This window comes from Sphingopyxis sp. (assembly GCF_040216815.1).
Classification (GTDB): domain Bacteria; phylum Pseudomonadota; class Alphaproteobacteria; order Sphingomonadales; family Sphingomonadaceae; genus Sphingopyxis.
In genome coordinates, this window is the sequence record NZ_JAVJOJ010000004.1 from 564,413 (window position 1) to 754,024 (window position 189,612).

184 protein-coding genes, 5 tRNA genes, 1 pseudogene and 1 riboswitch (1 of these 191 running past the window's edge) are annotated in these 189,612 nt (G+C 63.4%); of the genes and pseudogenes, 95 read left to right on the top strand and 95 right to left on the bottom strand.

What is annotated here, in order from left to right; all coding sequences use genetic code 11:
* Together glyA and rpiB are read right to left on the bottom strand one after the other, a co-directional pair.
* Positions 1 to 714, bottom strand: the 5' portion of a protein-coding gene (gene glyA / locus RIA72_RS06520) for a serine hydroxymethyltransferase (RefSeq protein WP_350031501.1). It extends 594 nt beyond the left edge of the window; 714 of the gene's 1,308 nt are visible here — the first part of the coding sequence; its start codon is at positions 712 to 714; the stop codon falls past the left edge of the window.
* Positions 711 to 1,163 (bottom strand): ribose 5-phosphate isomerase B, encoded by a 453-nt coding sequence (rpiB, locus tag RIA72_RS06525; protein WP_350031502.1) that lies wholly within the window; start codon positions 1,161 to 1,163, stop codon positions 711 to 713. The genes glyA and rpiB overlap by 4 nt, the downstream gene beginning before the upstream one ends.
* A gap of 111 nt (positions 1,164 to 1,274) precedes the next feature.
* Between rpiB and RIA72_RS06530 the strand changes: the two genes are divergently transcribed.
* Positions 1,275 to 1,439, top strand: coding sequence for a hypothetical protein (locus tag RIA72_RS06530; RefSeq protein WP_350031503.1), 165 nt, complete (start codon positions 1,275 to 1,277; stop codon positions 1,437 to 1,439).
* Positions 1,440 to 1,540: 101 nt separating this feature from the next.
* On the opposite strand, the gene RIA72_RS06535 is transcribed toward RIA72_RS06530, so the two are convergent.
* Positions 1,541 to 2,197 carry an alpha/beta hydrolase gene (locus RIA72_RS06535; protein ID WP_350031504.1) on the bottom strand — a complete coding sequence of 219 codons (657 nt, stop codon included), beginning with the start codon at positions 2,195 to 2,197 and terminating at the stop codon, positions 1,541 to 1,543.
* A gap of 250 nt (positions 2,198 to 2,447) precedes the next feature.
* On the opposite strand from RIA72_RS06535, the gene RIA72_RS06540 reads away from it, so the two are divergent.
* Together RIA72_RS06540 and RIA72_RS06545 are read left to right on the top strand one after the other, a co-directional pair.
* On the top strand, positions 2,448 to 3,539 hold the full coding sequence (locus RIA72_RS06540) for a cysteine desulfurase family protein (RefSeq protein WP_350031694.1): 1,092 nt from the start codon (positions 2,448 to 2,450) through the stop codon (positions 3,537 to 3,539).
* Positions 3,536 to 3,874, top strand: coding sequence for a 2Fe-2S iron-sulfur cluster-binding protein (locus tag RIA72_RS06545; protein ID WP_350031505.1), 339 nt, complete (start codon positions 3,536 to 3,538; stop codon positions 3,872 to 3,874). Before RIA72_RS06540 ends, RIA72_RS06545 begins: the two co-directional genes overlap by 4 nt.
* A 27-nt stretch (positions 3,875 to 3,901) precedes the next feature.
* Here RIA72_RS06545 and RIA72_RS06550 read toward each other — a convergent pair whose 3' ends face one another.
* The 4 genes from RIA72_RS06550 to RIA72_RS06565 all read right to left on the bottom strand — a co-directional run bounded on the left by RIA72_RS06550 (position 3,902) and on the right by RIA72_RS06565 (position 7,806).
* Entirely contained in the window at positions 3,902 to 5,260 is a 1,359-nt protein-coding gene (locus RIA72_RS06550; protein ID WP_350031506.1) for a L,D-transpeptidase family protein, read from the bottom strand.
* Positions 5,261 to 5,424: 164 nt separating this feature from the next.
* Positions 5,425 to 6,786, bottom strand: a complete 1,362-nt coding sequence (accC, locus tag RIA72_RS06555; RefSeq protein ID WP_350031507.1) for an acetyl-CoA carboxylase biotin carboxylase subunit — start codon at positions 6,784 to 6,786, stop codon at positions 5,425 to 5,427.
* A gap of 20 nt (positions 6,787 to 6,806) precedes the next feature.
* Complete coding sequence (gene accB / locus RIA72_RS06560) at positions 6,807 to 7,295, bottom strand: acetyl-CoA carboxylase biotin carboxyl carrier protein (RefSeq protein WP_350031508.1); 489 nt, start codon at positions 7,293 to 7,295, stop codon at positions 6,807 to 6,809.
* A gap of 70 nt (positions 7,296 to 7,365) precedes the next feature.
* Positions 7,366 to 7,806, bottom strand: a complete 441-nt coding sequence (locus RIA72_RS06565) for a type II 3-dehydroquinate dehydratase (protein WP_350031509.1) — start codon at positions 7,804 to 7,806, stop codon at positions 7,366 to 7,368.
* Positions 7,807 to 7,886: 80 nt separating this feature from the next.
* Between RIA72_RS06565 and thiS the strand changes: the two genes are divergently transcribed.
* Together thiS and RIA72_RS06575 are read left to right on the top strand one after the other, a co-directional pair.
* Positions 7,887 to 8,090, top strand: coding sequence for a sulfur carrier protein ThiS (gene thiS, locus RIA72_RS06570; protein ID WP_350031510.1), 204 nt, complete (start codon positions 7,887 to 7,889; stop codon positions 8,088 to 8,090).
* Positions 8,087 to 8,857, top strand: coding sequence for a bifunctional sulfur carrier protein/thiazole synthase protein (locus tag RIA72_RS06575; protein ID WP_350031511.1), 771 nt, complete (start codon positions 8,087 to 8,089; stop codon positions 8,855 to 8,857). The genes thiS and RIA72_RS06575 overlap by 4 nt, the downstream gene beginning before the upstream one ends.
* A 13-nt stretch (positions 8,858 to 8,870) precedes the next feature.
* On the opposite strand, the gene RIA72_RS06580 is transcribed toward RIA72_RS06575, so the two are convergent.
* Positions 8,871 to 10,517, bottom strand: a complete 1,647-nt coding sequence (locus tag RIA72_RS06580; protein ID WP_350031512.1) for a hypothetical protein — start codon at positions 10,515 to 10,517, stop codon at positions 8,871 to 8,873.
* Between the two features lie 237 nt (positions 10,518 to 10,754).
* On the opposite strand from RIA72_RS06580, the gene RIA72_RS06585 reads away from it, so the two are divergent.
* Complete coding sequence (locus RIA72_RS06585) at positions 10,755 to 10,937, top strand: CsbD family protein (protein ID WP_350031513.1); 183 nt, start codon at positions 10,755 to 10,757, stop codon at positions 10,935 to 10,937.
* Between the two features lie 79 nt (positions 10,938 to 11,016).
* Here RIA72_RS06585 and RIA72_RS06590 read toward each other — a convergent pair whose 3' ends face one another.
* The 4 genes from RIA72_RS06590 to RIA72_RS06605 all read right to left on the bottom strand — a co-directional run bounded on the left by RIA72_RS06590 (position 11,017) and on the right by RIA72_RS06605 (position 13,397).
* A complete protein-coding gene (locus tag RIA72_RS06590) occupies positions 11,017 to 11,766 on the bottom strand; it encodes a hypothetical protein (RefSeq protein WP_350031514.1) in 750 nt (249 codons plus the stop codon).
* 85 nt (positions 11,767 to 11,851) lie between these two features.
* Positions 11,852 to 12,292 (bottom strand): DUF1330 domain-containing protein, encoded by a 441-nt coding sequence (locus tag RIA72_RS06595; protein WP_350031515.1) that lies wholly within the window; start codon positions 12,290 to 12,292, stop codon positions 11,852 to 11,854.
* Positions 12,289 to 12,840: a GNAT family N-acetyltransferase gene (locus tag RIA72_RS06600; protein ID WP_350031516.1), complete on the bottom strand. Its 552-nt coding sequence runs from the start codon at positions 12,838 to 12,840 to the stop codon at positions 12,289 to 12,291. Before RIA72_RS06600 ends, RIA72_RS06595 begins: the two co-directional genes overlap by 4 nt.
* A gap of 158 nt (positions 12,841 to 12,998) precedes the next feature.
* Positions 12,999 to 13,397: a glycine zipper 2TM domain-containing protein gene (locus tag RIA72_RS06605; RefSeq protein ID WP_350031517.1), complete on the bottom strand. Its 399-nt coding sequence runs from the start codon at positions 13,395 to 13,397 to the stop codon at positions 12,999 to 13,001.
* 268 nt (positions 13,398 to 13,665) lie between these two features.
* Here RIA72_RS06605 and rarD point away from each other — a divergent pair, with 268 nt between their 5' ends.
* Positions 13,666 to 14,580, top strand: coding sequence for an EamA family transporter RarD (rarD, locus tag RIA72_RS06610; protein WP_350031518.1), 915 nt, complete (start codon positions 13,666 to 13,668; stop codon positions 14,578 to 14,580).
* Between the two features lie 138 nt (positions 14,581 to 14,718).
* Here rarD and pyrC read toward each other — a convergent pair whose 3' ends face one another.
* Entirely contained in the window at positions 14,719 to 15,741 is a 1,023-nt protein-coding gene (pyrC, locus tag RIA72_RS06615; protein WP_350031519.1) for a dihydroorotase, read from the bottom strand.
* 56 nt (positions 15,742 to 15,797) lie between these two features.
* Here pyrC and ygfZ point away from each other — a divergent pair, with 56 nt between their 5' ends.
* From ygfZ to RIA72_RS06630, 3 genes are read left to right on the top strand one after another with little or no spacing between them, the layout of a single operon-like run.
* On the top strand, positions 15,798 to 16,523 hold the full coding sequence (gene ygfZ / locus RIA72_RS06620; protein ID WP_350031520.1) for a CAF17-like 4Fe-4S cluster assembly/insertion protein YgfZ: 726 nt from the start codon (positions 15,798 to 15,800) through the stop codon (positions 16,521 to 16,523).
* The gene (locus RIA72_RS06625) at positions 16,520 to 17,170 is read left to right on the top strand and encodes a hypothetical protein (protein ID WP_350031521.1); all 651 of its coding nucleotides are present in this window, start codon (positions 16,520 to 16,522) and stop codon (positions 17,168 to 17,170) included. The genes ygfZ and RIA72_RS06625 overlap by 4 nt, the downstream gene beginning before the upstream one ends.
* A 35-nt stretch (positions 17,171 to 17,205) precedes the next feature.
* A complete protein-coding gene (locus RIA72_RS06630) occupies positions 17,206 to 17,757 on the top strand; it encodes a retropepsin-like aspartic protease family protein (protein ID WP_350031522.1) in 552 nt (183 codons plus the stop codon).
* 13 nt (positions 17,758 to 17,770) lie between these two features.
* Here the strand turns inward: RIA72_RS06630 and RIA72_RS06635 are convergent, their stop codons facing one another.
* Positions 17,771 to 18,076, bottom strand: a complete 306-nt coding sequence (locus tag RIA72_RS06635; RefSeq protein ID WP_350031523.1) for a YdeI/OmpD-associated family protein — start codon at positions 18,074 to 18,076, stop codon at positions 17,771 to 17,773.
* A gap of 171 nt (positions 18,077 to 18,247) precedes the next feature.
* Here RIA72_RS06635 and RIA72_RS06640 point away from each other — a divergent pair, with 171 nt between their 5' ends.
* Both RIA72_RS06640 and RIA72_RS06645 read left to right on the top strand, forming a co-directional pair.
* Positions 18,248 to 18,568, top strand: coding sequence for a DMT family transporter (locus RIA72_RS06640; RefSeq protein WP_350031524.1), 321 nt, complete (start codon positions 18,248 to 18,250; stop codon positions 18,566 to 18,568).
* A gap of 65 nt (positions 18,569 to 18,633) precedes the next feature.
* Positions 18,634 to 19,299, top strand: coding sequence for an MBL fold metallo-hydrolase (locus tag RIA72_RS06645; RefSeq protein ID WP_350031525.1), 666 nt, complete (start codon positions 18,634 to 18,636; stop codon positions 19,297 to 19,299).
* 92 nt (positions 19,300 to 19,391) lie between these two features.
* Here RIA72_RS06645 and RIA72_RS06650 read toward each other — a convergent pair whose 3' ends face one another.
* Positions 19,392 to 19,829, bottom strand: a complete 438-nt coding sequence (locus tag RIA72_RS06650) for an MAPEG family protein (protein WP_350031526.1) — start codon at positions 19,827 to 19,829, stop codon at positions 19,392 to 19,394.
* A gap of 350 nt (positions 19,830 to 20,179) precedes the next feature.
* Between RIA72_RS06650 and rpmF the strand changes: the two genes are divergently transcribed.
* From rpmF to RIA72_RS06675, 5 genes are all read left to right on the top strand, one after another.
* Positions 20,180 to 20,359, top strand: a complete 180-nt coding sequence (rpmF, locus tag RIA72_RS06655) for a 50S ribosomal protein L32 (RefSeq protein WP_011541714.1) — start codon at positions 20,180 to 20,182, stop codon at positions 20,357 to 20,359.
* A 22-nt stretch (positions 20,360 to 20,381) separates the two neighbouring features.
* On the top strand, positions 20,382 to 21,416 hold the full coding sequence (gene plsX, locus RIA72_RS06660) for a phosphate acyltransferase PlsX (protein WP_350031527.1): 1,035 nt from the start codon (positions 20,382 to 20,384) through the stop codon (positions 21,414 to 21,416).
* Positions 21,413 to 22,378, top strand: a complete 966-nt coding sequence (locus tag RIA72_RS06665; RefSeq protein ID WP_350031528.1) for a beta-ketoacyl-ACP synthase III — start codon at positions 21,413 to 21,415, stop codon at positions 22,376 to 22,378. The genes plsX and RIA72_RS06665 overlap by 4 nt, the downstream gene beginning before the upstream one ends.
* A gap of 174 nt (positions 22,379 to 22,552) precedes the next feature.
* A complete protein-coding gene (locus tag RIA72_RS06670) occupies positions 22,553 to 22,846 on the top strand; it encodes an integration host factor subunit alpha (RefSeq protein WP_350031529.1) in 294 nt (97 codons plus the stop codon).
* Between the two features lie 16 nt (positions 22,847 to 22,862).
* Positions 22,863 to 23,255: a MerR family transcriptional regulator gene (locus RIA72_RS06675; RefSeq protein ID WP_350031530.1), complete on the top strand. Its 393-nt coding sequence runs from the start codon at positions 22,863 to 22,865 to the stop codon at positions 23,253 to 23,255.
* A 514-nt stretch (positions 23,256 to 23,769) separates the two neighbouring features.
* Here the strand turns inward: RIA72_RS06675 and RIA72_RS06680 are convergent.
* From RIA72_RS06680 to RIA72_RS06690, 3 genes are read right to left on the bottom strand one after another with little or no spacing between them, the layout of a single operon-like run.
* Positions 23,770 to 24,321, bottom strand: a complete 552-nt coding sequence (locus RIA72_RS06680; RefSeq protein ID WP_350031531.1) for a SixA phosphatase family protein — start codon at positions 24,319 to 24,321, stop codon at positions 23,770 to 23,772.
* A gap of 58 nt (positions 24,322 to 24,379) precedes the next feature.
* On the bottom strand, positions 24,380 to 27,130 hold the full coding sequence (locus RIA72_RS06685; RefSeq protein ID WP_350031532.1) for an ATP-dependent DNA helicase: 2,751 nt from the start codon (positions 27,128 to 27,130) through the stop codon (positions 24,380 to 24,382).
* A gap of 56 nt (positions 27,131 to 27,186) precedes the next feature.
* The gene (locus RIA72_RS06690; RefSeq protein ID WP_350031533.1) at positions 27,187 to 28,458 is read right to left on the bottom strand and encodes a metal-dependent hydrolase family protein; all 1,272 of its coding nucleotides are present in this window, start codon (positions 28,456 to 28,458) and stop codon (positions 27,187 to 27,189) included.
* 167 nt (positions 28,459 to 28,625) lie between these two features.
* Here RIA72_RS06690 and RIA72_RS06695 point away from each other — a divergent pair, with 167 nt between their 5' ends.
* Positions 28,626 to 29,150: an FKBP-type peptidyl-prolyl cis-trans isomerase gene (locus tag RIA72_RS06695; protein WP_350031534.1), complete on the top strand. Its 525-nt coding sequence runs from the start codon at positions 28,626 to 28,628 to the stop codon at positions 29,148 to 29,150.
* 100 nt (positions 29,151 to 29,250) lie between these two features.
* Here the strand turns inward: RIA72_RS06695 and RIA72_RS06700 are convergent, their stop codons facing one another.
* From RIA72_RS06700 to pyrE, 5 genes are all read right to left on the bottom strand, one after another.
* On the bottom strand, positions 29,251 to 30,366 hold the full coding sequence (locus RIA72_RS06700; RefSeq protein ID WP_350031535.1) for an AI-2E family transporter: 1,116 nt from the start codon (positions 30,364 to 30,366) through the stop codon (positions 29,251 to 29,253).
* 20 nt (positions 30,367 to 30,386) lie between these two features.
* On the bottom strand, positions 30,387 to 31,223 hold the full coding sequence (lepB, locus tag RIA72_RS06705) for a signal peptidase I (RefSeq protein ID WP_350031536.1): 837 nt from the start codon (positions 31,221 to 31,223) through the stop codon (positions 30,387 to 30,389).
* Positions 31,224 to 31,230: 7 nt separating this feature from the next.
* Complete coding sequence (gene acpS / locus RIA72_RS06710; protein WP_350031537.1) at positions 31,231 to 31,632, bottom strand: holo-ACP synthase; 402 nt, start codon at positions 31,630 to 31,632, stop codon at positions 31,231 to 31,233.
* A 121-nt stretch (positions 31,633 to 31,753) separates the two neighbouring features.
* Complete coding sequence (locus RIA72_RS06715; RefSeq protein ID WP_350031538.1) at positions 31,754 to 32,500, bottom strand: pyridoxine 5'-phosphate synthase; 747 nt, start codon at positions 32,498 to 32,500, stop codon at positions 31,754 to 31,756.
* Complete coding sequence (gene pyrE / locus RIA72_RS06720) at positions 32,497 to 33,084, bottom strand: orotate phosphoribosyltransferase (RefSeq protein ID WP_350031539.1); 588 nt, start codon at positions 33,082 to 33,084, stop codon at positions 32,497 to 32,499. Before pyrE ends, RIA72_RS06715 begins: the two co-directional genes overlap by 4 nt.
* A gap of 232 nt (positions 33,085 to 33,316) precedes the next feature.
* Between pyrE and coxB the strand changes: the two genes are divergently transcribed.
* The 12 genes from coxB (at position 33,317) to RIA72_RS06780 (ending at position 44,153) form a co-directional block, all read left to right on the top strand.
* Positions 33,317 to 34,402: a cytochrome c oxidase subunit II gene (gene coxB, locus RIA72_RS06725; RefSeq protein ID WP_350031540.1), complete on the top strand. Its 1,086-nt coding sequence runs from the start codon at positions 33,317 to 33,319 to the stop codon at positions 34,400 to 34,402.
* Between the two features lie 15 nt (positions 34,403 to 34,417).
* Complete coding sequence (ctaD, locus tag RIA72_RS06730) at positions 34,418 to 36,085, top strand: cytochrome c oxidase subunit I (RefSeq protein WP_350031541.1); 1,668 nt, start codon at positions 34,418 to 34,420, stop codon at positions 36,083 to 36,085.
* Positions 36,086 to 36,270: 185 nt separating this feature from the next.
* Positions 36,271 to 37,182, top strand: a complete 912-nt coding sequence (locus RIA72_RS06735; protein ID WP_350031542.1) for a heme o synthase — start codon at positions 36,271 to 36,273, stop codon at positions 37,180 to 37,182.
* Positions 37,179 to 37,328, top strand: coding sequence for a cytochrome c oxidase system small membrane protein (locus RIA72_RS06740; RefSeq protein ID WP_350031543.1), 150 nt, complete (start codon positions 37,179 to 37,181; stop codon positions 37,326 to 37,328). Before RIA72_RS06735 ends, RIA72_RS06740 begins: the two co-directional genes overlap by 4 nt.
* Positions 37,325 to 37,885 carry a cytochrome c oxidase assembly protein gene (locus RIA72_RS06745; RefSeq protein ID WP_350031544.1) on the top strand — a complete coding sequence of 187 codons (561 nt, stop codon included), beginning with the start codon at positions 37,325 to 37,327 and terminating at the stop codon, positions 37,883 to 37,885. Before RIA72_RS06740 ends, RIA72_RS06745 begins: the two co-directional genes overlap by 4 nt.
* An 80-nt stretch (positions 37,886 to 37,965) precedes the next feature.
* Complete coding sequence (locus RIA72_RS06750) at positions 37,966 to 38,841, top strand: cytochrome c oxidase subunit 3 (protein WP_350031545.1); 876 nt, start codon at positions 37,966 to 37,968, stop codon at positions 38,839 to 38,841.
* Positions 38,801 to 39,241: a DUF983 domain-containing protein gene (locus RIA72_RS06755; RefSeq protein WP_502957940.1), complete on the top strand. Its 441-nt coding sequence runs from the start codon at positions 38,801 to 38,803 to the stop codon at positions 39,239 to 39,241. Before RIA72_RS06750 ends, RIA72_RS06755 begins: the two co-directional genes overlap by 41 nt.
* On the top strand, positions 39,234 to 39,878 hold the full coding sequence (locus tag RIA72_RS06760) for an SURF1 family protein (RefSeq protein ID WP_350031547.1): 645 nt from the start codon (positions 39,234 to 39,236) through the stop codon (positions 39,876 to 39,878). The genes RIA72_RS06755 and RIA72_RS06760 overlap by 8 nt, the downstream gene beginning before the upstream one ends.
* 27 nt (positions 39,879 to 39,905) lie before the next feature.
* Positions 39,906 to 41,303, top strand: coding sequence for a threonine synthase (thrC, locus tag RIA72_RS06765; protein WP_350031548.1), 1,398 nt, complete (start codon positions 39,906 to 39,908; stop codon positions 41,301 to 41,303).
* A 4-nt stretch (positions 41,304 to 41,307) separates the two neighbouring features.
* Positions 41,308 to 42,186 (top strand): class I SAM-dependent methyltransferase, encoded by an 879-nt coding sequence (locus RIA72_RS06770; protein ID WP_350031695.1) that lies wholly within the window; start codon positions 41,308 to 41,310, stop codon positions 42,184 to 42,186.
* A 143-nt stretch (positions 42,187 to 42,329) separates the two neighbouring features.
* Positions 42,330 to 42,698, top strand: coding sequence for a PRC-barrel domain-containing protein (locus RIA72_RS06775; RefSeq protein ID WP_350031549.1), 369 nt, complete (start codon positions 42,330 to 42,332; stop codon positions 42,696 to 42,698).
* Positions 42,699 to 42,857: 159 nt separating this feature from the next.
* Positions 42,858 to 44,153 (top strand): sugar MFS transporter, encoded by a 1,296-nt coding sequence (locus tag RIA72_RS06780; protein WP_350031550.1) that lies wholly within the window; start codon positions 42,858 to 42,860, stop codon positions 44,151 to 44,153.
* A gap of 72 nt (positions 44,154 to 44,225) precedes the next feature.
* On the opposite strand, the gene RIA72_RS06785 is transcribed toward RIA72_RS06780, so the two are convergent.
* Entirely contained in the window at positions 44,226 to 45,362 is a 1,137-nt protein-coding gene (locus RIA72_RS06785; RefSeq protein WP_350031551.1) for a sensor domain-containing diguanylate cyclase, read from the bottom strand.
* A gap of 394 nt (positions 45,363 to 45,756) precedes the next feature.
* Between RIA72_RS06785 and RIA72_RS06790 the strand changes: the two genes are divergently transcribed.
* On the top strand, positions 45,757 to 46,380 hold the full coding sequence (locus tag RIA72_RS06790; RefSeq protein WP_350031552.1) for a PilZ domain-containing protein: 624 nt from the start codon (positions 45,757 to 45,759) through the stop codon (positions 46,378 to 46,380).
* 6 nt (positions 46,381 to 46,386) lie between these two features.
* Here RIA72_RS06790 and aguB read toward each other — a convergent pair whose 3' ends face one another.
* The 3 genes from aguB to RIA72_RS06805 form a co-directional block, all read right to left on the bottom strand.
* Positions 46,387 to 47,238 (bottom strand): N-carbamoylputrescine amidase, encoded by an 852-nt coding sequence (gene aguB / locus RIA72_RS06795; protein ID WP_350031553.1) that lies wholly within the window; start codon positions 47,236 to 47,238, stop codon positions 46,387 to 46,389.
* 142 nt (positions 47,239 to 47,380) lie between these two features.
* On the bottom strand, positions 47,381 to 48,364 hold the full coding sequence (locus tag RIA72_RS06800; protein WP_350031554.1) for an agmatine deiminase family protein: 984 nt from the start codon (positions 48,362 to 48,364) through the stop codon (positions 47,381 to 47,383).
* A gap of 104 nt (positions 48,365 to 48,468) precedes the next feature.
* On the bottom strand, positions 48,469 to 50,160 hold the full coding sequence (locus RIA72_RS06805) for a M28 family metallopeptidase (protein ID WP_350031555.1): 1,692 nt from the start codon (positions 50,158 to 50,160) through the stop codon (positions 48,469 to 48,471).
* A gap of 520 nt (positions 50,161 to 50,680) precedes the next feature.
* Between RIA72_RS06805 and RIA72_RS06810 the strand changes: the two genes are divergently transcribed.
* Positions 50,681 to 51,820 (top strand): HsdM family class I SAM-dependent methyltransferase, encoded by a 1,140-nt coding sequence (locus RIA72_RS06810; protein WP_350031556.1) that lies wholly within the window; start codon positions 50,681 to 50,683, stop codon positions 51,818 to 51,820.
* Between the two features lie 95 nt (positions 51,821 to 51,915).
* A complete protein-coding gene (locus RIA72_RS06815) occupies positions 51,916 to 52,437 on the top strand; it encodes a hypothetical protein (RefSeq protein WP_350031557.1) in 522 nt (173 codons plus the stop codon).
* On the opposite strand, the gene RIA72_RS06820 is transcribed toward RIA72_RS06815, so the two are convergent.
* The 7 genes from RIA72_RS06820 to RIA72_RS06850 all read right to left on the bottom strand — a co-directional run bounded on the left by RIA72_RS06820 (position 52,348) and on the right by RIA72_RS06850 (position 59,088).
* Complete coding sequence (locus tag RIA72_RS06820; protein WP_350031558.1) at positions 52,348 to 53,046, bottom strand: hypothetical protein; 699 nt, start codon at positions 53,044 to 53,046, stop codon at positions 52,348 to 52,350. The two genes, RIA72_RS06815 and RIA72_RS06820, sit on opposite strands and share 90 nt — an antisense overlap.
* A gap of 339 nt (positions 53,047 to 53,385) precedes the next feature.
* Positions 53,386 to 53,461, bottom strand: a tRNA-Lys gene (locus tag RIA72_RS06825).
* 113 nt (positions 53,462 to 53,574) lie between these two features.
* The gene (rodA, locus tag RIA72_RS06830; protein WP_350031559.1) at positions 53,575 to 54,681 is read right to left on the bottom strand and encodes a rod shape-determining protein RodA; all 1,107 of its coding nucleotides are present in this window, start codon (positions 54,679 to 54,681) and stop codon (positions 53,575 to 53,577) included.
* Positions 54,678 to 56,588, bottom strand: coding sequence for a penicillin-binding protein 2 (mrdA, locus tag RIA72_RS06835; RefSeq protein ID WP_350031560.1), 1,911 nt, complete (start codon positions 56,586 to 56,588; stop codon positions 54,678 to 54,680). The genes rodA and mrdA overlap by 4 nt, the downstream gene beginning before the upstream one ends.
* A 10-nt stretch (positions 56,589 to 56,598) precedes the next feature.
* Entirely contained in the window at positions 56,599 to 57,120 is a 522-nt protein-coding gene (locus RIA72_RS06840) for a rod shape-determining protein MreD (protein WP_350031561.1), read from the bottom strand.
* A complete protein-coding gene (mreC, locus tag RIA72_RS06845; protein ID WP_350031562.1) occupies positions 57,117 to 58,022 on the bottom strand; it encodes a rod shape-determining protein MreC in 906 nt (301 codons plus the stop codon). Before mreC ends, RIA72_RS06840 begins: the two co-directional genes overlap by 4 nt.
* A gap of 19 nt (positions 58,023 to 58,041) precedes the next feature.
* The gene (locus tag RIA72_RS06850; RefSeq protein ID WP_350031563.1) at positions 58,042 to 59,088 is read right to left on the bottom strand and encodes a rod shape-determining protein; all 1,047 of its coding nucleotides are present in this window, start codon (positions 59,086 to 59,088) and stop codon (positions 58,042 to 58,044) included.
* A gap of 197 nt (positions 59,089 to 59,285) precedes the next feature.
* Here RIA72_RS06850 and mutL point away from each other — a divergent pair, with 197 nt between their 5' ends.
* A complete protein-coding gene (gene mutL / locus RIA72_RS06855) occupies positions 59,286 to 61,106 on the top strand; it encodes a DNA mismatch repair endonuclease MutL (RefSeq protein ID WP_350031564.1) in 1,821 nt (606 codons plus the stop codon).
* A gap of 12 nt (positions 61,107 to 61,118) precedes the next feature.
* Positions 61,119 to 62,150, top strand: coding sequence for an MBL fold metallo-hydrolase (locus RIA72_RS06860; RefSeq protein WP_350031565.1), 1,032 nt, complete (start codon positions 61,119 to 61,121; stop codon positions 62,148 to 62,150).
* Here RIA72_RS06860 and RIA72_RS06865 read toward each other — a convergent pair.
* Together RIA72_RS06865 and RIA72_RS06870 are read right to left on the bottom strand one after the other, a co-directional pair.
* On the bottom strand, positions 62,147 to 63,712 hold the full coding sequence (locus RIA72_RS06865; RefSeq protein ID WP_350031566.1) for an alkaline phosphatase D family protein: 1,566 nt from the start codon (positions 63,710 to 63,712) through the stop codon (positions 62,147 to 62,149). The two genes, RIA72_RS06860 and RIA72_RS06865, sit on opposite strands and share 4 nt — an antisense overlap.
* A gap of 70 nt (positions 63,713 to 63,782) precedes the next feature.
* The gene (locus RIA72_RS06870; RefSeq protein WP_502957941.1) at positions 63,783 to 64,529 is read right to left on the bottom strand and encodes a MauE/DoxX family redox-associated membrane protein; all 747 of its coding nucleotides are present in this window, start codon (positions 64,527 to 64,529) and stop codon (positions 63,783 to 63,785) included.
* Between the two features lie 32 nt (positions 64,530 to 64,561).
* On the opposite strand from RIA72_RS06870, the gene RIA72_RS06875 reads away from it, so the two are divergent.
* Positions 64,562 to 64,963, top strand: coding sequence for a MerR family transcriptional regulator (locus RIA72_RS06875; RefSeq protein ID WP_350031568.1), 402 nt, complete (start codon positions 64,562 to 64,564; stop codon positions 64,961 to 64,963).
* Positions 64,964 to 65,304: 341 nt separating this feature from the next.
* Here RIA72_RS06875 and ychF read toward each other — a convergent pair whose 3' ends face one another.
* Positions 65,305 to 66,402, bottom strand: coding sequence for a redox-regulated ATPase YchF (gene ychF, locus RIA72_RS06880; protein ID WP_350031569.1), 1,098 nt, complete (start codon positions 66,400 to 66,402; stop codon positions 65,305 to 65,307).
* A gap of 131 nt (positions 66,403 to 66,533) precedes the next feature.
* On the opposite strand from ychF, the gene RIA72_RS06885 reads away from it, so the two are divergent.
* Entirely contained in the window at positions 66,534 to 67,187 is a 654-nt protein-coding gene (locus RIA72_RS06885) for a CAP domain-containing protein (RefSeq protein WP_350031570.1), read from the top strand.
* A gap of 48 nt (positions 67,188 to 67,235) precedes the next feature.
* On the opposite strand, the gene RIA72_RS06890 is transcribed toward RIA72_RS06885, so the two are convergent.
* The 8 genes from RIA72_RS06890 to RIA72_RS06925 all read right to left on the bottom strand — a co-directional run bounded on the left by RIA72_RS06890 (position 67,236) and on the right by RIA72_RS06925 (position 74,585).
* The gene (locus RIA72_RS06890) at positions 67,236 to 69,110 is read right to left on the bottom strand and encodes a PhoX family protein (protein ID WP_350031571.1); all 1,875 of its coding nucleotides are present in this window, start codon (positions 69,108 to 69,110) and stop codon (positions 67,236 to 67,238) included.
* Positions 69,111 to 69,253: 143 nt separating this feature from the next.
* Positions 69,254 to 70,249 carry an SDR family oxidoreductase gene (locus tag RIA72_RS06895; RefSeq protein WP_350031572.1) on the bottom strand — a complete coding sequence of 332 codons (996 nt, stop codon included), beginning with the start codon at positions 70,247 to 70,249 and terminating at the stop codon, positions 69,254 to 69,256.
* A 151-nt stretch (positions 70,250 to 70,400) separates the two neighbouring features.
* Positions 70,401 to 70,970, bottom strand: coding sequence for an aminoacyl-tRNA hydrolase (gene pth, locus RIA72_RS06900; RefSeq protein ID WP_350031573.1), 570 nt, complete (start codon positions 70,968 to 70,970; stop codon positions 70,401 to 70,403).
* Positions 70,971 to 71,119: 149 nt separating this feature from the next.
* Positions 71,120 to 71,761 carry a 50S ribosomal protein L25/general stress protein Ctc gene (locus RIA72_RS06905; protein WP_350031574.1) on the bottom strand — a complete coding sequence of 214 codons (642 nt, stop codon included), beginning with the start codon at positions 71,759 to 71,761 and terminating at the stop codon, positions 71,120 to 71,122.
* 279 nt (positions 71,762 to 72,040) lie between these two features.
* On the bottom strand, positions 72,041 to 72,823 hold the full coding sequence (locus RIA72_RS06910) for a TraB/GumN family protein (protein ID WP_350031575.1): 783 nt from the start codon (positions 72,821 to 72,823) through the stop codon (positions 72,041 to 72,043).
* Between the two features lie 113 nt (positions 72,824 to 72,936).
* Positions 72,937 to 73,884: a TraB/GumN family protein gene (locus tag RIA72_RS06915; RefSeq protein ID WP_350031576.1), complete on the bottom strand. Its 948-nt coding sequence runs from the start codon at positions 73,882 to 73,884 to the stop codon at positions 72,937 to 72,939.
* Between the two features lie 61 nt (positions 73,885 to 73,945).
* Positions 73,946 to 74,380, bottom strand: coding sequence for a hypothetical protein (locus tag RIA72_RS06920; RefSeq protein WP_350031577.1), 435 nt, complete (start codon positions 74,378 to 74,380; stop codon positions 73,946 to 73,948).
* Complete coding sequence (locus tag RIA72_RS06925) at positions 74,373 to 74,585, bottom strand: helix-turn-helix transcriptional regulator (protein WP_350031696.1); 213 nt, start codon at positions 74,583 to 74,585, stop codon at positions 74,373 to 74,375. Before RIA72_RS06925 ends, RIA72_RS06920 begins: the two co-directional genes overlap by 8 nt.
* A 247-nt stretch (positions 74,586 to 74,832) precedes the next feature.
* On the opposite strand from RIA72_RS06925, the gene RIA72_RS06930 reads away from it, so the two are divergent.
* The 5 genes from RIA72_RS06930 to RIA72_RS06950 all read left to right on the top strand — a co-directional run bounded on the left by RIA72_RS06930 (position 74,833) and on the right by RIA72_RS06950 (position 82,340).
* On the top strand, positions 74,833 to 75,714 hold the full coding sequence (locus RIA72_RS06930; RefSeq protein ID WP_350031697.1) for a glycine--tRNA ligase subunit alpha: 882 nt from the start codon (positions 74,833 to 74,835) through the stop codon (positions 75,712 to 75,714).
* Positions 75,711 to 77,888 carry a glycine--tRNA ligase subunit beta gene (glyS, locus tag RIA72_RS06935; protein WP_350031578.1) on the top strand — a complete coding sequence of 726 codons (2,178 nt, stop codon included), beginning with the start codon at positions 75,711 to 75,713 and terminating at the stop codon, positions 77,886 to 77,888. Before RIA72_RS06930 ends, glyS begins: the two co-directional genes overlap by 4 nt.
* A 103-nt stretch (positions 77,889 to 77,991) precedes the next feature.
* Positions 77,992 to 80,649, top strand: a complete 2,658-nt coding sequence (ppdK, locus tag RIA72_RS06940) for a pyruvate, phosphate dikinase (RefSeq protein WP_350031579.1) — start codon at positions 77,992 to 77,994, stop codon at positions 80,647 to 80,649.
* A gap of 54 nt (positions 80,650 to 80,703) precedes the next feature.
* A tRNA-Arg gene (locus tag RIA72_RS06945) sits at positions 80,704 to 80,780 on the top strand.
* A 345-nt stretch (positions 80,781 to 81,125) separates the two neighbouring features.
* Positions 81,126 to 82,340 (top strand): RWP-RK domain-containing protein, encoded by a 1,215-nt coding sequence (locus tag RIA72_RS06950; protein WP_350031580.1) that lies wholly within the window; start codon positions 81,126 to 81,128, stop codon positions 82,338 to 82,340.
* 63 nt (positions 82,341 to 82,403) lie between these two features.
* Here RIA72_RS06950 and RIA72_RS06955 read toward each other — a convergent pair whose 3' ends face one another.
* The 3 genes from RIA72_RS06955 to RIA72_RS06965 form a co-directional block, all read right to left on the bottom strand.
* A complete protein-coding gene (locus RIA72_RS06955) occupies positions 82,404 to 83,078 on the bottom strand; it encodes a hypothetical protein (protein ID WP_350031581.1) in 675 nt (224 codons plus the stop codon).
* Between the two features lie 71 nt (positions 83,079 to 83,149).
* On the bottom strand, positions 83,150 to 84,799 hold the full coding sequence (locus RIA72_RS06960) for an Hsp70 family protein (RefSeq protein ID WP_350031582.1): 1,650 nt from the start codon (positions 84,797 to 84,799) through the stop codon (positions 83,150 to 83,152).
* A 12-nt stretch (positions 84,800 to 84,811) separates the two neighbouring features.
* Complete coding sequence (locus tag RIA72_RS06965; protein ID WP_350031583.1) at positions 84,812 to 86,206, bottom strand: hypothetical protein; 1,395 nt, start codon at positions 86,204 to 86,206, stop codon at positions 84,812 to 84,814.
* Between the two features lie 425 nt (positions 86,207 to 86,631).
* Here RIA72_RS06965 and RIA72_RS06970 point away from each other — a divergent pair, with 425 nt between their 5' ends.
* From RIA72_RS06970 to RIA72_RS06980, 3 genes are read left to right on the top strand one after another with little or no spacing between them, the layout of a single operon-like run.
* The gene (locus tag RIA72_RS06970; RefSeq protein ID WP_350031584.1) at positions 86,632 to 87,960 is read left to right on the top strand and encodes a site-specific DNA-methyltransferase; all 1,329 of its coding nucleotides are present in this window, start codon (positions 86,632 to 86,634) and stop codon (positions 87,958 to 87,960) included.
* Positions 87,957 to 88,436, top strand: a complete 480-nt coding sequence (locus tag RIA72_RS06975) for a DUF5681 domain-containing protein (protein WP_350031585.1) — start codon at positions 87,957 to 87,959, stop codon at positions 88,434 to 88,436. The genes RIA72_RS06970 and RIA72_RS06975 overlap by 4 nt, the downstream gene beginning before the upstream one ends.
* Complete coding sequence (locus tag RIA72_RS06980) at positions 88,433 to 88,828, top strand: DUF5681 domain-containing protein (RefSeq protein WP_350031587.1); 396 nt, start codon at positions 88,433 to 88,435, stop codon at positions 88,826 to 88,828. Before RIA72_RS06975 ends, RIA72_RS06980 begins: the two co-directional genes overlap by 4 nt.
* A gap of 6 nt (positions 88,829 to 88,834) precedes the next feature.
* Here the strand turns inward: RIA72_RS06980 and RIA72_RS06985 are convergent, their stop codons facing one another.
* Entirely contained in the window at positions 88,835 to 89,041 is a 207-nt protein-coding gene (locus RIA72_RS06985) for a helix-turn-helix domain-containing protein (protein ID WP_350031588.1), read from the bottom strand.
* A gap of 122 nt (positions 89,042 to 89,163) precedes the next feature.
* Here RIA72_RS06985 and RIA72_RS06990 point away from each other — a divergent pair, with 122 nt between their 5' ends.
* Positions 89,164 to 89,397: a DUF5818 domain-containing protein gene (locus RIA72_RS06990; RefSeq protein WP_350031589.1), complete on the top strand. Its 234-nt coding sequence runs from the start codon at positions 89,164 to 89,166 to the stop codon at positions 89,395 to 89,397.
* On the opposite strand, the gene RIA72_RS06995 is transcribed toward RIA72_RS06990, so the two are convergent.
* The 7 genes from RIA72_RS06995 to RIA72_RS07025 all read right to left on the bottom strand — a co-directional run bounded on the left by RIA72_RS06995 (position 89,376) and on the right by RIA72_RS07025 (position 95,808).
* Positions 89,376 to 90,251, bottom strand: a complete 876-nt coding sequence (locus RIA72_RS06995; RefSeq protein WP_350031590.1) for a DUF2971 domain-containing protein — start codon at positions 90,249 to 90,251, stop codon at positions 89,376 to 89,378. The genes RIA72_RS06990 and RIA72_RS06995 overlap by 22 nt on opposite strands.
* Positions 90,252 to 90,291: 40 nt before the next feature.
* On the bottom strand, positions 90,292 to 90,570 hold the full coding sequence (locus RIA72_RS07000; protein ID WP_350031591.1) for a hypothetical protein: 279 nt from the start codon (positions 90,568 to 90,570) through the stop codon (positions 90,292 to 90,294).
* 25 nt (positions 90,571 to 90,595) lie between these two features.
* A complete protein-coding gene (locus RIA72_RS07005) occupies positions 90,596 to 91,306 on the bottom strand; it encodes a hypothetical protein (protein ID WP_350031592.1) in 711 nt (236 codons plus the stop codon).
* A complete protein-coding gene (locus RIA72_RS07010; RefSeq protein WP_120219633.1) occupies positions 91,303 to 92,067 on the bottom strand; it encodes a hypothetical protein in 765 nt (254 codons plus the stop codon). The genes RIA72_RS07005 and RIA72_RS07010 overlap by 4 nt, the downstream gene beginning before the upstream one ends.
* Positions 92,051 to 93,901: a hypothetical protein gene (locus tag RIA72_RS07015; protein ID WP_350031593.1), complete on the bottom strand. Its 1,851-nt coding sequence runs from the start codon at positions 93,899 to 93,901 to the stop codon at positions 92,051 to 92,053. Before RIA72_RS07015 ends, RIA72_RS07010 begins: the two co-directional genes overlap by 17 nt.
* A 40-nt stretch (positions 93,902 to 93,941) precedes the next feature.
* Positions 93,942 to 94,163 carry a hypothetical protein gene (locus tag RIA72_RS07020; protein ID WP_120219631.1) on the bottom strand — a complete coding sequence of 74 codons (222 nt, stop codon included), beginning with the start codon at positions 94,161 to 94,163 and terminating at the stop codon, positions 93,942 to 93,944.
* Between the two features lie 127 nt (positions 94,164 to 94,290).
* Positions 94,291 to 95,808 carry a DNA cytosine methyltransferase gene (locus tag RIA72_RS07025; protein ID WP_350031594.1) on the bottom strand — a complete coding sequence of 506 codons (1,518 nt, stop codon included), beginning with the start codon at positions 95,806 to 95,808 and terminating at the stop codon, positions 94,291 to 94,293.
* A gap of 69 nt (positions 95,809 to 95,877) precedes the next feature.
* Between RIA72_RS07025 and RIA72_RS07030 the strand changes: the two genes are divergently transcribed.
* A complete protein-coding gene (locus RIA72_RS07030; RefSeq protein WP_350031595.1) occupies positions 95,878 to 96,321 on the top strand; it encodes a very short patch repair endonuclease in 444 nt (147 codons plus the stop codon).
* 189 nt (positions 96,322 to 96,510) lie between these two features.
* Here the strand turns inward: RIA72_RS07030 and RIA72_RS07035 are convergent, their stop codons facing one another.
* Both RIA72_RS07035 and RIA72_RS07040 read right to left on the bottom strand, forming a co-directional pair.
* A complete protein-coding gene (locus RIA72_RS07035) occupies positions 96,511 to 97,437 on the bottom strand; it encodes a DUF4238 domain-containing protein (RefSeq protein ID WP_350031596.1) in 927 nt (308 codons plus the stop codon).
* On the bottom strand, positions 97,434 to 98,420 hold the full coding sequence (locus RIA72_RS07040; RefSeq protein WP_350031597.1) for a hypothetical protein: 987 nt from the start codon (positions 98,418 to 98,420) through the stop codon (positions 97,434 to 97,436). The genes RIA72_RS07035 and RIA72_RS07040 overlap by 4 nt, the downstream gene beginning before the upstream one ends.
* A 431-nt stretch (positions 98,421 to 98,851) precedes the next feature.
* On the opposite strand from RIA72_RS07040, the gene RIA72_RS07045 reads away from it, so the two are divergent.
* The 6 genes from RIA72_RS07045 to RIA72_RS07070 all read left to right on the top strand — a co-directional run bounded on the left by RIA72_RS07045 (position 98,852) and on the right by RIA72_RS07070 (position 109,733).
* Positions 98,852 to 102,886, top strand: coding sequence for a TniB family NTP-binding protein (locus tag RIA72_RS07045; RefSeq protein ID WP_350031598.1), 4,035 nt, complete (start codon positions 98,852 to 98,854; stop codon positions 102,884 to 102,886).
* A 131-nt stretch (positions 102,887 to 103,017) separates the two neighbouring features.
* Positions 103,018 to 104,292, top strand: coding sequence for a phosphoribosyltransferase-like protein (locus tag RIA72_RS07050; protein ID WP_350031599.1), 1,275 nt, complete (start codon positions 103,018 to 103,020; stop codon positions 104,290 to 104,292).
* A gap of 176 nt (positions 104,293 to 104,468) precedes the next feature.
* Complete coding sequence (locus RIA72_RS07055) at positions 104,469 to 105,629, top strand: reverse transcriptase family protein (RefSeq protein WP_350031600.1); 1,161 nt, start codon at positions 104,469 to 104,471, stop codon at positions 105,627 to 105,629.
* Positions 105,630 to 105,721: 92 nt separating this feature from the next.
* The gene (locus RIA72_RS07060) at positions 105,722 to 107,488 is read left to right on the top strand and encodes an ATP-dependent nuclease (RefSeq protein ID WP_350031601.1); all 1,767 of its coding nucleotides are present in this window, start codon (positions 105,722 to 105,724) and stop codon (positions 107,486 to 107,488) included.
* Complete coding sequence (locus RIA72_RS07065) at positions 107,488 to 109,005, top strand: ATP-binding domain-containing protein (RefSeq protein ID WP_350031602.1); 1,518 nt, start codon at positions 107,488 to 107,490, stop codon at positions 109,003 to 109,005. Before RIA72_RS07060 ends, RIA72_RS07065 begins: the two co-directional genes overlap by 1 nt.
* Before the next feature lie 14 nt (positions 109,006 to 109,019).
* Entirely contained in the window at positions 109,020 to 109,733 is a 714-nt protein-coding gene (locus RIA72_RS07070) for a hypothetical protein (protein ID WP_350031603.1), read from the top strand.
* Positions 109,734 to 109,834: 101 nt separating this feature from the next.
* Here the strand turns inward: RIA72_RS07070 and RIA72_RS07075 are convergent, their stop codons facing one another.
* Positions 109,835 to 110,113 carry a hypothetical protein gene (locus RIA72_RS07075; protein ID WP_350031604.1) on the bottom strand — a complete coding sequence of 93 codons (279 nt, stop codon included), beginning with the start codon at positions 110,111 to 110,113 and terminating at the stop codon, positions 109,835 to 109,837.
* 166 nt (positions 110,114 to 110,279) lie between these two features.
* Here RIA72_RS07075 and RIA72_RS07080 point away from each other — a divergent pair, with 166 nt between their 5' ends.
* From RIA72_RS07080 to RIA72_RS07090, 3 genes are read left to right on the top strand one after another with little or no spacing between them, the layout of a single operon-like run.
* Complete coding sequence (locus RIA72_RS07080; protein ID WP_350031605.1) at positions 110,280 to 110,777, top strand: DUF3489 domain-containing protein; 498 nt, start codon at positions 110,280 to 110,282, stop codon at positions 110,775 to 110,777.
* Entirely contained in the window at positions 110,777 to 111,205 is a 429-nt protein-coding gene (locus RIA72_RS07085) for a DUF2924 domain-containing protein (RefSeq protein ID WP_350031606.1), read from the top strand. Before RIA72_RS07080 ends, RIA72_RS07085 begins: the two co-directional genes overlap by 1 nt.
* Positions 111,202 to 112,890, top strand: a complete 1,689-nt coding sequence (locus RIA72_RS07090; protein ID WP_350031607.1) for a recombinase family protein — start codon at positions 111,202 to 111,204, stop codon at positions 112,888 to 112,890. Before RIA72_RS07085 ends, RIA72_RS07090 begins: the two co-directional genes overlap by 4 nt.
* A gap of 202 nt (positions 112,891 to 113,092) precedes the next feature.
* On the opposite strand, the gene RIA72_RS07095 is transcribed toward RIA72_RS07090, so the two are convergent.
* A tRNA-Ser gene (locus tag RIA72_RS07095) sits at positions 113,093 to 113,183 on the bottom strand.
* Between the two features lie 129 nt (positions 113,184 to 113,312).
* On the opposite strand from RIA72_RS07095, the gene RIA72_RS07100 reads away from it, so the two are divergent.
* Both RIA72_RS07100 and RIA72_RS07105 read left to right on the top strand, forming a co-directional pair.
* The gene (locus RIA72_RS07100; RefSeq protein ID WP_350031608.1) at positions 113,313 to 114,293 is read left to right on the top strand and encodes a peptidylprolyl isomerase; all 981 of its coding nucleotides are present in this window, start codon (positions 113,313 to 113,315) and stop codon (positions 114,291 to 114,293) included.
* 8 nt (positions 114,294 to 114,301) lie between these two features.
* The gene (locus RIA72_RS07105; protein WP_350031609.1) at positions 114,302 to 114,616 is read left to right on the top strand and encodes a DUF1905 domain-containing protein; all 315 of its coding nucleotides are present in this window, start codon (positions 114,302 to 114,304) and stop codon (positions 114,614 to 114,616) included.
* Here RIA72_RS07105 and RIA72_RS07110 read toward each other — a convergent pair.
* Complete coding sequence (locus tag RIA72_RS07110) at positions 114,606 to 114,734, bottom strand: hypothetical protein (protein WP_350031610.1); 129 nt, start codon at positions 114,732 to 114,734, stop codon at positions 114,606 to 114,608. The genes RIA72_RS07105 and RIA72_RS07110 overlap by 11 nt on opposite strands.
* Positions 114,735 to 114,852: 118 nt before the next feature.
* Here RIA72_RS07110 and RIA72_RS07115 point away from each other — a divergent pair.
* A tRNA-Thr gene (locus RIA72_RS07115) sits at positions 114,853 to 114,927 on the top strand.
* Positions 114,928 to 114,956: 29 nt separating this feature from the next.
* On the opposite strand, the gene RIA72_RS07120 is transcribed toward RIA72_RS07115, so the two are convergent.
* Positions 114,957 to 115,835, bottom strand: a complete 879-nt coding sequence (locus tag RIA72_RS07120; protein WP_350031611.1) for a LysR substrate-binding domain-containing protein — start codon at positions 115,833 to 115,835, stop codon at positions 114,957 to 114,959.
* Between the two features lie 143 nt (positions 115,836 to 115,978).
* Between RIA72_RS07120 and RIA72_RS07125 the strand changes: the two genes are divergently transcribed.
* Positions 115,979 to 118,300 carry a CDC48 family AAA ATPase gene (locus tag RIA72_RS07125; RefSeq protein WP_350031612.1) on the top strand — a complete coding sequence of 774 codons (2,322 nt, stop codon included), beginning with the start codon at positions 115,979 to 115,981 and terminating at the stop codon, positions 118,298 to 118,300.
* Positions 118,301 to 118,357: 57 nt separating this feature from the next.
* On the opposite strand, the gene RIA72_RS07130 is transcribed toward RIA72_RS07125, so the two are convergent.
* A complete protein-coding gene (locus RIA72_RS07130; RefSeq protein WP_350031613.1) occupies positions 118,358 to 119,668 on the bottom strand; it encodes an MFS transporter in 1,311 nt (436 codons plus the stop codon).
* Positions 119,669 to 119,814: 146 nt separating this feature from the next.
* Between RIA72_RS07130 and RIA72_RS07135 the strand changes: the two genes are divergently transcribed.
* Positions 119,815 to 120,453, top strand: a complete 639-nt coding sequence (locus RIA72_RS07135; protein WP_350031614.1) for a class I SAM-dependent methyltransferase — start codon at positions 119,815 to 119,817, stop codon at positions 120,451 to 120,453.
* Here RIA72_RS07135 and RIA72_RS07140 read toward each other — a convergent pair.
* Positions 120,450 to 121,640, bottom strand: coding sequence for a phospholipase D-like domain-containing protein (locus tag RIA72_RS07140; protein WP_350031615.1), 1,191 nt, complete (start codon positions 121,638 to 121,640; stop codon positions 120,450 to 120,452). The two genes, RIA72_RS07135 and RIA72_RS07140, sit on opposite strands and share 4 nt — an antisense overlap.
* A gap of 135 nt (positions 121,641 to 121,775) precedes the next feature.
* Here RIA72_RS07140 and rpoZ point away from each other — a divergent pair, with 135 nt between their 5' ends.
* Entirely contained in the window at positions 121,776 to 122,120 is a 345-nt protein-coding gene (gene rpoZ, locus RIA72_RS07145; RefSeq protein WP_350031616.1) for a DNA-directed RNA polymerase subunit omega, read from the top strand.
* Positions 122,121 to 122,174: 54 nt separating this feature from the next.
* Here the strand turns inward: rpoZ and RIA72_RS07150 are convergent, their stop codons facing one another.
* From RIA72_RS07150 to wecB, 14 genes are all read right to left on the bottom strand, one after another.
* Positions 122,175 to 122,780, bottom strand: a complete 606-nt coding sequence (locus RIA72_RS07150) for a DUF3800 domain-containing protein (protein WP_350031617.1) — start codon at positions 122,778 to 122,780, stop codon at positions 122,175 to 122,177.
* Between the two features lie 16 nt (positions 122,781 to 122,796).
* A complete protein-coding gene (locus RIA72_RS07155) occupies positions 122,797 to 123,279 on the bottom strand; it encodes a hypothetical protein (protein ID WP_350031618.1) in 483 nt (160 codons plus the stop codon).
* A gap of 37 nt (positions 123,280 to 123,316) precedes the next feature.
* Positions 123,317 to 123,625: a hypothetical protein gene (locus RIA72_RS07160; protein ID WP_350031619.1), complete on the bottom strand. Its 309-nt coding sequence runs from the start codon at positions 123,623 to 123,625 to the stop codon at positions 123,317 to 123,319.
* A 139-nt stretch (positions 123,626 to 123,764) separates the two neighbouring features.
* Positions 123,765 to 125,708 carry an ATP-dependent zinc metalloprotease FtsH gene (gene ftsH / locus RIA72_RS07165; RefSeq protein ID WP_350031620.1) on the bottom strand — a complete coding sequence of 648 codons (1,944 nt, stop codon included), beginning with the start codon at positions 125,706 to 125,708 and terminating at the stop codon, positions 123,765 to 123,767.
* Positions 125,709 to 125,789: 81 nt separating this feature from the next.
* Positions 125,790 to 126,794, bottom strand: a complete 1,005-nt coding sequence (gene tilS, locus RIA72_RS07170) for a tRNA lysidine(34) synthetase TilS (RefSeq protein ID WP_350031621.1) — start codon at positions 126,792 to 126,794, stop codon at positions 125,790 to 125,792.
* Complete coding sequence (locus RIA72_RS07175) at positions 126,748 to 127,668, bottom strand: hypothetical protein (protein WP_350031622.1); 921 nt, start codon at positions 127,666 to 127,668, stop codon at positions 126,748 to 126,750. The genes tilS and RIA72_RS07175 overlap by 47 nt, the downstream gene beginning before the upstream one ends.
* A gap of 121 nt (positions 127,669 to 127,789) precedes the next feature.
* Positions 127,790 to 128,641, bottom strand: a complete 852-nt coding sequence (locus tag RIA72_RS07180; RefSeq protein ID WP_350031623.1) for a helix-turn-helix domain-containing protein — start codon at positions 128,639 to 128,641, stop codon at positions 127,790 to 127,792.
* A gap of 273 nt (positions 128,642 to 128,914) precedes the next feature.
* Positions 128,915 to 130,216, bottom strand: a complete 1,302-nt coding sequence (hslU, locus tag RIA72_RS07185) for an ATP-dependent protease ATPase subunit HslU (protein WP_350031624.1) — start codon at positions 130,214 to 130,216, stop codon at positions 128,915 to 128,917.
* A gap of 64 nt (positions 130,217 to 130,280) precedes the next feature.
* The gene (locus RIA72_RS07190) at positions 130,281 to 131,369 is read right to left on the bottom strand and encodes an FAD-dependent oxidoreductase (RefSeq protein ID WP_350031625.1); all 1,089 of its coding nucleotides are present in this window, start codon (positions 131,367 to 131,369) and stop codon (positions 130,281 to 130,283) included.
* Positions 131,370 to 131,386: 17 nt separating this feature from the next.
* Complete coding sequence (gene hslV, locus RIA72_RS07195) at positions 131,387 to 131,953, bottom strand: ATP-dependent protease subunit HslV (protein ID WP_350031626.1); 567 nt, start codon at positions 131,951 to 131,953, stop codon at positions 131,387 to 131,389.
* A 55-nt stretch (positions 131,954 to 132,008) separates the two neighbouring features.
* Entirely contained in the window at positions 132,009 to 133,082 is a 1,074-nt protein-coding gene (locus RIA72_RS07200; protein ID WP_350031627.1) for a mannose-1-phosphate guanylyltransferase/mannose-6-phosphate isomerase, read from the bottom strand.
* 39 nt (positions 133,083 to 133,121) lie between these two features.
* Entirely contained in the window at positions 133,122 to 133,928 is an 807-nt protein-coding gene (locus tag RIA72_RS07205; RefSeq protein ID WP_350031628.1) for a class I mannose-6-phosphate isomerase, read from the bottom strand.
* 44 nt (positions 133,929 to 133,972) lie between these two features.
* On the bottom strand, positions 133,973 to 135,268 hold the full coding sequence (gene wecC, locus RIA72_RS07210; RefSeq protein ID WP_350031629.1) for a UDP-N-acetyl-D-mannosamine dehydrogenase: 1,296 nt from the start codon (positions 135,266 to 135,268) through the stop codon (positions 133,973 to 133,975).
* Complete coding sequence (gene wecB, locus RIA72_RS07215) at positions 135,258 to 136,328, bottom strand: non-hydrolyzing UDP-N-acetylglucosamine 2-epimerase (RefSeq protein ID WP_350031630.1); 1,071 nt, start codon at positions 136,326 to 136,328, stop codon at positions 135,258 to 135,260. Before wecB ends, wecC begins: the two co-directional genes overlap by 11 nt.
* 245 nt (positions 136,329 to 136,573) lie before the next feature.
* Between wecB and RIA72_RS07220 the strand changes: the two genes are divergently transcribed.
* The 8 genes from RIA72_RS07220 (at position 136,574) to RIA72_RS07255 (ending at position 146,736) form a co-directional block, all read left to right on the top strand.
* Entirely contained in the window at positions 136,574 to 137,344 is a 771-nt protein-coding gene (locus RIA72_RS07220; protein WP_350031631.1) for a metallophosphoesterase family protein, read from the top strand.
* Positions 137,345 to 137,377: 33 nt separating this feature from the next.
* On the top strand, positions 137,378 to 138,766 hold the full coding sequence (locus tag RIA72_RS07225) for an O-antigen ligase family protein (protein ID WP_350031632.1): 1,389 nt from the start codon (positions 137,378 to 137,380) through the stop codon (positions 138,764 to 138,766).
* A 92-nt stretch (positions 138,767 to 138,858) separates the two neighbouring features.
* A complete protein-coding gene (locus tag RIA72_RS07230; RefSeq protein WP_350031633.1) occupies positions 138,859 to 139,557 on the top strand; it encodes a polysaccharide biosynthesis/export family protein in 699 nt (232 codons plus the stop codon).
* A gap of 42 nt (positions 139,558 to 139,599) precedes the next feature.
* Positions 139,600 to 141,792 carry a GumC family protein gene (locus RIA72_RS07235; RefSeq protein WP_350031634.1) on the top strand — a complete coding sequence of 731 codons (2,193 nt, stop codon included), beginning with the start codon at positions 139,600 to 139,602 and terminating at the stop codon, positions 141,790 to 141,792.
* Positions 141,782 to 143,017, top strand: a complete 1,236-nt coding sequence (locus RIA72_RS07240; protein ID WP_350031635.1) for a hypothetical protein — start codon at positions 141,782 to 141,784, stop codon at positions 143,015 to 143,017. The genes RIA72_RS07235 and RIA72_RS07240 overlap by 11 nt, the downstream gene beginning before the upstream one ends.
* A 98-nt stretch (positions 143,018 to 143,115) precedes the next feature.
* The gene (locus tag RIA72_RS07245) at positions 143,116 to 144,501 is read left to right on the top strand and encodes a sugar transferase (protein WP_350031636.1); all 1,386 of its coding nucleotides are present in this window, start codon (positions 143,116 to 143,118) and stop codon (positions 144,499 to 144,501) included.
* Between the two features lie 12 nt (positions 144,502 to 144,513).
* On the top strand, positions 144,514 to 145,755 hold the full coding sequence (locus RIA72_RS07250) for a hypothetical protein (protein ID WP_350031637.1): 1,242 nt from the start codon (positions 144,514 to 144,516) through the stop codon (positions 145,753 to 145,755).
* A gap of 9 nt (positions 145,756 to 145,764) precedes the next feature.
* Positions 145,765 to 146,736 (top strand): GDP-mannose 4,6-dehydratase, encoded by a 972-nt coding sequence (locus RIA72_RS07255; RefSeq protein WP_350031638.1) that lies wholly within the window; start codon positions 145,765 to 145,767, stop codon positions 146,734 to 146,736.
* On the opposite strand, the gene RIA72_RS07260 is transcribed toward RIA72_RS07255, so the two are convergent.
* The 7 genes from RIA72_RS07260 to RIA72_RS07290 form a co-directional block, all read right to left on the bottom strand.
* The gene (locus RIA72_RS07260) at positions 146,733 to 148,049 is read right to left on the bottom strand and encodes a hypothetical protein (protein ID WP_350031639.1); all 1,317 of its coding nucleotides are present in this window, start codon (positions 148,047 to 148,049) and stop codon (positions 146,733 to 146,735) included. The genes RIA72_RS07255 and RIA72_RS07260 overlap by 4 nt on opposite strands.
* Positions 148,050 to 148,116: 67 nt before the next feature.
* Positions 148,117 to 149,193: a GDP-mannose 4,6-dehydratase gene (gene gmd, locus RIA72_RS07265; RefSeq protein ID WP_350031640.1), complete on the bottom strand. Its 1,077-nt coding sequence runs from the start codon at positions 149,191 to 149,193 to the stop codon at positions 148,117 to 148,119.
* A gap of 22 nt (positions 149,194 to 149,215) precedes the next feature.
* Positions 149,216 to 150,154 (bottom strand): GDP-L-fucose synthase family protein, encoded by a 939-nt coding sequence (locus RIA72_RS07270; protein ID WP_350031641.1) that lies wholly within the window; start codon positions 150,152 to 150,154, stop codon positions 149,216 to 149,218.
* Positions 150,132 to 150,989, bottom strand: coding sequence for a glycosyltransferase (locus RIA72_RS07275; RefSeq protein WP_350031642.1), 858 nt, complete (start codon positions 150,987 to 150,989; stop codon positions 150,132 to 150,134). The genes RIA72_RS07270 and RIA72_RS07275 overlap by 23 nt, the downstream gene beginning before the upstream one ends.
* Entirely contained in the window at positions 150,990 to 151,991 is a 1,002-nt protein-coding gene (locus RIA72_RS07280) for an NAD-dependent epimerase/dehydratase family protein (protein ID WP_350031643.1), read from the bottom strand.
* On the bottom strand, positions 151,988 to 152,821 hold the full coding sequence (locus tag RIA72_RS07285) for an FkbM family methyltransferase (RefSeq protein WP_350031644.1): 834 nt from the start codon (positions 152,819 to 152,821) through the stop codon (positions 151,988 to 151,990). Before RIA72_RS07285 ends, RIA72_RS07280 begins: the two co-directional genes overlap by 4 nt.
* Complete coding sequence (locus RIA72_RS07290; protein ID WP_350031645.1) at positions 152,818 to 154,014, bottom strand: hypothetical protein; 1,197 nt, start codon at positions 154,012 to 154,014, stop codon at positions 152,818 to 152,820. The genes RIA72_RS07285 and RIA72_RS07290 overlap by 4 nt, the downstream gene beginning before the upstream one ends.
* A gap of 337 nt (positions 154,015 to 154,351) precedes the next feature.
* On the opposite strand from RIA72_RS07290, the gene RIA72_RS07295 reads away from it, so the two are divergent.
* The 6 genes from RIA72_RS07295 (at position 154,352) to RIA72_RS07320 (ending at position 164,743) form a co-directional block, all read left to right on the top strand.
* The gene (locus tag RIA72_RS07295) at positions 154,352 to 155,815 is read left to right on the top strand and encodes a protein adenylyltransferase SelO (protein WP_350031646.1); all 1,464 of its coding nucleotides are present in this window, start codon (positions 154,352 to 154,354) and stop codon (positions 155,813 to 155,815) included.
* A 96-nt stretch (positions 155,816 to 155,911) separates the two neighbouring features.
* Positions 155,912 to 157,081 (top strand): nucleotide sugar dehydrogenase, encoded by a 1,170-nt coding sequence (locus RIA72_RS07300; protein ID WP_350031647.1) that lies wholly within the window; start codon positions 155,912 to 155,914, stop codon positions 157,079 to 157,081.
* Between the two features lie 185 nt (positions 157,082 to 157,266).
* Complete coding sequence (locus RIA72_RS07305) at positions 157,267 to 159,555, top strand: autotransporter assembly complex protein TamA (protein ID WP_350031648.1); 2,289 nt, start codon at positions 157,267 to 157,269, stop codon at positions 159,553 to 159,555.
* Positions 159,555 to 163,781, top strand: a complete 4,227-nt coding sequence (locus RIA72_RS07310; protein ID WP_350031649.1) for a translocation/assembly module TamB domain-containing protein — start codon at positions 159,555 to 159,557, stop codon at positions 163,779 to 163,781. The genes RIA72_RS07305 and RIA72_RS07310 overlap by 1 nt, the downstream gene beginning before the upstream one ends.
* Positions 163,781 to 163,999, top strand: coding sequence for a hypothetical protein (locus RIA72_RS07315; protein ID WP_350031650.1), 219 nt, complete (start codon positions 163,781 to 163,783; stop codon positions 163,997 to 163,999). The genes RIA72_RS07310 and RIA72_RS07315 overlap by 1 nt, the downstream gene beginning before the upstream one ends.
* Positions 163,977 to 164,079: riboswitch (yybP-ykoY riboswitch) on the top strand. Its footprint overlaps the gene before it by 23 nt.
* Before the next feature lie 91 nt (positions 164,080 to 164,170).
* Positions 164,171 to 164,743: a TMEM165/GDT1 family protein gene (locus tag RIA72_RS07320; protein ID WP_350031651.1), complete on the top strand. Its 573-nt coding sequence runs from the start codon at positions 164,171 to 164,173 to the stop codon at positions 164,741 to 164,743.
* 106 nt (positions 164,744 to 164,849) lie between these two features.
* Here the strand turns inward: RIA72_RS07320 and galE are convergent, their stop codons facing one another.
* Positions 164,850 to 165,866: a UDP-glucose 4-epimerase GalE gene (gene galE / locus RIA72_RS07325; protein WP_350031652.1), complete on the bottom strand. Its 1,017-nt coding sequence runs from the start codon at positions 165,864 to 165,866 to the stop codon at positions 164,850 to 164,852.
* Positions 165,867 to 166,034: 168 nt separating this feature from the next.
* Here galE and RIA72_RS07330 point away from each other — a divergent pair, with 168 nt between their 5' ends.
* Genes RIA72_RS07330 through RIA72_RS07355 form a run of 6 tightly spaced genes read left to right on the top strand, consistent with a single transcriptional unit; the run spans position 166,035 to position 169,515 of the window.
* Positions 166,035 to 166,331: a BufA1 family periplasmic bufferin-type metallophore gene (locus RIA72_RS07330; protein WP_350031653.1), complete on the top strand. Its 297-nt coding sequence runs from the start codon at positions 166,035 to 166,037 to the stop codon at positions 166,329 to 166,331.
* A gap of 4 nt (positions 166,332 to 166,335) precedes the next feature.
* Positions 166,336 to 167,196 (top strand): MNIO family bufferin maturase, encoded by an 861-nt coding sequence (gene bufB, locus RIA72_RS07335; RefSeq protein WP_350031654.1) that lies wholly within the window; start codon positions 166,336 to 166,338, stop codon positions 167,194 to 167,196.
* The gene (locus RIA72_RS07340; protein ID WP_350031655.1) at positions 167,189 to 167,893 is read left to right on the top strand and encodes an HvfC/BufC family peptide modification chaperone; all 705 of its coding nucleotides are present in this window, start codon (positions 167,189 to 167,191) and stop codon (positions 167,891 to 167,893) included. Before bufB ends, RIA72_RS07340 begins: the two co-directional genes overlap by 8 nt.
* Positions 167,890 to 168,348 carry a DoxX family protein gene (locus tag RIA72_RS07345; RefSeq protein ID WP_350031656.1) on the top strand — a complete coding sequence of 153 codons (459 nt, stop codon included), beginning with the start codon at positions 167,890 to 167,892 and terminating at the stop codon, positions 168,346 to 168,348. The genes RIA72_RS07340 and RIA72_RS07345 overlap by 4 nt, the downstream gene beginning before the upstream one ends.
* The gene (locus RIA72_RS07350) at positions 168,345 to 168,866 is read left to right on the top strand and encodes a sigma-70 family RNA polymerase sigma factor (RefSeq protein ID WP_350031657.1); all 522 of its coding nucleotides are present in this window, start codon (positions 168,345 to 168,347) and stop codon (positions 168,864 to 168,866) included. Before RIA72_RS07345 ends, RIA72_RS07350 begins: the two co-directional genes overlap by 4 nt.
* Position 168,867: 1 nt before the next feature.
* Positions 168,868 to 169,515 (top strand): NrsF family protein, encoded by a 648-nt coding sequence (locus tag RIA72_RS07355; protein WP_350031658.1) that lies wholly within the window; start codon positions 168,868 to 168,870, stop codon positions 169,513 to 169,515.
* A gap of 3 nt (positions 169,516 to 169,518) precedes the next feature.
* On the opposite strand, the gene RIA72_RS07360 is transcribed toward RIA72_RS07355, so the two are convergent.
* From RIA72_RS07360 to folK, 3 genes are all read right to left on the bottom strand, one after another.
* Positions 169,519 to 170,526, bottom strand: a complete 1,008-nt coding sequence (locus RIA72_RS07360; RefSeq protein ID WP_350031659.1) for an NAD-dependent epimerase/dehydratase family protein — start codon at positions 170,524 to 170,526, stop codon at positions 169,519 to 169,521.
* An 85-nt stretch (positions 170,527 to 170,611) separates the two neighbouring features.
* Positions 170,612 to 170,687 (bottom strand) — tRNA-Lys (locus RIA72_RS07365).
* 43 nt (positions 170,688 to 170,730) lie between these two features.
* A complete protein-coding gene (gene folK, locus RIA72_RS07370; protein WP_350031660.1) occupies positions 170,731 to 171,252 on the bottom strand; it encodes a 2-amino-4-hydroxy-6-hydroxymethyldihydropteridine diphosphokinase in 522 nt (173 codons plus the stop codon).
* Positions 171,253 to 171,275: 23 nt separating this feature from the next.
* Between folK and RIA72_RS07375 the strand changes: the two genes are divergently transcribed.
* Positions 171,276 to 171,965 (top strand): uracil-DNA glycosylase, encoded by a 690-nt coding sequence (locus RIA72_RS07375; RefSeq protein WP_350031661.1) that lies wholly within the window; start codon positions 171,276 to 171,278, stop codon positions 171,963 to 171,965.
* Here RIA72_RS07375 and RIA72_RS07380 read toward each other — a convergent pair.
* Positions 171,926 to 172,402, bottom strand: coding sequence for an RNA pyrophosphohydrolase (locus RIA72_RS07380; protein WP_350031662.1), 477 nt, complete (start codon positions 172,400 to 172,402; stop codon positions 171,926 to 171,928). The two genes, RIA72_RS07375 and RIA72_RS07380, sit on opposite strands and share 40 nt — an antisense overlap.
* Positions 172,399 to 173,346 carry an alpha/beta hydrolase gene (locus RIA72_RS07385; protein WP_350031663.1) on the bottom strand — a complete coding sequence of 316 codons (948 nt, stop codon included), beginning with the start codon at positions 173,344 to 173,346 and terminating at the stop codon, positions 172,399 to 172,401. The genes RIA72_RS07380 and RIA72_RS07385 overlap by 4 nt, the downstream gene beginning before the upstream one ends.
* A gap of 182 nt (positions 173,347 to 173,528) precedes the next feature.
* Here RIA72_RS07385 and RIA72_RS07390 point away from each other — a divergent pair, with 182 nt between their 5' ends.
* From RIA72_RS07390 to RIA72_RS07410, 5 genes are all read left to right on the top strand, one after another.
* The gene (locus tag RIA72_RS07390) at positions 173,529 to 175,391 is read left to right on the top strand and encodes a 2-oxoacid:acceptor oxidoreductase subunit alpha (RefSeq protein WP_350031664.1); all 1,863 of its coding nucleotides are present in this window, start codon (positions 173,529 to 173,531) and stop codon (positions 175,389 to 175,391) included.
* Position 175,392: 1 nt separating this feature from the next.
* A complete protein-coding gene (locus tag RIA72_RS07395; RefSeq protein WP_350031665.1) occupies positions 175,393 to 176,430 on the top strand; it encodes a 2-oxoacid:ferredoxin oxidoreductase subunit beta in 1,038 nt (345 codons plus the stop codon).
* Between the two features lie 13 nt (positions 176,431 to 176,443).
* Positions 176,444 to 177,403, top strand: coding sequence for a metal-dependent hydrolase (locus RIA72_RS07400; protein WP_350031666.1), 960 nt, complete (start codon positions 176,444 to 176,446; stop codon positions 177,401 to 177,403).
* A 75-nt stretch (positions 177,404 to 177,478) separates the two neighbouring features.
* Entirely contained in the window at positions 177,479 to 178,759 is a 1,281-nt protein-coding gene (locus RIA72_RS07405) for a class I SAM-dependent methyltransferase (protein WP_502957942.1), read from the top strand.
* Positions 178,760 to 178,778: 19 nt separating this feature from the next.
* The gene (locus tag RIA72_RS07410; RefSeq protein ID WP_350031667.1) at positions 178,779 to 179,948 is read left to right on the top strand and encodes a serine hydrolase domain-containing protein; all 1,170 of its coding nucleotides are present in this window, start codon (positions 178,779 to 178,781) and stop codon (positions 179,946 to 179,948) included.
* A gap of 83 nt (positions 179,949 to 180,031) precedes the next feature.
* On the opposite strand, the gene RIA72_RS07415 is transcribed toward RIA72_RS07410, so the two are convergent.
* From RIA72_RS07415 to purF, 3 genes are read right to left on the bottom strand one after another with little or no spacing between them, the layout of a single operon-like run.
* Complete coding sequence (locus tag RIA72_RS07415; protein ID WP_350031668.1) at positions 180,032 to 180,418, bottom strand: hypothetical protein; 387 nt, start codon at positions 180,416 to 180,418, stop codon at positions 180,032 to 180,034.
* Positions 180,419 to 180,477: 59 nt separating this feature from the next.
* Positions 180,478 to 181,212 carry an SDR family NAD(P)-dependent oxidoreductase gene (locus RIA72_RS07420; protein WP_350031669.1) on the bottom strand — a complete coding sequence of 245 codons (735 nt, stop codon included), beginning with the start codon at positions 181,210 to 181,212 and terminating at the stop codon, positions 180,478 to 180,480.
* A gap of 4 nt (positions 181,213 to 181,216) precedes the next feature.
* The gene (purF, locus tag RIA72_RS07425; RefSeq protein WP_350031670.1) at positions 181,217 to 182,674 is read right to left on the bottom strand and encodes an amidophosphoribosyltransferase; all 1,458 of its coding nucleotides are present in this window, start codon (positions 182,672 to 182,674) and stop codon (positions 181,217 to 181,219) included.
* A 140-nt stretch (positions 182,675 to 182,814) separates the two neighbouring features.
* Between purF and hisI the strand changes: the two genes are divergently transcribed.
* The 5 genes from hisI to RIA72_RS07450 all read left to right on the top strand — a co-directional run bounded on the left by hisI (position 182,815) and on the right by RIA72_RS07450 (position 187,623).
* Positions 182,815 to 183,195 (top strand): phosphoribosyl-AMP cyclohydrolase, encoded by a 381-nt coding sequence (gene hisI, locus RIA72_RS07430; protein ID WP_350031671.1) that lies wholly within the window; start codon positions 182,815 to 182,817, stop codon positions 183,193 to 183,195.
* Positions 183,182 to 183,715 carry a hypothetical protein gene (locus RIA72_RS07435; protein ID WP_350031672.1) on the top strand — a complete coding sequence of 178 codons (534 nt, stop codon included), beginning with the start codon at positions 183,182 to 183,184 and terminating at the stop codon, positions 183,713 to 183,715. The genes hisI and RIA72_RS07435 overlap by 14 nt, the downstream gene beginning before the upstream one ends.
* A 64-nt stretch (positions 183,716 to 183,779) precedes the next feature.
* Positions 183,780 to 184,202, top strand: a complete 423-nt coding sequence (locus RIA72_RS07440) for a MerR family transcriptional regulator (protein WP_350031673.1) — start codon at positions 183,780 to 183,782, stop codon at positions 184,200 to 184,202.
* Between the two features lie 75 nt (positions 184,203 to 184,277).
* Positions 184,278 to 186,080: an acyl-CoA dehydrogenase C-terminal domain-containing protein gene (locus RIA72_RS07445; protein WP_350031674.1), complete on the top strand. Its 1,803-nt coding sequence runs from the start codon at positions 184,278 to 184,280 to the stop codon at positions 186,078 to 186,080.
* A 4-nt stretch (positions 186,081 to 186,084) separates the two neighbouring features.
* Positions 186,085 to 187,623: a phospholipase D-like domain-containing protein gene (locus RIA72_RS07450; protein WP_350031675.1), complete on the top strand. Its 1,539-nt coding sequence runs from the start codon at positions 186,085 to 186,087 to the stop codon at positions 187,621 to 187,623.
* Positions 187,624 to 187,669: 46 nt separating this feature from the next.
* Here the strand turns inward: RIA72_RS07450 and RIA72_RS07455 are convergent, their stop codons facing one another.
* Positions 187,670 to 189,100 (bottom strand): sigma-54-dependent transcriptional regulator, encoded by a 1,431-nt coding sequence (locus tag RIA72_RS07455; protein WP_350031676.1) that lies wholly within the window; start codon positions 189,098 to 189,100, stop codon positions 187,670 to 187,672.
* A gap of 238 nt (positions 189,101 to 189,338) precedes the next feature.
* On the opposite strand from RIA72_RS07455, the gene RIA72_RS07460 reads away from it, so the two are divergent.
* Positions 189,339 to 189,461, top strand: coding sequence for an aa3-type cytochrome c oxidase subunit IV (locus tag RIA72_RS07460; RefSeq protein ID WP_350031677.1), 123 nt, complete (start codon positions 189,339 to 189,341; stop codon positions 189,459 to 189,461).
* Between the two features lie 10 nt (positions 189,462 to 189,471).
* Positions 189,472 to 189,612, top strand: a pseudogene (locus tag RIA72_RS07465) (NAD(P)(+) transhydrogenase (Re/Si-specific) subunit alpha); the annotation flags it as partial.

The window sequence follows — 189,612 nt, forward strand, 5'->3', positions numbered from 1 at the left end:
CGTCGTGACGACATGCGCATGTTCCATCGGTGAGGGGTGTGCGCCGCCTGCGACGAGGCCCGCGAAATGCGCCATGTCGACCATCAGCAGCGCTCCGACATCGTCGGCGATGGCGCGGAAGCGCGCAAAGTCGAGCGTGCGCGGATAGGCCGAGCCGCCCGCGATGATGAGCGCGGGGCGGTGCTCCTTCGCCAGCGCCTCGACCTGATCGAAATCGACGAGATGATCGTCGGGGCGCACGCCATATTGGACGGCATTATACCATTTGCCCGACATGGCGGGCGCCGCGCCGTGGGTCAGGTGCCCGCCGGCATCCAGGCTCATGCCCATGATCGTCGCGCCGGGCTTGGTGAGCGCCAGCATCACCGCGCCATTCGCCTGCGCGCCCGAATGCGGCTGGACGTTGACGAACCCGGCGTCGAACAGCTGCTTGGCACGGTCGATGGCGAGCGTTTCAACCTCGTCCGACGGGGCGCAGCCCTGATAATAGCGGCGGCCGGGATACCCCTCGGCATATTTGTTGGTAAAGACCGACCCCTGCGCCTCGAGCACCGCTTTCGAGACGATATTCTCCGAAGCGATCAGTTCGATCTGATATTGCTCGCGTTCGAGTTCATGTTTCATCGCTGCCGCAACGGCGGGATCGACGGTGCCGACGCCGTCGGTGAAATAACCGGCCGATTTAACGGGCTTGTCGAGCATGTCTGTGGTCATCGGCTGGTCTCCAGTTGGGGCGGATTGGATAGTTTGTCGACGCGGCGCGCGTGGCGGTCGCCCGCGAAGTCGGTGGTGAGAAAGGCGTCGAGGCATGCTTTTGCCATGTCGATGCCGGTCAGGCGCGCGCCCATCGCGATAACATTTGCATCATTATGCTCGCGCGACAGCTTCGCCGACAGTGGTTCGGACACGAGTGCGCAACGCGCGGCAGGGTTGCGATTGACCGAAATTGAAATGCCGATGCCCGATCCGCACAGGGCAACGCCGCGATCCGCGCGCCCTTCGGCGATCGCGGCGCCAAGGCGATAGCCGAAATCGGGATAGTCGACGCTGTCGGGGCCGTTGGTTCCCAGATCCTGAACCTCGTGCCCCCGTTCGCGCAGCCAGTCGGCAAGCAGGGCCTTGAGTTCATAAGCGGCGTGGTCGGCGGCGATGGCGATGCGCATGATGCGGCTCCCGCGGGGATAAGGGAATCGATGAGCGCGCTTTAGGCGAAGGCTCCGGACTTTGCCATAAGCGAGGTGGCAAATTTGTGACGCCGCCGATAAAACCGCCGCATGTCCGATACGATCATGTCGATCCTGATGCTCACGGGTGTCGTGCTCACCGGCGGCGCCGTCTATGTGTTCCGCAAGGGCGACCGCCGCCGCGCACTGCTGATGCTAGTCGCGGCGCTGGTAATGTTCGCCAATGTCGCGGTGTGGCTGGTGCCGGTGACCTAATATTCGTCGCCCCCGCGCAGGCGGGGGCTGCTCGAGAATTACGCAGCGATGCTGGGTAAGGCGGACGGCGGCCCCCGCTTTCGCGGGGGCGACGGGCAATGTCAGCGAATCGGCGAATCGGGCGCGAGCCGCATATCCAGATAATTGTCGAGGCTCTTCATCAACTGGTCGAGTTCATGCTCGAAGAAGTGGTTCGCGCGCGGGATCTCGTCATGGTGGATGGTGATGCCCTTTTGCGTGCGCAGCTTGTCGACCAGCTTCTGCACCGCAGCGGGGGGCACGATTTCATCCTGCCCGCCCGCGACGATGATGCCCGACGAGGGGCAGGGCGCGAGGAAGCTGAAGTCGTACATGTTCGCGGGCGGGGCGACCGACAGGAAGCCACGGATTTCGGGGCGGCGCATCAAAAGCTGCATCCCGATCCACGCGCCAAAGCTGAACCCCGCGACCCAGGTGGTCTGCGCCTCGGGATGGATCGACTGGACCCAGTCGAGCGCCGATGCGGCATCGGACAGTTCACCGATGCCGTTGTCGAACGTCCCCTGGCTGCGGCCGACGCCGCGGAAGTTGAAGCGCAGCACGGCAAAACCGCGCGCGACAAAGCTCTTGTACATCGCCTGGGTGATGCGATCGTTCATCGTGCCGCCGCCCTGCGGGTGCGGGTGCAGGATCATCGCGACCGGCGCGCGCGGGCGCGGCGGGGGGGAGAAACGGCCTTCGATACGGCCCTCGGGACCGGGGAAAATGACGTCGGGCATGGGCGCACCTTCTATATGTTTTGAGCTTGCCAGTGATTCGCCGACGGGCGGGGTGGCGGAGCGGGATTGGCGCCTATATAGAAATCAGGTAGCAAGTTGCAACTTTTGCGAATCGTTCGCAATAACCTGCGATTTGCTCCCTTCTCCGTTCGCACCGAGCGAAGTCGAGATGCCCGTCGGGCTTGGCGCCATGTCGATGGGTGTCTCGACTTCGCTCGACACGAACGGAACAGGAAATGGTGCTACTGGAATGATCTACCTCGACTATCAAGCCACGACCCCGCTCGCTCCCGAAGCGCGTACGGCGATGTTGCGCTGGCTGGAAGGGGCGGGGGAGGGCGACAGCTTCGCCAACCCCTCGAGCACGCACAAGGCAGGCCGCGCCGCCGCGGCCGCGGTCGAGGTTGCGCGCGATCAGGTCGCCGCGCTGCTGCCAAAGGGCGGGCGCCTCTTTTTCACATCGGGCGCGACCGAGGCGCTTAATTGGGCGTTGTTTCGCGGGGCGGAAGCAATGCCGGGCGGCGTCGCGGGGCTCAGCATCGAACATGCCGCCTCGCTGCAATGCCTCGAACGGCTGAACGCCGCGATCCTGCCGGTTGGCGCCGATGGCCTCGCGCTGCCGCCCGACGATGCGCTGATCCCCGAAACCGGCATCGTCGCCGCGATGCTGGTGAACAATGAAGTCGGCACGGTCCAGCCCGTCGCCGACATTGCCGCGGCCGCCCATGCGAAGAACAGCCTTTTGCTCTGCGACGCGGTGCAGGGCTATGGCCGCGTCGCCATCCCCGACGGGCCCGACCTGATCGCGCTGTCGGCGCACAAGATTCACGGTCCAAAGGGGATCGGCGCCCTGTGGGTGAAGGATGGTGTCGACCTGCCGCCCTTCATGGTCGGCGGGGCGCAGGAAGCGGGGATGCGATCGGGCACCGTGTCGCCGGCCCTTTGCGCGGGCTTTGGCGCGGCCGCCGCGCTCGCCGCCGACCGGTTCGACAAGGACGCCGACCATGTCGAACGCCTCTGGTCGCTGGCGATGGACTTGCTTCCCGAATGGACGATCAACGGCGATACCGAGCGCCGCTATCACGGCAATCTCAATATCCGGCGCGAAGGCGTGAACGGCCTGCGGCTGATGTCCGATGCGCGCGACATTGCCTTTTCGCTGGGCAGCGCCTGCGGCAGCGGGTCGGGCAAGGTCAGCCATGTGCTGCGCGCCATGGGGGTCAGCGAGGCCGATGCCCGCGCGTCGATCCGCCTCGGCTGGGGACGCTATACCTCCGAAGCCGAATTGCGCGACGGCCTGAGCGCGATCAAGGACGCGGCGCGATTGCAGGGGGTCAATTGATGCGCGTCACCTTTATCCACGCCGACGGCAAGGGGCGCACCGAGGCCGATGCACAGCCCGGCGACATATTGCTCGACGTCGCGCAGGCGAATCTGATGCCGCTGGAGGGCACGTGCGAGGGGCAGATGGCCTGCTCCACCTGCCATGTGATCGTGACGAAAGAAGATTTCGACCGCCTGCCGCCCGCCAGCGAGATGGAAGAGGATATGCTCGACCTCGCCGCCGGGGTGCGGCGGACGAGCCGCCTGTCGTGTCAGATCGTGTTGACCGAGGATATGGACGGTTTGACGGTGCATATTCCGGCGGAAAGCCGCAACATGCAGGCGCCACGCTGACCTTTTTTGATCGAAATCCGCCGGGGTTCAGTAAATTCCGGTCGTTTCCGGTGTCGTCGCCCGCACGGTCGTCTCGACCGTGGGGACCACCGCCGGCGGTACCGGCGCGATGACCGTCGCGGCCGGCCGCCCCGGCTTGGCGAAGCTCGCCACGACGGGGGCATCGCGGTCATAGAGATCGGCAAGCTTCTTGATGCCACCCTTGCCGTCGGGAACGACGGTCCAATAGGCGACATAGACAGGGAAGGGCTGGTCGAAGCCGAACCGCGTCGTCTTGCCGCTCGCGATCGCCTCGCCGAATTCCTCGGGGCTGCGTCCGGCGAACATCACCGCCATCAGGCCCGAAAAATGCAGGGCACGCTCCGTGCGGATACAGCCGTGGCTGAATGCGCGCGCCGCGGCGTTGAACGCGCCTTTCGACGGCGTGTCATGCAGATAGATGGCATGTTCGTTGAGCATTTCCATCTTCATCACGCCCAGCGCGTTGTTCGGCCCCGGTTTCTGAACAACCGACAGCGTCTTGCCGCTGCCCGTCCAGGTATAGCCCTGCGCGCGCGCGGAGGCCGGGTTACGCGCGATCGTCGCGCCGATGCCTTCATTGATGATGCTGCGCGGCAGCGTCCAATTGGGGTTGACGATGATGCCCGTCGCCATGGGGTTGAGCTGCGGCGTCGGGGTCGTCTTTTTGCCGACCACCGCCTTGTGGGTGGCGATGACGGTTCCACCGTGCACGACGCGGGTGAGATATTCGGGCACATTGCTGACGACATAGCGTTCGCCAAGATCGCGCGGCATCCAGCGCCAGCGCTCCATATTGACGCGGATGGCGTTGGCGTCGGCGGGCGTCTTTGATTTTTTGAGCGACGCCTTGAGCATGGCAAAATCGGGATGGACCGGATTCAGGCTCGCCAGCGTTTCGGGCACGGTGCCGGCGCCGAGCGCCGCGGTCAACAGCGCCAGCAGGGGCTCATTTTCGCCGTCGCTGTCGGTCATGAACCATTGCTTGCGCGCGGCGTTGGGCGTGCGTCCGTCGCGCAGATGCGTGGCAAGCAGCAGGAAGGTCTCGGTCGCCAGTTTGTCGAGTTTGGCTTGATCGTTCGAAAGGATCGCCGCGGCGAGCGCATCGGGCTGATAATCCCTGGCGAACAGGCCCTCGTCGCCCACTTTCTCGATGAAGCCGAGAAGCGCGGTAGCATTTTCTTCCGACCAGTTCGGCATTTCAAGCTGCGCCGCAACCAGCGGTGCGTCATCCGCAACCTTGTCGGGCTGGAGGATTACCGAATCCTCCTTCACGTCGGTTTGCGCGATGGACGGCATCGCAGCCAGCGCGAGCGGGAGAAACAGAATCGAGGCGGCGCGGGTCCGGAGGGGATGATTTTTGACCATGATCAAGGCTCATAGCCAAAAAGCGGGGCCAGTGAAAGCGCACTGGCGGACGGCTGGCCCCTGGCTGAAATCCCCACTAACCTTCCGCTGACAGCGGGCATCCCGACATCGAACCGGGGCGCGGTGTCGCGGCCCCGGCTTTCGCTGCGGCCGCGAAACAGGCCTTACGCCTGGCCGCCTTCACCCTGCCGTGCCAGCCATTCCTCCAGCCATTTGATCGTATAGTCGCCGTTGATGACATCGGGGTCGGCGAGCAGCGCCTGGTGCAGCGGGATGTTCGTCTTGACGCCGCCGATTACCATTTCCTCCAGCGCGCGGCGCATGCGCATCATGCAGCTTTCGCGGCTTCGGCCATAGACGATCAGCTTGCCGATCATGCTGTCATAATAGGGCGGGATCGAATAGCCGGCGTAGAGTCCGCTATCGACGCGCACATGCATACCGCCGGCGGGATGATAGGCCGTCACCTTGCCGGGGGAAGGGAGGAAGGTGCGCGGGTCCTCGGCATTGATGCGGCATTCGATCGAATGGCCGCGAAATTCCAGGTCTTCCTGGCGGACCGACAGGCTCGCGCCTCCCGCGATGCGGATCTGTTCGCGCACGAGGTCGAATCCCGTGATCATCTCGGTCACGGGATGTTCGACCTGGATGCGCGTGTTCATCTCGATGAAGAAAAATTCGCCATTTTCCCAAAGGAACTCGATCGTCCCGGCGCCGCGATACCCCATTTTCGCCATGGCATCGGCGCAGACCTGGCCCATGCGCGCGCGTTCCTCGGCGGAAATGATCGGCGAGGGGGCTTCTTCCAGCACCTTCTGGTGCCGCCGCTGGAGCGAGCAGTCGCGCTCGCCGAGGTGGATGGCATTGCCGTTGCCGTCGCCGAAGACCTGAAATTCGATGTGGCGCGGATTGCCGAGATATTTTTCCATATAGACGGTGGGGTCGCCAAAGGCCGCGGCGGCTTCGCTCGACGCCTGGCCCATCAGGCTTTCGAGGCTATCTTCGTCCGGGACCACCTTCATGCCGCGGCCGCCGCCGCCCGAGGCCGCCTTGATCAACACCGGATAACCGATGTCCTTCGCAAGCTTTTTTGTCTCTTCGCCAAAGGTGACGGCGCCTGGCGATCCGGGAACGACGGGAAGTCCCAACGCCACGGCAGTACGTTTGGCCTCGACCTTGTCGCCCATCGTGCGGATATGTTCGGGCTTCGGTCCGACAAAGATCATGTCGTGCGCCTCGATGATTTCGGCGAAGCGCTCGTTTTCGGAAAGGAAGCCATAGCCAGGATGGATCGCGTCGGCGCCGGTGATCTCGGCCGCCGAAATGATCGACGGGATATTGAGATAGCTGTCCTTTGCGGCGGGCGGACCGATGCACACGGCCTCGTCGGCCAGGCGGACGTGCATCGCATCGGTGTCGGCGGTCGAATGGACCGCGACCGTCTTGATGCCCATTTCATGGGCCGCGCGGTGGATGCGCAGTGCGATCTCGCCGCGGTTGGCGATCAGAAGTTTTTCAATGGCCATTGCCGAAATTTTCCTTCGCCTCAGGCGATGGTGAACAGCGGCTGGTCGAACTCGACCGGCTGGCTGTTCTCGACATGCACGGCCTTGAGCGTGCCCGAAGCGGTGGCGGTGATCGGGTTCATCACCTTCATCGCTTCGATGATCAGGATCGTGTCGCCGGCCTTTACCGCCGAGCCGACGGCCGCGAAATTGGGCGCGCCGGGTTCGGGGGCGAGGTAGACGGTGCCGACCATCGGCGACTTCACCGCGTCGGCGAAAGTGTCGGCGGCGGGGGCTGGCGCCGGGGCGGTAGCCGCCGGAGCGGCGGGTGCTGCAGCCGCGGGGGCGGCGGCCACAGGGGACGGCGCGATCGCGACGGGCGCGGCGGCGGTCAGCGTGCGCGCGACGCGCACCTTTCGGTCGCCGTCCTCGACCTCGATTTCCGAAAGCTGCGTGTCGTCGAGCAGCTCGGCAAGCGCGCGCACGAACGCCGGATCAATGTTGATGCCATTGTCTTTATGGTCACCCATGAGAATTTTTCCTGTTGTTGCGGCGCCGGTGGATGCGGCGCTCAGACCCCGTTTTTGATGCGCCCTATTGTCAGAGACGCGCGGCGGCGTCCAGCGCCAGCGTATAGCTGTCGGCGCCGTGCCCCGCAAAATGTGCCACCGCCGCCATGCCGACGAAGCTCACATGCCGGAACGGCTCGCGCTTCATCGGATCGGACAGATGAACCTCGATCACCGGAACCCGGATCGACTTGATCGCGTCGTGAATCGCGATCGACGTGTGCGTATAGCCGCCGGCGTTGAGCAATACCGCCTTGGCGCCCGCGACATAGGCTTCGTGCAGCCAGTCGATCAGCACGCCCTCGTGATTGGTCTGGCGGCATTCGACCTGCAGGCCGAGTTCGGCCGCGCGCGCTTCGAGGCGGCCATGGATGTCGTTCAGCGTGTCGTGGCCGTAAATCTCCGGCTCGCGCGTGCCGAGCAGATTGAGGTTGGGGCCCGAGAGGACAAAGACGGTCGGCTTGTCGGTCAAAGCATGGTCTTTCGGTTGCTACGCGATGCACTCCCCCTATATGGGCTGCTCGGCAAAAGGCAAAGCAAGGCGGATAAGCGGTGATTTCTGTCATCCTCAACGGCGAACAAAGGCAGGTGCGCGAAGGCAGCGTCGCCGATCTGGTCGCCGCGCTGGGCCTCGACGTCAAAAAGGTTGCGGTCGAGCGCAATCGCGAAATCGTGCCGCGCTCGACGCTGAAAGATGTGGCGCTCGCCGAAGGCGACGCGCTGGAGATCGTTCATTTCGTGGGAGGCGGTTGTTGACCGATACTTGGAGCGTTGCCGGGCGGACATTCACGTCGCGGCTGATCGTCGGCACCGGCAAATATAAGGATTTCGAGCAGAACGCCGCCGCGGTCGAGGCATCGGGGGCGGAGATCGTGACCGTCGCCGTGCGCCGCGTCAATGTGTCCGATCCGACTGCACCGATGCTGACCGACTTCATCGACCCCAAGAAGATCACCTATCTGCCCAACACCGCGGGCTGCTTCAACGCCGACGATGCGATCCGCACCCTGCGCCTCGCGCGCGAGGCGGGGGGCTGGGATCTGGTGAAGCTTGAGGTGCTGGGCGAGGCGAAAACCCTCTATCCCAATATGCGCGAGACGCTGGAGGCGACCGAAGTGCTCGCGAAGGAGGGCTTCCTCCCGATGGTCTATTGCGTCGACGACCCGATCGCGGCGAAGCAGCTCGAGGATGCGGGCGCGGTCGCGGTGATGCCGCTGGGCGCGCCGATCGGATCGGGGCTGGGCATTCAGAACCGCGTCACGATCCGCCTGATCGTCGAGGGCGCGTCGGTGCCGGTGCTCGTCGACGCCGGCGTCGGCACGGCGAGCGATGCGGCGGTCGCGATGGAGCTTGGCTGCGACGGTGTGCTGATGAACACGGCGATTGCCGAGGCCAAAGACCCGGTGCGCATGGCGCGCGCAATGCGTCAGGCGGTCGAGGCGGGACGCGACGCCTATCTGGCGGGCCGCATGGGCCAGCGCCGCTACGCCGATCCGTCGAGTCCGCTCGCCGGGCTGATCTGAACGCCGCGCGGGTTTATCCGGGCGACTGAAGCAGGCTGAGTTCGTTCGTCAACTTGATCCGGTCGATCTGCCCCTTCAGCATCGCGATATCGGCGTTGATCTGGGCGAGCTCGGCCGCCGCCAGCCGTTCGGCCGAATCGTCGCGCGATGCTTCGATCAGCGCCTTTTGCTTGGTCAGCATGTCGAGCTTATATTGGAGCTCCGCCAATTCTTCGGCGCGCTCGGCGGCTGCATATTCGCGGAGATATTTTTCGTCCGCGCGCCGCCGGTCCTCGCGCTTCTCGGCATCGCTTCGTACGCGTTCGGCAATGTCCGCCGCGCTTGCGGCGGCACGGGCGAGCGCGGCTTCCTTGGTTTCGTATCGCTGCTTTTCAATACGGCCGTCCTTGCGCAGTTCGACCGACAGCAGTTCATTTTCGAAGGGCCCGCTTGCGAATTTCAGAAAACGCAGCGTTCCGAGCTGCGGCACCCACAAGGGTTCGTCCTTCAGCGCGGTTTGCCAGTCGGCGGCACCCGCGAGGCGATATTCGGCAACCAGGCTGGCGCGAACCGGTTCGCGGATCAAAAGCCCCTTCGCGGGCGCATCGGATGGCAATTTGTAGGCGAGGTCGACCTTGCCGCCGCTGGCCCAGCGGGTTTGCGTGACAGGTTCGAACCGCAAACGGACGTCGATCGATTTCTGAACCACTGCGATGACCGCCTTGCAATGCGCGTCGAGCGCCTCGTCGTCGCCGGCCAAGGTTGCGGGATCGAGCGGTATGCCGCTGAAGCCGGTCCACGCGACAAGCTGAAAATTGGAACAGAATTTCCGCAATTTGCGATGCGAATCGGCGAACTGGACGTCGTGCTGAAGATCGGCGGCGCGCGGTGTTGCTGACGAGGCCGTCGGCCAGCGGAGTTCGGTTTTGGCGGTCAGCGCCGCGGTCGCGTCGGCCAGCGCGGTCTTGGCCGTCGCGATCGCGGCGGCGAGTTGCTGCTGCTTTTGGACCTCTTGATAGAGGCTATCCATCATCGCCTTGTCGAACCGGCGAAAAACCGCGAGCTCCTTCAGTCGCGCAACATGGGCGTTCACCGCCTCCAGCTGGGCGTTGAGCTGTTTCAGATTGTCGGTTTCGGTTTCCACCGCCTTCAGGCGCTTTGTCGCTTCTGCGGAACACCAAAGGCGTATCGACTGCGATTGTTCGAGCAGGTTTTTGAGCGGGGAGGATTCGCCGACGGCGGCAGGGGGAACGGGAACGCCGACGGCGGCACCTGCGATCGCGATGCCCGTCCGCGCAATCGCAACCAGCACGTCGCCGGTTCGGTCGTCCGCGCTGGCGTTGAAGGATTTGAGCGTGTCGACATCCTCATATTTCTCGATCGCGAGCGAAGAGGTCTTGAAGATCGAACTGAGCGCAGAGGGGTCGAACTCGAACCGTTCGCCCTCGACATAGGATTCCTTGGCGGTTGCCTTGACTGCAAAAACGGGCGTGGCCGCCTTGTCGCACGAGGACAGCGACCGGGCGATTTCCACATCGAACTGGACCATCGGAAGGGCGTAGGATCCGCCCTTCAGCGCCTGACCCTCCGCGGGAGCAGGAACATCCTGGGTCCGATAGGTCGCGACATGGGTACAGGCTGCGAGCGGCACGATCATGGCGGCCGGAACAAATTTGCGCATCGCCAAACTTCCCTCCCGAAAGTGATAAAAGAAGATTTGTTTTATGCGATGCCCAGAAAAGGGAAGATGCCTGATCTGACCGCCATTGCAACCGGCATCATTTCCATTCTGGCACGAAATGCGATTTGTCTTTGCGGCGTCTCGCTTCGCCGTCGCTCGCGGAACAACCGCCTCCGCCGGGCGTTGGTCGGTCAAGAGGACGATTTACAGCCTCTTGGAAAATAAAGGAGAAAGCCCATGGGTGAGCTCACCGAAAAAGCGAAAGGCCTGGCCAACGAAGCCGCAGGCAACACCAAGCAGGCCGTCGGCAAGGCGACCGATAACGAGCGGCTCCGCGCCGAAGGCGAAGCGCAGGAACGCAAGGGCGAAGCCCAGAATTTGAAGGGCAAGGTCCAAGGCGCGCTCGGCGACAAGATCTGAGGCGCGTCGGCTTCTCACAGAAAAGGCCTTGGGGATACGCCCCAAGGCCTTTTTCTATATCCATCGAAGGCGTGCCGATTTATTTTCCGCCCGACGCCACCAGGTCCACATCGGTCATCCCGCCGTCGCGGCGCAGCATCAGCACATAGGCGAGATCGCCCTTCGTCCCGCCGAGCATATGTTCGTTGCCGTTGACGCGGTGATCGCTCGTATAGCCGGCGCGGACGGCCATTGTGTGATAATAGTCGAGCACAGCCTGCATCGACGCTGCGGTCTGGAAGTTGACGACGCGCAGGTTGCATTTGCCGCCGGCGATCCCCGCCGCCTCGCGTAGCGTCGCGCGCGGATAGACTTTGAAGGCCGCGGGAAGGCGGTTCGCCCAGTCGTTGCCATAGGTCAGCTTGGCGTCGCAGCTCCCCTTTTGCTGTTCGCGTGCCAGCGCCCCGATCGTCACCGGACGCGCCTGTGCCTCGCAGCCGTCGCAGCCCGCTTCGAGCGGCAACGCCTTGGGCGCGCGAAGCAGCTTTCCGGCTTTCAGCGCCGCAGCGGCTTCGGCGGCGGTCGCCGCCTTGCCAGCCGCCAGGCCCGGCGCGGTGCCGTCGTTGGGACGGTTGCCGGGTCCTACGGCATTGCGGTTCGCCTGGCCGGCAAGCTTGGGATCGACCATGATCCGGTCTTCGAGCGCCCCCTTGATTGCGGGGTCGCCGCTCGTCAGCCCATCGTCGAGCGGGGCGAGGTCGGACTTGGCCTCGGGATTATCCCGGCAGCCGCCGAGCGGTATCGCCGCCATCAACAGGCCGGTGACGAGCCATTTTCCGCGCATCATCATCGCTAACACTCCCTTAATCCTTCCCCGGATTGCCCGATCCTGGTTAAAAAGGGGCAAAGAAAATGCGTTAACAGGTAAGGCTTTATTAGCCAAAACCTGTCTCGGAGCGAGACGCTTTGGGACTACAGCGGATGAGGCGCGACGTTTCGACTGCGGCCTGGCGGTGGACAACGGCGGTGCGATAGCCGGGGTCGGTGACCATTTCCATAAAGGCGCCGCTGTTCGGATATTCGGCAATAAAGACGGCATCCCAGCGCTCGCTCGCGGGGCCGATAACCATCGCCTCCATCGTGCCTGTCCACACGATACGGCCGCCGACACGGCGAAAGACCGCACCGCTTTCGGTGCCGTAACGGCGATAGGCCTCGGCGCCCGTCAGATCCTGGCCGGCCAGCGGGTGATCGTCCGGATAGGCGGCCTTGTCGCGGAAACGGACGAGATTGAGCATGTGGATGAGAGTATCGCGCGGCAGCGCCTTGAAGGCGTCGAACTGCGCGCGTTCGGGATCGATATGGCGATCGGTCATGGGCGAAACTCCTTTCGCTTGATGCGCCAGGCGTCGGCGCTTTGCGTCCACGCATCGACAGGCGCGTCCTCGAAGGGGGCGGGGAGGCGGGTCGGGCCGCTGTTCGTCGCGCCGAGCCGTTGCGCAAGCGCCTGCGACCGCGTGTTGGCGGGGTCGATGCTATGCATGAGTTCGGGCCATTTCAGAAATTCGACCGCAAAATCGCACGCGGCGACACAACCTTCAAAGGCATAGCCCTTGCCCGCGAAACGGGCGCTGACGCCATAGCCGATTTCGGGAGCAGGCCATCCGTCGGGTTCCCACGGGCCGAGGCGTCCCACCCATTCGCCGCTCGCGCGCTCGATCACCGAAAACATCGAAAAGCCGCGGATATGCCATGCGCCGGCCAGTGTGCACCACTGGCGCCACGCCGCCGAGCGCGGGCAGGCGCCGCCGATGAAGCGCATCGTTTCTTCCTCCGCGCACATGGCCGCAAAGGCATCGAAATCCTCCGTCGCAGGGGGACGAAGGATCAGGCGCTCGGTCACGAGCAACGGGCCGTTCAGCATATCATTCTCTTTCCGCAGCGTTTTGGACGACGCTTGTGGGGCAAGAACGGCCGATGAACAAGGCGCACGCTTGAGGGCACCGGCGCTAACCGGTGCCCTCGCCATCAGCGTGTGCAGGTGGAGGGGTCCAAACCCGCACGCGAGACGGTTACTGTTGCTTAGCGGCAGCGATATTTGTCGCGGTCGATCTCGCGGCCCAGCAGAGCGCCGCCCGCGGCGCCGAGCACCGTGCCGAGCAGCTTGTCGCCGTCGCCCGCAATTTCGTGGCCGGCGAGGCCGCCGACGGCGCCGCCGATCAACAGGCCGGTCGTGCCATTGTCCTTTTTGCAATAATAGCGACCGTCCTTGCCGCGCCAGACGCGCGAATCGTTACCCAGTCGTTCGCCACGCGCATAATAGCGGCGATCCTTGCGCTTGCGGTAAAAGTCCGATGCCTGGTCGAACGCGTGATAACCCGGCGCCTTTGCCGGAGTGCTCACGCCCGCATGAAGCGGCGTTGTGCCAAGGACGCTGGCGGCGACAAATGCACCCATCAGGCCTTTGCTCAGAATACGCATGACAAATCCTTTCCTGGTTCGGCGCCTCGACCCCGCACGACGGGGCGGGCGCTTCGAGGAGGAAAACGAGCCGGGTCCGCAAGCCGTTGCATGAACCTTAGGCAACAAGATGAAGCGAGTGCATCCGTCGACGAGCCGAAAGGCTCTTGCCGCATTGCGGACGGCGTGCGACAACGCTTGCCATGCTCAATATCGGCTCGCTCGTCATCGGCGTCATCCGCCTGATGCTGGGCAGCGGCATCATCTGACCTTTTAGAAGCCCGACGCCATGGCACAGACAGCAGCTCCCGCAGGGGGCGATCAGGGCGGCCTGCCCTTTGCGCTCGCCGCCTATGGCATCTGGGGCTTTGTCCCGCTGTTCTTCAAGCTTGTGGACAGTGTCCCGCCGGTCGAGGTGTTGACGCAGCGGATCATCTGGTCCTTGCCGCTCTGCTTTCTGATCATGGTCTTCCGCCGTCAGATTGGCGAATATCTGGCGGCACTGAAAGATTGGCGGACGTTGCGGCTCCTGCTTGCGAGCGCGCTGCTGATCGCGGTCAATTGGCTTGTCTATATCTACGCGATTTTCACCGATCATGTGCTCGCGGCGAGCCTCGGCTATTATCTGAACCCGCTTGTCAACGTGATGCTGGGGATGTTTTTCCTTGGCGAGCGGCTGTCGCGGCTTCAACTGGTAGCCGTGGTCATTGCGGGAATCGGCGTCGCGATCCTGCTCGCCGGTGCGCTCGATACGCTGTGGATCAGCCTGACGCTGGCCTTTTCCTTCGGCGTTTATGGCCTGCTGCGCAAGATCGTGCCCGTGGGGTCGCTCCCCGGCCTGTCGGTCGAGACGACCGTGTTGCTGCTGCCGTCGCTCGCGCTGTCGGCCTGGTATATCGGTATCGGCGACGGGCGCGGCTTTGCTGCGAATACGTCGATCAGCCTGTTGCTGATGGCCGGCGGGGTGGTGACGGCGGTGCCGCTGCTGCTCTTTGCCACCGCGGCGCGGCGGATGAGCTATGCCGCGCTCGGCTTTGTCCAATATCTCGCGCCAACGATCCAGTTTCTGCTGAGCCTGTTCGTCTTTGGCGAACCGCTTAAACCGGCGCAACTTGCCTGCTTCGTGCTGATCTGGATCAGTATCGCGGTGTTTAGTTTCGACATGTGGCGCAAAATGCGCGCCGACCGGATTGTGGCAGCCTAATCACCGTGGCTCCCGCGAAGGCGGGGACCGCTGGCGGTCTCGAACGATCGTACAGACGCCGCCTTCATCCCTTCCCGTCATCCCGGCCTTCGCCGGGATGAGGATATAGTCAAAAAACAAAAAAAGGATCCCGCTGGATCAGACCAGCCGCCAGCCGATCGTTTCGCCTGCATGGAAGGGCACGACCTCGCCGATCCGGTCGGGGACGACGATCTCGGCGCGTTCGAGCGTCACCGTACCCGCATTGAGCGGCAGGCCGTAGAAGCGCGGACCGTGCTCGCTGGCAAAGCCTTCCAGCTTGTCGAGCGCGCCGTCCTCGTCGAACGCCATGGCATAGCTTTCGAGCGCATAGGGCGCGTTGAAGATGCCGGCGCAGCCGCATGACGCTTCCTTGGTGTGCACCGCATGCGGCGCGCTGTCGGTGCCGAGGAAAAATTTGGGAGAGCCCGATGTCGCCGCCTTGCGCACGGCGAGCCGGTGGTGCTCGCGCTTGGCGACGGGCAGGCAATAGGCGTGCGGACGGATGCCGCCGACGAGCATCGCGTTGCGATTGATATGGAGATGCTGCGGCGTGATCGTCGCAGCGACATTGGCCGGGGCGTCGGCGACGAACTGCGCCGCCTCCGCCGTCGTGATATGCTCGAAGACGATCTTGAGGCCGGGCAACTGCTTTACCAGCGGTTCGAGCGTGCGATCGATGAACACCGCTTCGCGGTCGAAAATGTCGACGTCATGGTCGGTGACTTCGCCGTGGATGAGGAGCGGCATGCCGATGTCCTGCATCTTTTCCAGCACGCCCATGATGTTCGCAACGTCGGTGACGCCGTGCGCACTGCCCGTGGTCGCATGTGCAGGATAGAGCTTCGCGGCCGTGAACACGCCCTCGGCATGGCCGCGCGCCATTTCGTCGGCACTGCTGTTGTCGGTGAGGTAGGCGACGATCAGCGGCGTGAAGTCGAGTCCTGCGGGCACTGCGGCGTTGATACGATCGCGGTAGGCGCGGCCTTCTTCCGCAGTCGTGACGGGCGGCGACAGGTTGGGCATGATGATCGCGCGCGCGAACTGGCGCGCGGTATAAGGCGCGACATGGTTCAGCATCGCGCCGTCGCGCAGATGGACGTGCCAGTCGTCGGGGCGGCGGATCGTCAGGCGGTCGGTCATGTCGGGCTCGTCAACTTGCGGGTTGGTTTTGGCTGCCGGGTCCCTAGATTATCGCCATGGCTAATACCACCCTTCACGACCGCGCGCTTATCCGTCTTTCGGGGGAGGATGTTCGGGGTTTCCTGCAAGGCCTTGTCACCAACGATGTTTCGGGGAATCTTCCGGTCTGGGCCGCGCTGCTGACTTCGCAGGGCAAGGCGTTGTTCGATTTCCTCCTATGGAGCGATGGCGACGATGTGCTCGTTGATTGCGAGCGTGACGCGGCGGAGGCGCTGGTGAAACGGTTGACGCTCTATCGCTTGCGCCGCGCGATCACGATCGAGCGCGAGGCCGATTTGAGCGTCCACTGGGCGCCCGAGGGCGACCTTGGCATTGTCGACCCGCGCCTTCCCGAACTCGGGCAACGCTGGCTGGCGCCGGTGGACGATGGCGAGGGCGCCGACACCGACTGGCGCGCGCACCGGTTGGCGCTTGGCGTCGCCGAAGGGCGCGCCGAACTGGGCGACGGAACGACGCTATGGCTCGAATGCAATGCCGCGGAGCTGAACGGCGTCAGCTTTTCCAAGGGCTGTTATGTCGGACAGGAAAATACCGCGCGGATGAACTGGCGGCAAAAGGTCAACCGGCGGCTGATCGTCGTGCCGCTGGCCGACGCCGACGAAAAGCGGCAGGTCATCGCCTATCCCGATCTTGGCTGGTCGGTCGAGCATCGGCGCGTCGAAGGGATCGACCCCGCAGCCGCGCCGCCTTGGATGCGCGACGGGCTTTTGGCCGGTTCATGACAGGTGCAGCCGCGGCTGCTATCCTGTCGGTCATGCGCGCCCTTCTGATCCCGACGGCGCTAGCCGCTGCCTCTGCTCTCGGAACGCCACTTGTCGCGGCGCCCGAACCCCTGCTGCCGACCGAAGCCGAAGCGCCGCGCTCGCCCGCGCAGCTCGCGCCGCTCGCGGTCGATTCGACGTGGACGCCGCGTTTTGCGGCGGCGGCGGACGAACTGGCGGCGGCGCTGCGCGCGCGCGACGAGGCGCGCTGGGGGCCGATGCTGGGCGGCCAGTGGCTCGCGCCCGCCGATCGTGCGCGGGTCCGGGCAATACTTGCCGACCACGACAGCCCGTTCGGCGAAGCCTTGCGGGGCCGCGAGGCGCCGCACCGAGCCATTCTGGGGTGGAGCGCGCCCGCGTCTTTCAGCGCCGCTGATCGAGCGGCCGTCGAGGCGGGGCAGGAGGCCGAGGCGCTGGTGTGCTGGTCGGCGCGCGGCGGCGTTTCCTGGCCGATGACGGCAGCCGAAGCCACTAACGGGCCGGGAAGCCCCCATGCCTGCGTGCGGATCGCCTATAGCATTCGCGGCGAGGCGCCCGTCTGGCGCGCCTTCATCGAGCAGACCGGCGGCGCATCGTCCGAAACGGTCGCGCCGCGCTACCCCGCTTAACCAATCCCCAACCCAAATCTGCGACAAGTGCGTCCATGATCGGACGTTATCTGGGATTGGCGATCGCTATCACGGCCATATCCGTTGGCGTGGCGAGCGTCGCCAGCCGATCCACCGGCGATGATATGCCCGCGGCCGTCGATTCCCCAGCCAATGGCAACTGGACGACCGAGCGCGGCAAGCGTGGTGGCTGGTCGGCGGCGGCGGGGGTGGCTTCGCCCGGCGGCGAGGTGCGCCTCGCGCGATCGGGCGATTCGCATTTCTACGCCGATACCGAGGTCGACGGCACCAACATCCGGATGATGGTCGACAGCGGCGCGTCGATCGTCGCGCTGACGCGGCGCGATGCCGAGGCGATCGGGATCGACGTCGATCGCCTGCCGATCGGCGGCATGGCGCGCACCGCGGGCGGCGATGTCCCGATGCGGACCGTGATGCTGGACAGCGTCGAAGTGCAGGGGATCGAGGTGCGCGATGTCCGCGCCGCGGTGGTCGATGCCGACATGGGCGTGTCGCTGCTCGGACAAAGCTTTTTGTCGAAACTCGATGCGGTGAATGTCGAAGGCGACACGATGACGCTGCGCTGAGTCTCCGCGCCGGTTATTTCGCTTTTTTGTCGATCAGCACCGCCTGTTGCCACTTGCTCGGCGCCTTGTCGGTGCGATGGATGCACCCGACCCAGCAGCAGGGACGCTTTTTCCCTTCGTGCAGTTCTTCGACCGTTCGCGCGATCCGGCGTGCGCGCGTCTTGTCCTGCTTGGCGTCGTCGACCCAGCAGATGAACTCGTTGCGGCCGAGCGGGGTCAGCGCCTGCCACAAAGCCAGCGCGCCGGGATCGGCGGTGAGCGCCGCCTGCATATCCGCGCGCGCTTCGTGCACGGTGCCGTGAAGAAAAGCCTCGGTCATGCGAGGGGGAATAATGCGCTCACGGGGGCGGGTCAAACCCGCACGGCGTTGGCCCCTAGGCCTTGTTCGCTGCGATTGATCAGAATAAAGGGCGGGCGAGGCCACGTCCTCGGCCGCCCGTGGCGGAGTACAGGTCCGGGACGGCCCGGCAGCTTTAATCTGGAGGCTGTCATGGCGTGGATCTACCTTATGTTCGCTGGCGTACTCGAAATCGTCTGGGCTTTTGCGATGAAACAGTCCGAGGGTTTCACCAAGCTGGGGCCGTCGGCCGTCACCATCGTCGCGATGGCCGCAAGCTTTGCGCTGCTTTCCTTGTCAATGAAGTCGCTGCCGCTGGGAACCGCCTATACGATCTGGACGGGTATCGGCGCGGTCGGCGCTTTCCTCGTCGGGATACTGGTGCTCGGCGAGCAGGCGAGCGCGATGCGCATGGTCGCGGCGGCGCTGATCGTCAGCGGGCTGGTATTGATGAAAGTGTCGTCGCCGGGTTGAACCTCCGGCCGGCCGCAAAGATCATGGCCTTGCCAATCGGGTCTCTTTTCCCCAAATCGAAGGCCATGAACGCTCCCACCCCCCCGATGCGCGCCGCGATCGTACCGGTCACCGCCTTTCAACAAAATTGCACGCTCCTGTGGTGTACCGAAACCAACAAGGCGGCCTTTGTCGATCCGGGCGGCGACCTGCCCAAGCTTCAGGAAGCGGTGCGGCAGACGGGGGTGGAGGTCGAAAAGATCCTCGTCACCCATGGCCATATGGACCATTGCGGCCAGGCGGGAATGCTCGCCAAAGAACTGGGCGTGCCGATCGAGGGGCCGCATGAGGATGACCGATTCTGGATTGAACGCTTTGCCGAAGACGGCGCGCGCTTCGGCATGGTCGGGGAGCCGTTCGAACCCGACCGCTGGCTGGCCGATGGCGACACGGTGACGGTCGGCAATCTGGTGATCGACGTCATCCATTGCCCCGGTCACACGCCGGGACATGTCGTGTTCCACCATGCGCCGTCCAAACTGGCCATCGTCGGCGACGTGATTTTTCAAGGGTCGATCGGGCGCACCGACTTCCCGCGCGGCAATCACCAGCAATTGCTCGATTCGATCACGCAGAAGCTCTGGCCGTTAGGAGGCGACACGACTTTCCTGCCGGGGCATGGCGCGCACAGCAATTTCGCGCACGAACGGCGAACGAACCCGTTCGTGGGCGATATGGCGTTGAACCAATAGATTGTCGTTCCAGCGACGGCCGGAACCTCGCCGGTGCGTCAGTTCGCGAGGTCGAGATCCCGGCCTTCGCCGGGATGACCGAACAGGATGGGCTATTGCGTCAATTCGACCGTTTCTTCGATCTCGGTCGTCGTGAAGCTGGTCGGGGTCAGGTAAACGATCGCCAGTGCGCCGAGCGCGAGGCCGAGCTGGGTCAGCATGGTGATGGTCGTCCCGACCATCCGCCCCCACAACATCCCGTCCATGCCGAGCGCGTGGAGGATGCGGCCGACAAGGTAGACCGCGCCGACTCCCCACAGCCATAGCGACGAACCGATCCCGAGTTCAACGAGCGCCAGCAGGATCAGCACGAAGGCGGTATTTTCCACGAAATTGCTGTGCGCGCGCATCCGGCGCGTCAAAAATTCGTTGCCGCCGTCGCCGATCGACACTTTTTCCCTTGTCCGCACGCGGCCGACGCGGATCGCGAGCCACAGGTTGAGCAGCGCCGCCCCCGCTGCAATCGTCAGGCTGATCGGCAGGATAATCATTTTCGGCTTTCCCCTTGGTGGCCGGTCCGCCCGGCGGTGAGCGAGATGTGGCATTGCGGGGAGGGCGGGGCAAGTGTTCCGTTTCTGGCCCGGCGCGGCAAAGCGAATGAGGCCGCGGCCACCGGCCGGTGCAATGGACTTGCCTTTGCGGGCAAAAACGCTATAGCCGCGCCCGATCCGGCACCCGACACCATCCGGCGTTGAGGCACCTTCCGGCGGAAGAATTATCCCGTTCCAAAGCGGCGGGATTGGGCTTCGGCTTGGCGGGCGGGCCAGTCATTCCCGGCAACGGGTACGACAAATCCGGGCAGCCGATTCGTGACACACTATTTGAGAATGCAGGAAATATCATGGCCGTTCCCAAGCGAAAAACCTCGCCCTCGAAGCGCGGCATGCGTCGCAGCCACGACAGCCTGAAGGTCGAGGCCTTTCAGGAATGCCCCAACTGTGGCGAGCTGAAGCGTCCGCACAATCTTTGCAACGCCTGCGGCCATTATAACGGCCGCGAAGTGGTGTCGGTCGGCGCGTAATCGTTCGGCCGGAGGGGTTTAGATGGCACTGACACCGCGAATCGCAATCGATGCGATGGGCGGTGACGTCGGTGTGCGCGTGATGCTTGCCGGCGCCGCGATGGCGCGCCACAAGCACGATGGGCTGCGCTTCATCCTCGTCGGCGACGAGGATCGGATCAAGGCCGCGCTCGACAATCACCCGAACCTTCGCGCCGCGTCGGACATCATCCACACCGACGGTGTGGTGTCGGGCGAAGACAAGCCCAGCCAGGCGCTGCGCAAGGCCAAAAGCACCTCGATGGGTCTCGCAATCGACGCGGTGAAACGCGGCGATGCGGGCGGCGCCGTGTCGGCGGGCAACACCGGCGCGCTGATGGCGATGGCGAAGCTGGCGCTCCGCACGATGCCGGGAATCGACCGGCCGGCACTCGCGGCGCTGCTGCCGTCCCTCGGCGACAACGACGTCGTGATGCTCGACCTCGGCGCCAATACCGAGTGCGACGCCAATAATCTGGTGCAGTTTGCCGTGATGGGCGCGGCCTATGCGCGCACAGCGATGGGCCTTGAGCGTCCGCGCGTCGCGCTGCTCAACATCGGCACCGAAGAATTGAAGGGCACCGACGAAATCCGCGATGCGGCGGCGCTGCTGCGCGGGGCCCAGGGGCTGCCGATGCAGTTCACCGGCTTTATCGAGGGTGATAAATTGTCGCGCGGCGATGTCGACGTCGTCGTCCACGACGGTTTTTCGGGCAATATCGCGCTCAAAACGATCGAAGGCACGGCGCGCTTTGTGACCGATCTGCTCCGCCGCGCCTTTACCAGTTCGGTGCGCTCGAAGATCGGTTTCCTGATCTCGCGCCCCGCGACCGAGTTGCTGCGCCACCATCTCGACCCCAATAATCACAATGGCGCGGTGTTCCTCGGCCTCAATGGCGTGGTGCTCAAAAGCCATGGCAGCGCCGACGCCAAGGGGGTCGCGAACTGTGTCCATCTTTGCGCCGAGCTGATCGAAAAGGATATTACGCGCCAGGTGACCGACGATCTCGCGAATTTCCGCCGCGGCGACGCCGCATGACGCGCCGCGCGATCCTGAAGGGAACCGGATCGGCGCTACCGCGCACGCGCGTTTCCAATGCCGAGCTCGCGGCACGCGTGGATACCAGCGACGAGTGGATCGTCGAGCGCACCGGCATCCGCTTTCGCCATATCGCCGAGCCCGACGAGACGACCGCGACGCTGGGCGCCAATGCGGCCCGCCAGGCGCTGGAGGCTGCGGGGCTCGAACCCGCCGACATAGGCCTCATCATCGTCGCCACCGCGACCCCCGACAACACCTTCCCCGCGAGCGCGACCAAGGTTCAGGCGCTGCTCGGCGCCCCCGACTGCATCGCATTCGACGTCGCGGCGGTCTGTTCGGGCTTTCTTTATGCCGTGTCGGTCGCCGATTCGATGCTTCGCACCGGGGCCGCAAAGCACGCGCTTGTCATCGGCAGCGAGACGTTCAGCCGCATCCTCGACTGGGAGGACCGCACGACCTGTGTGCTGTTCGGCGATGGAGCGGGCGCCGTGGTCCTGTCCGCCGAGGAGGTCGACGACGATCGCGGTATCCTGGCAACGCGGCTGCACGCCGAGGGGCAATATTGCGACATGCTCTATGTCGATGGCGGCCCGTCGACCACCGGCACCGTCGGTCATGTGCGAATGCAGGGACGCGAAGTGTTCCGGCACGCCGTCACCAACCTGGCCGCCGTATTGGGCGAAGTGTTGGCCGACGTCGGACTTTCGGCCGACGACATCGATTGGGTCGTGCCGCATCAGGCGAACAAGCGCATCATCGACGCGACCGCTAAAAAGCTGGGCCTGGCGACCGATCATGTGGTGCTGACCGTCGATCAGCACGCCAACACCTCGGCGGCATCGGTGCCGCTCGCGCTCGACCTTGCGGTGCGCGACGGGCGCATCAAGCGCGGCGATCTGGTCGTGCTCGAAGCGATGGGCGGCGGCTTCACATGGGGCGCTGCGGTCCTGCGCGTTTAGGTCAGCGACGGGCCGCCGAAAGCGGCGGCACTTTTCGTCGCGTCAACTTCTCCGTCCATCCGTTTCAGTTTGGCGGATTTATTCGGATTTGTTACATAGTGAAGACGGGACTCGCCAGTGGGGGCTGAGCGGGGCCGTGTGCATATTTCGCTTCTGGAGGGGGAAGGGATCAACATGACTGCAGGAACGCTTACGCGCGCCGACATCGCGAGCCGGATTCATCAGCAAATCGGCCTTTCGCGCAATGAATCGGCCGCCATCGTCGAATCGATTCTCGATCATATGTCCGATGCGCTCGCGGGCGGTCAGAATGTGAAGATTTCGGGATTCGGCACGTTCGTGCTGCGCGACAAGGCGCAGCGTATCGGCCGCAATCCCAAGACGGGGATTGAAGTGCCGATCCTGCCGCGGCGCGTGATGACCTTTCGTGCCAGCCAGACGATGCGCGCCCGCGTCGCGGGCAAATAGGCCCATGTTGTGACCCATGGCGGCGTCTGACGGTTCCTCCGATAGCGGCAAGGCGAGCGGCGCGATGCTCGCCATCGGCGAACTGGCCGACCGCATCGGGGTGCCGACGCATGTACTGCGCTATTGGGAAACGCGCTTTCCGCAGCTGAAGCCGCTCCAGCGGTCGGGTCGGCGGCGCTATTACCGTGCCGAAGACGTTGCGCTCGCCGAGCGCATCCACCACCTGTTGCATGTGCAGGGCTTTACCGTCGAGGGCGCGCGCAAGGCGCTGTCGGACGGAAGCGCCAAGGCGGCTGCCACGGCTGGCACCGCCTTCCCTGTCGGCCACGGTGCGGTGCGCAGCGACACGGGCGTTCCGGTCGAGGCGCTGGTCGCGCTTCGGGCGCGGTTGGTGGCGGCGCTGGGCTGATCGGCGGCGATCGCCGCGCAGCGATGGCGGCGTCGGTGTGGGGACGGCAGTTGCCGTGGGCGGTCATGCGAGCCGGTGCGCGACCGAGCCTGTAGGGCCGCCCGATCATTCCAAAGTTCAGGAAAAGTCAGCCTTGTGCGGTTTCCCTATTTGCCGCGTCCGGCGGGATGCCGCGCGCCGTTGTAATCCGCATCAGGAGGCGGGGTAGCGATTTTTTCTTCAGCGAGTGAAGGAGCCGGGGCGAAGGCTGGCACAGCCGGGGTCATGTAGGACAGCGCTTTTTGCAGCGGCTGTCGGCGTTGGGGGTGGGAAGCGGACGTTGACGCGATTCAAGCCCCTCCCCTTCAGGGGAGGGGTTGGGGTGGGGCCATCGGCCGTGCGCAAGGCCGATGGCCCCCACCCCACTTCGACTAGGCAGCAAGCTGCCAAGTCTTCGTTGCCCCTCCCCTGAAGAGGAGGGGCCGTCTTCTCCCTTATGTCAACTTCCGGTCGTTTCCAGCCGTGCCGTCCGGTGTCAATCCTCGTCCATCGCGGGCGCGAGGGTGGGATCGAGGTCGCGGGGACGGATGAAGTCGGCGAAACGCGCCATGCCGCTGTCGAGCTGGTGCCAGTCGGCGATGTCGAGTTCGAGCCTCGCGAGCGCCGATGTCGGGAGCTTTTCCTCGACCTTCGCGCGCAGTTCATCGCTCTCCGATTCGGGAACAAGCATGAGAATAAGGTCTTCCAAGCCCGGATTATGTCCAGAAATCAAAAGGTTGTCTGCATCGCGCCCGGTATCGCGGATCACGTCGACCAGCGTGGCCGCCGACGCGAGATAGATGCGTCTGTCCCAATGCGGTTCGATCGCCTCGATCCCGGCGGCGGGCTGGAAAATGTCGAGCGTTTCGGTCACGCGCACCGCGGGCGAAGCGACGATGCGGTCGACAGGAAGCTTTTGCCGTTTCAGCCATTGGCCAATGAGTTCGGCCCCGCGCGCGCCGCGTTTGTTGATCGGGCGGTCGAAATCGCGCTCGACCTGTACGTCCCAACCCGATTTGGCGTGGCGCAGGATGGTCAAAGTTTTCAAAAATATCTCCCCGCGCGCCCGCGCGCATCCCCTCGTTCGCGCGCCTTGTGCCGCAAACTTATGACGGTGAAAAGGCGCGAAACGCGCTTTTTCGCCTTTCGACATTGGCGGCGGCGACATGGTTGACTGCCTCGTCGAGCGGCAGCCGGCGGATCGGCGTATTTTCGGGAAAGGCGCTGAGCAGCCGCGACGGAAAGCTGGGCGACAGCATCACGAACTGACCGAAATCGTCGGCGCGACGGATCAGCCGCCCGAACGCCTGCGCGATGCGGCCGCGGATCACCATGTCGTCATAGGCGCTGCCGCCCTGCGCCGCGCGCCGCGCCGCGTGCAGGATCGTCGGGCGCGGCCAGGGCACGCCCTCCATCACGACCAGCCGCAGCGAATCGCCGGGCACGTCGACCCCGTCGCGCAGCGCGTCGGTGCCGAGCAGCGAGGTGTGCGGATCAGCGCGGAAGATGTCGATGAGCGTCCCGGTGTCGAGCGGATCGACATGCTGCGCAAAGAGCGGCAAGCCCGCGCGGGCCAGGCGGTCGGCGATGCGGGCATGGACGAACCGCAGCCGCCGGATCGCGCTGAACAGCCCCAATGCGCCGCCGCCCGCGGCTTCGATCAAGCGGCTGTACGCGCCCGCGAGCGCGGGCAGGTCGCCGCGCGCAATGTCGGTGACGATCAGCACCTCGGCCTGCCGGGCATAATCGAAGGGGCTGGGGACCGCGAAATGGCGGACGCCGCCGTCCATATGACGCGCGCCGGTGCGAATGTCGGCCTCGGCCCAGCCCCCCGTTCCGTTGGCGCCGCCGCGATGGCCGCTGCGCAAGGTGGCCGAGGTGACGAGTACGCCCTGCGCCTGGGCATAGACGATGTCGGCGACCGGGCGCGCGGGATCGAGCCAGTGCCGGTGCAGGCCGCAGTCGAACTCGCGCCCGTCGTAGCGGTCGACCGCCAGCCAGTCGACGAAATCGGGGTCGGCGGGGCCGCCGACGCGGCCGAGCAGCGAGAGCCAGCCGCCGAGCGTATCGATGCGCGTGCCAAGGCTGTGGCGCGCGCCGTCTACCCTCGCGCGTGCCTGTCCGTCGAGCCAGTCGGGCGGATCCTCGATGAGCGCTTCGAGCCGTTTCCCCAGCGCCAGAAGCGGACGCAGCAGCGCCTCGATCGCGTCGCTTGCGCTTGCTGCCGCGGCGACCAGCGCGGGGTCGGGATCGGCAAGCTCGGTCTCCAGCCCATAGCCCGTGTCCGCGCCGCGCGTATCGACGCTGCGCGCATAAACCTGTCCGCGTGCCGCCGCGAGCAGCCGCTCGATTGCGCCCCAGGGGTCATTTTCGGCCAATCGGCCGAGCCAGCCGTCGCCGGGCAGTTCGGCGGCGGCGGCGATCGCGGCCTGGATCGCGCGGTCGCCCGCCTCGTCATAGCTGGCGACATCGGCGAGCCGCGCCGCGAGCCCGCGCCGCCGCCCGCGCGATTTCCCCTCGGGCCCCAGCACCCAGCGGCGGATCTCGACCGCTTCCTGTCCGGTCAGCGCCGCGGCGAACATGCTGTCGGCGGCATCCCAGAGATGATGGCCTTCGTCGAAGATCAGCCGCGTCGCCGCGGTGCCGGCGCTTTCGCGCGGCCGCGCCGCCTGCACCATCGTCAGCGCGTGGTTGGCGATGACGATGTCCGCCTGTGTCGCCGCGCGCGCCGAGCGTTCGATGAAGCATTTGCGGAAATGCGGACAGCCGGCATAGATGCACTCGCCGCGGCGGTCGGTGAGCGCGGTCGTGCCGTTTCGGCGGAACAGCGCGGGGAGCCAGCCGGGCAGGTCGCCCCCGACCATGTCGCCGTCGCGCGTATAGGCGGCCCAGCGCGCGACGAGTTGCGCCAGGATCGCTGCCCGCCCCGAAAATCCGCCTTGCAGTGCATCTTCCAGATTGAGCAGGCAGAGGTAATTTTCGCGCCCCTTGCGCACGACGACCTTTTCGCGGTGCGTCGCCGCGTCGGGGTAAAGCTTTTCGGTCTCGCGCGCCAATTGGCGTTGCAGCGCCTTGGTATAGGTCGAGATGCAGATCGCGCCCGCCGACTGATCGATCCACTGCTTTGCCGGGGCCAGATAGCCGAGCGTCTTGCCGATGCCCGTTCCCGCTTCGGCAACGAGCATCTGCGGCGCGTCCTTGCGATCGCGCGGCGCAAAGATCGCGGCGGCGGCGCGCGCATAATCCTGCTGCCCCGGCCGCCGTTCGGCCGCGTCGCCGGTCAGCCGGTCGAGCCGCGCGGCGACGTCGCCCGCGTCGATCGCCACCTGCCGCGGCGCGGCGCGTGGCGGGGGTTCTTCCCATTCGGGCAAGCGCGCAAAGAGCCAACGATCGTCGCGGTCGGGCTTTGCGAGGCGTGGCTGGATCAGCGGCGCCCAGGGCCAACGCTGGCGCGCCAGCGCTTGCGCGCCGTGCCACGCACCCTCGCGCTCGGGCCAGTCGCGATCGTCGAGGCTGGCGAGCATCGCGGCCGTGGCGTGCGGCAGAAAGGCCGCGATGTCGGCTTCGGCGCTCGGCGGTGTCAGGTCCAGCGCAGCACCGATCCCCGCGGGCGTCGGCACCGCGAACCGCGCGGGATAGAGGAACGCGAAGAGTTCGAGCAGGTCGAGGCCCGAGAGTTCGGGGTAGCCGAGCCGGTCGCCGGTCAGCGGTGCGTTCAGCAGCAGGTGCGGCGTCGCCGCGACCGCGGCGATCGCCTCGCCGCGCCCGACGCGCTGCACGCGGCCCGTTGCATCGGCGATCCAGATACCGACATGACTCGCATGGATCGCGGGCAGGGAGAGCGGATCGGGCGTCATGTCCCGACGCTAGGGACAAAAGGCGAACGCGGCAAGGTACCGCGAGGCGAACCGCGTCAGTCGGCGATCCGCCCGCGCACCATCACCCAGTCGACCTTTTCGAGCGCGCGCGCGTCGCTCAGCGGATCGCCCGCCACCGCGATCATGTCGGCCGACATGCCCGGCGCGATGCGGCCAATCTCATTCTCCATCGCGAGAAGCTTCGCCGCCACGGTGGTCGCGCTCGCCAGCGCCTCGGCCGGGGTCAGCCCATATTTGACGAGCAGCGCAAATTCCTGCCCGTTGCGGCCATGTTCGAACACGCCCGCGTCGGTGCCGAAGGCGACGGGCACGCCTTGCGCCTTGGCGCGCGTCACGGCCTTGCCGACGTCGTTCAGTGTCATGCGCACCTTGTCCTCGACCGTTGGCGTATAGATGCCCTTGCCCAGCCGCTCGCGAATGCCCTCGAACGCCATCAGCGTGGGGACCAGATAGGTGCCCTTTGCCTTCATCACCTTCAGCGTCGCATCGTCGGCAAAGGTGCCATGTTCGATGCTGTCGATCCCCGCAGCGGCGGCGGCGGTAATCCCGCCCGCGCCATGCGCGTGCGCCATTACCTTCAGCCCCAGCGAATGCGCGGTGTCGGCGATGCTTTGCAATTCGGCGCTGGTGAAATGCCCCTCCAGCCCGCGCGCCTGTTGCGACAGCACGCCGCCGGTCGCGGTGATCTTGATGACATCGGCGCCCGCGCGCGATGCCTTGCGCACCTTTTCCGCGCATTCGAGCGGGCCGGTGCAGGTATAGCCCTCGTCGAGAACGCTGTGCACATCTTCGCGAAAGCCCGTGACGTCGCCATGCCCGCCGATGATCGACAGCGACGGGCCCGCGGCGACAATGCGCGGGCCTTCGATAAAGCCGTTCGCCGTGCCGCGGCGGAGCGCATAGGCGTTATATTGCCCCGATCCCGCCTCGCGCACCGTCGTAAAGCCCGCGCGGAGCGTCAGCGCCGCATTTTTGGCGCCGACGACGACGCCCCATTCGTCGGGGTCGACCGCCTGGTTGCGAAAATCACCGCCCGGGTCGCCCGTCAGATGGACGTGCAGGTCGATGAGGCCGGGAAGCAGCGTCTTGTCGCCAAGGTCGACGACCTCTGCCCCAGCGGGCGCAGCGATGCGTCCCGGCGCAATGGCGGTGATGCGGTCGTCGGTGATCGTGATCGTCGAAGGCCCCGACGCGGGCTTTGCGGCGTCGGTAATGACGCGGCCGGCATAGACGATCGTGGTCTTGGCGTGCGCTGCCGTGCCGAGCAGAGCGAGCGTTGCGGCGGCGACCAATCCGAATTTGCGCATGGAATCTCCCCTGAGTTGCCGCGCCATCGTGGCGCGTCCGACGAGGGAGGGCAAGGGGGAAGGGTGGCGCCGCGCACGCATTTGCCTCTGGACCGTGTGCGGCTGCTCCGCCTATAGGCCTCGCCGACAGATTTGCGCCGATGGCGCTTGCGGAAGGATCAGCTGAGATGAGCGTGACGACGGTTCCATTGCGCCCGGTGAGCAAGGGCGGGCTGTGGCTGATGTGGCTGGGCGTGATCGCGCTGATCGTCGCCGCGGCGGCCTTTGCCTGGCAAGTGACGCCGCGCATCGGCTTTGAAGTCGTCAAGGAAGGCACGGGCCCCAGCCCGACCAAGGCCGACGTCGTGCTGGTCAAATATGAAGGCAAGCTCGATGACGGCACCGTTTTCGACGCCAATGAACAGGCGCCGATGCAGGTTGCCGGGGTCGTGCCCGGCTTTTCGGAAGCGCTGACGCGGATGCAGAAGGGCGGCGAATATAAGATCAGCATCCCGCCGCAGCTCGGCTATGGCGACCGCGCGGTCGGCCCCATCCCGGCGAACAGCACGCTGCACTTTACCGTGACGCTGCTCGACTTCCGCAGCGAGGCCGAGGTTCGCGCGATGCAGCAGCAAATGCAGCAGATGCAGCAGCAACAGATGATGCAAGGCGGCCCCGATGGGCCACCTGCGCCCGGAGCGCCGCAACCCTAAGCCAAAACTCCGTCATCCCGGCGGAGGCCGCGATCTCGCCGGTGCGTTGTTCCGATAGGGTGAGATCCCGGCCTTCGCCGGGATGACGATTGGTCAGGGGTCAGGGTGAGGCGGTCGCGGCTTTCCCATCCGCCGTCCCCGCATTGCGTTCGGCTTCGCGTTCCAGCGCGACCTTGATCATCGCGACGATCGGATCGGCCAGGAAGAGGCCCATCAGCCCGAGCAGCGCGCCGAACAATATCTGCGCACCGAGCACCAGCGCCGGGGCGAGGTCGACGGTCTTTTTCGCCACCATCGGCACGATGAGATAGCCGTCGACCGTCTGGACGATCAGATAGATGGCGATCGCCCATAGCCCGGTATCGGTCCCCGCCGAAAAGCCCACGAGCACGAGCAGCACGCCCGACAGGATCGCGCCGATATTGGGGATGAAGGCGAGCAGGCCGGTGAGCAGCCCCATCAGTGCCGCCATCGGGATGCCGACGGCGAGGCACGCGAGCCACGTCCCGATCCCCTCGACCAACATGCCGAGCAGCCGTCCCGCCATCAGGCGGCGGAGCGTGAAGCCCATGCGTGCGGTGGTGATGTAGAAATTTTCGCGCGCCTTCATCGGCAGCATCCACGCGACGCCGCGTTCATACAGGCGCGGCTCGATCGCGATGAAGATGCCAAGGACAAGGATCATCACCAGGCTGGTGAGCGCGCCGAGCACAGTGCCGACCGCCGCGGTGACGCGGCCGACGGTGCCTGCGATATTGTCGGCGATCGTCTTGGTATCGAGTTCAAAACTGCCCATGCCATGATCGCTCGCCCACGCCGCGATGCGTTCGACCTGTCCCATGATCACGCCTTGCAGCGCCGCCGCCTGATCGGTGATCTGCGAACCCGCGAACAGGACCGCCCAGGTCAGAAAGGCCAGCAAACTCAAACACACGATCAGCAGCCGCCATCCGCGCGCGATCGGCAGCACGCGGCCGAGCAGGCGCGCTCCGCCGTCGAGCATCGAGGCGAGGACGATGCCCGCGAAGATCAGCAGGATCGGCTGGATCAGGATGATGCACACGCCGATCAGCAGCGCGAGGCCCAGCCACACGCCCGCTTTCAACAACTCGGAGCGGACGAGGTGGCTGCGGATTTCGGTGGGGCCGGGCGCCTCGCTGGTCGCGTCATAGGCGGCGGAGCTGCGTATCCGGCTTGCCTTGCTCTCCTCCGCCATCGAAATGTCTTCCTGCCTTGCTATTCGCTTTGACGCACAGGCCGAAGGTCGGTTCCCGCGCGTCCCGATCGCAGCGCGCCGAACCAGCTCAGCGGATTATACCATATGGCGGTTCCGTCGGTCGAAAAGCTGATGATCTCGGCGCGCCCGGCGATCGCGTCGAACGGGACGGCGCCGCCCAGGCCCTTGAGTTCGGCGGCGACGCGGCTGTCGGCACTGCCGTCGCGGTTGTCGCCCATCAGGAACAGATGACCCTCTGGCACCACATAGGGTCCATAATCGTCGGTGGCATAGCCGGGGCCCATGTCGATCGTATCGAAGCTGGCGCCGCCGGGCAGCGTTTCGCGGACGATCGGGATTTCGAGCATTTCCTTGCCGTCGGCGCCGCGCGTGATGAAGCGCGACAGGCTGGAATCGGGGCCGGGGGTGTTGCGGTCGACGGGGATCGCCATCATCGGCTGCACCTCGCGCTTGACCGGTTTGCCGTTGATGCTGAGTTCGCCGTTGACGAGCTCGATCGTATCGCCGGGCAGGCCGATCACGCGCTTGATATAGTCGACCCGCGTGATCGGATGTTCGAGCACGACGATGTCGCCGCGCTCGGGCAGCTTGCCGAACAGCCGGCCCTCCATCCTGGGCGCAAGGTGAAAGCTGACCGAGGCATAGGACCAGCCATAGGGATATTTGCTGACGATCAGCCGGTCGCCGTTGCGCAGCACCGGCATCATCGAATCGGACGGGATATAAAAGGGCTTTGCGACGCAGCTATGGATGCCGAGCACGAGCAGCAAAATCACCGCAATGTCGCGGATCAGCTTGCCCCAGCTGCCGTCATCCTTTGTCTTGTCCTTCGCCATTATCCGGTCAGTCCTTGATTGCTTCGATGATGACGAACGCCTGCGCCCAGGGGTGATCATCGGTCAATGTCAGATGAATATGCGCGCTGTGACCCGGCGGGATCATCTGCGCGAGCCGCTCGGCCGCCCCGCCGGTCAGCGCCAGCGTCGGGGCGCCCGAAGGCGCGTTGACGACGCCGATGTCCTTCATGAACACGCCGCGCTTGAAGCCGGTGCCGACGGCTTTCGAGAAAGCCTCCTTGGCGGCGAAACGCTTCGCATAGGTGCCTGCGCGCGTGAAGGGACGGCGGGCGGCTTTGGCGCGTTCGACGTCGGTGAAGACGCGCTTCTCGAACCGCTCCCCAAAACGGTCGAGCGAATTCTGAATGCGCTCGATATTGCAGAGGTCGGAGCCGAGGCCGATGATCATGGCGGCCCCAACAGGCTGTCACCCCCGCGAAGGCGGGGGTCGCCGGAGGCCTGCTTCTTCGACGCAGGGTAACGCTGCCAACGGCCCCCGTCTGCGCGGGGGCGACGATAATGCTTCACGCTCACCCGCGCGCCTCATCCATCAGGTCGCGCATCCGGCGCACGGCGTCTTCGAGTCCCGTGAAGATCGCCTCGCCGATCAGATAATGGCCGATATTGAGCTCGGCGAGCTGCGGGATCGCGGCGACGGGGACGACATTGTCGTAGGTGAGGCCGTGGCCCGCGTGCGGTTCGATGCCGTTCTTCCACGCGAGCGCGGCGGCATCGGCGATGCGGCGCAGTTCGGCAGCGCGTTCCTCGCCCTCGACATGCGCATAGCGGCCGGTGTGGAACTCGACGACGGGCGCGCGCAGGCGCATGGCAGCCTCGATCTGGCGCGCGTCGGGTTCGATGAACAGGCTGACGCGGATGCCCGCGTCGGACAGGCGCGAAACGATCGGGGCAAGGTGATTATGCTGCCCCGCGGCATCGAGTCCGCCTTCGGTCGTGCGCTCCTCGCGCTTTTCGGGGACGATACACGCGGCATGCGGTTTGTGGCGTAGCGCGATTTCGAGCATCTCGTCGGTCGCCGCCATCTCCAGATTGAGTGGCAGGTCGGTTGCGGCCTGGATGCGCGCCAGATCGTCGTCGCGGATATGGCGCCGGTCCTCGCGCAGATGCGCGGTGATGCCGTCCCCGCCGACCGCCGCGACAATCTCTGCCGCGCGTACCGGATCGGGGTGGTCGCCGCCGCGCGCGTTCCGGATCGTCGCGACATGGTCGATGTTAACGCCTAGCCGCAGGCGCCGTGGGGCGGGCGCGGCGTTCAAGCCGCGATGCTCCGGCTGCCGGGCTTGATCGCGGGCGTTTCCGCGAGGTCGGGTGGCAGTTCGTCGGCGGCATAGGTCGGGAAGTTGATCGCGACGAGCGGGTAGAAGGGCACGCCAAGGTCGACGCTGCCCGCCGACCGGTCGACGAGCGCCGCTTCCGCAAGAACTTCGCCGCCCGCGGCGCGTACCGCCTCCATCGCTTCGCGCGATGAAAGGCCGGTGGTCACGACATCTTCGACCATCAGCACTTTTGCGCCGGGATCGATCGTAAAGCCGCGGCGCAGTTCGAACGTGCCGGTCGGCCGCTCGACAAAGATCGCGGGCTTGCCGAGCGCCCGGCCCATTTCATGCCCGATGATCACGCCGCCCATCGCGGGCGAAACGACTATGTCGATCGCCTGGCGAAGCTCGCGCGGCAGCTTCGCGGCAAGCGCGGCGGCGAGGCGGCCGGCGCGCGTCGTGTCCATCAGCACGCGCGCGCACTGCAGATAATATTCGCTGTGGCGGCCGGAGGAGAGAAGGAAATGGCCCTGGAGCAGGGCGTCGGCGGCGCGGAATTCGGCCAGGATTTCATCATCGGTCATGGAAAATTTGTCTTTATGTCCATTGGGGCGCCCCCATTGGGCGGCCGGGTTCGGGCGGCGCGGATTTGCCAGCCGCAAAATAGTGTTAGAGATGCTTGAGGCAAGCGGCAAGCGGGTCTATAGCGCCCGCGAGATTCAGCCTGTCCGATGGCTGCACGGGCGTTTGTCCGGCGGTGGGGAAGGGCAGGCTGGGCGATCATAAATACAACAGGCAACGGGCGGCACATTCCTTATGAAGAGTTTGAAAACCCCTGTAATCAAGGTGTTAATGGCAGCGGCCTTGTCGCTTGGCGCGGCGGGTGCCGGCCAGGCTCAGACGGCGACGGCCCCGGCCGAAGCACCCGCTGCAACGGTTGCGGCGAATCCGGGGCCGGTGGTTGCTCCGGTCGAGGCGCCGGCGGCGACGCCGGTTCCCGCGACAGAGGCAGCGGCGCCCGCTGGCGATGCAACCTATGTGCCGATGAAGCCGACGCCGGGCGTCGGGCAGCCGGTCGACAGGGGAATCGATTTCCAGCAGCAGGTCAGCCCGATCGGCGAGCAGGCCTATTGGTTCAACCATGTGATGCTGCTGCCGATCATCACCTTCATCTCGCTCTTCGTTCTTGGCCTGCTGTTGTGGGCGATCGTGCGTTACCGCGCCAAGGCGAACCCGGTGCCGTCGAAAACGACGCACAACACCTTCATCGAAATCATCTGGACCGCGATTCCCGTCCTGATCCTGGCGGTGATTGCCGTGCCGTCGATCCGCTTGCTTGCGGCGCAATATGAACCGCCGAAGAAGGATGCGCTGACGATCAAAGTGACCGGATACCAATGGTATTGGGGCTATGCCTATCCCGATCAGGGCATCGGCGAATATGTGTCGAAGATGCTGACCAAGGAACAGGCCGATGCGGCGGGTGAACCGCACCAGCTGGCGGTCGACAACCGCATGGTCGTTCCCGTCGGGCGCCAGGTAAAGCTGATCATCACCGGCGCCGACGTGATCCACAGCTTTGCGGTTCCGGCCTTCTGGACCAAGATGGACGCGGTGCCGGGCCGCGCGAACGAAACGACCTTCACCGCGAACAAGGTCGGCGTTTATTACGGCCAGTGCTCCGAACTTTGCGGTGTCGACCATGGTTACATGCCGATCGCGGTCGAAGTGCTGCCGGTCGACAAGTGGGAAGCGTGGGTCCGCTCGAAGGGCGGCAACCCCGCCGGGCCGGCGGTCGAAACCGCCGCCGCGGCGGTTCCGGCTCCGGCCGCGATCCCCGCCGCCACGACCGAATCCGCGCCGGCTGCGGCTCCCGCCGCCGCCCCGGCCGCCAAGAATTAACAAGGGGTCCGACAGATGACCGATATCGCAGCAACTGCACCCGCGCACGGCCATGCCGATCACGCGCATGACGACCACGACACGCCGGGCTTTTTTGTCCGCTGGTTCATGTCGACGAACCACAAGGACATCGGCACGCTCTATCTGATCTTCGCGATTGTCGCGGGCATCGTCGGTGGCGTGCTGTCGGGCATGATGCGCCTCGAACTTGCCGAACCCGGCGTGCAATATCTGGGCGGCTGGGCCCAGATGCTCGGCGGCGCGGGCGACGAGGTCGCGGGCAAGCATTTCTGGAACGTGATGATCACCGCACACGGGCTGATCATGGTCTTCTTCATGGTCATGCCCGCGATGATCGGCGGCTTCGGCAACTGGTTCGTGCCGCTGATGATCGGTGCGCCCGACATGGCGTTCCCGCGCATGAACAACATCTCCTTCTGGCTGACCTTCGTGGCGTTCATCATGCTGGTCGGGTCGATGTTCGTTCCGGGCGGCAGCGGCCTTGGCGCCGGCACCGGCTGGACGGTCTATGCCCCGCTGTCGACCAGCGGATCGGCCGGGCCCGCGGTCGACATGGCGATCTTTTCGCTCCACCTTGCGGGCGCGGCGTCGATTTTGGGGGCGATCAACTTCATCACCACCATCTTCAACATGCGCGCGCCGGGCATGACGCTGCACAAGATGCCGCTGTTCGTGTGGTCTGTGCTTGTCACCGCCTTCCTGCTGCTGCTCGCGCTGCCGGTGCTCGCCGCGGCGATCACGATGCTGCTCACGGACCGCAACTTCGGCACCACTTTCTATGATGCGGCGGGTGGCGGCGATCCCGTGCTCTACCAGCATCTCTTCTGGTTCTTTGGCCACCCCGAAGTTTACATCATGATCCTGCCGGGCTTCGGCATCGTCAGCCAGATCATCTCGACCTTCAGCCGCAAGCCGGTGTTCGGCTATCTCGGCATGGCCTATGCCATGGTCGCGATCGGCGTCGTCGGCTTCATCGTGTGGGCGCACCACATGTTCACGGTCGGGATGAGCGTGAACCTGAAGATGTATTTCACCGCAGCGACGATGGTGATCGCGGTTCCGACGGGCATCAAGATCTTCAGCTGGATCGCGACGATGTGGGGCGGCTCGATGAGCTTCAAGACCCCGATGGTCTGGTCGCTTGGCTTCATCTTCATGTTCACCGTCGGCGGCGTGACCGGCGTGGTGCTCGCGAACGGCGGCGTCGATACGGCGCTCCACGACACCTATTATGTCGTCGCGCACTTCCACTATGTGCTTTCGCTGGGCGCGGTCTTCTCGCTCTTCGCGGGCTTCTATTACTGGTTCCCGAAGATGTCGGGCCGGATGTACAGCGAGTTTCTGGGCCAGCTGCACTTCTGGATTTTCTTCATCGGCGTGAACGTCCTGTTCTTCCCCCAGCATTTCCTGGGTCAGCAGGGCATGCCGCGCCGTTATCCCGACTATCCCGACGCCTATGCCTTCTGGCACCTCATTTCGTCCTATGGTTATGTCATCATGGGCGTGGGCGTGCTGATTTTCTTTGCGAATATCCTCTGGTCGCTCGCGGCTGGAAAGAAGGCGGCGGACAATCCGTGGGGCGAAGGCGCGACGACGCTCGAATGGACGCTGTCGAGCCCGCCGCCGTTCCACCAGTTCAACGAACTGCCGCGTATCGCCTGATCGGGTTCGCTCCCTGCCAAGAATCTTGGCGGGGAGCGTTCCCGTCGGGCTGGTTTGAGAGCATGAGCAATCACAACGAACTCGTTATTGCGAGCAAAGCGAAGCAATCCAGAGCGCACGTAAGCTGCTCTGGATTGCTTCGCTTTGCTCGCAATGACGGTGTTGCGGGGATATAGTTGGTCGATATGCCCCAGAGCCTGACCCATGCTGAGACGGCGCTTCCCGCCGACTGGCGCGACCTGTTCGCGCTGACCAAGCCGCGTGTCATGTCGCTGGTGGTGTTCACCGCGCTGTGCGGCCTGCTCGCGGCGCCGGGTACAGTCCATCCGGTGCTTGCCTTTTCGTCGATTCTTGCGATCGCGCTGGGGGCCGGGGCGTCGGGCGCGCTCAACCAATGGTATGAGGCGGGGCTCGACGCCAAGATGAAGCGGACCGCGGGGCGCCCGCTCCCCGCCGGACGGCTCGACCCGCAAACGGCATTGCAGTTCGGCATCGGGCTCGCGGCCTTTTCGCTGTTCCTGATGCTGTTCGCGTCGAACTGGCAGGCGACGCTGCTGCTGCTTGCCTCGATCCTTTTTTATGTCTTCGTCTATACGATGTGGCTGAAGCCGCGGACGCCGCAGAATATCGTCATCGGCGGCGCGGCGGGCGCCTTTCCGCCGCTGATCGGCTGGGTCGCCGCGACTGGGAGCGTCGCGCCGCTGCCGGTGCTGCTCTTCCTGCTCATTTTCCTCTGGACCCCGCCGCATTTCTGGGCGCTCGCGCTGTTCGTGCGGTCGGACTATGCCGCCGCGGGCATTCCGATGATGCCCGTCGTCGCGGGCGAGAAATCGACGCGGCGCCAGATTCTCTTCTATGCGATCATCATGGCGATCGGCGCGATCGCGCCGTGGCCCCTCGGATACACCGGGGCACTTTACGGCTGGACCGCGGCGATCCTGTCGGCCATCTTCGTGCTGCTGTCGATCCAGGTCGGCACGCGAACGACGGCCGAGGGCGACCTGATGCAGCCCGAAAAGCGGCTGTTCGCCTATTCGATCGCCTATCTTTTCATTCTCTTCGGCGCCGTCGTCGCCGACCATTGGTTGCCGCTATGACCGACGAACCGACCCAAGAGCCCTTCGACGAAGCCGAATATCGGCGCCGCCAGCGCAGCCGGGCGAACATGATGGCGTGGCTGCTCGGCGCGCTCGCGATCCTCTTTTTCTTCATCACCATTGCCAAGATGCAGATTTTCGCATGATCCAGAGCCTGTCCCCGAAAGCCAGGACCGCCAGCTTCGCAGCCGGCCTCGCGCTCGCGATGACCGGCCTCGGCTTTGCCGCGGTGCCACTCTATGATCTTTTCTGCCGCGTGACGGGCTTTGGCGGAACGACGCAGCGTTTCGATCCGGTTGCCGCGGCTGCCGAACCCGAAATCCTCAGTCAGACGATCTCGGTGCGCTTCGACGCCAATGTGTCGCCCGAACTGCCGTGGAAGTTTCGGCCCGAACATCCGCGCGACACGGTCAGCATCGGCGCGCGCGACATGGCGATTTTCATTGCCGAGAATAATTCGGCGGCGCCGGTCGTCGGCACCGCCAGCTTCAACGTCACGCCGACGCAGGCGGGCAAATATTTCACCAAGATCCAGTGCTTCTGCTTCACCGAGCAGCGGCTGGAACCGGGGCAGCAGATGCGGATGCCGGTGCTGTTCTTCGTCGACCCCGCGATCCTCGACGACCCCGACGCGCGCGACGTTCAGGAAATCACGCTAAGCTATACCTTCCACCCTGTAGACGGGGGCAAAAAGGCGAGCTAAGGCCGCATCCAAGAGTCTAACAAGGACCGGCGGGTGATGGGGAATCGTCACGCTGGGGCAGCAAAAACGGGAATTGTGACATGGCCGGTGCCAAACATCATGACTATCACCTCGTAAATCCCAGCGTCTGGCCGCTCATCGGGTCGCTGTCGGCGATGGTGATGTTCTTCGGCCTCGTCATGGCCATGCACGCCGATTATTTCGGCGGCGTCGGCAAATGGGTTCTCGGCCTGGGCTTCATGGGCGTGATCGCGACTTTTTTCAGCTGGTGGTCGGACGTCATCAACGAAGCCCATGCGGGCGACCATACGCCGGTCGTGCAGCTTCACCTGCGCTATGGCATGATCCTGTTCATCGCGTCCGAAGTCATGTTCTTCGTCGGCTGGTTCTGGGCGTGGTTCGACTTTTCGCTGTTTCCGGTGCCGATCGAATATGCCGATGGGGCCGTCACCTCGCTGTTCGGGCAGGAGGGGGCCGAGGCGATTACCATGTGGCCGCCGAAGGGCATCGAGGTCATCGATCCCTTCTCGCTGCCGCTGCTCAACACGCTGATCCTGCTGTGCTCGGGCACCACGATCACCTGGGCGCACCATGCGCTGATCCACGGCGACCGCGAGGGGCTGAAAAAAGGCCTGTGGGCGACGATTATCCTCGGCGTCGTCTTCTCGATGATCCAGGCCTATGAATATGCCCATGCGCCCTGGGGTTTTGGCGGCAGCAACTATAGCTCGGCCTTCTACATGGCGACGGGCTTCCACGGCTTCCACGTCCTCGTGGGGACGATCTTTCTGATCGTCTGCCTTGTTCGCGCCTATAAGGGTCATTTCACGCCGCAGCAGCATTTCGGTTTCGAGGCCGCCGCCTGGTATTGGCACTTCGTCGACGTGGTGTGGCTGTTCCTCTTCATCATCGTCTATGTCTGGGGCGGCTGGGGCGCGCCGATCGCCGCGCACTGAGTTGACCGACAAGGCACCATCACCAAGGGGGCAGCCGCCGATCGGGCGCGCTGCCCTTTTTGGCCTCTGCCCCGAATGCGGGGCGAAGACCCTGTTCGACGGGCCGGTGAAATTCGCGCCGCGATGCCGCGCCTGCGCGCTCGATTTTCAGCGCTATAATGTCGGCGACGGACCCGCCGCCTTTCTGACGATGATTATCGGCGCGCTGCTGATCGTGCTGGCGCTCGCGCTCGATTTCGCGCTCGAACCGCCTTTGTGGGTGCATGTGCTGCTGTGGGTTCCGCTGACCGCCGCGGCGGTGGTCTATGGGCTGCGCGTCGCCAAGGCGGCGCTGCTCGCGTCGGAGCATCAGCGGAGCGCGGCGGAGGGACGGCTCGCGGGGACCGACGAGGATGACTGACCCCGCTCTGCCCTCGCCGCGGCGGTGGCCCATCGTTCCGACGATCCTCGTCCTCGCGGCGGTGGCGGTGATGATCGCGCTCGGCGTCTGGCAGCTTCAGCGCAAGGCCGACAAGGAAGCGCTGATCGCGCTCTATGCGCGCAACATGGCGATGTCGTCGCTCGTCACCTATCCCGAACTGCCGCCTGTCCCCGACGCGATGCTTTATCGCAAGAGCAGCGTCGTCTGCCTGGAGCCGGTGCGTTGGGATCCGCGCAGCGGGACCGACCGCAAGGGAGGCAAGGGCTTTCGCATGATTGCCGACTGCCGCACGGGGGCGGAGGGACCGGGCGTGCTCGTCGATGTGGGGACCGGCGATGGCTTTGCGCCGCCCGAATGGACGGGCGGGATTGTGCAGGGGACGATCGTGCCCGGCCCCGAACAGCCGAGCATGATGGCGCGCGTGACGAACAAGGCCGCCCCGGCGCGTGCGATGCTGGTTGCCGACACGCCGGTCGCGGGATTGCGGCCAAGTGCGGTGCCGTCGGCCGATGATACGCCGAACAATCATCTGGCCTATGCCGTGCAATGGTTCCTTTTCGCCGCCGCGGCGCTCGTCATCTATATATTGGCGGTGCGTCGCCGCTTGCGGCCTTGAGCCGTCGCCGCTAGTCGCAGCGGCGACATGGACTATATCAGCACCCGCGGCTCCGCGCCGACCCTCGACTTTCGTGCCGCCACGCTTGCAGGCCTCGCCGCCGATGGCGGGCTTTATGTGCCGGCGAAATGGCCGCAAATGTCGAACGACGAGATTCGCGCGCTCGCCGGCCTCGATTATGTCGAAACCGCCGTCAGGGTGATGCGTCCCTTTGTCGAAGGCGCGCTGACCGAGGAGGAATTGCGCGCGCTTTGCCGCGCGGCCTATGGGCGGTTCAGCCATGATGGGGTGACGCCGCTCGTCCAGCTCGACCATCGGCACTGGCTGCTCGAGCTGTTCCATGGTCCGACGCTGGCGTTCAAGGATGTCGCGCTGCAACTGCTCGGTGAATTGTTCGAGACTTTTCTTTCCGGCGGCGGCACCGACATCACCATCGTCGGCGCGACGTCGGGCGATACCGGGTCGGCGGCGATCGAGGCGGTGGCAGGACGCGAGCATATCCGCATCTTCATGCTCCACCCCGAAGGGCGGGTGAGCGATGTCCAGCGCCGTCAGATGACGACCGTGCTCGCGCCCAACGTCCACAATATCGCGATCGACGGCAGCTTCGACGATGCGCAGGCGATGGTGAAGCGGCTGTTCGGCGATGAAGACGCACGGGCTGAGGTCAATCTGTCGGCGGTGAACAGCATCAACTGGGCGCGGTTGATGGCGCAGGTCGTCTATTATTTCTATGCCGCCGTCCGCCTCGGTGCGCCCGACCGCCCGGTGGCGTTCAGCGTGCCGACGGGCAATTTCGGCGATGTGTTTGCGGGCTATGTGGCGACGCAGATGGGCCTGCCTGTCGCGCGGCTCGTCGTCGCCACCAACGTCAACGACATCCTGCACCGCGCGCTCACCAGCGGCGATTACAGCGCGGGGACGGTGACGCCGACCGCGACGCCGAGCATGGACATTCAGGTCAGCAGCAATTTCGAACGGCTGCTCTTCGACCTTGCGGGCCGCGATGGCGCCGCGATCGCGGGCATGATGGGCGAGTTCGACCAGAAGCGCGCGATGACGATTCCTGCCGATATGCTGGCGGGTGCGCGCGATCTGTTTTCGAGCGCGAGCATCGACGGCGACGCGATGGCGCTCGCGCTGCGCTGGGCGCAGGAGCGCGGCGGGCAGGTGATCGATCCGCATAGCGCGGTCGGCCTGGCTGCGGCGCGCGCGCAGGACATCGACGCCGACATTCCGGTGGTCACGCTGGCGACGGCGCACCCAGCCAAGTTCCGCGAGGCGGTCGAGCGCGCGACGGGCGTGCGGCCGCCGCTGCCCGCGCGGCTCGGCAATCTGTTCGAGCGCGAGGAACGCTATACCAAGCTTCCCGGCGACTATGACGCGGTGAAGGCGTTCATCCTCGCGGAAGCGGCGCGTGGCTGATCTGCTGCCCCTCGTCACGCTCGTCGGCGAGGCGTGGGACGATTATGGGCTGGTCGACAGCGGGAACGGGCGCAAGCTTGAACGCTATGGCCGCTATCGGTTCATCCGCCCCGAACCGCAGGCGATGTGGGCTCCTGCGTTGCCCGAAAGCGAGTGGGAACAGGCCGACGGCGAGTTTATTCCGGCGTCGGACGACGATGGCGGCGGGCGCTGGTATTATGCCAAGCCCGTTCCGGCCGAGGGCTGGCCGCTGGCGTGGCGCGAGGCACGCTTCACCGCGTCGTGCACGCCCTTTCGCCACCTGGGCTTTTTCCCCGACATGGCGCCGGTGTGGGATTGGCTGCGCGAGGGGGTGGCGGATAAGGACGACCCGGCATTCCTCAACCTGTTCGGCTATACCGGCGTCGGCAGTCAGGCGCTCGCAGCGGCAGGTGCGTCGGTCACGCACGTCGATGCGTCCAAAAAATCGGTGGCGCAGGCGCGCGAAAATGCCGCGCTGGCCGGGATGACCGACAAGCCGATCCGCTGGATCGTCGACGATGCCGGGAAATTCACCGCACGCGAGGTGCGGCGCGGGCGGCGCTATGACGCGATCCTGCTCGATCCGCCCAAATTCGGCCGCGGGCCGAACAATGAACGCTGGCAGATCGAGGAGGGGCTGGCACCGCTGCTCGCCGATTGCCGCCGGTTGCTCGATGCCGACAGCCGCGCGTTGTTCCTGACCGTCTATGCCGTGCGCATGTCGGCGCTCGCCATCGGCGAGTTGCTCGCGCAGCTTTTCGCCGACCTGCCCGGCGAGGTTGAATGCGGCGAACTCGCGGTGCGCGAAGAGGCGAGGGGGTTGCTGCTGCCCACCGCCATCTTTGCGCGCTGGCGCCGCTGACCGGCGCAGCTTTCGCACTGCCCGCCATGGTTTTCAGCGCTACCGGCAACTCCGGCGCGTCTCTCCCGTTGCTTGGGCAGAGGGCGGTGCGGCCGGCTCCTCCGGCCAGCGCCTCGCCTTCGCCAGCAGAAGGAGTGACGATCATGGGTGACACCCTTGAACGCGAAACACATCGGCTGATCTCGTCGGACAAGGTCGAAGGAACCGCCGTTTACAATCCGCAAAATGAAAAGCTCGGTTCGATCGCGCATGTGATGATCGACAAGAAATCGGGCAAAAGCGAATATGCGGTGATGGAGTTCGGCGGGATCTTCGGGATCGGCAGCGATCATTATCCGATTCCGTGGGACATGCTGAGCTATGACACCGGCAAGGGCGGCTATGTCGTCGATATTGCGAAGGACCGGCTGACCGACGCGCCGCGCTACGCGCGCGACCAGGCGCCCGAATATACCGACGATTATGGCCGCAACATCTATGGCTATTACGGGCTGCCTTACCCGATGCTGTGATGCGGGATATGCCGCACGGTCAGGGGCTGTTCGCTCGCCGGGCGGCTCCTGACGCGTGCATACGAATGTCGTGCGCCTGCCCCCGATTCGCGCTTGCCCCCCGCCGTCAATATGACATGACCCGATGGGGTATAACCCGGACATAAAATGGGGGATGGTATGGCGTTGGCGCCGGATATTTCATCGAGCATCGACCCGGTTGCGGTGGAAGCGCAGGGCGCGCATGTCGATGCGCCGGAGCTGCGCCTGTTCGTGATGGGGCTCTTCTTCATCTTCGGCGGCATCACGTCGCTCAACGACGTGTTGATCCCGAAGCTGAAAGAGCTGTTCACGCTCAATTACACACAGGCGATGCTGATCCAGTTCTGCTTCTTCACCGCCTATCTCGTCATTGGCATTCCAGGCGCGAAGCTGGTCAAGAAAATCGGCTATATGCGCGGCGCGGTCGCGGGACTGCTGACGATGCTCGCCGGATGTCTGCTCTTCATCCCCGCGTCGCAGCAGGCGGTGTACGGCCTTTTCCTGCTCGCGCTGTTCGTGCTCGCGAGCGGCGTGGTGATCGTGCAGGTCGTTGCCAATCCGCTCATCTCGCTGCTCGGCAAGCCCGAAACCGCGCACAGCCGCCTGACCTTTGCGCAGGCTTTCAATTCGCTGGGGACCACCGTCTTCCCCGTTGTCGGATCGATGCTGATTCTGGGGAGTCTCGCGGCGGTCAGCGCCGATCAATTGTCGGGCGCCGAACTCGACGCATACCGTACCGCCGAAAGCCAGGCGATTGTTCACGGCTATCTGGGCATTGCGGTCGCGCTGGCCGTGGTCGCGGGGGCCGTGTGGATGTTCCGCAACCGGCTGCAGGGCGAAAGGCACGAAGCGAGTGCAGGGCTTGCGGGTTTTGACCTGCTGAAGCGTCCGCGCTTCGGCTTCGGCGCGCTCTGCATTTTCCTCTATGTCGGCGCCGAGGTTTCGATCGGGTCGCTCATCGTCAACTATCTGATGCAGCCGGGCGTCATGGCATTGGCCGAGCAGGATGCGGGCAAGCTGATCGGCTATTATTGGGGCGGCGCGATGGTCGGGCGTTTCATCGGGTCGGGCCTGATGCGCGTCGTCAGCCCCGGTTGGCTGCTCGCCTGTGTCGCTGTCGGCGCCATCACATTGATCCTGATTTCGACCAACACCAGCGGGGCCCTATCAGGCTACAGCCTGCTCGGCATCGGACTGATGAACGCGATCATGTTTCCGACGATCTTCAGCCTGGCGTCCGAAAAGCTGGGTAGCCGTGCGGCCGACGGATCGGGGATCATCAACGTGGCGATCTTTGGCGGCGCGGTCGTTCCGCTGGCCACCGGCGTCATTGCAGATGTTACCGGCAGCCTCGCAACCGCGCTGCTGCTTCCCGCGCTCTGCTACGCCGTCATTGCCGCTTTCGGCTATTACGCACGGCGCCCGGCGGTCTGACCGCAAGGCCGCGGGCAGCGCGCGGTCCCGCGCACTGCCCGCGGCTCCCGCCCCCTCGCGGAAAGCCGGTCTTCAGGCCGGATCGGCGATGCGGATGCAGTTTCGCCCTTCGGTCTTGGCTTTGTAGAGCGCCGCGTCGGCCGCCTTGAGCGCCGCGCGCGCATCGCCATAGCCGAACATATCCGCGACCCCGCCCGAAAAGGTGATCCGGCCAAAGGGCTCGTCGGTCTTGCGGTTGATGAGCCGCCGCCCGGCGAGCGCCTCGCGCGCGTCGTCAAGTTTTTCGGCGGCCTCGCTTGGTGTGAGGCCGCGGAACAGCATCACAAATTCTTCGCCGCCATGGCGCGCGACATGGCATTTGTCGTTGGAGATACGTGCCAGCGTGTCGGCGATCGCCTTGATGACGCGGTCGCCGGCTTCGTGGCCGTGCGTGTCGTTGACCTTCTTGAACTCGTCGATGTCGCAAAAGGCGACGCTCAGCGGTTCGACCGCAGCGCGCGCTTCCTTGTAATGCCGGTCGAGCAGATTCTCGAACGCGCGGCGATTGGGAAGCCCCGTCAGATAGTCGAGTTCGGCATCGCGCTTGGCGCGGTCGAGGCTGCGGCGCAGTGCTTTCGCCTCGTCCTCGCTCTTGCGCATATCCTCTTCGGCCTTGCGCGTGCGTTCGAGCATGACCTTGGCAAGATCGGCAAGGCTGGAAACGATACGCCCGGTCTTTTGCAGCTGTTCAAGATCGGTGACATGCTGTTCGAGTTCGATGCCATAATCGCTCGTTACGGTACGGGCTTCCTTCGTTTTGGCGTGAAAGGCTTCAAGGTTCGCCTCAAGCCGCGTGATCAGCTTGTCGAGTTCGGCGCGGTCGGGCTGGCCGTCTTCCTGCTCCTCCAGCTCATCGAGCCATTTCTGCGTGATGCCCTGCGGACTTTGCGCCTGCGCGACGATGAGCCGCGCAAGCCGGGGAGCACGCCCCGAAAAGGCACCGTGGGCGAGCAGAAGGTTGGCGGGCGACACTTCCAGGTCATTGTCGACGAGGAACGAGGTGATCGACGCCGCGAGCTCGTATCGCGCCTCGCGCGCGAGGTCGCGCGGGCGGCCGGGATCGGGGGGCGGGTAACCGCCTTCGGAGGCGCCGCCGCGCGTGCGGCGCAACCCCAGCCAACCCATGAGCCGCCCTGCAGCCTCGTTCGATGGTGATGCTTTGCTGGTCATGCGAGCTTTAACGAACGCGACGGGCCCGATTTAAGCGGGCTTTCTCTCCATTTTGCACGGAGATTTACGGGAGTGAGCGATAGCGCTGTCGAAACAAAGATTTAGAGGCCAAGCCAATTATCGGCAGGCCGATGGCGTCGCTCACTTTTGCGCTGACGCGAAACCCCCACAGCCGGGCCTTAATCCTCTCGTGCCCAAACCGTGAAATACATAAAATACGAACTGTTCGATCGGCAGCCAGCGTACGCGCTTGATGGAAGAGGTGTTAACTATCGTTCTCAATATAATTGAATTTTTGAGAAAAACTTGGTATCCAGACGGCGACCTGACAGTAGTTTGCAGTATCGACAAAGGGTTACACCCTATGCGTTGCTGCCCCGGCAAGGTAAAAGACATGAGCCCACGTCGCTTCTCCAATCCGGCAGAGGAGCAGGATTCCGGCACAGCGGGCGATCGCCGTGGCGGCGATCGTTATCGCACGGTATGGCGCATCGCCAAGGTCACGCGCAACGGCGATGCCGGGCTGTGGCGCGTGCGCAACATGTCCGACCGCGGTATGATGCTCGCAGCCGACGTCCCGATCACGGTCGGCGAAAAGCTCGAAATCGCGCTCTCCGACACCGTGACGATATGCGGCAAGGTGGTGTGGTCTGATGGCGGACGTTGCGGCGTTTCTTTCGATGCCGAGGTCGATGTCGCTGACATACTCAAGCAGCTGGCGGCGGAACAGCGCGCGATGGGCTATCGCCAGCCGCGCCTGCCGGTGCACGCCCAGGCGCAGATCGTGGCGGAGGATGGCACGGCATGCAGCGTCGAACTGGTCGACCTGTCACAGCATGGCGCGGGTTTCATCCACGACGGGCATTTCGAGGTCGGCAAGGAGATCGACCTCGTGCTGGCCGGCGGGGTCAAGCGCCGCGCGATCGTCCGCTGGGTGCGCAAAGGGCGCGGCGGACTGTGGCTGACGCAGCCTCTCGACCGCGCGGACCTCGAAAGCATCCACCGTTTCGAAGGCTGATCGCGGTCAGACGTCCTCGATCAACCGCGCGTAAAGCTGGGGTCGCCGGTCGCGGAAAAAGCCCATGCCCGCGCGGTGCTTCGCCGCGCGATCAAGATCGATCGTTTCCACGAGCACGCCCGTCTCGCCGGCGCCGAAGGCCTGCGTCATGTCGCCCCATTCGTCGGTGATGAAGCTGTGGCCATAGAAGTTCGCGTCGCCCTCCGTTCCAATGCGATTGGCGGCGATCACCGGCATACAGTTCGACACGCTATGCCCCTGCATGGCGCGCCGCCACATGCGGCTGGTGTCGAGGTCGGCGTCATAGGGCTCTGACCCGATCGCGGTCGGATAGAAAAGCAATTCGGCGCCCATCAGCGCCATCGCGCGCGCGCATTCGGGATACCATTGGTCCCAGCACACCCCGACGCCGATGCGGGTGCCGAAGACATCCCACACCTTGAACCCCGTATTGCCGGGGCGAAAATAATATTTCTCCTCATACCCCGGCCCGTCGGGAATATGACTCTTGCGATAGGTTCCCATGATGCTGCCGTCGGGGCCGATCATCGCAAGCGTGTTGTAATAGTGCGGACCGTCCTTTTCGAAAAAGCTGGTCGGGACCGCGACTTTGAGCTTCGCGGCGAGCGCCTGCATCGCGATCACGCTCGGATGCTCGGCAGTCGGGCGAGCGTTGGCGAAAAGTTCTTCCTCCTCGACCTGGCAGAAATAGGGGCCTTCAAAGAGTTCGGGCGGAAGGATGACCCGCGCACCCTTCGCCGCCGCCTCCTCGACGAGCACGGAGACAGCCTCGATGTTGGGCTGGACGGGGCCGGGCAGGGGCAGCTGCAGCGCGGCGACGGTGATGGTGCGGGTCATGGGGCGGATATAAGGATGGTCGCGCATCTTGCCAGCGCAAAAGCGCCAGCCCCCTTTACGTCATCCCGGCGAAGGCCGGGATCCCGCCGTCGCGACATGATGTGAGGTCGAGATCCCGGCCTTCGCCGGGATGACGGTCATTTTAGTGTGGAAGCTGCTGGCTCGAGCAGTGAAAACTGCCCCCGCCGGCGATGATCCCGCGCGCGGGTACGCCGATGGCGCGGCGATCGGGGAAGCAGGCAGCGAGGGCATCGACCGCCGCCCCGTCATTCGCCACGCCATAGGTCGGCACGACGACGACGCTGTTGCCGATGTAGAAGTTCATATAGCTCGCCGCCGCGATCTCGCCGCCCACTTCGACGCGACCGGGCGAGGGGAGGTCGACGATGTCAATCCCGCCGAACGCCGCCGCGCGCGCGCGCGCATCGGCGTAGATGGCGGCGTTGGGGTCGTCGTCGTCCGCGGCCACCGGCAGCGCGAGCCGTCCTTCACCGACGAAGCGCGCGAGATTGTCGACATGGCCGTCGGTATGATCGCCGACCAGCCCCTTGCCGAGCCACAGCAGCCGCTCGATGCCGAGCGACCGGTGCAGCCGCGCCGCGATCTCCTCGCGCGTCAGCATCGGATTGCGATTGGGGTTGAGCAGGCATTCTTCGGTGGTGACGCACAGCCCCGTGCCGTCGACGTCGATCCCGCCGCCTTCGAGAACCCAGTCCTGATCGTCGACCGGCAGGCCGCTGGCCGCTGCCAGCGCGGCGCCGACTTCCTGATCGCCCGGCATGACGAATTTTTCGCCCCACCAGTTGAACTTGAAATTGCACGCGCGCCGCTCTGCGCCGGTGCCGACGATGATCGGCCCGGTATCGCGTAGCCAGATGTCGCCGAGCGGTTGGACCAGAATTTTTACACCTGACCCGACGAGCGCGGCGGCGATGTCGGCCTGCCGCGCATCGTTGACCACCAGCCGCACCTCCTCGCCGCGCCCGCCGTCATGGACCGCATTGGCGAAGGCGGCGACGTCGCGCCGCGCGGTGTCGATGGCGCCCGCCCATTCTTCATCAAGGTGCGGGAAACCGATCCACACGGCGTCGTGCGGTGCCCATTCGGCGGGCATGCGGAGAGTCATTGGCACTTGTCCTCTCTTCGTCATTGCGAGGAGTGAAGCGAGGCGGCAATTCAGAGCAGCGTAACTACTCTGAATTGCTTCGCTGCACTCGCAATGACGCGGCGTTACTTTGCGGCAGCGCGCGACTTGTCGCGGGCGGCGCGGAATTCGTCGCCCTCGACCCAATTGGGCCACGCGTCGGTCATCGCGAGCATCCGGCCGGCGGCGTAATAGAGGCGCAGGTCGGACATCATGCCATCCCAGTTGGTGATCGCATCATATTCGTCGGCGGGGGCGTGATAGCGGTTCTTTTCATAATCTTCGGCCGCTTTCTTGCCCGCCTCGATGCCGCCTTCGACCAGATCGTCGCCGCTGCCGAAATTGAACATCGGGACGCCAAGCTTGGCGAAGCTGAAATGGTCCGACCGGTAATAAAAGCCCTTTTCGGGAGTCGGTTCGGCCTTGACGGTGCGGCCCTCCATTCTGGCGAGCTTTTCGACATAGGCGTCGAGCTCGGACTTGCCACCGCCGACGACTACAATATCCTTTGCCGGACCGATGGCATTGAGCGCGTCCATGTTCACGCCGCCGACCGTCTGCGCCAGCGGGAAGACCGGGTTCTCGGCATAATATTTCGATCCGAGCAGGCCCGATTCCTCGGCAGTGACGGCGAGGAAGACGATGCTGCGGTCGGGCGCCCCCGCCTTCTGAAACGCCTGCGCCAGCGTTACGAGCCCGGCGATACCGCTCGCATTGTCGACCGCGCCGTTGCAGATGTCGTCGCCGTCGACGGGCGTGCAGCGGCCAAGGTGGTCCCAGTGGCCGGTGTAGAGCACATATTCGTCCGGACGCTTTGCGCCCGGCAAAACGCCGATGACGTTGCGCGACATCTTTTTGCTGATCGCATTGTCGAAGGCGAAATTGGCCTTCACGCCCGTCAGCGCGACCGGTTTGAACCCTTTTTGCTTCGCGGCTTCGCGCAGCTTGTCGAAGTCCTGCCCGGCGCTTGTGAAGAGTTCTTTCGCCTTGGGCAACTGGATCCAGCCATTGGCAAGGGTCTGGCTCGCGCCGCCGTCCTTGCTGTCGGCCAGATATTGCGTGCCCGTGTTGCTGCTTTCCACGACATTCCAGCCATAGGCCGCAGGCTCGGTGTCGTGAACGATCAGCACCGCCGCGGCGCCCTGACGCGCGGCTTCTTCATATTTGTACGACCAGCGGCCGTAATAGGTCATCGCGCGGCCGTTAAAAACACCCTCGGTTTCCTTGGTCTCCCAATCGGGATCGTTGACCAGGACGACCACTGTTTTGCCCTTGACGTCGATTCCGGCATAATCGTTCCAGCCTTTTTCGGGCGCGTTGATGCCATAGCCCACAAAGACCACGTCGCTGTCCTTGACCGCGGTTTTGGGCTGAACGCGCCAGCTGAACGCGACATAATCTTTTGCATATTGGGCCGTCACCGGCGTCTTGCCGCCGGTGAAGCTCAGCGGCGTGACGTTCTCGGCGGTGATCTCGACCAGCGGGACATCCTGCGTCCAGCTGCCGTTGTTGCCGGGTTTCAGCCCCGCTTCCTCATATTTCTTGATAATATAGGCGACGGTCTTTTCCTCGCCCGGCGTACCCGGCGCGCGGCCTTCATAGGCGTCGGACGACAATTCCTTCGTCACCTCTTGCAGCGTGGCGAGCGAAAGCTGGGGGATTTCAACATCGGGAATCGCGGCTGCCGCGGCTTTCCGCGCGTCGCTGTCGCTGTTGCACGCAGCGAGCAGCGCGAGCGCGGCAAAGCCGGCGACCTTCCAGGGGGCGGGACTAGGCATAAGGCTCCTCTTTGTAATAATGTTACGACCCTGCCAGAGCGGCGGCGAAGGTGCAAGAATGGAGCGCCGCGAAGTGGCAAATGGCTGAGTTCCGGCGCGGTGGAGCGAGTCTATGCAGGTGCTCTGGGCACAACGGGTGTCGGGAGCCTCTTCGATGGGGACAGAGTCTTTCCGACGAACCGCCCATTCAAGGGGACAATAGCCTTTCAGCCTGTTGGACGCGGTCAACCGGTGGGTGAAAAGCGAACAGTTCGTGGGCACAGGCCACGGGTGGCAAGCACCATGCGCCGGGCAATCGCTTGTCCAGCTGCTACCGGGCCGCGACGTAAGTCCGTTCGGGTCATGAGGAACCTTCAGTCAGCGGGGAACCGTTGCCGTAGATTTGGCACTTGTCTTTTGCGCACGTCATCCGCATTGCGACCTAGGTCATAGTTGGGAGGGCGTCACTCGTCATATGGCAAAGCGACATCATATTGGAATAGATTTCGTCTCTCGTATTCGCCGGATGCAAGAGATCATTATGGCAAACAGCGGGGTAGATGAATTCTACGAGATCATTCGTCTGATTCTTGCAAAGTATTTTGCAGAGAGTGACGGGCTAGCAGAGCTGCCAGACAGAGCGAGCTGTGACCAGCTCCTCGCTCAGCATGGGTCAGAGATCGCCTTCATCCTCGATGGGGTCTTAGAGCTTCAGACCCCTGAGAGCATCTTTGAGGAGGTTCGTCGTGTCTTCGGAACGACCCACATCCATGGGCAGGACTTCACCCCTCTCGATCAGGCGTTCGAACAACTGACCAGTCGCTCCTACAAGGCCGACAAAGGCCAGTACTTCACACCCCGGCACGTTATTGACATGTGCGTTGAGGCTGTTGATCCCAAACCTGGAGAATTGGTGTGTGACCCTGCCTGCGGCAGCGCGGCCTTTCTCAAGTCTGCCCACAGTTATGGCATTGAGAAATACGAGCAGGCTGCTGACCTCTATGGATTCGATTACTCCCATCGTGCCTGCCAGGTTGCTAAAGTCGTATCGCTTATGGGAGCCAACGGCGCGATCGCCGTAGAGCAAGTTGATAGCCTACGTTTGCCGGAGCGAACCTTGTTGGAGGGAACGGAGGGCACCATCGAGGCCCTAATGGGGCCTGACTTCGCCGGTTTCGACGTGATCCTGACAAACCCTCCCTTCGCGGGGGATGTGTCGGCAGAGACCTTCGCCGCCGCCTATGACGTCGCGCGCGCAACTGGTAAGCGGTTGGAGAGGGATGTTTTGTTCATTGAGCGGTGCATCCGACTGCTGAGGGTCGGGGGGAGGCTGGCAATCGTGCTTCCCGATAACAAGGTGAGTAGCCGAATCTTCCGCGACGTGCGGCTCTGGCTGGGCAAGAACAGCGAGATACGGGCGGTAGTAAGCCTACACCGCTATACCTTCCTGCCCTACACGACGCAGAAGGCGGCGGTCATATTTGCGGTCAAGCAGGCGCCCGCGCTCTCACCCTACGAGGCGCAGGTTCACTTCTTCCGCTCGGACGCGGCGGGTAAATCCAGCAACGGCTCTCCGACCTTTCGCCCGGACGCCGACCCGGACGCGCCCGTCTATAGATCACTCGATCATGACCTAGATGAGATTGCCCCCCGTATTAGGAGCGTGATGTGCGCTGGATAGCTCGACCATTTCTAGAGACAGGGGCAGATTTCTCCCTCTCCCCGGAACACTGGCTTGCTAGTGAGACAGCTAGCCAACTGACCGGCGGCGCTCTCTTGAGCGAGATCGTGCAGTCAGTGACCAAGACGCAGGTGCCGCCGGAGGACGCCCGGTTTGTGCTCGACACTGGCAACGCGCGCGAGGGACTTTTAGACATAACAATCCTTGGCGACCCTGTATCCGGGCGGACAAGCGCCAAGAAGGTTGCGCGCGACGGCGACGTGATTGTCTCGCGCCTGCGGCCCTACCTTCGGCAGGTCACATTCATCCCGCCGGGAACCTGCGACCTTCTCGGAATTGACAAGCTCTACTGCTCGACGGAATTCTTCGTTCTTCGCGCACGCGAGGAGGGCCGGAACATCGCCGGGTTGGTCGCTTGGCTGCTGAGCGAGCCGATACAGGACATGCTGGCGGCGGCGGCGACCGGCGGGCATCACCCGCGCATCAGTGCCGACCTCTTGCTCAGCTCGCCGGTTGAGGAGCGCTACCTAGGTGTCGAGACCAGCGAGAAGATCGCCGCCGTCCTCCGCCGCCACATCGAGGGCCAGCGCGATCTCTTGGTCCTGCTTCGACATTGACCACGGTTCGGGATAGGTGCCCTTGGCGGTAAACTGACAGCCTGCCTGCTTGAGAAACTCTTGGAGCGGGCGGTATGGTATCCGCTTCATCTCTCCGAAGTTCGTATCCTCGTTGAAGTGATAGCCCTCGCTCTCCTTCCGGCCATATCCAGCTTCGTTCAGCGCAAGGCCGTCAGTCCTCGCCTTGCGGCCAGCCTTGCTGAGAATTGTGGGCGTCTCATAGTTGCCGAACCACCGACCGCCGCCGCTTGTCATTCGGTGGTCACGAGCATTGATACACTCGATCACCGGGAAGAGGCCAACGTCAACGATGGTGGGTGAGAGGAGGGTCGGATCATCTCGGACCGGCTCAAGCTCGTAGACCAGCAGCAAGAGTGCGTCCCGGTCGGGATCGACGTTCTTTATCGTAACCTTCTGTGTGAGGCGCGCCGATGGCTCTCTAGGCGTCGGCGGCTTCTTCATCGGCACGTTGGGATTGTCGCGGAAGGCACCCTTCAGCTCGATGCGATACCCGGAGTCGTGCTCGAAATCCGGATAGCCCTCCCGGTCTCCCAGGATGCCAGCGGCCTTGGTGAGGCCAATGCCCTGCTCAAGCGCTATGCGCGGCAAGAGAAGATCGGTTAGAGTTCCGACAATCGTTCCAACTTGAGACGGCTCAATTTGAAGCGCCAGGTCAGTAGGTAGTTGGAGGTATTTGACTTGTGCTCCGCACAACGGTTGCAGTGCCGCCCTCAACGCCTTCAGAGCGTCATCCGTCCTTATTGATCCCCATGCAGTCACAGTTCATGCCCCCGGTTAACTTCCACGGACCGTGACAAACTGCATCGCATTGAGTCAACGGTGGAACGTCGCCCATGGGGCGCTAACCAGCAAACGGCATGTTCACCGTCTTAACCCCGTCCTTCTAAGACGGCGGACCCTTGGGGCGGGGCTAACTTACTGAAAAAGTGGTGGACGCACTAGGGCTCGAACCTAGGACCCGCTGATTAAGAGTCAGCTGCTCTACCAACTGAGCTATGCGTCCATATGCCGGTTTCCGGCCTTCGCGATGCGGGAAGAAATCGTCCTGCGTCGTGAAGAGAGCGGCCCGCTATCATGGCGCCGCACCCTTGGCAATGGGCTTGGGGAAATTTTTTGTCAGTGAAAGCGGCGCGCGCCCGTCTTGCTGTCGTTTTCGATCGCGAGGATGATGCCGATGCACGTCATGATCGTCAGCATCGACGATCCCCCGTAGGAGAAAAGCGGCAACGGGATGCCGACGACGGGGGCGAGGCCCATCACCATCATCAGATTGACCGCGATATAGAAGAAGATCGTCATGGTGAGCCCCGCCGCGGCGAGCTGGCCGAAGCGCGTCCGGGCTTTCAGCGCCACGCGGGTCGACCAGCGGAGCAGGAGGAAAAAACCGAACAGCAGGGCGAGACCGCCGATCAGCCCCCATTCCTCGGCCATCGTCGCGAAGATGAAGTCGGTGTGCCCTTCGGGCAGATAGTCGAGGTGGCTCTGCGAACCGTTCAGAAAGCCTTTGCCGCCGATACCCCCCGAACCGATTGCGATCTTCGACTGGCTGATGTGGTAGCCCGCACCCAAGGGGTCGCTTTCAGGATCGAGGAAGATCAGCACGCGCCGCTGTTGATAGTCGTGCAGCATGGAGAAGAGGATCGGCAGCGCGGCGAGGCCGGCAATCGCGGCGCCGCCGAACCACCAGAAGGGCAGGCCGGCGACAAACATAACGATTACGCCGCCGATACAGATCGACAGCGCAGTGCCGAGGTCGGGTTGCAGCATGACCAGTGCTGCCGGCAAGCCGATCATCACCAGCGCCGGCCACAGCGCGGTGACGGTCCGCGTGCTGGCAGGCGGAAGCTGCGCATAAAAGCGTGCGAGTGCGACGACGATGGTTACTTTCATCAGCTCGGACGGCTGAAGGTTCATAAAACCGAGGTTGAGCCATCGTTGACTGCCCCCGCCGACAAATCCCAAGAGTTCGACCGCGAGCAGCAGGATGAGCACGCCGATATAGGCGAGATAGGAAAAATCCTCGAAAATCCGGAGCGGCAGGCGACCCAGAATGAGCGCGCCGCCCAGAAAAACCAGAAAGCGCACGCCTTGCTGCCACGCCCAGGGCGACCAATTGCCCCCGGCGGCCGAATAAAGGACGAGCAGGCCGAATCCCGTGATACCGCAAAGGATCGCGATCAATTTCCAGGGAATGCGCTGGATCGCGGGCGGGACGGGGATCATTGCGGCACCCCCGGATCGGGATCGCTCGACGCGCCGGCTTTCCACGCGGCATAGTCGCGCTCCATCCGCTCGCTGATCGTTCCGCCCCAACCGGACTCGAGCGTTTCGAGCGCCTCCATCCCCTTTTCGCGGTCGAACAAATAGGTCATGAAATCGCGCGCGACGGGGGCTGCTGCACGGCTGCCGCCCATCCCATGTTCGATGACGATTCCGGTCGCATAGCGTGGATTTTCGACCGGCGCGAAACCGACGAACAGGCCGTGATCGCGATATTTCCAGGCGCCGCCCTGGCCGCGCGAGCCCGACGCCAGCCCGCGCACCTGCGCCGTGCCGGTCTTGCCCGCCATGGTGATACCGTCGAGCGGCAGGCGGCTGCGCACCGCGGTTCCTGCGCCGTTGACGACGCGGTCCATGCCGGCGCGTGCGACGGCAAGAGCTTCGGGCGAAAAGGGCAGCGCTTCATTCTCGAACTGCCGGTTGACGAGGCGCGGATAAAGGCGGCGGCCCGACGCGATGCGCGCGGTCATCACCGCGAGCTGCAGCGGATTGACGCTGACATAGCCCTGGCCGATCACCGCGTTCAGCGAATCCGACGCGCTCCATTCCCGGTCATATTTGCGAAGCTTCCATGCGCTGTCGGGAATGGTGCCATAGCGCTGGTTGCTCCCCGCAAGGCGGAACTCCTCGCCCAATCCGAGCAGCCGCGCGGTCGGCGCCATCGCATCATAGCCGAGCCGGTGCGCGAGCCAGTAGAAATAGCTGTTGCAGCTTTTCTCGATCGCCGTCGGCATGTCGATGCTGCCGTGCGTGCCGAGGCAGCGGAAAAAGCGGCTGCCGAGCCGATAGCCGCCGATACAGGTGTGGCGTTCGCTGGGATCGACACCGTGCTCGACCGCGGCGATCGCGGCCATCGGCTTCAGCGTCGATCCGGGGGGGTAGAGCCCGCGTGTCGCCTTGTTGATCAGCGGCTGGTGATCATCGGCGCGGAGCCACGCATATTCGGAGTTGCTGATTCCGTCGGAAAAACTGTTGGGATCGAAGCTCGGCATCGAGACAAAGGCCAGAATGTCGCCATTGTGGCAGTCGATCACCACCGCCGCCCCCGACTCGCGACCCATTCGCCGCGCGACATATTCCTGCAAACCCGCGTCGATGGTCAGGTGGACGGTCTTGCCCTGTACGTCGGGCTGGGTGTCGAGATCGCGCACGACCTTGCCGCGCGCGGTGACTTCGACCCGCCGGGCGCCGGGCTTGCCTTTCAGCATTTCCTGAAAATATTTCTCCAACCCATCCTTGCCGATCTTGTATCCCGGCGTGATGTAGAGCGGGTCCTTTGCCTTTTGATATTCTTCGGCATTGGGCGCGCCGACATAGCCGATCAGGTGTCCGACCGCCGCCCCGGTCGGATAGTTGCGCGCAAAGCCGCGCTGGGGCGCAACGCCGGGCAATTCGGGCAGACGGACAAGGATCGAGCTATATTCGGCTTCGGTCATATCCTCCTTGACCGCGACCGGCTGATATCCCGAAGCCGCCTTGAGGTCGCGGTTGATCCGCTCCATCGTGTCGCCGTCGAGCCGCAGCAGCGTCTGGAGTTGACCCAGCACCATTTCGCGGTTGTGAAGCCGGTCGGGAATGAGGTCGATGCGAAGACTGACGCGATTGTTCGCCAGCGCCGTGCCGTTGCGGTCGACGATCCAGCCGCGCCGCGGCGGGATGAGCGTCAGGTTGACGCGGTTGCTTTCGGATTCCAGGACATAGCGGTCGTTGTCGACCACCGAGATATAGGTCATGCGCGCCGCCAGCGCGACGCCGACTGCGGCCTGGCCCGCGCCGACGACAAGCGCGCGGCGGGTGAAGGTGATGCCCCTCCACGCTTCGGTGATCGGCGGTTTTTTGTTGTTCGGCATGGACGCGGTTTTATCGGCGCTTCAGCCGGAAATTGTCAAACTTGCCGGTGAGCCGCATGAACAGCGGCACGAGCAGCACGGACACGACAATCTGCGGCACGACGAGGCCGAGCATATGGGCGGCATCGGCGCCGGGGTGGGTGATGAGCGCGGCGAGCGACTGGATCGCCGCAACCAGCAGCGCGGCAATCGCCCAGTCGTGAAAGAAGCCGCGCCAATAGATGCGCTGCGAGGAATAAGCGATCGCGATGCTTGCGAGGGTCCACAGCCCGGCGGCTGTGCCAATCGGCGCCCCGCTGAACAGATCGTCCCACAGGCCGAGCGGCAGCCCGATCCACACCGGCCACATTTCGGTACGCAGCAACTGCCAGCAGAGGAAAAACAGCAGGCCGATCGGCGGCAGCACGGGCGAATTGGCGATGAGCGGCAGCATCAGCGGCAGCGCCGAGGCGAGCATCACGCAGGCGATCGGCACGATCCGCATCCGCCATAAAGAGGCGGGTTCGCCAAGGCGCGGGCCCTTGCGGTTCACGGCGCGGTGGCGGGGGCAGGGGGCGTCGCCGGGCCCGGCCGGCCCGCGGCCTCGATATTGTCGGGCGTGTAGGGGCGGAGCACTGCGACGGCATCGACCTTGCCGGGGTCGGCGAGCGGGCGCGCGAGCGCGCCGTCATTCTGTCGCCGCACGACGATCGCGACGGGAATGTTCGGGGGATAGAGGCCGCCGGTACCCGACGTCACCAATATGTCGCCCGGCTTGAACGGATTATTGGCGATGTTCAGCGTGCGCACGTCGAGGTCGCCGTTGCCGCGGCCGCTGGCCAGTGCGGGCAGCCCGTCGCGCGCGCGGCGTACGGGGACCATATTGTCGACGTCTGTGAGCAGCAGCACCTGCGACACCGACGGTCCGGCGGTCAGCACGCGGCCGATCAGCCCGTCCGCGCCGCGCACCGGCTGCCCCGCCGCGACGCCAAGGTTGCGGCCGATGCTGAGCAGCGCGATACGCTTGCTGCTCGTCGAGGTGGAGGTGAGCAGATAGCCGTTGGCAAGGGCCGTCTTGTCGGTTTGCTGAAGCTTGAGCAGCGCCTTGAGCTGACGATTTTCCTCCTGGAGCGAGCTGGTTGCGACCAGCTGGCGTCGCGTGTCGGCCAATTCCTTGCGCAGTCGCCGGTTCTGCGATCCTGCGGCGACATAGGCGCCGACGCTGTCATCGATGCCCGAAATCGAACCGATAACCGACCGCGTCCCGCGCGCGATCGGCGCGGTGAGTTCCTGGCTTGCAATGCGCAGCTGGGCAAAGCCGACGGGATCGGCCACCGACAGGATCGCCAGCAGCAATCCGGCTACCGCCCCGGTCACCGCAATGACATAGGCGACGAACAGGCTGTACTGGGCCTTTCGGGATTGCCCCGGACGCCGATGTGCCGGGCGGACCATGGCAGGCTCTACCGTCCGATCAGGCTTGCTGGAGCACGCCGCGGAAGGCGGGGTCTTCCATCGCGCGGCCGGTGCCGATCGCCACGCAGGTCAGCGGGTCTTCGGCGACCGTCACCGGCAGGCCGGTCGCATCGCGCAGCAATTCGTCCAGTTCGGCGATCAGCGCGCCGCCGCCGGTCAGCACAATGCCCTGGTCGACGATGTCGGCCGCCAGTTCGGGCGCCGTGTTTTCAAGCGCGATGCGTACACCCTCGACGATCGTGCCGATCGGTTCGGACAGCGCCTCGGCGATCTGGGCCTGATTGATCGAGATTTCCTTGGGCACGCCGTTTACGAGGTCGCGGCCCTTGATGTGGATCGTCATGCCCGTGCCGTCGGCGGGGATGCGCGCGATGCCGAAATCCTTCTTGATCCGCTCGGCGGTCGATTCGCCGATCAACAGATTGTGGTGGCGGCGAACATAGGAAACGATCGCTTCGTCCATCTTGTCGCCGCCCGCGCGGACCGACGTGGTATAGGCAAGACCGCGCAGGCTGAGCACGGCGACTTCGGTGGTTCCGCCGCCGATGTCCACCACCATCGATCCGATGGGTTCGGTGACCGGCATGTCGGCGCCGATCGCCGCGGCCATCGGTTCCTCGATCAGATAGACCTCGCTCGCGCCCGCGTTCGACGCGGCATCGCGGATCGCGCGGCGTTCGACGCTCGTTGACCCGCTGGGCACGCAGATCACGATTTCGGGGCTGCGAAAGGCGTTGGGCTTTCCGCCATGCACTTTGGTGATGAAGTGCTTGATCATCTGTTCGGCGACGTCGATGTCCGCGATGACGCCGTCGCGTAACGGGCGGATCGCCTCGATGCTGTCGGGGGTCTTGCCCATCATCAGCTTGGCATCGTCGCCGACCGCCTTCACCCGCTTGATCCCGTTCAGCGTTTCGACGGCGACGACCGAGGGTTCGTTGAGCACGATGCCCTTGCCGCGCACATAGACGACCGTATTTGCGGTGCCGAGGTCGATGGCCATGTCTTGCGAATTGAATTTCAGAAACCGGGAAAAGAAGGACATCTATACTGCTTCCTGTCATCGGATCGCCGGGGACCGTAAACGGCCCCGCGCCCCTGCCGCAATCTAATCCGCTTGCCGTCCGGCAACAGGACCAATCAGGGGAAGATTCCGGCTCGTCCGAAGGGCTGGCTGGATAAAATGATCAGGGCTGTGCGGGTGGGTCGCGATTTGCGTCCGACTGCGCTAGGACAGCCCCCATGTCAATACGCCGCCTGCCGGAAAAGCTCGTAAATCGGATCGCAGCCGGTGAAGTGGTTGAAAGACCCGCCGCGGCGCTCAAGGAACTGGTTGAAAACGCCATCGACGCGGGCGCGACTCGGATAGCCGTGCGAATCGGCGAGGGCGGGATCGCGCGGCTGGAGGTCGAGGATGACGGTTGCGGCATGACCGCCGCCGACATGGCGCTCGCGCTTGAACGCCACGCGACGTCGAAGCTCCCCGACGAAGCGATCGAGGCGGTGACGACGCTGGGATTCCGTGGCGAGGCTTTGCCGTCGATCGCCAGCGTCGCGCGGCTGACGCTCGAAAGCCGGACGGCGGACGGCGACGGCTGGCGGCGCGTCGTCGACAATGGCGCGCTGGTTGCCGAAGGGCCCGCGGCGCTCGCCAAAGGAACGCGCGTGATCGTCGAGGATCTGTTCGCGCGTATCCCCGCGCGGCGCAAATTCCTGCGCAGCGCGCGTAGCGAATATGCCGCCTGCCTGGATGTCGTGCGGCGGCTGGCGATGGCGCGTCCCGACGTGGGCGTCACCGTCGAGCATGACGGCCGCCGCGTGCTCGATGTGCAGGGCGGACAGGACCGCATCGCGCGCGTCGCCGCGCTGACCAGCCGCGACCTCGCGACGAACAGCATCGGCGTCGACCTGGCGCGCGGCGACGTCCATCTGGGCGGGGTCATCAGCCTGCCGACCTACAATCGCGGTATCGCCGATCATCAATATCTGTTCGTCAACGGGCGGCCTGTGAAGGATCGGCTGCTCGTCGGGGCGCTGCGCGGCGCTTATGCCGACCTGCTCGCGCGCGATCGTCATCCGGTCGTCGCGCTCTTTCTCGACGTACCGACGAGCGAGGTCGACGTGAACGTCCACCCCGCCAAGACCGAGGTGCGCTTTCGCGATCCGCAGCTGATCCGCGGCATGATCGTCGGCGGCCTGCGCCGCGCGCTCGACGAGCATGGCTTCCGCAGCGTCCAGCGCCCCGCCGAGGCGGCGCTGAACGCATGGCAGCAGGAGCCGGTGGCGCCGCAGCCGGCGACCGGGTTCCTGTTCGACCAGCGCGCCGCGGCTAGCGCGCCGGCCGTGTACCCGGGCGTCGATGAGGCGATCCTGCCCGCGGGCGACATCGCGCGCGTCTACGACCGATTGATGCCGTTCGCGGCACCCGCGCCGATCGCCGGGCGCGCCGAACCCGCGACGGCCCCGGTGCCGCAGGCCGAAGCCCATCCGCTCGGCATCGCTCGCGGCCAGATTGCCAAAACCTATATCGTCGCGGAGGCCGAGGACGGGCTCGTCATTGTCGATCAACATGCGGCGCATGAACGGCTGGTGCTCGAAACGCTGAAACGCGGGATGGCGGGGCAGGCGGTGCCGTCGCAAGGGCTGCTGATCCCCGAAGTCGTCGAGCTTGACGAACCTGCGTGCGACCGGCTCGAAGCCGCCGCGCCAGGCCTCGCTGCGCTCGGCGTGGAACTTGAGCGTTTCGGACCCGCTGCCGTGATGGTGCGCGCGACCCCGGCGATGCTGGGCGCGATCGACTGTACCAGGCTTGTCACCGACATCGCCGACGATCTGGCGGGTTATGATGCGGCGCTGGGGCTTAACGAAAGGCTCGATCTGGTCGCGGCGACGATGGCGTGCCATGGCTCGGTACGGGCGGGGCGGACGCTGACCGTCGCCGAAATGAATGCCTTGCTGCGTCAGATGGAGATCACGCCGCATTCGGGCCAGTGCAACCACGGGCGCCCGACCTGGGTGAAGCTGGCGATGGGCGATGTCGAAAGGCTGTTCGGGAGGAAATAGGAGGAGGGGACGATGTATTTCGCCAGTTTCCGCGATGGTGAAGGGTGCAAATCCTATATTGTCGGCTGCGAGGAAAGCTGCGCCGCGGCGATCATCGACCCCGCGCTCGACCTTGTGGATCGCTATATCGGCGACGTGAACAGGCAGGGGCTGCGTGTCCGCTACATCATCGACACCCACACCCACGCCGACCATTTTTCGGGCGCGCAGGCGCTGAAGCGCGCGTTCGGCGCCCCCATCGTGATGCACCGCCTGTCGCCGTCGCCTTATGTCGACCTGCATGTCGAGGACGGCCACTCGCTGCCGCTCGGCGCGATGCGGATGAAGATATTTCACACCCCCGGCCATACGCGCGATTCGATGGCGATCCATGTCGAGGATCGCGTTTTCACGGGCGACACATTGTTGATCGGCGGCACCGGGCGCAGCGACCTGCCGAGCGGCGATCCCGATCAGTTGTTCGACAGCCTGTTCGGCAAGCTTTTGATGCTGCCCGACGAAACACTCGTCTTTCCCGCGCACGACTATAAGGGGCGCGAAAGCAGCACGATCGGCGAGGAACGGCGCAGCAACCCGCGCCTCGCCAAGACCGAGCGCGCCGATTTCGTCGCGCTGATGAACAGCCTCAATCTGTCGGCGCCGACCCATCTGACCGAGGCGCTGCGCACCAATATGTCGGGCGGCAAGACGGTGCGGCAATTGCTCGTAGAAGCGGGATCGAAAGTGCCGTTTATGGCCCTTGACGAACTCAGCCGGCGTATCGCGACGCGCGCCAACGATTTCGTCATTCTCGACGTGCGCGAAAAGGAGGCGTTCGGCGCCGGGCATGTGCCGGGCGCGACGCACCTGCCGCGCGGTCAGCTGGAACTGCGGGTCAACGATGTGCTGCCCGATCCGGGGGTCGAGATTCTGACCGTCTGCGAATTTGGGAAAATTTCGACCCTTGCTGCCGCGACCCTGCGCGAATTGGGATTTGGCCGCGCGACCGCGCTTGACGGCGGGATGAAAGCGTGGCGCGATGGCGGCTATCCGGTCGAGACTTAGGCCATCTTGACCCCGGCCACGCCGCGCTCCACCACGCCCGTCGCGCGTTTCGACAGGCTGTTCACCGGCGTCGTCACCTTGTCGACGACCATGAAATGCGTCTGCCACGCCTCGCGCCCCACCTCGCAGACAAGATAACCGCGCTGGTCGTTAGCGAATTTCAGCTCGGGGTTGCGCGCCAGCCATTCGTCGGTGCCGACGCGCTTGTCGCTGCCGTCGCCGCCGCTCGAGATCGAGGTGGCGACGAATTCGGCGCCGACGACCTTGTCCTTGAGGACCAGGTCGCCGCAGAAATTCTGATGCTCGTCGCCGGTCAGCACGACATTATTGTCGAGCCCCGCAAAGCGCGACAACATCCGCGTCCGCGGCGCTTCATACCCTGCCCAGCTGTCGAGGTTCAGGATCTTTTCGGTTTCCTCCGGCCGCCGCCGCCGGTCGAGCGACATCATCGTCACCTGCTGCGCCAGCGCGTTCCACGTCGCGCCGCCGCGCGCCAGGTTGCGCGCCAGCCATTCCTCCTGCGCCTTGCCCAGCACCTGACGATCCTTGGCAAACACATCGTCGCACGCGGGCTTGAAGCCGTCGCCGCACGGCTGGTCGTCGCGATATTGCCGCGTGTCGAGCAGCTGCATCGCCATCAGGTCGCCATAGCGGAACTCGCGGTGCGCCGCGACCATGCCGCCGCGCGGTAGCAGCGACCGGCGCACCGGCATATGTTCGTACCACGCCTGCATCGCCGCCTGTTTTTTCAGCATGAAGATTTCGGGCGGCGCGGCGTCGGGATCGTTGCCGTCGAGGCCGAGTTTCCAATTGTCGATGTCCGAAACCCAGTCGTTGCGGATCTCGTGATCGTCAAAGCTCGACAAATGCGCGTGCGCCGATCGTACCGCCTGCTGGTCGATGTCGAGCAGCGTCTGGGCATAGGCATTGCGGTAATCGGTCAGGTCGAACAGCGCGCGCTGCGCATAATGGCGCACCGGACGGATCGGCAGGCCGTCGTCGAACAGATAGTCGTGGCGATATTCATAGATGAAGTCGCCGTAATGATAGACGAAGGCCAGATCTTCGCGCGCCATATGGCGATAGGCGCCGTAAAAGCCCGCTTCGAGATGCTGGCACCCCGCGACGCCGAATTTCAGCGCGTCGACGCGCGCACCGGCGGCGGGCAGGGTCCGCGCGCGCCCGCGCAAGCTGCGTTCGCCCGCGGCGGTGAAGCGGTAATAATAGGGGCGGTCGGGTTCCAGGCCGCCGACCTCGACATGGACGCTGTGCGCGAGTTCAGGGCGCGCCAGCGCGGTGCCTTTCGCCGCCACGTCGCGAAAGCCGCCGTCGCGCGCCACCTCCCATTCGACCGGCACATTGGTCAGCGGCATTCCGCCGTGGCGTTCCATCGGTTCGGGCGCGAGGCGCGTCCAGATGACGAAGCCGTCGCTCGCCGGATCGCCCGATGCGACGCCGAGTTGGAAGGGAAAGTCGCGGAGCAGACCCTGCGCGCGGACAATCGCCGGAGCGGCAAGCCCGGCGACGGTGGCGCTGGCAAGGAAATGGCGGCGGTTCAACATGGCGCGGCTCCGAAGGCGAATCACCTGCCCTCGATAGCCGAGCCATGTCGGACTTCAATGACACACTATGTCAGAACCACGTCCGCATCATCCACACCGCCATCGCCAGCATCGCCAGATTTTCGGTCAGCGAGATAAAGCCCAGTGGCACCTTGCTGCCGCCGCCGACGCAGGCGCATTTGAGCTCGCGCTTGTCGATATAGACCGCCTTGAACACCGACGCCGCGCCGATGCCGCCGATGAACAGCGCGACCGGGATCGACAGCCAGGGCAGGGCATGCGCGGTCATCAACACGCCCGCCAGCCCTTCGGCAAAGGGATAGACAAAGCCATAGGGAACCCAGCGCTTGGCGAGCAGATCATAGTTCAGGAACATCGTCGCGAACGTGTCGACGTCCTGGAGTTTCAGCAGCGCCAGCACGATCATGCTGAACGAGATGAACCATTCGGCGGCGCGGATGGTCAGCGCGTCGCCATAGGCGGCGTGGCTCGTTGCCAGCGCCATCAGCGCGGTCATCACGAACAGCGCGATCACCGGGCGATAGCTGGTGGCGTCGGGATCGCGCACCTTCAGCCCGAAATGGCGGCGCAGATCGTCATAGCCGCCGATGCGGCGCCCATCGATAAAGGTCTGCGGCGTCGTCTTGACGCCATGTTCGGCCTTGAACGCATCGGTCTGTTCGCGCGTTTCCAGCCAGCGATCGTCGACCGTATAGCCCTTTCTTTCCAGAAGATATTTTGCCTTGAGGCCATAGGGACAGATGTGTCCGGGCATGACCATGCGATAAAGTATTGCCTGTTTTGTCATGCCGCCCATATAGCTTCCGTACCATGGTACGGAGTCAAGCGGTGCAGATCACCATCGGAAAGCTGGCGCGCGCGGGCGGCGTCGGCGTCGAAACCATCCGCTATTACCAGCGCCGCGGCCTGATGCAGACGCCGGTGCGCAGCGGCGGCGACGGCTGGGGCGGGGGCATTCGCCGCTATGGCGAGGAAGATGTGCGGCGGTTGCGCTTCATCCGCGCGGCGCAGGGCGCGGGCTTCACGCTGGAAGAGATTGGCGAACTGCTCGCGCTTGAGTCGAGCGACGACCGCTTTCGCGTGCGCGAACTCGCGCGCCAGCGGATCGCGGTACTCGATGGCAAGATCGCGCAGATGACCGCCACGCGCGCCGCGCTGACACGCCTCGCCGACCAATGCGCGGCGAGCGACAAGGGGCCGTGCCCGATCCTGACGGCGTTCGAGCCGTAGGGGCGAGGAGGCGCCGATCCGCAACGGCCGCTTTCGACCGGTAGATGTCCCGTCATCCCGGCCTTCGCCGGGATAACGGATAAAGGAAGGTCGGGAAACCGCCCCAATCAGGACATCTGAAAAGCGCTGTCCTGCATTATCCCGCTGTGTCAGCTTTCGTCTGGCTCTTGCAGTCGGTGAACAGAAGCTCGCATCCCGCTTTTGAATGCGGGTCGCAACTGCGCGCATCATATCCGCCGGACACCGCAAGCCGGGGGTCGCACAAGGCTGACCTTTCCTGACCTTTGGACAGATTGCGCCCCAGGCTATGGCGCCTGCTCCCCACGCCCAAAGCTGCCCGATCAGCTGTGCAGAAAATGCATCACGTCGCCGTCGCTGACGACATAGGCCTTGCCCTCGGCGCGCAGCTTGCCGGCTTCGCGCGCCTTCGCTTCGCCGCCGAGCGCGACATAGTCATCATAGGCGATCGTTTCGGCGCGGATGAAGCCCTTCTGGAAATCGCTGTGAATCTCGCCCGCGGCTTCGGGTGCGGTCGCGCCCTGATGGACGGTCCATGCGCGCGCTTCCTGCGGGCCGACGGTGAAGAAGGTGATCAGGTGCAGAAGTTCGTAACCCGCGCGGATCACGCGCGCGAGGCCCGTTTCGGTCAGCCCCATTTCGGACAGAAACTCCATGCGATCGGCCATGTCCATCGTCACCAGCTCGCTTTCGATCGCGGCGGATACGACCACGGCCTGCGCCCCCTCGGCCGCGGCCTTGGCAAAGACCTTTTCGGAAAAGGCGTTGCCGTTCGCCGCGCTGCCTTCGTCGACGTTGCAGACATAGAGGACGGGCTTCGAGGTCAAGAGCTGCGCGGTGCGGAGCACGCGGGCTTCCTCGGCGTCCTTGGGCTCGACGAGCCGCGCAGGCTTGCCGTCGCGGAGCAGGTCGAGCGCCTGGCCCAGTACCGAGGCGGCGATCTTCGCTTCCTTGTCGCCCTGCGCGGCCTTTTTGGCAAAGGCAGGAACGCGCTTTTCCAGGCTTTCAAGGTCGGCGAGCAACAGCTCGGTCTCGACCGTCTCGGCGTCGGCGACGGGATCGACCTTGTTTTCGACATGCTGGATGTCGTCATCCTCGAAACAGCGCAGGACATGAACGATCGCATCGACCTCGCGGATGTTGCCGAGGAACTGGTTGCCGAGGCCTTCGCCCTTCGACGCGCCGCGGACAAGGCCCGCGATGTCGACGAACGCGAGCTGCGTCGCGATGATCTTCTTGCTGTTCGCGATGACGGCGAGCTTTTCGAGCCGCGCATCGGGCACCGCGACATTGCCGATATTCGGCTCGATCGTGCAGAAGGGGTAGTTGGCCGCCTGCGCCGCCGCGGTTTCGGTCAGCGCGTTGAACAGGGTGGACTTGCCGACGTTGGGCAGGCCGACGATCCCGCATTTGAAACCCATAAAAACTCCGTGAGGTTCGGCGCTTCGTTGAGCAGGGCGCCGGTGTTGCAGCGCCCCTAGCGCCAGAACGCGCCGCGCGCCAGTCTTTGCCGTTGCGCCGCGTTCAGACTTGGCCTTTTATCGCGCAAGCCATGAAGCCATCGCGACCGATCGCCGCCGTCCTTGTCCTGCTCGTTTTTGGCAGCGCCGCCGCGCTTGCCGCGCCCGATCGGTTCGAGGCCGGCGTGTTCGCCGAACTCAACCGTTTTCGCAGCGACCCCGCCGCCTATGCCGATTTCCTCCGCGACTATCGCCCGCGCTTTGCAGGGCGGCGGCTGCTTGCGGCCGAGGAAGGGGAAATCGACATCATGACGCGCGAAGGCGTCGCCGCGGTCGACGAAGCGATCCGCGACCTGCGCCGTGAAAAGCCGCTGCCCGAACTTGCGTGGAGCAACCTGCTCGCGCGGGCAGCTGCCGATCATGTCGCGGTCCAATCGCGATCGGGCGCCGTCGGCCATTATACGCGGGGGCAGGGGCCGGGCGAGCGGATGCGCGCGCGCGGCGGCGGCCCCTATGTCAACGAAGTCATCACCTATGGCCATCATACGCCCGCGGGCGTGGTCGACCAGTTGCTCATCGACGACGGCGTCCCCGATCGCGGCCACCGGTTCAGCCTGCTTCGCCCGACGCACCGCTATGCGGGCGTCGCCTGCGGGCGGCACCCGGTTCACCGGACCATGTGCGTCACGCTGATGGCTGGAACCGCCGACGGCTCGCCGCCTCCGCCGCCGAAACGCACACCATAACGCCAATACCCCGTCCGTCCCCCCAGACGGACGGGGCAGGGTCAGGGGTCAGTTGCCGACCGGCTGGTTGTCGGTGCGGCGCACGACGACCGTGGACGAGCGCGGCGCTTCACCAGCGACCGGCCAATTGCCCGTCGGATGCTGGATATTCACAAAGAAAGTGGTGAGGTCGGGAGTATAGGCCAGCCCCGTGATCTCGCAGCCAAGCGGGCCGACAAGAAAACGCTTCGATTTCTTGCTCACCTGATCGACATAGAACATCGCATTGTGGCCGAACGCCTGATCGATCGTCGTGCCGCTGACCCCCGAGTTGCCGGGAACGCTATGGTCGGTCTGCACCCACAACCGGCCTTGCGGGTCGATGCGGATGCCATCGGGGCTGGAAAAAGTATCGCCATCGATATTGCCGACCAGATTGTCCCCGCCCGCCGCCAGCGCCGGGTCGCCCGCCATCAGGAAGATTTCCCAGCTGAATTTGGTCGCCGTCGGCGAATCGCCTTCTTCGCTGAACTTCAGGATATGGCCGTGCAGGTTGCGAATGCGCGGATTGGCGGGGTCGGTGACCCGGCGGCCGCTGTTGTTGGTCAGCGCTACGAAAACCGCCTTGTTGTCGGGCGCCACCGTGATCCATTCGGGACGATCCATCACCGTGCCGCCGGCGACGCGCGCCGCCGATTTGCAGTTGATCAGCACTTCGGCCTGATTGTTGAAATCGACCGTCACCGGCGCGGGCGGCGTCGTGCTCTGGCTGGGGTTGCCCGGATCCTGCGCGCCGGCGGTCAGGCCGTTCTGGCCGACGACGAGCGCACGCCATTCGCCCGTGCCGTCGCCGTTGAAGCGCGCGACATAGAGCGTGCCATAGTCGAGCAGGTCGGTGTTTGCGGCGCGGTTCGTGTCGCTCCACGGGCGGTCGGGGACGAATTTATAGATGCAGCCGGGGGTCGAATCATCGCCCATGTAAAAGGCGACGCGGCGGTCGGCGCTCGACATGAAGGCGACATTTTCGTGATCGAACCGTCCCATCGCGGTGCGCTTCGTCGGCTGCGCCAGTTGGCCCAGCGGGTCGATCTCGACCACCCAGCCATAATTGTTCGCCGGCTGCGTCGGGTCGAAATAATTGTCGGTCGTTTCTTCGCAGGTCAGATAGGTGTTCCAGGGCGTGCGCCCGCTCGCGCAATTGTTGAGCATACCCTTGATGCTGCCCGACAGCAGTCCCGCGGCGGGGCCGGCTGCGCGATAGCTGCTGTTGCCGGTATAGCGGCGGTTATAGGTCGACCCGGCCTGGACCGTCCATTTGCCATCGCTGCCCTTGGCAATCTCGACAACGCCAATGCCCACCGCCGACAGCGCCAGCGCCTTCTGGTCGGGGGTCGCGGTCGACGCGTTATAGCTGCCGTTCATCAGAATGTGGAAATCGGGATATTCGAAATTGATCGCCAGCAGACCGCGGCTGTTGGCGTCGACACCGGGGATGGCGAAATATTCCATGCCGTCATGGTTACCGCCCGCCCATTTCTCGGCGACTGCGGGACTTGCCGGGAAGCTGCCCGAATAGGGCGCGCCTGCCTCGACCGAATCGCCCGCCTTCAACAGAACGTCGACGGTATAACCGTTGGGGACGGTAACGCGGTCGTCCTGATTCGCGGCGACGGCGGCAAAGCTTGCCGCAAAGCTCGGCGGCGGCGTTGGCGTGGGGGTCGGGGTCGGCGTGGGCGTCGGCGGCACGGTCACGACCGGGCTGCCGTCGTCATCGCATGCGGCGAGCGCCATCGCCGGAATCACCGACAGGCCGAACAGCCCGTTCCTCAGAAGCGTCCGGCGCGTCGGATTTTCCGCGACGATCGCCTCGAGGCTGCCAGGTCCCGGAACAGCGTCGGTTTCGCCGCGAAAAGGTGCGCGGGCTTCGTCGGTAAGATGTGACATGCAGTTCCCCTGTTTTTCGGTTGAGCTCCGGGACTCGATTGTCCCGGTTCGGAGGTGGCGCACCGATTGCAGAGGTTCGTGTCAGCCGCGTTGCTCGACCGTGTCGAAACGCGGCGACGTGCGTGACACTTGTATGACGCCGATCAGTCGTGGACCGCCTTCACCAACGGACCAAGCCGGCCGCCGCCGAGCCACGCGAGCTGGACTTCGGCCGACACGCGGTTGATCGGCTCCTGCGGCTTGGCGCCGGGATGCACCGCGCGGCGCAGCGGGCGCTGGCCCGGCGGCATCGCCATGATTTCGGCGATCGCGCGCGGGACGTCGGCGGGGTCGGCGCTGCGCCCGCTGCCATCCTCGGTTCCCATGCCGCGCGTGAAGGGATCATAGGCGGCGAGCAGCGCGGGATCGCTCCGGTCCTTGAGCGCGCCGGTATAGGCATTGCGGTTGACCCACACTTTCGTCGGATAGCCGCCGGGCTGGATGACGGTGACGTCGATGCCGTGCGGCACGAGTTCATAGGCCATCTGCTCCGACAAAGCCTCGACCGCGAATTTCGTCGCCGAATAATGGCCGCCGCCCGGCACGATGACGCGGCCGAGCTGTGACGAGATGTTGAAAATCTGCCCGCCTTTGCCCTCACGCATTTGCGGCAACAGCGCGCGGAGCATCCGCTGGATACCAAGGACATTGGTGTCGAAGATCAGCTTCGTCGCTTCCATGTCCTGCACTTCGACCGGACCCGTGATCCCGATGCCGGCATTGTTGATCAGCGTGTCGATCCGCCCGCCCGCGAGGTCGAGCGCCCGCGCGGTCCCGCTCGCGACCGAGGCATCGTCGGTCACGTCGATCTCGACGATGTGGAGGTCGAGCTTTTCCTTCGCGGCTTCGGCGGCCAGGCTTTCCGCTTCGGGGCGGGGCAGATTGCGCATTGTCGCGATCACCTTTGCGCCAAGCTGCGCATAAAGCAGCGCGCCGACGCGACCAAAGCCGCTGGAGCAGCCGGTTATCAGCACGGTGCGACCCTTGAGCGAGGGTGGCGCCGCGGGCGTCGCCGCATGAAGCAGGGCAGGGGTTGCGGCAGTGAGCGCGGCGGCGCCCGCGATCAGGTCGCGGCGGCTTGGGCGATGGCGGTCGGGCATGAGGGTGGCTCCTTTCGCCCGCGATCATGCCTTACTTCGGCTGCGTCGCCAAATGAGCGGTTGAAGTTCGCCTTTGGATGGTGAGGCGGGCTGCCTTGACCCTCCCCACGCCTGCGGCGCAGGGAGGATAAAAGCCTCAGCCGCCCCAATCTCAGCCCTGCAATCGCAGCGCGAGGTCGCTCTGGAACCGAACCTCGTCACCGTCCGCCAGCCACTTCGCCTCGGCGGCGATCGCGCCGAGAAGGTCGATCAGCGGTTCCATCTCGCTCTTGTGATAATTGCCGAGGACGTGCCCGGTCACGCGGTCCTTGTGCCCCGGATGGCCGATGCCGATGCGGATGCGGCGGAAATCCTCGCCGATATGCTGGATCATCGACCGGATGCCATTATGCCCTGCCGCGCCGCCGCCCTGCTTGACCTTGACCTTCATCGGCACAAGGTCGAGCTCGTCGTAAAAGGCGGTGACGTCCTGCGGCGCCAGCTTGTAGAAATCCATCGCCGCGCGCACGCTGCGCCCACTTTCGTTCATGAAGGTGCCGGGTTTGAGCAGCAGGATGCGCTGCGATCCGATGCGCCCTTCCTGGATCCAGCCCTGAAATTTCTTCGTGGGCGCCGGAAAGTCGTAAAAATCGGCGATGACGTCGGCGGCCATGAAGCCGACATTGTGACGGTGCATCGCATATTTGGGCCCCGGATTGCCAAGGCCGACCCAGAGCTGCATTCCTCTTCTCCCCTCCACTTCAGGGGAGGGGCAGCGAGACTTGCGAGCTGGCTCGCTAGTCGCAGCGGGGTGGGGCCATCGGCCTTACGCTGCCCCGCAGAACCCCACCCCAACCCCTCCCCGGAAGGGGAGGGGCTGAAGTGCTGGTCTTAGGCTTCTTCGCCGCCTTCGGCAGCGGTTTCTTCACCTTCATCCTTCGTCGTGTCGCCGTCGCTCGACTTGAGCGCCGACGGGGCGACGATGGTGGCGATGGTGAAGTCGCGGTCGGTGATCGCGCTTTCGACGCCCTTCGGCAGGGTGACGTTGCTGATGTGGATCGAATCGCCGACATCGAAACCGGTGACGTCGATCGCGATCTCGTCGGGGATCTTGTCCGCGTCGCAGACAAGTTCCAGTTCGTGACGAACGATGTTCAGCACGCCGCCGCGCTTCAGGCCCGGCGAGGCTTCTTCGTTCTGGAACGAAACCGGTACCGCGACCTGAACCTTGGCGTCCTTGGCAATGCGCAGGAAGTCGGCGTGGATCGGGCGATCCTTGACCGGGTGGAAAGCGACGTCCTTGGGCAGGGTGCGGATGGTCTTGCCGCCCACTTCGATCATCACGACCGAGTTCATGAAGTGACCCGTCATCAGCTGCTTCATCAGCAGCTTTTCTTCGACGTGGATCATCAGGGGTTCTTCTTTGCCGCCATAGACCACGGCGGGGACGCGGCCTTCGCGACGCAGTTCACGCGAGGCTCCCTTGCCTCCGCGTTCGCGCGTCTCGGCCGTCAGCGTCAGCTGATCGCTCATCATATTTCTCCGAGAAACAGTTACACAGTCCGCCACGCCTCCAGGGATGACCATGACGGAAGCCGCGGCGCTTAGCGGGGAACGGCCGGAAAAGCAAGCGGGACGGGCGGTAACGCGCAGGGGATCGGTTTCGGCCGGAATACGACCTTCATTCCATCGTCATCCCGGCGAAGGCCGGGATCTCGCCGGTGCGGCAAACCGTCAGGGTAGATCCCGGCCTTCGCCGGGATGACGAAACTAAAGACGGCCGCTCCCTACCTCAATGCCGCCACACACCCGCTATTGCACCCGCCGGACCCGTACTCCCCGCGCTTCCAGCAACGCAGGGACGCCATCCTCCCCGACGAGATGCCCAGCGCCGACGGCCATCAGCACCGTGCCCGGCCGCTCCATCCGCTCTATCGCCCACGCGCTCCAGCGGCGGTTGCGGTCGGTGAGGATCGCCTTGCGCGCGGCGGGCACCGCGTCGATGCCTTCGTTGATGACGTTTTCGAGCGCCGCGACATCGCCGCGGCCCCACGCCGCGGTCATGGCGAGCACATCGGCAACCCCGCTATCGGCCTTTTCGGCTGCGCGGCGGAGCAGCGCACGCTGCGCCGCCGGGCCGAGCGTTTCAAACAGCATTAACTGTTCGCGCGCGCGCTCCAGCCCCATGATAGGCTTGCCGACAGCCTCGAACCGTTCGGTCAACCGCGTCTCGACCCCTTCGTCCGGCACCAGTTCGGCCTCTTGTGCGATACGCTGTCCCATCAGTACCATCACCGCCCAATCGTCGAGCGCGTCGCCGTTCAGCGACCCTCCGCTCGCCTCCAGCGCGCGATAGCCGGTGAGCGCCCTGCCCGTCAGCCGGGCGTCGATCGCCAGCGGCGCCTCACGCGGGGCCAAAGCGCGGAACGCCGCGGCTGCGGCACCAAGCTCGGCGGGCGATAATTCCATCACCAGTTCGTCGGCCGCGTCGATCGCGGTGCCGACCGCGCCATCGTCCCAATCGGTCCCCTGCGGCAGCGCGTGCATCGACCCCAATATGTAGATGCGCGTGTCGGCGTCCTCGGCCAGCCACATGGCCGGTGCCGCCTTCGTTCCGGGGTCGGGGGATCCGCATGCTGCCAGCAGGAGCGGAAAAAGGGCCGCCGCAAAGCGGCGACCCCCTAGTCCGCGCCCGGTCGGCACAGCCCTCAATAGTCGACCCGTTCGACGACCAGACCATGCTCCTTCAGATAATCCTGCACGCTTTTTTCGCCGGCAAGATGCCCCGCACCCACCGCCACAAAGACGGTGCCCGGCTGGTCCATCCGCGCCTTCAACTGTTCGGCCCAGCGCGCGTTGCGATCGTACAGCAGCGTCTGCGCCAGTTCGGGGGTCGCGGCGAGGCTTTCGTTCATCGCGACCGCCAGTCCGTCGGGATCGCCTTTCCCCCACAGCACGACCATCTCGTCGAGCGTCGGCCCCAGCTTGTCGAGGTCCTTCACCACCGAATTGAGGAAGGCGACCTGCTGCGCTTCGGGAAGCGTGTCGAAAAAGCCGAGCTGCTCGCCCAGCGTTTCGAACCCGGCAACGGGTTTGGCGCCCTCCTTGGCGAAGCGGGTGAGCTGCTTTTCGACGCCCTGTTCGGGGTCATAGCCCAATTGGGTGAGCGGCAGGATCGACAGGGTGATGGCTGCGAACCAGGGCTTGAACATGTCGAACTGCGCGGGCGGCAGGCCCACGCTGGCCATCGCCGCCTGATAGGCGGCAAGCTGTTCGGCGTCGAGCCGCGAGCTCAGCGTCTTGCCGCTCTGGTCGAGCGCCAGCGGCATCATCGTCTTTCCGACCTCGGCCTGATCGTCGGGCACCACGAGTTCGAGCATCAGCTGGTCGGAGCTGTCAAACGCGTCCTTCACCGCCTCGTCGAACCAGCTGAGGCCGGGTTTCAGCACATGGACGGTGCCGAACAGATAGATCGTCGTGTCCTCATCCTTCACGATCCACAGCGCGGGATCGGCATCGGTGGTCGCCGGCGCGGCTTCGGCCGCGGGGGCAGTGGGTTCGGCGGCGGACGCAATATTGCCGCCGGGGATCAGCGCGCAATGCGCCAGCGGAATGATCGCACAGGTTGAAGCGAGCGTTTTGAACCAGTTTTTCATGCAGAACTATCTTTCATATTGACCAGGCGGCGGGAAGGGAAAAAGAACTCGCGATAACGCGTCAGCGGAATTTCAGCCACGCCCACACCGCCGCATTGACGATCAGCGACAGCGCGAACAGCATCATCGCATCGACAGGAGGCGCGAGCGCTGCGCGGTGCAGCACCCACCACACCGGGGTGGGAAAGATGACCGCATACCAGCCGGCCAGGCTTGCCCACAGCCAGGCGCGCTCTTCATGGTCGTCGATCGCGCGGTGATAGAGGATCATCGCAAAGGCAAGGCCGAGTGCCCAGACGAGCGACGCGGCGATCGCGAAACTGGGGCTCAGCGATCCGGTAAGCATCATCGTGGCGCTATCGCGGCCCGCGGGCTGGTCGAAGACCATCCACGCGCCGATGATCGCCCCGATCGCCGCCGAAAAACCGATCGCGAAACGATAGCGGCGCTGACGCGGCGATGCGCGGCGGTTGGCCGTATGGGCATCGTCAGTCATGGGGGCGTCCCTTGTAACCATCGTCGAAAATCTCCTCGATCGGCATGTCGAACACCCGCGCCAGCTTGAAGGCGAGCGGCAGCGACGGGTCATATTTCCCCGTTTCGATCGCATTCACCGCCTGCCGCGACACATCGAGCCGGTCGGCAAGCTCCGCCTGGCTCCAGTTGCGCATCGCGCGCAGGACCTTGAGCTGGTTGTTCACGGTATATCCCGTCGTCATGCACCCCTGACTCAATGTCAGGTGTTGTTGACTAAATGGCGTGATTCGCCGCGAATGTCAATAAGACCTGACAATTTGCAATGGGCAGCTGACATCGGCGACCGAAACTCGGTCGCAACCGCTTGACCCTTTGCACCCGCTGGGCCAATGCGGCGGCGATTTTTGCACCTGCGAAGGATATGCGGCCGTGGCCGACGGGGCGGACAAGATACCACTCAGCTTTCAGGACATGATCCTGACGCTGCACAATTATTGGAGCGCGCGCGGCTGCGCGATTTTGCAACCCTATGACATGCGCGTGGGGGCGGGGACTTTCCATCCGGCAACGACCCTGCGCAGCCTGGGGCCGGAGCCCTGGAACGTCGCCTATGTGCAGCCGAGCCGCCGCCCGACCGACGGCCGCTATGGCGAGAATCCGAACCGGCTTCAGCATTATTACCAATATCAGGTGATTTTGAAGCCGTCGCCCGCCGACCTTCAGGAGCAATATCTGGGCAGCCTTGCCGCGATCGGCATCGACCCGCTGCTCCACGACATCCGCTTCGTCGAGGACGACTGGGAATCGCCGACGCTCGGCGCATGGGGGCTGGGCTGGGAAGTCTGGTGCGACGGGATGGAAGTCACCCAGTTCACCTATTTTCAGCAGATGGGCGGCTTTGACTGCAAGCCGGTGGCGGGCGAGCTGACCTACGGGCTCGAACGCCTCGCCATGTATATTCAGGGCGTCGACAATGTCTATGACCTGCGCTTTTCGGACGCGGTCGGCGATGTGCCAGGTGTGAGCTATGGCGACGTATTCCTTGAAAATGAACGGCAATTTTCGAAATGGAATTTCGAGGTTGCCGACACCGACACGCTCTTCGCGGGCTTCAAGGCTGCCGAGGAAGAGTGCAAACGCGCGATCGACGAGGGTGTGCCGCTCGCGGCTTATGACCAGGCGATCGAGGCGAGCCACCTCTTCAACCTCCTCCAGGCGCGCGGCGTGATCAGCGTGCAGGAACGCGCAAATTACATGGCGCGTGTCCGCGACCTCGCGAAGGGAAGCTGCAAGGCGTGGATCGACAGCCAGTCCGAGCGCTGGACCGCCAAATATCCGGGGTGGACACTGTGACCGACTTCCTTCTCGAGCTGCGCAGCGAGGAAATTCCGGCGCGGATGCAGGCCGGCGCGCGCGCCGAACTCGACAAGCTGTTCCGCGCGCAGATGAGCGCCGCGGGTATCGCGTTCGGCGATCTCACCATCTGGTCGACGCCGCGCCGTTTGGCGCTGATCGCCAAGGGCCTTCCGCAAGCAACCGCTGCCGTCAGCGAGGAATTGAAAGGTCCGCGCAGCAGCGCGCCGCCGCAGGCGCTCGAAGGCTTTCTGCGCAAGACCGGACTGACGCAGGATCAGCTTGAGGACCGCGACGGCGTGTGGTTTGCGGTGATCGACAAGCCCGGCCGTGCGACCGCCGAGGTGCTGGCCGAAGCGATCCCCGCGATCGTCCGCGCCTTTGCCTGGCCGAAGTCGATGCGCTGGGGCCGCGAAAGCGCGAGTAGCGAAAGCCTGCGCTGGGTACGCCCGCTTTCGGGTATCGTCGCGATCTTCGGCGAGGAGCTGGTGCCGTGCGAAATCGGCGGCATCGCGAGCGGTTTCGCGACGCGTGGCCACCGCTTTCACTGTCCGGGCGAAATCACCATCGGCTCGGCATCGGACTATGCCGAAAAACTCCGCGCCTGCCACGTCATCGTCGACCATGAAGAGCGGCAGGCGATCATCCGCGACGGCGCCGCGAAGGCCGCGGCCGACGCCGGGCTGAGCCTTGTCGCGGACGAGGGGCTGGTGATCGAGAATGCCGGGCTCACCGAATGGCCGGTGCCGCTGCTCGGCCGCTTCGACGAGGCGTTTCTCGAAGTGCCGCCAGAGGTCATCCAGCTCACCGCGCGCGTGAACCAGAAATATTTTGTCGTGAATGGTGCCGACGGCAAGCTCGCCAACGGCTTTGTCTGCACCGCGAACATCGATGCGAAGGACGGCGGCGCGGAGATCGTCGCGGGCAATGAAAAGGTGCTCGCGGCGCGGCTGTCCGATGCGCGCTTCTTCTGGGAACAGGATCAGAAAAAGGCGCTCGCGCAGCACGCGGAGAAGCTCGCGAACATCACCTTCCACGAAAAACTCGGCACCGTCGCCGACAAGGTCGAGCGTGTCGCGAAGCTCGCCGAATGGCTGGCGAGCGAAGGCATCGTCCCGAACTGCGACCCCGCGCTCGCGCGGCAGGCGGCCGAGCTGGCCAAGGCCGACCTCGTCACCGAAATGGTCGGCGAGTTCCCCGAATTGCAGGGCCTGATGGGCGGCTATTACGCCCGCGCCGAGGGCCTGCCGCAAGCGGTCGCTGACGCGATCCGCGATCACTACAAGCCGGTCGGGCAGGGCGATGACGTGCCGACGGCGCCGGTGACGGTGGCTGTGGCGTTGGCGGATAAGCTGGATATTTTGTTCGCCTTCTTCGCCGCTAGGGAGCGGCCGACGGGATCAAAAGACCCCTTCGCCCTTCGTCGGGCCACTTTGGCAAGCGTCTCGTTGATCCTTTCGAATGGTATGCGATTGAGCTTGCTGGCCGTTGCAGAAAAAGCGAACGAGATTTGTGACAACTTCTACCGTGCTCTTTGGCTAAATGGCGTCAGCGATTATGGCAGCATGCAGCCAAAGGGCAGCCAGCTCGCGCCGCTGAATGAATCGCATGCAACCTTCGCGTATGAATTGCTCGACTTCTTCGCCGACCGCCTCAAGGTCCAGCAACGCGAAGCCGGCGTCCGTCACGACCTGATCGATGCGGTGTTCGCGCTCGGTGGCGAGGATGACCTCGTTCGCCTGCTCGCCCGCGTGAAGGCGCTCCAGGCGTTCATGGCGACCGAGGACGGCGCCAATCTGCTCGCGGGTTACAAGCGCGCAGCGAATATTCTGAAGCAGGCGAATATAGTCGTCGCCCCCGCGGAGGCGGGGGCCGCTGGCAGTAGTGCGCCGAACACAACGGCCCCCGCCTTCGCGGGGGCGACGGAGATGGACAAGGCGTTGCTCGCTGCGCTCGACGCCGCCGAACCCGCCGCCGCCGCTGCCGTCGCCGAAGAACGCTTCACCGACGCGATGGCCGCGCTTGCTTCGCTGCGCGCGCCGATCGACGCCTTTTTCGACGGCGTGATGGTCAACGACCCCGACGAAGCGGTCCGCGCCTATCGCCTCGGCCTGCTGTCGCGCTTCACCGCCGCGGTGCATGGCGTTGCCGATTTCTCGAAGATCGAGAGCTGACGCTGCGGCAGCTTTGCAACGCACGAAGTAAAACTGAATCGACGATAAGCCTACTCCACCCTATCCAGCGCCAACCTCCTCCCCGGGGCAGCAGGAGCATATGATGACGAAGATGGTGCATTTGTTCGGCGGCGCGGCCACAACGGCCGAGCGTTCGAAGGAATTGCTGGGCGGCAAGGGGTCGAACCTCGCCGAAATGGCCTCGATCGGCCTGCCGGTCCCGCCGGGCTTTACGATCACCACCGACGTCTGCACCGCCTATTATGCCAATGGCGAACAATATCCCGCGGGGCTGGTCGAAGAGGTCGCCGCGGGCATTGCGCATATCGAGGGCATCACCGGCAAGGCATTCGGCGACCCCGCCGACCCGCTGCTCGTCTCGGTCCGCTCGGGCGCGCGCGTTTCGATGCCGGGGATGATGGACACCGTCCTCAACCTCGGGCTCAACGACAAGACCGTCGTGGGGCTCGCCGAGGCGTCGGGCGATCCGCGCTTTGCGTGGGACAGCTATCGCCGCTTTGTTCAGATGTACGCCGACGTCGTCATGGGGCTGGACCATGCCGAGTTCGAGGAGGCGCTGGAAATCGCAAAGGAAGACAAGGGCTTCTACCTCGATACCGAAATGGCGGCCGAGGATTGGCAGGCGCTGGTCAAGCAATATCAGGCGATCGTCGAGCGCGAGACCGGCGCGCCCTTCCCGCAGGAGCCGAACGACCAGCTGTGGGGTGCGGTCGGCGCGGTCTTCGCCAGCTGGGAAAGCGACCGCGCGAAAGTCTATCGCCGCCTCAATTCGATCCCCGCCGAATGGGGCACCGCGGTCAATGTGCAGGCGATGGTGTTCGGCAATATGGGCGACACGTCGGCGACGGGTGTGGCCTTCACGCGCGACCCCGCGACGGGCGAGCGCGCCTGGTACGGCGAGTGGCTGATCAATGCGCAGGGCGAGGATGTCGTCGCGGGCATCCGCACGCCGCAATATCTGACCCGACAAGCGCGCGAAAAGGCGGGCGCCAAGCCGCTCAGTATGGAAGAGGCGATGCCTGAGACCTTCGAGGAGCTCGGCCGCGTCTTCGACACCCTCGAAACCCATTATCGCGACATGCAGGACATCGAGTTCACCGTCGAGCGCGGGACGTTGTGGATGCTGCAAACGCGGTCGGGCAAGCGCACTGCAAAGGCGGCGCTGCGCATCGCGGTCGAAATGGCGGGTGAGGGGCTGATCAGCGAAGAGGAAGCGGTGCAGCGCGTCGATCCCGGCGCGCTCGACCAGCTGCTCCACCCGACGCTCGATCCCAATGCGCCGCGCGACGTGCTGACGAAGGGGCTGCCCGCTAGTCCCGGCGCGGCATCGGGCAAGATCATGTTTGACGCCGACAGCGCAGAGAAAGCCGCGGCGATGGGCGAGGCGGTGATCCTCGTTCGCGTCGAAACGAGCCCCGAAGACATCCACGGAATGCACGCCGCAAAGGGCATTCTGACCGCGCGCGGCGGGATGACCAGCCACGCGGCGGTCGTTGCGCGCGGCATGGGCCGCCCCTGCGTCTCCGGCGCGGGCGGGCTGTCGATCGACGGCGCGGCGCGCGTACTGCGCGTCGGCGGGCGCGAGCTTCGCGAAGGCGACATATTGACGCTCGACGGGTCGACCGGCGAAGTGATGGCGGGCGCGGTGCCGACGCTGCTGCCCGAACTCGTCGGCGATTTCGGCACGCTGATGGGCTGGGCCGACAAGGTGCGCCGGATGAAGGTGCGCACCAATGCGGAGACGCCGCAGGACGCGCAGGTCGCGCGCGATTTCGGCGCAGAGGGCATCGGGCTTTGCCGCACCGAACATATGTTCTTCGACGCCGCGCGCATTACCGCGGTGCGCGAGATGATCCTGGCCGACAGCGAGGATGGGCGCCGTGCGGCGCTCGCCAAGCTGCTCCCCGAACAGCGCGGCGACTTTGCCGAAATCTTCCGCGTCATGGCGGGCCTGCCGGTGACGATCCGCCTGCTCGACCCGCCGCTGCACGAGTTTCTGCCGACGCGCGAAGAGGATTTCGCCGATGTGGCCGAAGCCGCGGGCGTGGGCATCGAGGCGCTGAAGGCACGCGCGAACGAGCTGCACGAATTCAACCCGATGCTGGGCCATCGCGGTTGCCGCTTGGGCGTCACCTACCCCGAAATATACGAGATGCAGGCGCGCGCGATCTTCGAGGCGGCGTGCGACGTCGCCGCCGAAACCGGCGCGGCGCCGATTCCCGAAGTGATGATCCCGCTCGTCGCCACGCGCCGCGAGTTCGATCTGATGAAGGCGGTCGTCGACGCGCAGGCGAAGGCGGTGTTCGCCGAAAAGCGGCGCGAGATTGCGTACCTCGTCGGCACGATGATCGAACTTCCGCGCGCCGCGCTGATGGCGGGCGAAATCGCCCAGTCGGCGGAATTCTTTTCCTTTGGTACGAACGATCTGACCCAGACGACGATCGGCATCAGCCGCGACGACGCCGGGCGCTTCCTGACGCAATATGTCGACAAGGGGATATTCCTGACGGACCCCTTCGTCAGTCTGGACGTCGAAGGCGTCGGCCAGCTGATCGAAATCGCCGCGGATCGCGGGCGCGCGGCGCGCGCGGGCATCAAGCTCGGCATCTGCGGCGAGCATGGCGGTGACGCGCCGAGCATCCATTTCTGCGAAAAAACGGGGCTCGATTACGTCAGCGCCTCGCCGTACCGCGTACCGATCGCGCGGCTTGCGGCGGCGCAGGCGGCGCTGCGCAAATAATCGCCTAAAGGGGGTTGCGCGACTCCGCGCAGCCCCTTAAAGGCGCGTCTCCACGCACCCGTAGCTCAGCTGGATAGAGCACCAGACTACGAATCTGGGGGTCGGACGTTCGAATCGTTCCGGGTGCGCCATTCCCTCCTTCCATTGTGTCAAAGACCGGAGGGGAGGGCCTTTCAAGCATCATTTGATCCGTTTCCGCGCCGCGGTTGGCTGCGCCGCCGACGCGCTGCGCAGACGCTGTTCTGCGGGTGGGGAAGGTAGTGGCGGTGTGCGTAGTCGTCGGCGAACGACGCTTGCTTTCCCTGTTATCAGGGAAAATAGCGCGGTGAGTATCGCGAAACCGCCCTTTCATAACGTCGTATCGACGGAAGCATCTGATTTTGCGTCCTAAACCCGCGCCTGTTGGACGATCGGTAACAGGGAAGACATAGACGTCGTTCAGCGAACAATACCGGTTGATCAGGGAACAAGGTGACGTGGCGAAACTGACCCGTGAAGAGCTTTATGCGCTTGTCTGGGATCGCCCCATGACGAGGCTGGCCAAGGAATTCGGGCTATCGGATGTAGCCTTGCACAAGATCTGCCGAAAGCATGAAATCCCGACGCCGCCGTTGGGATACTGGGCAAAGAAGGCGCATGGGAAGCCGGTAACCAACAAGCCGTTGCCGAAAGCGCGAGGCGCAAACAGTCAGTATCATATCATCATTCGTGAGGGTGCCGGGTCGGCAGAAAGCGAAGCGGCGGCCATGGCCCGGGCGCGAGTCCATCAAGCCATTGTCGGTCGGCCGGAACAGGAGTCAGATGAAGTCGGCGATCCGATACTTCGTCGCACGATCGAACGCCTGTCCAAGGCCAAGGCTGATCGCTCAGGCCTTGCGAAGACCGAAGGCAAGAACGTGATCACAGTCGCCCTCCGCCCAGACTCAGCGACGCGCGCTCAACAGATTCTGGAAGAGTTGGTTCGAAGCGCTCGAGCAGCCGGGATTACGCTGGCTGCGGGAGAGCGCGGTGCGGTGTGGCGTGCCGAAGGTGAAGAAGTCTCTTTCGATTTCGCCGAGGTGGCCGACCGCGTCGAGCACGTCCCCACCGAGGCCGAATTGAAGGCTGTAGCAAAATGGGAGGCTGAGCGCGAAGCCTATCGGAAACGGACCGGCTACAATCGGGACTGGGGCTGCCCGCACATTCCGAAGTGGGAGGAGCGATATCAGGGTCGCCTAGCGATAAGACTCGAGGAAGTGCGGATCCGGACGGAGAACCAATATTGGGGTCCCACCATCCGGGGGAAGTTTGCGGATGCCAAAAACCGGGACGTCACCAACGCGATCCCGAGGATCGTTTCCAGCATCGCCGCGATCGCTGTCGCGAAGCGGGAGAACCGCGAGGCTGATGAACGTCGCCGGCTGGCACGCGAGGAAGCCGAACGCCGCCGCGTCGAGGCCGAACGGCGTGCCGAACTCGAGCGCAAACGTAATGCCGTGCTGGAAAAACTGGTGACCGAGCATGAGGGAACGGTCCGGTTGGAAGGCTATCTGCTGTCGCTGGAACAAATGGTTGATGGTCCGCACGTCCCGGAACAGGTCGCGAGGTTCATGAACTGGCTGAGGGAAAGACTGGAACGGCTACAGGCCGCTTCGACCCCCGAGTCAATTGATGTGCGGCTTGCCCGCGAAAAGCTTTTTGACGCTGAATGAAGAAGGTCAGGAGCTCTGGCCACAACCATCCAGCAAGGCATGCCAGTTCGCGTGGAAGGCCTCTTATGTGTCGGTGCTGCGCAAATATGCTTGAAGCCTCGCGGTCACAATCTCGCGATCGCGGCTGTTTCGCATCAGGCGACCGCCGCTTGTATGATCGAACTCCGCATAATCGAAGATAACCAGTCCATAGCCATGCCGGGGCAACAGGGTGCGGCGATAGTCATCATACCGCCGTCGTTGCTCGCCGCGCGGCACGCCCAACACCGTAATCCGGTCGTCAAACAGCTTCACGCGCTGGGTATGCTGCCGCTCGTGGTATTCGATCACGAGGCGAAGGTCGTGATAATATGCATCGACGGGAAGTAATGACCGTCGACCAGAGGGTCCCGGATCGCCCTGCAGAAACGGAAAACGGTGTTGGCGAGAAGCCTTCCTGCCGAGGACTGCGTCGCAGATGTCGATGATCCAGGCCTCATCGCTGCTCGCCCTGACGGATGACGGCGAGCGGTTAAGTGCCGTACTCATGGCGGGCTTGATCCCCCTGCCATGGGCGAGCGTATCGAGCACTCGTGTCATGTCGGCGTGCTCGGTGCTGCCGACGCGAACCTCCCAACGGCCGTTATGAGAGTGCCATTGCAGCCCGGCGCCCCGGAGCGCGGCACGAAACCGCTTTGGATCGATGCCTCGGGATCGGGCCATCTCGACGGCCGATGTGATGGCAGCTTTCTCTGTCACTCTCGTTCGCTCCACCCCATCGCTCATTTCAGACGGAACAGCTTTTCGGAAGAGCCGCCGCCCTCATGACGCTAACGGTAAATGGGAGCCAGTGAGCGGGGCGCAGCAATGGTTGTATCAACCACCGAACCCTTTTCATCCGGTAGAAGTGGGGAGCAACCGCCCGTCGAAACAGCCAATTGGGGGAAGACCTCCGCAACATCGCTGGTATATGAATCCACCCATTCGGGGATCGGGTCGTGAATTTCGAAGATCGCCTTGCCTTCAGAAAGCTCGATTGGCTTCGCGAACACATCACGCAAGAAAGGCAGCGAACCCCCACCACCTGTAAAAACGACGACATTGGGCTGGTTTGTTTCCAGAAAATTCCGGCTTCCAATACCAGCCGAGTTGAGCGCATTTTTTACTTGTTCCTCAAACGTGCGCGCGAAGTATGAGACGATCTTGGTTGCGCAGAATTCATGACTTTCGATATTGACTACGTCAAAGCCATCAACGTCGACGCGGACCGCGCCTGACCCGAAGAGATCCTGTTTCACCCCCCTGACGCCGGCGCGCAGTTTGCGGGCATGTGTCAATTGAAGTTGAGAATCCGCAGCCAGCCCCAGCTTTGACCATGCCAACTCAATCAAAGCGTCATCAAGGCGGTTCCCCGCGGTTCTGATCGCCCGCAGGCCATCACGATATGCTGACACCTTGGCGCCATTCTCGCTCACATTGTATTTGAACGCACCGATGTCAGTGGTGCCGGCTCCAACATCGACGACGAGCATCTGTGGCCTGGTATTAATCAGCTTGTCATGAACGCCCGTCGCCGCAGCCACTGCTTCGAGAACCGGCCGTTCCACAAAATTGGCACCTTCGCGTCGTTCGCTTGAAATCTCTGCGAGTGAGTCCAGAGCCGCACGGGCAGTGGCAACATCAAGTCCTTGCCGCCATGCAGCGTCGGGTAACGTGTCTGCAAGTATCTGAGCATCAATCAATAGGTGCTTCAGCTGTGCCGACACGGCCTCGAAGTGAGGTGTGGTTTTTGATATCTGCGCGTCACCCCACCCGGGTGCAGCGAACCGTCGGATCACGTGGCGTCCAATCCCCAGAGCTTCGACGCGCTCACCGATCAGTGAAGTGAGATAACCCAAATATAGAGCAAGAAGATCGCGCGTTCGAAACAGGCTAGTGGGGTCGACATCGGTAGCTGGCTTATCAGCCTGAAACCGGGCGTGGTCGTGTGTAAGATGTTCTTTTGGTGATGCGAATAACTGTCGGCTTATGTCGCCCTCTTCAGCATGCCTACTGACAGCAGTGGGACCGAAGAATATGTGTCCATCGGTTATATATGCAGCGGAATCCGAGGTGAGCCCACCTCCTGTCGCACCGCCTAGATCAATCGGGATTGGCGCCTCCTCACCCTCGCGCCAGATTGCTGCCTTGGAATAGGCGGTGCCGAAGTCGATACAGAGCAAAGCGCTATCGTCGTAGCCCGTGTTAAGGCAGTCATCAGAAAGGGACACGCGTGGGGAGACTATGGCAGGCGCTGCGAGAACTGGAGAAACGACTGGATCGATAATTGGGCTTGCATCGTCCTGAAAGTCCGCGAGAACGGCAAGAGCGGCCCGTTCCCTTGCAGAGATCACCCCACCGGGCAGTTCAAACCTGCCATTGACCAAAGCAAGCCTGTCCAACAGGTTCTGGACGTACTCTTTCGCCTTATCCTGATCCACCAGTACCCCCTTCTAGGTGCCTTCGACGTCACCTTTCACAATTACGCCCGCCGATTTGCCATCTAAGACGCGTTCAACAGCACGGGATCTGATTCGAACAGTGCGTGCGCCGATCGCGTTATCTACAGGCTCATGTTCGATTGGTGAAAATGGGACGATTTCACCCGGTTCCCCCTTCAAAACAAGATTGCGGCGCCTGGCAGCACTCTCAATATGAGCGATCAATCGATCCGTCCGGTCAAAGACGCTCTTCAAATCTTCTCCAAGGCGCGACGAATGAAAATCCGCTGCCGAGATAACATCAGAAGCGATTGCACCGATGGTCGCGCGAATGGTTTCCGTCTCTCGAAGGGCCAAGCCGAGGTCGCGATCCACTGCCGAAACTGCCGTTTCCTCGACGGCGGTTTGGGTAGGCAATTTTCTTCGATATGTTCCAGTTCGAAGCCAATGGGCCAGATCGGGCTCGAATCGGGATGGATCCTCGGTAGCTTGAGCAAGGCGATTCTTGCCAATTCCGTCGCCGACCATGGACAAATAAATGCGGCGGAGGTCAGCGTCCGGCATTTTAAGGCGAACCAGGAATAATAGCTGTTCAAACACCTGAGATGCTGCGCGATTCAGCTCAGGAAGCAGTTCTTCCGGCCAATTTGACGTGCCCAGAGAGCGTTTGAGCGGCCCCAGAAACCTATACGTTCCGGCATCAGCCGCGAGCGTTCCATGGAGGCGAACGGCAAGGACGAGAAAGCGCAGTACAGATCGTGCCGCCAAGAGTGATGCTGACCTATCATTTGAAGGACGGCGCGCGAGATTTTCCACCAGGTTGTTGTACGCGAGGCCAAACGAATCGCCCGGTACAATCTCCGCTTCGCTTGACCAGACTGCTTCGCCGAGTGCGTCGAGAATTGCTGCTATCCTCCTCGATCGACCCGCTGACGGGTCTTGTTGATCGAAACGGACATCTATCAACGCATCAGAAAGCAACTGGACCTGAGCATCGAGATTGAGCACGTTGGTGACGAACGCGCGCGAAAGCGCCTCTCGCGCCTTTTCACCATCCCGTTCCTGTGTGATTGCTCTCGAAAGATAGACTGGCAGCCAAGTCCCGTTGAGGGCAGACATCGCATCCCCGAAATGGCGACGATCGTCTGGATCAGGCATTTCGGTCGGCAATTCCTCGAAGGGGGGCACGCCCCGGCTCAGGCCTTCGATCAGCCTGCGTCGATGTTCTCGCATTGCGGAGACTGATGTGAGCCGCCAAATCAGCGAAAGATCCTGAACGCGCTTGTCGGCCTCCGATCCGATGTGGTCTACAAACTTGGAAACGCCTTTGGCGAACCTTTCATCACGGGCCGCAGGTGCAGCGCCGGCAGTCGTCAACAGCGGAGCAAGCGCACTACGCTCGCTCATTGGGCCCAGCCTCCCAAACTGCTCCAACGCCAGATCAACTTCTTTCGATAAACTGCTCACAGTGTTGTCCTAGCAATAAATTTTGGTCGCCGTCACTCGGATTCGAGTGGCGAAGAATCTTGGGATCGATCCAACATCGCCGCAATGTGTGGGCCAAAGCGCCATTCGAATATTTCCCTATATGTCACATTTTACCTTCACCATCCGGCGATGTGACACTATACAAAGACCGCCTTAGACGGGACTGACGATGCGCGGCATGGGCCGCGATGGTCGCGCCGTTGCGGGGCGGTCAAGCTGGACATGGGTTCGGCCCCGCCCGGGAAGGTCCACCGCCGAGCATGGGTGAGGCGTGGTTTTCGGATCAACATCCGGAGCCCACGCCTTTTTCATGCGGCAGGCTCCGGCAAGGCACGGAGCCCATCATGGCAAAGCTTGAAATCATCTATCGCGCGATCGGCGATCTTCGCCCCCGCGCCACCAATCCGCGCACGCACACCAAGAAGCAGCTGGAGCAGATCGCCGCGTCAATCCGGCGCTTCGGCTTCACCAACCCGGTCCTGATCGACGAGGAGGACGGCATCATCGCCGGCCACGGCCGGGTCGAAGCCGCAAAGCTGATCGGCATGGCGGAGGTGCCAACGGTGCGCCTCGCCGACATGAGCGAGGCGGACATCCGCGCCTATGTCATCGCCGACAACCGGCTGGCGGAGAATGCCGGCTGGGATCGCGAGTTGCTAGGGCTTGAGCTCAGGTATCTGTCCGAACTCGACATCGACTTCGATGTGACGATCACCGGCTTCGATCCGCCCGAGATCGACGTGCTGATCGGCGAACTGTCGCTTGATGGCGATGCCGAGGATCCCGCCGATGCGGTTCCCGAGCCCGCCACCGGCCCCGCCCTCACCCGTTCCGGCGACATCTGGCGCATCGGGCCGCATCGCCTGATCTGCGGTGATGCCACGCGCGCTGAAACCTATGCCGCGCTGCTGGGCGAGGAGAAGGCGGCGATGGTGTTCACCGATCCGCCCTATAATGTCCCGATCAGCGGGCATGTGTCGGGACTCGGCAATGTCCGCCATCGCGAATTCGCCATGGCATCGGGCGAAATGTCGAGCACCGAGTTCACCGATTTCCTCACCGACGTATTCGGCCACCTTGCCGCCTTCTCGGCGGACGGCGCGATCCATTTCCAGTGCATGGACTGGCGCCACATGGGCGAGATGCTCGCGGCTGGTGATGCCGCCTATACCGAGCTCAAGAACCTGTGCGTCTGGGCAAAGACCAACGGCGGCATGGGCTCGCTCTATCGCTCCGCCCACGAACTGGTGTTCGTGTTCAAGTCAGGCACGGCGCCTCACGTCAACAATGTCGAGCTGGGCAGGCACGGGCGCTACCGCACCAATGTGTGGACCTATGCCGGCGCCAACAGCTTCGGCGCCAGCCGCGATGAGGATCTGGCGATGCACCCGACGGTGAAGTCGGTGGCGATGGTTGCGGATGCAATCCTTGACTGCTCGCGGCGCAAGGACGTCGTGCTCGACGCATTCGCTGGCTCTGGCACCACGCTCGTCGCCGCGCACCGGACCGGCCGGCGCGGCTACGGCATCGAAATCGATCCCGTCTATTGCGATGTGATCATCCACCGCATGCGCGACATCTGCGGCCTCGAAGCCTTGCTCGATGTCGATGGACGGAGCGTTGAGGAAGTCGCCGCCGAAAGGCTGGCCGATGTGAACGAGGCCGCGGAATGAGCAACTACACCGTCGGCAAGGGCCGCCCGCCCCGCAACCGGCAGTTCAAGCCCGGTCAGTCAGGTAATCCCGGCGATCGGCCCAGGAAGAAGGGCGCGATCGATGTGCGCGCTATTCTCGATGAGCCGATGACCGCGATCCAGGAAGGGCGCGCGCGGACGGTCTCCCCCAAGGAGGCCGTCCTGCGCAAGATGGTGCGAAAGGCGCTCAAGGACGACGATCTGCGGGCGATCCGCTATCTGATCGCCCAGTTTGATCGCCATGGCGTTCTCGAGGCGCCACCTTCCGGCATTGGCGGTGGCGCGCTGCTGCTCCCCAACAGCATGCCGAGGGCCATGGCGATGGATCTCGCCGAGAATGTCGGGCCGCCGCCCTGGAATGAGGAGCAGAGGGCATGGGCGCGGGCGCGCTATCTGGTGAGCCGGAGCGATGAGGAACGGCATTACGACGAAGCAAGGGGGTATCCGGACCTGTGAGCAAGGGTGTGAACGCAGCTGGCGGGCGCGATGCTCCGCCCAAGGGCCGTGCTTTCGGTCCGGGTAATCCGGCGCCCCGCAAGGGACGAAGAAAGGGCGCGCGCAATGTCGAGACCATCGTCCGCGAAATCGCCATGGAGAAGCACAAGGTGAAGATCGACGGCAAGATCCGCCGCCTCACCACGGCCGAGCTGGTGCTCCTAGCGCTGCGACGGAAGGCGCTGAGCGGCGATGTACGCGCGGCGGCCGATATCGACCGGCTGCACGATCGGCATGGCCCGGCAGAAGTCAAGGGCGGCTGGCTGGTGGTGCCTGAACCCATGAGCCAGGAAGAATGGCAGGCGATGGTCGAGCTGCACAATCGCTCGGTCGTGCATCCCGACGAACGCTGAACGTACCTAGTCCAGCAGATTGCCCATTGATACGCCGAGCGCATGGGCAAGCTTCTCTACGACCGTGATCGTGGGGTTGCGCGCGCCGCGTTCGATGTCGCTCACATAGGTGCGGTGCAGCCGCGCCTCATCGGCAAAGGCTTCCTGGCTCAGGCCCTTGTCCTGACGCAGTTTTCTCAAATTGGCGGCAAGCCGCTGGCGAACATCGTCCATCGCCAGAGAAACACGCGTCCGCAGTCGATCCGTCTACAGACGATCAGTGACATTCCGCTTGACTTCGTTCGGCGCGGAAGCCTTTCTCATGTCACTTATAGTCTACATTCGGAGAAGGCTCGATGCCGCGCGGCACTCGTCATACAGTGACTGGAATACTACACCTCGCCCCGCGCGGTTTTGAACTGCACATGGATGGCGGCGGGGTCTGGGCGCTTGATGTTCCGTCGTGGCGCCGGACGCGGAAGCTGGTGAGCCAGCGCGTGATGGTTATAGGCACGCGGTCGGGATTCGATCTGCTGGATGTCCACGAGATGGGGACTGCGCGACAGACTCAGCTGATCTCGAGACCGTAGCTGCTCGGCAATCGCCTCACTTCTCGTACCGGCACGCCGTGGAACCTGTCGGCAATCAACTTGGTGAGTTCGCTTCGGAATGCCTTATCCATCTTCTCGCCGATGATGATCTGCTTCACCGCTTCCGTTGGATAGGCTCGCTTGATCGGTTGCTTTCCCCCCTCAATGGTACGGATCAGGAGTCTGATCTCTCGTTCATAAGCCCATTCTGCAGGCTTTGCCGCGAATGCCCGGCGCCATATCGACTTCATCAATGCGAGCGCCTCATCCGCACATTGCTGGAAGTCTTCCAGCTGGCCTAGCCATACTTCCTTCTTGTCGAAATATTTCATTTCCGTCTTTGTTTCGTCGATCGCCATCAGGTGATAGTCGTACTGATCTTCAGCGACGACATAGATGAAACTGTCCACGAGCGGAGGCGCATCAAGATATTCGACATCGGTTAGGTAATCCTTGGGATCGTCTCCGAGGATCAGACTTTCATCAAAGGCAACGCAGAAACCGCGCATGCCATCGGCATAATGAGACCACATGAGAAGATTGTCCGGTGCCGCGCAGAAACATGCGATCCGGGTGTGGTCGAAAAGCAATTGGAAATCAGGTTGCGCCTCGTCGAGTGACTCGAAATATTCCTGCCAATCGTCCGGAGGATCAAGGATATCCACGTCCACAAAGCCCCAAGTAGCGCACGCGGCCTTGAATCGATCCACTTCATTCAAGGTCGGGATCCCTTGCAGCAGGCTCGACCAGAATTCGAATGGGTCGTTGAAATCCTCGAAATGCCGACAAAACAGAACGCCGTTTTGGAGGTTTTCCAGACTGTAATGGTTCGGAGGAAAATACTTGTAGATCATGCTATGGTAATCGAGAATGCCGGAGCCAACCCGCCGAGCATCACTGCTGATTGTTGCCTGAACTATCACTGGTCTTGTTGTCGCGGATGCGCCAGCATTTCGTCTCTGCGTTCTGCTCGACCACCCCTTCAGCTTCCATCAATGCAAGAACGGTCCGGGAAATATGCCCTTCGTGGCCGACGTGTCCTGAGTATATACCAAGTGATCGGCCGATCTGGGCGTTCTTCAAACCAGATGCGGGCGCTTCGGTCAGCAGCAGGTAGATCGCTTCCCGCAGCTTCGCCATCGCGTCCTGTGCCAGTACATAGGGATATGCCATTTTCCTGCGTCTGCCTTTCGGGTGCCTATTGTGCCTTGGGTTTGAAGCGATCGAATTCCCTGGGAAGCAGGTTCACGATGTGCGCTGCATCCAGATCGAAAAGATTCCAGGTGACATCCAGCTGCTGTCGCACCTTGGCCAGCCGTCGAGGCGTACCGGCCGTCTTGCCGCCCGCTCCTCGCTTGAGCCCGTTCTTGCCATCATCGAAATAGAGTTGACGGGCCGCTCTCTGAAATTCCATGCTGAACATGTCCTGCTGACTTGTCAGCTGCTCGCGTATTTCAGGCAGAACCGAGGGGTGGGCGCACAGCAGATGATCAGCGGCATCCCCAAGGCTTCCCAACAGGACCACCGGCATCCGGACCAGATGGCGCTGGGCCTTCTGCCAGTCTCCAGGACTACTCGGATACCAGCGATGGATTTCCTTTGGCTTCCTGTCGCCTTCGGAATTTTTCGGGAACACAACGTCGCGCAGTATGAATGTCAGCCATGCCCAGATGCCGGCTCTGGGCAACACATGCGTCCACTCGGAACCCAGTGACTGAAGCACTCGAGCAGCCAACTCTTTCGAAGTTGCGGCAGGGGCGTCGCTGATCGATTTGGTGCCCGAGACCGGCAGCGCAAATTGCGGGTCAACAGGATTGATGGCGCTCTCCGGCAGGTCTCCCTCAAAGATCCGCTTGAAAGCGACCAGCCCCATCGGTGTGAATTCGTATATGGCTGGATATTCTGTCATTCGGCGTCTCCCGGCTGGGTTGCCTGTAGCAGCTGGTCTGCCAGGTTGTGGCGAGAACAAAACGAATCCAGAAGACGTTCGATGTAGTTCTGCCGCTCGTCCTTCTCCTCAGGATCTGTCGGCGGATTGTCGCCGGGCATGATGGAATCGGCCCATTTCAGCCAGTCCTCGACCCAAGGCAAGTCGTCGGAGTATTCCCCCCGCAGGATTTCCTCGAAGACCTGCTTCACGACGCTGGGAAGCACTGCGCCGACAAAAACGGGATCGTTGCGAGCCCACATCGCGGCGTTTGCTATACGCTTGTCCACCTTGACCAGGGGATAGTCCGATTCCCGGATTTCGAGCTTCCATGACTGGGGAGCCGTATCATCCGCGAGGAACAGCAGGATGCCTTTGCTACTTTCCTGGTCCTTGTGGTCATTCTTCTTCAAGGTCCAGCTGTCTGTACTGGCAAGCAGCAGTCCCATGGCCTTCGTGCCCGGATCAGCGATCCGGAGCTGACAACTCGGCGCGACAAAGCCCTGAGACTGCAACTCCCGGCTGCTGCTCATCTTGCCAATCGTTCCAAGGTCAACGATCTCGACCCGCTTGTTCTCGACGAGACGCAAGGAAACCCGTGCATTCTGTGGGAATTGCTTGAATGCATCGGGACTGACCAAGGTCATTGTCACCAGCGGCTTTCCGCCGATCTCGGTCAGCGAGACCCTGACGACAGATTTGCTGAGCTGACGTCTCCCGGTGAGCCTAATCCGCCGACGCATTGCTCTCGGTCCTTATGCGTATGTCGAGTTCACGGCGAGTGTCGAAGCCTCTGACTTCGATCATGCTGCTGGACACCCAGTCCTGAATTCGCAGACGATTGTCCGTGAAGGTGGGCGTGCAGTTTTCCGAGAGGATTTCCAGATCCTCGAACCGGAAATCATACTCGCTCCATGGCGGCTTGCCCGACCCATCCGCATAGGCAACCGTGACATCCGCCAAGGCCGGGAACTTTGTGTAGTCGGCGTTGGAATTGAGACGAAAGCCATTTTCAAGTGCGTCTACCGTAACCGCACTTGCATTGGCTGGCGGCGGATCGACAACAGTGGGAGGATCCGGATTCGGATCCTTCTCGTTGGGCTTCGGGACTTTCTTCTTCGGACTGGACGGGTCCGGCACGGAAAAATATCCCTCCCACACCGAAGTGTCCGGCTCTGCACTTTCTTCGGTCAAGAACTCGCGAAGATCGTCCGGAAGCGATTTCACCAGTCGCTTCACGTGTATTCCATCAAAGCCGGCGTCGGCGAGCTTCGTCCGAACCTCCTTGGATTCAAGCAGGTCGAGATGCGCCTTGCCTTCACAGAAATTGAGATATTGAGCCAGCGGCTCCTGATCGATCAGCATCACGAGATCAATGTCAGCGGGCCGCCGGCTGCGAACATCCGGCAGACTCATCCCTTCCCGGAAGAGACGGTCCAACGGCATCTTGCCATACGGTGTCGGTGCAGCAACAATCGTCAAGCGAACTTCCGTGGTCTGGCCAGACTTGGTCATCGGGAAAGTGAGCTCGAAGGCGATCGTCTCGCCGTTGGCGAGCTTCTCTCGGTAGCGTTCTGCATCGGGCAGGTTCCGGTGATCGGACAGCTTCGCCTTGGCATCCGGCAGATGGATGGCCGACTTTGAACCGGCAAGACCAGCGTCGATCATTGCCAGATAGCGGCTGGTCCCGCCCTTGACCGGCTTCGACTTGATGTGTTGCGACACACAGGGCGCAACCTGCTTGATTGAATCCTTGTCGAGGCGATCCACACCCACTTCGACGACCAAGGTTCCGTTGAGAATTGCCGGAGCGAAATGATCTATCGCAGCGGCAAGAATGCCGTCCTCATCCAGCTCGTCATGAGGAAACGGGATGACGAGGGAAAGCCCCGTCCGATCGGCATCCTGGGGGTAAGGCGAAAGCCGGAATGCATCGACCAGCGATGCGTGAAATTCCGCTCCATCATGCAGCCTGTAAATCGAGTTTTCTTCGCTTTCGGCAAGATATGCATGGGTGGACTTGAAGTCCGATCCATATTGATCGGCCTTCAGTACAGACATGCCACATGCGGCAACGGCCTTGTCGTCGAAGCGCCGGGTCAGCCCGATGACGGTGTGCATCTGTGAGGCAATCAGAAAGGTCACCCGGCCGATGCCTCTGCCTCCCCGTCCGGTGCCGGTCTTGTTCGAAAGGCCGAAGTTCAGCCAATACCCCCAGAAATCGCCTTTTCGATCCTTCAGATCGCCAAGCAGACCCTTGGTGTTCGAATCCTCGACCACGATCCATTTGATCCGCTCACTGGCCCAGCCTGTTGGTACAGGCAGGTTGGCTCGTTGACGGTGCCCCATTGCCTGCCTGAGGAAGGTCCCGCGCTTTCCAAGACGATCTTCATGAAAGGAGAAGCGGATCACGACCGGCTTTGTCATGTCGAGCCGGGCATCGAGACTGTTCTGGATGGCCTCTCGGACGAACGTTTCCGAATAGGGATAGTCGACGCGGTCGAACATCTCGCTGTCGAGCCCCTGATTTATGGGCGTGCCTCCGACCGAAGGCCATATCCAGGACCAGCCACTCATGCTTGAACTCCACACTCATATCTGAAGATGCCGCTCACGCCTACAGCCGGAACTCGCCGCCGCTGCCCTCGCTTTCCTTCGAAAAGCGCGCCTTGGCACCTTCGAGGCCCTTCTGCAGGGCGCCGAAGATCTTTCGGATATCAGCTTCGCTGAATTCATAGGCCGACCTGTTGGACAGATTGCCAATCAGCTGAATGTCCTTCAGCGCCTTGTTGACTCTTGCCTCCGCAAGTTCGACGAACTTTTGACGCTTGTCGCGCATAGGAACCTCACATTATCACAATATACTGGAAATGTGTCACGATTCGCGCTTCGCGTCAATCCACCCGATTACATTCCAAAAATATTGCGAGAATGTGCAGAACGTGCGCCGATCGAGGCAGTCGCGCTTATGCAAGCAAGTTCCTGAGAATGTTCGCAATCTGACGAGCAAGGAGTGGTGGAACAGCGTTTCCGACCTGGACAAACTGCTGGGTCCGGTTGCCCTCGAAAAAGTAGTTGTCGGGGAACGTCTGCAAACGTGCCGCCTCCCTGACGGTCAGACTGCGACACTGAGTCGGGTCGGGGTGAATAAAGTAGTGCCCATCCTTGGATATGTGGCTGGTGATGGTGCTGGAGGGCGCGTTCCAGCGCTGCACCCGGAAGCGATCCGCGAACTTGCCTGAGTCCCAATTCCCATGTGCAGGGGCCAGTTGAGCGGGGTATTCATCCGCCTTGGGAGAACGTTGAAAGTGCTCGGCAAACACCGCGGCAAAGGCATATCGCGCGAGGTCGCTTTCCATGTGCCCGCGGGTTTCGTGATTGGGGAGTTCTCGCAGTTCCGGATCGCTCAGCCAGGCCCCCAGCCGGCTGTCCGATACCGACGTCATCTGCCTGCTGGACCGCGGCGGAAGCTCCTCGATTTCCTGGAGATCACGCGCATGACCGGCCAATGTGTCGGCAATACGGTTCAGCCACGTACCTTCATTGCGGCAGGCAGAAGCGGCCGCTCGATAGGCCGCGATGACAGCCTTGCGCCATGTTTCCGGACTGTCTTCGGTACGGCTGAGACCGCTGCGAAGTTTCGGCATACCGGACAGGACCGACGATACCGTCGCCTGAGTGGCGACGGGTTCCAGCGTATGTCCGGAGAGCATCCCGCTGTCGTCACTCGATATTTGGTCGGAGCGAATGCCCAGAAGAATCACGCGGTGGCGGCTCTGGGGTATGCCATAGTCTTCGCACCGAATGATATGGCCGCCGTGGCGCCCCTTGCCACCTGCAACCAGAGGAATGAGCGTGTAGCTGTCGGGACTGCCGCCTGCTGAACGCAGGTCGGACAACACCAGATCGAAGATGCCTTTGCCTTCGACCCTGGAAGACAGCATCCCCTTCACATTCTCCATCACGAAGGCGACCGGCCTCAGCTTCCCGATGATCCGGATATATTCACGATAGAGGAAGTGACGTTGATCCTCGGCGGGATCATACCCCTTGATGCCGCGATTGCGGGCGCGACCAACAAGCGAATAGGCTTGGCAGGGCGGCCCCCCGATCAGGATCGCTTCGTTTCCAGCCGCTTCGCGAATTTCGTCAAGCACCGGATCCAGTACGGCTGTCGCCGATTCCGTGCCCAGTTCCAGCATCATGGTTTCACGAACCGCTGCAGCCCATTCGGCTGCATGTTGCGCGATCAGGTCATCTCTCGAGATCCGGCCGGCAATATAATCATAATAGGCCTGCGGAGTTTCGGCGAACTGCCGAACAAAACTGCGAAGGCGCAATGTAGCGAACGCGGACGACTCTTTCTCGACCGAAAGCGCAATATCGAAGACCCTGCCTCCCGTTTCATCTCGCAGCGAAGAAAAACCTTCCGCCAGACCTCCCGGCCCCGCAAACAGGTCAACAGTCTTGAAACTTCTGGTCATCCGCCCGACAATTCCTTTCATGGTTCAAGCACATACCAGGACCGGCGGAACTAGCCAGGGGAATTCGTGATGGCAGACGTTGTCGACAAGGCGACGCGGTCCAGAATGATGGCGGGGATCCAGGGGCGGAACACGAAGCCCGAACTCGTCCTGCGAAAAGCGCTGCATGCACGGGGCCTGAGATATCGGCTGCACTACAAGGGGTTGCCGGGCAGGCCAGATCTGGTCTTTCCGAAATTTCGGGCAGTCGTGTTCGTCCATGGATGCTTCTGGCATCGTCACGAAGGCTGCCGGTTCACGACCACGCCTACCACTCGACCGGAGTTCTGGGCGCAGAAATTCGAGCAGAATGTACTCAGGGATCAAAGGACGCTCGCCGCTCTCGAAGAGTCCGGATGGCGAACTGCGATCGTGTGGGAATGCGCGATCAAGGAACATGGCGGCGAACAGGTCGGTGACAAAATCAGCGATTGGTTGATCGACGGCCATGGGTCATTGGTCGTTCCTGATTGAGACGTCGAGCCGAACGCGGGGCCATAGGCGGAAAAATTCGAACCTCCCGGCACAATCAAAAGAAGCAGGGGCTGCATCGTTTCCAATGAGGACTGCTAGCACCAACAAACCAGGCTTTAATGACACCCTATGAGATCGCTGAAAGCCACCGACTAATCATCAAGATTTGGTGCGCTGCAACGTATGGTTTCAGTCGAAACTAGCCTTATTTGGGCAGGCTGCTTCGTTCTCCCTTTCTTGCCGTTTCCCGTGCCGCTCTGCGACCACATCGAACCGCTCGACATTTGCGCCGACGATATCGAGATTGGCCTCGATGAAGGTGCGCCCCTCCTGCGCATCCCTGCCCCAGATCCGGTTAGACGAAGATGCGAGCGATCCTCGATTAACGCGGCGGATCAGTTCGGCGCCGGGAAGAGCATTGAGAAAAGCCTCGGTCTCAGCATGCTCCGTGCCGAAGAATATCCGGTCGGGCGCGATCGGCAACTGAATGAAGAATTTTCCGGTATTCAAGCCTCCCTCCCAATGGATCGGCAAATCGGAGAGGAGCAGCTTGGGTGCCTCGGGCTTGAACTCTTTGACCCACCAATGGAGCTTGGCGAAGCGATCGGTCATTTCGTCATGCAGCACGATCCGGGAGAGCCAGGAGATGAGGCTATGCGCTTCCATCATTCCGGGGCTATGCTCTTCGAACCATTGCTCGGCGGGTGGCCAGCCTTCCGGAAGCGCTGCATCGCCTTCGGCTAGGAAGCGCTTCATCATTGCCATGCCTTCGGTCCGCAGATGGGAGAGTACGTCCGATTGGCGCACGCGCAGCGAGTTCAGAAAGAAGGCCCAGGAGATCCTGTCGTCCTCGCCGAGCATCTCGCGCTGCTCAATCTTGCGGAGCGTAACCGCGGCATTGCTGTCGATGGGACCGAAGAGCTTCTTTTCGAGATGGTCTTCATTGATACCGAGCGCGTTGGCGACCACGGCATAGAGGGCATTTTCATAGCCTGTATATTCGGGCGTCAACGCACGGCACAGGACACGCCCGCCCAGAATCTTGAAGCTTTGCAGCTTGCCTGCGTCGTTGCACCAGCGGCGCAGGAGGAATTGAGGAACATAGTGGTGCTTCATAAGCCCCCCTTGCGACTTCTCGATCCCAAGGCGAATTTGGTGTCGGCCTTTCTGGCGCGCCGGTTTCTAGCGAGTGCCGTTTCCGGCCCATTTGGGTAGCGCTTGGTCCAGGCCCGGCGAACGGCATCCCACTGATCTGTCTCGCGAAGCAGGGCGATCGTCTCGGCGACGGACAGGTCGCGAACCTTGTATCGGTCGATCAACTGCGAACGGATCATTATGTCTGGGTTGTGCTTGGAGCGACAAGGGACCGGCGGATCCGCAAAGAAGCACCAGTGGGCGGCCATGCGCGTGAGTGCTGCCGGTCCCATTTTCCCGACCAGCACCCGGTCGAGTTGGACCGCCGCACGGTAAAAGACGTCGGAGGCGAGGATAGCATGGCGAGGTCGCCACTCCACGATATGGCCTTCGATGACGGGCGGCAAAGATATCGACCATTTACCGATCCGCTTGGGCCAGCGACCGAGCGTGGCTTCCAGGGCAGGATCGGCGCGTAGCGACGCGAGATAGGCGCTTGCTCTGTTGGACCTGTGGACGACGCAGTTTCGCGCGGTGTCGAAAAACTCGGCCAGACGCAGCAGGTCGGTCAAGTCCTTCGTGTCGAGGCCCACAACGGCGTCGAACCCGTGCAGAGCCGAAACCCCGTCCTTTTTCGCGCCGACTTGGGTCAGGCCTGCCCGATCGAACTCGCCCTTGGCGCCGTCTGCATAATCTTCGAATGCCGCTGCTGCCCGGGCGATGCCCAGTTCGGCCAAGAAAATCGCCGCATCCTTCACTGGTCCATCGAGGTCTCGCCAATGCGTGGCTTTGCCCCAAGGCTCATTCCCGGTCGGTAAGGCGAAGGCCTGCGAATTGTCGCCGCTGACCCGTTGATCGGACAGGAGAGACATGGCGCCGAAGCTCACCTTGATGCTGCGGTTGAAGCTATTGTGGAACGTCAGCAAACGTGCGAACGGTTCGCTAATTGCGCGATCGAAATCCACGAACTTCTCCTTATTCGGGATCGGGATGACTCAAGGTTTTCTTGACCTGCCCCCAGAGGGGGCATTTCATCACATGGGACCAGAATCAACAATGCCGTATCGCTCAGCCTCGGCGCATGGTCTAACCAAGACCTCCAGTCACATTATCGCAGAAATAGCAGATGTCGCCGACTTTGATTGAGCCTATCGAAATTTCCGCTACATTCGTGGTGCGCCAAGTTCTCCTGTTAGACCGTGGGCGTACTGTCGGTTTTTCGAATTATTTGTGACGATAACTGCCGTTAAATGGTATGGATATCCGCTCTGGATCGTACAGCGAATGCAGGCGTCTACGAGCAAGTATAATTTCCATTATCCTTCAGCGTCGTCTGGTTGCTGTCCATTCTTAATATGCCTTGAGTGATTGCGGGCCGCCCGGCTACGTTCCGCTTATGCCCCTTTCGCCACCAGACCATGTTAACGACATTGAGGGCGATAGCGCGCGCCAGGCGATCCATGCGCTGAAAGGTTATGCATATCAGCTCTATGCGAGCGCGATCGCGTGGCTGGAGTTGCGCGGAAACGAGCAGCTCCATCTCGAGGTTGCCGAAGACTATGCGGTCGCAACGGATGCCGCCCTCAACACCACGCAAGTAAAGGCCTCGTCGCGGACGGTCACGCTCGGCTCTCAGGCGATCGCGCAATTTCTCGACAGCTTCGTCCAACTCACACTCTCGAACCCCGGGCGAACGGTTACTTGCCGCTATCTCTCGACCGCCGAGGTCGGCGTCGAGCAAGCCCATGCTCTACGAGTAGGCGGTCAAGCATCGCTCGCCTACTGGCGCGTGGCGGCGGCCGGCGCGGACGTTGGGCCGCTACGCGCGGCACTCAACCGCGTCGGGCTCGCACCTCAGACTCATGCCTTTTTCGCGGAATGCGACGATAACCGATTCCGGGACGAGGTCTTGCGCCGGATTCATTGGGATTGCGGTGCGCCCGGACTGCCAAGTATGCGCGAAGAACTCGATCAGTTGCTGCTCCAGTTCGGATGGGATCATTGCCGGCTGCCCTCTGCCGAGGCGATGCGCCTCTCTGGCCCCGTTATCGAGCAGCTGCTGGTAACTTGCACGACGCAGGGGCATCGGCGCCTGACGCGCGCCGATCTCAAGGTTTTGGTCGATGAGCATACGCGGGTATCCGTCAACCGTGCCGATGCCGACCGGCTAATGGCGCAGGAGGCGGGGCCCTTTGCCGCAGTCCGTCGGCTGGTGCCCGAAGATCAGCTCGGCATGCCGGCAATCCTCACGACGCGCGATGCTTTCACCCAAGCGCTTGCCGCTACGATTGGTGAACACGGACTTGCTCTGGTGCTCGGCGGCTCGGGTATGGGCAAGACGATCGCCGCCCGACTCGCTGCACGGGCTACGCCGCGCTCCTGGGCGATCCTCGATCTGCGCGACATGGATGCGGGTGCCGCAGCTGCGCGGTTACGCGAGACGTTGGGCGAGCTGGGGGAGCCTGGACTGGGCGGCGTGCTGGTCGACGACATCAACCAGCTCGACGATCTGGGCGTCGCGCGTGCTTTCGCACAACTGCTCCACGCGCTTCGACGCCGCGACCTGCTGGCTTGCGCCACACTTTACTCGCGTCCCGGCGTTCGTGTGCTCGGCGAGCTTGGCGTCACGTCTGCGGCGCTGGTCGAAGTCCCTAACCTGACGGTCGAGGAAGTCGAGGCAATGGTGAGTGCGGCCGATGGCGACCCCGCAACCTGGGCGGCGCCTGTCTACCGGCGGTCCGACGGTGGCCATCCCCAGCTCGTTCAGGCCAGTATTGTCGGCTTGTCGGCGCGCGGATGGAATCCTGCGGAACTGGCCGCGCTCGCACCTGCCGGCGGCGGGCTTGCCGACGTCGCTGACGAGCGCGCTGCCACGCGCGCGCGGTTGATCGGTTCAGTGCCGGAGGCTTCGCGAGCACTGCTCTATCGCTTGAGTCTGGCGATCGGCAGGTTCGACCGTCGCGCTGCGCTGGCGCTCGGGGCGCTCGACCCCGCGATCATGAACCCCGGCGAAGCGCTCGATCCTTTGGTGGGGCCTTGGATCGATGCGGTTGGTCAAGGCGAGTTTCGCGTGTCGCCGCTACTCTACAGGGCCGGCGAGGACATGCTCGGCGAGGGAGCGGTCCGGGCGGTCCATAATGCGTTCTCGGAGGCGATCATGGCGTCCGATCTGATCGACCCCGATAAGGCCGGCGCCGCTTACGTCCATGGCCTTGCCGGCCGAGCAGAGACCGCGCTCACCAAGATCGCGCTCGGAATCGTCGGGGCCGGCTCGGACATGCAGCGTCGAGTTGCCCGCTACATGACATCGCTGCGGCTGACCCAGACTAGCCGTCCGATCTTCCCGGAGAACATGCATGTCTCCGGCCTGCTGCGTCTCGCCCAGCTAATCGTATGCCTCCACACCGGCACCGACGACGAGATATCTAAGGTCTGGAAGGCGCTCTGGCGCGAGAAGGATGCAGCCGTCCTCAACGGTAGTGCCGCTCGATTCGAGACGATGGTCCTCAGCAAACTGCTCTTGTCCGATAGGGCTTGCCGTGCTGTTCCCGAGTGGCTCGATCTGATCCTTCGTCTCGACACATTGGGTCGCGAGGATGCCAAGGTAGGTGACCTCATCCGCGAGCTTGAGACTTCGGGCAAACTCAGATCCGCGCCGACCGTGATCGGCATGCTGTTCATGATGCAGGCGGGCAAGCTCCCCGGCGTCGCGGCGCTGGTGGCGCTGTTCGAGCGGCTCGATGCCCTTGATGGTGAAATGCGCGGCCGCCTTCTCGCCGAATATTCCCAGGTTCCGAGCGAATTCGCATTGCTCGTCAACAATGCCTGGCTGGCGGAGCACCATGCTGGGACGATCGATGCCGAAGTGGCGACGAGCGGTTTCCATCGCATCTCCGCGCTTGCCGAGAGCTGGGGCTATGGAACGCTGGCCGCGCGGGCCAAGATCGCGGTCGCCATCATGCAGGACGAATATGGCCATGACAGCGAGGCCGCCCTTAAAACGCTGGCCGAGGGGGAGGCCAGACTCGGCCATCCCGACCATTTCGGTCGCGCGGTTGCCAAGGTGCTCTATCGCAGGGATGATTATGCCGGCGCGCTCGTCCGGATTGAAGCCCTGGATCCGGATTTCGCCAAGTCCGACCATATCGAGAGCGCCTATCTCTGCCGGGAGGCGGGTATCTGCGCAATGCACCTCGAGCGCTTCGTGGAAGCGGCCAGCTGGTTCTCCAAGGCTCGCGAGGCGGCTGTGCAGGTGCCGAGCGGCCTTATGCGTCCCACGGCGATCGGGCTGCGAGCCGATGCAGCCTACGCTGCCTATCGCGACGGCGGCCGCGAGCAAGTGTTTAAGGAGCTGGCAGCGACGCTCGGCGAGATCGAAGGGTTGCTGCCGCTAACGTCGCTGCGCGCCACGCATTGTTACAAGGTGTTCGGGCACCTGCTCCTGTCGATCGACAACGACGCCAGCCACGACTTCGACAATATGATCGAGGGTATCGATCTGCTCCCGCCGGGGTGCTGCAGCAATCCCGAGCCGAACGAGGGAATCAGGGACCTGCCGCAGGCACCGCTTGAATCGCTTTGGTATCTCCTGGCCGAAGCTGCGGCGCGCTTCCACGTTGATGCCGGAATCGGCCAAGCGTTGCAGGCCCGGATTGACGGCAAGCCGCTGGTCACGATGGAGATGCGGCTGCGCGATGCACATGTGAGCGCCGCCATCGAGCGCCAAGACGATGCCGGCTTGTGCGCGGCGCTTCGGCGCTGGGTCGATTTGCGCGTCTATCTGCCCGAACGTTTCGCTGAAATCCAGGCGGGAGGCCTTACCGATCCGCTGCGCGAGCCGATCCCAGAGGCGTCGCCAGAACAACTGACATCCGAGGTCGCGCGCGATGCGGCCGAGGATGTGCTTTTCGTCCACTGCGTGGTGCGCATCCTCGGCGGCAGTCATCCGCCGCTCGCCGTACTGCTGCAAGCTTGGCGCGAACAGCTGACGCCCGATTATCCGGGTATTGCCTTCCTCACTGCCGTTTGCGAACCGCAAGCGCCTGACCTCGAGCCGCGGCTCTGCTACGCGCAGATCCTCGGAAGGATCGCGCAAGGCGGGCGGTTCGGGGCACGGGACTTGTTCGTAGCGACGGTGCGCCTAGTTGAGAAAGCCAGCCGGCTGGCTTCGTTCCAGCGCGAAGCGACGCTCCCGATCGATCGCTGGATCGCAACCGAATGGCACCAGATGATCTCCACGCAGCGCTTCTCGCTTCTGACCCCGGCGCTCACCATTCCACCGATCGAGCAGGCACTCGCGCGCGCCCCGAGCCTAGCCCGTGCGGCCTCTATCGCTCTCGCTGCCGAGGCATCGATTGGCTCGGTGCTGTCCCTTGAATTTCGCGACTATTTCGCGCGCCTCGCAGGGAGCGCGCAGCCCGACAGACTCTGAGTGGGCTGCGTTAGGCCCCGTCAAACTCAGACACGAAAAGTAGAAGTTGCCAACAAACCCTTCACCTCGGACTCAGTTGTGCTTGCCTTAAACCGGACCGCCATCCAAGTTGCTTAGAAACAACAAGAAGGATGAGGTGGGGTCTGGACATAAACTTCTCGCAATCCGAATTCGCGCAAGACTGGCTCGCGCAGTTTTCCGGAGCGGAGCGTCCGGTGGCTGCGCAGCTGGCCGACGCCGTGATGCTGGTCAGCCACGATGCACTTTATCGGGGGCTGCGCTTGCTGCTCGACGAGACCTGCATGAGCCGAGAGGAAGGCGATCAGGATCGGCCGATTGCGCTGTTCGCTGAACGCGCCGTCGAGACCCGCGATACCAAGGACCCTCAGTATGGCTTCGTCCGCCGCGAGGTCCTTCCCTTCTTTCCAGGTACCGACGAGGGGCGCGCTACTGGCGCCGGCATACCGCCGATCGTTGTCGACCCAAACGATCAGGAAGTCGGCAGCGAAGGGGCCATTGCCAATTTCATTACCGGATACGAGCGCCTGCATCGGGACAGTGTCCTGAGCCATCCGGGCCCCGACGCGCTACGCACCGGCCGCGTCAGTCACATCGTCATCGTCACTGATTTTATTGGCTCGGGGAAGCGCGTCTGGGAAATGCTCGAGGCGTTCTGGCGTGTCGCGACGATCCGCAGCTGGCATTCCTATGGCCGCGTCCGTTTTGCCGTGGTCGCCTATTCCGGGACCGAAGATGGGCTGAAGCACGTCCGGTCGCACCGCTCGGCACCAAGCGTCCGTGTAGTCCATGCCTGCCCCACCATCTTCACCGCATTTGTCGGCGCGGACCGCGATGCGGTCGAGGCATTGTGCCGCGCCCATCCGCGCAAAAGCGGCTATCCGTTCGGCTTCGGCTGGGCCGGCGCGCTCATAGCCTTCTCGCATGGCATGCCCAACAACGCGCCGCCGATCCTACACAGCGATCGAAAAGGATGGGTGCCGCTCTTTAGCAACCGCAGCGCGCTCGGCGCCGACATGCATTTTCCGGCGGCCAATGCCGACGCCCTTGCGGACCGCGCTCGGGCGGCTTTGCATATCCGGACGGCAGAGCGATTCCTCGCCGATCCGACCCGTCGTCGCTGGGTCGAAACGATGCTGGTTCTGACCGCGCTCAAGGATGGATCGCGCACGGCGGCCAGCGCTTCTGCTCGGACGCGACTGTCGCTCGCCGATGTCGAGCAGATCCTTGTGTTCACGCGCATCGCCCACTGGACGAGCCCGCGCAATACCCTGACCGTTCTTGGCCAGCGCGAGCTTCGGCGGCTTCAGTTACGGCGCGCCCGCACGGTAGTGCTTCCCACCGAGGACTTGCCCTACTATTATCCTAGCCAGTTGAGGGCCCGGTGAGGGAGTTTAGAAATGCGCCGCGCAAGCGGCGACGGGTTCCTTGGGAACTTGGGGCCAGGGATTTCCCGGGTCCGTGCATCGGAGCAGGACCTTCGCGCTGCGCGAGACAGCAAGTCACGGCTGGCGGGGTCTTGGACGAGACTTGCTGTCCCACCCACCTGAGTGGGTCGAAGTAGATGTCCGCACCGAGCCCTCAACGCTACGCATCGGGCGCTCGCCGCCACGGCATCGATGCAGTCACGCTTGAGAATGCACTAGCGGCGCTCGCCCGTCTCCGAGCGACCGATGCTCGCATCACCCCGGTCCTGACTCTGCGCCATTTCTCGGTGCTGACCGAGCTACCCTATCTATTCCTGCGCCGGACGGTCGCGCGTCGCGGGCATGCGAAATACCGCTTCGTCCTCCTGAAGAAGCGCATCCCAGGGCGATCCGCCAAGCGGATGATCTCGATTCCGCCGCAAAGTCTGGCGGTTGCGCAGCGCTGGCTGGTCGATCATGTCCTTCGCTATGCGCCCGTCCATCCGGCCAGCTTCGCCTTCCATCCGGAATCCTCGCCAGTCCAAGCCGCTGAACAGCACACCAATACGAAATGGTTGTTGAAGGTAGATATCGAGGATTTCTTCCACTCAGTGAGCGAAAGGACGGTCTCGGCGATTTTTGCGAGGCTGGGCTTTCCCAAGTTGCTGGCCTTCGAGTTCGCTCGGCTTTGCACCATTGGGCTCGATCGAGGGCCGGGAAAGAACCCTGCGCCACACCAAGGCCCGATCGACTTTTACGCGTCTGATTATGAAGGCATTCTTCCGCAAGGCGCGCCAACAAGCCCGATGCTCGCCAATCTCGCGATGCTGCGTACCGATACACTCCTAGCGCGGCTGGCCGAGGAACGCGGGCTGCGCTACTCGCGCTATGCCGACGATCTGGCCTTTTCCGCGGACACCGATCGCTCGCTAGCGGAAATGCGCCGGCTTCAGCGTGACGTGTGCAGGATCCTCAACGACGCCGGATTCCGACACAATAAGCGCAAGACCGTCATCCGTGGCCCCGGCACGCGCCGGATCGTTCTCGGTATGCTGGTCGACGGCCCGACGCCTCGCCTACAGCGCGCCTATAAGGACATGATCCGTCTCCATCTCCATTACCTTTCCTCACCCGCATACGGGCCAGCCAAGCACGCTCTGGCGCGTAAGACCGGCGTCTCTAGTCTTTATCATCATGTCCGTGGCCTGATCGGCTGGAGCCAGCAGGTCGAGCCAGCCTTTGGCCGGCAAGCGCTTGAGCTATTCGCCTCGGTCGACTGGCCGCCCATCCAGCCGCGCCGGATTGAATGGAATGACTGAAGTCCGCCCGGCGCGGGCAATGCCCTCGGATAAAGTGCCGATTACCCGTCTCTGTGCTGGACCGCTCCGGTCGCGAACCGTAACCTGAGCCAATGCCAGAGGATCCTCACCAACCGGCCCACGTCGCGCCTTATATTCGCCACCTTTCGATCAATCGGTTCAGAGGGATCGAAGCACTGTCGTGGTTCCCCGACAAAGGCATGAACGTGCTCCTGGGCGGCGGCGACGTGGGCAAGAGCACGATCCTCGATGCCATCGCGATGCTTCTCAGCCCGACAAACGCGGCAACCCTGTCCGATGCCGATTATTGGCAACGCCGGCACGAGGACGGCTTCGAGATCGCCGCCGCCATGGCGCTGCCCCTGAACTGTGGCATCGTTGAGCAACGCAAGGCGAGTTGGCCCTGGGAATGGAGCGCGGACGGCCCGAAGCTTCCCGATCTTGAGGCCAATGACGGACAGCCGCTCGATCCCGTCTTCTGCGTGCGCGTCTGCGGGACGCCCGATTTTGAACTGCAGCACGAAATCTGCCAGCCCGACGACAGCGTCGATCATTTCCCGGTTTCGGTTCGCCGCAATATCGGTGTCGTGCGACTCGGGGGCGACGATCGCAACGATCGCGACCTCCGCCTGATCCAAGGGTCGGCGCTCGACCGCCTGCTCGGCGACAAGACCCTGCGATCGCGTCTGGCCGATAAGATCGGGGAAACAGACGTACACGGCCAGCTTAAGGAGAGTGCGAAGACCGCGCTCGGTGATCTCGATGAGCGGTTCCATAAACGCACCTTGCCCAGCCAACTTAGCCTTGGCTTGGTCGGTGGTCCGGGTTTTTCGCTTAATGCGCTGATCGGTCTCACCGCAACCAAGGATGGCACCATGCTGCCCATGGCAAGCTGGGGGGCGGGAACACGGCGACTTGCGGCGCTCGAGGTCGCGGCAGCCCATCATGCCGAGCATCCGATCATGATCGTCGATGAGATCGAACGTGGCCTTGAATCCTACCGCCAGCGCATTCTGGTCGAGGAGCTGCTTGCGAGCCCCTCGCAGGTGTTTGTGACGACGCACAGCGCGGCCGCCGTCCACGCCGCCGCCACGGCCACGCTCTGGTATGTCGATGCCGGCGGCAAGATCGGCAGGCTTCCTGCATCGGTCGCGGCGCAGCAGAAGCGCGATCCCGAGACATTCCTGGCGCGCGTGGCAGTGATCGCCGAAGGCGCGACCGAAGTCGGATTTGTCACCAACCTGCTCACCCGCTCGCTCGGTGAGGACCTCCGCCGTCACGGCATCTGGGTCAGCGACGGCGGCAGCAATTCGGAAGCGTTAACCGTTTTGCGCGGGCTCGCGACGAGTGGACTCAAAGTTGCCGGCTTCGCGGACAATGAGGGCACGCAGCAGGGCCTGTGGCAACAGACCAAGGACCAACTCGGTGATCTTCTCATGCGCTGGGCGGACGGATGCCTGGAAACCAACATCATCCCGCACCTGCAGGATCATCAGCTGGAGGCCTTCATTGCCGAACCGGACGGCGATTCCGGTGAGCGGCTGCGAACCTTGGCCGATCGCCTGAACCTGGAAGACAAGTCGCTCGCCGCGATCATCGCGGCGAGCGACGATATCCGTGCGCTGATGATCGCGGCAGCGTGCGGTACCGCCCCCGCCGATCCGAATGCGCCCGAGGCGCAGAAAAAGGCGTGGAAGAAGCACGGCCAGCGCTGGTTCAAGAGCGCCGCGGGCGGAGCCGAACTCGCCGACAAGCTCTTCGGGCTTGGGCTCTGGCCGCATGTCGCGCCCCAGCTCCTCCCGTTCGTTAATGCCGTCCGAAGAGCTGTCGGGCTTGAGGCTGTGCAAGTGGTCGTCTGATGTCGGACGAGACGGTCGCCGAAGCGCTCCGCTCCGCCGCTCGCCTCGTCGTCGTCGAGGCGCCGGGCGGCTGTGGCAAGACGTATCAAGGCGCAAGCTACGCCTGCGATATCGCGACCGCTCTCGGCGACGGACGGCTGCTCATTCTGACACACACCAATGCCGCCTGCGACGTCTTCGCCGGCCGGACGCGCGGTCTCAGCCGCCGCGTCGAGATCCGCACGATCGACGGGCTCATCATCGAGATCGCTGGCGCCTACCGCCACCCGCTTGCCCTGCCTGAGGATATCGGCGCCTGGGCACGCCGAAGACCCAAAGGATACGACCTGCTCGGCGAGATGGTCGCGCGCCTGCTGACCCGACATCCTGGGATCGCGGACTGTGTGGCCCGGCGCTATCCGATCGTCGTCTGCGACGAGCATCAGGACGCGAGCGCCGACCAGCATGCGATTGTCATGGCGCTACATCGCAGCGGCGCACAGCTTCGTGTGTTCGCCGATCCGATGCAAATGATCTTCACCGGCACCCAGGCGCAAACCGCCGCCGCCGAACAGCGCTGGGCGGAGCTGAAGACCGCTGCTGATCGGTTCGAGGAGCTCGACCAGCCGCACCGCTGGGCTAACATCCAGCCCGAACTCGGCGCCTGGATTCTGACTGCACGCGCGACGCTGCGTGATGGCGGAAAGATCGACCTCACAGGCAATCTTCCGGCCGGGCTCACCGTCCATTTCGCCGAGAACAGCTCGCCTCAGCGCACCGGGTTCCGGGTGGCTGCGCAGGAAAGCCAGGCGATCTACGCGCGCGCCAATGCGCCATCTTTGCTCGTGCTCACCGGACAGAATGATCGCGTCACCGCCTTGCGTGCCTTCTTCAATCGACGGCTCCCGATTTGGGAAGGCCATGTCCGCGAGGGTCTTTCCACGCTCGCCGCGCATTGTATGGCCCATCAGGGCAATGCCGAGGCGCTGGCGCGCGGCACGCTCACGTTCATAGGCTCGGTCGCGTCGGGGTTTTCGCCGAGCGCCTTCGGCAACCGCTTCGTGCTCGAGGCGCAGCAGGGATGCGTCAAACCTTGCAACGGCAAGCCGCAGCATCTCCAGGCGATGGCCCGCCATATCGTCGAGTGTCCCGATCATCGCGGCGTGGCGCGCGCGCTTGACTATCTGCGCGGCCTTGCAGCGAATGAAGCGGCCTTTGCCGAGGTCCGCGTCCATCATGGTCGCGAATTTGCAGAGGCAATCCAGCTCGGCCAGTTCGAGAATGCCGATGACGGCTTTGCCGAGATCGCTCGGCGACGCACCCACGCCCGACCGCAGCTGCCGATGAAGGCGATCAGCACGATCCACAAGGCCAAAGGCCTCGAATTCGAGAATGTTATGGTCTTGCCCTGCGACGCCGACAACTTTTCGAACACCAAGGCGTCTCGCGCCCGGCTATATGTCGCGCTCAGTCGGGCGACCCGGTCGCTGATGCTGATCGTGTCGAAAGAGAAGCCAAGTCCTTTATTCAACCTTTAGAAAGTGGCCCGCCGATGAGCGCACTCTATCTTTCAGACCATGAGAAAGCGGCGCTGCGTGCGGTCGATTTGCTCGAACTCGAGCGACTCATCGATGAAGCGCTCTGGCAGCAGCGCATTACCGGGCTCCACGCGCTCCAACTCGCCAATTGTGGCGCCTATGTTGCCAATCAGCTCCGTGCGTTTGATCGGGCACTTGCCGACTATGCGAAGTCCAAGTCCGCCAAGAGGCGCGAGGATTTGCGCGGTCGAGCCTGGATGGTCGGCCGCGACCTCGGCTCTGCAGTTCGCGCCATGCTGGAGCGGGCGGACGATGAGGATAAGGAGCGGCAGCTTTTCCGCGTCAGCGACATGATCAGCACACCCTACCGGTTCAGTGAACATCTGGAGATACAGGTCCATTTCGACTGGTGCACGCGCGCGAAAGACCAGTGGAATTTCGGGACGATCACCTTCGTCCACGATGTCGATACACGTCCCGACTATACGCTGCCCCGACATCAGCCCAAACGGAAGCCGAGCGCTGCCAAGGTGGAGCAGGAACGCCAGGACAAGCTCTATCGCCATTGGGAGCATTTCCGTATGCTCGCGATAAACGCTGTGCGCACATTTCTCCAGAGGGGTGGAGACGCCGCAACGATCCCAGAACGCTTCGTGGTTACGACCTCGGGGCGTGACCACTATCTCAACAATTTCAGCTGTGACTTCTGGCAGGAACCGAAGACATGACCTGTGATCTAGCCGAGCGAGCGAAAGCAACTCCGCTTACGCGGCTACGCACTTAGGTCAGGTCAGTCTCCTTCGTCCAATCAAGCAGACATCTGCGGTGATCAGGCCGTCCCAGCTCCATGTCCCACATCCTCAATCAATTCCGAGATTGCCGATGAGAGAATCTCAATCCTCATGCCCAGCTCGCGAAGAGTTGCCGCAGCGGCTTTCGCGTGGTCCGGCGACAAGCTTCTCGACTGTCCTTCGGTCGCCAATGCCGTCGCGTCCTCGGCGGCGATGGTGGCGAGATAGAACAATCGACGGATGAGTTCGTGGCGGGCTTCGGCGTCTTCGGACATGCGCCGACGAAGCGCTGACCAATCGAAGAAGTCGAGACGCATCTTTCCGCGGCACTCACACATTCCATTCGACTTCGCAGTGTAACGAAGCATTGCTGTCATCATGAATTGCGGCCGGTGATATGGCTGCCGCCCCGACCGGTCGACCGGCGGGGCCGTGGGTGGTGGGAGCGGCGCGGTGCCGCCTCGCGAACAGGAGACACCCACCATGACCATAAAGCTCAACGACCTGCAGCTCATTCTGCTCTCGACCGCCAGCAACCGGGAAGATGGTAATCTGCTGCCCGCGCCGGAAAGCGTCACCACCGATCCGGATCGCGTGAAGACGGCGATCGTCTCATTGGTTCGCCGGAAGTTGGCAATGAAGTCGAACGATCACACCGTCATCACCGACGCGGGCCGGGCAGCGATCGGGGCAGATGAGGTAGCAATGCCAGAGTCGGCCGACAGTGCAGCCGACATCAAGGATGGCAATACCGAACCGCTCGCCGGCTCTGCGACCCCCTCTGCGCGCGCGGGAACCAAGGTGGCGCTGCTCATGGATCTGCTATCCCGGGAGGGCGGAGCAACGCTCGACAACCTGACCGGTGCCACCGGCTGGCTGCCGCACACAGTGCGCGCCACGCTCAGCGGCCTGCGGAAGAAGGGGCACGCCATCGCCAGCGAGAAGGTGGGCGGGGTCCGCACGTGGCGGATCGTCGGTTGATGACAAAGCCGGGGGTTCTCGACGCGCGGCTGGAGGAGCTTGAGGCGATGGATCTCGAGCAGTTGCGCGACGCATGGCGGAGACAGCTTCGCAGTTCGCCGCCCAAGGTCAGCGCCGGCCTGCTCCGGATGGCGCTGGCCCATGCCTGCCAGGAGAAGGCGTTGGGCGGGTTGTCGAACGCAACCCGGCGGCGCTTGCGCGAGACCGTCGCCGCCGGCCGGCCGCGGCCCTCCATCCTTCCGGGCATGCGGCTGGCGCGGGTCTGGCAGGGAACCACGCACATCGTCACCATGGGCGAGGATGGCGCCATCCGCTGGAACGATCGGGAATGGCGCAGCCTCAGCCAGGTCGCCCGCGCCATCACCGGTACCAACTGGTCCGGCCCCGCCTTCTTCGGCTTCCAAGCCAAACGAGGCGCCGCGTCATGAAGCCGGTGCGCTGCGCCATCTACACGCGCAAGTCGAGCGAGGAGGGTCTGGAGCAGGACTTCAACTCACTCGACGCGCAGTTCGCGGCCTGCTCGGCCTATGTCGCCAGTCAGGCCAGTGAGGGCTGGACGCTCATCAATGCGCGTTACGATGACGGCGGCATCTCGGGCGGCACGCTGGAGCGGGTGGCGCTCCAGCGGCTGCTCGGTGATATTGATGCCGGCCGGATCGACATCGTGGTGGTCTACAAGGTTGACCGGCTGACGCGCTCGCTGCTCGACTTCGCGAAGCTGGTCGAGGCATTCGACAAGGCCGGGACCAGCTTCGTCTCCGTTACCCAGTCGTTCAACACGACCACCAGCATGGGGCGCCTGACCCTCAACATGCTGTTGTCCTTCGCCCAGTTCGAGCGCGAGGTGACCGCCGAGCGCATCCGCGACAAGCTCGCCGCCTCGAAGCAGCGAGGCATGTGGATGGGCGGCACGCCGCCGCTGGGTTATCGTCCGGACGGGCGCAGCCTTGCCATCATCGACGACCATGCCGGGATCATCCGTTCGATCTTCCGGACCTATCTCGATCTCGGCAATGTCCGGCTGTTGCAGGATCGGCTGGAGGTCGATGGCGTCGTCAAGCCGACGCGGACGACCAGGGCCGGCCGCTCCTACGGCGGCGGCCCGTTCAGCCGGGGCGAACTCTATGCCATCCTCGGCAACCCGATCTATATCGGCCGCATCCGTCACGGGAAGATCACCTATCCCGGCCTGCATCCCGCCATCATCGAACAGGAGATATGGGATGCGGCCCAGAAGCAGTTGAAGGAAAATGGCAGAGGCACTCGGTCCAGCCCGCGCGTCCGGCATCCCAGCATCCTCGCTGGCAAGCTGTTCGATGATCGTGGTGAGCCGCTGATCGCGGTCCATGCCAACAAGGGCAAGGTTCGCTATCGCTACTACGTCAGCCGGTCGCTCCAGCACAAGGGCGATGCCAGGAAGACCCGCGGCATACGCTTGCCCGCTCGTGAAATCGAAATGCTGGTAATCGATCAGCTATGCCGCACTATCAGCGATCCGGTCGGGCTGTTGGGTCCATCTTCATCATCGCCGGACGAACAGGACATTCCAGCGCTGATCGGGAAGGCACGGGAACTGGCAGCACTGTTGCGCGATGGTCGGGGCGGTCTGGTCCAGACGCTGGTCGGCGACATCGTCGATCGCATCGACATCATGCCTTCCGAAGTGCGTATCAAACTGAATCCTGTCGGCCTCGGCCGTCATCTCGAGATGACGATCGATACGGAATCGTCCGCGCTCCTCATCACCACGCCAGCGACTCTGAAGCGATCGGGGCTGGCTATGCGGATGGTTCTTGATACGGGCGAGGTAGCAACCAGCCGCAAGCCGGACGCCCGGCTGATCGGTGCCATCGCCAAGGCCCATCGCTGGTGGGGACGGCTCCTTGAAGAGCCGGATCTCAGCATCACCGATCTTGCCCGTTCGGAAGGCGTCACTTCATCCTACATGACCCGGGTTATCCGGCTCGCCTTCCTCGATCCGGCGATCGTCACACGGATCGTCGAGGGGAAGGCGCCCGCCGACATCGACACCAAGCGCTTGACCCAGACCGATGCGATCCCGATCGTCTGGCGCGAACAGCAGCAAAAGCTCGGTTTTTCGGTCCGCCGCTGAGTTCGGCGATCCGCTGGCGCGCTCCCTCCTGGGCATCACCAATCCCGTACCACGCAAAGGCGCCGCTGAGAAAGGGCGCCACACAGCGTGGGAATCGCTGAGGAAGCCTCGCTCTCTCGGTGACGAAAATAGCCCGAAAGGTCCGCACTGTCGGGCGAAAACCCCAGGAATTATCCTGTAATATCAATATATTGACTGTCGGTGGCGGAGCGGGAGGGATTCGAACCCTCGATACGCTTTTGACGTATACTCACTTTCCAGGCGAGCGCCTTCGACCACTCGGCCACCGCTCCGCATGCACCCGGTCGTTTCGTGCGAAGCACGGAGCGTGAATCGGGTGCTTTACCAATTCGCTCTGGAGAGGGCGCCCTAGTCGGTTGGCGGGGCTTTCGCAAGCCGGTTGGGCGTGGCAGACAGGCTGCATGAACCATCGCCTGCTCGCCGCCGCCGCGGCCCTCGCTCTCATCGCTCCCGCTGCTGCTGAGGAAGCGTCCCCCGCGCCGCCGTCGCCAGGCGAAATCGTCGCCGCGGCGCCCACAGCGGACTGGATCGCGATCGCGCCGTCGGACCTGCTGGTGATGGACCTGGCACCCGATAGCGCGGGCAAGCCGCGCCGCGTCATCATTCAGCTGATGCCCGCGCCGTTCAGCCAGGGATGGGTCGGCAATATCCGCAAGCTCGCCGCGGCGCATTGGTGGGATGGCACGAGCATCAACCGGGTGCAGGACAATTATGTCGTCCAATGGGGCGATGCGACCGAGAAGAAGCCGCTGCCCGATGGATTGGCGAAGGTGTCCGAGGGCGAATATGTTACCGTGACAAAAGGCACAGGCGGTAGCGTTCCTTCCGACGGAAAAACGCCACCGATGTTTTGGAGCGGATACTCGCCGGGCTGGGTTTGGGCCAATCATCCGGATGCCTATGCTAAAAAGCATAGTTTCTTTCTCGGCTGGCCTTTTGGCAGCAACGACGGTCGGTCAGGCTGGGCCATTCATTGCTATGCCATGGTCGGCGTCGGCCGCAATCTGTCGCCCGATACCGGCAGCGGCGCCGAACTCTATACCGTCATCGGCCATGCGCCGCGGCACCTTGACCGCAATATTGCGCTCGTCGGCCGCATCGTCGAGGGGATCGAGCATCTGTCGAGCCTGCCGCGCGGGACCGGCGCGCTGGGCTTTTATGAGGAGGCGGCGGAGCGCGTGCCGATCGCGTCGATTCGCCTTGCCGCCGAATTGCCGCAAGCCGACCGGCCGCAGTTTGAATATCTGTCGACAGAGAGCGACAGCTTTGCGAAATATGCCGATGCGCGCGCCAATCGCCGCGATCCCTTTTTCATAACGCCAGCGGGCGGCGCCGACATCTGCAACATTCCGGTGCCCGTGCGCCGGGTGACGGCCCAATAGGCGGGCGGGTGGAGTCCTTCACTGTCAGGGCGCCACTGTGGCGCTGGCAATCGGCGACCTCGCCGGGGGCATGGCATTTCGTGACCATCGCGGGCGAGGCGGCCGACGGGATCCGCCTCGCGGCGATCGGCGGGCAATGGCTGAATGGGCGCGGCGGTTTCGGGTCGGCGAAGGTGCGCGCCGCGATCGGCAATACGGTCTGGACCACCTCGATCTTTCCGCACCGGGAAAGCGGCGGCTGGCTGTTGCCGGTCAAAGCCGCCGTGCGTAAGGCCGAGGGGCTCGCCGAGGGCGATGCCGTGACCGTAACGGTCAGTCTTTAGGCGGCGCCTCGTTCCGCGCCGCGCGCGCCTGCGCCTTGCGCTTGCGCAGGTTTTCGCGCAGCGCTTCGGCGAGGCGGCGCTCGCGTTCCAGATCGGCGGGGGAGGGCGTCTTGCTCACGGACGCGCCCATGCCTGCGAAATCATCCGATCGTCAAGCCTGGCACCTTGACAGGCGAGGGGCGCCCCGCCATAGGCCGCGCCTGCCCCGTGCGCTTCTGTTCGCAGGTGGCCCGGTTGCTGCTGTAGCTCAGTGGTAGAGCGCGTCATTGGTAATGACGAGGTCGACAGTTCAATCCTGTCCAGCAGCACCATTTTCTCCCGTATCGCGGTCGGCGGCGCGTCAGATCCTGGCGGCGAGCAGCCAGTCGTGGAACAGCTTGACCGCGGGTTGGCGCAGCGCGCGCGGGCGGCATACGAACCAGTAGCTATACGGGCTGTCGACATCGAAATCGAACAGGCGGACGAGGCGCGGATCGTGCGCGTCGTCGAAATGATGGCCGTGCATGAAGGCGATCCCGATGCCCTGCGCTGCGGCTTCGAGCATGAGCGGGCCCGAATCGAAATAGTCGATCCCCGCGGGTTCGAGATAGGTCATGCCGATCGCCTTTTTCCATTCGGTAAAGGTTTCGGGCATTTCGCGATGCAAAAGCACCGTCATGCGCTGCAATTGTTCGGGCACCGTGATCGGGCGGTCGCCATCGGCGAGCGTTCGCGCCGCGATCGGGAATACCTTGTCCTGATCGAGCCGCGCCGCATAAAGCGCGGGGTCGATCGAGCGGGCCAGCGCGATCGCCGCGTCGATGCCGTCGCCCAGCCGCGCTTCGGCATGCGACATGGTGTCGATGTCGATATGCAGTTCGGGATGCTGCCGCCGCAGTTCGGGCAGGCGCGGAAAAAGGCGCTGCTGCGCAAAGAGCGGCAGGACGTTGAGGTGGAGGCGAAGCGAGGCATCGGGGCTGCCTGCCTGCGCGATGACGGCGCGCAATTCTTCGAGGATCGGCGACAGTTGCGCCTGCAGCGTACGCCCGGCTTCGGTCAGACTGAGTCCGTGATGATGGCGGTTAAAGAGCGGGCGTCCAACGGCATGTTCGAGCGTCTGGATGCGCCGCGACAAAGCGGGCATCGACAGACCCAGCTCGATCGCCGCGGCCTTGACCGTGCCGCGACGGGCGACCTCGAGAAAGGCCTCCATACTGCTGAGGGGAGGAAGACGGGGCATATCGACCAGTGGTGATGACATGGGTGGGGCGTCAGCGCCAGAATTTTGTGCGCTGCACTATGAAATCGTCCCGCGCCGGGGGTCGCAAATCGGGAACCGCTATCCTATCTTCGGCATTCTGACCATTTTGCGGGAGACACGCCTTGGCCGAAGCGGCGACGAAAGAAAAACAGGTCAAACTGCAGGTCGCGAACGCCCGCGCCGAAGAAAGCGGGGGCGGGATCGCGCGCATCCCGCGCGCGGCGATGATGGAGCTGGGCCTTAACGAAGGCGATATCGTCCAGATCAGCGGCAAACGCGACACCGCATCACGTATCGTTGCGCCCTATGCCGAAGACGAAGGGCTTAACGTCATCCGCCTCGACGGCCTGCAGCGCGCCAATGCGGGCGCGGGGGCAGGCGACATGGTCGTGCTGAGCCGCGTCGAAACCCGCGCGGCCACGCGCGTGGTGTTTGCCCCTGCGCAAGAGAATCTGCGGCTCCAGGGCTCCGCAAATGCCCTGAAGCGCAGCTTCTTCGGACGTCCGCTGGTTGCCGGCGATACGGTGGCGACCGCAGGGCAGCAGCGCCTGTCGGCGGGCGACATGCCACCCCAGCTGCGCCAGATGCTCAACGCCCCGGCCTATGCGCTGGCCGAGGTGCGGCTGCTCGTCGTGTCGGCGAGCCCCAAGGGGGTCGTGACCATCGACGAGAATACCGAGGTCGAGCTGCTGTCCGAATATCAGGAACCACAGGATGCGCGGCGCACCGATGTCACCTATGACGACCTTGGCGGTCTGGGCGAGACGATCGATCAGTTGCGCGAAATGGTCGAACTTCCGCTGCGCTATCCCGAGCTTTTCCGCCGCCTCGGCGTCGATCCGCCGCGCGGGGTGCTGCTGCACGGCCCGCCGGGAACGGGCAAGACGCGCCTCGCGCGCGCCGTCGCGAACGAGAGCGAGGCGCAATTCTTCCTGATCAACGGGCCGGAAATCATGGGATCGGCCTATGGCGAGTCCGAAAAGCGGCTGCGCGACATATTCGAGCAAGCGGCCAAGGCCGCTCCATCGATCCTGTTCATCGACGAGATCGATTCGATCGCCCCGAAACGCGGGCAGGTACAGGGCGAGGCCGAAAAGCGCCTTGTCGCCCAGCTTCTGACGCTGATGGACGGGCTGGAGCCGCGCACCAATCTCGTCGTGATCGCCGCGACCAATCGCCCCGATGCGATCGACGAAGCGTTGCGGCGGCCGGGCCGTTTCGATCGCGAAATCGTGATCGGCGTTCCCGACGAAAAGGGGCGGCGCGAAATCCTGGGCATTCATACGCGCGGGATGCCGCTGGGCGAGGACGTCGACCTCGACGAGCTGGCGCGCACGACCTTTGGCTTTGTCGGCGCCGATATGGCTGCGCTGACGCGCGAGGCGGCGATCGAGGCGGTGCGGCGGATCATGCCGAAGCTGAACCTCGAGGAAGGCACGATCCCGCCCGAAGTGCTCGATGAACTCAGCGTGCTCCGCGCCGACTTCAACAATGCGCTGAAACGCGTCCAGCCCTCGGCAATGCGCGAGGTGATGGTGCAGGCGCCCAAGACGCGCTGGAGCGACATCGGCGGCCTCGACGCCGCGCGCGACAAGATGGTCGAGGGGATCGAACTGCCGCTGAAGCATCCCGATGCGTTCCGGCGGCTGGGCATCCGGCCGGCGAAGGGTTTCCTGCTCTATGGACCGCCGGGAACGGGCAAGACCTTGCTCGCGAAAGCGGCGGCGCGCGAATCGGACGCCAACTTCATCGCGATCAAATCGTCGGACCTGCTCTCCAAATGGTATGGCGAGAGCGAACAGCAGATCGCGCGCCTGTTTGCACGCGCGCGCGCGGTCGCGCCGACGATCATTTTCATCGACGAACTGGACAGCCTCGTTCCCGCCCGCGGCAGCGGCACGTCGGGCGAGCCGCAAGTGACCGAGCGCGTCGTGAACACGATCCTGGCCGAGATGGACGGGATCGAGGAAATGCAGTCGGTCGTTGTGATCGGCGCGACCAATCGCCCGAACCTGATCGACCCTGCGCTGCTGCGCCCCGGCCGGCTCGACGAGCTCATCTATGTGTCGGTGCCCGATTCCGGGGGGCGGAAGCGCATACTGGAAATCCACACATCCAAGATGCCGTTGGCACAGGATGTCGACCTCGATGCGCTGGCGGCGCGCGCCGACCGCTTTACGGGGGCCGATCTGGAGGATCTGGTGCGCCGCGCGGGGCTCGCGGCGCTGAAGCGATCGATGACGAGCGAGACGGTCACGATGGCCGATTTCGAAGCCGCGCTGAGCGATACGCGCGCGTCGGTTACCGAGGCGATGGAGCGCGACTATGAAAAGATCCAGGGCGAGATCAAGCAGAAGGCGATGAGTGTCGACCCCATCGGCTTTTTCGCGCCGGGGATGCTGAAACCCGTCCGCCAACGGAAGCATGAGGAGCCCGGAGATTGAGTATCAATGTCATCCCGGCCTTTGCCGGGATGACAAATTATGTGCTGGCGTTTTTCGCTATGTAACAGGCGGGTCCATCCGCAGCGCCGACCAACCCCAGAGCACGAGCCAGCCGCAGAAGCCCGCCATCAGGGCATAGGCCACGATCGGATGCCAATTATACACGAGCACGCCGATGGCCGGGGAGACGATATAGGCCGACCCGTTGATCGATGCCGTCATCCCCGCGACACCGCCCTGGTCGCGGCGCGGCACGGCGAGCGAGGCGCCGGCGGTGAAGCCGGGACGGAACAGGCCGAAGCCGAGCGAGGCGAGGGCGAAGCCGATGATGATTCCGTGAAAATCATAGGACAGTCCGGTGAGCAGCGTCCCCGCGCCGCCGAGCGCTGCACCGCCGATCACCGCCGTGCGCGGTGACATCTTCAGGAGCGGGATCAGCCCCCATTGCGAGAGTAAAGTCGCAAAAGCGCCGGCCATCAGCACGATTCCCGTCATCGCCGCGCCTTCGTCGGGGTGCAGCCGCAGATCGAGCCGGTCGAGAATCAGGAAGCCGATCACGCCGAGCATCATCGCCTGCGCCTGTCCCCCAAGGAACCCGGCAAAAAGCCACGGGCGGACGCGCGTGTCGGTCCAGCGCAGCGGCTTTGGCGTGGGGGCGCTGCGGTCCGCCGCCGGATCGTCTTCCTCATCTGCCGCGGTTTGCGAGGCGGCGCCCGTGGTCGGGTACGACATGATCGAACCACGCGCGGCAAAGCGCGGGACATCGTTCGGAAGGCGCCAGCGCAGCGCGACAAGCACGGTCAGACCGATAAAGGCAAAGACGAGCAACGGTCCCGCCAGACCGACGATGGGCAGAATGAAAAAGGGCGCGATCGCCGGGCCGATTACGGTGCCGAGGCCGAAAGAGGAGGAGACGAGCGAGAGCGCCTGGGTTCGCTGATCGGGATCGGTGCGCGCCGCGACATAGGCCTGCACCGCGGGCGGTGCCGCCGATCCCAACCCGCCGTAGAGACTGCGGAACAGCGCAAACAGGATGAACGTCATGCCCGCGGCGAGCCAGCCCTGAAGGCCCGACCAGAGGACAAGGCCGCAGAGCGCCATCGAGGAGAGAAAGCCGATCACGCCCAGCGCCATCAGCGCCTTGCGCCCGCGCTTGTCCGACTGGCGTGCCCAATGCGGCGCGGTAAGCACCCAGAGCAGCGCCGACCAGCTGAACGCCAGGCTGACCCACACGTCGGGGATATGCAATTTGGCGCCGATCGCGGGCAGGATCGACTGCATCGCCGTGTTGCCTGCCGCGGCGACCAGCATGACGGCGAAAAGGACGGCCATGCGATCCGGCGGGATGGAATGCGATGTGGTCGCCATGTCCGTCCCCCATTGTTCCGGTCGCCAGTGCGACTTCTCCCTACACGCGGAAGGCCCGCTGTCCAGAGTCAAGACAGACTCTTTCCTTGCGCGACGTCCATGATTTTGCCACGCATTTGGTCAACGGCAACAATGCGAAAGCCATTATGACCAATCCCCGGGCGCAGGCCCAGCAAACCAAAGCCCCACTGCTCCGCCGACTGCGCGAGGGGGTGAAGCGCTTTTTCGGGCCGTGGGGCATGTTCATTCGCGGGTTCATCAAGCATCCGGTGATGGTGGGGTCGATCGTGCCCTCGTCGCCGACGCTGATCCGTCACATGCTCAAACCCGTCGACTGGAAGAATACAAAGCTCTTCGTCGAATATGGCCCCGGCGTCGGCACTTTTTGCCGTCCGGTGCTCGAACGGATGCCGGGCGATGCGACCTTGATCGCGATCGACACGAACGAAGATTTCATCGATTATCTGCGCAAGGACATTCGCGACAGCCGCTTCATCGCCGTCCATGGCTCGGCCGCGGACGTTGAAGCGATCGTTCGTGCGCATGGGTTCGAGCATGCCGATTATGTGCTGTCGGGTCTGCCCTTCTCGACGCTTCCTGCCGGTGTCGGTCCGGCGATCGCAGCGGCGACCCACCGCGTGCTGCGCCCTGGCGGCGCCTTCCTCGTCTATCAGTTTCGCGCGCGTGCGCGCGATTTCCTCGCCGCGCATTTCACGCGGATCGACAATGCGTTCGAGTGGGTGAACGTGCCGCCCTGCTTCCTGTTCTGGGGCTGGAAGGATTAAACCTCGGGATCGGGGTCGCCGAGGCCGAAGTTGAGCTTGCGCGATACGGTGTAGTCGACGACGCCGACGATGAACCAGGCGAGTGTCCAGCGCAGCCGCGTAAGCCAAGTGCCGCGGGCCTTGTGCGAACCGGCCGTGACCACCTCGCAATCGGGTTCGAGCGCGGCGATGAAGCGCCGCATCTGCGCCGCGAAATCGGCGTCGGCAATGCGCACCATGACCTCGACATTCACGAACAGGCTGCGCACGTCGAAATTGGCCGAGCCGATATAGACCACGTCGTCGACGACGATCAGCTTCATATGCAGCCTGCATGGGCGATATTCCCATATCTCGGCGCCCTTGCGCAGCAGATAGCCATAGAGCAGCCGCGAAGCGCCGATCGTGGCCGCATTGTCGGAGCGGCCCGCCATGACAAAGCGCGCCCGCCCGCGCCGCGCAACGCGACCGAGGCGGCGCAGCAGGCCCTGTCCCGGCGAGAAATAGGCCATCGCCATATCGAGTTGGCGCGCGCCGTCCAGATCGGCGCGCACCGCACGCGCCCACGGCGAAAGCCGCTGCGTTGGCCCACCGACCAGCCACGATACGGCGCCGCGATCGACGGGCCATTCGCGGATCATTCGCCGCAGGACCAGCAGCTTGCCGTCGTGATGGACGGTATAGTCGTGAATCTGGGCGAACCACCGCACGGCTTGCGCGACGCTCGGTCCCTCCACCGCCACGCCGATGTCGAACCAGCAGTCGCTGCGCGGCGCGCTCAGATAATCGTCGGCGATGTTGAAGCCGCCGGTGATCGCGATCCGGTCATCGATCAGGATCAGTTTCTGATGGTTGCGGACAAGATAGCTCGATCGCCAGCGGCGTGAGAAAAAGGTCGCGCTGCCCCCGGCCTCGCGCAGCGGGGCGAACAGCGCGTCGGGGGTGTCGCCCGACCCGAAGCTGTCGATCAGCGCGCGAACGCGCACCCCGCGCCGCGCCGCGGCGGTCAGCGCGCGCAGGACGCTGAGCCCCGCGGCGTCGCCTTCGAAAATATACATGATCAGGTCGACACTGCGCGCCGCCGCGTCGATCATTCGAAGCAGATGCGTGAGCCGCTCGCCACCGTCGAAGATCAGCTCTATCCGGTGTCCCGCCACGTCCGCCGCCAGCATCTGTGGCAAGTCGGTTGGGGGACAGGCATCGCTCATGCCCGCTCATAGGACGGCATCGGCGCGCGCCGCAAGGGCGGCGCTTTGATTGACATCGCGCGCCCGGCCTGCTAGCGCGCAGCGCTTGCCGCCACGCCCGTGAAGGGGCTGGCCTCTCCCGTTTAAGGAAACAATATGGCCCGCGTTACCGTCGAGGATTGCGTCGACAAAGTTCCCAACCGTTTCGACCTGGTCCTGCTCTCCGCGCACCGTGCCCGCGAAATCTCGGGCGGTTCGGAGCTGACCGTCGATCGTGACCGCGACAAGAACCCCGTCGTCGCGCTGCGCGAGATCGCCGAGCAGACGATCCGTCCCAAGGATTTGCAGGAAACGCTCGTCGGTTCGATGCAGAAGGTCGTGATCGACGACGATGACACGCCCGATGAAATCAGCTCGATCAGCCGTTCGGCCGAAGCGCTGCGCCTGACCGCCGCGGCGCCGCCGCGCAGCCCCGCCGGGAGCGGCGGCGACTTCGAATAATCGTCGCCGATCAAGGCTGGTGATGAAGGGGGCCGCAGGAAACTGCGGCCTTTTTCATGGCATGGCGGCAAGGTCGGCGATGCGGATCGCCTTCGAAGCCAGCATCGGGTCCAGAATCGCCGCAATCCGGTGCGCGCGCGGCGATTGTACCGCGATATTAAACAGGCTGTTGGCGACAACGTCGGCGATCTGGACGCCTTCGCTCCGCCGACTGTCGGCGAGCGAGGCGCGGCCCCATTGACCCAGCCCCGCCTGAATCTCGGCGCGGACCTTTGCCAGGATGTTGGGGTCGTAGCGGCCGTCGTCGATCACGACGTCGGTGCATACCCCACCCGTTTCGGGCAGCCAGCGCCCGATCGCGAGGTCGAGAAGCGCGGCATAGAGCGCAAGGTCGCTCGGCAGGGTGCCGCCCGGGTTTTGCGCCAGCGTGTCGCGCCGGGCGACCGCTACCCAGGCGCGCCCGCCGACACGGTCGAATAGTTCGAGCAGATAGGCCCGCTCGACAAGACTGATCCGGCTGCCCTTGAGTTCGCCGCGCAGCCCGGTGACGGTGCGGAAGCGGACGTGGATTTCGCTTGCTGCCGCGGGCGTCAGCATCACGGCGGAGAAGGTCATCGCCCCCGCGTTGAGCGCCCCCGATTCATCGCAATAGATCGTCATCGCCGCGGCCAGACTCTCATTTGACGAGCGCGAAAAAGGCCACCGACCGGCTTTGTTGCGGCGCAACCGCTTGCGACCACAGCCAGCGGACATGGGTGACGTCGGACGAGATCGCGGCTCGCGGGGCTGCGTTTTCGACGGGAACCGTTAGCGAAGCGAGCGGACCGAAGCTCTTCCCGTCATCGACGGAGACGCTGAAATCGCGCATGTCGTCCGTCCGGTTGAAGGCAAGGCCTTCGGGGATCGGGTTGGTAATGTTCACGCCGGTTGCCGGTGCCGTGCTGTTGTTTGTGAAGGTCAGCGTGACCCGGACGCGATCGCCGGGGACGACGACGTCGGGGTCGACATAGGTGTAAAGTTCGGCGGTGCGGTGGGCGGTGGGTAACGCCTTCTCCAGCTCGATCTTGCTGGTGAGCGTACCGCCGCCCTGCGCCGTCGCCGGGCTGGTGGAGACTGGAAGCGCCGCCAGCGCCAACGCTTTCCCGAGGTTGCGGATCATCGCCATCTCCTTTGGTCCTGTTCGCATCCTTGGCGCATCAGGCCGGGCAGGGATAGCGTTTCTTCATCAGCGCGTCGAAGGCGGCGTAGACGCTGATCCGGCTGCGCAGATGCGCCGGATAGCTGCGCAGGTGCGCCAGCCATTCTTCGGGCGCGAGGCTTCCCGTTTCGGGCGGACAGCTTGTCGTTCTGCGCCCCGCGCGGCGTTCGGCGTCGATGCGCGCCTTATAGCGCTTGCCCGCGGCGACCACTTCGTTCTTGAGCTGATGCCCCTGCGGCGTCGCGAGCGCCAGCGGTCCCAGCCGCTCGATCGATCCCGCGCGCGCGAGGAAGGCTGCAACGCTCATGTCGCCGGGCGCCATCGCGCAAAGCAGCGGAGCGGCAAAGAGGGCAGGGAGATACCGCGCATGAGTCCGGACATTCATGCGCTGCAATTTCTCCCCCGGCAATGAATAGCCCCTGAATCGAACGATTTGGGTCCCGCTTCTATGCGCCTTGCGGGTTGGCGTCGCCGAAGGGGCGCGGCTTGCGCTTGATCTGCGGAATGCCGCCAGCATGACCCTTGACCGGCGTGCCGCGCTTGTCGGCATCGTCCTCGCGGCCGATGTCTTCGCCCCGGATCGCGCGCTTGGCCTCCTCGCCCGACAGCGTCTCATATTCGAGCAAGGCGGCGGCGAGCAGGTGCAGCTCGTCGATATGGTCGGTCAGCACCTTGCGCGCCACGCCTTCGCCCTCTTCGACCAGGCGGCGGACTTCAGCGTCGATCAGCTTGGCGGTTTCCTCCGACATATTCTGTGCGCGCGACACGCTATGGCCCAGGAAGACTTCGTCCTGATTGTCGCGGTAACGCAGCCAGCCCAGTTTTTCGGACATGCCATATTCCATGACCATCGCGCGCGCCATGTCGGTGGCCTGCTGGATGTCGTTCGAGGCGCCGGTGTTGAGCTCGTCTTCGCCATAGATGAGCTGCTCGGCGATCCGCCCGCCAAAACAGAGCGCGAGCCGCGCCTTCATCTGCTTCATATTCTGCGAATAGCGGTCGCGCTCGGGCAGGTTCCACGTCACGCCCAGCGCACGGCCGCGCGGGATGATCGTGACCTTGTGGAGTGGGTCATTATGCTCGACGTGGAGGGAAACAAGCGCATGCCCCGCCTCGTGATAGGCGGTCGCTTTCTTTTCGTCCTCGGTCATCACCATGGACCGGCGCTCGGCGCCCATCATGACCTTGTCCTTTGCTTCCTCGAACTCGTTCGAGGCGATCAGCCGCTTGCCCTTCCGCGCCGCAAGCAGCGCGGCTTCGTTGCAAAGATTGGCAAGATCGGCGCCCGAGAACCCGGGGGTTCCGCGCGCAATGCGGCGGAGGTCGACGTCGGGTGCGAGCGGCTTTTTGCGCGTGTGAACTTCGAGGATCTTTTGGCGGCCCTCGATGTCGGGGCGCGGGACGACGACCTGGCGGTCGAAGCGGCCCGGACGCAGCAGCGCGGGGTCGAGCACGTCGGGGCGGTTCGTCGCGGCGACGATGATGATGCCTTCGTTCGCCTCGAACCCGTCCATTTCGACAAGCAGCTGGTTCAGCGTCTGTTCGCGCTCGTCATTGCCGTTGCCCAGGCCCGCGCCGCGGTGGCGGCCGACCGCGTCGATTTCGTCGATGAAGACGATGCACGGCGCGTTGCGCTTCGCCTGTTCGAACATGTCGCGCACGCGCGACGCACCGACGCCGACGAACATTTCGACGAAGTCCGAACCCGAAATGGTAAAGAAGGGGACGCCCGCTTCGCCGGCGATCGCGCGCGCGAGCAAGGTCTTCCCGGTGCCGGGCGACCCGACGAGCAGCGCGCCCTTCGGAATCTGGCCGCCCAGCTTCGAAAATTTGCTGGGGTCCTTCAGAAACTCGACGATTTCCTCAAGTTCCTCGCGGGCTTCGTCGATCCCGGCGACATCGTCGAAGGTCACGCGCCCTTGCTTTTCGGTGAGCATCTTGGCGCGCGATTTTCCGAAACCCATGGCGCCCGATCCGTTGTTTTTCTGCACCTGGCGGAAAACGAAGAAGGCGATGCCGAGGATCAGCAGGAAAGGCAGTGACTGGACGAGCATATACATCCAGAAATTCGGCGCTTCGGTCGGCTGGCCGTCATATTTGACGCCATTGTCGTTGAGCATCTTCAAAAGTTCGGGATCGCGCACGACATTGGCCGAGAAACGGTCGCCGTTCGATAGCGTACCCGTGACCTTGTCGTCGGACAGGACAACCTCCTTGACGCTGCCTTCCTCGACCTTCTGGCGGAACTCCGAATAGGCCAGCGGATTGCCCGCGGGCTGGGCAGCGCCGCCGAACATCGAGGCGACGAGGAGCATGGCCAGCAGGATGCCGCTCCAGATCATCACGCTCTTCATCCAGGGGTTGCCCTGCGGTTCCTTGTCGTCCTGCATTCGGAATCTTTCCTCAACGGCGCAAGCGCTGCGCTCCTATCCCACAAGATAGGATAATCGGGTTAAATGACAATGAGGCAATCAGGCCTTTTTCGCCGCTTTCCGTCGCGGCGCCGCCGAAATGCGCCAGATCGATCCTTCGAAGCCCCGCACGGCGTCGATGAGCAGTGCGCCCACCATCGCGCGGCGGCCAGCGCGCATAGCGGCAATCACCCCGTCGAGCGCGGCGCCGCGGAGGGAGAGCTGCGGCGCATTGACGCGCAAGCGTTGCGCCACGATGCGGCGAAACAGCTCGGGTGGATAGGCTTCGTCGCGAATGACCGCGATGTCGGACGCGTCGGGCCAGGCCGCGATCAGCCGTTCGACCGCCCAGTCGAGCGCTTCGTCGGCTTCGGCAAGCCAGGCGGCGGATTTCGCCGCGGCCACGGGATCGAGCGTCGTCTGCGATTGCAGGGCATGGCGCAGCCGCGCGCGGTCGAAGCGGTCGTCGCTGTTCGACGGGTCGTCGATAAAGGGCAGGTCGTTGTCGAGTGCGACATCGACCAGTTCGCTGCGGCGCCAGCCGAGCAGCGGACGCGCGATGACGCCGTTGATGGCGCGGATCGCCGCCAGTCCACCGACTCCACTCGCACGATTGAGCCGCATGATGATCGTTTCGAGCTGATCGTCGGCGTGATGCGCGGTCACGATATGCGCCAGCGCATTGGCCTCGCGCCATTGTTCGAGCAGGCGGTAACGCTCGCTGCGTGCCGCGGCCTGCAGCGATCCGCGGATGGGTGCCGCCGGGCGCAGCGTCGAATGCGGGATATGTTCGCGCGCGCAGAAGGCGGCGACCATGCGCGCCTCGTCCGCAGACCCTTTGCGCAGCCCATGATCGACCGTCGCCGCCCACACCTGGCCGGGCAGCAGCGACACCATCATCCAGAGCAAGGCCATGCTGTCGGGCCCGCCCGAGACGGCCACGCCATAATGGAGCCGGTGCCAGTCGCGGCCAAGCAGCGCGGCGAGGTCGGCAGCGAGCCGCCCCGCGACGTCGCTCTCAGCAGCCGGCTTTTGTTTTTGCGGAGGCAGCATCGGTGCGGACATCCTGCGGCGCCTTGTCGCCATAGACATCGTCGAGTTCGCGGAACGCCTTGCACGCATCGGCCTTGCGGCCGAGCTTGTCGAGCGCGACGCCCATATACATCAGGCTGTGCGGTGCGCGCGGGCCGCTGGGGCGATCCTTGTAATTGTTGTAAAAGGCGACCGCCGCGAGACTCGGTTTGCCTTCGTCGAGATAGGCCCGGCCGAGCAGGTTTTGCGCGAAGCTCGCATAACTGCTCTGCGGCCATTTGGCGACGACGCTTTTCAACTGCGCCTGCGCCTCGGGATAGAGTTTGGCATCCCACAACCGGTAGCCATAATCATAGGCGTCCTTGGTTTCGTTGCCGGTGGACGGAACCTCGACCGCCTTGACGAGCGCGAGGCGCGCGGCATCGGGGGCCGAGGGTTTGGCCGCCGGTTTGGGCGCGGGCTTTTTCGCGGGCGCCGCGCTGGCGGTTGTCGTCGCCGGCAGGCTGGCCGGCGTCACCGCATCCTCCGCGGCCGCGGCGGGTTCGTCAAGGCGCTTGTCGATCTCCGCCTTATAGGCAGCGAACTTCTTTTCCAGTTCGCGAAGCTGGAAAGCATTTTGTTCGGTCTGGCCGGTTAGCGTCTGCAACTGGCTTTCCAGCGCATCGACCCGCGCGGTCAAATCGATCACCGGTGCGTTGGAGCGCGCGCGTTCGCCCGGCGTATTGTCGGGCGCGATTTCGCCTTCGAAGAAGGTCGGACTGCCGCCGGGGAACACCGACCGCTGCACCGCGCGCATTTCCTTTTCGAGCCGCTCGACGCGCTTGCCGAGCGCATTGTCCTGCGCCGCGACCGGCATCGACCCGGCCAGTCCGATCACCGCCGTACCCAGGAAAAAGAATTGACGCATCCTCATCTGCTTTTCGGTCCCCACTCGTTAACCAGTTTCAGCGTCCATAACGCGCGAAGGCGCGCCAGCGCAAACCCATTTCGGTGCGCTGCCGCCGCGATCGGGCCGGATGATCGGCTGATCAGCCCTGCGGGCGCGTCGTCGCTGTGCCCGACGAATCCGAATTACCGGCGCGCGCGATGAGGTCGGCCGGCTTCAAGGAGATATTCTTGACCAATGTGTCGGCGGGGCCGACGGGGCCGACGTCGCGGCCGCCGACGGTGACTTTCAGCGCCTGCGGAATGCTGGTGCGCAATGTGAACTGCTCGATATAGGCGGGCGGCACCTGATAGGTTTCGCCCGGATCGAGCGTGCGCCAATTCTCGGTCTTGCCCGCAGCGTCGTCGAAGCCGATCCAGACTTCCGAAAGGCCGGTGAGCACGACGGGCGCATCGACCGCGACCGCGGCGGTGCCGCCGCCCTTGGCCGCGGGGGCGGCGCTGGCGGCGCTTTCGGGGGCTTCCGATGCGTCGGCGTCGCGATTCTGTGCCGCGATCAGCGCCTCGTCGGGTTCGACCGAGAGAAAGCGCCAGACGCCATAGGCCGACGCGAGGAGGAGGGTGACGATCACCAGCGTCCAGGTCAGACGCGCGGTCGGCAGGCGCGCCGGGTCGGTCGGCTCATAGGCTTCGTAGAGCGGCCGCGAGCCATATTCGTCGTCTTCGAGTTCCTGCCGGATCGCGGCGCCGATCTCGGCCTCGGGCAGGTCGACCGCGCGGGCATAGGCGCGTGCGAAACCGGTCACATAGGTGCGCCCCGGCAGCTCGGCAAAATCGGATTTCTCGATCGCGGCAAGGTGGCGCTGGGTGATGCGCGTGCGCGTCGCGACGTCGGCCAGCGACAATCCCGCAGCCTCGCGCGCCAGCCGAAGCCGATCGCCCGTGCGCGTAATCGCCAGCTCGCCCTGTTCCGGGGCGACGTCCTCATCCGTCATTGCTGTCTCCGTGCCGGCCGTTTGACCCAGTTCGGCCGTGTCACCCGTTCATCGCATTGGGAATGCGCGAAAGTCAAATGAAGTTCGGTAAATGGACACGCGAAAGGACTGCCGATTTGGGTTGGTGGGTGAGGAGCTTGGGTGATTTGAGGAGAGGCGTAGGGAAAGGCTGAGTCGGGTGGCTTCCCGCCATTAGCTTATCCGTCATCCCGGCCTTCGCCGGGATGACGATGGAATAAGGATCTGGTTTCGGCCGAAAGCTGCCGTTACCTCCTAAAGCACATATTTGCTGAGGTCGGTGTCGCCCACGACATCGGCCAGCTGGCGGTCGACATAGGCGGCGTCGATGTCGAGCGTCGTGCCGGGGGCATCCTCGGCGGTGAAGCTGATTTCCTCGACCAGCCGCTCCATGATCGTCTGGAGACGGCGCGCGCCGATATTTTCGACCTTCTCGTTCACTTCGGCGGCGAGTTTCGCGACACGCGCGATCGCGTCGGGCGCAAAGTTCAGCGTCACGCCCTCGGTGCCGAGCAGCGCCGCATATTGTTCGGGCAGGCCTGCCTTCGTTTCGCTCAGGATCCGGACGAAATCCTCTTCGGTCAGCGCGCCGAGCTCGACGCGGATCGGCAGGCGGCCCTGGAGTTCGGGGAGCAGGTCGCTGGGCTTGGCGACGTGAAAGGCGCCGCTGGCGATGAAGAGGATATGGTCGGTTTTCATCGGCCCATATTTGGTCGCGACCGTCGTACCCTCGATGAGCGGCAGCAGGTCGCGCTGCACGCCCTCGCGGCTGACCGAGCCGCCGCGCACGTCGCTCACCGCGATCTTGTCGATTTCATCGAGAAAGACGATGCCATTGGCTTCGGCATCGGCGAGCGCGACGCGCGCGACATCGTCCTGGTCGAGCCGTTTGTCCTGTTCTTCTTCGATCAGCCGCGTCGCCGCGTCGATCACCTTCATCTTGCGCCGCTTCTTCGGCAGGCCGCCCATCGCCTTGCCGAGCATGTCGGAGAGATTGATCATGCTCATCTGGCCCGGCTGGCCGGGCAGTTCGAAATTCATGCCGGGCGTATCGGCGACCTCGATCTCGACCTCGCTGTCGTCGAGATGGCCCTCGCGGATGCGCTGGCGAAAGCTCTGGCGCGTCGCCTCGCTCGCGCCCTTGCCGGTGAGCGCGTCGAGCAGCCGTTCCATTGCGGCCTCCTCCGCCGCGGCGCGCACGGCATCGCGCCGCCGGTCCTTTTCCAGCCGCACGGCCTCTTCGACCAGGTCGCGGGCAATCTGTTCGACGTCGCGGCCGACATAGCCGACCTCCGTGAATTTGGTCGCCTCGACCTTGATGAAGGGCGCATCGGCAAGCTTGGCCAAGCGCCGGGAAATCTCGGTCTTGCCGCAGCCGGTGGGGCCGATCATCAGGATATTCTTGGGGCTGACCTCGTCGCGAAGCTCGGGCGAAAGCTGCTGGCGACGCCAGCGGTTGCGAAGCGCGACGGCAACCGCGCGCTTGGCCGCGGCCTGGCCGATGATATGGGTGTCCAGCGCGGCGACGATCGCCTTCGGGGTCAGGTCCTTGTTCATGTGTCGGAGGGTTCCAGCAAAGAGAAAATCATGAGAGCGCTACATGGGATCGGCATCGCCGAGATCAAGCCGCGCAGCGGAAACCGCCGAACAGCGCGCGATGCGACGCCAGGATGCGCGCGACATCGGCCTCGACCGGCTCTGTCGACCATTGGTCGATTTCAAACGTGCCGCCGAGGATAATGCCGTCGGGCCGCGGAAACATATAGCCCGCGCCGCCGGTGAAGGCATAGCCGATCTCCGGTTGCGGCGCGAGCACGGCGAGCTGGCCGCGCACGGGGCGAAGGTCCAGATCGCCCAGCATGGCGCGCGATCCGAGGCCGGTGCAGTTGAAAACCAGCGTTTCCGGCAACGCGGCGAGTTCGGATCGGTCCGCGAATTTGCGGATTTTGACTGCGCCGCCGGCGACCTGCACGTCGCGGAGCAATTGGCGCAGATAACGCCCGGTTTCGATGAACATCGTCTCGAACCGGTTGATCCGGTCGACAGGGAAGGAGTGATCGGGGGCAGCCAGCGCTTGTTCGCCGGGGCGATAGGGGCTGGGGCGGCGCGGTGCGCCCTCGGCATAGACGGGCAGCCAGCGCACCCCATAATCGTCGCCGACCATGATCTGAAAGCGGCGCCAGCTATAGTCCTGCGCGGCGCTGAACTGCGCGTGCCATTCGGGCGTCACCGCATCGCGTTCGAAATGGCCATAGGGCGACCATTCGCCCCCCGCGATGTTCGACGTCGTGTCGGGCGGCAGCGCGGCGGTGTAGATGGTGACGGGAAAGCCTGCCTCCTGCACCAGCCGCGCGGTCGACAGGCCCATCACGCCCGACCCGATGACCGCGACCGCGCCGCTGTGTCCCGGCAGTCCAAGGTCGGCGGCGAGCCGCGAGGTGCCCCAGCTCAGCGTGATGCCCGCGCCGCCATGGCCGTAATTATGGACCAGCCGTTTGTCGCCGAGTGCTTCGGCGCGCACGACAAATCCCTTTGCGCGATAGGGGCGGAGGCCCGCAACCGTGCGGATAACGCGGTCGGCCGAAACCTTGACGCGCGGCAGGCAAATGGGCGGCGTTGAGGCAACGCGCGGGGCGGTGATCGCGCAGCCGGGAAGGGCGAGTGCTGCCGAAGCGGCGACGAAATGGCGGCGGGGGAGGGGGCGGATCACCCGCCGAGCATAGCCCGTCAGCCGGCGATGTCGATGGTTTCGAGCGTGAACTGATCGTTGGTATAGACGCAGATGTCGGCGGCGACCTGCATTGCCTTTTTCGCCAATATTTCGGGGTCCTGCTCGTAATCGGCGAGCGCGCGCGCCGCCGACAGCGCAAAATTGCCGCCGGATCCGATCGCGGCGATCCCGCCCTTGGGTTCGAGCACGTCGCCGTTGCCGGTGATGACGAGCGTGACCTCCTTGTCGGCGACGATCATCATCGCTTCCAGATTACGGAGATATTTGTCGGTGCGCCAATCCTTCGCCAGTTCGACCGCGGCGCGGAGCAATTGGCCGTTGTGGCGCTCGAGCTTGGCCTCGAGCCGCTCGAACAGGGTGAAGGCATCGGCGGTCGCGCCGGCAAAGCCGCCGATCACGCTGCCATCGTGGAGGCGGCGAACCTTGCGGGCATTGGGTTTCATCACCGTCTGCCCCATCGATACCTGGCCGTCGCCGATGACGACGACCTTATCTTCGCTGCGGGCCGAAAGAATGGTGGTTCCGTGCCAGGGGGCGGCACTGTGCGCATGGGGATTGGTCATGCCGCGCGATATGGGCGATGGCTCACCGAGCCGCAAGAGGCGGGCGGGAGCGCGTTCAGCCGGGCGGCCGTTTTGCGAGCTGTTCGACGATCGCCTTCACCTCCTGCGCGCGTTCGCGCGGGACAATCAGCAGATCGTCGCCATGCGCCACGATGACGAGGTCGGATACGCCGACGACGGCGATCCGCTTGCCAGGGGCGGCATGAAGATAGTTGCCGTTCGCGTCGAGCACGATGACGTCGCCGATGCGGACATTGCCGGACGCATCCTTCGCGCCAAGTTCGTGGAGCGCGGCCCAACCGCCAACATCGGACCAGCCGGGATCGACGGGCGCGACTACGACATCCTGCGCACCCTCCATCACTGCATAGTCGATCGAATCCGATGGGCTGGCGAGAAATGCGTCCGCATCCGGATGCAGCCGGGCCCCGTCGCTGTGCGCCCCCGCCATTGCTGCGTTGCAGGCGCTTGCCATTGCGGGCTGTTGCCGCTCCAGCTCGAGCAGAAAGCGGTCGGCGCGCATCAGGAAAATCCCGGCGTTCCAATAATGCCCGCCCTCGGCGAGCATCGCTTCGGCGTGGTCACGCGGTGGCTTTTCCACGAAGCGGCGTACTGTGCAGACCGGTGAACCGTCGGCGACAGGCTCGCCCGCCGCGATATAGCCATAGCCGGTTTCGGGGTGCGACGGTGCAATGCCGAAGGTCGCGAGCGCGCCGGCCGCGACCGCCGGACGCGCGGCTTCGATCGCGCGGAGGAAAGCGTCCACCTTCGTCATCACATGGTCGGCGGGCATCACCAGGATCGTCGCGGCGGGATCGGCAGTACGGGCAAGCTCTGCCGCGAGCGCGATCGCCGGGGCTGTGTTGCGCGCCCCCGGTTCGACGACGATGCGGGCATCGTCGATGCCGGCGGCCGCCAGGTCGGCCTCGACATGCGCGACATGCGCCGGACCGCAAACGATCAGCGGCGCGGCAAAGCGGGCGCGGTCGCTCGCGCGTTCGACGGTTTGCCGGAACATGCTGGTATCGCCGGTCAGCGGCTGGAACTGTTTGGGCGCCGCGCCGGTCGAAACGGGCCAGAGGCGCGTGCCGGAGCCGCCGGAGAGGATGACGGGGACGATGATGCTCATGTCGAACCTTATAGGAGGAAAGTCGGTTAGGAGGAAAAGTCAGGCGGGCCAGCTCAGCAGCGCACGCGCGCCCGGCCCAAGCGCAATGCCTGCGGCACGGTCGGATGCGACACACTCGCCAAGCGCCACGGCCTCCCCGTCGATGGAGCAGCCGTGTGACAAGGGTGTGAAGATATAATCGGCTTTGTCTTGCGGCAGCAGCGCGGCGGCTTCCGGTCCGGCGAGATGCAAGAGCCGAAAATGCGGACCGTCGACGAGCAGGCGATTTGCGGCCGGTTCAACCTTGCTGTCGCGAGCATCGGGCCGCGGCGCCGTTTCGGCGACTGCGAGCCCGGCGTCGAGATGCAATTCGCGCGGTCTGCCATAATCATAGAGCCGGTAGGTGCAATCGACATTCTGCTGCACTTCAACAACCGTGAGCCCTGCGCCGATCGCGTGAATGGTGCCCGCCCGGTTGTAAACAAAGTCGCCGGCCTGTGCGGAACGCCAATCGACCATGTCGACGATTGAGCCGTCGAGGGCGGCGGCGTGCAACGCTTCGCGCGTCGTCGCGGCGTTGAGGCCCACACCAAGCTCGGCGTCGGGTTCGGCGTCGAGAACGAGCCAGCATTCTTCCTTGCCGCGCGCATAACCCGCCGCCATCGCAGCCTCATCGCCGGGGTGGACCTGGATCGACAGACGTTCGGAGGTGAACAGGAATTTGACCATGATGGGCGCATCGTCGCCATCGGGATGCGCAAACCAGATTTCGCCGACGCGGCGACCGCCGAACTCGCCAAACTCGCTGGGAATGTCGCTACGCCCCCACGGCTTATCGACGACGATCGTTTCGAGACGAGTCAACATGGCGTCACCATGTTAAGCCGACCGGTGGGCGTCAAGAGAATTGGTCAGGCAGCGCGGTTGAAACGGTTGCCGTTTCCGATACTTGGCTGATCGAGCCACAGCCCGCGCGTATCATATACGATCTTGTCGCCGCGTTCTTCGAGCGGGATCGACTTGAACAGGTCGTGATCGACGAGAACGACGAGCATGTCGCAGGTCGCGAGCGCATGGTCGAGGTCGATCAACTCGGCGCCGGTTCCGGCGAACTCAGTCGGCAGGGCGCGTGCATAGGGTTCGACAATCCGGATCTGCGCGCCGAAGCGGCGCGCAAGCGCGGCGGCGACCTCGACCGCAGGGCTTTCGCGGAAATCGTCGATATTGGGTTTGAACGCGAGGCCCAGGCAGGCGACGCGCGCCGCGGGATGCTGCGACACGAGCATTTCGGCAGCGCCGATGACGTGCGCGGTCTTGGCCAGATTGACCTCGCGCGCGGTGCGGATCAGGCGGCTCTGTTCGGGCGCGCCATGGACGAGGAACCAGGGGTCGACCGCAATGCAATGGCCGCCGACGCCGGGGCCGGGCTGGAGGATATTGACGCGCGGGTGGCGGTTGGCAAGGCGGATCACCTCCCACACATCGACGCCCATATGCTCGGCCATCATCGACAGCTCGTTGGCAAAGGCGATGTTGACGTCGCGGTAGCTGTTCTCGACCAGTTTCACCATTTCGGCGGCGCGCGCCGAGGTGGTGACGCAGGCGCCGCGGACGAACTGGCGGTAAAAGGTCATCGCGCGGCGCGCGCAGCGCGGCGTGATGCCGCCGATGCAGCGGTCGTTGTCGACCAGCTCGACAAGGATGCGCCCCGGCAGCACGCGCTCGGGGCAATAAGCGACGAAGATGTCGGCGGCGCCGGTGCAGGCGCCCGGAACTTTGAGGTCGGGGCGCAACTCGGCGAGCAAAGCGGCGACCTTTTCGGTCGTGCCGACCGGTGAGGTGGATTCTAGGATGACAAGGTTGCCGGGCTGAAGCTGGGGCGCGATGGCGCGCGCCGCCGACAGGACATGGCTGATGTCTGGGCGGTGCTCGTCATCGTGCGGAGTGGGTACCGCAATCACGAACACGTCGCCGGGGGCAACGTCGGTCGAAGCAACGAGCGTACCGCGCGACACGACGCCCTGGACAAGCCCGTCGAGATCGACCTCCTCGATATGCACCTTGCCGCTGTTGACGGTGTCGACGACATGCGTGCTGACGTCGACGCCCGTGACTTTGCTGCCCGAACGCGCGATCAGCGCCGCGGTGGGCAGGCCGATATAGCCCAGACCGAGGACCGTCACATTCTGCTCGTTATCAATGGGCACGCGCAATTATCTCCGCAATTCGTTCCGCCGCGCGGCCGTCCCCGAAGGGATTATGCGCGCGCGCCATGGCATTATAGGCGTCTTCATCCTCCAAAAGGCTGAATATTTCCGAAACGATGCGATTTTTGTCGGTGCCGACGAGCCGCGCGGTGCCGGCCTCGATGCCTTCGGGACGTTCGGTGGTCTCGCGCATCACAAGCACCGGTTTGCCGAGCGAAGGCGCTTCCTCCTGCACCCCGCCGCTGTCGGTAAGGACGAGGCTGCTCATCCCCAGCAGGCGGACGAAGTGCGGATAGTCGAGCGGGTCGATCAGCGCGACATTGGAAAGTTTGCCAAGGATCGGCTCCATCGCGCTGCGCACATGCGGATTGGGATGGACCGGGAAAATCACAGCGACGTTCGGGCGCGCGGCGATGGCGGCGATGGCTTCGGCGATGGCCTTCATGCCGTCGCCGAAATTCTCGCGCCGGTGCGAGGTAACGGCGACGATGCGCTTGTCAGCGAAGCGATGGACCAGCGGGTCAAGCCCGGCCGCGAGCGCCGGTTCTTCCTCGATGCGCGCCTTCGTCGCCAGCAGCGCGTCGATCACCGTGTTGCCGGTGACGTGAATGCGATCCGCGGGCACATTTTCGGCGCGCAGCGCGGCGGCAGCGGTTTCGGTCGGCGCGAAATGCAGATCGGCGACTGCCCCCGCAACCTTGCGATTCACCTCCTCGGGCCACGGGTGATAGATGTTGCCGCTGCGCAGCCCCGCCTCGACATGGCCGACGGGAATTTTCCGAAAATAGCCCGCAAGCGTCGCGGCCATCGTCGTCAGCGTGTCGCCGTGGACGAGGATGCGATCGGGCTTTTCTTCATCGAACGTCTGGCCGAGACCGACGACGACGCGCGCAAGCAGGGCGTCGAGCGATTGGTTGGGCGTCATGACGTCAAGATCGATATCGGGGGTGATGCGCCCGATCGCCAGCACCTGATCCAGCATCTCGCGATGTTGCGCAGTCACGCAGATGCGCATATCGACCCCGCGGGCGTCGCGCAGCGCGTGGATGACTGGAAACATCTTGATCGCTTCAGGGCGTGTCCCGAAAACGGCGATGATCTTTTGTTTAGGTTGCGACGAAATCATCGTCCTCATTCCGACTGGTGAATATTTCGGAGGATAGCAGCTTAGAGTTGATCAGGATTTAACCGTCAATCGGGGCGGCGATTCATCCTTGACCTTGCTCGTATTGTCATGCACCGAGCCGCGACGGCCGTAAAATTGCCGAAACGGAATTTTTGGTACCGCAGGACGAAAACTCCCCCATGTCTTTCCTGTCCAAGTTGAGGCGCCGCGCTGCAGCTCGTTCGCGCGTGGCAGCGAGAGTGCCCGATGGCGAGCGAATTTATGCGATCGGCGATATTCATGGCTGCGACGATCTTTTCGCGCAACTGCTCGACCGGATTGCCTCAGATTGTGCCAAGCGGGAGCCTGCAAATACGACCCTGATCCTGCTGGGGGATCTCGTGGATCGCGGCCCCAGTTCGGCCGCGGTGGTCGAGCGGGCCATGACAATAGGCGAGCCCTTTTCCCGCGTTCGGTTGCTGATCGGCAATCACGAAGAAGCCTTTCTGGCCGCCATGGAAGGCGAGTTGCAGCGTCTCCGCTATTTCATTCGGATCGGCGGCGACGCCACGATCCGAAGTTATTGGGGTGACGACGAATCTTACCGCCTGGCGGAGTTTGAAGAGGTGGCTGAGCGTCTGCCATCGATTGTCCCACAACGCCATCGCGATTTTCTGGCTGGCGGTGAAGATATGATTCTCGTGGGGGATTATGTCTTCGTTCACGCGGGTGTTCGTCCGGGCCGGGCCCTTTGTGAACAGAATGTGAAGGATCTGCGGTGGATCCGAGAAGAATTCATATCTGCCGAGCCCGATTGGCAGCAAACCGTGATTCACGGGCATACAGTCTTCAATGTTGTGGATATCGGCAAAAACCGGATAGGAATCGACACGGGTGCCTATGCAAGCGGGAACTTGACGGCGATCGGCCTGGAAGCGGACCGGCAGTGGATAATCGATACCGCAAGCTGACAAGCCCTTGGCGCCTATGTATAAAACGCTGGATTGAAAAAATTTATGCTTTCAAGCAAAATAAAAGTACTCGATGAAATTAAAAGCGGAAAAAATATATATTTATTTTATCTTTCCGCTTTTGTTTGTTTGTTCGAGCTTTTTTTGGGTGGTGCACCTAATTCGCCCAATTTTAAGTTCCAGATTGGAGTATTTTTCGCCTTTCTGCTTCTGGCATGGTCTGTTTGGAAAGGGGCTTTCGGCATTCTTTTCCAGCGCGATCGATTGCTGTTCGGGGCATTGGTTGCGGTGTGGGCTGTCCCATTGCTGCAACTTATTCCAGTGCCCTCCAGCATCTGGCAAGTCTTGCCGGGCCGGGAACTGGAGCACGGCATTCTCGAGTATCTCCACCAGGGGCCATATTGGCATGCCTTGACCACCGACTTTGGCGCGACCAGCTTTTCGGTTGTAACCCTCGTTCCGCCAACGGCGATCTTTCTGTCGGCTTTGGTGTTGGATCGGACGCAACGCGAAGCTTTGGTCACCCTGATTCTCGCCGTTGCGGTCGTTGCGGCATTTGTATCCTTCTTCCAGTTCGTTTCGGCGGGGACAAGTTTCTCCTTTTACGAGACGGCTCACCAGGGGTTCGGTATCGGCTTCTTCGCCAACAGGAACCATCAGTCGGTGTTCATCGTGATTGCCATGCTGTTGGCCTCCGGGTTTCTGATTCGGGATGCCCGCGATTGGCAGGGGCAACTCATTGGCCTTGCGCTTGTCATGATCCTGGCGCTTTCGGCGGTGACGACGACATTTTCCCGCGCCGGGATGGCCTTTTTCCTCGCGGGGTTGGGCGCCGTCGCGGCCGTTATGGCCGGTTTGCGCAATATCGGCTGGCGTCCGATGCTTGTCGCGTTGCTCGGCCTGGCGGGGCTTGGCGGGGCCATTGCGAGTACCCATCAATTCGATCGCTTTCTCGCTCGGCTTCAGACGGCCGCAGATGACCAGCGGTTCGAATACGCCGTGGAGAGCATGCCGATCATTGCCGACTATTTTCCCGTGGGTTCGGGCATTGGAACATTTGTGTCGGTATATCAGAAGTATGAAACAATTGACCGGCTCGTGCCGAATTATGCCAACCATCTCCATAACGATTATCTGGAGATTTTGATGGAAGCGGGAATGCTCGGCGCATTAGCGCTGCTCCTCGGGATTGTCGCGCTAGGCCGCCTGATTTTTCGGAATCTCCGTCAGCCTTTCCGGCGAGCCAACCTTTTGGGCGCCGCAGCAGCTGTCAGTACAATTTTCTTGATGGCTCACAGCGTGATCGACTACCCGCTCCGAACCCAGGCGCTTGCGTGTTTGTTCAGCCTGCTCCTGGTCCTGATGCTTGACGATCCGCGCGCACGCCTCGAACGAATGCTCGGCAAGCGACCGCAAGGATAGTCGACCGAACCGAAAATTGGACCGGCTGGTGCCGGAAATCGAGGCTTTTGGCGTTGCTTAAGCCTACCCATGCCGTTAATGGACCGGATATTATGACCTTGCGCATTTCCTCCCTTTTTCTGGGCTTTTGGGCCGCTTCCGCCCTTGTTCTTTCCGGCTGTTCGAGCGCTCCTTCGCGCGGCGGGGTCGGCACTTATGTTGCAATCGACGATGTTGCAGTGTCCCCGCGGCCGGCGGATTATCGCATAGGGCCGCTCGACATTCTTAAGATTACCGTTTTTCAGGAGCCCGATCTGTCGGCGGACGAAGTTCCCGTGGATGCCAGCGGGAATATTTTATTGCCGTTGATCGGCCAAGTGTCTGCGGCAGGGCGCACAGGTAGCGAGCTTTCCGGGGAAATTGCGGATCGGTTGGGCAGCCGGTTTCTCGTGGACCCGCAGGTGTCGATCATCGTCGTAAAATCGGTCGCGCAACGCGTGACCGTAGAGGGCTCTGTTGAGCGGCCCGGCGTATATCCCATCGAGGGGTCGATGTCGCTGCTTCAGGCCATGGCCTTGGCGCAAGGTCCGACCCGGGTTGCGAAAACCAGCGAAGTCATCGTGTTCCGCACGATTGGGGACAAGGTTTATGCGGCCAAGTTCAACCTCGATCTGGTCCGTCGTGGGGCGCAGTCTAACCCCCAGATCCTTGGCGGAGATACGGTGGTGGTCGGCCGGTCGGCTTTAAAGGGACTCTACCGCGATCTGCTTGAAATTTCGCCGCTGTTGACCACGACGTTCATTCAACTCTGACGCAGCAGCCGAACGCGCGGAATTCTTAGGAACTTGACGAATATGCTTCAAAAGCTTGAGCCCTCGACCGGGATGATTCAGTCCGGCGCCCGTGACGTCGGCGATGTCTCCGGCGAAGCGTCGTTGCTGGGCGGAATCGACCTTCGCCAGTTGTGGGCGAGCATTTATCGGAACCGCTGGCCTGCCTTGCTGATCGTGGGTGCGACGCTCGCTGCCGGGATTTTGCTGTCTTTGCTCGCGACACCCATCTACCAGGCGAGCGCGTCGATCCAGATCGATCAGGAAGCCGCGAAGGTCATCGGTACCGAGCAAGCGAATGCCTCGGCCGCGATTCAGGATTCCGATCGGTTTTTGCGTACACAGGTCGATGTGCTGCAAAGCCGGTCGTTGCGACAGGCGGTTGCCGAGGATCTCGGCTTGTTCGACAATGCCGAGTTTCTGGAGAAAATGGACGAGGATCAGGTCGACGAAGCGAAAGGGCGTTTGACGCTCGAGGCCACACGGGAAGAAAATGTTCTGCGTATTCTGGCGGAAAATATGTCGGTCTCGTTGCCGGTTGAATCGCGTGTGGCCCAGATATTCTTCAGCAGCCCCGACCCCGAACTCGCGATGATGGTGGCGAATAGCTTCGCTGAAAATTTCATCCGCAACAATCTGCAACGCAAATTCGATACTTCCGCCTACGCCCGTGAATTTCTGAAAGAGCAGCTGGATGGGGCTGCGAAGCGCCTCAGCGCCTCGGAGCGGCAGGCGCTGGCCTATGCGCGACAGTCGCGCATCATCGACACGGGATCGGCAGGTGAGGGGGCGGCTGCGGCCAGCGCAAAAAGCCTGACCACGTCCACACTTGTGCAACTCAACCAGACATATGCGGCGGCGGTGGCGCGTCGCATCGATGCGCAGAAGCGTTGGGAAGCTGCTCGGCGTGGATCGGCGCTTGATTTGCCGATCGTGCAGTCGAACTTGGCGGTCCAGCGATTGCTGGAAGAGCGGGCCAAGGTGCGGGCCGAGTATCAGGAAGAGCTTCAGCGCCGCAAGGAAGACTATCCGACGGTCCGTCAAGCCGAAGCGAAAATTCGTGAGCTAAGCGATCAGATTGACCGGATTGCGGCCGGGATTCGCGCAACATTGCGCGAAGAATATGATGCTGCGCGCGCCCAGGAAGAAGAACTGAGCCGTCGCCTTGCCAGCCTTAAGGAAGCAACGCTGACGGAACAGGGCGCGTCGGTGGAGCTGTCGATTTTGCGCCGGGAAGCCGAGACAAATCGGCAACTCTATGACCTGCTGTTAAAGCGTTACAATGAGCTGAACGCCGAAGCGGGTGTTCAAGCCAACAATCTGGCGATTATCGACGAGGCCAATACGCCGATCAAGCCTGTCAGCCCCAATCTGCCAGTGAATATTCTGTTGTCGCTTTTGGCGGGATTGATCTTTGCCGGGCTATATGTTTTTGGCCGGGAGCAGCTCTTCAGCGCCGTACGGACGCCGGATGATGTCAGTCGCCTGCTGAACCTGTCGCTTATCGGGTCGGTGCCGAAGATGCCTCAATCGGTAGACATCGACAAAGATTTGCTGGATCCGAAGGGCGTCATGGCCGAAGCATATGCGTCGGTCCGAACGGCGTTGCTCCTGTCCTCCAACGACGGGTTGCCGAAATCGATCACATTTCTCAGCACCACTCCGTCGGAAGGCAAATCGACCTCTTGCTTTGCGGTTTCATTGTCACTCGCGCGACTTGGCAAGCGCGTGTGCGTAATCGATCTCGATCTTCGCAAGCCAAGCCAGCATAAGTTTTTCGAGTTGACGAGCGATCACGTGGGCATGTCAGAGCTGCTTTCGCAAAATGCGGATTTCGATCAAGCGGTTCGAAAGACAAAGTTTGCGAACATCGACTTTATCGGCAGTGGCCACCGGCCTCCAAATCCCACAGACTTGTTGACTGGCGCATATCCCGAACAATTACTTGCTGATATCCAGTCGAAGTACGATGTTGTCATGATCGACAGTGCGCCGGTGCTGGGTCTTTCGGATGCGCTGCTGGTCTCTGATCTTGCCGCTCTTACTATCTTCGTGGTAGAATCGGGCCGTATCCATGCCGGTTCGGTTCAAAACGCACTTGCGCGACTTCGTCAGTCAAACGGGCATATCGGCGGCGTCTTGTTGACCAAATTTGATGCGCAGGCCTCCGGATACTCCAATTACGAATATCAGTATCAGTATCGCTATGGACATTGAGACCCCAAAGGCTGAGCATGTTGGGGCGAAGTTTCGCCTTCTCATATTCGTCCTCTTTTCCGCTGCGATAGCTTTATTGCTTATGCGCTGGACATCCGAATTTTCGACGCAAAGGACGTTGGATAACGGGGTGTTTGCCGCATCGGAGGCGTGCATGCCGAAGCTGGAGAAGCCAGGTGGGTGCCGCGAGCAGCTGTCGTGGGTCGCGGAGCGTGCGCCGCTCAGCGTCGATCCAGTAGCAGGCCTTGTCCGAATAGAAAGAGAAGGGGAGGGTGCGGATTCGCGGGTACTCGCGGGTGAGAAACTGCTCGCCGAGATGGGCTTCCGTTCGACGCTTGCGCAACAGCTGTTGTTGACTTCGGCGCTGGAGCGGAGGAATTTTGTAGAAATACTTCTGCGCAGCGATGCCTTGTTAAGGCGCGAAAAGCTGCAGAAAGAAGTGCTGCCGATCATGCTTGTGGCTGCCGGGGACGAGTCCACGCGCGAGCCTTTAATCACGGCCCTCGCGCGCGAGCCAGATTGGCGGCTTGCTTTCATGACCCATCCGGGAGGTTTTGCGCGGGCGGATTTGCGCGCGGCGCGCGCTGAAGTGCTTGACGAGATGATGACGCGCAAGATCCCGATCTTGCAGGTGGAAATCGCCCATGCGCTACGAGCTTTGGCTAGTGAGCAAGAAAATGAAGCGGCCTATCGGCTGTGGAAAAAATACCGGGGTCTGGATAATCGCAATTTTTTTGTATTCGATCCTCGGTTCGAATTTGTGGCTCGCGATCGCGGCAACGAAGCCGGGAGTGAGATCCCCTTCGAATGGCGCCTCCTCAAAGGCCGGGGGTATCGTGCGCAGCTGCGAGAATCGACCAAGCAGAATAATCTGACGTTATCGTGGAATGGCCGCGGCAGCCCGACAATGCTGGAGCAGAAAGTTCGTCTGGACCGCGGAAAGGCCTATAGCCTGCAGATTTTGGCAACCGATCCGGCTCCCGTTGTCGCTCGGCGTTTTACTGTGTCGCTGGATTGTCCGGGCCTGGCACCGGTTCAGTTCGTCGATTTCAGGCCAGCAGTGGGTCCTGGCCAACCGGAAACGGTCAAGGCGAATGAAGTCATTCAGTGTGACTTTCCGGTTTTGCGGGTCCGGGGCAATGCCGTTGATGCCGGCGATCGTGGGGGACGCACGAGTATCTCCTATCTGGCAATTCGGCAGGCCGTCGGATCGAATGGCCTATAAAAGCATTTACGATCGGCGACTGGATGTGTTTCGTTCTGAGGACATTCGCTTCATGACGACGCCGCTTCTCGTGATTGGCGCGAAAGTGCAGGAATGATATGACACAGCACGTCGACGTCCGATTTCTCGATTGGATCGCAAAGCGGCCCAAGGAATCGTTCGGGGCCCGGCGATTGCGAGTCGTCCTCCAACTCCTTGTCCTGGATTGCCTCTGCATCGCAGTGGCGTTTTTTGGAGTCGGCCTGGCTGCACCGCGTGAATTCGATCTTGAGCAAACGACCAGCTTGGCGATTGTCGCGATCGTCTCATATATCTTTGCAGCAATTAACAACAGTACCTTTGCCGCGACACTCGTGCTGGATATCGGAGAGAATCTGAAGCGAGCGCTTGTCACATTGACGCTATCCGCGATCGCCATCCTCACCTTCATGTTTTTTCTGAGGGTCGGTTCGCAATTCTCCAGACTTTTGGTGTTCTCCGGATTGCTGGCCTCGGCGGTCCTGCTCGTTATCGGCCGCTATATACATTCGCGCATTTTCGCGCGTCGAGGGCCATCCGAGCTGACCGGAGAACTGTGGATAAAGGCTGGGGCAACCCTTGGGCCTCATCCCCCGCCCTATGTAATGGATGCAGAGGAACTGGGATTGACGCCGGATCTTGCGAACCCTGCGGCGGTCGCGCGGCTTGGTCAGGCGACCGACGGCTTTGACAGGGTGGTTGTGCATTGTCCACGCGAAAGCCGGAACGAATGGGCGGCGTTCCTGCGATCTCAGGATATCCCCGGCGAGATCGTTGCGCCCGAACTTAACGAATTCAAACCGCTCGCGCTGGGTCAACGCCGTGGTCAGGCGACCCTGCTTGTCTCGTCGGGGCACCTGTCGTTCGGGAGCATGATCCAGAAACGCATTTTCGATCTGGTGCTGACGGGATCGAGCCTTCTTCTGCTTTCACCGCTGTTTGTTATCATTGCAATCGCGATTAAGCTCGAATCGCGCGGGCCCGTGCTTTTCTTTCAGGAAAGGGTCGGCACGGGAAATCGGAGGTTCCGCATATGGAAGTTTCGGTCGATGTATCACGATCTGCGGGACGAGCGGGGAGACCGATCCACCGAAAGATTTGATCCAAGGGTTACTCGGGTCGGAAATATCCTCCGGCGAACAAGTCTGGACGAGCTGCCTCAACTCTTCAACGTATTGATCGGCGACATGAGCCTGGTGGGACCGCGACCCCATGCTCTTGGTTCGCGGGCCAGCGAACGGCTCTTCTGGGACATCGACAGTCGGTATTGGTACCGGCACGCCGTGAAACCCGGAATAACGGGACTGGCCCAAGTGCGTGGTTTCCGGGGCGCCACCGAAACGCAGGATGACATTCTTAATCGTCTGGAATCGGACCTTGAATATATCTACCGGTGGAGCTTGGCGCTCGACGTGGTCATCCTTATCCGAACGCTGCTTGTGCTTCTGCACAAGAATAGTTTTTAAGCAGCTGCCGGCGTGAACATGACATCCCAGCTTGGACGAGAAGCGTTGCGCGACAGGAACAGGCTCGGGCTTTTTGGCCTGGCACTGCTCCCGCTCATGTTGCTGCTGCCGTTTATTTATTGGCCGAAAATTACCGATTTCGACACGCAGCCAACGATCGTGGCGGGTATTGCGCTGGCGTTTGTCTTTTTCTGGCCTTCGCACGAACGACGAATCTCTTATGGGATGGTGAAGCTGATCGTCCTGGTCGTCGCGGCGATCGCAATCTATGTGGCGCGCGGACCCGAGACCGAATTTGCAATTCGATACGGGCTGATTCTGTTGACTTTCTTGGCTCTGTGGAACCTCGGAGAGCGTGGCGCGGCGGATTATCTCGCGCCTTTTGTCCGTGCGACGATCGTCATCTGGTTCGCGTTCGGCCTGTATCAGACGATCGGGATCCGCCTGGGCTGGGATATGGACTTTACCGGCAGGTTTGTCGCTTCTTACAGCGGCGTCCCATCGATCACCGCGGAACCGTCCTTTTACGGTAGCCTGTCGGTCCTGCAGATCATGATCCTGGCGTCGAATCACGTTCGGCGGAACATACCATTTTACGTCTTGGCGGCGATGAGCGTCCTGATGAGCGGGTCGCTTCTGGCGTTTCTTTTCTTCCTTTTTCCTGTCTGGCTCTTGCCGGCGCGCTGGAAACTGGCCGGCGCACTTGCCGTGGTTGTCCTGTTGCTGCTCGGGGTCCAGGTGATGGAATCCGGATTTTTTGCGCGCGTTCAAAAGTTCCAGCTTTCGGGGCTGGGCTCTGACATCATGGGGATCGACATCAGCCTCAATTTGCGGTTCGGGCATATATGGTATATTTTTTACGAAAATATTCTGCGCGAATTGTCGCTGGTAAACAGTGTCGATTTTTTCTTTGAGTATAATCATTGGGCTTCGCGCAATCCGCTGATTTATCCCACATCCACCGACTTCATTCTTCCGTCGGGTGGTGAACTGATATTTCGATCGGGGCCGGTGGGTCTGTTGATCATGCTCTATATCATTCTGTTTGCCAGCCGGACGGCCGAAGAGCGTAACATGCGACTGCTGAAGGTTGGTTTCGTGACAGCCTGTCTGCTCAATCCCATGTCGTTGGCAAATCCGTTTTTTATTCTCTATATCCACCAGCGCGTCGGCTTTCAGGCCCGCAGTTCGAGGTCGTCGGCCAGTGGCCCGGATCGGACCGAAAAAACGCACGTTGCACACGCATCTACTTAGGGGTCTGCATTGAGTATCGGGTGTGCCGTAATCACAGGGGCAAGCGGCCAGGACGGTCGTTTGATGGCGAATCTGCTATCCCGCCGCGGTTTCCGGGTCGTCGGTGTCACCGGTCGCCCTGTCGGGGATGGTGGGGGTGCTGGTTTCTCCGAGATCATCGAAATCGACTATGCCGATGTGGGTGCCTTGTCCGCCATCGTGGCCGACGTTCGGCCCGACTTCTTGTTCAACTATGCTGCGCTTTCGACCGGAGCGGATTTTTTTGCCGCTTTCCCGCTCGTGATGCAGCGCAACAGTGATTTCGTCATCGCGTTGCTGGAAGCCATAAGGATCGAATCGCCGGCGACGCGCTTTTTTCAGGCATCGAGCTCCGAGATGTTCGGCCGGGTCGATATAACGCCGCAGACCGAGACAACGCCCTGCCAGCCGATTAGCCCCTATGGCCTCGCGAAGTTTACTGCGCATCGCGCGGTAGCCATCTATCGGGAAGCCTACGGCCTTTTTGCCTGTAGCGGGATATTGTACAATCACGACAGTCCGCTCCGCCGCCCGGACTATGTCCTGGCGAAAATTGCGAAGGCCGTTGCCGAGATCAAGGCAGGATTCCGTAGCGAACTCGAACTGGGCCGTCTAGACGTCTATCGGGATTGGGGCGATGCCAGAGAATATGCGGAGGCGATCTATCGCATCATCAGCGCCAATGATCCGGCAGATTATGTGATCGCAACGGGGCGAACGACCTGCTTGGCCGACGTTTGCGCGAACGCTTTCGCTTATGTGGGCTTGAAAGCGGACGACTATATAAAGACCGACCCGTCGCTGATCCGTCCCGTCGAAACGGCCCAGCTGTGCGGAGATCCTTCAAAGATCGAACGCGATCTGGGCTGGCGTGCGGTGAATGGCCCGCACGAGGTGATGCGCGATATGATCGACGCCAACCTTGCGAAACTGCACGGGGGCGTCACCGCCCGCAGCGGTTAGTGGACAGCCGACAAGTGCAGGCGAGCGTGCCACATGGCCCGTATATAGTCGGTTAGTGAAACTCCGAAATCGCGGCGTATTCGCCTTACGATCATCGGGGCGGTGATCCCCGATTGGACGGCCAGCACAGCCAGCAGCAGCGTGTTCGCGTAAACATGGCCTGAAACTATCGCCACGGCCACCGCCAACCAGGCGATGGTGAATCCACACAAATACAGGCGGACAAAGTCGAACCGGTCGATGGCCAGCCACATGTTCACGAATATCAGGATGTTGGCTTCCAGCCAGAAACAGGCCGCCAGGACGGCCAAGGTGGATCTCGGAGGCAAGGTCGCCGCAAGCGTTGGGATGAATTTGAAAATCTCTGGACCAACAAGAATCAATCCCGCCGACGCAACTATAAAGGCGAGATTTACCAGCTTGCCTAGATGGCCAAGTTCCGCACCAATCGCCGCGGGGTTTCCGGTTCGGCCCGCCGCGATCAGCGGTGCGACCCTCATGTTGAGGGGGACGGCCGCAAGAATCACGACAAAGCCGTATATTTGGATGGCGAGCCCAAGACTGGCGGCATCCATCGCTGATGGCATAGTCGTCGATAGATAGAGAAACACACCCCGGTACAAGAAGTAGGACGAGACGGCGAAAGCGGCCTGCATAGCGCTTCGACGCAGAAGCATCCTCACGGTCAACCGGGCGGGTTCGACGGCCTCAGGGAGAGCCATCTGTCGAATTGATTTCCGAGCAGCGAGCTCGAGCAACAGCCCCGTCAAAGCAAAACTCGCGAGGACAGCAATAGAGAGGCCGAGCAGCCCATATCCGGCCCAGGCCAAGGCCGCTGCAATCGCAAGATTTATCAATCGGCCGAGGCTGCCAATTCCGGTAAATGTCGTTATGTTTCCGGTCGCGACAAGCTGGCAGCTCCGATAGCTCGTCAAATAATATATGAAGTAGGCAAGGCAGAAGCCTAGCCAGGGAAGCAGCCAGCCATGCTTCGCGGCGCCATAATCGATGGATGTCAGATACAGGCCGCCCGAAACCGCCATGAAAATCGAGCCAACGCTGCTGAATTGTGCATAGCCTCTGCCGACCAGTCGCACCGTTGCCAAATAGGGCGACCTGTCGAGCCATGCGCGACTGATGGTCCGGGTCGACACGACGTTCAGCGCGCTTTCGAGATGGATCAAGCCGCTTCCGATGGTCGTAAACAGAACCCACATAAGATAATCGTCGGTATTCAGGAAGATTAGGGCGATCAGCAGAATCCCTATGCTGACGCCGAGGTTCAACCCCTGAAAGACGAATGCGCTTTTCACGTTTCTCCTGATATTTCCCCGATGCATTGAGCGGCCGACGCATCACGTCGGCCGCTCACGCTACCGCTTAAATTCCACTTTGGCGGATGAGCATTTCATGCTGCGCTTCGCGATAGTCGTAATCAACCATTTCGGTGATCATCTCGTCGAGCGTGATCTGTGGGCGCCAACCAAGCTTTTCGGCGGCCTTCGTCGCATCGCCAAGGAGGGTTTCGACCTCGGTTGGACGGTAGTAATAGGGGTTGACGCGAACGATGACGTCGCCGACCTGAACTTCCGCCTTGTCGCCTTCAATCCGCTCGACGATGCCAACCTCATTTTCAGCTTCTCCCTCGAACTTGAGGAAGATACCCAGGCGTTGGGCCGACCGCTTTACAAATTCACGGACTGAATACTGAACACCTGTTGCGATGACAAAGTCTTCGGGTGCGTTCTGCTGCAGCATGAGCCACTGCATCGCAACATAATCCTTGGCGTGCCCCCAGTCGCGCAGCGCATCCATGTTGCCGAGGCTCAAGGTCTTTTCGATGCCCAACGCGATGCGGGCAAGTCCGCGGGTGATCTTGCGCGTCACAAAGGTTTCGCCGCGCAGTTTGCTCTCGTGATTAAAGAGGATGCCGTTGCAGGCGTATATCCCATATGCCTCGCGATAATTGACCGTGATCCAATAGGCGTAGAGTTTGGCAACGGCATAGGGGCTGCGGGGGTAAAAGGGGGTGGTTTCTCGCTGCGGAATTTCTTGGACAAGCCCATAAAGCTCGCTGGTGCTCGCCTGATAAAAGCGCGTCTTCTTTTCGAAGCCCAGAAGGCGAATGGCCTCGAGCAAGCGCAACGCGCCGAGGCCGTCCGCATTGGCCGTATATTCGGGCTCTTCAAAACTGACCGCTACGTGGCTTTGCGCGGCGAGGTTATAGATTTCATCGGGCTGTACCGCGCCGACGATCCGAACGAGGTTCGTTGAATCGGTGAGATCGCCGTAATGGAGATGAAAGTTCGGATGATCGTAGAGATGGTCGATGCGAGCGGTGTTGAAGAGGCTGCTGCGGCGTTTGATGCCGTGAACTTCATACCCTTTTTCAAGCAGTAGCTCAGATAGATAGGCCCCGTCCTGTCCGGTAACGCCCGTAATGATGGCCTTTTTCATCGTTTATCCTTTGTAAAACTGTTCATCCAGGGAAAAAGGGAGATGCGCGATAGGCAGCGGCGATACCGTCCTCAAGCTCGGTTTTCGCACGCCAACCAAGCGCGGCAAGCTTGCTGTTGTCCATGAGCTTGCGCGGAGTGCCATCCGGTTTTGACGTGTCAAAGTGCAGGTCGCCCGCAAACCCGACAACCTCGCAGACAAGGCGAGCAAGGTCGGCGATCGAGATGTCGTCACCCTTGCTGATGTTGACCAGATGACCGGGATAGCCCTGCTCCATCAGGAAGACGCACCCATCTGCAAGATCATCGGCATACATGAATTCGCGGCGGGGCGTGCCGGTCCCCCAAACCACGATCTTGTCGGCACCCGATATCTTGGCTTCATGGGCCTTGCGGATCAGCGCCGCCATCACGTGACTATGTTCGGGATGATAATTATCCCCAATACCATAAGTATTTGTAGGCATAGCACTGATATAGCGACGACCATATTGCAGGTTATAATTTTCGCACATTTTTACGCCGGCGATTTTGGCAATCGCATAGGGCTCATTCGTGTATTCGAGCGCCGAGGTTAAGAGATAGTCTTCCTTTATCGGTTGGGGGCAGTCACGCGGATAAATACAGCTCGATCCAAGGAAGAGCAGGTCCTCGACGCCAGCGAGATGCGCGCCGTGAATTACGTTGGCTTCGATCATCAGATTGTCGTAAAGGAACTCGGCCCGTAGCGTATTATTCGCGACAATGCCTCCCACCTTCGCTGCTGCCACGAATACGTACTGCGGCTTCTCCGCAGCGAGCATTTCATGCACTGCTTCCGATCGCCGGAGATCCAGTTCAGATGAAGAGAAGGTAACGATGTTCGTGTAGCCGCCGTCGCGCAGTCGTCGACCGATGGCCTGGCCGACCATGCCGTTGTGCCCGGCAAGATAGATTTTGTCAGACTTGGAAACTCGAGACATTGCTGCTTCCTGTGGTGACGCTGTCGATGTACGACAGCCGTGCGGCGGTCGGGAACCGGCGGCGCCAGTCGATCGGGCTGATTGAATGAATGGCCCGACCGAACGCCTTGTAAAGTAATTTGACGGCAACGGCGACGGGCGGAACGAAGGGCCCATAATGGCGACGATAGGCAGAATAAACCGAGCGGTTATTCTTGAGGATTTTCTGCGTGGAGCTGTTTGAAAACCCTCCCTCGCCCATCAGCGTGCCGATGCGTTTGCTGGAGACGATCGAGGGATTTCTGTTCCAAATGCGCAGGAAATAATCGATGTCCGCTGCCGTATCTAAGATGTCGAATCGCTCCGACTGGAGGAGATCGGTGCGTCCGAACGTGCCGTAATGTGGATTATGGAGCCCCAGCCGCATCATGCCGCGCGCAGAAGGCGAACTGTGGGTGATGCGCCGCACATGCCGGTCGTCGATGAAGGCGACCGAGTGGATGAAAAGGTCGGCTTTGCCGAGCGCAGCTAGTACCTCGCTAGCCATGACTTCGCCCGTGAAAAGATCGTCGCTGCCCAACCAGCCCATATAGGGAGTTGCGATACGTTCGAGCCCCTTGTTCAGACCGTCAAAAATGCCCTTGTCGCGTTCGCTCAACAAAGCGTCGCCGGGGAGCAGGGCTGCGCGGATCGCTTCCACAAGATCAGGGGACGATCCTCCATCGATCACCAACACGCGGACAGCGTCCACATCATCGAAGTGACGAACGCTGCGAATTGTCGCGAGAATCCTGGGGTCGCGAAAACTGGGGATCAGAATGGTGAGCGATGGCGTCACTGCGACGTATCCGATCAATTATGCGCGATCGTTTCTCGACCGATGTTCGATCACAAAATCGATGAGCTCATGCAACCCGTCGCGGAAAGGCACTGTCACTTGCCAGCCAAGAAGGTCGCGCGCCACGGTTGTGTCAGCAAAGCGGCCAATGTCGCCCGTCGGCTTGGTCGTGTCATAATTGATCTGATCGACCTGTACGCCGGGGTGTTCGAGGATCAGTTCGGCCACCGTTCGAATGGTGGTGCAATGATCCGGTCCAAGCATGATATTCGCTTTTTTTTCCGTCAGGCCGATCGACTTCCTTACGCCTTCCACGACGTCGCGCACATGCAGGAATGCGCGCCCCTGCATCCCATCGCCCCACACGTCGATGGTGCCGTTTCGCGAGGTGAGCGCTTTGTAGATGAGCGACGGGATCACTTGTGATGTAGGTTGGTCGTACACGCAGGGCCAGCCATAAACATTGTGCAAATCGAGTACCGTGAGCTGCGTGGGCCCGTCTTGCAGGGCCAGCGAAAATTCGATTTCACCGATGAGCTTGCTCCAGCCATAGCCCGATTCCGGATCCGCCGGAAATTTCAAGGATTCGCGCAATTGGGAATCCTCCACGGACCGTTGTAATCCTTGCGGGTAGGAACAGGCTGTACCGAGGTAAATCAGCTGGCGCGGCCGATACTCGCGCACCAGCCTGGCGATCTGGGTATTGATCAGGACGTTCTTCTGAAAGATCGCCCATTCGTTTGAAAATACATAGCCAATTCCGGCAACGATATCGGCCGTGTGCACTATCACCGCGTTCGGATCCATATCGACATACCAGTCGCGGTCCGCGGCGATGTCGGCATGGCGAAAGTCGAATTGAGGATGCTCCAGAAAAGCGGCCATATTGGCCGTGGACCCACGCCACAGATTATCCACGCCAACCACATCATACCCGTCCGCGAGTAGGGCTGCGCAAAGGTTCGATCCGATCATACCTGCCGAACCGGTGACATAAGTCTTGCTAATCTCTTTGGTCATGACTTGAGGGAGATCCTGGTTTCGTTATGAGAAAAGAAGAAGTTGTTGATGTATTTGTCTTTATCCGCGGCTGGACCATGCAGCCTTCGTTCCAGATCTTCCGGACGTTGATTCTCTTCTATTGACCGGCCGTCATGGGGGACAAATTTCTCGCCCTTCATGACCGACGCCGAATAGCCCAGGTCGAACATGAACTCGAATACCTGATAATATTCGGGATTATGGCGCTGTTCGATCTCGATCATCACCATAGGGTGGTGCTTTTCGATTATTCGTCGCGCGCCGACGAGGGCATTAAACTCATATCCTTCGACATCAATCTTGATAAAATCGATCTGGCGGTCCTCTCCAATATTGCTCGCACAATAATCGTCAAGCGCGATCTGCGGAACATCTTCCCACAGCGCGCCTTCTTGACGAGCAATGGGATTATCCGCGCTTACGCTGGCGTAATAGCGATCATTGGAATCGGCGCCCGGCGTATAGAGTCTGACAGTCGAGGCCTTCTCGCCGACTGCGGCGCGCACGACGCGAACGTTGGAAAAGCGCGTCGCCGCGCGCAGCGCGCGATTATGCTCACGCCCCGGTTCAAAAGCATGAATTTCGCGAGCAGCGTGCTTGAGTATCCAGCAGAAAGACCCCATGGCCGCGCCCACATCAAGCACGACGTCCATCGAGCGCGCCGGCAAGGCGTGGAGGACGCGCATCTCGGGTTCGTGATAGAAGAGACGCGGCGACACCCAGCGCAGCATCGTGCGGCGGAATACCGCCTCGCTGGCCGGGAAGCGCGCGAATAATGACTTCGCGGACGACTTGATGAGCTTTTTCACGACGCCGCGTCGCCTTTTGCCATGGATGCCGGTGCGGGGGAGCCAGATTGCCGATCCAGCGCACCGGGAGCGTCCTGGAAAATTTTTTCCAAGGCGTGTCCTACGTTGGTCAGCCCAAATTCCGAGTGATCAATCTTTGCCAAGCGCTGCTGGCGGGTGGCGCGCATTCTTTCTCTCCATTCGTGCGACGCAAGTTTGTCGCGAATTTCCGACGCCGATGAGCAAATCGTGACCGCGTCCTCGCCAAAAGCGGCCTGCATCGCTCTGAAACATTTGCGATCATAAGCAATGAGATGAAGGCCCGCTGCAAGGGCGTCGGTGGCCGCGGCGGACAGCGTATAGTCGTAGCCGCTGGTGTTCGGCATGATCGCTACGTCGCAACCGGCAAGCGTTTCCATAAAAGCGGCGGTGTCATCCAATGGCCTGGTTTCGCCCGTCCGGATATTTTTGAGCATGCCGCCACCGATCTGCATGAAATCGACGTCGGGTAGTTCCTTTGCGAGCATCTCGAACGTGTCGAAACCCTTGCCTGCCGTGTTGAAGCCCACAAAGCAGCTGCGCAGGGGCGCATCAGGCGCGATGCGCTGACCTTCCGACGCACTGGCAATCATCGGCATGGGCAGGACGAACAACTGGTCGTTGCCAACCGAGTTCGGATAAAATTGGCGAACCCCCTCGGCGATCCAGGATCCCAATACGGCGATCTTGATGGGGGAACGGCGCCCGCGCATTCGATGCCACACCAAATTTGCGTGGCCATAGCTGCCGAGGCGTGGCCGGGGCGTGGTGACGGCCGCTTCAACTTCATTGTGCTGAAGAACGACGACGTTGCGCCGAGGAAGTATGCGGAGCAAATATTCGAGGAGGACCAGCGCCGTCGGAAATATCGTCGCGACGATGAGCGTGTCTTTCTTGCCCATCGACAATATGATCCTAAGCGTCGTCCATGCTTCCAACAAGGTTTTGCGAACCAGCCAGCGCTTATCGGGATCGATTACCGGGATGGTCCGGAAATCCGCGAGCGTCCGTGCTTCACCGCTGAGGCAATCGATAAAGCTGTGATGCGCAAAAACAAGTGGCTTGCCGAATTTGGACCGCGCCCCCACCTGCTGCCAAGCTTTCAAAAATCCGTCCGTGACGGTTGAATGATAGTGCCGTACCTTGCTCACCTCGGCGATTATCAGGCGCGACATATACCGTTGTTCCAGAAGTAAAGTTGACCGAGCGGACGGGAAGGGGGCACGTGGACGAAGCCGCCTAGCATCGACCAATGCCGATTGCAACGCAAGGTCAGCCGGTTGCTTGTGGAGTACCCTATAAGCTGTATGTCGATCTGATCGGCTTGGAATTTGCGGATGTTCCGGTGTGCTTTGGGGGAGTTCCAACAACAATGACGCGACGGTGTCGGCTTCGGCAGAAGTGAAAACATGGAAGTGAGTGCAGGGCTGCCGTTCGACGAGCGGTGCAATTGAACGGACAAAATAAGCCGCGCTGCGATAGCGGGCAAGATTGTATGAGTGGGAAGGCTATATGATCCTTGGTTTCGACAATAGTTTCCACGATTCCATGGACGGCTTTTACGCGCCTGCCGAAGCCACCAAGCCCGGCGCGCCGAAACTGCTCCTCTTCAACCATGTGCTTGCCGAACGCCTGGGATTCGAGGTCGCGGGTTCGACGGACGATGAGCTTGCGCGCACCTTCTCGGGCGAAGCGATTCCTGACGGCGCTGCGCCGATCGCGCTCGCCTATGCCGGGCACCAGTTCGGGCATTTTTCGGCGCAACTCGGTGACGGCCGGGCGCTGCTGTTGGGAGAGATCGTCGCACCCGACGGCGCGCGTTTCGATATTCAGCTCAAGGGATCGGGGCCCACCGCCTTTTCGCGCAATGGCGACGGCAAGGCGGCGATCGGGCCGGTGCTGCGCGAATTTCTTGTGTCCGAAGCAATGGCGGCGATGGGGGTACCGACGACGCGTTCGCTCGCCGCGGTTGCGACGGGCGACCGGGTTCAGCGCGAGCGCGCGCATCCGGGGGCGGTGCTCACCCGCGTGGCGAGCAGCCATATCCGCGTCGGCACGTTTCAATTCTTTGCCGCGCATTATGGCGCGGATCATGTCGTCCGGCTGTCCGATTACAGCATCGCGCGGCATTTTCCCGACCTTGTCGATGCCGCCAATCCGCACCTTGCGCTGCTCGACCGGGTGATCGACCTGCAATGCGATCTCATCGCGCGCTGGCTGGGTGTCGGCTTCATCCACGGGGTGATGAACACCGACAATGTGGCGATCAGCGGCGAGACGATCGATTATGGTCCCTGTGCCTTCATGGACCGTTTTGCGGTGAACACCGTGTTCAGTTCGATCGACACCGGCGGCCGCTATGCCTATGGCCGCCAGCCGCAGATCATGCACTGGAATATGGCGCGCTTTGCCGAGGCGCTGCTGCCCGCAATCCACCGCGTCGCGCCCAGCGACGTCGACGCCGCGAAAGCGCTCGTCGATGCGATTCCCGCAAAGTTCCGGCGCCGGTGGCAGGCGCATGTGCGGCAGAAGCTGGGTCTGGCGGAAGGCGCAGGCGACGACGCCGAACTGATCGACAGCCTGTTCGACGAGTTGGAAAAACATGGCGTCGATTTCACCTCCTTCTTTCGCGCGCTCGCCATGCTGCTGCGGGGCGAGGGGGCGACGATGCAGGCGCTGCTGCCGGCACCCGATGCGATGGCGCCCTGGATCGCCGCCTGGTGGCAGCGAATCGAGGAGGGCGCGCAAAACCCTCTGGAACTCGCCGAGGCGATGGACCGGGTGAATCCGCTCTATATCCCGCGCAATCATCTGGTCGAGGCGGCGCTCGAAGCCGCCGAAGCGGGCGACCTTGCGCCCTGGCGCGAGCTGCTCGACGTCGTGCGCGACCCGTTCGTGGCGCGAGCGGGGCTTGAACGCTTCGCCGAACCCGGCCCGGTCGACGCTGCGCCCTACACGACCTTTTGTGGCACATGACGCATTGAGCGGCCGCCGCGCTGGCGCTACGGACGGCTCGGCCAGGTTCGGCGCGCGCAGAAGGATAAGCCATTGACTTCAGAACAGGAGACGCCCGTGAAAATCGCCGTCGTCGGCACGGGCTATGTCGGCATCTCGAACGCGATTCTGCTCGCGCAGCGCAACAAGGTTGTCGCGCTCGACATCGACGCGCGCAAGGTTGATCTCCTCAACGCGCGGCGATCGCCGATCGTCGATGCTGAGATCGAGGATTATCTGGCGAACAAGGTGCTGGACCTCGTGGCAACCACCGACAAGCAGGCTGCCTATGCCGGGGCGCAGTTCGTGATCGTCGCTACGCCGACCGACTATGATCCCGACACCAATTATTTCAACACGGGCAGCGTCGAAAGCGTGATCGCCGACGCGCTGAAGCTGGCGCCGGGGGCATTGATCGTCGTCAAATCGACCGTCCCGGTGGGTTTCACCGAACGGATGCGCGCCGACCATGGCAGCGACGCCATCGTCTTTTCACCCGAGTTCCTGCGCGAAGGGCGCGCGCTGCACGACAATCTTTACCCGTCGCGGATCATCGTCGGCAATACGCATCCCCGCGCCGCCGATTTCGCGCGGCTGCTGCTCGAAGGGTCGCTGAAGCCCGACGCCGCTATCCTGCAAACGGGCAATACCGAGGCGGAGGCGATCAAGCTGTTCGCGAACACCTATCTTGCGATGCGCGTCGCCTTTTTCAACGAGCTCGACACCTATGCCGCCGCGCACGGCGTCGATTCGCGGCAGGTGATCGAAGGCGTATGCCTCGACCCCAGGATCGGGAGCTTCTACAACAATCCGTCCTTTGGCTACGGCGGCTATTGCCTTCCCAAAGACACCAAGCAGATGCTCGCCAATTATAAGGATGTGCCGCAGAATCTGATCCAGGCGATCGTTTCGTCGAACACGACGCGCAAGGATTTCGTCGCGTCGGAGGTGATCAAGCGCAATCCGCGCGTCGTGGGGATCCACCGCCTCGCGATGAAGGCGGGATCGGACAATTTCCGCGCGAGCAGCATATTGGGCGTGATGAAGCGGGTGAAGGCCAAGGGGATCGAGGTGATCGTCTATGAGCCGCTGATCGAGGAAGACCGGCTGTTCAACTCGCGCGTGATCCGCGACCTCGCCGCCTTCAAGGCCGAAGCCGACATCATCATCGCGAACCGCATCACCGACGAACTCGCCGATGTTGCGGACAAGGTTTACAGCCGCGACCTCTTTGGCGCCGACAGCTGAGCTGACCGGACGCCTGCGACCCGCCGCACCGCGGGGGAACCGTCCCCATATCGGCGCGTTGGCTTTGGCAAAGGGGAGAATCGGGTTGCGCAGCCAAAACTGTGGGGCCACAAGCGTCTATCGGTGGCCAGCAGATGCAAAAATCTGAAATATCCTGCGAAGATTCCAACGCCCGGTTGGCGCGGATGCGTTGGTTGCTGGTCGGCGCCGCTGCCTGTCCCGCGCTGATCGCGGCGCAGCCGGCGGCGGGTCAGCAACCGGGGGACGCGGCGGCGCAAACCGCCCCTGAAACCGCCCCCGACGATCCAATCGCCGTCCCTTCGCCGCCGCCGCCCGAAGCCGCGCTGCCCGCGGTCGAACCGATCATCGATGACGAGGAGTTTGACAAGGCGATCCCGAAGATTGCCGCCGAGGACGATCCCGAACTCGACCGTCCGCTCGAATCGATTGCCGAGTTCGAACGCCGACAGGCGGCGGAGGCCGCGCGCGGCGAGGCCGAAGACGAGGATGCGTCCGAACGCGCCGACGGTTCGGACGCTCCTGCGATCGACGGTGTTCCCGTCCCCGCGCTCGCCGATGGCGATGCGGTCGAAGCGATCGGCGATGCGCCCATTGGCGACAGCGACCTAGCCGCGCCGCTGCCGCCGCTCGACAGCTTCGACGTCGAGCCGGTCGAATTTGCGGAAGCGGCCGAAGATGAGGATCATCGCGAGCTCGCCTATCAGGTCCAGGTCAATGGGCTCGACGCCGCCGACGACAGCACCGATGTCGATCTGGCCGATTTGTTCGGCGATTTGTCGGCGCTCTATGACGGCGATGGCAAGGCGGACAATGCGGCGATGATCCGTGCGCGCCTGGCCGCGGACGGCGAACTCATGCAGCGCATCCTCGCGTCCGAAGGCTATTATGACGCGGTCGTCGATACGCGCATTGAACGCGGCGCGCGCGAAGAAGGGCAGGGGCGCCGCAGCCGCTCGATCACCGCGATCATCGACGTCACGCCGGGGCAGCGCTACACGCTCGCCGACATCATCGTCGACGCCGACCCGACGATCCCGCCTGATCTGATCGCCGAAAATTTCCCGCTGAGCGAGGGCGAGCCGATCGTCGCGCAGCGGATCCAGGGGGCCGAGGCCGCGCTGGCCCTCAAGCTTCCCGAAGCGGGCTATCCCTTCACCGAAGTGGGACAGCGCGACATTTTGCTCGACGGTGCGACCGGCGAGGGGGTTTACACCCTGCCGGTGACCATCGGGAAGCGCTCGCGCTTCGGGGGGATCGAGACGACGGGTGATCTGGTCTTCGATGCCGATCATGTCGCGGTGCTGGCGCGCTTCAAGCGCGGGGACCTTTACGACAGCCGCAAGGTCGATGATCTGAGGCAGGCGCTCGTCGCCACCGGACTGTTTGCGACCGTCGCCGCCGAGCCGCAGCCGACGGGCGAAAGCGCGGGCGACGATACCGAATATGTGACGATGCTGGTGACGCAGCAGGCCGGACCGCCGCGCACCATCGCCGCGAGCGCGGGCTATGGCACGGGAGAGGGGTTGCGGCTCGAGGGCAGCTGGACGCACCGCAACATGTTCCCGCCCGAAGGCGCACTCACCTTTCGCGGCGTGATCGGAACGCAGGAACAGGGAATCGGCGCAACGCTCCGCCGGTCGAATGCCGGGCGCCGCGACCGGACGTTCGAACTCGTCGCCGAAGCGACGCGCAGCAACTATGACGCTTTCGAGGCGCTGACCGGCCGCGTCGGCGCGCGCGTCAGCTATGATTCGACGCCGATCTGGCAAAAGAAATTCACTTATGCCTATGGCGTCGAGCTCATCGCGACGCGCGAGGATGATTATGATTTTGCGAGCGGCGGCCGGTCGTTCGATTTTTATACCATTCTGGGGCTGACCGGGCAGGTCGGCATGGATCGCACCGACAGCCTGCTCGATCCGACCAAGGGCTTTCGCATCACATCGCTGATTCAGCCCGAAGGATCGCTGGCGGGCCGCTTTTCCCCCTATGCGCGGCTGCGTACCGACATCAGCGGCTATTATCCGGTGACCGACAACATCGTTCTCGCCGGTCGGCTTCGCGTCGGATCGATCCTGGGGGCGGCGCGCGAACGGCTGGCCCCGTCGCGGCGCTTTTATGCCGGCGGCGGCGGGTCGGTGCGCGGTTTCGGCTATCAGGAACTGGGCCCCAAAGACCCCAATAATGATCCGATCGGCGGGCGTAGCGTGAACGAGATGGCTCTCGAGGCGCGCTACCGGTTCGGCAATTTCGGCGTCGTGGGCTTTGTCGATGCAGGGCAAGTCTATCGCAGGTCGGCCCCGACCTTTCAGGATCTGCGCTTCGGCGCGGGCATCGGCGCGCGATATTATACCAATTTCGGCCCGATGCGTTTCGACATCGCCACCCCGATCGCGCGCAAGCCGGGCGAAGCGCGCGTCAGCGTCTATGTCTCGATCGGGCAGGCCTTCTGATGGCGGATGACGTGCCAGCGGCCGATACGGCGCCCCCCGCGGCGGCGCGGACCTGGCCGCGCGCGATCCTGCGCGGTGCGGGCTATACGCTGCTCGGCCTCGTCCTTTTCTTCGCGCTGTTCCTGATCGGGCTGAACAGCGACGCAGGGCGGCGCTTCGTCGTCACCCAGGTGGAAAAATATCAGTTCGAAAACGGGATGAAAATCGGCATCGGCCGCCTCGACGGTTCGCTTTACGGGCGGATGGTTGTCCGCGACTTCACGCTGTCCGATCCCGAAGGCGTGTTCCTGCGTTCGCCCGAACTGCGCATCGACTGGCGCCCCGTCCGCTATCTCGCGAACCATATCGACATTCGTTCGGCGACCGCCGAAACGCTGGTGATGGAACGGCTACCGGCGTTCAAGCCTGTACCCGATACGGGCGACCCGCTGCTCCCCGATCTGGATATCGACGTCGGGCGTCTGCGCGTCGATCGCTTCGTCTTCGAGCCCGCGGTGGCGGGTGAGCGACAGGTCGCGACGGTGGACGGGCGCGTTGCGATCGCCGATCGGCGCGCGCAAATCACTGCCAGCGCCGCAACCATTGGCGGGGGCGGCAAGGGCGACAGGCTGAAGCTGCTCCTCGACGCCGTTCCCGAAGCGAACCGGCTGGCAATGACGCTTGACCTCACCGCGCCCGCGGGCGGTGTGCTCGCCGCGATGGGCGGCTTCGACGAGACGCTGACCGCCAAGCTCGATGGCCGCGGCGACTGGAAGGCGTGGAACGGCAATCTGACCGCCAATCTAGGGACGGCGCCGCTTGCCCGCATCGCCCTGACGGCGCGCGACGGCGATTTTGCCGCGAGGGGCAATGCCCAGCCCTCACGCCTGCTCAGCGGCCCCGCGGCCGCGCTTTTGGCGCCCGAAACCGCCATCGACGTGAAGGCGCGTCTTGCCGAGCGCAAGGCCGTGCTCGACGGACGCCTATCGTCGGGTGCGGCCGAGCTCGGCATCAGCGGCGGGGTCGACCTCGGCGCCAATCGCTACGAAGGGCTGGCGCTCGCGGTCAATATCCTTCGCCCTGCCGCCATCGCGCCGGCGCTCCGCGCCAGCGGCCTTCGCGCGACCGCGACGCTCGACGGCGAATTTGCGCTGCCGACGGTCGAGTATCAGGCGAACGCCGCAAGCCTTGCGGTGAACGACATCGTCGTCGACCGGCTGAGCATCGCGGGCAAGGCGCGCGTCGATGCCGACCAGATCCTCATCCCCGTCGCGGGGCGCGCGGCGCGCATCCGCGGGCTCGACACCGTTGCGGGCGGAACGCTGGCAGAGGTGCGGCTCGACGGAGACCTTGCCTATAGCGACGGCCGCATTCTCAGCGACAATCTGCGCCTCCGCTCGCCGCGAATCGACGCCAAGGCGATCGTGATCGCGGATTTGGGTCGTGGTTTTTATACCGGCGCGATCGACGGGCGGGTCAATGATTACCGGATCGAAAGCGTCGGCATCTTCGACATCGACACCGACGCCGACCTCAAGACCGCGCCGCGCGGCGGCTTTGAAATCGCAGGCCGCGTGCGCGCGCGTTCGACGCGGCTCTTCAACTCCGGCGTGCGCGACTTTCTGGGCGGCAATGCCACTGCGGTCGGCGATGTTCGCTACGGCACCGACGGCGTCGTGCGCTTTTCCGGGGTGCGGCTGACGGCGCCGCGGCTGCGCGTCACCGGCGGGCAGGGAAGTTATGCGCCCAGCGGTCAGATCCGCCTTACCGCGGGGGCGACGTCGGCCGATTATGGCCCGCTCGGCGTCGAGCTCGCCGGAACGATCAGCGATCCGCAGGCCGTGGTCACCGCCGAGCGGCCGGGACTCGGCATCGGCCTCGTCAATCTGGTCGGGCGCGTGACGGGCGCGCCGAACGGTTATCGCCTCGCCGCGACGGGCGAGACCGATTATGGCCCGCTCGCCGCCGATGTCGTGCTGCTCACCGCCGCGGGGCCATTGACGATTGATGTCGAGCGCGGCGACCTGTCGGGCATCGGTTTTCGCGGGCGGCTGGTCCAGAGCGCTGCGGGGCCGTTCACCGGCCGGCTGGATGCTTCGGGACAAGGGCTTGGCGGCCTCGTGCGGCTCTCGGCCGCTGGCGAGCATCAGGCCGCCGCAATCAATGTCCGCGCGAACAATGTGGTGCTCCCCGGTCCGGCGGGCCTCGCGGTGGGCTCGGCCGTGGTTGACGCCGATGTGACGCTGTACGACACGCCGCACATCGTCGCCGACATCCAGGTCGCCGATACGCAGATCCGCGACTATGACATCGCCGTCGCGCGCGTGAAGGTCGATTATCGCGGCGGCAGCGGCAAGGCGCAGGCGCTGGTCGAGGGGGTGAGCGGCGTTCCCTTCCGCATCGCCGCCAACGCCGATTTGAAGCCCGACCTTTGGCGCGCATCGGTTCAGGGCCGCGCGACCGGCATCAATTTCCGTACAACCTCGCCCGCGCGGATCATTCCCGGCCCCGATGGCTACGAGCTGCTGCCGACGACCATCGACCTCGGCCGCCGCAGCAGCGCGCGCGTCGCGGGGCGGTTCGGCGAGGGCATCATGCTCCAGTCGCGGCTTGACCGCGTCAATATGGCGATCCTCAACGCGGTCTATCCCGACATGGGGCTCGGCGGCCGCGCGAGCGGCAGTCTCGATTTCGAGCAGACCAGTGCGGACGCTTTCCCGCGCGCCGACGCACGGCTGACGATCGCCGATTTCACGCGCACCACCGCGGCTTCGGTGAGCCAGCCGGTCGATGTCAACTTCGCCGGCAAATTGCTCGCCGATGGGGGTGAGGTGCGCGCGGTCATGCGCAAAAGAGGCACGGTGATCGGCCGCATTCAGGCATCGCTCCGACCGCTGGGTCCCGGCGCGGGCGCATGGACCGAGCGGCTGCGCGCGGCGCCGCTGGGCGGCGGCATCCGCTATAACGGGCCGGCCGATACGCTCTATTCCTTTTTTGGCCCCGCCGATCAGAATGTCTCGGGCCCGGTCGCGGTCGCCGCCGATTTTGGTTGTCAGGTCGCCGATCCCTGCCTCGACGGCGTCGTGCGCGGGCGCGATATGGTCTATGAAAACCAGACCTATGGCACGCGGCTGACGGGAATGGCAGTGAACGGCCGCTTTACCGGCAACCGGCTGGAGATCGCCGATCTCACGGCCAGGGCAGGTGACGGTACGCTCGCGGCCAAGGGCTATCTCAGCCTGTCGCAGGCCGATGGCTATCCGATGGACATTGCTGCGACGCTCGACAATGCGCGGCTGGCGCGCAGCGAGAATATCGCGGCGCGTGCAACGGGCAATTTGCGGCTCGAAAAGGTGGCGGGACAGACCGCGTTACTGTCGGGGGATCTGCGCCTTCCCGAAACGCGCTACCGTATCGTGCGCGAAGGGGCGGCGCAGGTGCCGGTGCTGTCGGGCGTGCGGCGCAAACCGCCAGCGGGGCGGACGCGGATCAGCGGCGACGGGCTCGCCGCGGTGGGCAGCAGTTTGTTCGATCGCATCCGTCTCGATATTCGCCTGCGCGCCTCCGACGAGATTTACGTTCGCGGTATGGGGCTCGAATCCGAATGGAAGGCCGATGTCACGCTGCGCGGGACGACCGAGGCGCCGCGCGTGACCGGCGAGATCGAGCTGGTACGCGGGACACTGGGCTTTGCCGGGCGTTCGTTCGAACTGGAGGAAGGGCGCGTGACCTTCCCGACCGGCGATGCCTTCGACCCAGCGATCCGCCTGATCGCCAGCGACACGATCGAGACGGTGACGGTGAACGTCAGCGTTACGGGACGCGCCAGCAATCCCCAGGTCGCCTTTTCCAGCGTACCGGGGCTGCCGCAGGACGAAATCGTTTCGCGCATCCTGTTCGGCGATTCGATCACGACGCTGTCGCCGCTTCAGGCGGTGCAGCTCGCCTCCTCGCTGAACGCGCTCAGCAGCGGGGGCGGGGGGCTCAGTCCGCTCGGCGCGCTCCAGTCGGCCGCAGGGATCGACCGCCTTCGCGTGCTGGGGCCCGACGATACGATCGGTCGCGGCGCGGCGCTCGCGGCGGGGCAATATATCACCAAGGACATCTATCTTGAGGTGATCACCGATGCGCGCGGCTACACCGCGACCCAGCTCGAGATCAGCCTGACGCCGGCGCTTTCCCTGCTCAGCCAGGCGGGCGGGTCGGGTCAGTCGAACCTGTCGATCCGTTACCGCAAGGATTATTGATGCGCGCCGCCCTCCTGCTCGTGCCGTTGCTGTTTCTTGCCGCGTGCAAGGACGAGCCCGACTTCGAGACCCGCTACGACAAGGCGGCGAAGGAGATCGAAGCGCGCGCCAAAGCGATGGATGCCGACATTGCCGAATCCGAAAAGGCCGCCGCCGCGGCTTCGGACTTGCCAGAAGCGCCGCCGCCGTCTAGTTCCGCCGCGTCATCTGGGGAGTAGCCAGCCGTCGCGTGCGACGGGCCGCCGCGTCAACATACTTGGCCGAGAGGTCATGGTGCGGTGGAAGCGGGACACCGCTTGGGCGAGACCAATGGCGTCGAGCTTCCGTCCGGGCCGGGCGGCGGGTTCGATGTCCGTTGGAATCATCCGCCGCCCGGCCCTGGAGTCATCATGGAAGCCCTGTTCACCTCGACCGCTATCGTCGCGCTCGCCGAAATCGGCGACAAGACGCAATTGCTCGCCATCCTGCTCGCGGCGCGCTTTGGCCGCCCGCTGCCGATCATCCTCGGCATATTGGCGGCGACGCTGGCGAATCATGCGCTTGCGGCGCTGCTCGGCGCGCAGGCTGCGGCATTCCTCGACAGTCCGGTCTTTCGCTATGCGATCGGTGCGTCGTTCATCGCCATGGCGGCCTGGACGCTGATCCCCGACAAATTTGAGGAAGAAGATGCGCCGCGGCCGCGTTACGGTGCCTTTCTGACGACGCTTGTTGCCTTCTTCCTTGTCGAGATGGGCGACAAGACGCAGGTGGCAACGATTGCGCTAGGGGCGCAGTATCAGGCAGTCGTCGCCGTTACGGCGGGCACAACGCTCGGCATGATGATCGCCAATGTGCCCGCGATTTTCCTCGGCAATGAACTGCTGAAGCGCGTCGATCTTGCCAAAATCCGCCTTGTCGCAGCGGCGCTGTTCCTTGCGATCGGCGTCTGGGTGCTGGCGCAGACGGCGGGGTGGCTGGAGTAGCGCCCAGGCATCCAACTCCGTTATTGCGAGTGCAGCGAAGCAATCCAGAGCAGCGTAAACCACCCTGGATTGCTTCGCTGCGCTCGCAATGACGATGTGATCAAAACTATTCCGCGTTCCGCGTCGCCAAGGTCCGCTCGAACCGCCAGCTCGACGCGCACATGGCGTCGAGGTCGCGTTCCGCACGCCAGCCGAGTTCCTCCGCGGCGCGATCGGGGCTCGCGAAACAGCTTGCGATGTCGCCCGCGCGCCGGGGTGCAATGCGATAGGGGATGGCGACGCCGTTCACGCGCTCGAACGCTTTCACCATGTCGAGTACCGAATAGCCTTGTCCCGTGCCGAGATTCCATGTCGCGAGCGGGCGGTCGCTTGCCGCTATGGCGGCCAGCGCCGCCGCATGGCCCGCGGCCAGATCGACGACATGGATATAGTCGCGCACGCCGGTGCCGTCGGGTGTATCGTAATCGTCGCCGAATACCGACAATTCGTTGAGCTTGCCCGCGGCGACGCGGCTGATGAAGGGCATCAGATTATTGGGGACGCCATTGGGATTCTCTCCGATCAGGCCGCTGTCATGCGCGCCGACGGGGTTGAAATAGCGCAGGATGGCGATGCGCCACGCCGGATCGGCTGCCGCGACGTCCGCCAGCATCTCCTCGATCATCAACTTGGTCCGGCCATAGGGATTGGTGGCGGATGTCGGATGATCCTCGTCGATCGGGAGATATTGCGGTTCGCCGTAAACGGTGGCACTCGACGAAAAGACGAGCCGCTTGGCGCCGCAGTCGATCATCGCCTCGATCAGCGACAGCGTGCCGCGAACATTATTGTCATAATATTTGATCGGTTCGGCCACCGACTCGCCGACGGCCTTCAGTCCCGCGAAATGGATCACGGCCTCGATCGCGTGGCCGCGCATCGCCCGGCGCAGCGCGTCGCCATCGCGGATGTCGCCGATCACGAGCGGGATCGCGGCGCCGGTGATCGCTTCCAGCCGGTCGATCACCGCGGCGTCGCTGTTCGACAGATTGTCGTAACAGGTGACGCGGTGGCCCGCCGCGGCCATCGTGGCCGCGACATGGCTGCCGATATAGCCCGTGCCGCCGGTCAGAAGAATGTTCATCCTGCGCTTTTCCCTCCGCCGATCGAATGGCGACCGGCCCGCTGCTCCTAAGCGATTGGCGCTCCGCTGCCAATTGCCGCCCGTGTCGTTCGTAACCTTTTGCGGGCAGCGCGCGAACCCATGGATGATGCCATCCTCCGCATCGATCCATTTATCAGGGAGATTCCGATGACCCAATCGCTGAAACTGTCGCTCGCCGCTTCGGCGGTGCTCGCGCTCGCCGCGGGCCATGCCGCGACCGGAAGCGCCATCGCGGCCGAAGGCGCCAAGGAAAAATGCTATGGCGTCGCGCTCAAGGGCAAGAACGACTGTGCCGCCGGCCCCGGTACGAGCTGTGCGGGCACTTCGACCGTCGACTATCAGGGTAATGCCTGGAAATATGTCGCCAAGGGTGCTTGCGAAAAAATGGGCGGCACGCTGACCGCGCATAAGGGCAATGCCAAACCGGTACCCAAGAAGGGCTGATCCCGTGGCCGCTACCCCGTCTCCCTCGCTGCCCCGGCGCGCCGGTATCGGGCTGAAAGCCCGTCACTATGCCGATGTGCTCGCGGCGTGGGAGCGGGGCGCGGCGCCCGCCTGGGTCGAGGTGCATCCCCAAAATTATTTCGGCGCGGGCGGGCCGCCGCACCGCTGGTTGGCCGCGATCGCCGACCGGGTGCCGGTCAGCTTTCATTCGGTCGGCCTCTCGATCGGGTCGACAGACGGCCCTGACCCGCAAGAACTCGACGCGCTGGCGCTGCTCTGCGATCGATACCGGCCCGCGATGGTGTCCGATCATCTCAGCTGGAGCAGCACGCCGCGCGACAAATTTCCCGACCTGCTGCCCATCCCCTATACGAACGCCGCACTCGACCATTTTGCGGCCGGGGTGGGCCGCGTTCAGGACCGGCTTGGCCGCCGCATCCTCATCGAAAATCCTTCGCGCTATCTGGCCTATGCGCACGACGATTGGGATGAGGCAGCCTTTCTCCACGCGCTTTGCCGCCGCAGCGGCTGCGGGCTGCTCCTCGACATCAACAATGTCGAGGTATCGGCCTTCAACCTGGGGTTCGACGCCGAAACCTGGCTGGATGCGATCGACCCCGCGCTGGTCGGCGAAATCCATGTCGCCGGCCACGCCGTGAAGGATGACGGCGGCGGGGGACGAATTGCGATCGACGATCATGGATCGCCGGTGCGGAGTAGCTGCTGGGCGCTGCTCGCGCGTTTTCTGCGCCGGGCCGGACCACGGCCCATACTGATCGAATGGGACAGCGATGTGCCCGACTGGGCGGTACTGATGGCGGAGGCAGCGCGCGCTGACGCCGTGCTGGAACTCGTCGATGCTTGACGGCGATCAGGCGGCGGTGGCAGCGACGCTGCTCCTTGGTCCGCGGCATTTGCCGGCCGGACTTTTCGCGGGCGATGAGGCTGCGGTTCTTCGCGGGCTGCGCGTTCACGCCAATAGCATTTCGCACGCGCGCCTCGTCGCGCTGGAGGAAAGTTTTCCGCGCCTGCGCGCCCATCTCGGCGCGGGCGCGTTCAACCGGCTGTCGCGGGCTTTCGTCGAATCGGGCGGGGCAGGGCGGCGCGCACTGGCCGACATTGGCGCCGGATTCGCCGATTGGTTGACCGATCCGGTCGCCGCTTCGATCGCGCGTGTCGAATGGGCATGGCTCGAAAGCTATCACGCCGCCGACGCCCGCGCGCTGCAACTGGCCGAGCTGGCGGGAGGTGGCGAAGCCGGGCTCCTCGCGCTTCGGGTCCGCCATCATCCGGCCGCGCGGATCGTGCCGCTCGCGCCCGGTTCTGCCCCGCTGATCGACGCCGCCTTCGCGCCGGATACGGCGGCAGTCCTTGTCACGCGTCCCGACGCCGACGTCCGCTTGTTCGCGGCGCACCCCGCCGAGAAGGCAGTGCTGGCGGCCGCGGCCGACCCGACGGCGCTCGGCACTCTGATCGCGCTCCTCGACGAACGGCATCCGGGTGGCGGCGCAGCGATTGCGGCGCTGATCGACGCCGGGGCTTTTGAAAGGTGGGATGAATGAAACATCTGGTCCGTCTTTACGATCGCACTGCCTTGATCGCATCGTCGCGGATTGCCGAGGGTGCGGCGCTGCTTCTGATGCGTGCTGCGCTCGCCGGTGTCTTTTGGCGGTCGGGGCAGACCAAGCTCGCCGCGAGCGGCTTTCCCGCGATCGACCCCATTCAATATGAGCTGTTCGCCAATGAATTTTCGGGCCTGCCACTCGATCCCGCGCTTGCCGCCCCGCTGACCGTGTGGTCCGAGCACCTGTTTCCGGCCTTGCTGCTCGTTGGCCTCGCGACGCGCTTTTCGGCCGCGGCGCTGCTCGTGATGACGCTGGTGATCCAGATCTTCGTTTTTCCCGACGCCTGGTGGCCGGCCCATTCGCTATGGGCCGCGATGGCGGCGATGCTGATCGTGCGCGGCGGCGGGCTGTTCGCGCTGGATACGCTTTTTGCTAGGCTGCGCAGGAGATGAGCCTCGACGAACCCTCGCTCGCGCGGTTGATGGCCGCTTCGCAGTGCGGGGATCGTGCGGCCTATCGCGCGCTGCTCGGCGCTTGCCGCCACTGGCTTGCACGCTATTTCGCGCGCCGGATCGCGCCGCACCAGATCGACGATCTGATCCAGGAAACCTTGGTGTCGATGCATCGCAAGCTGGCGACGTGGGACAGCGGCCGGCCCTTTCTGCCATGGCTCGCGGCGATCGCCCGTTATCGCTGGATCGACATGCTGCGGCGACAGAAGGAGGAGGTCGAGCTTGGCGACCATGATGCCGCGGTCGGCGCGAAGGACGAGGCGGTCCATGCCCGGCTCAGCATCGACCGGCTGATGACCTTGCTGCCGCCTGGACAGGCCCAAGCGATCACCCTGGTCAAGATCGAGGGCGCGTCGATCGCCGAGGCCTCGAAAATCTGCGGACAAAGCGAATCTCTGGTCAAGGTCAACATTCACCGCGGCCTTAAGAAACTCGCTCAACTGATTGAAAGTGAATAAAATGAACGAGGGATCGATCGACAATCTGATCGATGGGCTGGCTGACGAACTGAAGCCGGTGCCACCCAAAAAAATGGCTCGCGGCCTGCTCTGGACGGCGCTGGGGTGGCTTGCAGGGGCGATATTGCTCCTGTGGCTGTACGGGATGCGCCATGATCTTGCCGCGGGCGGGATGCCGGCGCTGTCGATGCTCAGCTTCTGGCTCATCGCGGCGACGGGCGCGGCCGCGGCGTGGAGCGCGCTGCGCATGGGGCTGCCCGGCGTCGGACGCGACTATAACGGCTGGCGCTGGGCGGTGCTCGCGGCGCTTTCGCTGCCGCTTGCGGCGCTGCTGCTGGCGGTCGGCGACGGCCATGCGGCGATGGATGCGGCGCGTAATGGGCTGGATGCCCATTGCCTGTCGCTTGGCATCGCCTCGGGACTGGGTGTCGGGGCCGCCTTGTTCTTATGGTTGAAATCGGCGGCTCCGACCTCTCCGGCGCGCGCGGGCTGGGTGATCGGCCTTGCGTCGGGCGCCGCGGGGGCCACGATCATTGGTCTGCACTGCGCCGACGACGATCTGATCCACATCGCATTGTGGCACGGGTTGGCGGTCGTCATTTCGGCGGTCGCGGGGCGGCTGATCCTGCCGCGTTTTCTGCGCTGGTGACGCTCAGACCCTGCGGGGCAGCCATTCGTCCCGATACCATTCGACAAAGGCCGGAACACCGATCGAGATCGGCGTGGTCGGCGCGAAGCCCAGGTCGCGGCCGATGTCCCCGATGTCGGCGGCGGTCTGGTAGACATCACCATCCTGCATCGGCAGCAGGTTGACCGCGGCCTTGCGTCCGCACGCGGCTTCGATCGCGGCGATCAGGTCGGTCAATTGTTCCGACCGATTGTTGCCGATGTTGTACAGCCGATGCGGGGTAAAGAAGCCCCCCGGCTTTTCGCGCCGATCGTCGGGTGGTGGATTGTCGAGCGCCAGAACCACGCCGTTCACAATATCGTCGATGAAGGTGAAGTCGCGGCGCATATCGCCATGATTATAGACGTCGATCGGCCGCCCCTGCAGCACCGCCTCGGTAAATTTCCACACCGCCATGTCGGGGCGACCCCACGGGCCATAGACGGTGAAGAAGCGCAGGCCGGTCTGGGGAATCCGGAACAGATGGGCATAGGTTTCGCTCATCAGTTCGTCGGCGCGTTTGGTCGCTGCATAGAGCGAGATCGGCGCGTCGGCGCGGTCGGCGACGCGAAAAGGAGCATCGGCACGCATTCCGTAAACCGACGATGACGACGCATAAACCAGATGCGAAATCGCGCGGTGGCGCGCCAGTTCCAATATGTTGACATGCCCCGCGATGTTCGAGTGAACATAGGCGGCCGGATTTTCGAGCGAATAGCGCACGCCCGGCTGCGCGCCGAGGTGGATGATCCGGTCGATGTCATGGTGCGCCAGCGCGGCCGTGAGCGCCGTTGCATCACCGAAATCGACGTCGAGGAGGGTGAAGAGATCGCCGAACCGTGCGGTCAGCTCCGCGACCCGCGCGCGCTTGAGTTCCACCGAATAATAGGGCGTGAAATTGTCGATGCCGACCACGCCCTCGCCGCGGCGAAGCAAGGCCGCCGCGACCTGCATTCCGATAAATCCGGCGGCTCCGGTAATCAGCGTGGTCAATTGTCTTCCTCCACTGGGGCGGCGTGCCTGTGGGCGCTGCCGGGCATGTGTCGGCGCTGCTTATGGAATCATAGTGGTTTAAATGTGGTGAGCCCTGCTGGGTTCGAACCAGCGACCTACTGATTAAAAGTCAGTTGCTCTACCGACTGAGCTAAGGGCCCATCCGGCGCCGGAACGGTGCGGCGCACGAAATGAGCCGCCGCCCTAGTGCGCTGGGACGCAGCGGTCAACCGGCTTTGGACGGACAAGGCGCGCGGCGAGCTGGCGGATACTGTGGCTGGAGAGCGGATGACGCCATTCGGGCACGATGGCGCGCAGCGGACCGAGCACGAACGCACGATCGGTAAGCGCGGGGTGGGGGATGGTGAGCGCTGCATCGGACCAGGCGCCGCCCGACCAGAGCAATATGTCGAGATCGAGCGTACGCGCGCCCCAGCGCTGCCCGGCGCGGCGGCCGAAGCGCGCCTCGATCGCCTGCAAGCGCGCGAGCATTTCGGGCGGGGCGAGTTCCGACGCAACAAGGGCGACGGCGTTGGCGTAGCGGCGGCGCGAGGGACCAATCGGATCGCTCGCGATGATCGGGCTGGCATCGACCGCCTCGACATCCTCGCTTTCGAGCGCCGCCAGCGCCGCAAGCAGCACCCGGCGGGGGTCGCCATAGCGCGCGTGGCGGCGATTCGACCCGAGCCCGATGGCATATAACGGCAGCGGCATTGCATCGTTCATGTCCGCGCGCCTATCGCAGCTATATGGAAATTGATAGCCCGCTCCCCGGAACCGAGCCGCCGCGCGATTGTCCCCGTTGTCCGCGGCTGGTCGCGCTGCGCCGCGCGTGCCAGGCCGAGCATCCCGACTGGTGGAACGCCCCGGTCCGCGCCTTTGGCGACCCCGCCGCGTGGCTCGCCCTCGTCGGACTGGCGCCGGGCAAGCATGGCGCCAACCGCACGGGAAGGCCGTTCACGGGCGATTATGCGGGCGACCTGCTGTTCGCGACCCTCGCCGCTTTCGGGCTGACCAAGGGCCGATATGACGCGCGCGTCGACGACGGGCTGGCGCTCGACGGCGCGATCATCGTCAACAGCGTCAAATGCCTGCCGCCGCAGAACAAGCCGACGCCCGCGGAAATTGCGCAGTGCCGGATGTTTCTGGAGGGGCAGCTCGCGGCTCTTGCCAACGTCAAGGTGATGATCGCGCTCGGACGCATTGCGCATGATGCGGCGCTGCGGGCGGCCGGAGAACGGCTCGCCGCGCATCCTTTTGCGCACGGAGCGGTCCATCCATTGCCGGAGGGGCGGTACCTCGTCGACAGCTATCATTGCTCGCGCTACAACACGAACACCGGGCGGCTGACGGCTGAGATGTTCGCCGATGTCTTTCGGACCGCGCTGGCGCTGAAGGATCAGACCAGCGGGCCGAATTCCTCGACCAGTCCGCGGTAGAGCGCGCGTTTGAACGGGACGATCAGTTTTTCGATCTCGTCCAGTTCGGCCCAGCGCCACGCGCGGAACTCCTGATGTTCGGTGTGGATATTGATGTCGCTGTCCTCGCCCATGAAGCGCATCAGGAACCAGTGCTGGCGCTGGCCGCGATATTTGCCGCCCCACATCTTGCCGATCAGATGGTCGGGCAGGTCATAGAAATATTCCTCGCGACTGCGCGCGATGATGTCGACCAGCCCGCCGTGGACGCCTGTTTCCTCGCCCAGCTCGCGGATCGCCGCCGTTTCGGCGTCCTCGCCATCGTCGATCCCGCCTTGCGGCATCTGCCACGCCTCGCTCGACGTATCGAGTCGCTGGCCGACAAAGACACGGCCGGTGCGGTTCGCGAGCATGACGCCCGCGCAGGGGCGATAGGGGAGCTTGTCGTGGTCGATCATGCGGCTCCGCTAGCCTCGGCGACGATCGCTTTCAATATGGTCAGTGCGCCGCGAATATCCTCCTTCGCGCTCGGGATGCCCTGCGACAGGTTGATATAGCCGTGGATATTGCCCTTCGCCTCGCGAAAATAGGTGGGAACGCCCGCCTCGATCAGCTTGGCCGCATAAGCACGCCCCTGATCGCGCAGCGGATCGAGGCCGGCGGTGACGAGCAGGGTCGGCGGCAGGCCTTCGGCTGGGAAATCGAGCGGCGACGCGCGATAGTCGGCGGGATCGGCGGCATAATGATTGCCGAACCAGGTCATGCCGCCTTGCGTCAGCAAATGGCCTTCGCCGAAATCGCGGTAGCTTTGCCAGTCGTTGTGCGTCGTGACTGCGGGATAGATGGGATGGATCGCGATGACCGGCTTCGACGCGGGTTTGTCGCGCAGGCTGAGCGCGGTCGCGATCGTCAGATTGCCGCCCGCGCTTTCGCCCGACAGGACAAGCCCGGTGCAGGCGATATTGTCGGCAACCCAGCGCGCCGCCGCTTCGCAATCCTCTGGCGCGGCCGGGAAGGGGTGTTCGGGCGCAAGCCGATAATCGACCGCAATCACGGGCATGTCGAGTTGACGCGCCGTTTCCGCGCAATAGGGATCGTGGGTGTCGAGGTCGCCGATCACCCAGCCGCCGCCGTGGAAAAAGACCATCACGGGCCCTGCCTCGCGGTCGGGGCGGTTGTCATAGATGCGGATCGGAATCTCTCCGGCGGGACCGGGAATCGTCCGATCCTCGACCTTTGCGATGTCGCCGCGCGGAACGTCGGCAAGCTGCCCCATCATGCGGAACATCTCGCGCGCGCCTGTCGGCGGCAACTCCTCCATCTTCGGCCCTTCCTGCGCGTTCAGGAAGGCAAGGAACGCCGCCACGTCGGGGCGTGTATAAGGGGTGGTGCCGTCGGTCATTCGCGTCTCTCCCTGATCGAATTGTGTCAAGCTATTCGGGATCGGCGGCCCAAATTCAATCCCGAAATGAAACTCACCTGTGCGTCACCCTTTGCGGCGCACAATTTTTTCTCAATTGCGGCTTGCGGCGCAGAGGCCTAGGCCCATGTCACAGGTTCGCAAGATTTGAGGCAGAAGAAAAAATGGCGACAGCGGTAGAGGACCGGGCGGGCGACACGCGCCAGTCCCCCCTTTCGGATGCGGTGGTGGTTCGATTTGCCGGCGACAGCGGCGACGGAATGCAGCTGACCGGCGGACAATTCACCCTGTCGTCGGCGCTCGCGGGCAATGATTTTGCGACCTTTCCCGACTTTCCTGCCGAAATTCGCGCGCCGCAGGGCACGTTGTTCGGCGTTTCGGCCTTTCAGATCAATTTCGGATCGTCGGCGATCGACACGGCGGGCGACGCGCCCGACGTGCTCGTCGCGATGAATCCCGCGGCGCTCAAGACCAATGTGCCGCAGTTGAAGCCCGGCGGGCTGATCATTGCCGACGAGGGCGAGTTCAACGACCGCAACCTCGCCAAGGCGAAATATGACGCAAATCCCCTCGACGACGGCAGCCTCGCCAAATGGCAGCTTTTAAAGCTCAACATCAGCCAGCTGACGATGGATGCGGTGAAGCCCTTTGGCCTTGGCAACAAGGAGGCGCTGCGCTGCAAGAATATGTGGACGCTGGGGCTCGCGCTCTGGATGTTCGACCGTGACCGCCAGCCGCTGATCGACTGGCTCAACGCGAAATTCGCGAAGGCCCCCGACCTCGCCGCCGCCAACATCGCGGCGCTCAATGCGGGGCACGCCTATGGCGAAACCGCCGAGCTCGCGGGACCGCTCAAGCAGCATCATGTCGATCCGGCGCCCGCCGAACCCGGCCTTTATCGCACGCTGACGGGGGCCGAGGGCATTGCGCTCGGCCTCGTCGCGGGCGCGCAGCTTGCCAAACTGCCGATGTTCTTTGGCGGCTATCCGATCACCCCGGCGTCGGCGATCCTGCATCATCTGTCGCGGCTCAAGGAATATGACGTCACGACCTTTCAGGCCGAGGACGAGATTGCTGCGATCTGTTCGGCGATCGGCGCGAGCTATGGCGGGTCGCTGGGCGTGACCAGCTCGTCGGGGCCGGGCATAGCGCTGAAGGGCGAGGCGATGGGTCTCGCGATCATGACCGAACTGCCGCTTGTCATCGTCAATTCGCAGCGCGGCGGGCCTTCGACGGGCCTGCCGACCAAGACCGAGCAGTCGGATCTTTATCAGGCGGTTTATGGCCGCAACGGCGATGCGCCGATGCCGGTGATCGCAGCCCGCTCGCCGGGCGATGCGTTCGAATGCGCGATCGAGGCGTGCCGTATCGCGGTCGAATATATGACGCCGGTGATGCTGCTCACCGATGGCTATATCGCCAACGCTGCCGAGCCGTGGAAGGTGCCCGACCTCACCGCCTATGACGATTTCCCGGTTCAGTTCCTGACCGAAGCGCCCGAAGGCGGCTTCAAACCTTATGGCCGCGACGAAAAGCTCGCGCGTCCGTGGGTCAAGCCCGGCACGCCCGGCCTGCTTCACCGCATCGGCGGGATCGAGAAGGAAGTCGACACCGGCCACATCAACTATGCGCCCGGCAACCACCAGGCGATGACCGACATCCGCAAGGCCAAGATCGACGGCATCGCGGTGCCCGACCAGGTCGTCGAACTCGGCGCCGAGGGCGGCAAACTGGCGGTTGTAGGCTGGGGTTCGACCTTTGGCCCGATCCACCAGGCGGTACGCCGCAAGCGCGCCGAAGGGGCCGATGTCAGCCACGTCCATATCCGCCACATCTGGCCGCTGCCTGCCAATCTCGGCGAGCTTTTGAAAAGCTACGACAAGGTGATCGTGCCCGAAATGAACACGGGGCAATTGAAGACGGTGCTGCGCGATCAATATCTGGTCGACGCCAGACCTGTGAACAAGGTGTCGGGCCAGCCCTTCACCATCGCCGAAATCGAAGCCGCGATCGAGGGAGCCCTCTAAGATGAACGAGATGACCACCATCGCGCGCACCACGACGCTCAAGGATTGGGAAACCGATCAGGAGGTCCGCTGGTGCCCCGGATGCGGCGACTATGCGATCCTCAAAGCCGTGCAGCGCACCATGCCCGAAATCGGCACCGCGCCCGAAAACACCGTGTTCATCAGCGGCATCGGCTGCTCGTCGCGCTTCCCCTATTATATGGAGACCTATGGTTTCCACACGATCCACGGCCGCGCACCGGCGTTCGCGACCGGGCTGAAGCTCGCCAATCCGAACCTCGACATCTGGATCGTCACCGGCGACGGTGACGGGCTGTCAATCGGCGGCAATCACACGATGCACCTCATTCGGCGCAACCTCGATTGCCAGATCATGCTGTTCAACAACGAGATTTATGGCCTGACCAAGGGGCAATATTCGCCGACCAGCCGGGTGGGAACGACCAGCCCTTCGACCCCCTATGGTTCGGTCGATCGCCCCGCACAGCCCGCCGCCTTTGCGCTTGGCGCGGGCGCGCGGTTCGTCGCGCGCGGCTTCGACGTGTCGAAGGAATTGCCCAACGTGCTGAAGGCCGCACATGCGCACAAGGGCGCGGCTTTTATCGAGATTTTCCAGAACTGTATCGTCTATAACAAGGACGTGTTCGAGGATTTCGCGGCGCCGAAAGGAGCGGAGGACCGCCAGCTCTGGCTGAAGCAGGGCGAGCCGATGCTGTTCGCGAAAGGCACAAAGGGTATCGCGCTCGACAATGAAGAACTGCACCTGAAAGTCGTCGACGTGGTTGATGGCGACTGGCAGTCGGCGGGCGTGATCGTCCACGACGTCACCAACCGCAGCGTCGCGCACATGCTCGTCGAAATGCGCTTTGGCGAGTTTCCGATGGCGCTTGGCGTACTCTACGACGACCCGCGCCCGACGTTCGAGGCCGATGTCGTGCGGCAGAATCAGGCCGCGGCCGAAGGCAAGAAGGCCGACCTGCAAGGCCTTCTCAAAAAAGGGCAAACCTGGACCGTGACCGAAAAAGGGCCCGAGCTCTGACGCCACCCGCGCCATGGATAATCTGACGCACAGCCTGGTCGGCGCATTGCTGGGCCAGATGGGGCTCAAACGCAAAAGCGGCTTGGCGATGCCCACGCTGATTATCGCGGCGAACCTGCCCGACATCGACGCCGCGTGCCTGTTCTGGCTCGACGGTGTTCAGCACCTGGGCTTTCGGCGCGGCATTACCCATGGTCCGATCGCGATGCTGCTGCTCCCGCTCCTCTTATGGGCGGCGATGCTGGCGTTCGACCGCTGGCAAACGGGGCGCGGTACCAGGCCCTCAGCACGGCTGCCCATCGACAAGGGCTGGCTGCTTGCGCTCGCCTACATCGGATGCCTCAGCCATCCCGCGCTCGACTGGCTCAACAATTACGGCATTCGCCTGCTCGAACCCTTTTCCTCGAAATGGTTCTATGGCGACAGCATCTTCATCATCGATTTGTGGATATGGATCGCACTCGCGGCGTCGCTCTGGCTGTCGTTCCGGCGGGAGCGGCGCGGGGAGGCGGAATGGCAGCGCCCCGCATGGGCCGGATTCGCGGCGGTTTCGGCCTATATCGTTGCAAACGGGCTGATCACCGGCGCGGCCGAGCGGATGGCGTCGGACGCGCTTGCTGCGAGCGGGCAGACGGGCGCGCTCGTCGTAGCGAGTCCGCCGCCGCTCGCTTTCTGGCGACGCGACATCTTCTGGCGTACGCAGGATCGCTATGGCATCGCCGGTTTTACGCCGGGGGCGGGCGGGCACATCGACCTGACCGGCCAGCCGACCGGCATGGACGACAGCCGGCTCGCGATGTGGGCGAAGGCCGATCCCGATGCGCGCGCGTTCCTCTTCTGGGCGCGGATGCCGGTGGCGGAGCGCCACGGCGATGCGCTGTTGCTGCGCGACCAGCGGTTCATGCACCCGCTGGCCGAGGACCGGTTCCAGGTGCGCCTCACAGCGCCGGATACCGCCAGCCGCGCGGAATGACGGTCCCCGAATGACGTCATGGCGGCGCGCGACATGCGATTGTCAGCGGCGAAGCTTTGGGGCAGGAAGGAAGTTGTGAACACGCATGTCAGCCCCCGCCGCGGCAAGGAACTGCTCCGCGCCGATCGCGCCTATCGCGCGGGGGGAATGGCGGCGCGGCTCATTGGAATGGCGCCATCGTTCCTGTTCCATCAGATGCTCGATCGTATCGATGCGGGACTGATTGCGGGAACGATCGAGGGGCATCTGCCCGACGGCAGCGTCCGCCTGATCGGGGGGCGCGGCGGCGGGCCGACCGCCATCGTCCATCTGCATAGCTGGGCGGCGCTGGCGCGGCTCGCACTGTCGGGTTCGGTGGGCTGGTATCGCGCGTGGGAGAAAGGCGAATGGTCCTCGCCCGATCCCGTTCCGCTGTTCGACCTGTTCATGCGCAATGGCGAGGCGCTGGGCAATGTGGCGCGCGCGCACGGCCCGTCTCGCTGGCTCCATCGCGCTCTTCATGCGCTTCGCCGCAACGATCGGCGGGGCGCGCGCCGGAATATCCACGCACACTATGACTTGGGCAATGATTTCTATCGCTTGTGGCTCGACCATGGCATGAATTATTCGAGCGCGCTGTTCACGGACGCGGGGCAATCACTGGAAGAGGCGCAGGCGGCAAAGGTCGATGCGATTCTCGACCGGCTGGACCTCCGATCGGGGGCGCGGCTGCTCGAAATCGGGTGCGGGTGGGGCGCGCTTGCCGAACGCGCGGTCGAGCGGCACGATGTGATCTATACCGGCATTACCCTGTCGCCCTCGCAGGCCGAGGTGGCCGATGCGCGGCTGGCGGCGGTCGATCTGTCAGGGCGTTCGCGGATCGAGCTATGCGATTATCGCGACGTGCAAGGGCCGGTCGATGCGATCGCCAGCGTCGAGATGGTCGAAGCCGTAGGGGAGGCCTATTGGCCCGCCTATCTCGATACGATCGCGCGGCTGCTCCGTCCCGGCGGCAAGGCGGCGATCCAATATATATCGATCAACGATGCGCTGTTCGAGCGCTATGCGGCGAGCAGCGACTTCATTCAGGCCTATATCTTCCCCGGCGGTTGTCTGATTTCCGAAAGCCGCTTTCGGGCGCTTGCCGAGGCAAGGGGGCTTGAGTGGCGCGACGTGCGGCGCTTTGGCGGCGATTATGCCGAAACGCTGCGGCAGTGGCGCGAGCGGTTCGACGCCGCGGCCGCCGCCGACCGGCTGCCGTCCGGTTTCGACGCGCGCTTCGTCGGGCTGTGGCGCTATTATCTGCAATATTGCGAGGGCGGCTTTCGCGGTGGCGGCATCGACGTTGCGCAAGTGACGCTTGAAAAATCGGGCTGAAAACAGGGGAGGAAGAAGAATGCGACGATTTCTGGCGGTGGCGCTGCTCGGCACCGCGGCGGCGTGCAGTGCACCCGCCACGACCCAAGCGACCGATCAACTGCCAAAGGATTTGAACGTGCTCTTCTGGACTCAGGATCAACGCGACCTTGCCTTCCGTACGATGGAGACGGTGCCCAAGGTTGTGGTCAACACCATCGAGGCGGGCGATGCGGTTTATCCCTTGCCCCAGGGCAAACCGCTCGATCTGGGCGTCGACGTCGATGCCCATATGGCGGCGCAGCGCAACGCGGGGCTGATCATCGTGCAGGACGGCAAGGTGCGGCTGGAAAAATATGCCCTGGGCTATGGCGCTGCCGGCCGCTGGACGAGTTTTTCGGTTGCGAAAAGCTTTACCTCGACGCTTGTGGGCGCGGCGGTGAAGGACGGCTACATCAAAAGCCTGGACGACAAGGTGACGGCCTATATCCAGGGTCTGAAAGGGTCGGCCTATGACGATGTCAGCGTGCGCCAGCTGCTGACGATGACCTCGGGCGTCAAATGGAACGAGGATTATACCGATCCCAAATCCGACGTCGCACAGTTCAACCTGCAGAAACCCGTTGCGGGCGAAGATATAACGGTGAGCTATATGAAGAGTTTGCCACGCGAAGCGCCGGCGGGGTCGAAGTGGGTGTACAAGACGGGCGAAACCAATCTGATCGGCGTTCTGGTATCGAGCGCGACGGGCAAGACATTGTCGCAATATCTGTCGGAAAAAATCTGGAAGCCCTTTGGCATGGAGCAGGACGCGGTGTGGATGCTCGGGGCGACGGGGCACGAGATCAGCGGCTGCTGCCTATCGGCAAGCCTCAAGGATTATGCGCGCTTCGGCCAGTTCATCCTGAACGGCGGCGTTGCCGGCGGGCAGAAGGTGCTGCCCGACGACTGGCTGGCGTCGGCCACGACCAAACAGGCCGGGATCGACATTCCGGGCCGCGGTTATGGTTATCAATGGTGGACGAACGACGACGGCAGCTTCGCCGCGCAGGGCATATTCGGGCAGGGCATCTTCATCGACCCCAAGCGCAGGCTGGTGATCGCGTCAAACGGCAATTGGCCGACCGCGACCGATCCCGAAGGCGTCGGCGCTGCGCGCGAGGCGTTCTACAAGCGTGTGCAGGCGGCGGTGGACAAGGAAGCAGAATAAGTCGTCGTCCCCGCGAAGACAGGGGCCGCTGACAACCTTGCGCCACGCCGATAGCGGCCCCGTCCTCGCGGGGGCGACGGATTTTAGTCGACTGCAATTGCCGCCGCGCGCTGCGCCAGCCACACGGCGGTAAGCGGGACGGCGACGCCCAGCGCCATGATCCACCAGGCATCGGCGAGGGTTATCGCGCGGTACAGCGCCGCGCCGATGACCGCGCCGGCCACGATCCAGCCTGCCCCGAGGCCGGTAGAGATGCGCATGGCAAGCCAGCCTCCCGCGAAGGTGCCGATGAACCAGCCAGCGATAAGGGCGATCGTCGATCCGACGGGGATCAGTATTTCGCCGCTGCCGGGGTCGTAAACGTCGGGGGAAATTTCGCTGCCCGCATATTGCGCCAGCCAGATCAGCCCGAACGCGATGGCGACACCAATCACAGTGGCGATCGCCGATCGCAAGATACTTCTGGTCATTTCACGCCCTCGCAAACCCTGTTTTGCGCGCAACTTAGCGCAGGAAAGCGAAAATGGCGTTAAGCTTTTTCCATGACCTTGGGCAGCGCGTGGAAGGCGGTGCTGTCAAAGCCCCGAACCATCAGGTCGGCGACATATTCGCCCACCGCGGCCGGTTCCTTGATGCTCTGCGGATCTTCGCCTGGATAGGCGCGGGCGCGCATCTGGGTGCGCGTTCCGCCGGGGTCGAGGATCGCCGTGCGGACGGTCGAAATATTGCGCATTTCGGCGCCATAGCTTGTCACCAGCACCTCGAGCGCCGCCTTGGATGCCGCATAGGCGCCCCAATAAGCGCGCGGTTCGCGCGCAACGCTGGTCGACAGTGCAAGCAGGCGGCCGTTCGCGGCGCGGCGAAGCAGCGGGTCGAAATTGGCGATCAGCGCTTGCTGTGCGATCAGGTTGAGCGTCAGCGTCCGATTGAATTCCTTGCCGTCGATCGCGGCCACGGGGGTCAGCGTGCCGAGCATCGCGGCGTTGAGCACGAGCATGTCGAGCTGTTGCCAGCGCTCGGCCATCGCGCTCGCAAGGCGGGCTATACTATCGCCATCGGTCAGGTCGAGCGGCGCGATCGTCGCGCTCCCGCCCGCCGCGTGGATGCGATCCTCCAGCTCCTCGAGCCCGCCTGCCGTCCGCGCGGTGATCACGACGTGCGCGCCGCGTGTCGCGAGCGATTCGGCGATCGCGGCGCCGATGCCGCGACTGGCCCCGGTGACGAGCGCGACCTGGCCCGCCAGTTCCTCAGACTTGTTGGTCATTATGTCAGACAACCCGTTCGGCAAGCAGCGAAAATTGGTCATCCAATCCATGCTCGTCGAAATCGGTGAGCGTGGTCGGATAATCCCCCGTAAAGCAGGCGTCGCAATATTGCGGTGCATCATGCTTGCGGTCCACCTCGCCCAGCGCGCGATAAAGACCGTCGATCGTCAGGAAGGCGAGGCTGTCGGCATTGATGAAATTCGCCATCTGGCCGACCGTCATCTGCGCCGCGAGCAGTTTCGCGCGCTCGGGCGTGTCGACGCCATAAAAGCAGCTGTGCGATGTCGGCGGGCTCGCGATCCGCATATGGACTTCGGCGGCGCCGGCATCGCGCATCATCTGCACGATCTTCAGGCTCGTCGTGCCGCGCACGATCGAATCGTCGATCAGGACGATGCGCTTGCCCGCGATCAGCGCGCGATTGGCATTATGCTTCAGTTTGACGCCGAGGTGGCGAACCTTGTCGCCCGGCTGGATGAAGGTGCGTCCGACATAGTGCGAACGAATGATGCCGAGTTCGAACGGAATCCCCGATTCCTGCGCATAGCCGATCGCGGCGGGCGTGCCCGAATCGGGGACGGGGATCACAAGGTCGGCGTCGACGGCATTTTCGCGCGCGAGTTCGGCGCCGATCGCCTTGCGCACCGAATAGACGCTGGTGCCGTCGACGATCGAATCGGGGCGCGAAAAATAGACATATTCAAAGATGCACGGCCGCGCCGACTGGTCGGCGAACGGGCGGTGCGACGTGAGCTGGCCGTCGCGGATGATGACCAGCTCGCCGGGTTCGACCGAGCGCAGGAACTCCGCGCCGACGACGTCGAGTGCGACGGTTTCCGAGGCGAGAATATGCGCGTCACCGAGCTTGCCGATGACGAGCGGGCGGATGCCGAGCGGGTCGCGGCAACCGATCATGCCCTCGGCGGTCAGGCAGATCAGCGAATAAGCGCCTTCGACCTGTTTCAGCGCATCGATGAAGCGGTCGAGCAGCGACCGATAGTTGGACGTCGCGACAAGGTGAATGATCACCTCGGTATCGCTGGTCGACTGGAAGATCGAGCCGCGGCGGACGAGCAGCTTGCGCAGCGCGACGGCATTCGAGATGTTGCCGTTGTGCGCGACGGCGAAGCCACCCGTCGACAGGTCGGCGAACAGCGGCTGGACGTTGCGCAGCGCGGTCTCGCCCGTCGTTGAATAGCGCACATGACCGATCGCCGAAGGTCCGTCGAGCTGGCGGATAATGTCGTCGCGATCGAAATTGCCCGCGACATGGCCCATCGCACGATGGGTGTGGAAATCCTTGCCGTCGAAAGCGGTGATGCCCGCGGCTTCCTGTCCGCGATGCTGCAGCGCGTGGAGGCCCAGCGCAACAACCGCAGAGGCGCTGTCGGCGCCGTGAATGCCAAAGACGCCGCACTCCTCGCGGAGCTTGTCGTCGTCGAAAGGATGGGTCGTCAGCATGTCGTTCCAGGGGGCAGGGGCAGTGACTGGCGCGCATATAGGGAGCCGAAGGCCGATTGTCGCCCCCTAATCACGATATTGTCACATCGGCGGCAAGGGGCGGGGTGACAGCGGCTTCCATCCTGCTCTAAAGCGCGGTCATGGACGAACAGCGCGACACGACCGACCGATTTTTCCCGCGTTTCGACGCCGCCGGGCTGGTGACTGCGATTGTGGTCGATGCCGACAGCCGCGCGCTGTTGATGGTCGCGCATATGAATGACGCGGCGATCGAGCGCACGCGGGCAACCGGACAGGCGCATTTCTGGTCGCGGTCGCGCGGCGAGCTGTGGCGCAAGGGCGAAACGTCGGGCAACGGCCTGACGCTCGTTGAGATGCGAGTCGATTGCGACCAGGATGCTCTGCTGCTGCGGGTCCGGCCCGCGGGGCCGGCCTGCCACACCGGGCGCCGCTCGTGCTTCTATCGCCGCGTCGAGGCCGATGGTTCGCTGACCTTTCTGACGGACGATGCGCAAGGTTGACGCCTTTTGGGTGCTGGCGGCGCTGCTGCTTGCGGGATGTGAGCGGCGTGACCCCGACGCGAACGGGGTCGATGCCAGCAATCCGCTGGAAATCGCGGCACGCGAACGCGGAATCGTCCGTCCCGAAGCGGATTCGCCCGTCGGCGTGTTCGAGCGGCGGCACGATCTGGGCCGCGACGCGATGTGCGTCGTTCCCGACGGGACCGGGCAGTGGCGGTTTGCGATAACGGCCGCCTTCGGTTCGACGCTCTCTTGCGCGGCGCAGGGGACGATGGTGCGCGCCGACAAGGGATGGCGGATGCGCTTTGCTGCTGCCGAGGGTTGCGAGGCCGATGTTCACGAAGAGGACGACGAACTGCGCCTGCCAGGGCGGTTGCCGCCGCAATGCGCAAAACTGTGCCCCAGCCGGGCGTCGCTGGCGGGTTTGCGCCTGCCGCGCGCGAGCTGGTCGGCCGATGATGCGAGGGGCTTGCAGATCGCCGACCGGCGCGGCAATATAGGGCGACCCTGTGCGGACTGAACGGTCCGGCAAAGCGCGTTTCGGCGCTCTTGACGTTCACGTCAACGGAAACTAGTTTCGCGGGATGACCGAACCCTACGGCCACGCCCATATCGATACGCCCGATCATCTGGGGCGCGAACAGTTCAGCATCACCGATCTGTCGACCGAGTTCGGCGTGACCGCCCGCGCGCTGCGCTTCTATGAGGACGAAGGGCTGATCAGCCCGTCGCGCAAGGGGTTGTCGCGCATCTATTCCAAACGCGACCGCGCCCGGCTCGCCTGGATTTTGCGCGCCAAGCGCACCGGGTTCAGCCTGGCCGACATTCGCGAAATGATCGACCTTTACGACGTCGGCGACGGGCGCAAGCTGCAACGCCAGGTGACGATCGAAAAATGCGAGGAACGCATCGCATTGCTGCGTCGCCAGCGCGACGATATTGACAGCGCTGTAGATGAGCTGTCACGCTTCATCGAAACGGTGAAGAAAGTCGATGCCGGTCAATAGGCCGCGCGGCTCCTGACCCTCTGCCTCTCCCCGGGCAAGTTTGAAACGATCAACTGCTTTTCAGAAGGATACCCCATGCCCGTCTATCGCGCCCCTGTGCAGGACACGTTGTTCCTCCTCAACGATGTGCTCGGAATCGAGCGCTATTCGAACCTGCCGGGCTTTGCCAATGCGACCCCCGACATGATCGAGGCGGTGCTGACCGAGGCGGGCAAATTCTGCGAGGAGGTGCTTTTCCCGATCAACCAGTCGGGCGACCTTGAGGGGTGCACGCGCCACGACGACGGCAGCGTCACGACGCCCCAGGGCTTCAAGGAGGCCTATAAGGCCTATTCTGAGGCCGGCTGGGGGCTGCTGACCGCGCCCGAGGCGTTCGGCGGACAGGGCCTGCCGCATGTCATCGGTTTCCCCGTCGAGGAATATCGCAACGCCGCCAATCAGGCGTTCGCCATGTATCCGGGGCTGACGCAGGGCGCGACCGCCGCGATCCTGGTGAAAGGGTCGGAGGAGCAGAAGGCGACCTATGTGCCGAAGATGATCGCCGGCGAATGGAGCGGCACGATGAACCTGACCGAGCCGCACGCCGGCACCGATCTCGGCATGATCCGCACGCGCGCGGTGCCGAACGGCGATGGCAGCTATGCGGTGACGGGAACCAAGATCTTCATCTCGTCGGGCGAGCATGACCTGACGGAAAATATCATCCACCTTGTCCTGGCGAAAACCCCGGACGCCCCGGACAGTGTCAAGGGCATCTCGCTGTTCATCGTGCCCAAGTTCATCGTGAACGACGACGGCTCGCTCGGCGAGCGGAACAGCCTTTCGTGCGGGTCGATTGAGCACAAGATGGGGATTCACGCCAATTCGACCTGCGTGATGAATTACGACGGGGCAAAGGGATGGATGGTCGGCGAGGAGAATAAGGGGCTTGCCGCGATGTTCATCATGATGAACGCCGCGCGGCTCGGCGTCGGCATTCAGGGGCTGGGGCAAGCCGACGTCGCTTTCCAGAACGCCCTTCAATATGCGCAGGACCGCCGCCAGGGACGCGCACTGACGGGGCCGAAAGACCCGCAGGAAAAGGCCGACCCGCTGTTCGTCCACCCCGACGTGCGGCGGATGTTGATGGACGCCAAGGCGACCGTCGAAGGGCTGCGCGCGCTGTGCCTGTGGGGCGCGCTCCAGGTCGATCTCGCGCACCTCGCCGAAAGCGAAGAGGAACGGCAGCAGGCCGACGACCTCGTCAGCCTGCTCACGCCCGTGATCAAGGGCTATGGCACCGACAAGGGGTATGAGGTCGCGACCAACGCGCAGCAGATATTCGGCGGCCATGGTTACATCGAGGAACAGGGCATGAGCCAATATGTCCGCGATGCGCGCATCACCATGATCTATGAAGGTGCGAATGGCGTCCAGGCGATGGACCTTGTCGGCCGCAAGCTTGCGCAGAATGGCGGGCGCGCAGTTCAGGCCTTCTTTGCGATCGTCGACGCCGAATGCGCCGCGGCAAAGGACAAGCCGGCGCTCGCCGATTTCGCCGGTCGGCTTGAAAAGGCGAATGGTGAACTGAAAGCCGCGACGATGTGGTTCATGCAGAATGGAATGACGAACCCCGACAATGTCGGCGCGGGTGCGTATCATTATATGCACATCACGGGCATCGTCGCGCTCGGCCTGATGTGGCTGCGCATGGCCGAAGCGGCGCAGGCGGCGCTGAGCGACGCGCGCGGCAACAAGGATTTCATGGAGGCCAAGATCGTCACCGCCCGCCATTTTGGCGAGCGCTTCCTGCCCGATGCGGGGGCGCTGCGCCGCAAGATCGAGGCGGGCAGCGAGGCGTTGATGACGTTGACCCCCGAACAATTCTTCGCGGCCTGACGCCGTGCCGACGCAACCATCGCCGCCGCCGAGCGTGTCGGCGGCGATGGGCAGCGATCTGAAACCGATTGTCGTCGAAGGCCGCAATTGCTGGCGGATCGAACGCGCCGAAAAGGCGCGCATGATCGTCGACGCTGCCGACTATTTCCGCTTGCTGAAAGAGCTGATGGCGGGTGCGAAGGAACGCATCCTGCTGATCGGCTGGGATTTCGATCCGCGGATCACGCTGGAGCCCGACGCCGAAGGTCGGGGCGAATCGCTCGGCCATTATCTGCTCGGCCTTGCGCGTGCCAAACCCGGCCGCGACATCGACATATTGCGCTGGAATTTCGGCGGCCTGAAACATTTTCTGGTGCCGAGCGTCCTCGCGATCATCCTGCGCTGGAAAGCGACGCGCTCGATCAGCTTTCGCCTCGACAGTGCGCACCCCGCCGGGTGCAGCCATCATCAGAAGGTCGCGGTTTTCGACGACCATCTGGCCGTGTGCGGCGGAATCGACGTCGCGGCATCGCGCTGGGACACGCGCGAGCACCGGGATGATGACGCGCGCCGCAGCAATCCCGATCGCAAGCCCTATCCGCCCTGGCACGATTCGACGATGATTCTCGCGGGCGATGTCGGGCGCGCGCTTGCCGAACTCGGCAACGAACGCTGGCAGCGCGCAACGAAAAAACCGCTGCGCGATGTCAAGGGCGACGGCGAAAACTGGCCCGCCGCGCTCGATGCCGATTTTACCGATGTCGACGTCGCCATTTCGCGCTCGCGCGCCGAATATGACGGCTACCCCGAAGTGCGCGAGATCGAGCAACTCTATCTCGACATGATCGCGGCGGCAGAGCGCTTCATCTATTTCGAGAATCAATATTTCACGAGCGGCAAGATCGCCGCCGCGATCGCCGCGCGACTTGAAGAGAATGATGCGCCCGAATTTGTGATGGTGATGCCGGAAACGGCCGATGGCTGGCTGGAACAGATGGCGATGGACGCTGCGCGCGTGAAGCTGGTGCGCGCGATTGCGAAGGCAAGGCATGGGAGCCGGCTGCGCATCTATGTCCCGCATACCGCGGGCGGCGAACCCATCTATGTGCACGCGAAGACCGCGATCGTCGACGACCGGCTGCTGCGCATCGGGTCGTCGAACATGAATAACCGTTCGATGGGGCTCGACAGCGAATGCGACGTGACGATCGACGCTGCGCTGCCGGCGAACCGCGGCGCGGGGCCGACGATCCGCAAGCTGCGCGAATCGCTGATGGCCGAGCATCTGGGCGTCGATCCGGCAAAGGTCGCACGCACCTTCGATGGTTCGGGGTCGCTGATCGCAGCGATCGAGGAGCTGCGCGCGCCGGGGCGTTCGCTCGAACTGCTCGATCTGGTCGCGCCGGGTCCGATGGACGATTTTATCGCCGACAATGAATTGCTCGATCCCACCAGCCCTGACGCAATGTTCGAGGGCATCGCCGCGCGGGGCCTGAAGAAAAGCTGGCGGCGGGGCAAAAGCTGGATGAAGCGGCATCGACCGTTTCGTCGCGGCGGGCGCTGACCCGCTCGATCCGCCACTCCGGCCTTCGCGGGGATGACGAAAGCTGTCAGGCCGCCGTGTCGATTCCGAGGTCGCTGAGCTTGCGATAGAGCGTCGAGCGGCCGATGCCCAGGCGGCGGGCCACTTCGCTCATGCGGCCGCGATAATGTCCGATCGCGAGGCGGATGACATCGGCTTCGATGTCTTCGAGCGGGCGAAGGTTGCCGTCGGGGAGGTAAAGCGTGACGCCGATCGCCTCGCCATTGATCGCCACCTCGCCATCGTTGACCGCTCCGCCGCCAAGCGTCGCTTCGATCGCGCGGAAATCGGCGGCGGTGAGGACGTCGGTGGTGCTGCCGACCGCCGCGCGGAACAGCACGTCCTGCAACTGGCGGACATTGCCCGGCCAGGCATAGGCGGCCAGCAGGCGCAGTGCGTCGTCGGTGATCCCGATCTGCCCCATGCCCGGCAACCCGCCGATGCGCGCGAGCAAGTGGCGCGCGAGCGGGCCGACGTCGCCGCGGCGTTCGGACAGCGAAGGCAGGGTGAATTGCGCGCTCGACAGCGCGTAGAACAGGTCTTCGCGGAAATGCCCCGCCTCGATGAGCTTGTCGAGCGGGCTGGCGCTCGTCGCGATGATGCGGACGTCGACCGTCTGGCGGATCGATCCGCCGATCATCTGCACCTCTCCCGTGTTCAGAAACTCGACCAGCTTGGCCTGCGTTTCGAGCGGGATACACTCGACATGGTCGATGATGATGCTGCCCCCGTCGGCCTGGACGAGCCGACCAACCTGCCGGTCGAAAGCGCCGGGGAAGGCACCGCGTTCGTGCCCGAACAGCCCCGATCCGATGAGCCCCGGCGACACCGCCGAGCAATCGACCATGACGAGCTGGCCGCGCGCGCGCGGGCTGGCGCCGTGGATCGCGCGGGCGAAAACTTCCTTGCCGGTGCCGGGCTTGCCATTGATCATCACCGGGACGCGCGCGCGCGCAGCCTTGGCGGCGATCGCCAGTGCGGTGCGGAAATTGGGGCTCGAACCGATGATTTCCTCGAACGCCAGCGGCGCGCGCAATTTTTCGGTGAGCGGGCGAAGCTCGCCCTGTGGTCCGCCATCCGCCATCGCCCGGTCGAGCGCTTCGAGCAGCCGGTCGGGAGCGATGGGTTTCTGGACGAAGTCGCTCGCCCCGGCGCGCATCGCCTTTACCGCGACCTCGACCCCGTTGCGCATCGTGATGACGACAAGCGGCAGCGCGGGGCGCCAGCGGCGCAGCTCGGCGACGAAATCGGCGATGTCCAATCCCGGCGCACCCTGATCGACCAGCACGGCGTCGAGCGCCATGCCTTCTTGCGTGCCCAGCTTGGCGAGCGCGGTGTCGGTGTCGGTGGCGATGACGCTGCGCCATCCGCCGCGCGATACAAGCGCCGACAGAAAGCGCTGCTGCGCCGCCTCGCTGTCGACGATCATCACCGTTCGGGTGTCGCGCGTGCTAGCCATTGTCTGGATATGCCCCCTCGAGCGCCGTGGATCATGTTACTATTGTGAACGCCCCATTTAACCCGAGAGGGGTAAAGGGGCGATTAAGGCCGTTCGGCTTTTGCCATCATCGCCCGTAGAACCAAACCGGCTATTGAGCATCGCCATATGCGTGGCTAAGACCGGCGCGACGGCCGATTCTGGCGATACCGGGCGACGCGCAGGGCGCGGTTGCCGGGACGGGTGAAGGGGAAAGACGATGGCACAGCAGGAAATGAAGGCGGCGAACGAGACCTATTCGGGTTTCCTCAGCCTGCTGAAGGTCGGTTCGATTCTGACCGGAATCGCAACCATCTTTGTTGTCCTCCTGATCGCGTCCTGACCCGGCCCATATGCGCATCGCTGTTCTGAAAGAGCTCGCTCCGGGCGAGACTCGCGTCGCTGCGACCCCCGAAACCGTGAAGAAATTCATCGGGCTGGGCGCGGAAGTTGCCATCGAATCGGGGGCGGGGGAGACCGCATCGGTCGCCGAC

What these genes read in the sequence shown, in the direction of transcription:
- rpiB (WP_350031502.1), bottom strand. Translation starts at nt 1,163, where the DNA reads ATGCGCATCGCCATCGCCGCCGACCACGCCGCTTATGAACTCAAGGCC.
- RIA72_RS06530 (WP_350031503.1), top strand. Translation starts at nt 1,275, where the DNA reads ATGTCCGATACGATCATGTCGATCCTGATGCTCACGGGTGTCGTGCTC.
- RIA72_RS06535 (WP_350031504.1), bottom strand. Translation starts at nt 2,197, where the DNA reads ATGCCCGACGTCATTTTCCCCGGTCCCGAGGGCCGTATCGAAGGCCGT.
- RIA72_RS06540 (WP_350031694.1), top strand. Translation starts at nt 2,448, where the DNA reads ATGATCTACCTCGACTATCAAGCCACGACCCCGCTCGCTCCCGAAGCG.
- RIA72_RS06550 (WP_350031506.1), bottom strand. Translation starts at nt 5,260, where the DNA reads ATGGTCAAAAATCATCCCCTCCGGACCCGCGCCGCCTCGATTCTGTTT.
- accC (WP_350031507.1), bottom strand. Translation starts at nt 6,786, where the DNA reads ATGGCCATTGAAAAACTTCTGATCGCCAACCGCGGCGAGATCGCACTG.
- accB (WP_350031508.1), bottom strand. Translation starts at nt 7,295, where the DNA reads ATGGGTGACCATAAAGACAATGGCATCAACATTGATCCGGCGTTCGTG.
- RIA72_RS06580 (WP_350031512.1), bottom strand. Translation starts at nt 10,517, where the DNA reads ATGCGCAAATTTGTTCCGGCCGCCATGATCGTGCCGCTCGCAGCCTGT.
- RIA72_RS06585 (WP_350031513.1), top strand. Translation starts at nt 10,755, where the DNA reads ATGGGTGAGCTCACCGAAAAAGCGAAAGGCCTGGCCAACGAAGCCGCA.
- RIA72_RS06590 (WP_350031514.1), bottom strand. Translation starts at nt 11,766, where the DNA reads ATGATGATGCGCGGAAAATGGCTCGTCACCGGCCTGTTGATGGCGGCG.
- RIA72_RS06595 (WP_350031515.1), bottom strand. Translation starts at nt 12,292, where the DNA reads ATGACCGATCGCCATATCGATCCCGAACGCGCGCAGTTCGACGCCTTC.
- RIA72_RS06600 (WP_350031516.1), bottom strand. Translation starts at nt 12,840, where the DNA reads ATGCTGAACGGCCCGTTGCTCGTGACCGAGCGCCTGATCCTTCGTCCC.
- RIA72_RS06605 (WP_350031517.1), bottom strand. Translation starts at nt 13,397, where the DNA reads ATGCGTATTCTGAGCAAAGGCCTGATGGGTGCATTTGTCGCCGCCAGC.
- rarD (WP_350031518.1), top strand. Translation starts at nt 13,666, where the DNA reads ATGGCACAGACAGCAGCTCCCGCAGGGGGCGATCAGGGCGGCCTGCCC.
- pyrC (WP_350031519.1), bottom strand. Translation starts at nt 15,741, where the DNA reads ATGACCGACCGCCTGACGATCCGCCGCCCCGACGACTGGCACGTCCAT.
- ygfZ (WP_350031520.1), top strand. Translation starts at nt 15,798, where the DNA reads ATGGCTAATACCACCCTTCACGACCGCGCGCTTATCCGTCTTTCGGGG.
- RIA72_RS06625 (WP_350031521.1), top strand. Translation starts at nt 16,520, where the DNA reads ATGACAGGTGCAGCCGCGGCTGCTATCCTGTCGGTCATGCGCGCCCTT.
- RIA72_RS06630 (WP_350031522.1), top strand. Translation starts at nt 17,206, where the DNA reads ATGATCGGACGTTATCTGGGATTGGCGATCGCTATCACGGCCATATCC.
- RIA72_RS06635 (WP_350031523.1), bottom strand. Translation starts at nt 18,076, where the DNA reads ATGACCGAGGCTTTTCTTCACGGCACCGTGCACGAAGCGCGCGCGGAT.
- RIA72_RS06640 (WP_350031524.1), top strand. Translation starts at nt 18,248, where the DNA reads ATGGCGTGGATCTACCTTATGTTCGCTGGCGTACTCGAAATCGTCTGG.
- RIA72_RS06645 (WP_350031525.1), top strand. Translation starts at nt 18,634, where the DNA reads ATGAACGCTCCCACCCCCCCGATGCGCGCCGCGATCGTACCGGTCACC.
- RIA72_RS06650 (WP_350031526.1), bottom strand. Translation starts at nt 19,829, where the DNA reads ATGATTATCCTGCCGATCAGCCTGACGATTGCAGCGGGGGCGGCGCTG.
- rpmF (WP_011541714.1), top strand. Translation starts at nt 20,180, where the DNA reads ATGGCCGTTCCCAAGCGAAAAACCTCGCCCTCGAAGCGCGGCATGCGT.
- plsX (WP_350031527.1), top strand. Translation starts at nt 20,382, where the DNA reads ATGGCACTGACACCGCGAATCGCAATCGATGCGATGGGCGGTGACGTC.
- RIA72_RS06665 (WP_350031528.1), top strand. Translation starts at nt 21,413, where the DNA reads ATGACGCGCCGCGCGATCCTGAAGGGAACCGGATCGGCGCTACCGCGC.
- RIA72_RS06670 (WP_350031529.1), top strand. Translation starts at nt 22,553, where the DNA reads ATGACTGCAGGAACGCTTACGCGCGCCGACATCGCGAGCCGGATTCAT.
- RIA72_RS06675 (WP_350031530.1), top strand. Translation starts at nt 22,863, where the DNA reads ATGGCGGCGTCTGACGGTTCCTCCGATAGCGGCAAGGCGAGCGGCGCG.
- RIA72_RS06685 (WP_350031532.1), bottom strand. Translation starts at nt 27,130, where the DNA reads ATGACGCCCGATCCGCTCTCCCTGCCCGCGATCCATGCGAGTCATGTC.
- RIA72_RS06690 (WP_350031533.1), bottom strand. Translation starts at nt 28,458, where the DNA reads ATGCGCAAATTCGGATTGGTCGCCGCCGCAACGCTCGCTCTGCTCGGC.
- RIA72_RS06695 (WP_350031534.1), top strand. Translation starts at nt 28,626, where the DNA reads ATGAGCGTGACGACGGTTCCATTGCGCCCGGTGAGCAAGGGCGGGCTG.
- RIA72_RS06700 (WP_350031535.1), bottom strand. Translation starts at nt 30,366, where the DNA reads ATGGCGGAGGAGAGCAAGGCAAGCCGGATACGCAGCTCCGCCGCCTAT.
- lepB (WP_350031536.1), bottom strand. Translation starts at nt 31,223, where the DNA reads ATGGCGAAGGACAAGACAAAGGATGACGGCAGCTGGGGCAAGCTGATC.
- acpS (WP_350031537.1), bottom strand. Translation starts at nt 31,632, where the DNA reads ATGATCATCGGCCTCGGCTCCGACCTCTGCAATATCGAGCGCATTCAG.
- pyrE (WP_350031539.1), bottom strand. Translation starts at nt 33,084, where the DNA reads ATGACCGATGATGAAATCCTGGCCGAATTCCGCGCCGCCGACGCCCTG.
- coxB (WP_350031540.1), top strand. Translation starts at nt 33,317, where the DNA reads ATGAAGAGTTTGAAAACCCCTGTAATCAAGGTGTTAATGGCAGCGGCC.
- ctaD (WP_350031541.1), top strand. Translation starts at nt 34,418, where the DNA reads ATGACCGATATCGCAGCAACTGCACCCGCGCACGGCCATGCCGATCAC.
- RIA72_RS06735 (WP_350031542.1), top strand. Translation starts at nt 36,271, where the DNA reads ATGCCCCAGAGCCTGACCCATGCTGAGACGGCGCTTCCCGCCGACTGG.
- RIA72_RS06740 (WP_350031543.1), top strand. Translation starts at nt 37,179, where the DNA reads ATGACCGACGAACCGACCCAAGAGCCCTTCGACGAAGCCGAATATCGG.
- RIA72_RS06745 (WP_350031544.1), top strand. Translation starts at nt 37,325, where the DNA reads ATGATCCAGAGCCTGTCCCCGAAAGCCAGGACCGCCAGCTTCGCAGCC.
- RIA72_RS06750 (WP_350031545.1), top strand. Translation starts at nt 37,966, where the DNA reads ATGGCCGGTGCCAAACATCATGACTATCACCTCGTAAATCCCAGCGTC.
- RIA72_RS06755 (WP_502957940.1), top strand. Translation starts at nt 38,801, where the DNA reads ATGTCTGGGGCGGCTGGGGCGCGCCGATCGCCGCGCACTGAGTTGACC.
- RIA72_RS06760 (WP_350031547.1), top strand. Translation starts at nt 39,234, where the DNA reads ATGACTGACCCCGCTCTGCCCTCGCCGCGGCGGTGGCCCATCGTTCCG.
- thrC (WP_350031548.1), top strand. Translation starts at nt 39,906, where the DNA reads ATGGACTATATCAGCACCCGCGGCTCCGCGCCGACCCTCGACTTTCGT.
- RIA72_RS06775 (WP_350031549.1), top strand. Translation starts at nt 42,330, where the DNA reads ATGGGTGACACCCTTGAACGCGAAACACATCGGCTGATCTCGTCGGAC.
- RIA72_RS06780 (WP_350031550.1), top strand. Translation starts at nt 42,858, where the DNA reads ATGGCGTTGGCGCCGGATATTTCATCGAGCATCGACCCGGTTGCGGTG.
- RIA72_RS06785 (WP_350031551.1), bottom strand. Translation starts at nt 45,362, where the DNA reads ATGACCAGCAAAGCATCACCATCGAACGAGGCTGCAGGGCGGCTCATG.
- RIA72_RS06790 (WP_350031552.1), top strand. Translation starts at nt 45,757, where the DNA reads ATGAGCCCACGTCGCTTCTCCAATCCGGCAGAGGAGCAGGATTCCGGC.
- aguB (WP_350031553.1), bottom strand. Translation starts at nt 47,238, where the DNA reads ATGACCCGCACCATCACCGTCGCCGCGCTGCAGCTGCCCCTGCCCGGC.
- RIA72_RS06800 (WP_350031554.1), bottom strand. Translation starts at nt 48,364, where the DNA reads ATGACTCTCCGCATGCCCGCCGAATGGGCACCGCACGACGCCGTGTGG.
- RIA72_RS06805 (WP_350031555.1), bottom strand. Translation starts at nt 50,160, where the DNA reads ATGCCTAGTCCCGCCCCCTGGAAGGTCGCCGGCTTTGCCGCGCTCGCG.
- RIA72_RS06810 (WP_350031556.1), top strand. Translation starts at nt 50,681, where the DNA reads ATGGCAAACAGCGGGGTAGATGAATTCTACGAGATCATTCGTCTGATT.
- rodA (WP_350031559.1), bottom strand. Translation starts at nt 54,681, where the DNA reads ATGATCCCCGTCCCGCCCGCGATCCAGCGCATTCCCTGGAAATTGATC.
- mrdA (WP_350031560.1), bottom strand. Translation starts at nt 56,588, where the DNA reads ATGCCGAACAACAAAAAACCGCCGATCACCGAAGCGTGGAGGGGCATC.
- mreC (WP_350031562.1), bottom strand. Translation starts at nt 58,022, where the DNA reads ATGGTCCGCCCGGCACATCGGCGTCCGGGGCAATCCCGAAAGGCCCAG.
- RIA72_RS06850 (WP_350031563.1), bottom strand. Translation starts at nt 59,088, where the DNA reads ATGTCCTTCTTTTCCCGGTTTCTGAAATTCAATTCGCAAGACATGGCC.
- mutL (WP_350031564.1), top strand. Translation starts at nt 59,286, where the DNA reads ATGTCAATACGCCGCCTGCCGGAAAAGCTCGTAAATCGGATCGCAGCC.
- RIA72_RS06860 (WP_350031565.1), top strand. Translation starts at nt 61,119, where the DNA reads ATGTATTTCGCCAGTTTCCGCGATGGTGAAGGGTGCAAATCCTATATT.
- RIA72_RS06865 (WP_350031566.1), bottom strand. Translation starts at nt 63,712, where the DNA reads ATGTTGAACCGCCGCCATTTCCTTGCCAGCGCCACCGTCGCCGGGCTT.
- RIA72_RS06870 (WP_502957941.1), bottom strand. Translation starts at nt 64,529, where the DNA reads ATGGGCGGCATGACAAAACAGGCAATACTTTATCGCATGGTCATGCCC.
- ychF (WP_350031569.1), bottom strand. Translation starts at nt 66,402, where the DNA reads ATGGGTTTCAAATGCGGGATCGTCGGCCTGCCCAACGTCGGCAAGTCC.
- RIA72_RS06885 (WP_350031570.1), top strand. Translation starts at nt 66,534, where the DNA reads ATGAAGCCATCGCGACCGATCGCCGCCGTCCTTGTCCTGCTCGTTTTT.
- RIA72_RS06890 (WP_350031571.1), bottom strand. Translation starts at nt 69,110, where the DNA reads ATGTCACATCTTACCGACGAAGCCCGCGCACCTTTTCGCGGCGAAACC.
- RIA72_RS06895 (WP_350031572.1), bottom strand. Translation starts at nt 70,249, where the DNA reads ATGCCCGACCGCCATCGCCCAAGCCGCCGCGACCTGATCGCGGGCGCC.
- pth (WP_350031573.1), bottom strand. Translation starts at nt 70,970, where the DNA reads ATGCAGCTCTGGGTCGGCCTTGGCAATCCGGGGCCCAAATATGCGATG.
- RIA72_RS06905 (WP_350031574.1), bottom strand. Translation starts at nt 71,761, where the DNA reads ATGAGCGATCAGCTGACGCTGACGGCCGAGACGCGCGAACGCGGAGGC.
- RIA72_RS06910 (WP_350031575.1), bottom strand. Translation starts at nt 72,823, where the DNA reads ATGTGGCTGGCCGAGGACGCCGACACGCGCATCTACATATTGGGGTCG.
- RIA72_RS06915 (WP_350031576.1), bottom strand. Translation starts at nt 73,884, where the DNA reads ATGAAAAACTGGTTCAAAACGCTCGCTTCAACCTGTGCGATCATTCCG.
- RIA72_RS06920 (WP_350031577.1), bottom strand. Translation starts at nt 74,380, where the DNA reads ATGACTGACGATGCCCATACGGCCAACCGCCGCGCATCGCCGCGTCAG.
- RIA72_RS06930 (WP_350031697.1), top strand. Translation starts at nt 74,833, where the DNA reads ATGATCCTGACGCTGCACAATTATTGGAGCGCGCGCGGCTGCGCGATT.
- ppdK (WP_350031579.1), top strand. Translation starts at nt 77,992, where the DNA reads ATGACGAAGATGGTGCATTTGTTCGGCGGCGCGGCCACAACGGCCGAG.
- RIA72_RS06965 (WP_350031583.1), bottom strand. Translation starts at nt 86,206, where the DNA reads ATGAGCGAGCGTAGTGCGCTTGCTCCGCTGTTGACGACTGCCGGCGCT.
- RIA72_RS06970 (WP_350031584.1), top strand. Translation starts at nt 86,632, where the DNA reads ATGGCAAAGCTTGAAATCATCTATCGCGCGATCGGCGATCTTCGCCCC.
- RIA72_RS06975 (WP_350031585.1), top strand. Translation starts at nt 87,957, where the DNA reads ATGAGCAACTACACCGTCGGCAAGGGCCGCCCGCCCCGCAACCGGCAG.
- RIA72_RS06985 (WP_350031588.1), bottom strand. Translation starts at nt 89,041, where the DNA reads ATGGACGATGTTCGCCAGCGGCTTGCCGCCAATTTGAGAAAACTGCGT.
- RIA72_RS06990 (WP_350031589.1), top strand. Translation starts at nt 89,164, where the DNA reads ATGCCGCGCGGCACTCGTCATACAGTGACTGGAATACTACACCTCGCC.
- RIA72_RS06995 (WP_350031590.1), bottom strand. Translation starts at nt 90,251, where the DNA reads ATGATCTACAAGTATTTTCCTCCGAACCATTACAGTCTGGAAAACCTC.
- RIA72_RS07000 (WP_350031591.1), bottom strand. Translation starts at nt 90,570, where the DNA reads ATGGCATATCCCTATGTACTGGCACAGGACGCGATGGCGAAGCTGCGG.
- RIA72_RS07005 (WP_350031592.1), bottom strand. Translation starts at nt 91,306, where the DNA reads ATGACAGAATATCCAGCCATATACGAATTCACACCGATGGGGCTGGTC.
- RIA72_RS07010 (WP_120219633.1), bottom strand. Translation starts at nt 92,067, where the DNA reads ATGCGTCGGCGGATTAGGCTCACCGGGAGACGTCAGCTCAGCAAATCT.
- RIA72_RS07015 (WP_350031593.1), bottom strand. Translation starts at nt 93,901, where the DNA reads ATGAGTGGCTGGTCCTGGATATGGCCTTCGGTCGGAGGCACGCCCATA.
- RIA72_RS07020 (WP_120219631.1), bottom strand. Translation starts at nt 94,163, where the DNA reads ATGCGCGACAAGCGTCAAAAGTTCGTCGAACTTGCGGAGGCAAGAGTC.
- RIA72_RS07025 (WP_350031594.1), bottom strand. Translation starts at nt 95,808, where the DNA reads ATGACCAGAAGTTTCAAGACTGTTGACCTGTTTGCGGGGCCGGGAGGT.
- RIA72_RS07030 (WP_350031595.1), top strand. Translation starts at nt 95,878, where the DNA reads ATGGCAGACGTTGTCGACAAGGCGACGCGGTCCAGAATGATGGCGGGG.
- RIA72_RS07035 (WP_350031596.1), bottom strand. Translation starts at nt 97,437, where the DNA reads ATGAAGCACCACTATGTTCCTCAATTCCTCCTGCGCCGCTGGTGCAAC.
- RIA72_RS07045 (WP_350031598.1), top strand. Translation starts at nt 98,852, where the DNA reads ATGCCCCTTTCGCCACCAGACCATGTTAACGACATTGAGGGCGATAGC.
- RIA72_RS07050 (WP_350031599.1), top strand. Translation starts at nt 103,018, where the DNA reads ATGAGGTGGGGTCTGGACATAAACTTCTCGCAATCCGAATTCGCGCAA.
- RIA72_RS07055 (WP_350031600.1), top strand. Translation starts at nt 104,469, where the DNA reads ATGTCCGCACCGAGCCCTCAACGCTACGCATCGGGCGCTCGCCGCCAC.
- RIA72_RS07060 (WP_350031601.1), top strand. Translation starts at nt 105,722, where the DNA reads ATGCCAGAGGATCCTCACCAACCGGCCCACGTCGCGCCTTATATTCGC.
- RIA72_RS07065 (WP_350031602.1), top strand. Translation starts at nt 107,488, where the DNA reads ATGTCGGACGAGACGGTCGCCGAAGCGCTCCGCTCCGCCGCTCGCCTC.
- RIA72_RS07070 (WP_350031603.1), top strand. Translation starts at nt 109,020, where the DNA reads ATGAGCGCACTCTATCTTTCAGACCATGAGAAAGCGGCGCTGCGTGCG.
- RIA72_RS07075 (WP_350031604.1), bottom strand. Translation starts at nt 110,113, where the DNA reads ATGCGTCTCGACTTCTTCGATTGGTCAGCGCTTCGTCGGCGCATGTCC.
- RIA72_RS07080 (WP_350031605.1), top strand. Translation starts at nt 110,280, where the DNA reads ATGACCATAAAGCTCAACGACCTGCAGCTCATTCTGCTCTCGACCGCC.
- RIA72_RS07085 (WP_350031606.1), top strand. Translation starts at nt 110,777, where the DNA reads ATGACAAAGCCGGGGGTTCTCGACGCGCGGCTGGAGGAGCTTGAGGCG.
- RIA72_RS07090 (WP_350031607.1), top strand. Translation starts at nt 111,202, where the DNA reads ATGAAGCCGGTGCGCTGCGCCATCTACACGCGCAAGTCGAGCGAGGAG.
- RIA72_RS07100 (WP_350031608.1), top strand. Translation starts at nt 113,313, where the DNA reads ATGAACCATCGCCTGCTCGCCGCCGCCGCGGCCCTCGCTCTCATCGCT.
- RIA72_RS07120 (WP_350031611.1), bottom strand. Translation starts at nt 115,835, where the DNA reads ATGCCCCGTCTTCCTCCCCTCAGCAGTATGGAGGCCTTTCTCGAGGTC.
- RIA72_RS07130 (WP_350031613.1), bottom strand. Translation starts at nt 119,668, where the DNA reads ATGGCGACCACATCGCATTCCATCCCGCCGGATCGCATGGCCGTCCTT.
- RIA72_RS07135 (WP_350031614.1), top strand. Translation starts at nt 119,815, where the DNA reads ATGACCAATCCCCGGGCGCAGGCCCAGCAAACCAAAGCCCCACTGCTC.
- RIA72_RS07140 (WP_350031615.1), bottom strand. Translation starts at nt 121,640, where the DNA reads ATGAGCGATGCCTGTCCCCCAACCGACTTGCCACAGATGCTGGCGGCG.
- rpoZ (WP_350031616.1), top strand. Translation starts at nt 121,776, where the DNA reads ATGGCCCGCGTTACCGTCGAGGATTGCGTCGACAAAGTTCCCAACCGT.
- RIA72_RS07150 (WP_350031617.1), bottom strand. Translation starts at nt 122,780, where the DNA reads ATGACGATCTATTGCGATGAATCGGGGGCGCTCAACGCGGGGGCGATG.
- RIA72_RS07155 (WP_350031618.1), bottom strand. Translation starts at nt 123,279, where the DNA reads ATGATCCGCAACCTCGGGAAAGCGTTGGCGCTGGCGGCGCTTCCAGTC.
- RIA72_RS07160 (WP_350031619.1), bottom strand. Translation starts at nt 123,625, where the DNA reads ATGAGCGTTGCAGCCTTCCTCGCGCGCGCGGGATCGATCGAGCGGCTG.
- ftsH (WP_350031620.1), bottom strand. Translation starts at nt 125,708, where the DNA reads ATGCAGGACGACAAGGAACCGCAGGGCAACCCCTGGATGAAGAGCGTG.
- tilS (WP_350031621.1), bottom strand. Translation starts at nt 126,794, where the DNA reads ATGTCCGCACCGATGCTGCCTCCGCAAAAACAAAAGCCGGCTGCTGAG.
- RIA72_RS07175 (WP_350031622.1), bottom strand. Translation starts at nt 127,668, where the DNA reads ATGCGTCAATTCTTTTTCCTGGGTACGGCGGTGATCGGACTGGCCGGG.
- RIA72_RS07180 (WP_350031623.1), bottom strand. Translation starts at nt 128,641, where the DNA reads ATGACGGATGAGGACGTCGCCCCGGAACAGGGCGAGCTGGCGATTACG.
- hslU (WP_350031624.1), bottom strand. Translation starts at nt 130,216, where the DNA reads ATGAACAAGGACCTGACCCCGAAGGCGATCGTCGCCGCGCTGGACACC.
- hslV (WP_350031626.1), bottom strand. Translation starts at nt 131,953, where the DNA reads ATGACCAATCCCCATGCGCACAGTGCCGCCCCCTGGCACGGAACCACC.
- RIA72_RS07200 (WP_350031627.1), bottom strand. Translation starts at nt 133,082, where the DNA reads ATGAGCATCATCGTCCCCGTCATCCTCTCCGGCGGCTCCGGCACGCGC.
- RIA72_RS07205 (WP_350031628.1), bottom strand. Translation starts at nt 133,928, where the DNA reads ATGTTGACTCGTCTCGAAACGATCGTCGTCGATAAGCCGTGGGGGCGT.
- wecB (WP_350031630.1), bottom strand. Translation starts at nt 136,328, where the DNA reads ATGTTTCCAGTCATCCACGCGCTGCGCGACGCCCGCGGGGTCGATATG.
- RIA72_RS07220 (WP_350031631.1), top strand. Translation starts at nt 136,574, where the DNA reads ATGTCTTTCCTGTCCAAGTTGAGGCGCCGCGCTGCAGCTCGTTCGCGC.
- RIA72_RS07230 (WP_350031633.1), top strand. Translation starts at nt 138,859, where the DNA reads ATGACCTTGCGCATTTCCTCCCTTTTTCTGGGCTTTTGGGCCGCTTCC.
- RIA72_RS07235 (WP_350031634.1), top strand. Translation starts at nt 139,600, where the DNA reads ATGCTTCAAAAGCTTGAGCCCTCGACCGGGATGATTCAGTCCGGCGCC.
- RIA72_RS07240 (WP_350031635.1), top strand. Translation starts at nt 141,782, where the DNA reads ATGGACATTGAGACCCCAAAGGCTGAGCATGTTGGGGCGAAGTTTCGC.
- RIA72_RS07245 (WP_350031636.1), top strand. Translation starts at nt 143,116, where the DNA reads ATGACACAGCACGTCGACGTCCGATTTCTCGATTGGATCGCAAAGCGG.
- gmd (WP_350031640.1), bottom strand. Translation starts at nt 149,193, where the DNA reads ATGAAAAAGGCCATCATTACGGGCGTTACCGGACAGGACGGGGCCTAT.
- RIA72_RS07270 (WP_350031641.1), bottom strand. Translation starts at nt 150,154, where the DNA reads ATGTCTCGAGTTTCCAAGTCTGACAAAATCTATCTTGCCGGGCACAAC.
- RIA72_RS07280 (WP_350031643.1), bottom strand. Translation starts at nt 151,991, where the DNA reads ATGACCAAAGAGATTAGCAAGACTTATGTCACCGGTTCGGCAGGTATG.
- RIA72_RS07290 (WP_350031645.1), bottom strand. Translation starts at nt 154,014, where the DNA reads ATGTCGCGCCTGATAATCGCCGAGGTGAGCAAGGTACGGCACTATCAT.
- RIA72_RS07295 (WP_350031646.1), top strand. Translation starts at nt 154,352, where the DNA reads ATGATCCTTGGTTTCGACAATAGTTTCCACGATTCCATGGACGGCTTT.
- RIA72_RS07305 (WP_350031648.1), top strand. Translation starts at nt 157,267, where the DNA reads ATGCGTTGGTTGCTGGTCGGCGCCGCTGCCTGTCCCGCGCTGATCGCG.
- RIA72_RS07310 (WP_350031649.1), top strand. Translation starts at nt 159,555, where the DNA reads ATGGCGGATGACGTGCCAGCGGCCGATACGGCGCCCCCCGCGGCGGCG.
- RIA72_RS07315 (WP_350031650.1), top strand. Translation starts at nt 163,781, where the DNA reads ATGCGCGCCGCCCTCCTGCTCGTGCCGTTGCTGTTTCTTGCCGCGTGC.
- RIA72_RS07320 (WP_350031651.1), top strand. Translation starts at nt 164,171, where the DNA reads ATGGAAGCCCTGTTCACCTCGACCGCTATCGTCGCGCTCGCCGAAATC.
- galE (WP_350031652.1), bottom strand. Translation starts at nt 165,866, where the DNA reads ATGAACATTCTTCTGACCGGCGGCACGGGCTATATCGGCAGCCATGTC.
- RIA72_RS07330 (WP_350031653.1), top strand. Translation starts at nt 166,035, where the DNA reads ATGACCCAATCGCTGAAACTGTCGCTCGCCGCTTCGGCGGTGCTCGCG.
- RIA72_RS07340 (WP_350031655.1), top strand. Translation starts at nt 167,189, where the DNA reads ATGCTTGACGGCGATCAGGCGGCGGTGGCAGCGACGCTGCTCCTTGGT.
- RIA72_RS07345 (WP_350031656.1), top strand. Translation starts at nt 167,890, where the DNA reads ATGAAACATCTGGTCCGTCTTTACGATCGCACTGCCTTGATCGCATCG.
- RIA72_RS07350 (WP_350031657.1), top strand. Translation starts at nt 168,345, where the DNA reads ATGAGCCTCGACGAACCCTCGCTCGCGCGGTTGATGGCCGCTTCGCAG.
- RIA72_RS07355 (WP_350031658.1), top strand. Translation starts at nt 168,868, where the DNA reads ATGAACGAGGGATCGATCGACAATCTGATCGATGGGCTGGCTGACGAA.
- folK (WP_350031660.1), bottom strand. Translation starts at nt 171,252, where the DNA reads ATGAACGATGCAATGCCGCTGCCGTTATATGCCATCGGGCTCGGGTCG.
- RIA72_RS07375 (WP_350031661.1), top strand. Translation starts at nt 171,276, where the DNA reads ATGGAAATTGATAGCCCGCTCCCCGGAACCGAGCCGCCGCGCGATTGT.
- RIA72_RS07380 (WP_350031662.1), bottom strand. Translation starts at nt 172,402, where the DNA reads ATGATCGACCACGACAAGCTCCCCTATCGCCCCTGCGCGGGCGTCATG.
- RIA72_RS07385 (WP_350031663.1), bottom strand. Translation starts at nt 173,346, where the DNA reads ATGACCGACGGCACCACCCCTTATACACGCCCCGACGTGGCGGCGTTC.
- RIA72_RS07390 (WP_350031664.1), top strand. Translation starts at nt 173,529, where the DNA reads ATGGCGACAGCGGTAGAGGACCGGGCGGGCGACACGCGCCAGTCCCCC.
- RIA72_RS07395 (WP_350031665.1), top strand. Translation starts at nt 175,393, where the DNA reads ATGAACGAGATGACCACCATCGCGCGCACCACGACGCTCAAGGATTGG.
- RIA72_RS07400 (WP_350031666.1), top strand. Translation starts at nt 176,444, where the DNA reads ATGGATAATCTGACGCACAGCCTGGTCGGCGCATTGCTGGGCCAGATG.
- RIA72_RS07410 (WP_350031667.1), top strand. Translation starts at nt 178,779, where the DNA reads ATGCGACGATTTCTGGCGGTGGCGCTGCTCGGCACCGCGGCGGCGTGC.
- RIA72_RS07415 (WP_350031668.1), bottom strand. Translation starts at nt 180,418, where the DNA reads ATGACCAGAAGTATCTTGCGATCGGCGATCGCCACTGTGATTGGTGTC.
- RIA72_RS07420 (WP_350031669.1), bottom strand. Translation starts at nt 181,212, where the DNA reads ATGACCAACAAGTCTGAGGAACTGGCGGGCCAGGTCGCGCTCGTCACC.
- purF (WP_350031670.1), bottom strand. Translation starts at nt 182,674, where the DNA reads ATGCTGACGACCCATCCTTTCGACGACGACAAGCTCCGCGAGGAGTGC.
- hisI (WP_350031671.1), top strand. Translation starts at nt 182,815, where the DNA reads ATGGACGAACAGCGCGACACGACCGACCGATTTTTCCCGCGTTTCGAC.
- RIA72_RS07435 (WP_350031672.1), top strand. Translation starts at nt 183,182, where the DNA reads ATGCGCAAGGTTGACGCCTTTTGGGTGCTGGCGGCGCTGCTGCTTGCG.
- RIA72_RS07440 (WP_350031673.1), top strand. Translation starts at nt 183,780, where the DNA reads ATGACCGAACCCTACGGCCACGCCCATATCGATACGCCCGATCATCTG.
- RIA72_RS07445 (WP_350031674.1), top strand. Translation starts at nt 184,278, where the DNA reads ATGCCCGTCTATCGCGCCCCTGTGCAGGACACGTTGTTCCTCCTCAAC.
- RIA72_RS07455 (WP_350031676.1), bottom strand. Translation starts at nt 189,100, where the DNA reads ATGGCTAGCACGCGCGACACCCGAACGGTGATGATCGTCGACAGCGAG.
- RIA72_RS07460 (WP_350031677.1), top strand. Translation starts at nt 189,339, where the DNA reads ATGGCACAGCAGGAAATGAAGGCGGCGAACGAGACCTATTCGGGTTTC.